191 protein-coding genes, 1 other RNA gene, 6 pseudogenes and 1 riboswitch (2 of these 199 only partly in view) are annotated in these 229,935 nt (G+C 71.7%); of the genes and pseudogenes, 112 read left to right on the forward strand and 86 right to left on the reverse strand.

Annotated features, from left to right (window positions below):
• The 6 genes from AB0E67_RS07580 to AB0E67_RS07605 all read right to left on the reverse strand — a co-directional run.
• Positions 1-911: the 5' portion of an aminotransferase class V-fold PLP-dependent enzyme gene (locus AB0E67_RS07580; protein ID WP_362022276.1), read on the reverse strand. The gene continues 454 nt to the left of window position 1, outside the view; the window shows 911 of its 1,365 coding nt (coding positions 1-911); its start codon is at positions 909-911; the stop codon falls past the left edge of the window.
• Between the two features lie 173 nt (positions 912-1,084).
• Positions 1,085-1,202, reverse strand: a riboswitch (SAM riboswitch).
• A gap of 127 nt (positions 1,203-1,329) precedes the next feature.
• Positions 1,330-2,394 (reverse strand): anthranilate phosphoribosyltransferase, encoded by a 1,065-nt coding sequence (gene trpD / locus AB0E67_RS07585; protein WP_362022279.1) that lies wholly within the window; start codon positions 2,392-2,394, stop codon positions 1,330-1,332.
• Positions 2,395-2,518: 124 nt separating this feature from the next.
• Positions 2,519-4,168 (reverse strand): cytochrome bc complex cytochrome b subunit, encoded by a 1,650-nt coding sequence (locus tag AB0E67_RS07590; RefSeq protein WP_362022282.1) that lies wholly within the window; start codon positions 4,166-4,168, stop codon positions 2,519-2,521.
• Positions 4,165-5,217, reverse strand: a complete 1,053-nt coding sequence (locus tag AB0E67_RS07595; protein WP_362022284.1) for a Rieske 2Fe-2S domain-containing protein — start codon at positions 5,215-5,217, stop codon at positions 4,165-4,167. Before AB0E67_RS07595 ends, AB0E67_RS07590 begins: the two co-directional genes overlap by 4 nt.
• Positions 5,214-6,023: a c-type cytochrome gene (locus tag AB0E67_RS07600; RefSeq protein ID WP_362022287.1), complete on the reverse strand. Its 810-nt coding sequence runs from the start codon at positions 6,021-6,023 to the stop codon at positions 5,214-5,216. The genes AB0E67_RS07595 and AB0E67_RS07600 overlap by 4 nt, the downstream gene beginning before the upstream one ends.
• A 93-nt stretch (positions 6,024-6,116) precedes the next feature.
• Entirely contained in the window at positions 6,117-6,737 is a 621-nt protein-coding gene (locus tag AB0E67_RS07605) for a heme-copper oxidase subunit III (protein ID WP_351518526.1), read from the reverse strand.
• Positions 6,738-6,924: 187 nt separating this feature from the next.
• Between AB0E67_RS07605 and AB0E67_RS07610 the strand changes: the two genes are divergently transcribed.
• Positions 6,925-7,326, forward strand: a complete 402-nt coding sequence (locus AB0E67_RS07610) for a hypothetical protein (RefSeq protein ID WP_362022290.1) — start codon at positions 6,925-6,927, stop codon at positions 7,324-7,326.
• Between the two features lie 51 nt (positions 7,327-7,377).
• Here AB0E67_RS07610 and AB0E67_RS07615 read toward each other — a convergent pair whose 3' ends face one another.
• The 4 genes from AB0E67_RS07615 to coxB all read right to left on the reverse strand — a co-directional run bounded on the left by AB0E67_RS07615 (position 7,378) and on the right by coxB (position 11,851).
• Positions 7,378-8,637 carry an Ig-like domain-containing protein gene (locus AB0E67_RS07615; RefSeq protein WP_362022293.1) on the reverse strand — a complete coding sequence of 420 codons (1,260 nt, stop codon included), beginning with the start codon at positions 8,635-8,637 and terminating at the stop codon, positions 7,378-7,380.
• A gap of 126 nt (positions 8,638-8,763) precedes the next feature.
• Complete coding sequence (locus tag AB0E67_RS07620) at positions 8,764-9,162, reverse strand: cytochrome c oxidase subunit 4 (protein WP_362022295.1); 399 nt, start codon at positions 9,160-9,162, stop codon at positions 8,764-8,766.
• On the reverse strand, positions 9,159-10,895 hold the full coding sequence (gene ctaD, locus AB0E67_RS07625; RefSeq protein ID WP_362022298.1) for a cytochrome c oxidase subunit I: 1,737 nt from the start codon (positions 10,893-10,895) through the stop codon (positions 9,159-9,161). The genes AB0E67_RS07620 and ctaD overlap by 4 nt, the downstream gene beginning before the upstream one ends.
• On the reverse strand, positions 10,892-11,851 hold the full coding sequence (gene coxB, locus AB0E67_RS07630; protein WP_362022301.1) for a cytochrome c oxidase subunit II: 960 nt from the start codon (positions 11,849-11,851) through the stop codon (positions 10,892-10,894). Before coxB ends, ctaD begins: the two co-directional genes overlap by 4 nt.
• Before the next feature lie 407 nt (positions 11,852-12,258).
• On the opposite strand from coxB, the gene AB0E67_RS07635 reads away from it, so the two are divergent.
• Complete coding sequence (locus AB0E67_RS07635; protein WP_362022304.1) at positions 12,259-13,641, forward strand: aminotransferase class V-fold PLP-dependent enzyme; 1,383 nt, start codon at positions 12,259-12,261, stop codon at positions 13,639-13,641.
• Between the two features lie 14 nt (positions 13,642-13,655).
• Here the strand turns inward: AB0E67_RS07635 and AB0E67_RS07640 are convergent, their stop codons facing one another.
• Entirely contained in the window at positions 13,656-14,630 is a 975-nt protein-coding gene (locus AB0E67_RS07640) for a carbohydrate kinase family protein (RefSeq protein WP_362022307.1), read from the reverse strand.
• 161 nt (positions 14,631-14,791) lie between these two features.
• On the opposite strand from AB0E67_RS07640, the gene AB0E67_RS07645 reads away from it, so the two are divergent.
• On the forward strand, positions 14,792-14,989 hold the full coding sequence (locus AB0E67_RS07645) for a hypothetical protein (protein WP_360112441.1): 198 nt from the start codon (positions 14,792-14,794) through the stop codon (positions 14,987-14,989).
• A 411-nt stretch (positions 14,990-15,400) separates the two neighbouring features.
• Positions 15,401-16,816: a hypothetical protein gene (locus tag AB0E67_RS07650; protein ID WP_362023555.1), complete on the forward strand. Its 1,416-nt coding sequence runs from the start codon at positions 15,401-15,403 to the stop codon at positions 16,814-16,816.
• Between the two features lie 171 nt (positions 16,817-16,987).
• Here the strand turns inward: AB0E67_RS07650 and AB0E67_RS07655 are convergent, their stop codons facing one another.
• Complete coding sequence (locus AB0E67_RS07655) at positions 16,988-17,344, reverse strand: iron-sulfur cluster assembly accessory protein (protein ID WP_073782225.1); 357 nt, start codon at positions 17,342-17,344, stop codon at positions 16,988-16,990.
• 233 nt (positions 17,345-17,577) lie between these two features.
• Between AB0E67_RS07655 and nadA the strand changes: the two genes are divergently transcribed.
• Positions 17,578-18,777 (forward strand): quinolinate synthase NadA, encoded by a 1,200-nt coding sequence (gene nadA, locus AB0E67_RS07660; RefSeq protein ID WP_362022311.1) that lies wholly within the window; start codon positions 17,578-17,580, stop codon positions 18,775-18,777.
• Between the two features lie 334 nt (positions 18,778-19,111).
• Here nadA and AB0E67_RS07665 read toward each other — a convergent pair whose 3' ends face one another.
• The 5 genes from AB0E67_RS07665 to AB0E67_RS07685 form a co-directional block, all read right to left on the reverse strand.
• Entirely contained in the window at positions 19,112-22,255 is a 3,144-nt protein-coding gene (locus tag AB0E67_RS07665) for an efflux RND transporter permease subunit (protein WP_362022314.1), read from the reverse strand.
• 251 nt (positions 22,256-22,506) lie between these two features.
• Positions 22,507-23,205 carry a response regulator transcription factor gene (locus AB0E67_RS07670; protein ID WP_362022317.1) on the reverse strand — a complete coding sequence of 233 codons (699 nt, stop codon included), beginning with the start codon at positions 23,203-23,205 and terminating at the stop codon, positions 22,507-22,509.
• Complete coding sequence (locus AB0E67_RS07675) at positions 23,202-24,551, reverse strand: histidine kinase (RefSeq protein ID WP_362022320.1); 1,350 nt, start codon at positions 24,549-24,551, stop codon at positions 23,202-23,204. The genes AB0E67_RS07670 and AB0E67_RS07675 overlap by 4 nt, the downstream gene beginning before the upstream one ends.
• Positions 24,552-24,814: 263 nt before the next feature.
• Positions 24,815-25,093 (reverse strand): hypothetical protein, encoded by a 279-nt coding sequence (locus AB0E67_RS07680; RefSeq protein ID WP_362022323.1) that lies wholly within the window; start codon positions 25,091-25,093, stop codon positions 24,815-24,817.
• 9 nt (positions 25,094-25,102) lie between these two features.
• Positions 25,103-25,885: a PspA/IM30 family protein gene (locus tag AB0E67_RS07685; protein WP_073782216.1), complete on the reverse strand. Its 783-nt coding sequence runs from the start codon at positions 25,883-25,885 to the stop codon at positions 25,103-25,105.
• A 317-nt stretch (positions 25,886-26,202) separates the two neighbouring features.
• On the opposite strand from AB0E67_RS07685, the gene AB0E67_RS07690 reads away from it, so the two are divergent.
• From AB0E67_RS07690 to AB0E67_RS07700, 3 genes are all read left to right on the forward strand, one after another.
• On the forward strand, positions 26,203-26,802 hold the full coding sequence (locus AB0E67_RS07690; RefSeq protein WP_351523813.1) for a DUF3043 domain-containing protein: 600 nt from the start codon (positions 26,203-26,205) through the stop codon (positions 26,800-26,802).
• A 113-nt stretch (positions 26,803-26,915) separates the two neighbouring features.
• On the forward strand, positions 26,916-27,650 hold the full coding sequence (locus tag AB0E67_RS07695) for a methyltransferase domain-containing protein (protein ID WP_362023557.1): 735 nt from the start codon (positions 26,916-26,918) through the stop codon (positions 27,648-27,650).
• Positions 27,651-27,894: 244 nt separating this feature from the next.
• Positions 27,895-28,995 carry a trypsin-like peptidase domain-containing protein gene (locus tag AB0E67_RS07700; protein ID WP_362022326.1) on the forward strand — a complete coding sequence of 367 codons (1,101 nt, stop codon included), beginning with the start codon at positions 27,895-27,897 and terminating at the stop codon, positions 28,993-28,995.
• Between the two features lie 351 nt (positions 28,996-29,346).
• Here AB0E67_RS07700 and AB0E67_RS07705 read toward each other — a convergent pair whose 3' ends face one another.
• On the reverse strand, positions 29,347-29,565 hold the full coding sequence (locus AB0E67_RS07705; protein ID WP_362022329.1) for a hypothetical protein: 219 nt from the start codon (positions 29,563-29,565) through the stop codon (positions 29,347-29,349).
• 349 nt (positions 29,566-29,914) lie between these two features.
• On the opposite strand from AB0E67_RS07705, the gene AB0E67_RS07710 reads away from it, so the two are divergent.
• The 5 genes from AB0E67_RS07710 to AB0E67_RS07730 all read left to right on the forward strand — a co-directional run bounded on the left by AB0E67_RS07710 (position 29,915) and on the right by AB0E67_RS07730 (position 36,045).
• Positions 29,915-31,117 carry a bifunctional adenosylcobinamide kinase/adenosylcobinamide-phosphate guanylyltransferase gene (locus AB0E67_RS07710; RefSeq protein WP_362022331.1) on the forward strand — a complete coding sequence of 401 codons (1,203 nt, stop codon included), beginning with the start codon at positions 29,915-29,917 and terminating at the stop codon, positions 31,115-31,117.
• 87 nt (positions 31,118-31,204) lie between these two features.
• Positions 31,205-32,059: a class I SAM-dependent methyltransferase gene (locus tag AB0E67_RS07715; RefSeq protein WP_362022333.1), complete on the forward strand. Its 855-nt coding sequence runs from the start codon at positions 31,205-31,207 to the stop codon at positions 32,057-32,059.
• A gap of 165 nt (positions 32,060-32,224) precedes the next feature.
• Positions 32,225-33,388 (forward strand): nicotinate-nucleotide--dimethylbenzimidazole phosphoribosyltransferase, encoded by a 1,164-nt coding sequence (cobT, locus tag AB0E67_RS07720; RefSeq protein ID WP_362022336.1) that lies wholly within the window; start codon positions 32,225-32,227, stop codon positions 33,386-33,388.
• 114 nt (positions 33,389-33,502) lie between these two features.
• Positions 33,503-35,305: a phosphatidylglycerol lysyltransferase domain-containing protein gene (locus tag AB0E67_RS07725; protein ID WP_362022339.1), complete on the forward strand. Its 1,803-nt coding sequence runs from the start codon at positions 33,503-33,505 to the stop codon at positions 35,303-35,305.
• Positions 35,302-36,045: a hypothetical protein gene (locus AB0E67_RS07730; RefSeq protein WP_362022342.1), complete on the forward strand. Its 744-nt coding sequence runs from the start codon at positions 35,302-35,304 to the stop codon at positions 36,043-36,045. Before AB0E67_RS07725 ends, AB0E67_RS07730 begins: the two co-directional genes overlap by 4 nt.
• On the opposite strand, the gene AB0E67_RS07735 is transcribed toward AB0E67_RS07730, so the two are convergent.
• Positions 35,985-36,749 carry a hypothetical protein gene (locus AB0E67_RS07735; RefSeq protein ID WP_362022345.1) on the reverse strand — a complete coding sequence of 255 codons (765 nt, stop codon included), beginning with the start codon at positions 36,747-36,749 and terminating at the stop codon, positions 35,985-35,987. The genes AB0E67_RS07730 and AB0E67_RS07735 overlap by 61 nt on opposite strands.
• Before the next feature lie 109 nt (positions 36,750-36,858).
• Between AB0E67_RS07735 and AB0E67_RS07740 the strand changes: the two genes are divergently transcribed.
• A complete protein-coding gene (locus AB0E67_RS07740) occupies positions 36,859-37,641 on the forward strand; it encodes an adenosylcobinamide-GDP ribazoletransferase (RefSeq protein WP_362022348.1) in 783 nt (260 codons plus the stop codon).
• 95 nt (positions 37,642-37,736) lie between these two features.
• On the opposite strand, the gene AB0E67_RS07745 is transcribed toward AB0E67_RS07740, so the two are convergent.
• On the reverse strand, positions 37,737-38,627 hold the full coding sequence (locus AB0E67_RS07745) for an endo alpha-1,4 polygalactosaminidase (protein ID WP_362022351.1): 891 nt from the start codon (positions 38,625-38,627) through the stop codon (positions 37,737-37,739).
• Between the two features lie 293 nt (positions 38,628-38,920).
• Between AB0E67_RS07745 and AB0E67_RS07750 the strand changes: the two genes are divergently transcribed.
• From AB0E67_RS07750 to AB0E67_RS07780, 7 genes are all read left to right on the forward strand, one after another.
• On the forward strand, positions 38,921-40,477 hold the full coding sequence (locus tag AB0E67_RS07750) for a leucyl aminopeptidase (protein WP_362022353.1): 1,557 nt from the start codon (positions 38,921-38,923) through the stop codon (positions 40,475-40,477).
• Between the two features lie 338 nt (positions 40,478-40,815).
• Positions 40,816-42,204, forward strand: a complete 1,389-nt coding sequence (gene lpdA, locus AB0E67_RS07755) for a dihydrolipoyl dehydrogenase (RefSeq protein WP_362022356.1) — start codon at positions 40,816-40,818, stop codon at positions 42,202-42,204.
• 61 nt (positions 42,205-42,265) lie between these two features.
• Positions 42,266-44,071 (forward strand): 2-oxoglutarate dehydrogenase, E2 component, dihydrolipoamide succinyltransferase, encoded by a 1,806-nt coding sequence (gene sucB / locus AB0E67_RS07760; protein ID WP_362022358.1) that lies wholly within the window; start codon positions 42,266-42,268, stop codon positions 44,069-44,071.
• Positions 44,072-44,382: 311 nt separating this feature from the next.
• A complete protein-coding gene (locus tag AB0E67_RS07765; protein WP_073782202.1) occupies positions 44,383-45,006 on the forward strand; it encodes a GntR family transcriptional regulator in 624 nt (207 codons plus the stop codon).
• 373 nt (positions 45,007-45,379) lie between these two features.
• Positions 45,380-48,046: a pyruvate dehydrogenase (acetyl-transferring), homodimeric type gene (gene aceE / locus AB0E67_RS07770; RefSeq protein ID WP_362022361.1), complete on the forward strand. Its 2,667-nt coding sequence runs from the start codon at positions 45,380-45,382 to the stop codon at positions 48,044-48,046.
• Between the two features lie 224 nt (positions 48,047-48,270).
• On the forward strand, positions 48,271-49,242 hold the full coding sequence (locus AB0E67_RS07775) for a WYL domain-containing protein (RefSeq protein WP_362022364.1): 972 nt from the start codon (positions 48,271-48,273) through the stop codon (positions 49,240-49,242).
• A gap of 61 nt (positions 49,243-49,303) precedes the next feature.
• A complete protein-coding gene (locus tag AB0E67_RS07780; protein ID WP_351525325.1) occupies positions 49,304-49,825 on the forward strand; it encodes a DUF4240 domain-containing protein in 522 nt (173 codons plus the stop codon).
• A gap of 198 nt (positions 49,826-50,023) precedes the next feature.
• On the opposite strand, the pseudogene AB0E67_RS07785 reads toward AB0E67_RS07780, so the two are convergent.
• Positions 50,024-50,593, reverse strand: a pseudogene (locus AB0E67_RS07785) (SDR family oxidoreductase); the annotation flags it as partial.
• Between AB0E67_RS07785 and AB0E67_RS07790 the strand changes: the two are divergent.
• Positions 50,578-51,208 (forward strand): annotated as a pseudogene (locus AB0E67_RS07790) (TetR family transcriptional regulator); the annotation flags it as partial. The pseudogenes AB0E67_RS07785 and AB0E67_RS07790 sit on opposite strands and share 16 nt — an antisense overlap.
• Here the strand turns inward: AB0E67_RS07790 and AB0E67_RS07795 are convergent.
• Positions 51,166-51,693 (reverse strand): N-acetyltransferase, encoded by a 528-nt coding sequence (locus tag AB0E67_RS07795; RefSeq protein WP_362022367.1) that lies wholly within the window; start codon positions 51,691-51,693, stop codon positions 51,166-51,168. The pseudogene AB0E67_RS07790 and the gene AB0E67_RS07795 overlap by 43 nt on opposite strands.
• A gap of 259 nt (positions 51,694-51,952) precedes the next feature.
• Here AB0E67_RS07795 and AB0E67_RS07800 point away from each other — a divergent pair, with 259 nt between their 5' ends.
• Complete coding sequence (locus tag AB0E67_RS07800; protein ID WP_362022369.1) at positions 51,953-52,852, forward strand: TIGR01777 family oxidoreductase; 900 nt, start codon at positions 51,953-51,955, stop codon at positions 52,850-52,852.
• A 442-nt stretch (positions 52,853-53,294) separates the two neighbouring features.
• A complete protein-coding gene (locus AB0E67_RS07805) occupies positions 53,295-54,617 on the forward strand; it encodes an NAD(P)/FAD-dependent oxidoreductase (protein ID WP_362022372.1) in 1,323 nt (440 codons plus the stop codon).
• A gap of 120 nt (positions 54,618-54,737) precedes the next feature.
• Here the strand turns inward: AB0E67_RS07805 and AB0E67_RS07810 are convergent, their stop codons facing one another.
• Entirely contained in the window at positions 54,738-56,360 is a 1,623-nt protein-coding gene (locus AB0E67_RS07810; RefSeq protein ID WP_362022375.1) for a regulator, read from the reverse strand.
• Positions 56,361-56,632: 272 nt separating this feature from the next.
• On the opposite strand from AB0E67_RS07810, the gene lipB reads away from it, so the two are divergent.
• The 4 genes from lipB to AB0E67_RS07830 all read left to right on the forward strand — a co-directional run bounded on the left by lipB (position 56,633) and on the right by AB0E67_RS07830 (position 60,038).
• Positions 56,633-57,454, forward strand: coding sequence for a lipoyl(octanoyl) transferase LipB (lipB, locus tag AB0E67_RS07815; protein ID WP_362022377.1), 822 nt, complete (start codon positions 56,633-56,635; stop codon positions 57,452-57,454).
• A gap of 247 nt (positions 57,455-57,701) precedes the next feature.
• On the forward strand, positions 57,702-58,667 hold the full coding sequence (gene lipA, locus AB0E67_RS07820; protein WP_351525321.1) for a lipoyl synthase: 966 nt from the start codon (positions 57,702-57,704) through the stop codon (positions 58,665-58,667).
• 425 nt (positions 58,668-59,092) lie between these two features.
• Positions 59,093-59,308 (forward strand): hypothetical protein, encoded by a 216-nt coding sequence (locus AB0E67_RS07825; RefSeq protein ID WP_351525322.1) that lies wholly within the window; start codon positions 59,093-59,095, stop codon positions 59,306-59,308.
• Positions 59,309-59,327: 19 nt separating this feature from the next.
• Positions 59,328-60,038 (forward strand): DUF4191 domain-containing protein, encoded by a 711-nt coding sequence (locus tag AB0E67_RS07830; RefSeq protein ID WP_362022380.1) that lies wholly within the window; start codon positions 59,328-59,330, stop codon positions 60,036-60,038.
• 137 nt (positions 60,039-60,175) lie between these two features.
• Here AB0E67_RS07830 and AB0E67_RS07835 read toward each other — a convergent pair whose 3' ends face one another.
• Positions 60,176-60,643, reverse strand: a complete 468-nt coding sequence (locus AB0E67_RS07835; RefSeq protein ID WP_362022383.1) for an RDD family protein — start codon at positions 60,641-60,643, stop codon at positions 60,176-60,178.
• 227 nt (positions 60,644-60,870) lie between these two features.
• Here AB0E67_RS07835 and glnA (AB0E67_RS07840) point away from each other — a divergent pair, with 227 nt between their 5' ends.
• Positions 60,871-62,280: a type I glutamate--ammonia ligase gene (glnA, locus tag AB0E67_RS07840; protein WP_362022386.1), complete on the forward strand. Its 1,410-nt coding sequence runs from the start codon at positions 60,871-60,873 to the stop codon at positions 62,278-62,280.
• 282 nt (positions 62,281-62,562) lie between these two features.
• Here glnA (AB0E67_RS07840) and AB0E67_RS07845 read toward each other — a convergent pair whose 3' ends face one another.
• Positions 62,563-62,832: a hypothetical protein gene (locus AB0E67_RS07845; protein ID WP_351524374.1), complete on the reverse strand. Its 270-nt coding sequence runs from the start codon at positions 62,830-62,832 to the stop codon at positions 62,563-62,565.
• A gap of 119 nt (positions 62,833-62,951) precedes the next feature.
• On the opposite strand from AB0E67_RS07845, the gene AB0E67_RS07850 reads away from it, so the two are divergent.
• Positions 62,952-63,311, forward strand: a complete 360-nt coding sequence (locus AB0E67_RS07850) for an arsenate reductase family protein (protein WP_351524373.1) — start codon at positions 62,952-62,954, stop codon at positions 63,309-63,311.
• 223 nt (positions 63,312-63,534) lie between these two features.
• Here AB0E67_RS07850 and AB0E67_RS07855 read toward each other — a convergent pair whose 3' ends face one another.
• The gene (locus AB0E67_RS07855) at positions 63,535-64,449 is read right to left on the reverse strand and encodes a Gfo/Idh/MocA family oxidoreductase (protein ID WP_362022388.1); all 915 of its coding nucleotides are present in this window, start codon (positions 64,447-64,449) and stop codon (positions 63,535-63,537) included.
• 246 nt (positions 64,450-64,695) lie between these two features.
• On the opposite strand from AB0E67_RS07855, the gene AB0E67_RS07860 reads away from it, so the two are divergent.
• The 9 genes from AB0E67_RS07860 to AB0E67_RS07900 all read left to right on the forward strand — a co-directional run bounded on the left by AB0E67_RS07860 (position 64,696) and on the right by AB0E67_RS07900 (position 74,890).
• Positions 64,696-66,348: a hypothetical protein gene (locus tag AB0E67_RS07860; protein WP_362022391.1), complete on the forward strand. Its 1,653-nt coding sequence runs from the start codon at positions 64,696-64,698 to the stop codon at positions 66,346-66,348.
• Positions 66,345-67,502 carry a hypothetical protein gene (locus tag AB0E67_RS07865; protein ID WP_362022392.1) on the forward strand — a complete coding sequence of 386 codons (1,158 nt, stop codon included), beginning with the start codon at positions 66,345-66,347 and terminating at the stop codon, positions 67,500-67,502. The genes AB0E67_RS07860 and AB0E67_RS07865 overlap by 4 nt, the downstream gene beginning before the upstream one ends.
• 238 nt (positions 67,503-67,740) lie before the next feature.
• Positions 67,741-68,775, forward strand: coding sequence for a glutamine synthetase (glnII, locus tag AB0E67_RS07870; protein ID WP_351524369.1), 1,035 nt, complete (start codon positions 67,741-67,743; stop codon positions 68,773-68,775).
• Between the two features lie 186 nt (positions 68,776-68,961).
• Positions 68,962-69,873, forward strand: a complete 912-nt coding sequence (locus tag AB0E67_RS07875; protein WP_362022394.1) for a helix-hairpin-helix domain-containing protein — start codon at positions 68,962-68,964, stop codon at positions 69,871-69,873.
• 346 nt (positions 69,874-70,219) lie between these two features.
• Positions 70,220-70,822: a winged helix-turn-helix domain-containing protein gene (locus AB0E67_RS07880; protein WP_362022396.1), complete on the forward strand. Its 603-nt coding sequence runs from the start codon at positions 70,220-70,222 to the stop codon at positions 70,820-70,822.
• Positions 70,823-70,956: 134 nt separating this feature from the next.
• Positions 70,957-71,781: a hypothetical protein gene (locus AB0E67_RS07885; protein WP_362022399.1), complete on the forward strand. Its 825-nt coding sequence runs from the start codon at positions 70,957-70,959 to the stop codon at positions 71,779-71,781.
• Between the two features lie 208 nt (positions 71,782-71,989).
• Positions 71,990-72,895: a metal-dependent hydrolase gene (locus AB0E67_RS07890; protein WP_362022401.1), complete on the forward strand. Its 906-nt coding sequence runs from the start codon at positions 71,990-71,992 to the stop codon at positions 72,893-72,895.
• Positions 72,896-72,897: 2 nt separating this feature from the next.
• Complete coding sequence (locus AB0E67_RS07895) at positions 72,898-73,980, forward strand: PDR/VanB family oxidoreductase (protein ID WP_362022404.1); 1,083 nt, start codon at positions 72,898-72,900, stop codon at positions 73,978-73,980.
• Between the two features lie 145 nt (positions 73,981-74,125).
• Positions 74,126-74,890, forward strand: a complete 765-nt coding sequence (locus AB0E67_RS07900; protein ID WP_362022407.1) for a TetR/AcrR family transcriptional regulator — start codon at positions 74,126-74,128, stop codon at positions 74,888-74,890.
• Positions 74,891-74,998: 108 nt separating this feature from the next.
• Here the strand turns inward: AB0E67_RS07900 and AB0E67_RS07905 are convergent, their stop codons facing one another.
• From AB0E67_RS07905 to AB0E67_RS07940, 8 genes and pseudogenes are all read right to left on the reverse strand, one after another.
• Entirely contained in the window at positions 74,999-77,035 is a 2,037-nt protein-coding gene (locus tag AB0E67_RS07905) for an NB-ARC domain-containing protein (RefSeq protein WP_362022410.1), read from the reverse strand.
• Between the two features lie 189 nt (positions 77,036-77,224).
• On the reverse strand, positions 77,225-82,537 hold the full coding sequence (gene pulA, locus AB0E67_RS07910) for a pullulanase-type alpha-1,6-glucosidase (protein ID WP_362022413.1): 5,313 nt from the start codon (positions 82,535-82,537) through the stop codon (positions 77,225-77,227).
• Between the two features lie 126 nt (positions 82,538-82,663).
• Positions 82,664-84,052, reverse strand: a pseudogene (locus tag AB0E67_RS07915) (alpha-amylase family protein); the annotation flags it as partial.
• A gap of 82 nt (positions 84,053-84,134) precedes the next feature.
• Positions 84,135-85,211, reverse strand: a complete 1,077-nt coding sequence (locus AB0E67_RS07920) for a LacI family DNA-binding transcriptional regulator (protein ID WP_362023560.1) — start codon at positions 85,209-85,211, stop codon at positions 84,135-84,137.
• A gap of 167 nt (positions 85,212-85,378) precedes the next feature.
• Complete coding sequence (locus AB0E67_RS07925; RefSeq protein WP_362022416.1) at positions 85,379-87,106, reverse strand: glycoside hydrolase family 13 protein; 1,728 nt, start codon at positions 87,104-87,106, stop codon at positions 85,379-85,381.
• 79 nt (positions 87,107-87,185) lie between these two features.
• Complete coding sequence (locus AB0E67_RS07930) at positions 87,186-87,992, reverse strand: carbohydrate ABC transporter permease (protein ID WP_242433873.1); 807 nt, start codon at positions 87,990-87,992, stop codon at positions 87,186-87,188.
• Positions 87,993-88,099: 107 nt separating this feature from the next.
• On the reverse strand, positions 88,100-89,116 hold the full coding sequence (locus AB0E67_RS07935) for a sugar ABC transporter permease (protein WP_362022419.1): 1,017 nt from the start codon (positions 89,114-89,116) through the stop codon (positions 88,100-88,102).
• A 19-nt stretch (positions 89,117-89,135) separates the two neighbouring features.
• Complete coding sequence (locus AB0E67_RS07940; protein ID WP_362022422.1) at positions 89,136-90,410, reverse strand: extracellular solute-binding protein; 1,275 nt, start codon at positions 90,408-90,410, stop codon at positions 89,136-89,138.
• A gap of 472 nt (positions 90,411-90,882) precedes the next feature.
• On the opposite strand from AB0E67_RS07940, the gene AB0E67_RS07945 reads away from it, so the two are divergent.
• Both AB0E67_RS07945 and AB0E67_RS07950 read left to right on the forward strand, forming a co-directional pair.
• Complete coding sequence (locus AB0E67_RS07945; RefSeq protein ID WP_362022425.1) at positions 90,883-91,956, forward strand: LacI family DNA-binding transcriptional regulator; 1,074 nt, start codon at positions 90,883-90,885, stop codon at positions 91,954-91,956.
• 97 nt (positions 91,957-92,053) lie between these two features.
• Positions 92,054-93,001 carry a phosphatase PAP2 family protein gene (locus AB0E67_RS07950; protein ID WP_362022428.1) on the forward strand — a complete coding sequence of 316 codons (948 nt, stop codon included), beginning with the start codon at positions 92,054-92,056 and terminating at the stop codon, positions 92,999-93,001.
• Between the two features lie 66 nt (positions 93,002-93,067).
• Here the strand turns inward: AB0E67_RS07950 and AB0E67_RS07955 are convergent, their stop codons facing one another.
• The gene (locus AB0E67_RS07955) at positions 93,068-94,666 is read right to left on the reverse strand and encodes an amidohydrolase (protein WP_362022431.1); all 1,599 of its coding nucleotides are present in this window, start codon (positions 94,664-94,666) and stop codon (positions 93,068-93,070) included.
• A 12-nt stretch (positions 94,667-94,678) separates the two neighbouring features.
• On the reverse strand, positions 94,679-96,184 hold the full coding sequence (locus AB0E67_RS07960) for an APC family permease (RefSeq protein ID WP_362022434.1): 1,506 nt from the start codon (positions 96,182-96,184) through the stop codon (positions 94,679-94,681).
• 149 nt (positions 96,185-96,333) lie between these two features.
• Here AB0E67_RS07960 and AB0E67_RS07965 point away from each other — a divergent pair, with 149 nt between their 5' ends.
• Positions 96,334-96,972 carry a TetR/AcrR family transcriptional regulator C-terminal domain-containing protein gene (locus AB0E67_RS07965; protein WP_362022437.1) on the forward strand — a complete coding sequence of 213 codons (639 nt, stop codon included), beginning with the start codon at positions 96,334-96,336 and terminating at the stop codon, positions 96,970-96,972.
• A gap of 80 nt (positions 96,973-97,052) precedes the next feature.
• Here the strand turns inward: AB0E67_RS07965 and AB0E67_RS07970 are convergent, their stop codons facing one another.
• The 3 genes from AB0E67_RS07970 to glnA (AB0E67_RS07980) all read right to left on the reverse strand — a co-directional run bounded on the left by AB0E67_RS07970 (position 97,053) and on the right by glnA (AB0E67_RS07980) (position 103,154).
• On the reverse strand, positions 97,053-100,043 hold the full coding sequence (locus AB0E67_RS07970; protein ID WP_362022440.1) for a bifunctional [glutamine synthetase] adenylyltransferase/[glutamine synthetase]-adenylyl-L-tyrosine phosphorylase: 2,991 nt from the start codon (positions 100,041-100,043) through the stop codon (positions 97,053-97,055).
• Positions 100,044-100,468: 425 nt separating this feature from the next.
• Positions 100,469-101,350, reverse strand: a complete 882-nt coding sequence (locus AB0E67_RS07975; protein WP_362022443.1) for a putative protein N(5)-glutamine methyltransferase — start codon at positions 101,348-101,350, stop codon at positions 100,469-100,471.
• Positions 101,351-101,792: 442 nt separating this feature from the next.
• Positions 101,793-103,154, reverse strand: coding sequence for a type I glutamate--ammonia ligase (gene glnA / locus AB0E67_RS07980; protein ID WP_351521739.1), 1,362 nt, complete (start codon positions 103,152-103,154; stop codon positions 101,793-101,795).
• A 243-nt stretch (positions 103,155-103,397) separates the two neighbouring features.
• Between glnA (AB0E67_RS07980) and AB0E67_RS07985 the strand changes: the two genes are divergently transcribed.
• The 6 genes from AB0E67_RS07985 (at position 103,398) to AB0E67_RS08010 (ending at position 109,623) form a co-directional block, all read left to right on the forward strand.
• Positions 103,398-104,120, forward strand: a complete 723-nt coding sequence (locus AB0E67_RS07985; protein WP_362022447.1) for a DUF3105 domain-containing protein — start codon at positions 103,398-103,400, stop codon at positions 104,118-104,120.
• 23 nt (positions 104,121-104,143) lie between these two features.
• On the forward strand, positions 104,144-104,860 hold the full coding sequence (locus AB0E67_RS07990; protein WP_362023563.1) for a DUF305 domain-containing protein: 717 nt from the start codon (positions 104,144-104,146) through the stop codon (positions 104,858-104,860).
• A 192-nt stretch (positions 104,861-105,052) separates the two neighbouring features.
• On the forward strand, positions 105,053-105,478 hold the full coding sequence (locus tag AB0E67_RS07995; RefSeq protein ID WP_362022449.1) for a CBS domain-containing protein: 426 nt from the start codon (positions 105,053-105,055) through the stop codon (positions 105,476-105,478).
• A 257-nt stretch (positions 105,479-105,735) separates the two neighbouring features.
• On the forward strand, positions 105,736-105,921 hold the full coding sequence (locus AB0E67_RS08000) for a hypothetical protein (RefSeq protein ID WP_362022452.1): 186 nt from the start codon (positions 105,736-105,738) through the stop codon (positions 105,919-105,921).
• A gap of 63 nt (positions 105,922-105,984) precedes the next feature.
• The gene (locus AB0E67_RS08005; protein WP_362022455.1) at positions 105,985-107,760 is read left to right on the forward strand and encodes a multicopper oxidase family protein; all 1,776 of its coding nucleotides are present in this window, start codon (positions 105,985-105,987) and stop codon (positions 107,758-107,760) included.
• Positions 107,761-107,862: 102 nt separating this feature from the next.
• A complete protein-coding gene (locus tag AB0E67_RS08010; RefSeq protein ID WP_362022458.1) occupies positions 107,863-109,623 on the forward strand; it encodes an NAD+ synthase in 1,761 nt (586 codons plus the stop codon).
• Between the two features lie 229 nt (positions 109,624-109,852).
• Here the strand turns inward: AB0E67_RS08010 and AB0E67_RS08015 are convergent, their stop codons facing one another.
• The 3 genes from AB0E67_RS08015 to AB0E67_RS08025 all read right to left on the reverse strand — a co-directional run bounded on the left by AB0E67_RS08015 (position 109,853) and on the right by AB0E67_RS08025 (position 113,596).
• Entirely contained in the window at positions 109,853-110,875 is a 1,023-nt protein-coding gene (locus AB0E67_RS08015) for an endonuclease/exonuclease/phosphatase family protein (protein WP_362022461.1), read from the reverse strand.
• 283 nt (positions 110,876-111,158) lie between these two features.
• Positions 111,159-111,800, reverse strand: coding sequence for a TetR/AcrR family transcriptional regulator (locus tag AB0E67_RS08020; protein WP_362022464.1), 642 nt, complete (start codon positions 111,798-111,800; stop codon positions 111,159-111,161).
• A 161-nt stretch (positions 111,801-111,961) separates the two neighbouring features.
• Positions 111,962-113,596, reverse strand: a complete 1,635-nt coding sequence (locus AB0E67_RS08025) for an MFS transporter (protein ID WP_362022466.1) — start codon at positions 113,594-113,596, stop codon at positions 111,962-111,964.
• A 212-nt stretch (positions 113,597-113,808) separates the two neighbouring features.
• Here AB0E67_RS08025 and panB point away from each other — a divergent pair, with 212 nt between their 5' ends.
• The 3 genes from panB (at position 113,809) to AB0E67_RS08040 (ending at position 116,773) form a co-directional block, all read left to right on the forward strand.
• Positions 113,809-114,696 (forward strand): 3-methyl-2-oxobutanoate hydroxymethyltransferase, encoded by an 888-nt coding sequence (gene panB / locus AB0E67_RS08030; protein ID WP_362022469.1) that lies wholly within the window; start codon positions 113,809-113,811, stop codon positions 114,694-114,696.
• A 194-nt stretch (positions 114,697-114,890) separates the two neighbouring features.
• Positions 114,891-115,913 carry an ATP-binding cassette domain-containing protein gene (locus AB0E67_RS08035; RefSeq protein ID WP_362023566.1) on the forward strand — a complete coding sequence of 341 codons (1,023 nt, stop codon included), beginning with the start codon at positions 114,891-114,893 and terminating at the stop codon, positions 115,911-115,913.
• Positions 115,910-116,773 carry an ABC transporter permease gene (locus AB0E67_RS08040; RefSeq protein ID WP_362022471.1) on the forward strand — a complete coding sequence of 288 codons (864 nt, stop codon included), beginning with the start codon at positions 115,910-115,912 and terminating at the stop codon, positions 116,771-116,773. Before AB0E67_RS08035 ends, AB0E67_RS08040 begins: the two co-directional genes overlap by 4 nt.
• A 73-nt stretch (positions 116,774-116,846) precedes the next feature.
• On the opposite strand, the gene AB0E67_RS08045 is transcribed toward AB0E67_RS08040, so the two are convergent.
• Positions 116,847-120,227, reverse strand: coding sequence for a BTAD domain-containing putative transcriptional regulator (locus AB0E67_RS08045; RefSeq protein ID WP_362022474.1), 3,381 nt, complete (start codon positions 120,225-120,227; stop codon positions 116,847-116,849).
• Positions 120,228-120,633: 406 nt separating this feature from the next.
• Between AB0E67_RS08045 and AB0E67_RS08050 the strand changes: the two genes are divergently transcribed.
• Both AB0E67_RS08050 and AB0E67_RS08055 read left to right on the forward strand, forming a co-directional pair.
• Positions 120,634-121,548 (forward strand): glycoside hydrolase family 19 protein, encoded by a 915-nt coding sequence (locus AB0E67_RS08050; protein WP_362022476.1) that lies wholly within the window; start codon positions 120,634-120,636, stop codon positions 121,546-121,548.
• A 153-nt stretch (positions 121,549-121,701) separates the two neighbouring features.
• Complete coding sequence (locus AB0E67_RS08055; protein ID WP_362022479.1) at positions 121,702-122,490, forward strand: site-2 protease family protein; 789 nt, start codon at positions 121,702-121,704, stop codon at positions 122,488-122,490.
• 64 nt (positions 122,491-122,554) lie between these two features.
• Here AB0E67_RS08055 and AB0E67_RS08060 read toward each other — a convergent pair whose 3' ends face one another.
• Complete coding sequence (locus tag AB0E67_RS08060) at positions 122,555-122,731, reverse strand: hypothetical protein (RefSeq protein ID WP_362022482.1); 177 nt, start codon at positions 122,729-122,731, stop codon at positions 122,555-122,557.
• A gap of 122 nt (positions 122,732-122,853) precedes the next feature.
• Positions 122,854-123,564, reverse strand: coding sequence for an NADPH-dependent F420 reductase (gene npdG / locus AB0E67_RS08065; RefSeq protein ID WP_351521769.1), 711 nt, complete (start codon positions 123,562-123,564; stop codon positions 122,854-122,856).
• A gap of 176 nt (positions 123,565-123,740) precedes the next feature.
• On the opposite strand from npdG, the gene AB0E67_RS08070 reads away from it, so the two are divergent.
• Positions 123,741-124,343 carry a hypothetical protein gene (locus AB0E67_RS08070; protein ID WP_362022485.1) on the forward strand — a complete coding sequence of 201 codons (603 nt, stop codon included), beginning with the start codon at positions 123,741-123,743 and terminating at the stop codon, positions 124,341-124,343.
• Between the two features lie 100 nt (positions 124,344-124,443).
• Positions 124,444-125,868, forward strand: coding sequence for an MFS transporter (locus AB0E67_RS08075; RefSeq protein ID WP_362022488.1), 1,425 nt, complete (start codon positions 124,444-124,446; stop codon positions 125,866-125,868).
• A gap of 107 nt (positions 125,869-125,975) precedes the next feature.
• Here AB0E67_RS08075 and AB0E67_RS08080 read toward each other — a convergent pair whose 3' ends face one another.
• Positions 125,976-126,218 (reverse strand): hypothetical protein, encoded by a 243-nt coding sequence (locus tag AB0E67_RS08080; protein WP_362022491.1) that lies wholly within the window; start codon positions 126,216-126,218, stop codon positions 125,976-125,978.
• Between the two features lie 222 nt (positions 126,219-126,440).
• Here AB0E67_RS08080 and map point away from each other — a divergent pair, with 222 nt between their 5' ends.
• Positions 126,441-127,298 (forward strand): type I methionyl aminopeptidase, encoded by an 858-nt coding sequence (map, locus tag AB0E67_RS08085; protein ID WP_362022493.1) that lies wholly within the window; start codon positions 126,441-126,443, stop codon positions 127,296-127,298.
• Between the two features lie 278 nt (positions 127,299-127,576).
• Entirely contained in the window at positions 127,577-128,242 is a 666-nt protein-coding gene (locus AB0E67_RS08090) for a biliverdin-producing heme oxygenase (RefSeq protein ID WP_362022496.1), read from the forward strand.
• Positions 128,243-128,461: 219 nt separating this feature from the next.
• Here the strand turns inward: AB0E67_RS08090 and AB0E67_RS08095 are convergent, their stop codons facing one another.
• The 3 genes from AB0E67_RS08095 to AB0E67_RS08105 all read right to left on the reverse strand — a co-directional run bounded on the left by AB0E67_RS08095 (position 128,462) and on the right by AB0E67_RS08105 (position 132,353).
• Complete coding sequence (locus tag AB0E67_RS08095) at positions 128,462-129,178, reverse strand: PhzF family phenazine biosynthesis protein (RefSeq protein WP_362022498.1); 717 nt, start codon at positions 129,176-129,178, stop codon at positions 128,462-128,464.
• Positions 129,179-129,255: 77 nt separating this feature from the next.
• On the reverse strand, positions 129,256-130,863 hold the full coding sequence (locus AB0E67_RS08100; protein WP_362022501.1) for an HtaA domain-containing protein: 1,608 nt from the start codon (positions 130,861-130,863) through the stop codon (positions 129,256-129,258).
• 47 nt (positions 130,864-130,910) lie between these two features.
• The gene (locus tag AB0E67_RS08105) at positions 130,911-132,353 is read right to left on the reverse strand and encodes an HtaA domain-containing protein (protein WP_362022503.1); all 1,443 of its coding nucleotides are present in this window, start codon (positions 132,351-132,353) and stop codon (positions 130,911-130,913) included.
• Positions 132,354-132,489: 136 nt separating this feature from the next.
• Here AB0E67_RS08105 and AB0E67_RS08110 point away from each other — a divergent pair, with 136 nt between their 5' ends.
• The 7 genes from AB0E67_RS08110 to AB0E67_RS08140 all read left to right on the forward strand — a co-directional run bounded on the left by AB0E67_RS08110 (position 132,490) and on the right by AB0E67_RS08140 (position 140,400).
• On the forward strand, positions 132,490-133,626 hold the full coding sequence (locus tag AB0E67_RS08110; RefSeq protein ID WP_362022506.1) for an ABC transporter substrate-binding protein: 1,137 nt from the start codon (positions 132,490-132,492) through the stop codon (positions 133,624-133,626).
• Between the two features lie 11 nt (positions 133,627-133,637).
• A complete protein-coding gene (locus tag AB0E67_RS08115) occupies positions 133,638-134,738 on the forward strand; it encodes an iron ABC transporter permease (RefSeq protein WP_362022509.1) in 1,101 nt (366 codons plus the stop codon).
• A gap of 40 nt (positions 134,739-134,778) precedes the next feature.
• Complete coding sequence (locus AB0E67_RS08120) at positions 134,779-135,627, forward strand: heme ABC transporter ATP-binding protein (RefSeq protein ID WP_362022512.1); 849 nt, start codon at positions 134,779-134,781, stop codon at positions 135,625-135,627.
• Positions 135,628-136,004: 377 nt separating this feature from the next.
• Positions 136,005-137,141, forward strand: coding sequence for an iron uptake system protein EfeO (gene efeO, locus AB0E67_RS08125; RefSeq protein WP_351525402.1), 1,137 nt, complete (start codon positions 136,005-136,007; stop codon positions 137,139-137,141).
• A 53-nt stretch (positions 137,142-137,194) separates the two neighbouring features.
• Positions 137,195-138,472, forward strand: coding sequence for an iron uptake transporter deferrochelatase/peroxidase subunit (efeB, locus tag AB0E67_RS08130; protein WP_362022515.1), 1,278 nt, complete (start codon positions 137,195-137,197; stop codon positions 138,470-138,472).
• Between the two features lie 88 nt (positions 138,473-138,560).
• On the forward strand, positions 138,561-139,535 hold the full coding sequence (gene efeU / locus AB0E67_RS08135; protein ID WP_362022518.1) for an iron uptake transporter permease EfeU: 975 nt from the start codon (positions 138,561-138,563) through the stop codon (positions 139,533-139,535).
• A complete protein-coding gene (locus AB0E67_RS08140) occupies positions 139,468-140,400 on the forward strand; it encodes a hypothetical protein (RefSeq protein ID WP_362022521.1) in 933 nt (310 codons plus the stop codon). Before efeU ends, AB0E67_RS08140 begins: the two co-directional genes overlap by 68 nt.
• 51 nt (positions 140,401-140,451) lie before the next feature.
• Here AB0E67_RS08140 and AB0E67_RS08145 read toward each other — a convergent pair whose 3' ends face one another.
• Positions 140,452-141,198 (reverse strand): bifunctional DNA primase/polymerase, encoded by a 747-nt coding sequence (locus AB0E67_RS08145; RefSeq protein WP_362022522.1) that lies wholly within the window; start codon positions 141,196-141,198, stop codon positions 140,452-140,454.
• Between the two features lie 143 nt (positions 141,199-141,341).
• A complete protein-coding gene (locus tag AB0E67_RS08150) occupies positions 141,342-141,995 on the reverse strand; it encodes a TetR/AcrR family transcriptional regulator (protein WP_362022524.1) in 654 nt (217 codons plus the stop codon).
• Between the two features lie 180 nt (positions 141,996-142,175).
• Between AB0E67_RS08150 and ddaH the strand changes: the two genes are divergently transcribed.
• Positions 142,176-143,048 (forward strand): dimethylargininase, encoded by an 873-nt coding sequence (gene ddaH / locus AB0E67_RS08155; protein WP_338014137.1) that lies wholly within the window; start codon positions 142,176-142,178, stop codon positions 143,046-143,048.
• 107 nt (positions 143,049-143,155) lie between these two features.
• On the opposite strand, the gene AB0E67_RS08160 is transcribed toward ddaH, so the two are convergent.
• Positions 143,156-144,166, reverse strand: a complete 1,011-nt coding sequence (locus AB0E67_RS08160; protein WP_362022529.1) for a small ribosomal subunit Rsm22 family protein — start codon at positions 144,164-144,166, stop codon at positions 143,156-143,158.
• A gap of 378 nt (positions 144,167-144,544) precedes the next feature.
• Between AB0E67_RS08160 and AB0E67_RS08165 the strand changes: the two genes are divergently transcribed.
• Positions 144,545-145,852 carry a hypothetical protein gene (locus AB0E67_RS08165; RefSeq protein ID WP_362022532.1) on the forward strand — a complete coding sequence of 436 codons (1,308 nt, stop codon included), beginning with the start codon at positions 144,545-144,547 and terminating at the stop codon, positions 145,850-145,852.
• Positions 145,853-146,082: 230 nt separating this feature from the next.
• On the opposite strand, the gene AB0E67_RS08170 is transcribed toward AB0E67_RS08165, so the two are convergent.
• Positions 146,083-147,417 carry a multidrug effflux MFS transporter gene (locus tag AB0E67_RS08170; protein WP_362022535.1) on the reverse strand — a complete coding sequence of 445 codons (1,335 nt, stop codon included), beginning with the start codon at positions 147,415-147,417 and terminating at the stop codon, positions 146,083-146,085.
• A 78-nt stretch (positions 147,418-147,495) separates the two neighbouring features.
• On the opposite strand from AB0E67_RS08170, the gene AB0E67_RS08175 reads away from it, so the two are divergent.
• Positions 147,496-148,545, forward strand: a complete 1,050-nt coding sequence (locus AB0E67_RS08175) for a Gfo/Idh/MocA family oxidoreductase (protein ID WP_362023569.1) — start codon at positions 147,496-147,498, stop codon at positions 148,543-148,545.
• Positions 148,546-148,679: 134 nt separating this feature from the next.
• Here AB0E67_RS08175 and AB0E67_RS08180 read toward each other — a convergent pair whose 3' ends face one another.
• Positions 148,680-150,308: an alkaline phosphatase D family protein gene (locus AB0E67_RS08180; protein ID WP_362022538.1), complete on the reverse strand. Its 1,629-nt coding sequence runs from the start codon at positions 150,306-150,308 to the stop codon at positions 148,680-148,682.
• 342 nt (positions 150,309-150,650) lie between these two features.
• Here AB0E67_RS08180 and AB0E67_RS08185 point away from each other — a divergent pair, with 342 nt between their 5' ends.
• The gene (locus tag AB0E67_RS08185) at positions 150,651-151,433 is read left to right on the forward strand and encodes an SDR family oxidoreductase (protein ID WP_362022541.1); all 783 of its coding nucleotides are present in this window, start codon (positions 150,651-150,653) and stop codon (positions 151,431-151,433) included.
• A 39-nt stretch (positions 151,434-151,472) separates the two neighbouring features.
• Positions 151,473-151,913, forward strand: a complete 441-nt coding sequence (locus AB0E67_RS08190) for a hypothetical protein (RefSeq protein ID WP_362022544.1) — start codon at positions 151,473-151,475, stop codon at positions 151,911-151,913.
• A gap of 413 nt (positions 151,914-152,326) precedes the next feature.
• Here the strand turns inward: AB0E67_RS08190 and AB0E67_RS08195 are convergent, their stop codons facing one another.
• From AB0E67_RS08195 to AB0E67_RS08205, 3 genes are read right to left on the reverse strand one after another with little or no spacing between them, the layout of a single operon-like run.
• Positions 152,327-153,226 carry a helix-turn-helix transcriptional regulator gene (locus AB0E67_RS08195; protein ID WP_362022546.1) on the reverse strand — a complete coding sequence of 300 codons (900 nt, stop codon included), beginning with the start codon at positions 153,224-153,226 and terminating at the stop codon, positions 152,327-152,329.
• 22 nt (positions 153,227-153,248) lie between these two features.
• Positions 153,249-153,776: a DUF6879 family protein gene (locus AB0E67_RS08200; protein ID WP_362022549.1), complete on the reverse strand. Its 528-nt coding sequence runs from the start codon at positions 153,774-153,776 to the stop codon at positions 153,249-153,251.
• Positions 153,748-154,008, reverse strand: coding sequence for a hypothetical protein (locus AB0E67_RS08205; protein ID WP_362023572.1), 261 nt, complete (start codon positions 154,006-154,008; stop codon positions 153,748-153,750). Before AB0E67_RS08205 ends, AB0E67_RS08200 begins: the two co-directional genes overlap by 29 nt.
• A gap of 1,092 nt (positions 154,009-155,100) precedes the next feature.
• Between AB0E67_RS08205 and AB0E67_RS08210 the strand changes: the two are divergent.
• Together AB0E67_RS08210 and AB0E67_RS08215 are read left to right on the forward strand one after the other, a co-directional pair.
• A pseudogene (locus AB0E67_RS08210) lies at positions 155,101-155,340 on the forward strand (lamin tail domain-containing protein); the annotation flags it as partial.
• A gap of 81 nt (positions 155,341-155,421) precedes the next feature.
• A complete protein-coding gene (locus AB0E67_RS08215) occupies positions 155,422-156,300 on the forward strand; it encodes a PhzF family phenazine biosynthesis isomerase (protein WP_362022551.1) in 879 nt (292 codons plus the stop codon).
• 125 nt (positions 156,301-156,425) lie between these two features.
• On the opposite strand, the gene AB0E67_RS08220 is transcribed toward AB0E67_RS08215, so the two are convergent.
• Complete coding sequence (locus AB0E67_RS08220) at positions 156,426-157,385, reverse strand: NAD-dependent epimerase/dehydratase family protein (protein ID WP_362022554.1); 960 nt, start codon at positions 157,383-157,385, stop codon at positions 156,426-156,428.
• Positions 157,386-157,411: 26 nt separating this feature from the next.
• Entirely contained in the window at positions 157,412-158,446 is a 1,035-nt protein-coding gene (locus AB0E67_RS08225) for a ScbA/BarX family gamma-butyrolactone biosynthesis protein (protein WP_362022557.1), read from the reverse strand.
• A gap of 129 nt (positions 158,447-158,575) precedes the next feature.
• Here AB0E67_RS08225 and AB0E67_RS08230 point away from each other — a divergent pair, with 129 nt between their 5' ends.
• Together AB0E67_RS08230 and AB0E67_RS08235 are read left to right on the forward strand one after the other, a co-directional pair.
• A complete protein-coding gene (locus AB0E67_RS08230) occupies positions 158,576-159,235 on the forward strand; it encodes a ScbR family autoregulator-binding transcription factor (RefSeq protein WP_362022560.1) in 660 nt (219 codons plus the stop codon).
• A 328-nt stretch (positions 159,236-159,563) separates the two neighbouring features.
• Positions 159,564-159,929, forward strand: coding sequence for a VOC family protein (locus tag AB0E67_RS08235; RefSeq protein ID WP_351628652.1), 366 nt, complete (start codon positions 159,564-159,566; stop codon positions 159,927-159,929).
• Here AB0E67_RS08235 and AB0E67_RS08240 read toward each other — a convergent pair.
• Positions 159,907-160,803 carry a metallophosphoesterase gene (locus AB0E67_RS08240; RefSeq protein ID WP_362022564.1) on the reverse strand — a complete coding sequence of 299 codons (897 nt, stop codon included), beginning with the start codon at positions 160,801-160,803 and terminating at the stop codon, positions 159,907-159,909. The genes AB0E67_RS08235 and AB0E67_RS08240 overlap by 23 nt on opposite strands.
• A gap of 202 nt (positions 160,804-161,005) precedes the next feature.
• Positions 161,006-162,799, reverse strand: a complete 1,794-nt coding sequence (locus AB0E67_RS08245; protein ID WP_362022567.1) for a glycoside hydrolase family 3 N-terminal domain-containing protein — start codon at positions 162,797-162,799, stop codon at positions 161,006-161,008.
• Positions 162,800-162,979: 180 nt separating this feature from the next.
• Between AB0E67_RS08245 and AB0E67_RS08250 the strand changes: the two genes are divergently transcribed.
• Positions 162,980-164,308 carry an MFS transporter gene (locus AB0E67_RS08250; protein ID WP_362022570.1) on the forward strand — a complete coding sequence of 443 codons (1,329 nt, stop codon included), beginning with the start codon at positions 162,980-162,982 and terminating at the stop codon, positions 164,306-164,308.
• Complete coding sequence (locus tag AB0E67_RS08255; protein WP_362022573.1) at positions 164,305-165,162, forward strand: tyrosine-protein phosphatase; 858 nt, start codon at positions 164,305-164,307, stop codon at positions 165,160-165,162. Before AB0E67_RS08250 ends, AB0E67_RS08255 begins: the two co-directional genes overlap by 4 nt.
• 147 nt (positions 165,163-165,309) lie before the next feature.
• On the opposite strand, the gene AB0E67_RS08260 is transcribed toward AB0E67_RS08255, so the two are convergent.
• Positions 165,310-165,951, reverse strand: coding sequence for a helix-turn-helix domain-containing protein (locus AB0E67_RS08260; protein ID WP_362022576.1), 642 nt, complete (start codon positions 165,949-165,951; stop codon positions 165,310-165,312).
• Between the two features lie 668 nt (positions 165,952-166,619).
• On the opposite strand from AB0E67_RS08260, the gene AB0E67_RS08265 reads away from it, so the two are divergent.
• The 12 genes from AB0E67_RS08265 (at position 166,620) to AB0E67_RS08320 (ending at position 176,283) form a co-directional block, all read left to right on the forward strand.
• Entirely contained in the window at positions 166,620-166,910 is a 291-nt protein-coding gene (locus AB0E67_RS08265) for a hypothetical protein (protein WP_362022578.1), read from the forward strand.
• A gap of 4 nt (positions 166,911-166,914) precedes the next feature.
• On the forward strand, positions 166,915-167,286 hold the full coding sequence (locus AB0E67_RS08270; protein ID WP_362022581.1) for a hypothetical protein: 372 nt from the start codon (positions 166,915-166,917) through the stop codon (positions 167,284-167,286).
• Between the two features lie 238 nt (positions 167,287-167,524).
• A complete protein-coding gene (locus AB0E67_RS08275) occupies positions 167,525-168,928 on the forward strand; it encodes a phage major capsid protein (protein ID WP_362022584.1) in 1,404 nt (467 codons plus the stop codon).
• Positions 168,925-169,200: a hypothetical protein gene (locus AB0E67_RS08280; RefSeq protein ID WP_362022587.1), complete on the forward strand. Its 276-nt coding sequence runs from the start codon at positions 168,925-168,927 to the stop codon at positions 169,198-169,200. Before AB0E67_RS08275 ends, AB0E67_RS08280 begins: the two co-directional genes overlap by 4 nt.
• A 133-nt stretch (positions 169,201-169,333) precedes the next feature.
• On the forward strand, positions 169,334-170,191 hold the full coding sequence (locus AB0E67_RS08285; protein WP_362022589.1) for a hypothetical protein: 858 nt from the start codon (positions 169,334-169,336) through the stop codon (positions 170,189-170,191).
• On the forward strand, positions 170,169-170,441 hold the full coding sequence (locus AB0E67_RS08290; RefSeq protein ID WP_362022592.1) for a hypothetical protein: 273 nt from the start codon (positions 170,169-170,171) through the stop codon (positions 170,439-170,441). Before AB0E67_RS08285 ends, AB0E67_RS08290 begins: the two co-directional genes overlap by 23 nt.
• Positions 170,442-170,677: 236 nt before the next feature.
• Positions 170,678-170,902, forward strand: coding sequence for a hypothetical protein (locus AB0E67_RS08295; RefSeq protein ID WP_362022595.1), 225 nt, complete (start codon positions 170,678-170,680; stop codon positions 170,900-170,902).
• Between the two features lie 74 nt (positions 170,903-170,976).
• Positions 170,977-171,330 carry a hypothetical protein gene (locus AB0E67_RS08300; protein WP_362022598.1) on the forward strand — a complete coding sequence of 118 codons (354 nt, stop codon included), beginning with the start codon at positions 170,977-170,979 and terminating at the stop codon, positions 171,328-171,330.
• 129 nt (positions 171,331-171,459) lie between these two features.
• A complete protein-coding gene (locus AB0E67_RS08305; protein ID WP_362022601.1) occupies positions 171,460-172,521 on the forward strand; it encodes a site-specific DNA-methyltransferase in 1,062 nt (353 codons plus the stop codon).
• A gap of 1 nt (position 172,522) precedes the next feature.
• Complete coding sequence (locus AB0E67_RS08310; protein WP_362022604.1) at positions 172,523-173,236, forward strand: hypothetical protein; 714 nt, start codon at positions 172,523-172,525, stop codon at positions 173,234-173,236.
• The gene (locus tag AB0E67_RS08315; protein WP_362022607.1) at positions 173,233-174,459 is read left to right on the forward strand and encodes an AAA family ATPase; all 1,227 of its coding nucleotides are present in this window, start codon (positions 173,233-173,235) and stop codon (positions 174,457-174,459) included. The genes AB0E67_RS08310 and AB0E67_RS08315 overlap by 4 nt, the downstream gene beginning before the upstream one ends.
• Positions 174,460-174,726: 267 nt before the next feature.
• Positions 174,727-176,283, forward strand: coding sequence for a DUF2357 domain-containing protein (locus AB0E67_RS08320; RefSeq protein ID WP_362022609.1), 1,557 nt, complete (start codon positions 174,727-174,729; stop codon positions 176,281-176,283).
• A gap of 264 nt (positions 176,284-176,547) precedes the next feature.
• On the opposite strand, the gene AB0E67_RS08325 is transcribed toward AB0E67_RS08320, so the two are convergent.
• Positions 176,548-177,531: a hypothetical protein gene (locus AB0E67_RS08325; RefSeq protein ID WP_362022612.1), complete on the reverse strand. Its 984-nt coding sequence runs from the start codon at positions 177,529-177,531 to the stop codon at positions 176,548-176,550.
• Positions 177,532-177,881: 350 nt separating this feature from the next.
• On the reverse strand, positions 177,882-178,328 hold the full coding sequence (locus tag AB0E67_RS08330; protein ID WP_362022614.1) for a hypothetical protein: 447 nt from the start codon (positions 178,326-178,328) through the stop codon (positions 177,882-177,884).
• 287 nt (positions 178,329-178,615) lie between these two features.
• On the opposite strand from AB0E67_RS08330, the gene AB0E67_RS08335 reads away from it, so the two are divergent.
• Both AB0E67_RS08335 and AB0E67_RS08340 read left to right on the forward strand, forming a co-directional pair.
• Entirely contained in the window at positions 178,616-179,455 is an 840-nt protein-coding gene (locus AB0E67_RS08335; protein ID WP_362022616.1) for a hypothetical protein, read from the forward strand.
• 17 nt (positions 179,456-179,472) lie between these two features.
• A complete protein-coding gene (locus AB0E67_RS08340; RefSeq protein ID WP_362022619.1) occupies positions 179,473-179,919 on the forward strand; it encodes a tyrosine-type recombinase/integrase in 447 nt (148 codons plus the stop codon).
• A 385-nt stretch (positions 179,920-180,304) separates the two neighbouring features.
• Here AB0E67_RS08340 and rnpB read toward each other — a convergent pair.
• Positions 180,305-180,706, reverse strand: an RNA gene (rnpB, locus tag AB0E67_RS08345) — RNase P RNA component class A.
• A gap of 117 nt (positions 180,707-180,823) precedes the next feature.
• Between rnpB and AB0E67_RS08350 the strand changes: the two genes are divergently transcribed.
• From AB0E67_RS08350 to eda, 4 genes are all read left to right on the forward strand, one after another.
• Entirely contained in the window at positions 180,824-181,591 is a 768-nt protein-coding gene (locus tag AB0E67_RS08350) for a MerR family transcriptional regulator (RefSeq protein ID WP_362022622.1), read from the forward strand.
• Between the two features lie 5 nt (positions 181,592-181,596).
• Positions 181,597-182,433 (forward strand): hypothetical protein, encoded by an 837-nt coding sequence (locus AB0E67_RS08355; protein WP_362022625.1) that lies wholly within the window; start codon positions 181,597-181,599, stop codon positions 182,431-182,433.
• A gap of 58 nt (positions 182,434-182,491) precedes the next feature.
• The gene (gene yaaA, locus AB0E67_RS08360) at positions 182,492-183,292 is read left to right on the forward strand and encodes a peroxide stress protein YaaA (RefSeq protein WP_362022627.1); all 801 of its coding nucleotides are present in this window, start codon (positions 182,492-182,494) and stop codon (positions 183,290-183,292) included.
• An 87-nt stretch (positions 183,293-183,379) separates the two neighbouring features.
• Positions 183,380-184,000 carry a bifunctional 4-hydroxy-2-oxoglutarate aldolase/2-dehydro-3-deoxy-phosphogluconate aldolase gene (gene eda / locus AB0E67_RS08365; protein WP_362022629.1) on the forward strand — a complete coding sequence of 207 codons (621 nt, stop codon included), beginning with the start codon at positions 183,380-183,382 and terminating at the stop codon, positions 183,998-184,000.
• A 197-nt stretch (positions 184,001-184,197) separates the two neighbouring features.
• On the opposite strand, the gene AB0E67_RS08370 is transcribed toward eda, so the two are convergent.
• From AB0E67_RS08370 to AB0E67_RS08385, 4 genes are all read right to left on the reverse strand, one after another.
• Positions 184,198-185,571 carry a bifunctional RNase H/acid phosphatase gene (locus tag AB0E67_RS08370; RefSeq protein ID WP_362022631.1) on the reverse strand — a complete coding sequence of 458 codons (1,374 nt, stop codon included), beginning with the start codon at positions 185,569-185,571 and terminating at the stop codon, positions 184,198-184,200.
• Entirely contained in the window at positions 185,571-186,314 is a 744-nt protein-coding gene (locus AB0E67_RS08375) for a C4-type zinc ribbon domain-containing protein (protein ID WP_362023574.1), read from the reverse strand. Before AB0E67_RS08375 ends, AB0E67_RS08370 begins: the two co-directional genes overlap by 1 nt.
• Positions 186,311-187,153 carry a Nif3-like dinuclear metal center hexameric protein gene (locus tag AB0E67_RS08380; protein WP_362022634.1) on the reverse strand — a complete coding sequence of 281 codons (843 nt, stop codon included), beginning with the start codon at positions 187,151-187,153 and terminating at the stop codon, positions 186,311-186,313. The genes AB0E67_RS08375 and AB0E67_RS08380 overlap by 4 nt, the downstream gene beginning before the upstream one ends.
• Positions 187,154-187,341: 188 nt before the next feature.
• Positions 187,342-188,385, reverse strand: coding sequence for an iron-siderophore ABC transporter substrate-binding protein (locus tag AB0E67_RS08385; RefSeq protein WP_362022637.1), 1,044 nt, complete (start codon positions 188,383-188,385; stop codon positions 187,342-187,344).
• Between the two features lie 209 nt (positions 188,386-188,594).
• Here AB0E67_RS08385 and AB0E67_RS08390 point away from each other — a divergent pair, with 209 nt between their 5' ends.
• Positions 188,595-189,890, forward strand: coding sequence for a hypothetical protein (locus AB0E67_RS08390; RefSeq protein ID WP_362022639.1), 1,296 nt, complete (start codon positions 188,595-188,597; stop codon positions 189,888-189,890).
• Between the two features lie 540 nt (positions 189,891-190,430).
• Here AB0E67_RS08390 and AB0E67_RS08395 read toward each other — a convergent pair.
• The 3 genes from AB0E67_RS08395 to AB0E67_RS08405 form a co-directional block, all read right to left on the reverse strand.
• Positions 190,431-191,384 carry a 3-oxoacyl-ACP reductase gene (locus AB0E67_RS08395; protein ID WP_351520218.1) on the reverse strand — a complete coding sequence of 318 codons (954 nt, stop codon included), beginning with the start codon at positions 191,382-191,384 and terminating at the stop codon, positions 190,431-190,433.
• A 162-nt stretch (positions 191,385-191,546) separates the two neighbouring features.
• Positions 191,547-192,623: a Zn-dependent alcohol dehydrogenase gene (locus AB0E67_RS08400; protein ID WP_362022642.1), complete on the reverse strand. Its 1,077-nt coding sequence runs from the start codon at positions 192,621-192,623 to the stop codon at positions 191,547-191,549.
• A 230-nt stretch (positions 192,624-192,853) separates the two neighbouring features.
• Positions 192,854-193,744: a MaoC/PaaZ C-terminal domain-containing protein gene (locus AB0E67_RS08405; RefSeq protein WP_362022645.1), complete on the reverse strand. Its 891-nt coding sequence runs from the start codon at positions 193,742-193,744 to the stop codon at positions 192,854-192,856.
• A 451-nt stretch (positions 193,745-194,195) separates the two neighbouring features.
• Between AB0E67_RS08405 and AB0E67_RS08410 the strand changes: the two are divergent.
• The 3 genes and pseudogenes from AB0E67_RS08410 to AB0E67_RS08420 form a co-directional block, all read left to right on the forward strand.
• Positions 194,196-194,498, forward strand: a pseudogene (locus tag AB0E67_RS08410) (ATP-binding cassette domain-containing protein); the annotation flags it as partial.
• Positions 194,495-195,040 (forward strand): annotated as a pseudogene (locus AB0E67_RS08415) (ABC transporter permease); the annotation flags it as partial. The pseudogenes AB0E67_RS08410 and AB0E67_RS08415, both read left to right, overlap by 4 nt.
• Positions 195,041-195,346: 306 nt before the next feature.
• The gene (locus tag AB0E67_RS08420) at positions 195,347-195,985 is read left to right on the forward strand and encodes a response regulator transcription factor (RefSeq protein WP_362022647.1); all 639 of its coding nucleotides are present in this window, start codon (positions 195,347-195,349) and stop codon (positions 195,983-195,985) included.
• A 15-nt stretch (positions 195,986-196,000) separates the two neighbouring features.
• Here the strand turns inward: AB0E67_RS08420 and AB0E67_RS08425 are convergent, their stop codons facing one another.
• From AB0E67_RS08425 to AB0E67_RS08435, 3 genes are all read right to left on the reverse strand, one after another.
• Positions 196,001-197,431 carry an MFS transporter gene (locus AB0E67_RS08425; protein ID WP_362022650.1) on the reverse strand — a complete coding sequence of 477 codons (1,431 nt, stop codon included), beginning with the start codon at positions 197,429-197,431 and terminating at the stop codon, positions 196,001-196,003.
• A gap of 158 nt (positions 197,432-197,589) precedes the next feature.
• Entirely contained in the window at positions 197,590-198,813 is a 1,224-nt protein-coding gene (locus AB0E67_RS08430; RefSeq protein ID WP_362022653.1) for a lipid-transfer protein, read from the reverse strand.
• 78 nt (positions 198,814-198,891) lie between these two features.
• Positions 198,892-201,078: an acyl-CoA dehydrogenase gene (locus AB0E67_RS08435; RefSeq protein WP_362022656.1), complete on the reverse strand. Its 2,187-nt coding sequence runs from the start codon at positions 201,076-201,078 to the stop codon at positions 198,892-198,894.
• Positions 201,079-201,432: 354 nt separating this feature from the next.
• Between AB0E67_RS08435 and AB0E67_RS08440 the strand changes: the two genes are divergently transcribed.
• The gene (locus AB0E67_RS08440) at positions 201,433-203,274 is read left to right on the forward strand and encodes an MFS transporter (RefSeq protein WP_362022659.1); all 1,842 of its coding nucleotides are present in this window, start codon (positions 201,433-201,435) and stop codon (positions 203,272-203,274) included.
• Between the two features lie 421 nt (positions 203,275-203,695).
• On the opposite strand, the gene pepE is transcribed toward AB0E67_RS08440, so the two are convergent.
• Complete coding sequence (pepE, locus tag AB0E67_RS08445) at positions 203,696-204,424, reverse strand: dipeptidase PepE (protein ID WP_362022661.1); 729 nt, start codon at positions 204,422-204,424, stop codon at positions 203,696-203,698.
• Positions 204,425-204,510: 86 nt separating this feature from the next.
• Positions 204,511-205,344 (reverse strand): IclR family transcriptional regulator, encoded by an 834-nt coding sequence (locus AB0E67_RS08450; RefSeq protein WP_362022663.1) that lies wholly within the window; start codon positions 205,342-205,344, stop codon positions 204,511-204,513.
• Positions 205,345-205,558: 214 nt separating this feature from the next.
• Here AB0E67_RS08450 and AB0E67_RS08455 point away from each other — a divergent pair, with 214 nt between their 5' ends.
• From AB0E67_RS08455 to AB0E67_RS08485, 7 genes are all read left to right on the forward strand, one after another.
• Entirely contained in the window at positions 205,559-206,512 is a 954-nt protein-coding gene (locus AB0E67_RS08455; protein WP_362022666.1) for a DUF1177 domain-containing protein, read from the forward strand.
• Complete coding sequence (locus AB0E67_RS08460) at positions 206,512-207,942, forward strand: cytosine permease (RefSeq protein WP_362022669.1); 1,431 nt, start codon at positions 206,512-206,514, stop codon at positions 207,940-207,942. Before AB0E67_RS08455 ends, AB0E67_RS08460 begins: the two co-directional genes overlap by 1 nt.
• A 23-nt stretch (positions 207,943-207,965) precedes the next feature.
• A complete protein-coding gene (locus AB0E67_RS08465; protein WP_362023577.1) occupies positions 207,966-209,294 on the forward strand; it encodes a M20/M25/M40 family metallo-hydrolase in 1,329 nt (442 codons plus the stop codon).
• Positions 209,295-209,437: 143 nt separating this feature from the next.
• Positions 209,438-210,094, forward strand: coding sequence for a class I SAM-dependent methyltransferase (locus AB0E67_RS08470; protein WP_362022672.1), 657 nt, complete (start codon positions 209,438-209,440; stop codon positions 210,092-210,094).
• A 184-nt stretch (positions 210,095-210,278) separates the two neighbouring features.
• Positions 210,279-211,205: an N-acetylmuramoyl-L-alanine amidase gene (locus AB0E67_RS08475; RefSeq protein WP_362022675.1), complete on the forward strand. Its 927-nt coding sequence runs from the start codon at positions 210,279-210,281 to the stop codon at positions 211,203-211,205.
• 184 nt (positions 211,206-211,389) lie between these two features.
• Complete coding sequence (locus AB0E67_RS08480) at positions 211,390-212,274, forward strand: hypothetical protein (RefSeq protein ID WP_362022677.1); 885 nt, start codon at positions 211,390-211,392, stop codon at positions 212,272-212,274.
• A 111-nt stretch (positions 212,275-212,385) separates the two neighbouring features.
• Positions 212,386-213,393, forward strand: a complete 1,008-nt coding sequence (locus AB0E67_RS08485; protein WP_362022679.1) for an LLM class F420-dependent oxidoreductase — start codon at positions 212,386-212,388, stop codon at positions 213,391-213,393.
• On the opposite strand, the gene AB0E67_RS08490 is transcribed toward AB0E67_RS08485, so the two are convergent.
• The 7 genes from AB0E67_RS08490 to AB0E67_RS08520 all read right to left on the reverse strand — a co-directional run bounded on the left by AB0E67_RS08490 (position 213,386) and on the right by AB0E67_RS08520 (position 220,432).
• Entirely contained in the window at positions 213,386-214,078 is a 693-nt protein-coding gene (locus AB0E67_RS08490; RefSeq protein ID WP_362022681.1) for a VOC family protein, read from the reverse strand. The two genes, AB0E67_RS08485 and AB0E67_RS08490, sit on opposite strands and share 8 nt — an antisense overlap.
• Positions 214,075-215,169, reverse strand: coding sequence for a PHP domain-containing protein (locus AB0E67_RS08495; RefSeq protein ID WP_362022684.1), 1,095 nt, complete (start codon positions 215,167-215,169; stop codon positions 214,075-214,077). The genes AB0E67_RS08490 and AB0E67_RS08495 overlap by 4 nt, the downstream gene beginning before the upstream one ends.
• A 227-nt stretch (positions 215,170-215,396) precedes the next feature.
• Positions 215,397-216,176 carry a maleylpyruvate isomerase family mycothiol-dependent enzyme gene (locus tag AB0E67_RS08500; protein WP_362022687.1) on the reverse strand — a complete coding sequence of 260 codons (780 nt, stop codon included), beginning with the start codon at positions 216,174-216,176 and terminating at the stop codon, positions 215,397-215,399.
• Positions 216,177-216,215: 39 nt separating this feature from the next.
• On the reverse strand, positions 216,216-216,830 hold the full coding sequence (locus tag AB0E67_RS08505) for a hypothetical protein (protein ID WP_362022690.1): 615 nt from the start codon (positions 216,828-216,830) through the stop codon (positions 216,216-216,218).
• 258 nt (positions 216,831-217,088) lie between these two features.
• Positions 217,089-218,174 carry a prenyltransferase gene (locus AB0E67_RS08510; RefSeq protein ID WP_362022692.1) on the reverse strand — a complete coding sequence of 362 codons (1,086 nt, stop codon included), beginning with the start codon at positions 218,172-218,174 and terminating at the stop codon, positions 217,089-217,091.
• Entirely contained in the window at positions 218,171-218,968 is a 798-nt protein-coding gene (locus AB0E67_RS08515; RefSeq protein WP_362022695.1) for a class I SAM-dependent methyltransferase, read from the reverse strand. Before AB0E67_RS08515 ends, AB0E67_RS08510 begins: the two co-directional genes overlap by 4 nt.
• 129 nt (positions 218,969-219,097) lie before the next feature.
• Positions 219,098-220,432, reverse strand: coding sequence for a glycosyltransferase family 4 protein (locus AB0E67_RS08520; protein WP_362022698.1), 1,335 nt, complete (start codon positions 220,430-220,432; stop codon positions 219,098-219,100).
• Positions 220,433-220,735: 303 nt separating this feature from the next.
• Here AB0E67_RS08520 and AB0E67_RS08525 point away from each other — a divergent pair, with 303 nt between their 5' ends.
• The 7 genes from AB0E67_RS08525 (at position 220,736) to AB0E67_RS08555 (ending at position 227,477) form a co-directional block, all read left to right on the forward strand.
• A complete protein-coding gene (locus AB0E67_RS08525) occupies positions 220,736-221,383 on the forward strand; it encodes a TetR family transcriptional regulator (RefSeq protein WP_362022701.1) in 648 nt (215 codons plus the stop codon).
• 329 nt (positions 221,384-221,712) lie between these two features.
• Positions 221,713-222,969, forward strand: a complete 1,257-nt coding sequence (locus AB0E67_RS08530) for a substrate-binding domain-containing protein (protein WP_362022703.1) — start codon at positions 221,713-221,715, stop codon at positions 222,967-222,969.
• A gap of 3 nt (positions 222,970-222,972) precedes the next feature.
• Complete coding sequence (locus AB0E67_RS08535; protein ID WP_362022706.1) at positions 222,973-223,764, forward strand: ABC transporter ATP-binding protein; 792 nt, start codon at positions 222,973-222,975, stop codon at positions 223,762-223,764.
• Entirely contained in the window at positions 223,761-224,549 is a 789-nt protein-coding gene (locus tag AB0E67_RS08540) for an ABC transporter ATP-binding protein (RefSeq protein ID WP_362022709.1), read from the forward strand. The genes AB0E67_RS08535 and AB0E67_RS08540 overlap by 4 nt, the downstream gene beginning before the upstream one ends.
• Entirely contained in the window at positions 224,549-225,436 is an 888-nt protein-coding gene (locus AB0E67_RS08545) for a branched-chain amino acid ABC transporter permease (protein ID WP_073782109.1), read from the forward strand. The genes AB0E67_RS08540 and AB0E67_RS08545 overlap by 1 nt, the downstream gene beginning before the upstream one ends.
• Positions 225,433-226,593, forward strand: coding sequence for a branched-chain amino acid ABC transporter permease (locus tag AB0E67_RS08550; protein WP_362022712.1), 1,161 nt, complete (start codon positions 225,433-225,435; stop codon positions 226,591-226,593). The genes AB0E67_RS08545 and AB0E67_RS08550 overlap by 4 nt, the downstream gene beginning before the upstream one ends.
• Complete coding sequence (locus tag AB0E67_RS08555) at positions 226,590-227,477, forward strand: alpha/beta hydrolase (RefSeq protein ID WP_362022715.1); 888 nt, start codon at positions 226,590-226,592, stop codon at positions 227,475-227,477. The genes AB0E67_RS08550 and AB0E67_RS08555 overlap by 4 nt, the downstream gene beginning before the upstream one ends.
• A 136-nt stretch (positions 227,478-227,613) precedes the next feature.
• Here AB0E67_RS08555 and AB0E67_RS08560 read toward each other — a convergent pair whose 3' ends face one another.
• Complete coding sequence (locus tag AB0E67_RS08560; RefSeq protein WP_362022717.1) at positions 227,614-229,659, reverse strand: GAF domain-containing protein; 2,046 nt, start codon at positions 229,657-229,659, stop codon at positions 227,614-227,616.
• Positions 229,660-229,688: 29 nt separating this feature from the next.
• On the reverse strand, positions 229,689-229,935 hold the 3' end of the coding sequence (locus AB0E67_RS08565) for a 3-hydroxybutyrate dehydrogenase (RefSeq protein WP_362022719.1). The gene runs 620 nt beyond the window's last position; only the last 247 of its 867 coding nucleotides appear in the window; its start codon lies beyond the right edge, outside the window; its stop codon occupies positions 229,689-229,691.

Here is a 229,935-nt window from a genome sequence, read left to right on the forward strand (position 1 = left end):
GCCTCGGTGAGCGCCTTGCAGGCGGAGGCGATGGAGTACACGCCGATGACGTTGGGGGAACCGGCCTCGTGACGGGCCGAAGTGGTGTGCCACTCGACGTCCACACCGCCGTCGGCACGTCGGGCGACCTTGCGCGAGGCGCCGCCGCCGGCCAGGTACGGCTCGGCGTCCCGGAGCCAGTCGGCCCGGCCCGCGAGCACGCCCGAGCCGAACGGCGCGTACAGCTTGTGCCCGGAGAAGGCCACCCAGTCGACGTCCAGCTCGGTGATGTCGACGGGGTGGTGCGGGGCGAGCTGCGCGGCGTCCAGCACGATCCGGGCACCGTGCGCGTGCGCGGCGGCCGCCAGCTCCTTGACCGGCCACAGTTCGCCGGTGACGTTGGAGGCGCCGGTGACGCAGACCAGCGCGGGGCCGTAGGGGTCGCGGTCGGCGAGCGCCCGCTCCAGCGTCTCGACGGCCTGGGCCGGGGTGCGCGGGGCGTTCAGGTACGTCACCCGGGCGTCGCGCCACGGCAGCAGCGAGGCGTGGTGCTCGGTCTCGTACACGAACACCTGGCAGTCGGCGGGGACCACCGCGGCCAGCAGGTTGAGCGAATCGGTGGTCGAGCGGGTGAAGACGACCTGGTCGTCGGGGCGGCAGCCGAGGAACTCCGCGACGGTCTCGCGGCTGTTCTCGAAGAGGTCCGTGGAGAGCTGCGAGAGGTAACCGGCGCCGCGGTGGACGCTGCCGTAGTACGGGGCGTACGCGGCGACGTCGTCCCAGACGCGCTGGAGGGCCGGGGCACTGGCGGCGTAATCGAGTGCGGCATAGGTGACTTCACCACCCGTGACCAGCGGAACCGTTACATCCTTGCCCAGAACCGGCAGAGGGGCACAAAGCGACTGGTCGGCGGCAGCGGTGAGGACAGACATGGCGAACTCCCGTAGAAGGCAGGCGAAACGCATGCGCCGGCGGATACGCGGCAGCGCAGCGGAAAGAGAGAAAGGGCGCGGAAAAGGGCGAGAACGCCCTAGCGCATTCGCATGCTCACAAGAGACTCCCTAGGGACCAGGACCCCGGGGGTTGGCATTCACTGATGCCGAGGGGCCCGCGCTTGCCGCAGACCTCGCTGCCTGCGGCCTGGTCTTCACCCGGGGCACCCCGCCACGGACGGAGGGTTGCCGGACAGCGGGCCGGGGCCGTAGTCGCTGTCACTCATGACCTGCCTGCATCCTGCCATACGGATGCGGACGCGCAAGGGCGCGGTCCAGGATCCGGACCGCGCCCTGCGTCACATTCCGTCGGTTCAGGGGCTGTCGGATGTCCGATCGCGGCTCACCCGACAGGCGCTCAGGCGTTGCTGGCCGCCACCCAGCGCTCCAGCGCGCGCCGTGCCGCCCCGGAGTCGATGGACTCGGCGGCCTTCTCGATCCCGGCGGCGAGCTGCTCGTTCAGCGTGCCGTCCGTCGGGTCCAGGGCCACCAGCGCCGCGGCCGAGTTGAGGAGCACGGCCTCCCGTACGGGCCCGTGCTCACCGGCCAGCACCCGGCGGGCCACATCCGCGTTGTACGAGGGGTCGCCGCCGCGCAGAGCCTGGGCCGGGACCAGTTCCAGACCTATGTCGCGCGGGTCGAACGCCTCCTCGCGCACCGCTCCGTCGCGGACCACCCAGACCCGTGAGGTCGCGGTCGTCGTCAGTTCGTCGAGCCCGTCGTCGCCGCGGAAGACGAGCGCCGAGTTGCCCCGTTCGGCGAGGACGCCGGCGACGATGGGCGCCATCCGCAGATCGGCGACGCCGACGGCCTGGGCGCGCACCCGGGCCGGGTTGGTGAGCGGGCCGAGGACGTTGAACGTGGTCTGGGCCCCCAGCTCCTTGCGGGCGCGGGCCGCGTACCGCAGCGCCGGGTGGAACTTCACGGCGAAGCAGAAGGTGATGCCCGCCTCCTCGGCGACCTCGACCACGCGCCGCGCGCCGAGGTCCAGGTTGACGCCGAGCTTCTCCAGCACGTCGGAGGAGCCGCTCGCCGACGAGGAGGCGCGGTTGCCGTGCTTGACGACCTTGGCGCCGGTGCCCGCGATGACGATCGCCGACATCGTGGAGATGTTGACCGTCTTGGCGAGGTCGCCGCCGGTGCCGACGATGTCGACCGTGCGGCCGGGGACGTCGATGGTGTTGGCGTGCTCGTACATCGCGCGCACCAGGCCGGACACCTCGTCGACCGTCTCGCCCTTGGCACGCAGGGCCACCGCGAAACCGGCGATCTGCACGTCGGTGGCCTCGCCGCTCATGATGCGGTCCATCGCCCACGCGGTGTCGTCCACGCTCAGGTCCTCGCCGCGCAGCAGCGGGTTCAGCACGCCGGGCCAGGAACGGTCCGCCACGCTGTCGCCGCCGACCGGGGTCACAACGTTCATGGTCCGCTCCTGGGGTCCACAGCCGATAAAGGGTTCGGCTCCCACCCTATCGAGGGCGGAGGACAGCGAAGAGCCCCGTCCATCGGATGGACGGGGCTCCTGCTGTGGCGATCAGTTCAGGCGATCAGTGGTGACCGTGGCCGCTGGTGATCTCCTTGTACTCCTCGACGGTGGGCTTGGCGATCTGGTTGTTCTCGCCGTAGAAGCCCTTGCTGAGCCGGGCACGCAGCTTCTGCATCGCGGAGACCTTGCGCTCGACACCGTTCTCGTCGACCGTCGGGCCGATCTCGAGCGGCTCGTACTGCTCGTGCTGGGTGAGCGTGTGCAGCTGCTCGGGACCGAGCGGCTCGTGGATCTCGACGAACTCACCGTGCGGCAGACGCTTGATGATGCCGGACTCGCGCCCGTGCAGCACCTTCTCCTTGTCGCGGCGCTGGAGACCGAGGCAGATCCGCCGGGTGACGACGAACGCGATGACCGGGCCCGCGAAGATGAAGATCCGGATGAACCAGGTGATGGCGTTGATCGACAGGTGGAAGTGCGTGGCCCACAGGTCGTTGCCACCGCCGATGAAGACGATGACGTAGACGGTGATCCAGGCGACGCCGAAGGCCGTCCGGGTCGGAGCGTTGCGCGGGCGGTCCAGCAGGTGGTGCTCGCGCTTGTCACCGGTGACCCAGGACTCGAGGAACGGGTAGACCGCGATGATCGCGAGTACCAGTCCGAAGAGTGCCAGCGGGATGAACACACCCAGGACGAGCGTGTGACCCCACAGGTTGATCTCCCAGCCCGGCATCACTCGGATCAGACCCTCGGCGAATCCCATGTACCAGTCGGGCTGGGCGCCGGTGGACACCTGGTCCGGCCGGTACGGGCCGATGGACCAGACCGGGTTGATCGTGGCGATGGCCGAGATGATGGCGATGATGCCGAAGACCAGGAAGAAGAAGCCGCCCGCCTTCGCCATGTACACCGGCATGAGGGGCATGCCGACGACGTTCTTCTGGGTGCGGCCGGGGCCGGGGTACTGCGCGTGCTTGTGGTAGACGACGAGGATCAGGTGCGCCACCACGAGACCGAGCATGATGCCCGGCAGCAGCAGGATGTGGATCGAGTAGAACCGGGCGACGAAGTCGTGACCGGGGAACTCTCCGCCGAACAGGAACATGGAGATGTACGTGCCGACGATCGGCACGGACAGGATCGCGCCCTGGGTGAAGCGGATACCGGTACCGGACAGCAGGTCGTCCGGGAGCGAGTAGCCGGTGAAACCGGTGAACATGCCGAGCACGAACAGCAGGAAGCCGAACAGCCAGTTGATCTCGCGCGGCTTGCGGAAGGCGCCCGTGAAGAAGACGCGCATCATGTGCACGAACATGCCGGCCAGGAAGATCAGCGCGGCCCAGTGGTGGATCTGGCGGACCAGCAGACCACCGCGGACGTCGAAGCTGATGTCCAGCGTCGAGGCGTAGGCCTCGGACATCCTGATGCCCTGCATCGGCTCGTACGAGCCGTGGTACACGACCTCGTTCATGCTCGGGTGGAAGAACAGCGTCAGATACACACCCGTGAGGATGATGATGATGAAGCTGTAGAGCGCGACTTCCCCGAGCATGAAGGACCAGTGGTCCGGGAAGATCTTGCGCATGTTGGCCTTGGCCAGGGTGTAGATCCCCAGTCGGCCGTCCGCCCAGTCGGCAACCCGCTCACCGGCGGGCGCCTTGCGATTGCCCGGCGCCGAGGAGCCGGGGGCTTGCGTGGTCGCAGTACTCATCCGCGCTCCCAGAATGCAGGACCGACGGGCTCTTCGAAGTCACCGAGCGCTTCGAGGTTGCCCTCGCTGTTCACGCCGATGCGCAGCTGCGGAAGGGCGTGACCGGCCGGGCCGAAGATGACGCGGGCGCCGTCGGAGAGGTCGAAGGTGGACTGGTGGCAGGGGCAGAGCACGTGGTGCGTCTGCTGCTCGTAAAGGCTGATCGGGCAGCCGACGTGGGTGCAGATCTTGGAGAAGGCCACGATCCCCTCGTGCGCCCACTTGCGCTCGCGCGCGTCCTTGATGTCCTCCGGACGGATCCGGACGATCATCAGCGCCGCCTTGGCGATCTGGTTGTTGAAGTCCTCCGCCTCCTCCGACAGGCCCTCGGGCATGGCGAAGGTCAGCGAACCGACCACGACGTCCTCGGGACGCAGCGGCTCCATCGTGTTCATGTTGATGAGCTGCTTGCCCTGGGCCCACAGCGACTTGCGGAGCTTCTTCTCCGGCAGCGGGCCGAGGTCGCGCAGCAGCACCACACCGGAGAGCGGCACCAGGGCCAGCGCGCCGAACATGGTGTTGCGGATCAGCTTGCGCCGACCGAGCGCGGACTCCTTGGCGCCCTGGGCGAAGTCCGCCAGGACCTTCGCCTTGACCTCGGGAGCGGCCTCGATCGGGTGACGCTCGTCGGCGACCTCCGCGTCGGACATCAGGGTGCGCGCCCAGTGGACGGCCCCGGCACCGATCGTGAAGAGGGCCACGCCCAGGGTCAGACCCAGGGAGAAGTTGAGCACGCTCACATGGCCGAAGGGCCAGATGTACACGATCTTGTCGACCGGGAAGATGACGTACGACGCGATGAAACCGATCGTCGCCAGCATCGACAGCGTGAAGAACAGGGCGACGGTGCGCTCGGAGCGCTTCGCGGCCCGCTCGTCGATGTCCTGGATGCGCGGCTCGTGGGCCGGCAGCCCCGGGTCGGCGAACGGGTTGTCCGCGACCTCTACCGCGGCGTGCGCGGTGCCCTGCACGGTGGGCAGGTTCTCGTCTGGAATCTCTTGGCTACTCATGACTTCTTGGCCTTAGCGGTGTGGGCCGCGACCCAAACGGCGAGTGCGATCAGGGCGCCGAGACCGAAGATCCAGGCGAACAGACCTTCGCTGACCGGACCCAGGCCACCCAGCGCGAGACCACCGGGGCTCGGGGTGTCATCGCTGTTCACGGCCTTGACGTAGGCGATGATGTCCCGCTTCTGCTGCTCGGGCATCGTCGTGTCCGGGAAGGACGGCATGTTCTGCGGGCCGGTCTGCATGGCCTCGTACAGGTGCTTCGGCGACACGCCCTCGAGGCTGGGCGCGTACTTGCCGTTCGTCAGCGCGCCGCCCTGACCGGTGAGGTTGTGGCACTGGGCGCAGTTGGTACGGAACAGCTCGCCACCCTTGGCGGCGTCCGCGCCGGAGGGGTCGTACTGCTGCTTGGTCGGCGTGATCGGACCGGCGCCGAGGGACGCGACATATGCCGCGAGCTGGTCGATCTCGGCCTGGCTGTAGATGTTCTTCTTCTTCGGCACCTGGGCGCCCGGCTGCTGCGCGGGCATGCGGCCCGTGCCGACCTGGAAGTCGACGGCGGCAGAGCCCACGCCGACCAGGGGCGGCCCGTCGGTGGTGCCCTGACCGCCGGTCCCGTGGCAGCTGGCGCAACCGACGGCGTACAGCTTCTTGCCCTCGTCGATGGCGAGGGACTGGGCGGTTTCGTCGGCCTGCGCCTTACTCGCGGGCGCAAACGCGGCATACAGCCCCCCAGTAGCCGCCAGCGCGAGGAGTAGTACGACGACCGCCGCCAACGGATGGCGTCGTCGAGCGGAGAGCTTTTTCACGGATTACCCCGGTGTCAGGATCTTCTGCGTCGATGCTGGATGTGGTTCGGGTCGAGCCCGGTTACTTGATCGTGTGGTTCGGGTCGGGCCCGATCACTTGATCATGTAGATCGTGGCGAAGAGGCCGATCCACACGACGTCGACGAAGTGCCAGTAGTAGGACACGACGATGGCCGAGGTGGCCTGTTCGTGGGTGAACCTCTTGGCCGCGTACGTCCTGCCGAGGACGAGCAGGAAGGCGATGAGCCCGCCTGTCACGTGCAGGCCGTGGAAGCCGGTCGTCAGGTAGAACACCGAACCGTACGGGTCGGAGGAGAGGGAGAGGCCCGCTTCCTTGACCAGCTCGGTGTACTCGAGGACCTGGCCTCCGATGAAGATCGAACCCATCACGAAGGTGATGATGAACCAGGTGCGGAGCTTCTTCACATCGCCCCGCTCGGCGGCGAAGACGCCGAGCTGGCAGGTGAGTGAGGAAAGCACCAGGATCGTGGTGTTCGTCGCCGAGAACGGGAAGTTCAGGTGCCCGGCCATCTCCTTCCAGTGATCCGGTCCCATCACCGATCGCAGGGTGAAGTACATCGCGAAGAGGGCCGCGAAGAACATCAGCTCGGAACTAAGCCAGATGATGGTTCCGACGCTGGTGAGGTTCGGTCGATTGACCGACGGGTGCGCGTGCCCGGTTTCTACTGTCGTTGCTGTCGCCACGACCGACATTATGTCGGTCGCTTATCCCGCCCTCACTCCGGGGGGTGCCGTTCGGTGTGTCAACCGGGTGTGCCCTCCTCGAACGGCCCATGAAACCGCTGTCACGGGCGATGCTGACAGGCCGTCCGGCGGAGTACGATCCGCGCATCGGTTCATGCCCGCCAAGCCCCGCAGACACGGATGTCACGGAGGAACAATGCAGCCGACCGCCACGGTCCTGGTCTACAGCGACGACGCCAACACCCGTGAGCAGGTGAGGCTGGCAGCCGGGCGCAGGCCTGCGGCCGACGTGCCCGAGGTGGAGTACATGGAGTGTGCCACCCTGCCCGCCGTCCTGGAGGCGCTGGACAACGGCGGGATCGACGTCTGTGTGCTGGACGGCGAGACGGCGCCGGCGGGCGGCATGGGCGTCTGCCGGCAGATCAAGGACGAGGTCTTCCGCTGCCCGCCCGTCCTGCTGCTGATCGGGCGCCCGCAGGATGCCTGGCTGGCCACCTGGAGCCGTGCGGACGCCGCGGTGACCCTTCCGGTCGAACCGGTCGAGTTCGCGGACGCACTGGCCGCCCTGCTGCGCAGCAGGCGCTGCGTGGACGCCTGAGGCCCGTCGCACCACCCGTCCTCTCGGAGGGGCAGCGCACTCCCCGGGCCGTCAGACCTGGGGGCGCAGGCGTGCCGCCTGGACCGTGTCCGCGCGTTCCGGCTCGGCGTCGTTGCGCAGTGCGCTGCCCTTCTGCCATTTGTCCCAGGACAGGTTCCAGTCGCCGTAGCCGTTGTCGAACGGGGTCATCATCTCGCCCTGGCTGCCGACGACCGTGACGAGGTCGCCCTCGCGCACGGTGTTGAAGAACCACTCGGCCAGGCCGGTGGTCATGCCCGTGCAGCCGTGGCTGACGTTCGCGTACCCCTGCGAGCCGGTGGACCAGGGGGCCGCGTGGACGTACTCCCCGCTCCAGGTGACGCGTGTCGCGTAGTAGACCTGCAGGTCGTACGAGTCGTCGGAGCCCGCCGCGATGCCGATCGTCTCGCCGCGCATGCGTACGGAGTACTCCTTGGACAGCACCACCTTGACCCCGTTACGGGTGGCGAAGCCGGGTTTGCCGGTGGTGACCGGAATGGTGTTGATCACTTTCCCGTCGCGCTTGACGGTCATCATGTGCGCGGCGGCGTCGGTGACGGCCTCGACGCGGTCGCCGGTGGTGAGCTTCAGCGCTTTCGTGGGCGCCCCGTACAGGCTGTCGGTGACCTTGATGCCCGCCAGGCCGCTGCTGACGTCGATCCTGGCCCTGGCGGGCCAGTACTCCTTCGGACGGTAGTGCAGGGTCTTGTCGTCGACCCAGTACCAGGATCCGGTGACGGCGGGCGTGGAGCGGACGCTCAGGGCGCGCTCCACGACGGCCCTGGCGGCCTTGTCCTTGATGGGGGCGCTCAGTTCCGCGGTGATGGGCTGTCCCACGCCGTAGGTGCCCGCCTTGGGGCCGAAGGCGACCTTCAGCGTCTTCTTCTTGGTGGCGCCTGTCTCGAAGGAGAGCGTGCGGCTGCCGGGGGCGCCGTCGCCGTCCTCCACGCTGACCCGCACGGTGTACCGGTGGCCGGCGGCGAGGGGGGATGTGGAGCGCCAGCGCTTCCCGTCGGCGTCGAGTTCGCCCGCCAGGCGGCGTCCGGTGGCGTCCGTGGCCGTCACGTCCGTGATCCGGCCGTCGTCGTCCTTGACACCGACCTCGATCGGACGGTCGGAGTCCGCCTTCTTGTCGCCCTCCGGCAGGTTGGAGGTGATCTCGTCCCCCGCGTCGTAGGGCTTCGCCGCGAGCGGGTGGTCGTCGGAGGCTCCGCATGCGGTCGCGGCCGCTATCAGGGTCGCGACCAGCAGCGTGCCGCTCACTAGGGGGCGGATGCGCAGCGTGTGGTCCATGAACACACGTTATGGATATTTCATCCCTATTGGCGCGTCTTGTGCGTGCAAACGGGGGCCCGTACCTCTTTTGGTGGAGAGGTACGGGCCCCCGTCTGGTGGAGCCGATGGATCGGTGACCTCAGGTCACTGGGTGCGGTTCTCGCCGTGGTAGTACTCGAAGACCCAGCCGAGCAGGCCGATGAGGATCATCGGGGCCGAGAAGTACATCAGCCACCAGCCGAAGATGACGCCCATGAAGGCGAGGGTGCCACCCACGGCCAGGGAGAGCGGCTGCCAGCTGTGCGGGGAGAAGAATCCCAGCTCGCCGGCCTCGTCGGCGATGTCCGCCTCCTTGTTGTCCTGCGCCATGGCGTCGACCCGCTTGGCCGTGAAGGCCAGGTAGAAGCCGATCATGACGGCCAGGCCGAAGGCCAGGAGGAGCGTGGTGGTGCCGACCGGCTCCTTCGCCCACACGCCGTAGGTGACGGCCATGGCGAGGATGAAGACGCTCAGCCAGAGGAACATCTTGCCCTGGATCTTCACTTGCCTGCCTCCTTGCCGCCGGCGAGGGCCTTCTCGCCCTCGGGGGCGAACTCCAGCTGCTCCAGGGCCGCGATCTCCGGGTGGTGCAGGTCGAACGCCGGGGATTCGGAACGGATCCGCGGCAGCGTGAGGAAGTTGTGCCGCGGCGGCGGGCAGGAGGTCGCCCACTCCAGGGAACGGCCGTAACCCCACGGGTCGTCGACCTCGATCTTCTTGCCGTACTTGGCGGTCTTCCACACGTTGTAGAAGAACGGCAGCATCGACAGGCCGAGCAGGAACGAGGCGATCGTCGAGACCGTGTTCAGCGCGGTGAAGCCGTCGGCGGCGAGGTAGTCCGCGTAGCGACGCGGCATGCCCTCGGCACCGAGCCAGTGCTGCACCAGGAACGTGCCGTGGAAGCCCACGAACAGCGTCCAGAACGTGATCTTGCCGAGCCGCTCGTCCAGCATCTTGCCGGTGAACTTCGGCCACCAGAAGTGGAATCCGGCGAACATCGCGAAGACCACGGTGCCGAAGATGACGTAGTGGAAGTGCGCGACGACGAAGTACGAGTCCGTGACGTGGAAGTCCAGCGGGGGCGACGCCAGGATCACACCGGTCAGACCACCGAAGGTGAAGGTGATCAGGAATCCGATGGCCCAGAGCATCGGGGTCTCGAAGGACAATGACCCCTTCCACATCGTGCCGATCCAGTTGAAGAACTTCACCCCGGTGGGTACCGCGATGAGGAACGTCATGAAGGAGAAGAACGGCAGCAGCACACCGCCTGTGGCGTACATGTGGTGCGCCCACACCGTCACGGAAAGACCCGCGATGGCGATCGTGGCACTGATCAGACCGATGTAACCGAACATCGGCTTCCGGCTGAACACCGGAATGATCTCGGAAATGATTCCGAAGAATGGCAGGGCGATGATGTACACCTCTGGATGGCCGAAGAACCAGAAGAGGTGCTGCCAGAGCAATGCCCCGCCATTGGCCGCATCGAAGATGTGCGCACCGAATTTACGGTCGACCTCCAGCGCGAAGAGCGCGGCGGCGAGAACCGGGAAGGCCAGCAGGACCAGCACACCGGTCAGCAGGACGTTCCAGGTGAAGATCGGCATGCGGAACATCGTCATGCCGGGTGCGCGCATGCAGATGATCGTGGTGATGAAGTTGACCGAACCGAGGATCGTACCGAACCCGGAGAAGGCCAGACCCATGATCCACATGTCGGCGCCGACACCCGGCGAACGGACCGCGTCCGACAGCGGGGAGTAGGCGAACCAGCCGAAGTCCGCCGCACCCTGCGGGGTGAGGAAGCCGGCCACCGCGACCAGCGAGCCGAAGAGGTAGAGCCAGTAGGCGAACATGTTCAGCCGCGGGAACGCCACGTCGGGCGCGCCGATCTGCAGCGGCATGATCCAGTTCGCGAAACCGGCGAACAGCGGCGTCGCGAACATCAGCAGCATGATCGTGCCGTGCATCGTGAACGCCTGGTTGAACTGCTCGTTCGACATGATCTGCGTGCCGGGACGGGCCAGCTCGGCGCGCATGAAGAGCGCCATCAGGCCGCCGATGCAGAAGAACACGAACGACGTGACCAGGTAGAGCGTGCCGATCGTCTTGTGGTCGGTGGTGGTCAGCCACTTGACGACGATGTTCCCCGGCTGCTTGCGCCGGACCGGCAGCTCGTCCTCGTACGAGTCGTCTGCTGCCGCGGCACCCTGAGGTTCGTTGAGGATGCTCACAGTTTGTTCGTCTCCGCATTCCTGGCCGGGTCAGTCTGCTTGATGCCGGCCGGCACGTAGCCCGTCTGGCCCTTCTTCGCCAGCTCCTTGAGGTGCGCCTGGTAGCGCTCCGGGGAGACGACCTTGACGTTGAAGAGCATCCGGGAGTGGTCGGCGCCGCAGAGCTCGGCGCACTTGCCCATGAAGGTGCCCTCCTGGTTGGGGGTCACCTCGAAGGCGTTGGTGTGGCCCGGGATGACGTCCTGCTTCATGAGGAACGGCACCACCCAGAAGGAGTGGATGACGTCGCGCGAGGTCAGGACGAAGCGAACGCGCTCACCCTTCGGCAGCCACAAGGTCGGCCCGGGGTTGCCGTTCTGGGGGTTCCGCGTGCCCGGGATGCCGTAGTCGTAGACACCCTCCGCACCCTTGGGGAAATCCTTCCGGAACCTGTCCGGAATGGCGTCGAGCTGTGCGGGGATCTCGCTGCCCGTGGCGGTCGAGCCGTCCACGTTCTCGATGTAGTTGAATCCCCAGCTCCACTGGTACCCGACCACGTTGATGGTGTGGGTCGGGTTCTTGAGTTCGAGGAGCTTCGACTGATCGCGCGCGGTGAAGTAGAAGAACACCGAGACGATGATCAGGGGGACCACGGTGTACAACGCCTCGATGGGCATGTTGTACCTGGTCTGCGTAGGAACCTCGACCTTGGTGCGGCTGCGCCGGTGGAAGATGATGGACCACAGGATCAGGCCCCAGACGAGGACACCCGTGGCGAGCGCTGCCGCCCACGAGCCCTGCCAGAGGGAGAGGATCCGCGGTGCTTCTTCCGTGACCGGCGTGGGCATTCCGAGGCGGGGGAAGTCCTTGTATGTGCAACCGGTGGCGGTTGCCAGGATCAGGCCCGCAGTCAGCACCTGCGGCAGCTTCCGCCGCATCGGGCGCCGCGACGAGCGGTCGGAGCCGTTGGGACTCACGTAGCGCCTTCCCGAGAGTCTCGCCCACGCGGTCGGCGCGGCCGGTCCTTCTGGTCGGTCGCCGCCCTGACGCGGGCAGGGGTTTGGATGTTTATGCGGACCAAACCCTACTGGACGCCATTTGGGGTCGCGCGGGGAGGGTGCCCAACGCGCCGCCCGACTCCCCGAAGGGGTGGAATACGGGCTCATGACCGCTATCTGACGCCCCTTTTCCTGGTGCCACGGCCGCAGCCCGCGCGGAACCCGGCCCCCGACGGGGCGGGGCGCGCCCCGGGGTGCGGGGGTGCAGCCGGGGGGCGCGACACGGAGGAGATCCGGGGCACGGGACCCGGGCCGTGCCGGGGACGGGCGCGGGCCCCGGGGGCGGGCCACCCCGGGGCCGGGGCGGGGCGGGCTAGCGTGGTCGTGTGCCCTACTTCGATGCCGCTTCCTCCGCTCCCCTGCACCCCGTCGCCCGCCAGGCGCTGCTCGCCGCGCTGGACGAGGGGTGGGCCGACCCGGCCCGGCTCTACCGCGAGGGGCGGCGCGCCCGGCTGCTGCTGGACGCGGCCCGGGAGGCCGCCGCCGAGGCTGTCGGCTGTCGTCCGGACGAGCTGACTTTCACTCCTTCGGGGACGCTGGCCGTGCATTCCGGAATCTCCGGCGCCCTAGCGGGCCGTCGGCGTGTCGGTCGCCATCTGGTCGTCTCCGCGGTCGAACACTCCTCCGTACTTCATGCGGCGTCCGCCCATACGGCGGAGGGCGGGGAGGCCACCGAGGTCGCGGTGGACCGGTCGGGGGCGGTGAGTGCGCCGGAGTTCGCGCGGGCGCTGCGTACGGACACCGCGCTGGCCTGTCTGCAGTCCGCCAATCATGAGGTCGGCACCGAGCAGCCGGTCGCCCGGGTCGCGGAGGTCTGCCGGGCCGCGGGGGTGCCGCTGCTGGTGGACGCGGCGCAGTCGCTGGGCTGGGGTCCTGTGCCGGAGGGCTGGTCGCTGTTGACGGCCTCCGCGCACAAGTGGGGCGGGCCCTCGGGGGTCGGGCTGCTGGCGGTGCGCAAGGGGACGCGGTTCGCGATCCGGGGACCGGCCGACGAGCGGGAGTCGGGGCGGTCGGCCGGGTTCGAGAACCTTCCGGCGGTGGTGGCGGCGGCGGCTTCGCTGCGGGCCGTGCGGGCCGAGGCTGCGGCGGAGGCGGCACGGTTGCGGACCCTGGTGGACCGGATCCGGGCCGGGGTCCCGGAGCTGGTACCCGACGTGGAAGTGGTCGGCGATCCGGTGCGGCGGCTGCCGCACCTGGTGACCTTCTCCTGTCTCTATGTCGACGGGGAGACCCTGCTGCACGAACTGGACCGGGCGGGGATCTCCGTGTCCTCCGGTTCGTCCTGCACCAGCAGCACACTGACCCCGAGCCATGTCCTGAGAGCGATGGGGGTGCTGTCGGAAGGGAACGTACGGGTGTCGCTGCCGCGCGGCACCACGGACGAGGACGTGGACCGCTTCCTGGACGTGCTCCCGCGAACGGTCGCGGAGGTGCGGGAGAGGCTGGGCGCGCCCGTGCCGAATCCCGGGGAGGCCGCCGGGGGCGACTCCCTGGTGGTGGACGCCCGGGGGAAGCGCTGTCCGGTGCCGGTGATCGAGCTGGCGAAGGTGATCGGGGAGGTGCCGCGGGGCGGGACGGTGACGGTCCTCTCCGACGACGAGGCGGCGCGCCTGGACATCCCGGCGTGGTGCGCGATGCGCGAGCAGGAGTACGTGGGAGAGGAGCCGGCGGACCGCGGCTCGGCCTATACGGTCCGCCGGCTGACCTGATCTCGCCGCCCTGGTCAGCCCAGGTGCGTGCGGACCTCGGCGGCGGCCTCGTCGCCGTACGCCTTGGTGAAGCGCTCCATGAAGTGGGCGCGGCGCAGGGTGTACTCCTGGGTGCCGACGGTCTCGATGACCAGGGTGGCGAGCATGCAGCCGACCTGGGCGGCGCGCTCCAGGCCGACGCCCCAGGCGAGGCCGGAGAGGAATCCGGCCCGGAAGGCGTCGCCGACGCCGGTCGGGTCGACCTTGCTCTCCTCCTCCGGGCAGCCGACCTCGATCGGCTCGTGGCCGACGCGCTCGACGCGGACGCCGCGGGCACCGAGGGTGGTGACCCGGTGGCCGACCCGGGAGAGGATCTCCTCGTCGCTCCAGCCGGTCTTGGTCTCGATGAGGCCCTTCTCGTACTCGTTGGAGAAGAGGTATGTGGCGCCGTCGAGGAGGATGCGGATCTCCTCGCCGTCCATCCGGGCGATCTGCTGCGAGAAGTCGGCGGCGAACGGGATGCCCCGGGAGCGGCACTCCTCGGTGTGGCGGAGCATGCCCTCGGGGTCGTCGGCGCCGATCGAGACGAGGTCGAGCCCGCCGACCCGGTCGGCGACGGACTTCAGCTCGATGAGCCGGGCCTCGCTCATGGCACCCGTGTAGAAGGAGCCGATCTGGTTGTGGTCCTCGTCCGTCGTGCAGACGAACCGGGCGGTGTGCAGGACCTCGGAGATCCGGACCGAGCCGGTGTCGACGCCGTGGCGGTCGAGCCAGGCGCGGTAGTCGTCGAAGTCGGCCCCGGCGGCACCGACCAGGATCGGGTTCGTGCCGAGCAGCCCCATGCCGAAGCAGATGTTGGCGGCGACACCGCCCCGGCGCACGTCGAGGTTGTCGACCAGGAAGGAGAGGGAGACCGTGTGCAGCTGGTCCGCGACCAGCTGGTCCGCGAATCGGCCGGGGAACGTCATGAGGTGGTCGGTGGCGATGGAGCCGGTGACTGCGATGCGCACGGGAAGAGTGCTCCTGCGGAGATCGGGGGGAACGGGATGGACGTGTTCCCGGGGGCGGCGTGACAGTTCACGCTACCGTTCCCGGTGCGCACCCTGAAGGGGGGAAAACTACCCGATAGTAGGGCTTTCTTCTCCGCATGGGCGATGCCTACGGTGCCCTCATGTCGAATCACATCGCCACGCACGAGTCCGAGATCAGCCTGTCCGAGCTGCGCGGTGACTGCGCGCGGATGGCGCCGCACTGGGTGGCCCGCGCGAAGCCCGCCCCCGACCGGGTGGCCCCGGAGCGGATCCACGGCGTGACCGTGCCGGCGGCGTCCGCCCGGCTGGTCGACGGCATGTCCGAGTACGGCGACTGAGCGCCGGGCCCGCGCCCCGGCCGGGGGGAACCGGGCCCTGGCCCCCGCTCCCTCCGGCCGGGCGTCCGGCGCGGCGGCCGACCGCGCTGACACGGCGGCCGGGCGCGCGATTCCCCCGGCTGGAGTACGGCGGCCCCGCTCCGGGGAACCGTCCGGCCCTGTGCCCCGTCCCATCGTCGTCCCGAGCCCAGGGACGGACGGCAGGCCGGTCGACGGCCTGTGACGACGGCAGCGCAGGCGAAGGAGCGGATCCGGTTGAGCACCGAGCGACCCGACAACGACGTGACCGGCCCCCGGGACGAGGTGACCGGCACCCGGCGAGGTTCACCGCGCGAGGATGCTCCGGACGGGGCGCCGGCGAGTGTTCCGGACGCGGCGGCGTCCGCCCGGCCACGGCTCCCGAAGCGTTCCGTGGTCGTGGCCTCGGTGGCGGCGGTCCTGCTGGCCGGGGGCGGTGGCGCGTACTGGGCGGCGACCGCCGCGAACGGCGACGGCGGGAGCGGCGGCGGTGCGGCGGCCGGCGGCGGGGGCTCCACTCCTCCCCCGTTGGCCCTGGACGAGCGTGCGGACGTTCCGCCGGCGGCGCCGGACGGGCCCCCGCAGGGCATCGCGGTCGGTGAGCCCGATCCGCACGGGGGCAAGATCGTCCACCGCGTGTCCGGGACGCTGCCGCAGGGGCCGGGCCGCGCCGAGGTGCGCCGTGCGGTGGGCACGGTCACGGCGGCGGAGGTGACCCGGCTGGCGAAGGCGCTGGGCCTGGCGGGCGCGCCGCGGGCGGAGGGCACGTCCTGGACGGTGGGCTCGGACAAGGACGGTTCGGGGCCGCTCCTGAAGGTGGACAGGCAGGCCCCGGGCACCTGGTCCTTCGCCCGGTACGGCTCCGGGGGCACGGACGACTGCCGCCGGGGTGCGTCGGTCTGTTCGAGCGGCAGGACGGCTCCGGACGGCAGCGGCTCCCCGGTGAGCGAGAGCGCCGCCAGGGCCGCCGCGGCACCGGTCCTGAAGGCGGCGGGGCTGGACGACGCCGCCCTCGACTCCCGCCAGGTGATGGGCTCCGCACGGGTGGTGAACGCCGATCCGGTGGTGGACGGGCTGCCCACGTACGGCTGGTCGACCGGTGTCCAGGTGGGGCCGGACGGCGACGTGGTCGGCGGCAGCGGGCACCTTAAGGGTCTGGAGAAGGGCGACAGTTATCCGGTGATCAGCGCGGGAGAGGCGCTGAAGCAGCTGAACGGCTCGTCGTCGCGGACGGGCCGGGGCTCCGGGGCCGGAGGGTGCGCCGAACCCGTACCGCTGGAGGGTGACCTGAAATCGCCGGGAGTCCGTTGCGGGACGCGGACCGGGGCGGAGCCGCCGACGACGACGGTCACGATCGACAAGGCGGTGTTCGGCCTGTCGATGCAGCACGTGGCGGGCGAGCCGGCCCTCGTGCCGTCCTGGCTCTTCTCGGTACGGTCCGCCACGGGCGGCGCGGGCACGACGCTGGCGCGGGTCGCCGTGGACCCCGCGTATCTGGCGAAGGCGAACGACGCCCCGGCGACGCCGCCGGGCGGCACGTCCGACAGCTCGCGGCAGATCCAGTCGTACAGCGCCGACGGCCGGAACCTGTCGGTGACGTTCTGGGGCGGGGTGTGCAGCACGTACGCGGCGAGCGCGGCCGAGGACGGGAAGACGGTGCGGGTGACGGTGACGGAGTCGAAGCAGGAGGGGAAGAAGGTCTGCGTGATGATGGCCGAGGAGCTCACCCGGACGGTGACGCTGGACGCACCGCTCGGTGACCGGACGGTGATCGACGCGGCCTCGGGCGCCCGCGTACCGGGCGCCTGACGGCCCCGTACACACGGCCGTGCACACGGCGGCTCGTACGCACGCCTGTACGCACGGCGAAGGCGGCGGCCCGGATTCCGGGCCGCCGCCTTCGTGTGGGTTCTCCGCCCCCGCCTTCAGGAATCGGCGCCTTCGGGGCTCAACCGCCGTCGGGGTCAGGTGCCTCGGGGCTCAGTTGAAGGAGTCGCCGCAGGCGCAGGAGCCCGTGGCGTTCGGGTTGTCGATCGTGAAGCCCTGCTTCTCGATGGTGTCGACGAAGTCGATGGAGGCGCCGCCCAGGTACGGAGCGCTCATCCGGTCGGTGACGACCTTGACGCCGTCGAACTCCTTCACGACATCGCCGTCGAGCGAGCGCTCGTCGAAGAAGAGCTGGTAGCGCAGGCCCGAGCAACCGCCGGGCTGGACGGCGACGCGCAGCGCCAGGTCGTCGCGGCCTTCCTGCTCCAGCAGGCTCTTGACCTTCGCGGCGGCGGCGTCGGACAGGAGGATGCCGTCGCTCACGGTGGTGGTCTCGTCCGATACGGACATCTGCTTCTCTCCCGGGGTTGTACGGAGACTGCTTGCCGACGTTGCAACCGTCGGGACCGCGGATTCATTCCGGGCCGAGCGCTTGCCTGTTCCCCTCATGCTCGCACACGGGCCCCTTCAGGGGATGCGTCACATCGACGCTATGGCCATCGTCAAAGTGACATAAACCGGTTATGATAGATAACGTCATTTCGACGAAAAGGCTCCTCCGCAGAGAAGAAAGGGTGCGTGACGTGACCACGGCCCACCCCGTCCAGGATCTCGACGTCCAGCCGACGCCCCTCGCGCTGCTCCTCCTCGGCCGCGAGGCCGACCCGAGGAGCGAGCGCGGTGTCGAGTGTCCCGGCGACCTGCCCGCCCCGTCCGACCCGGACCTCGTGGAGCGTGCCCGCGCCGCCAAGGAGAAGCTCGGGAACAAGGTGTTCGTCCTCGGCCACCACTACCAGCGCGACGAGGTCATCCAGTTCGCCGACGTCACCGGCGACTCGTTCAAGCTCGCCCGGGACGCCGCGGCGCGCCCGGAGGCGGAGTACATCGTCTTCTGCGGTGTGCACTTCATGGCCGAGTCCGCGGACATCCTGACCACGGACGACCAGCAGGTCGTGCTGCCGGACCTGGCCGCGGGCTGCTCGATGGCCGACATGGCCACCGCCGAGCAGGTCGCCGAGTGCTGGGACGTGCTGACCGAGGCCGGGATCGCGGACCAGGTCGTACCGGTCTCGTACATGAACTCCTCCGCCGACATCAAGGCGTTCACCGGGCGGCACGGCGGCACGATCTGCACCTCGTCCAACGCCGAGCGAGCGCTGGAGTGGGCCTTCGAGCAGCGGGAGTCCGGGGCCGTCAAGGTGCTCTTCCTGCCCGACCAGCACCTGGGCCGGAACACCGCGGTCCGGGACATGGGGATGTCCCTCGACGACTGCGTCGTCTACAACCCGCACAAGCCGAACGGCGGCCTGACCGTCGAGGAGCTGCGGAACGCGAAGATGATCCTGTGGCGCGGGCACTGCTCGGTGCACGGCCGCTTCTCGCTGGAATCCGTCGACGACGTGCGCGCGCGCATACCGGGCGTCAACGTGCTGGTGCACCCGGAGTGCAGGCACGAGGTCGTGGCGGCGGCGGACTACGTCGGCTCCACGGAGTACATCATCAAGGCCCTGGAGGCGGCCCCGGCCGGCTCGAAGTGGGCGATCGGCACGGAACTGAACCTGGTGCGCCGCCTGGCGAACCGGTTCGCCCCCGAGGGCAAGGAGATCGTCTTCCTCGACAAGACGGTCTGCTTCTGCTCGACGATGAACCGCATCGACCTGCCGCACCTGGTGTGGGCCCTGGAGTCGCTGGCCGACGGCAAGCTCGTCAACCGGATCCAGGTCGACCCGGAGACGGAGAAGTACGCGAAGCTCGCCCTGGAGCGGATGCTGGCACTGCCGTAACCGCGCGTCGGGCCCCTGTCCCGGCCCATCGGCGCCCGTAGCCCCGGCCTGTCCGGCCGCGGCCGCGGGCGCCGCGGCTTCTGAGCGGCCGGACCACGCCCACAACGGCCCTCTCCGGCCGCTCAGCCCCGCCATCACTGCCGCTGGAGCGGCGCCCGGCCGCACCGTACCGGGCGCCCTTCGCCTTCCGCGGGTCGCCTGGAACGGCTCCGCCGCAGCGGCGGGAGAGCAGGAGACACGGCGGACGCAACGGAACGGCCCGTCCCACGGGTGAACGTGGGACGGGCCGTTCCTGCGGTCGGCGGGCCGGTCGACCGGCCCGCCATCGCGTCGGCTACACGCCCGACGGCTCCGCCGTGCGTGTCTCCTCGGACGGGGCCGGGGTGCCCGTCTTCCCGGCGCGCTTGGCCGCCTTCTTCTTCGCGCGGCGCTCCTTGCGGAGCTCGACCATCGCGTAGAGCGTCGGCACCAGGAGCAGCGTCAGCAGGGTCGAGGTGACCAGGCCGCCGATCACCACCACCGCGAGCGGCTGCGAGATGAAGCCGCCCTCGCCGGTGACGCCGAGCGCCATCGGGAGCAGGGCGAAGATCGTCGCGAGTGCCGTCATCAGGATCGGGCGGAGGCGGTGGCGGCCGCCCTCGACGATCGCCTCGACGATGCCCAGGCCCTGGGCGCGGTACTGGTTGATCAGGTCGATCAGGACGATCGCGTTGGTGACCACGATGCCGATGAGCATCAGCATGCCGATCATCGCCGGGACACCCATCGGAGTGCCGGTGAGGACGAGCAGGCCGATCGCGCCGGTGGCCGCGAACGGGATGGAGACCAGGAGGATCAGCGGCTGGACGAGGGACCGGAAGGTCGCCACGAGCAGCATGAACACGATCGCGATCGCGGCCAGCATGGCGAGGCCGAGCTTCAGGAACGCGTCGCTCTGGTCCTCGGAGAGACCGCCGATGGTGGCCGTGGCGCCGTCCGGGAGCTTCAGGGCGTTGATCTTACTCTGGAGCTCGGTGCCGATCGCGCCGGTGTTGTCACCGACCGGGCGGGCCGTGATGGTCGCCGCGCGCTGGCCGTCGATGCGGGTCTTCGAGACCGGTCCGGGGACCAGTTCGACGTCCGCGATCTGGCCGAGCCGGACCGGGCCGAGGGGGAGCTTCTTCAGCTCGGCCATCGTGGTGGCCGGGTGGGCGGAGGTGACGACGACGTCGCGCTCGGTGTCGCCCATGATCGCCTTGCCGGCCGGGGTGCCGCTCACCGCTCCGGCGACGACCGCGCCCAGCGTGGTCTGGTCGAAGCCGGCGTCCGCCGCCTCGGCGTTGGCCTTGACGGAGATCCTGGGGACGCTCTGCGCGAGGTCGCTCTGGACGTCGGTGACGTCCTTCAGCCCGGCGACCTCGGCCCGTACCTGCTCGGACGCCTTCTTCAGGACGTCCGCGTCGGCGGCCTTGACCACCACGGCCAGATCCTGGCTGCCGAAGCCGTTGCCCGCCGACATGGTGGTGTCGCCGATGCCGTCGAGCTTGCCGAACTCCGTCTCCAGGCGCTTGCGTACGGCCTCGGCGTCGTCCGCGTCCTTCAGGGTGATCTGGTAGGACGCCTGGTTGGCGCCCGTGCCGCCGCCGAAGGCCGCCATGAAGCCGGAGGAACCGACGGTGACCTGGTAGTCCTCGACGCCCTTCTCGTCCTGGAGGACCTTCTCGACCTTCTTGGCCGCCGCGTCCGTGGCCGCCAGGCTGGTGCCGGGGGCCAGCTTCTGCGTGACGGACAGGACCTCCTGCTCGCCCGGGTCGAAGAAGTTGGTCTTGAGCAGCGGCGCCATGCCGAAGGTGCCGAACAGCACCGCGAACGCGATGACGATGCTGGTGATCCGGCGCCGGGTGGCGAACTGCAGGACCGGGACGTACAGCCGCTGGAGCCGGCTGCGGGCTTCCTGCTCCTCGGCCTGGCGGCGGGCCTCGTCCGGGTCCTGGGAGGTGCCCTTGGGGGCGCGCAGGAACCAGTACGACAGGACGGGGACCACGGTCAGCGAGACCAGCAGGGACGCCAGCAGGGCCGCGGTGACGGTCAGCGAGAACGAGCCGAAGAGTTCGCCGACCATGCCGCCGACGAGACCGATCGGCAGGAACACGGCGACCGTGGTGAGGGTCGAGGAGGTGACCGCGCCGGCCACTTCCTTGACGGCGGTGATGATCGCCGTCCGGCGTTCCTCGCCGTAGCCGAGGTGGCGCTTGATGTTCTCCAGCACCACGATCGAGTCGTCGACGACGCGGCCGATCGCGATGGTCAGCGCGCCGAGGGTGAGCATGTTGAGCGACAGGTCGCGGGTCCAGAGCACGAGCAGCGCGAGGACCACGGACAGCGGGATGGAGACCGCCGTGACCAGCGTGGAGCGCAGCGAGGCGAGGAAGAACAGGATCACCACGACGGCGAAGACCAGGCCGAGCGCGCCCTCGGTGGTGAGGCCGGATATGGCCTTGGAGACGGCGGGGCCCTGGTCGGAGACGATGGTCAGCTCGGCGCCGGAACCAAGGTCCCCCCGCAGGTCGGGCAGCTTGTCCTTGACCGCGTCCGAGATGGCGACGGCGCTGCCGTCCTTGTCCATCGTGGCCATCACGGCGAGGCTCGGCCTGCCGTTGGTGCGGGTGAGGGAGACCGCGGTGGCCGGCTCCTGCTTCACGGTGGCGACGTCACCGACCCGGACGGCCTTGCCGGGCTTGCCCGTGGCCGGGTCCGTCGCGGTGACCCGCAGGTCCTCGATCTGCTTCAGCGACGTGAACTGCCCGCCCACCTGGACGGTGCGGCTCTTGCCGGACTCGGAGAAGGAACCGGCCGGGATCGTCGCCCCGCCCGCCTTGAGCGCCTGGGAGAGCGTCATGGCGTTCAGACCGGATGCCGCGAGCTTCTGGGCGTCGGGAGTGACGGAGACCTGGAGGTCCCGCACGCCGCTCACGGAGACCTGGCCGACGCCCTCGATGTCCTCCAGCGCGGGAACGACCGTGCGGTCGAGCTGGTCGGCGAGCGCCTGCTGGTCCTTGTCGGAGGTGACGGCGAGGACGACGGTCGGCATGTCGTCCGTCGAACCGGCCACGACCTGCGGGTCCACGGTGTCGGGCAGCTGGGCCCGGGCGCGGTTCACCGCCTGCTGGATGTCGGCGACGAGCTGCTTGGTGCCCTCGCTGCCGAAGTCGAAGGACGCCATGATGACGGCGTTGCCCTCGCTCGCGGTCGAGGTGATGCCGGTGACGCCGTCGACCGCCTTGATGGAGTTCTCCAGCGGCTCGACGACCTGCTTCTCGACCACGTCGGGCGACGCGCCCTGGTAGGGGGCGAGAACCGACACCATCGGAAGGTCGATGGTGGGCAGCAGCTGCTGCTTGAGCTGCGGTATCGCGATCGCGCCGAAGACGAGGGCGACGATCGATATCAGTCCGATCAGGGCTCGTTGCGCGAGGCTGAATCTGGACAGCCAGGACATGGGTGGTGGTCTCTCTTCTGTGGCTTGCGCGGCAGGTGGGCGGCGGGTGGCTGGGGGACGGACCCGGCCCACGTACACGATCCCTCATGGCCGGGCCCGGAAGCCTCGGCCCCTGGGTCGCTTTCTCATGCTCCGCATACCGCAGCTGGAGTACGTCCTTTCTCCACCCCTCGCTGCACCCCGGGCGGGCTGCCGCTCCACCTCTGGGAGCACCCGCCCCCGCGACCACCCGCTCCACCCGGGCCGCTTCCTCATTCCGCGCGGGGCCGCACCAGTCCCGATTCGTACGCGATGACCACCAGCTGCGCCCGGTCCCGCGCGCCGAGCTTCGCCATCGCCCGGTTCACATGGGTCTTGACGGTGAGTGGACTGACGGCGAGCCGTTCGGCGATCTCGTCGTTGGAATACCCGCCCGCGACGAGGACGAGGACCTCGCGTTCCCGGCCGGTGAGCGCGGAGAGCCGCTCGGAGTACTCGGTGGCGCCCGCCCTCTCGACGCCGCCCGAACCGCCGCCCTGCGCGAGGAAGGTGGAGATCAGGCCCTTGGTCGCGGCCGGTGAGAGGAGAGCCTCGCCCGCGGCCGCGATACGGATGGCGGCGAGGAGTTCGTCCGGCTCCGCGCCCTTCCCGAGGAAACCGGACGCCCCGGCCCGCAGCGACTGCACCACGTACTCGTCCACCTCGAAGGTGGTGAGCATGACGACCCGCACGCCCGTCAGTTCCGGGTCGGCGCTGATCATGCGGGTCGCGGCGAGGCCGTCCGTGCCGGGCATCCGGATGTCCATCAGCACCACATCGGCGCGGGTCGAGCGGGCGAGTTCCACGGCCTGGGCGCCGTCCGCCGCCTCCCCGACCACCACCATGTCGGTCTCCGAGTCGACCAGCACCCGGAACGCGCTGCGCAGCAGTGCCTGGTCGTCCACGAGCAGCACCCTGATGGGCGGTGTCATGCGTTCTCGTCCTCCCCCGTCCGGCCGGTCCGGCCCGCGGCGCCCGCCGCACCCGCCGTGCCCGGTGCGTCCCGTTCGTCCGGCTCCGCCGTACGCGCCTCGACGGGCAGGATCGCATGGACGCGGAATCCGCCGCCGTAGCGGGGCCCGGTGGTGAGGGTGCCGCCGAGCGCGGTGACGCGTTCCCGCATGCCGAGCAGGCCATGGCCGCCGCCACCGCCCCCACGCGAGTCGGGTCCACCGTCCGAGTCGGGTCCACCGCCGCGCGCATCGTGACCGCCGCTGCCCGGTCCGTTGTCGATCACGGTGATCTCCACGACGGCTCCGACGCGTACGACGCTGATCTCGGCCTTCGCGCCCGGACCCGCGTGCTTGCGGACGTTGGTCAGGGCCTCCTGGATCACCCGGTACGCGGCCAGGTCGACGGCCGCGAGCAGCGTGGGCCGCCCGTCCGCACAGGCCACCTCCACCGCGAGGCCGGCCCGCCGCACGGTGTCCACCAGTTCGTCGAGGACCGCGAGCCCGGGGGCCGGTTCGGTCGGTGCGGCCGGGTCCCCGGACTGCCGCAACAGGCCGACGGTGGCCCGGAGTTCGTCGAGCGCGGACCGGCTGGCCTCCCGGACGTGGGCCAGCGCCTCCTTGGCCTGGTCGGGACGCCGGTCCATGACATGAGCGGCCACCCCCGCCTGCACGTTGACGAGCGCGATGTGGTGGGCGACCACGTCGTGCAGATCGCGGGCGATCCGCAGTCGTTCCTCCGCCACCCGGCGCCGGGCCTCCTCGTCCCGGGTCCGCTCGGCTCGTTCGGCGCGCTCCCTGATCGCGTCGACGAAGGCGCGCCGGGAGCGGACGGCGTCCCCCGCGGCGCAGGCCATGCCGATCCAGGCGAATACCCCGAAGTTCGCCTGCCCGTACCAGGGTCCGGCACCGAAGCACATGGCCGTGGCGGTCAGCGCGACCGCCATGAGCAGACCGACCCGCCAGGTGGTGGGCCGGTCGGTGCGCGCGGCGACGGTGTACAGCGCGATCGCGTTGGTCATCACCACGGGCGACGGCGGATCGGAGAGCACCAGCTCGACGACGGACAGCACGGTGGTGGCGACCAGCACCGCCATGGGATCACGCCGTCGCCAGACGAGCGCCGCGGCGCCGACCGCCATCAGCAACACATCGCCGGCGTCCGCGCGGCGGGCGTCGACGCCCGAGCCGTCGGGCATGTCGGGATGGATGAACGACACGGTGAGCATGGTCAGAAGGATGATCAGCGCGAGCGCCGCGTCCATGGCCAGAGGGTGTTCGCGCAGCCAGTTCCGGGCACGCGGAACGCCGGTTCCGAGGGTGGTCACGTCGGGCTACGTTACGACGTGTCGCGCATGGTCCGGCCCGGTCGCCGGAAGGTTCCGGACACGACCGTGCCCCGGGTTCCCGGCTGACCGGCGACCCGGGGCACGAGCCGACGCGCGGGCCGACGGGCGACGCCGTACGGACACGGGCCCGTACCGCGCGGATGCCCGCGACACGGATGCGCGCGGGCGCGGATGCGTGCGGCACGACCCCGTGCCCGTGCGGGTACGGGGTCGTGCCGGTGCTGGAGGGCGAGGAGCGCGTGTCAGCCGGGGATCAGACCTTCGTCACGGAGCATCGCGCGCACCTCTTCGAGAGTCGCGTCGGGCGACGGCAGGATCAGATCGGACGGTTCCAGGGCGTCGTCCGGCAACGGCGTTCCGAGTTCGCGCACCTTGTCCAGGAGCGCGTGGAGGGTGGAGCGGAAGGCCGGGCCGTCGCCGCTCTCCATCTCGGTCAGCAGTTCGTCGTCGAGCTCGTCGAGCTCGGCGAGATGACTGTCGGCCAGGGCGACCTGGCCCTCCCCCATGATCCGTACGATCATGACGCTGCCTCAGCTCTTGTCGAACTTGTGCGGGGACTGGGACGCCTGCCGCTGTGCCGCGTCCTGCGGGCCGCCCTCGATCGCCTGCTGCGGGGCGGAGCCGCCGGCCAGCTCGGCCTTCATGCGCTGGAGCTCCAGCTCCACGTCCGTGCCACCGGAGATCCGGTCCAGCTCGGCCGCGATGTCGTCCTTGGCCGTGCCGGTCGGGTCGTCCAGGGCGCCGGACGCGAGGAGTTCGTCGATCGCGCCGGCCCGGGCCTGGAGCTGCTGGGTCTTGTCCTCGGCCCGCTGGATCGCCAGACCGACGTCACCCATCTCCTCCGAGATGCCGGAGAACGCCTCGCCGATCCGGGTCTGCGCCTGGGCGGCGGTGTAGGTGGCCTTGATGGTCTCCTTCTTGGTGCGGAAGGCGTCGACCTTGGCCTGGAGCCGCTGGGCGGCGAGGGTCAGCTTCTCCTCCTCGCCCTGCAGCGTGGAATGCTGCGTCTCCAGGTCGGTGACCTGCTGCTGGAGCGCGGCACGCCGGGACAGCGCCTCGCGGGCCAGGTCCTCCCGGCCGAGCGCGAGCGCCTTGCGGCCCTGGTCCTCCAGCTTGGCGGACTGCCCCTGCAGCTGGTTCAGCTGCAGTTCCAGCCGCTTGCGCGAGGTGGCCACGTCGGCGACACCGCGACGCACCTTCTGCAGCAGCTCCAGCTGCTTCTGATACGAGTAATCGAGGGTCTCGCGCGGATCCTCGGCCCGGTCAAGGGCCTTGTTCGCCTTCGCGCGGAAGATCATCCCCATACGCTTCATGACACCGCTCATGGGCTTCGCGCGCCCCCTTCTGACGGACTGAGCTCCAGCACTCCATACAGAACCCACAGTACGGGCCCTACCTCTATTACCGCACTGTTCGAGCACCGATGTGCTCCTCCCCAAGGACGACTGCGCCCGGTCGCCGGTCCGGCCCAGGGAGTAGGGCGGGTCCGGGGGCCGCCGCGACATCCGGGACACCGCCGCCGTATCCGGGCGGGGAAACCCCCGGTGACGCCGGTGAGGACGCGGTCCGTTGCCGGATCGTTCCCGACCGGCCTGGGGTCGCGGCGAGCGACCCCGTACCCTTGGGCCTTGTGTTCCGTAGCCGTTCGAAGGAAGAGAAGGCGCCCACCGGCAAGGTGACGGCGGACCTCTCCAAGCAGCCCCGCGACCCGCAGGCCCCCAAAGGTCGCCCCACCCCCAAGCGCAGCGAGGCCCAGTCGCAGCGCCGTCGTGCCTCCAGCGGCGCGCCGCTGGACCGCAAGGAGGCCGTGCGACGGCAGCGCGAGGCGCGCCGTGCGGACCTTGCGCGGCAGCGTGAGGCGCTGGCCAACGGCGACGAGCGCTATCTGCCGGTTCGCGACAAGGGGCCGGTGCGCCGCTTCGTGCGCGACTTCGTGGACTCGCGTTTCTGCGTCGCGGAGTTCTTCCTGCCGATGGCCGTGATCATTCTGATCCTCAGCGTGATCCAGGTGCAGAACATCCAGACCATCTCGCTGCTGCTCTGGCTCTTCGTGATCGTGCTGATCGTCGTCGACTCGATCGGCCTGGCGTTCCGTCTGCGGAAGCAGCTGAACGCCCGCTTCCCCGACACCCCCAAGCGCGGCGCGGTCGCGTACGGGCTGATGCGCACTCTCCAGATGCGTCGGCTCCGGCTGCCGAAGCCGCAGGTCAAGCGCGGAGAACGACCCTGAGCAGAGACACCTCCGGACCGGTCGGCGGTCCACCCGCCGGCCCGCCGGGCGACATCGCCCCCGTCACCGGCTTCTCGGGAGCGTCCTCGGCATGGCTGAAAGGGCTCGGGGGGCTGCGCAACACGGTCCGCCAGGAGCTCGTCGCCCGCCAGATCGACGAGCAGATCGCGGCCCGCTTCCCGGTCGGTCAGCGGCTGCGCGTCCTCGACGTCGGCATGGGGCAGGGCACCCAGGCGCTGCGCCTGGCCAGGGCCGGCCACACCGTGACGGGCCTGGAGTCGGACGCCGGGATGCTGCGGGTGGCGCGCGAGGCGCTCGGCGGCGAGCCCGCGGGCATCCGTGAACGGGTCCGGCTGATCGAGGGCGACGGCCTGGAGACCGGGGTGCACTTCCTGCCCGGCAGTTTCGACGTGGTGCTCTGCCACGGCGTGCTGATGTACGTCGGGGAGCCGGACGCGATGCTGGCCGGTCTGGCCCGGATGCTGGCCCCCGGCGGACTGCTCTCGCTGCTCGTACGGAACGCCGACGCGCTCGCGATGCGCCCCGGCAACGCCGGGGACTGGGACGCGGCGCTGGACGCCTTCGAGACGGACACGTACACCAACCGGCTCGGCCTCACGGTCCGCGCCGACCGGCTGGACGCCCTGACCGCCACGCTCGCCGGGATCGCGGCTCCCCTGCACGCCTGGTACGGGGTGCGCGTCTTCACGGACAACGTGAGCAACGACGTGGAGCTGCCGGCCGCCACCGAACTGGAGCGGCTGCTGGCCGTGGAGGACCGGGCCGGGCGGACGGATCCCTACCGCCGGGTGGCCGCGCTGCTGCATCTGTGCGGAGTGCGCGGCTGAGAACGGTCGCGTGCGGTGCGCGATGGCGGATCCGCTGTACGCGGCCGGGTCTGCCGCGCACGATGCGCGACCGGGACCGCCGTGCGCGGTGCGGGACCGGGACCGCCGATGCGCGGCCGGAGCCGTCGTCCTGTGCGTCGTCCCTGGTGAGCGGCCGGATCGGTCGCTCCGCTCGTCCCTGGCGGGGCACTCGGTCGGCGGAGCCCGGCGGGCCGTCGGCGGGTGGCGAGGCGATGATCCGGACATGGACGCATTCCACTCCCGCCACCGCTCGCGTCGGCTGCTGCTCCCCCTGACCACGGGTCTCTGCGCGATCGCCCTGGTGAGCGGCTGTTCGGGCGAGGGCTCCGGTTCGCCCGAGCCCGGCGTCACCACGACGGCCTCGTCGCGGCAGGGCCCCGTGTCCCAGCCGTCCGGCGACGCCGACGATCTCCAGGCCCAGTACGAGGCCGTGATCAAGAACGTGCTGCCGTCGGTCGTGCAGATACAGGCCTCCAACAGCCTGGGCTCCGGCGTCGTCTACGACTCCAAGGGCCATATCGTCACCAACGCCCACGTGGTCGGCACGGAGCGGCGGTTCCGGGTCACGGTCGCCACCGGCGAGAAGGCCCAGGGCGCCTCGCTGGTGGCCGCGTACCCCGAACAGGATCTGGCCGTGATCAAGCTCGACACCGTGCCGAGGGGGCTGAGGGCCGCCACGTTCGGTGAATCGGAGAAGGTCGAGGTGGGGCAGATCGTGCTGGCGATGGGCTCGCCGCTCGGTCTGTCGTCGAGCGTCACCCAGGGCATCGTCTCCGCGGTCGGCCGGACGGTCAGCGAGGGCAGCTCGGGCGGCGGGACCGGCGCGACGATCGCGAACATGGTGCAGACCTCGGCCGCGATCAACCCGGGGAACAGCGGGGGCGCGCTGGTCAACCTGAACAGCGAGGTGATCGGCATCCCGACACTGGCGGCGACGGACCCCGATCTGGGTGGCGGCGCGGCGCCGGGGATCGGGTTCGCGATCCCGGCGTCGATGGTGAAGACGATCGCCGACCAGATCATCAGGTACGGCCGGGTCATCGACTCCGGCCGGGCCGCCCTGAACATCACCGGGCGCACGGTCGTCAACCAGAACTACCAGCCGGCCGGGGTGGCACTGGTGGAGGTGACGAGGGGCGGAGCCGCGGAGAAGGCGGGGCTGCGGGCCGGCGACGTCATCACCAGGATCAACGACACACCGATCACGACGATCACCTCCCTGTCGGAGGCACTGGCCTCGGACAAGCCCGGCCAGAAGGTCACGGTGACGTACCAGCGCAACGGGCGGGAGGCGACGGCCCGGGTCACGCTGGGCGAGATCTAGTCCGTGCCGTCCCCCCGCCGTCCTTCGGCCGGGCGACGGCGCTCGGACGGCACGGCCCGGCGCACCGCCCGGCGCCGGGCGGGCCCCGCCGCGAGGCAAGGGCCCGGCCGGCCGTCGGACGCGACCGCGTACCGGGCCCGGCGACGCGGCGACCGTACGAGCCCGGAGCGGGACGCACGGCCGCGGCGTGCCGGGCCGGGCCGGGCCCGACCGGACCGACGGACGATCTGCCGGTGCGGACCGCGCGACCGGCGCACCTCGGACCGGGCGCACTTCGGCCGGGCCGAGCTTCAGCCGGCCGCGCCCGTCGTCGCGTACCGGGGCCGGACCGCCCGGGGCCGGGGAAGGCGGTCAGCCCTGTTCCGCCCGGTCGGCGTCGAGGCTCATGGGTCCGTAGACCTCGGTGGCGTCCTCGAAGAGCGTCACCTGCTCCGTCCCGCCGTCGAGGAGCTCCTTCCAGTTCTCACCGATCCAGGACTCCGCGTCGCCCTGCGTGGTGAATTCCTCCGGTCGCGGGGCCGGCTCCGTCTCCGTGCCGTCGGACTTCTCGAACCGCCATGTCCACGCCATGCCCGCCTCCTGGGTCTCTCTGCTGCCCGCAGCCTAGGCCCTGCCGTCGAACTGCCGCCTGCCACACACGCTCGCGGCCTGGCCGGAGTCGTCCTCGTACGCCCGGTACGAGGAGGACCCTCAGCCGCGCGCTCGCACGCGCCGGACGACGGCGGTTCGGAGGCAGGCCCTGGTCCGCCTCCCGGCGAAGTCTGCCCCGCCGCGCGGCCCGGCACGCACCCTCGCGGTGGCGGCCCGTGCGGGAGCGGTCGTGCCGCGAGAGTCCGCGTCCGGCACGGGGCGGGGCGTGCGTCTGCCCGGTGAACGCCCAGGCCGCGCATCGGCCGCGCGGACGCGGGAGGATCGGAACGTGGAACTGACTCTGCTCGGCACCGGCGCCCCCGACGGGCTGCCGAGGCCCCAATGCCCTTGTGCCGCCTGTGCGACCGCCCGTGGAACGCGTTCGAGGGCGGCGACCGCGCTGCTGGTCGACGACGCGCTGCTGCTCGACCTCACACCCGGCGCCGTGTTCGCCGCCGCCCGCGCGGGCCACTCGCTCACCGGGGTACGGCAGGTGCTGCTCACCCATCCGCACGACGGGCCCGCCGTGGAGCTGCCCGCCGGGCTGCCTCCCGCGGGGCGGGTGCCGGACGGGCGGGAGCTGACGCTGATCAGCGGACACCGGGTGCGGGCGGTGGCGATGGACGCCCCGGGGACGGGCTACGAGGTGACCGGGCCGGAGGGCGTCCGGCTGCTCTACCTGCCGCCGGGCGCGGCGCCGTCCGGTCTCACGGACCGGGTGACGCAGCCGTACGACGCCGTGGTCGGGGACGTGGTCGGGCGGCCGGACTCGGTGGCGCGGCTGCGGGCCGTCGAGGCGATCGGCCCGCACACCGAGATCATCGCCGTCCATGTGGACCACGACGCACCGCCCGGCGCCGAGCTGGACCGGCGGCTCGCGACCGCCGGGGCACGGGCCGTGCCGGACGGGACGACGCTGGTGGTGGGCGAGTACCGGACGCCGCCCCGGACGCCCCGGCGCACCCTGGTGACGGGCGGTGCCAGGTCCGGGAAGTCGGTGGAGGCCGAGCGGCGCCTGGAGACGTACCCCGAGGTGGTGTACGTGGCGACCGGGGGCATCCGGGAGGGGGACGCGGAGTGGGCGGTCCGGATCGGGCTGCACCGGGAGCGCAGGCCCGCAGCCTGGCGCACCGAGGAGACCTGTGAGCTGGTGGAACTGCTGGAGTCGGACGGTCCCCCGCTGCTGATCGACTGTCTGTCGCTGTGGCTGACGGACGCGATGGACCGGGTGGACGCCTGGGACGACACGGCGTGGGCGGGCGGCGGGCGGAGCGCGCTGCGCGAGCGGACCGCCGAACTGGTCGCCGCGGTGCGCGGGACGCGCCGCACGGTCGTCGCCGTGACCAACGAGACCGGCTCGGGGGTGGTGCCCGCGACGGCCGCCGGGCGGCGGTTCCGGGACGAACTGGGCCGGTTGAACGCGGCGTTCGCCGACGAGTGCGAACAGGTGCTGCTGGTCGTGGCCGGTCAGGTGCTGACGCTGCGCGGCTGACGGCGACGACAGCGGCCGGAGCGCCGCGGCGACGGACGTACGCGAGGAGGGGGACGAGGAGAACGACCAGGACGAGGAGGAGCGGTCATGGCGCGGATACGGCCGATGCTGAGCGGGGTCCCCGAGACCCTGCTGTGGACCCTCTACAACCGGGCTTACGAGGCGGGACGGCGCTATCCGGTGCTGGACGATCCGATGGCGCTCCGGCTGATGGAGACGCTGGACTACCCCTTCGAGGAGCGGTTCGGACGCCCGAACGCGTTCTACTCGCAGCTCCAGGGGCTGCGTTCGCGCTGCTTCGACCTGGCCGTGCAGGCGTACCTTGCCGAACGCCCCCGCGCCACCGTGGTCGCGCTCGGGGACGGCCTGGAGACCGGTTTCTGGCGGGTCGACAACGGTCTGCTGAACTGGCTGAGCGTGGACCTCCCGGAGGTCGCCGAACTGCGCCGGGAGCTGCTTCCGGCCACGGACCGGTCGCGCGTCCTGGCCCGCTCGGCGACCGATCCGGCCTGGCTCGACGAGATCGAGGACCCGCGGGGCCGCGGCGTCGTGGTCACGGCGCAGGGGCTGCTGATGTATCTGCGTCCGGCGGAGGTGCGGGGGATCCTCGCCGCCTGTGCCGAGCGGCTGCCCGGCGGTGCCCTCGTCCTGGACTCGATGGCCCGCCGTCCGGCCGGGTACACGCTGACGGGGCGGTGGCGGGTCGGCGGGATGACCATTCCGCCGATGCGCTGGGCGATGGACCCCGGCGAGCGGCCCAAGCTGCGCGGCGCCCATCCGGGGATCACCGAGGTGCGGGCGCTGCGGCTGCCGCGCGGGCGGGGCGCGATGGGCGAACTGATCCGGCTCCAGTCGCTGCTGCCGGGGGTGCGGGCCCTGACGCCCGCGATCACGCGGCTGCGGTTCGGGGACTTCGGGGACACGGGCCCGGCCCCGCGATGACGCGGCCGTCGCACGACGGCCGGGCACCGCACCGGACGCGGAGCCTCGTGGCGGCCGGGGACCGGAAACGCTCCGGGTACTGTTCCGCAGTGGGCCCGCCGCCGGGCCCGCGGACCCATCACGTATCCCCGACGTACCGACGTATCGACCCGCGAGGCAGATCCCGTGAATCTGGACGACTTCTCCGACCTGATCGAACGCCCCGACGGCGGCGTACGGCGCGATGCCGAGGAACGCCGGGAGCGCCTGGTCGTCCCGCCGGGCGCGCTCGGCCGCCTGGACGAGCTGGGCGAGTGGCTCTCGGCCGCCCAGCAGTCCGTGCCGGTCAAGGCCATCGAGCGGCCGCGCGTGGTGCTCTTCGCCGGTGATCACGGGGTGGCCGAGCTGGGGGTCTCGGGGCGTGCGGCCGGCAGCGCGCACGAACTGGTGCGGGCCACGCTGGAGGGCGCGACCCCGCTCGCCGTGCTGGCCCGGCAGTTCTCCGTACCGGTGCGGATCGTGGACGCCGGTCTGGACTGCGATCCGGAGCTGCTGCCCGAGTCCGTGGTCCGCCACCGGGTGCGGCGGGGCAGCGGCCGGATCGACGTCGAGGACGCGCTGACTGCCGAGGAGGCCGAGCGGGCGGTACGGCTCGGCATGGCGATCGCCGACGAGGAGGCCGACTCGGGCACGGACCTGGTGGTGCTGGGCGATCTGAGCGTGGGCGGTACGACGGCGGCGGGCACGCTGATCGCGGCGCTGTGCGGCACGGACGCCTCGGTGGTCACCGGGCGCGGCGGGGCGGGCATCGACGACCTGGCGTGGATGCGCAAGTGCGCGGCGATCCGGGACGCGCTGCGGCGGGCCCGGCCGGTCCTCGGCGACCAGCTGGAGCTGCTGGCCGCGGTGGGCGGGGCGGACCTGGCGGCCATGACCGGGTTCCTGCTCCAGTGCGCGGTGCGCAGGCTGCCGGTGATCCTGGACGGTGTGGTCTCGGCGGCCTGTGCGCTGGTGGGCCAGCGGGCGGCCTTCCGGGCGCCGGACTGGTGGCTGGCGGGCCAGGCGAGCGGTGAGCCGGCGCAGGCCAAGGCCCTGGACCGGATGGCGCTCAACCCGCTGCTGGATCACGGCGTCATCGTGGGCGAGGGAAGCGGGGCCCTGCTCGCGCTCCCGCTGGTCCGGGCCGCGGCCGCGCTGGCGGCGGAGCTCCCTGAGCGCGCGTCCGACGCCGAGGAGGGCGACACCGGCGAGGAGTCCGGCGAGGACACCGGAAGCGGCGAGGGCGAGGACACCGGGACCGAGGGGAAGAGCGGCGTCGGCGGAAGGACCGGCGGGACGACCGTCGGCTGACCGGTCCGGCGAGGCCCTGATCGGCGGCCGGCGGATCCGGCGGGCCGTGGTCGACGGACATCGGCCGCGGCCCCGCTCTCTCACACGACGCGATGCACCATATGATCGCTTTTCATGGGAGAGGTCCGATTGTCCACCGTGGAATCCGGGCGGGACGGCACCCGGGCACCGAGCACCGTCCGGTCACGCCGCTGCGCCGCGTACACCATCTGGTACCTCCGGGTCGTCTCGTTCATCAATTTCCTGAGCGCGGTCTGGGTCACCCTCGGCAACGACCTGCGTCGCCACAACACCGCGAACCTCTTCACCCCCTACCTGCTCACCGCGGGCTTCTCCTCCGGGGTGGTCGCGCTCTTCCTGGCGATCACCATGCGCCGCCGCAAGCGGGCCGCGTGGATCGTGAACATAGTGGTGAGCAGCCTGCTGTTGCTGCTCTTCGCGCTGGTGATCCCGTTCCCGGAGGTACGGCGGTACCCGCAGAACTGGGTGTCGCTGGCGCTGACCGCCGTGTTCGTCCTGGCGCTGCTCCTCGGGCGGCGCGAGTTCTACGCGAAGGGCGACCGGTCCAACCCGAAGCTGGCCGCCGCCGTCGCGGGCGGCGGACTGCTGGTCACCTCGCTGATCGCCGCCGGCCTGGTCACCCTGACCAACACCGCCCACGACGAGTACCGTTCGACGTTCCTGGACCGCTGGCGCTACGGCACGCTGCGCCTCGTGTCGATCGCCGAGAACGACGTGCACTACGACGGGATCACCACGCCCGGCTGGGTCGACGTCACCATCAACATCCTCTCCACGCTGCTGTTGATCGCCGTCGTGTACGCGGCGTTCCGGTCCCGTCGGGCGGTCGACCCGATCACTCCCGAGGACGAGGCCCGGCTGCGGGCGCTGCTCGACGGGCACGGGGAACGGGACTCGCTGGGCTACTTCGCGCTGCGCCGGGAGAAGAGCGTCGTCTGGTCGCCGACCGGCAAGGCGGCCGTCGCCTACCGGGTGGTCGGCGGGGTCTCGCTGGCCTCGGGGGATCCCATCGGCGACCCGGAGGCATGGCCGGGGGCGATCGCCCCGTGGCTGGACGAGGCCCGCGAGCACGGCTGGATCCCGGCGGTGATGGGGGCGAGCGAGGAGGGCGGCACGATCTACGCGCGCCACGGCCTCGACGCGCTGGAGCTGGGCGACGAGGCGATCGTGGAGACCGCCGAGTTCACCCTGGAGGGCCGGGCGATGCGGACCGTGCGCCAGGCGTACAACCGGGTCCGGCGGGCCGGGTACACGGTGACCGTGCGCCGGCACGAGGACATCCCGGCGGACGAGATGGCGGAGCTGGTGCGCCGCGCCGACGACTGGCGGGACGGGGAGACCGAGCGCGGCTTCTCGATGGCGCTGGGCCGGCTCGGCGATCCGGACGACGGCCGGTGCGTGATGCTCGAATGCCGTGACGCGCCCGGGGAGGAGGGCGGCCCCGGCAGGTTGCGGGCGCTGCTGAGCTTCGTCCCGTGGGGGCCGCACGGTCTCTCGCTGGACCTGATGCGCCGTGACCGGGACTCCGAGAACGGGCTGGTCGAGTTCATGGTCATCGAACTCCTGCGACGCGCCGAGGAGATCGGGATCACTCAGGTCTCGCTCAACTTCGCGATGTTCCGGTCCGTCTTCGAGAGGGGGTCGCGGCTCGGCGCCGGACCGGTGCTGCGGCTGTGGCGTTCCATGCTCGGCTTCTTCTCGCGCTGGTGGCAGATCGAGTCGCTGTACCGTGCCAACGCCAAGTACCGGCCGATCTGGGAGCCGCGCTTCATGCTCTTCGAGAAGAGTGCCGACCTGCCCCGCATCGGCCTGGCCGCGGGCCGCGCCGAAGGGTTCCTGGAGGCGCCGGGGCTGCCGAAGTGGCTGCACCGCTCGCAGCTCGGGGCGGGGGGATGAGACCCGGGCGCGGACTGCGCGGGGCGGCCCGACGCGAGTGGGAGCCACTGGCGCGGACCGTGCGCGCGGGGCTCGTGGCCGCTCGGCTGCGGGCCGTCCCCCTGACCCTCGCCGCGGTCTGTCTGACGGCGCTGCTGCACGCGGTGCAGAGCCGGCCCTGGGGGGTCGGGGCGGTGCGGGCGCTGGGGGCGGTGCGGGCCGAGGACCCGTTCTGGGGGGCGCTGCTGCGCACCCCGTTGTCGCTGTTCGTCCCGGCACTCGACCTGCCGGTGTGGGGGGCGCTGGCGCAGATCCTGGTGGTGTTCGGGATCGCCGAGATCTGTCTGGGCCGGTGGCGCATGCTCGCCGTCGCGTACGTCGCCACCCTGGCCGGGACGTTGTACGCGCGGATCGGCATCGCCCTGGGCCCGGACGGCCCGCTCGGGCTGCCCGCGTCCGACGCCCGGATCGTCGACACCGGTCCGTCGGCCGCGGTGGTCGGTCTCGCCGTGTACGTGTGCTGCGTCTACCGGGCGTGGTTCACCGGCGTGCTGGTGATCGTGGCGATGGTGGTCGAGGTGTTCCTCAAGAACAACCTGGCCGGGAAGGAGCATCTGGCGGCGATCGCCGCGGTGCTCGTGCTGTGCGTCGTCACGGTCGCCCGGCACCGGCGTCGGGGCCGTGACGCGGACCGCCGCGCTCAGGAGTCGCGCCGTCCGCGGGCCGGGACCCGGTCCGGCGCGCCGCCGATGAGGTCCTGAAGTCTGCGGCGCGGCCCCGCCCAGCGCACGTCGTGGTGGTAGGCGCGCAGCACCGCCCGGGCGCGGGCCCGGTGCCGGCCGCGGTAGAACCGCCTCGCCCACACCGAGGTCGGCCGGGCCAGCCGGATCGCGCCGATCAGCGCGACGAACGGGACGAGGGTGCCGAGTACCGCCATCCTCGCCTTGCCCTTGAACAGGGCGATCAGCACGAAGCAGAAGTTGACGACCAGGGTCAGGACGACCCCGAGCCTGCTCATCTGCTCGTCACTGCTCAGTTCGTTCACGCCGAGCGGCGAGAACCCGGCGAGGACCAGCAGCACGAGCGCCGCGGTGAGCACCACGACCTCGACGCTCTGCCGTCCCTCCTCGGTCCAGTACACGTCGTCGAGGTGGAGGATCAGGGCGAACTCGTCCAGCACCAGCCCCGCGCCCGTGCCGAAGACCACCGCGCACACCGCGGCGCTGATGCCGTGGCGTCCGCTCGCGACCGCCCCGAAGCCGCCCACGATGCTCAGCACCACGCCGGGCACCACGTGATGGACGTGCAGCCCACCGGGCGTGATGTTGCGGAACGGGCCCTTCCCCGCCCTGATCATCCGGGTGACGACCCGGGTGACGGCGAAGGTCAGCACGAAGGCGGCCAGCGCGAGGAGCAGGGGCAGCTTCCCCGGCTCGATGATGTTCCGGTCGAACCAGTGACCCATGCCACCCACCCCCGACAAGCCGCTTTCGTCATGGTTCGTCATGGTTGGCCGTGTTTCATCCGGCCGCCGTCCAATCTATCGGCCGGTCGCAGCGATTAGCCTGCGCGCCGTGACCTTCCTGAACAGCCACGGCCCGCGCTTCGCCTTCGGCACCCTGACCGTGATCCCCGTCCGCGTCACCCGGTGGGACCGGGACACCGCCCGCGCCGGGATGCTGTGCGCCCCGCTCGCCGGTCTGGTGGTGGGAGTGCTCGCGGCGGCGGCCGGTGCTGCGCCGCTGCTGCTCGGCTCCGGGCCGCTGCTCGCCGCGGTGGCGTCCGCCGCCGTGCCCGCGGTGCTGACCCGGGGGCTGCATCTGGACGGTCTCGCGGACACCGCCGACGGTCTGGGCAGCGGCAAGCCGGCCGACGAGGCGCTGCGCGTCATGAAGCGGTCGGACATCGGCCCGTTCGGCGTGATCACGCTGCTGTTCGTGCTGCTGGCCCAGGTGGCGGTGCTCCAGCAGTCGTACGGGCGGGGCTGGGCGCACGGCGCGGCGGCGGCGGTCGTCGCCGCGGTGGCGGCCCGGCTGGCGCTCACCCTCGCCTCCCGCCGGGGCGTGCCCGCGGCGCGTCCGGAGGGTCTGGGCGCGGCGGTGGCCGGGACCGTCCCGGTGGCGGGGGCGGTGGCGACGGGCGTCGTGGTGGTCGCGGCGTGCGCGGGGGCGGGTGCGCCGCTGGGCGGGTACGGGGCGGCGGCGCACCACGCGCTCGCCGTACTGGCCGCCCTCGCCGCCGCCGACCTGCTGCTGCGGCACTGCGTCCGGCGCTTCGGCGGGGTGACCGGGGACGTCTTCGGGGCGCTGGCCGAGACGGCGGCGACGACGGCGCTGGTGGTGCTCGCGCTCGGGTAGGTCCCCCGCGCGACGGGCGGAGCCATGACCGCCCACTGGTCCGGCGCGAGGGGCGGGGCTACGGACGGGCCCGGCCCGTGTGCGACGGGCGGGGGCTACGGACGGGCCCGCGGGCACTCCTGACGCCAGACGCCCAGGTCGTACTTCTTCCGCAGCGAACTGAGGCCCAGCCGCTTCGAGTCGGCGCAGAACCGGGCGACCGGCAGTTCGTACTCGACGTGGAAGACGGCCTTGCCCGCCTTCACGAACGGGGTCAGCGCCTCGCACTCCTCGTACTGAGCGCACTGCTCGTTGACCGCGAAGTCGAAGTCCGGTTCCAGCTCCGGGATCTGGCCGAGGTCGTTCTTCAACCCGACGGCGAGTCCGTGACGGTGTGCGATCCGGGCGATGAGCCGGTTGTAGCGCAGCTGGTCCCGAGCGGTGAGCGGGAAGCCCGTGCGGTTGCGATAACCGTCCATGTTGTCGGGCTCCACCGCGTCGAAGCCCTTCTCCGCGCACATCTCGATCCGCTTCTCCATCAGCGGTTCCAGGATGTCGGTGCGGCGGATGTCGAGCCACCACTCCCCCTCCCAGCCGTTGCTCTCGCCCCGCACCGACTTCGGGAACCTCCCGGCGTCGGGGCGGAAGTCCTCCCAGGCCCCGGTGGACAGGTAGCAGATCACCTTGCGGCCCCTGCGGTGCAGATCGGCGACGGCCGGCGCCCCGTGGTCGAAGCCGTCGATGTCGTACACGGGGACGTCCACCGTGGGGTCCAGCCCGCCGGAGAGCTGCCACTGCCAGGCGGTGCCGGGCTCGGGCCGCCAACGCGCCTCCTGCCCGCCGGGCTTCTCCCCGGTCCTCCCGCCGGACTTCCCGGAACTCGCGGCGGACGTTCCGCCGGGTTCCGGGGCGGCGGTGCAACCGGCCAGCAGGGCCAGCAGGGCCAGGACCACGGTCGGCAGTACCGGGCCCGGACGTGTCGGGCGGGCGGCTCCTCGGGCGCGCATGGTTCTCCCTCTCGGGTGCGGCATTCCGAACGACCCTACTTCCACCGCGTGTTCACCCCGTACGCCCCCGCCGCATGTCCGTGCGACCCGCCGCCCGGGCCTCCGCCGACGGCCGTCCGCGAGCGCGGCCCGGGCCACCGCGCCGTTCTTCGACGGCCCGCCGCCGTGTTCCCGCAGCAAAGGCGCGCGTAGGCTCATTCCCGGCACATCGCGACGGCGTCTACGATGCGCCGGGCATGGTCGGCCCACCCCTCGACCGACAACGAACTCAACGGAAGCGAGATTTCACCACCGTGACTGCTCTCACTCTCAGCACTGCCGGTGCGGCGACGCTGCGCGCCGACGCACTCGTCGTCGGCGTCGGCAAGGGCGCCGGATCCAAGTCTGGGGGCCTGGTCCTCGCACCGGGCGCCGAGGCCGTGGACAAGGCGTTCGGCGGGAAGCTCGCCACCGTCCTGGAGGCCCTGGGCGCCACCGGTGCCGAGGGCGAGGTGACCAAGCTCCCCGCGCCCGACGGCCTCAAGGCCCCGGTCGTCCTGGCGGTCGGACTCGGTTCCGCCCCGGACAAGGACGAGGCGTACGACGCCGAGGCGCTGCGCCGGGCCGCGGGCTCGGCCGCCCGCGCGCTGGCCGGTTCGAAGAAGGCCGGTTTCGCGCTGCCCGTCGAGTCCGCCGAGGACGCCGGGGCGGTCGCCGAGGGCGCGCTGCTCGGCGCGTACGCGTTCACCGCGTACCAGGGCGGCGAGGACAAGGTCGCGCCCAAGGGCAAGAAGAACGGCACCGGCCCCAGGCTGCCGCTGGGCGAGGTCGCCCTGCTCGGCGCCAAGCCGCGCGACAAGGCGTTCAAGGCGGCCGCCGAGCGTGCCGTCGCGCTGGTCGAGGAGATCAACCGCGCCCGCGACCTGATCAACACCCCGCCGAACGACCTGTACCCCGAGTCCTTCGCCGCCGTGGCCGCCGCCGCGGGCAAGGAGCACGGCATCAAGGTGCAGGTCCTCGACGAGAAGGCGCTCGTCAAGGGCGGCTTCGGCGGCCTGCTCGGCGTCGGCAGCGGCTCGGTCAACGGCCCGCGCCTGGTGAAGCTCGCCTACACGCATCCGAAGGCGGAGAAGACCCTGGCCCTGGTCGGCAAGGGCATCACCTACGACTCGGGCGGCATCTCCCTGAAGCCGGCCGGCCACAACGAGACGATGAAGTGCGACATGAGCGGCGCCGCCGCCGTGTTCGCGGCCGTCGTCGCGTCCGCCCGTCTGGGCCTCCGGGTCAACGTCACCGGCTGGCTGGCGCTCGCCGAGAACATGCCGTCGGGCAGCGCCACCCGCCCCGGCGACGTGCTGCGCATGTACAGCGGCAAGACCGTCGAGGTCCTCAACACGGACGCCGAGGGCCGCCTGGTCCTCGCCGACGCGCTGACCCGCGCCTCGGAGGAGAACCCGGACGCGATCGTCGACGTGGCGACGCTGACCGGCGCGATGATGCTGGCGCTGGGCAACCGCACCTTCGGCATCATGGCGAACGACGACGCCTTCCGCGCCTCCGTCCACGAGATCGCCGAGGAGGTCGGCGAGGCGTCCTGGCCGATGCCGCTCCCCGCGGACCTGCGCAAGAGCATGGAGTCCGCGACGGCCGACATCGCCAACATGGGCGAGCGGATGGGCGGCGGCCTGGTGGCCGGCCTGTTCCTCCAGGAGTTCGTGGGCGAGGGCATCGCCTGGGCGCACCTGGACATCGCGGGCCCGGCCTTCCACGAGGGCGCGCCGTACGGCTACACGCCGAAGGGCGGCACCGGTTCCGCGGTCCGCACGCTGGTGAGGCTGGCCGAGCGCACGGCCGCCGGCGACCTCGGCTGAGGTCGCGTCACGCGGACGACCATCGGCCCCGGGCATACGCCCGGGGCCGTTCGCGTTCCCCCCGTGGCACCACGGCGCGGAGGAGGGTTTCGCTCTCGACGAAACTTGATGGGCACAGCACCTCACTACGCAGCGGTAACCGTCCGGGACGGATGATCGTCCTTCCCAGACCCGGGCCCCGCGTCCCGCCACCCGTCGACAAGTGCGAAGATGGGTTCTCGGCAGGACAGGGCCCCCACCACAGGGCCGAACAACAAGCGGCCGCACACCAGCCGACCGGCCGGTCATCCCCCAGCGACGGGGCCCGGCGTACGGCGCACATGCATGGAGGACGTGACGTGGCGAACGACGCCAGCACCGTTTTCGACCTAGTGATTCTCGGCGGCGGTAGCGGCGGTTACGCCGCGGCCCTGCGCGGGGCGCAGCTGGGCCTGGACGTCGCCCTGATCGAGAAGGGCAAGGTCGGCGGCACCTGCCTGCACAACGGCTGCATTCCCACGAAGGCCCTGCTGCACGCCGGCGAGATCGCCGACCAGGCGCGCGAGGCCGACCAGTTCGGTGTCAAGGCCACCTTCGAGGGCATCGACATCGACGCCGTCCACAAGTACAAGGACGACGTCATCTCGGGCCTGTACAAGGGCCTGCAGGGGCTCATCGCCTCGCGCAAGGTGACGTACATCGAGGGCGAGGGCCGGCTCTCCTCCCCCACTTCGGTGGACGTGAACGGCCAGCGGGTCCAGGGCCGCCACGTGCTGCTGGCGACCGGTTCCGTGCCGAAGTCGCTGCCGGGCCTGGAGATCGACGGCAACCGCATCATCTCCTCGGACCACGCGCTGAAGCTGGACCGCGTCCCGAAGTCGGCGATCGTGCTGGGCGGCGGCGTCATCGGCGTCGAGTTCGCCTCGGCGTGGACGTCCTTCGGCACCGACGTCACGATCATCGAGGGCCTGAAGCACCTCGTCCCGGTCGAGGACGAGAACAGCTCGAAGCTCCTGGAGCGCGCCTTCCGCAAGCGCGGCATCAAGTTCAACCTCGGCACGTTCTTCGAGAGCGCCGAGTACACCCAGGACGGCGTCAAGGTCACCCTGGCCGACGGCAAGACCTTCGAGGCCGAGGTGCTGCTGGTCGCCATCGGCCGCGGCCCGGTCTCGCAGGGCCTGGGCTACGAGGAGGCCGGCGTCGCGACGGACCGCGGCTACGTCCTCGTCGACGAGTACATGCAGACCAACGTGCCCACCATCTCGGCCGTGGGCGACCTGGTCCCGACGCTCCAGCTCGCGCACGTCGGCTTCGCCGAGGGCATCCTGGTCGCGGAGCGCCTGGCCGGTCTGAAGACCGTCCCGATCGACTACGACGGCGTCCCGCGGGTGACGTACTGCCACCCCGAGGTCGCCTCCGTGGGCATCACCGAGGCCAAGGCCAAGGAGCTCTACGGCGCGGACAAGGTCGTCGCCCTGAAGTACAACCTCGCGGGCAACGGCAAGAGCAAGATCCTGAAGACCGCGGGCGAGATCAAGCTCGTCCAGGTCAAGGACGGTGCGGTGGTCGGCGTCCACATGGTCGGTGACCGCATGGGCGAGCAGGTCGGCGAAGCCCAGCTGATCTACAACTGGGAGGCGCTGCCGGCCGAGGTCGCGCAGCTGATCCACGCCCACCCGACCCAGAACGAGGCGATGGGCGAGGCCCACCTGGCTCTGGCCGGCAAGCCCCTCCACTCCCACGACTGATCCAGTCGACCGGGCGCGACGACCGACCACTTCCGCACTTTCGTAAGGAGCAACCGAAACCATGTCGGTTTCCGTAACCCTTCCGGCGCTCGGTGAGAGCGTCACCGAGGGCACTGTCACCCGCTGGCTGAAGGCCGAGGGCGAGCGCGTCGAGGCCGACGAGCCGTTGCTCGAGGTCTCGACCGACAAGGTCGACACCGAGATCCCGGCCCCGGCGTCCGGCGTCCTCACCGCCATCAAGGTCGCCGAGGACGAAACCGTCGAGGTCGGCGCCGAGCTGGCCGTCATCGACGACGGCACGGGTGCGCCCGCCGCCGCTGCCGCCCCGGCCGCCGCCGAGCCCGAGGTCGCCCCGGCCCCGGCTCCCGAGGCCCCCGCCGCCCCGGCCCCGGTCGCCGAGGCTCCCGCCGCCGCTCCGGCCGGTGGCGCGGCCGGCACCGACGTCACCCTCCCCGCGCTCGGCGAGAGCGTCACCGAGGGCACCGTCACCCGCTGGCTGAAGGAGGTCGGCGAGGAGGTCACGGAGGACGAGCCCCTCCTGGAGGTCTCCACGGACAAGGTCGACACCGAGATCCCGGCCCCGGTCTCCGGCGTGCTGCTGGAGATCGTGGTCGCCGAGGACGAGACCGCCGAGGTCGGCGCCAAGCTCGCCGTGATCGGTGCCCCGGGTGCCGCTCCGGCGGCTGCCCCGGCCGCTCCGGCCGCCGCGCCCGCCGCCGCACCGGCTCCCGCCCCGGCCCCGGCCGCTCCGGCTGCCCCCGCTCCGGCTCCGGCCCCGGTCGCACCCGCCGCTCCGGCCCCGGCCCCGGCCCCGGCTCCGGTCGCCCCGGCGGCCCCGGCCCCGGCTCCCGCCCCGGTCGCGCCCGCCGCCCCCGCCCCGGCTCCCGTCGTCGCCGCCCCGGTCGCGACCGCCGGTGACGAGGGCGCGTACGTCACGCCGCTGGTCCGCAAGCTCGCCGCCGAGACCGGTGTCGACCTGGGCGCGGTCAAGGGCACCGGCGTCGGTGGCCGTATCCGCAAGCAGGACGTCGTCGCCGCCGCGGAGGCCGCCAGGGCCGCCGTCGCCGCGCCGGCTCCGGTCGCCGCCGCGGTGACCGCCGCGGGCTCTGCCGCCTCGAAGGCGCCGCAGCTGGAGGCGTCCCCGCTGCGCGGTCAGACGGTCAAGATGACCCGCATGCGCAAGGTCATCGGCGACAACATGATGAAGGCGCTGCACTCGCAGGCCCAGCTGACGTCGGTCGTCGAGGTGGACGTCACGAAGCTGATGAAGCTGCGCGGCCTGGCGAAGAACGCGTTCGCGGCCCGTGAGGGCGTCAAGCTGTCCCCGATGCCGTTCTACGTCAAGGCGGCGGCCCAGGCGCTGAAGGCCCACCCGGTCGTCAACGCCCGGATCAACGAGGACGAGGGCACCATCACGTACTTCGACTCGGAGAACATCGGCATCGCCGTGGACGCCGAGAAGGGTCTGATGACCCCGGTCATCAAGGGTGCGGGCGACCTGAACATCGCCGGCATCGCGAAGAAGACCGCGGAGCTGGCGGGCAAGGCCCGCGGTGGCGGCCTGACGCCGGACGACATGTCCGGGGCCACCTTCACCATCAGCAACACCGGCTCGCGCGGTGCGCTGTTCGACACCGTCATCGTGCCGCCGAACCAGGTCGCCATCCTGGGCATCGGTGCCACGGTCCGCCGTCCGGTGGTCATCGACCACCCGGACCTCGGCGAGACGATCGCGGTGCGCGACATGACGTACCTCTCGCTCTCCTACGACCACCGTCTGGTGGACGGCGCGGACGCCGCCCGTTACCTGACCACGGTCAAGGCGATCCTGGAGGCCGGTGAGTTCGAGGTCGAGCTCGGCCTCTGAACGTCGCGGCTGTAACCAGCCTCACGAGCGGTGCCCCCGTCCGGACCACGTCCGGGCGGGGGCACCGCCGTATTGTCTAGTGCCATGACCGGCAAGGTTTGCCCGGAAGGAGCGTCGTCCGGTGCGTGCGATCGCAAGGCGGCCGGAAGCCCTCGTGGCAGGGCTACGTGGGCTTGTGGCCAACGCTGCGAGCGTGCGTGCCGGGCGGCGCGACGGGACAAACGTTGCCGGGAGCGGCACTAGTCATTCACCGGTCGCCCCGGCCGCCGTGATGGCGCAGACAGCACCGGTCCGCCTCGAAGGAGCTCCACATGACCCCGCCCGTCGTCCACTCGCTGCGCGAACAGATCCGCGAGCACATCGTGGACGGGATCGTCAGCGGGCGCTGGAAGCCGGGCGAACGGATCGTGGAGCGCCGCATCGCCACCGAGCTGGAGGTCAGCCAGACGCCCGTGCGCGAGGCCCTGCGGGAGCTGGAGACGCTCCGGCTGATCGAGTCCGCCCCCAACAAGGGCGTGCGGGTCCGCAACCTCACCGCGGCCGATCTGGAGGAGAGCTATCCGGTCCGGGCCGGTCTGGAGCAGATCGCCGCGGAACTGGCGGCCCCGGCCCTGGGCGAGGACTGCTCGCGCCTGGCCCCGCACGTGGCGGCGCTCTACGAGGCGGACCGGCTGGCCGACGGCGAGGCGCAGGTGCGGCACACCGTGGCGTTCCACCGGGAGATGGTGCGGGCCGCCGGGAACGCCGTGCTGCTGCACACCTGGGAGGGACTGGGCATCGAGGTGTTCACCGCCCTGTCGATCCGCTGGCTGGGCACGGTGCAGAAGTCGTACGCGGAGGAGCACGAGGCGCTCATCGAGGCGTTCCTGCGCAAGGACCCGGACATCGGGGCGCTGGTCAAGGCGCATGTCCTGGGCTGCGCGCCGCGCGCCTGAGCGGCCCGGCGGCGACCGGCCCGGGGCTCGTCCGGCATTCCGGTGACCGGCCCGGCGCTCGTCCGTCGCATGCGAGGCCGCCCGGGACTTGTCCGACGCCGCAGAGGCCGTCCGGTACGGGTGACGCATCTGTGGTGAGGGGTGCTCGACTGTGCGATCGCGCGTCCCTTTTGCGTAACTAACTCCCGTCACTCCGTGCCCCACTTCGCGGCACCGAATGCCAATTTCTTCATATCGAGAAGTTTTGCCGTTCACCCTTTGATCGATCATCGATCGACGACCTAGAGTTCAGTGGCGGGCTCACCGGCCCCATCGCCCTGTCCTGCCAGCCAGGGACTTCTCCACCCTCCTCCCACTCCGGAAGGCGGCGATCATGACCGACCCCGTAAAGCTTCCGAGCGAGCTCGATCAGCTCCCGGACCGCGACCCCGAGGAGACCGCCGAATGGGCGGCCTCCCTGGACGCCGTCACCAGGGCCGCCGGCCCGCACCGCGCCGCGTACCTGATGCGCCGCTCGCTCCAGCACGCCGAGGGCGCCGGTCTCGCGCTGCCCAAGCTGCTGGAGACCGACTACGTCAACTCCATCCCGACCGCCGCCGAGCCCGCGTTCGGCGGCGACCTGGAGATGGAGAGCCGGATCACCGCCTGGAACCGCTGGAACGCGGCCGCGATGGTCACCCGCGGCGCCCGGTCCGGGGTCGGCGGTCACATCGCCACCTTCGCCTCGGCCGCCTGGCTGTACGAGACCGGCTTCAACCACTTCTTCCACGGCAAGGAGGGGGACGGCTCGGGCGACCAGATCTACGTCCAGGGCCACGCCTCCCCCGGCATCTACGCCCGTGCCTTCCTCGACGGCCGGCTCAGCGAGCGGCAGCTCGACAACTTCCGCCAGGAGGCGGGCGGCGACGGCCTGCCGTCCTACCCGCACCCGCGGCGGCTGCCCTGGCTGTGGGAGTTCCCCACCGTGTCGATGGGTCTCGGCCCGCTCTCCGCGATCTACCAGGCACGCTTCAACCGCTACCTGACCAACCGCGGCATCAAGGACACCTCGAACTCGCACGTCTGGGCCTTCCTCGGCGACGGCGAGATGGACGAGCCCGAGTCGACCGCCGCCCTCGCCCTCGCGGCCCGCGAGCGGCTGGACAACCTGACCTTCGTCATCAACTGCAACCTGCAGCGCCTCGACGGCCCGGTGCGCGCCAACTTCCGCGTGGTCCAGGAGCTGGAGGGCGCGTTCCGCGGGGCCGGCTGGAACGTCGTCAAGTCGCTCTGGGGCAACGCCTGGGACGAGCTGTTCCAGCTGGACACGACAGGTGCGCTGGTCCGCCGGCTCCGCGAGGTCCCGGACGCGCAGTTCCAGACGTACGCCACCCGCGACGTCGCGTACATCCGTGAGCACTTCTTCGGCGCCGAGCCCGCGCTCGTCGAGATGGCCAAGCTGCTCACCGACGCGAAGATCGGTGAGTGCTTCTACACCTCGCGCGGCGGTCACGAGCCCCGCAAGGTCTACGCGGCGTACAAGGCGGCCCTGGAGCACAAGGGCGGCCCGACCGTGGTCCTCGCCCAGACGGTGAAGGGCTTCACGCTCGGCAGGGGCTTCGAGTCCAAGAACGCCAACCACCAGATGAAGAAGCTGTCCGTCGACGAGTTCAAGGACATGCGCGACCTGCTGGGGCTGCCGATCCCGGACAGCGCCTTCGTGGACGGCCTGGTGCCCTACGGCCACCCGGGCGCCGACTCCCCCGAGGTGCGCTACCTCCAGGAGCGCCGCGCCGCCCTCGGCGGTCCGGCCCCGGCCCGCCGGGTGCACGCCGTGGCACTGCCCGAGCCCGAGGAGCGCGCGTTCGCCGCGCTGAAGAAGGGGTCCGGCAAGCAGGAGATGGCCACCACCATGGCCTTCGTCCGCCTCGTCAAGGACCTGATGCGGGACAAGCGGACGGGCAGGCGCTGGGTACCGGTCGTCCCGGACGAGGCGCGCACCTTCGGCATGGAGTCGCTGTTCCCGTCGGCGGGCATCTACTCGCCGCTGGGCCAGACGTACGAGCCGGTCGACCGCGACCAGCTGATGTACTACAAGGAGGCCAAGGACGGCCAGATCCTCAACGAGGGGATCACCGAAGCCGGTGCCATGGCGGACTTCATCGCCGCGTCCACGTCGTACGCGACGCACGGCGAGCCGATGATCCCCTTCTACATCTTCTACTCGATGTTCGGCTGGCAGCGCACCGGCGACCAGTTCTGGCAGCTCGGCGACCAGCTCGGCCGCGGCTTCGTGGTCGGCGCCACGGCGGGCCGCACGACGCTGACGGGCGAGGGTCTCCAGCACGCGGACGGCCACTCGCACCTGATCGCGTCCACGAACCCGGCCTCGCTCAACTACGACCCGGCGTTCGCGTACGAGATCGCGGTGATCGTCAAGGACGGTCTGCGCCGGATGTACGGCCCCGACGCCGAGAACGTCTTCTACTACCTGACGGTCTACAACGAGCCGAAGCCGCAGCCCGCGATGCCGGAGGGGGTCGAGGAGGGCATCCTCAAGGGTCTCTACCGCTTCAAGGAGGGCACGCCCGCGAAGGCGGACGCGCCGCGTGTCCAGCTGCTGGCCTCCGGTACGGCGATCCACTGGGCCCTGCAGGCGCAGGAGCTGCTGTCGGCGGACTGGGGCATCACGGCCGACGTGTGGTCCGCGACCTCGTGGGGCGAGCTGCGCCGGGAGGCCCTGGAGTGCGACGAGGCGCTGCTGCGGGGCGAGCAGCGGGTGCCGTACGTGACCCGCGCCCTGGAGGGCGCGCCGGGTCCGGTCCTGGCGGTCAGCGACTGGATGCGGCAGGTCCCGGACCAGATCAGCCAGTGGGTGGAGCAGGACTGGTCCTCGCTCGGCACGGACGGCTTCGGTCTGTCCGACACCCGTGACGCGGCCCGCCGCCACTTCGGTGTGGACGCGCAGTCGATCACGGTCGCGGCGCTGGCCCAGCTGGCCCGCCGCGGCGAGGTGAGCGCGGCCGCGGTCAAGGAGGCCCGGGAGCGGTACGGGCTGTGACCCTGGAGTGACACCGGGAACGGTGGAAGGCGGCAGCCGGGTGCGCCCGGCTGCCGCCGCATCGTTTCCGCGGCCGGGCGGCGCAGGCCGGGCGGCGCCGGACCGGGGCGGCGCAGGCCGGGGCGGCGCAGGCCGGGGCGGCGCAGGCCGGGTGGCGCAGGCCGGGTGGCGCAGGCCGGGACAGCGGGCGCGGGCGGTGGACGGCCCGCGGCCACAATGGGGCCATGCGTGCTGCCCGCCTCATCAAGATGGTGCTGCTCCTGCAGTCCCGCCCCGCCATGACCGCCGCCGAGCTCGCCCGGGAGCTGGAGGTGTCCGAGCGGACCGTCACCCGGGACGCGCAGGCCCTCTCCGAGGCGGGTGTTCCGGTGTACGCCGACCGGGGCAGAGCCGGGGGCTACCGCCTGGTCGGCGGGTACCGCACCCGCCTCACCGGTCTCGCCCGCGACGAGGCCGAGGCGCTCTTCCTCTCCGGACTGCCCTCCGCCCTGCGCGAGATGGGTCTGGAGGAAGCCGCGTCCGCCGCCCGGCTCAAGGTGTCGGCGGCCCTGCTCCCCTCGCTGCGGGACGCCTCCGAGAGCACCGCCCGGCGCTTTCACCTGGACGCGCCCGGCTGGTTCCGGGAGCCGGAGACCCCCGAACCGCTGTCCGCCGTCGCGCAGGCCGTGTGGGACGACCGGATCGTGCGTGCCCGCTACCGCCGCAACGGGCGGGACGAGGACGTGGAGCGGGAGCTGGACCCGTACGGACTCGTCCTGAAGGCCGGTGTCTGGTACCTCTGCGCCCGGGTGGCGGAGGACTTCCGGGTGTACCGGATCGACCGGTTCTCGGCGGTCACGGTGTCGGACGAACGGTTCGCGCGCGACGAGGACTTCGACCTGCCGAGGTTCTGGGCGGAACGGTCCGCGCAGTTCGCCCGCTCACTGCTCCGGGAGGAGGTGACGGTGCGGGTCTCGGAGGAGGGCGTACGCCGACTGCCGCACGTGATGGACCGTTCGGCGGTCCGGGAGGCCCTGGAGGCGGCGGGCCCGCCCGACGCGCGGGGGTGGCGCACGCTCACTCTGCCGGTCGAGTCCCTGGAGGTCGCGTACGCCCAACTGCTGGGGCTGGGGCCCGAGTCGGAGGTGCTCGAACCGGCCGGTCTGCGGACCCGTCTCGCCGCGGCGGCGCGGCGCCTGCACGACCTGTACCGCTGAGCGCGTCCTCCGGTCGCGTCCGCGTGCGCGGTCCGCCGGCACGGCCGATGCTTGATCCGTGATGGACGAGACGGAGTTCTGGGAGATCATCGACAGCACCCGCGAGGACGCCGAGGGCGACCCCGAGGATCAGGCCGACCTGCTCGTCGAACGGCTGGTGCGGCTCGATCCGGAAGCCGTGCTGGATTTCGCCCGGCACTTCGAGGCCCGTTACAACCGCGCGTACCGCTGGGATCTGCGGGGCGCCGCCGCCGTGCTGCTCGGCGGGGCGGGCGACGACGCCTTCGACTTCTTCCGCTGCTGGCTGATCGGGCAGGGACGGGAGGTCTTCGAGGGCGCGCTGCACGATCCGGACGCCCTCGCCGATCTCCTCGACGACTTCGACGAGGAGATCGACGGGGACGGCGAGGACCTCGGCTACGCCGCCGACGAGGCGTACGAACAGCTCACCGGCGTGGTCGACCCGGATCTCGGGCTGCCGCCCCAGCCCGCTGAGCCGGAAGGCGTCCCGCTCGCGATCGAGGACGAGGCGACCCTCGCGGAGCACTTCCCCGCGCTCTGGGCACGGTTCAGGGGCGACTGAGCGCGACCGGGCGCGGCTGAACACGCCGGATGGAAGGGGGCCTCTCCGCGCCGGGAACGGACCCCTCCCACGCCGGGCACGGGCCTCTCCTCGCCGACAACGGGCGCCTCCCCGGCGCGGAGACGGTTCTTTCGCGCCGGGCACGGGTCTCTCCGCGCCCGGGGCGGGGCTCCCCGGGCGGAGACGGCTTCCTCCGGTTCAGAAGTGGGTGCCTCCGTGGATCCGGATCTCGGTACCCGTGATGAACGCCCCGTCCCGGGAACCGAGCATCGCGACGACCCCCGCGACGGTGTCCGGACTGGCGAACCCCTGCCCGAGCGCCGGGGCCGGCTTCGCGAAGAGCGACATGTCGGCGTCGCCGGGCAGCCCGGGGCCGGTTCCGCCGGTCATGTCGGAGGAGATCGAACCAGGGGCGACGGCGACGACCCGGAGCCCTTGCCTGCTGTACTCGCTCGCCAGCGCGTGCGTCATCGACTGGATACCGCCCTTGCTCGCCGCGTAGGCCGACATGTCGGGGTGCGCGAAGCTCGCCGAGGTGGAGGAGAAGTTCACGACGACCGGCTCGACGCCCGCCAGCAGGGCCGGGATCGCCTCGCGGATCATCAGGAACGTGCCCGTGAGGTTCACAGCGATGATCTTGTTGAAGAGTTCCAGCGAGGTCTTGTGCGTGTGCTCCGACCGCAGGATCCCGGCCGCGTTGACGAGGACGTCGAGACCGCCGAGGACCTCCAGGGCGGAGGCGACGCCCGACGCGCGCCGCCGCGACGCTCTTCGCCGAACGGGGGCCCGACGGCACCACGGCGGAGGACATCGCGCTGCGGGCAGGGGTCGCGCTGCGCACGTTCTACCGGTATTTCCGCTCCAAGCAGGACGCGGTCGGGCCGCTGCTGTGCGGCGGCGGCGGAACGCTGGCGGGCGCTGCTCGAAGCGGCCGATCCCGGGGACGGGTTCGCCCGGGCCCTGGAGAAGGCGGTCACCGAGGCGCTCCGGATGCCCGACGCGCAGGCCGTGGAGGAACTGGAGCGGACGCGCGGGCTGCTGCGGGCGGCGGCGGGCGACCCGGCGCTGCGAGCCGTCTGGTACCGGGTCAACCAGGAATCGGAGGAGCGGCTGCTGCCGGTGCTGACCCGGCTGGCGGGCGAGGGGGCGGACCCGCTGGAGGTGAGGCTGGCCGCGGCCGCCGCCACGGACGCGGTGCGGGTGGCGCTGGAATCCTGGGCGCTGACGGACGCGCCGACGAGCGGGCCCGGCTCACCCGCCGGTCTCGCGGTGCGCTGCCTGCACGAGCTCATCGGCGGCATGCGACTGTTCGACGACCGAGCCGGGGACCCGAGGGCGGGTCAGGAGGCGAGCGAACGCCCCATCAGGACGTCGTCGACATAACGGCCGTCGAGGAAGAACTCGCCGCGCAGCACGCCCTCGACGACGAACCCCTCCGACTCGTACAGGGCACGCGCGGGCGCGTTGTGCCCGAGCACCCGCAGCGTCATCCGCTTGGCGCCCCCGTCCCGCGCCGCCGCGCACGCGGCCCGCAGCAGGGTCCTGGCGACGCCCCGGCCGCGCGCCCAGTCGGCCACGGCCAGGCCCTGTATCTGGCGGACGTGGGAGTTGCAGGGCAGCGGGGTCGGCGGAACGACCCTGATGTACCCGGCGATCCCCGTCTCCCCCTCCTCGTTCTCCGCCTCGGCCACGAGAAAGTCCTCGGGCGGGTGGCGGTCGTCGAAGAAGGGCGAGTAGGGCGGCTGCGGCCTCGGCATCACCGCGTGCAGGGGCGACCAGGTGGCGCGGTCGAGTTCTCCGAGGACGTCGTCGTCGGAGAGGTTCGCGGGGCGGACGGAACAGGCCGGAGGTGTGTGGATCTCTTGCATGCGCGCCACTGTGCCACGCCGTCCACCTGTCGGCAGCTCCTTTGTTCGCAGGCGGACCGGCCCTTGTTCGCAGGCGGACCGGCCTCTTGTTCGCAGGCGGACCGGCCCCACCTCGTCCGTCGACGGGACCGGCCCCGCCCGCCGGCGGGACGGCTTTCACCGGCGGGTGGCGGCCCCCTGTCGCCCGGTGGGGGCCGTTCTGCCTACCGGTCGGCCCGGCCGGTGGGGCATTCGGGGACCCCTGCGGCAGGATGGGGCCATGCTGCACTCCCGTATCGCCGTCAGCGGAGCGTCCGGACTCATCGGAGCGGCGCTCGTGCGCTCGCTGCGGGCCGACGGACACGAGGTCGTCCGCCTGGTGCGGCACCCGGCGCGGGCCGGCGACGAGGTGGAGTGGAGCCCCGAGCGCCGGTACGTCGACGTGGCGGGCCTGGTCGGCTGCGACGCCGTCGTCCACCTCGCCGGGGCCGGGGTCGGCGACCACCGCTGGACACCGGCGTACAAGCGGGAGATCCGGGACAGCCGGGTGCACGGGACGACGGCGGTGGCCGAGGCCCTCGCCTCGCTGGACGTGCCGCCGAAGGTGCTGGTGTCCGGGTCGGCCATCGGCTACTACGGCGACACCGGGGACCTGGCGGTCGACGAGAGCGCCCCGGCCGGCACCGGGTTCCTGCCGTCCGTCTGCGTGGAGTGGGAGGCGGCGACGGCGGCCGCGCAGGAGGCGGGCGTACGGACCGTCCACGCCCGCACCGGTCTGGTCGTGGGCCGGGCCGGCGGGGCCTGGGGTCGTCTCTTCCCGCTGTTCCGGGCGGGGCTCGGCGGACGGCTGGGCGACGGGCGCCAGTACTGGAGCTTCATCGCCCTGCACGACGAGGTCGCCGCGCTGCGGCACATCCTGGACACGGAGTCGCTGTCGGGCCCGGTGAACCTCACCGGCCCCGACCCGGTCACCAACGCCGAGGTGACCGCCGCCATGGGCCGGGTACTGCGCCGCCCCACGCTGCTGACCGCCCCGGCACCGGCCCTGCGCCTGGTCCTCGGCGACTTCGCCGAGGACGTGCTGGCCAGCCAGCGGGTACTGCCCGGCCGGCTGCTGGACTCGGGCTTCGCGTTCGCCTTCCCCGGCATCGACGCGGCGATCCGCGCGGCGCTGCGCTGAACGGCCCGCGCCGCTCCGTACGACACCGCGCCGAACGCGGCGCGGAACACCGGTCCGAGCCATGCCGAACACGGCGCGCAACACCAGCCCGAGCCATGCCGAACGCGGCATGCAGCACCGGCCCGAACACGAGCGCACACCGCCCCCACCGGGACCGGACGCGCGGTACGCCACCACCGCGCACCACGCCGAACGCGCCTCGTGGCGCCGCGCCCAGCGCACCGCGAAGGGCACCGGCGCACACCGGTCGCGCCTCTCGGATGCGCGGCCGTCCGCGCCCGCCACCGAATCGGACGGACACGCGACCCCGTGCAACGGTGCCCCGGGTGCGCGCGTCTGCGACTGTCCCGGCCGCCCTCCTAGCCTCCTTGCGAACTCCGGTGTTCCGGGGGCCTGTCGGGGGCAAGAGCCCCCACCGGTTGCGACGACTCGGGGAGGGCACGTGCTCAGCTCGGCACATCACGCGGACGTCGTCATCATCGGGGCAGGCATCGCCGGCCTGTCGGCCGCCCACCGCCTGACCAGCGCGGGAGTGAGCGTCAACGTTCTGGAGGCGAGCGACCGGGTCGGCGGCCGGATGACCACGACCGAGTCGGACGGCTTCCTGCTCGACCACCTCGGACCGCTGCTCAGCACCGCGTACCCGGAGCTCCGCCTCACGCCCGCCCTCGAAGGACTCGCCCTGCGCCCCTTCGCACCGGGGCTGCTCGTCCACAGCGAGGGCCGCCAGTACCGGACCGGCGACGCACGGGGCGCGCGGGGCGCGTTCAAGGCGGCGCGCGCCCTGGCGAGCTCTCCCCGGCCGCCGATGGGCGGGCCGATCGACCAGGCCCGGCTGGGTGCCGCCCTGAACCGGCTCGCCGCCACCCCGGCGTCCCGCATCCTGGCCCGGCCCGAGCAGACCGCGCTCGCCGCCCTGTCCCACCGGGGCCTGCCCTCCCGAACGGTCGACGGCTTCCTGCGCCCGCTTCTCTCCGCGCTCCTGAGCGACCCGGAACTCACCACGTCCAGCCGCTGTGCCGACCTCGTCCTGCGCGACTACGCGCGCGGCCGGCTGTGCGTGCCGACGGGCGGTGCGGGCAGGCTGCCCGAGCTGCTCGCGGCCTCGCTGCCGCCCGGCACGATACGGACGGGGGTCCATGTCACGGCCGCCGACATCACCTCGGTCCGTACCAGGGACCACGGCGAACTCGGCTGCCGTTCCCTGCTGTTGGCGACCGGCGCCGGTGCCGCCGCCGCATTGCTGCCCGGTCTGCGGGTGCCCACCTTCCACCCGGTGACGGTGCTTCATCACACCGCTCCGGTTCCCCCGCAGACCGGTGCCTCACTTCTGCTCGACTCCGACGGCTCGGGTCCGGTCGCGCACACGGCGGTGATGAGCGCGGTCGACCCCGCGCGCGCCCCGCGCGGCCGGACGCTGATCAGCTCGACGGTGCTCGGCAGCCCGCCGCCGGACCTGGACCGCGCGGTCCGTTCCCATCTCGCCGTCCTGTACGGCACCCCCACCGACGACTGGGAGCTGCTGGCCGCCCATCACGACCCCGAAGCCGTCCCGGCGATGCCCGCGCCCCACGATCTGCGCCGCCCGGTCCGGCTGCTCGCCGGGCTGTACGTGTGCGGCGACCACCGCGACACCAGCACGGTCCAGGGCGCCCTGCTCTCGGGGCGTCGCGCGGCCGAGGCGATCCTCACGGACCTGGGCGTGCGCCCGGGGCGCGGAGGAAAGGGCGACGGAGGCGGTGAGGCACTTCCCGAAGCGGCATGACGCCCCGGCCCGGGCCGCCGGAGCGGCGTGACACCCGGTCGGAGTGGCCCGCGCCGGGCCGGGGCGGAGAACCGCTCGCCGTCACCTCGGCGAGGTGTGCCGTGCCCGGCGCGACTCGCCTCAGCCCAGCGCGGCGACCCGTTCGCGGTATCCGCGCACCGCGGCCGCGTCCCGGTACGGCTCCAGACGGCGCTCGAAGTCCCGTACGTACTCCGTCGCCCGTGCCGACCGCATCTCCATCGCCTGCTGGGCGGCCTCGGCGCCCAGCAGGCACGCCTGGTCGAGCTCACCGAGCCCGAGCCGGGCGCAGGCCAGCACCACCCGGCAGAACAACCGGCTGCGGGCGTACAGCGGCGCGCGCAGTTCGAGGGAGCGCTCCGCGTGCTGCGCCGCGGCGCGGTGCTGCTGGAGGTCGCGGTGGCAGTGCCCGAACTCGTCGGCGAGCTGTGCCTCGTCGAAGTGCCGCGCCCAGTGCGGGACCTCGTCCCCGGGGCGGGCGACCTCCAGCGCGCGTTCCGCCCGCGCCAGCGAGGCGGTGCAGGACCTGGCGTCGCCGAGCACCCCGTGCCCACGCGCCTCGACGGCGTGCAGCAGGGACTGGACGACGGGCGGCGCCGACGAACCGATGCCCTGCTGCGCCACCCGGGCCAGCTGCACGGCTTCCCTGCCGTGCCCGAGATAGACCGCCTGCCGGCTCATGGTGATCAGGACGTAGCTGCCGTACGCGCGGTCCCCGGCGGCCTGGGCCAGCCGCAGCGCCTGGACGAAGTACCGCTGGGCCAGGCCGTGGGCCGCGATGTCGTACGAGGTCCAGCCCGCCAGCCGGGTCAGATCGGCGGCGGCGGAGAACAGCCGGCGCCCGGTGGCCTCCCCGTACGTGCCCCGCAGCATCGGCTCCGTCTCGTGCTCCAGGTAGCGGACGAGCGCCTGGCGGGCGTGGCCGCCGCCGTAGGTGTGGTCGAGGGTGCGGAAGAGTTCGCCGACCGATCGGAGGGCGGCGACATCACCGCCGCCGACGCGCTGGCCGGGGCTCCGCTCGGTCTGCCGCTGCCGGGGCACGGCGGGGCCGCCGGGCGGACCGACGGGGGGCCCGGGCGGCGCGGACGGTCCGGCGGGCCGGGACGGGCCCGGCCCTCGCGTCCCGACGTGGCCGCCGTGCATGCCGCCGGGCCAGTGCGCCCCATGCGACCCGCGCGCCCTCTGTGCTCCGGCCCCCTCGGACGTCCGGACCCCGCCGGGCGTACGGCTCCCGGTCGCGTCGCCCGGCACCGGCGCGGCGGACTCGCTCCCCCGCGCCACCCACTCGTCGGCCCGGCCGATCAGCCAGTCCCGACTGGGCACGACGAGCCCGGCCGGAGTGAAGGCGATCTTGCGCAGCTCGGCGTGGCTGCCCGAGTCCTTCCGCCACAGTCCGCTGACGATGTCGACGGCCTCGGCGGGCGTGGCGGCGAACTCCAGGCCCGCGTAGACCGGAGCGCACGCGTCGAGGCCCAGGTCCTGCGCGGAGAGCCGACGGCCGAGTCTCCGGGTGAAGACCTCGGCGATCAGTGCCGGCGTGGTGCCGCGCGGCTGCTGACCGCGCAACCAGCGGGTCACGGAGGTCTTGTCGTACCGCAGGTCGAGGCCGTGCTCGAGACCCAGTTGGTCCACCCTGCGGGCCAGACCGGCGTGCGAGAAGCCGGCCTCGGTGATGAGGGAGGCGAGTCGGCGGTTGGGTGTGCGCTGCGGAGGTCGTTCCGACATCAGCTGTACGGTCTCCTGCCTTCGGGGCCGGGCGGGCAGCCCTAATGGAACGGCGTGAATTTAGCGGCCTTCGCCCAGGCCAAAGCCGCCTTCGCTTCGCTTTCATCCGATCGTGTGAGGATTGAGGACGGCGCTGACGAGGGCCGGCGGAATCCACCTGCCGGTCCGTCTCCCCGGCACCGGACGTACAGTGGCTCGGGGCTGATTCAGTGCTGGTGACGCGGCTCCGGGCATACCCGGGTCCCGCCACCACGAGTAGGGAGGCATCTGTCGTGACCGAGCTCCGGTTCGTCCGGCTGGGATTCGGCGAGGAGGCCGTCGACTACCAGGTGGCCTGGCAGAAGCAGCGCGAGGTGCACGCGGCCAGGTTCGAGGACGCCGTCCCCGACACCTGCCTGATGCTGGAACACCCGCCCGTCTACACGGCGGGTCGGCGCACGACCGACAGCGAGCGCCCACTGGACGGCACCCCGGTCATCGACGTGGACCGGGGCGGCAAGATCACCTGGCACGGTCCGGGCCAGCTCATCGGCTATCCGATCCAGAAGCTGCCCCGCCCCGTGGACGTGGTGGCGCACGTCCGCCGGCTGGAGGAGGCGCTGATCCGTTCCGCCGCCGAGTTCGGTCTGGAGACCACCCGGGTCGAGGGCCGCAGCGGGGTCTGGGTGCTGGGCGACCCCGTCGAGGACCGCCCGGCGTTCGGCGGTCTCTCCCTCGACTTCGACCCGCGGCTGACGGACGAGGAGTTCGACGCGCGGCTGCACGGGCCCGAGTACGCCCCGTCCAACGCGGGCCAGCGCCGCGAGGACCGCAAGCTGGCCGCGATCGGCATCCGGGTCGCCAAGGGCGTGACCATGCACGGCTTCTCGTTCAACGTGAACCCCGACACCACCTGGTTCGACCGCATCGTGCCGTGCGGCATCCGGGACGCGGGCGTCACCTCGCTCGCGTACGAGCTGGGCCGCGACATCACGATCGCCGAGGTGCTGCCGGTCGTCGAGAAGCACCTCAAGGACGTCCTGGAGAACGCGGAGCTCACCCCGCGCGCCGTCGAACGCCCGACGGACGCCGTGGACGCCGTGGCCACGGCCTGACGGCCGGGGCGGTCCGGTGACGGTCGAGGCGGTCCCGTTGCGGCCGGAGCCCGATGACCGGCCGGAGGCGGTCCGGTGACGGCCGACGGGGGCACGGGACGGGCCCGCCGGGAATAGGGCCTGTCGCCCACAGGTTGGCCAGTCGTAAAGCCGTGTGAACCACGGGCGTACCCTGGTGTCCGCCGAAGAATCCAATGCCGAAGCAAGCCAAGCAACCAGTGCAGTGAAAGCAAAGGGGAGTGCCGGAGTGTCCGCTGTCGCACCCGACGGGCGCAAGATGCTGCGCCTGGAGGTCCGGAACAGCCAGACCCCCATCGAGCGCAAGCCCGAGTGGATCAAGACCCGGGCGAAGATGGGCCCCGAGTACAACCAGTTGCAGAAGCTCGTGAAGAGCGAGGGTCTGCACACGGTGTGCCAGGAGGCCGGCTGCCCCAACATCTTCGAGTGCTGGGAGGACCGCGAGGCCACGTTCCTCATCGGTGGCGACCAGTGCACCCGGCGCTGCGACTTCTGCCAGATCGACACGGGCAAGCCGCAGGCGCTGGACCGGGACGAGCCGCGCAGGGTCGGTGAGTCCGTCGTCGCGATGGACCTGAACTACGCCACCATCACGGGCGTCGCGCGCGACGACCTGGAGGACGGCGGTGCCTGGCTGTACGCGGAGACCGTGCGCCGGATCCACGCGATGACCGCGGAGCGGGAGGCCGGCCGCACCAAGGTCGAACTGCTGATCCCCGACTTCAACGCGGTGCCCGAGCAGCTCGCCGAGGTCTTCTCCGCGCGCCCCGAGGTGCTCGCGCACAACGTCGAGACCGTGCCGCGGATCTTCAAGCGGATCCGCCCCGGTTTCCGTTACGAGCGTTCCCTGGAGGTCATCACGCGGGCCCGTGAGGCCGGACTGGTGACCAAGTCCAACCTGATCCTCGGCATGGGCGAGACCCGCGAGGAGGTCAGCGAGGCGCTGCGCGACCTGTACGAGGCGGGGTGCGAGCTCATCACGATCACGCAGTACCTGCGCCCGTCCGTGCGCCACCACCCGGTCGAGCGCTGGGTGAAGCCGCAGGAGTTCGTGGAGCTGAAGGACGAGGCCGACGCGATCGGCTACTCCGGCGTGATGTCCGGGCCGCTGGTCCGTTCCTCGTACCGCGCGGGACGGCTCTTCCAGCAGGCGATGGAACGGCGCGGCGCCGCCACCACGGCTCCCACCGTGTGAATCCGCCCACAGGCGAATACCCTCCGGTCGTCACCGGTCCGAAGCGGCCCCGTGCGCTCCTCGCAGGTCGAAGGCGCATATGGGCCGCTTCGGCGTGCGCCGCGTCCGGATCAAGGTTTCATTGGTGTGTGACCGACCGGTCATACGCTGGTCACACCGGGCAGCGACGCTGGGTGCTCACGGCGTGGTGACACAGGTGGTCGCGGCACGGTGACGCCGGGCGGTCACGCCGCGGCGGCACCCCGCGCCGCTGTCGCCGTCCCGTTCCCCGCACCCACGCCACCGCCCACCCACCCGCTTCCCCGCTCACTTCGCGCAACGCGGTCCGGAGCAGTCCGCCCCGGGCCGTCCGTTCCGGGCAGCCGGGTACGCGCGGCTCGTCCGCACGATCCGGTCCGCACATCCGCTCCGAGGAGATCTCCACGATGCAGGCCGTGCCGGTACGCGCCACCGCCCTCCCTTCCGTCACCCATGCCCTTCGCGCCGTCGAGTCGCTGCTGCTGAGCGGCGGCCAGCGCACCGCCCGCCGCAACGCCTGGACCGCCGTCCTGGAGGACCGCCGCCGGGCCGAGGACCGTGTGGAGACCGAGCACGTACTGGCCGGGCACGTACCGGAGGCCGCGGCCGACCGCCGTTCCTGAGCCACGTAAACTTCTGTGCATGGCGAGGAAGGCAAACACTGAAGGCGCGGAGAGCGCCGAGAACACGGGGCGGCTCAAGCAGATCGCCCTGACCTACAAGATGACCCGGCGGACCGATCCCAAGGTCGGTCTTGTCGTCGCGGGCGTGGGAATCGTCACCTTCGGTGTCCTCCTCGGGGTCGGCTTCCTGATCGACCACCCGGTCTACCTGGGCATTCTGGGCTTCGTACTGGCTCTCCTCGCGATGGCGATCGTCTTCGGGCGGCGTGCCGAGCGCGCGGCCTTCGGGCAGATGGAGGGGCAGCCGGGTGCCGCGGCGGCGGTGCTCGAACGAGTGGGCCGCGGCTGGACCACGACCCCCGCGGTCGCGATGAACCGCAGCCAGGACGTCATCCACCGTGCCGTCGGCAAGGCGGGCATCGTGCTGGTCGGCGAGGGCAACCCGAACCGGGTGAAGCAGCTGCTCGCGGCCGAGAAGAAGAAGATGGCGCGCATCCTGATCGACGTGCCGGTGCACGACATCATCGTCGGCAACGACGAGGGCCAGGTGCCGCTGAAGAAGGTGCGCACCAAGATGCTGAAGCTGCCGCGGGTGCTCACCGGCCCGCAGGTGACCACCGCCAACGACCGGCTGCGCGCGATGGGCGATCTGATGAGCAACATGCCGCTGCCGAAGGGTCCGATGCCGAAGGGCATGCGGATGCCTCGTGGCGGCGGGAAGATGCGCTGACGCCCGACGCGGCGGAAACGGAAACGAGGGTGGGGCGGACCGATTCGGTCCGCCCCACCCTCGTTTCCGTCGTCCTGTGCCGTCGTCCCCTTGCCGGTCGTCCCATGCCGCCGGACAACCCGGACGACGGCCCGGACTCAGATACGGACCTGGACCGCGCGGGACAGGCGGTCGTGCAGACCACGCCCGTCGCGGTCCCAGACCAGGGCGGGGACGGCCAGGCACAGCAGCAGGCTGCGGACGACGACGCGCCCGAAGCCGAGCCGGCCGCCGTTCTCGGCGACGACCCTGATGCCCAGGACGCGCTTGCCGGGCGTGCTGCCGATGGTCCCCACGGTGAGCACGCTCAGCACGAAAAAGACGCCGAGGGCCCAGTTCCCGGCTGCCTGCTGGTCACCGCGGGCGAACAGCCCGTACGCGATCAGCATGCACAGGGCCCAGTCGATGAAGAGGGCGCCGAAGCGGCGGCCGAGCGGCGCCACGGACCCCGGCCCGTCCTCCGGCAGTCCGAGCCGCTTGCCCCGGTAGCCGAAGTCGACCCCCATCTCCTCGGCCGCCGCGCGCGGCCCGGAGAGCCACGATCCGATTACTTGCCTCTTGTCCACTCGACCACGGTACTGCGCCCGCCCGCGGCCCCGGCCGGGCGGGTCCGCGCACCTGCCGAACAGGCGAGAGGCACCGCCCGCACCCGGCCCGGTTAACTTCTGCGAAACAAATGGGTCATGATTGAGAAATCCGGTCTGCCTATGGTCGGGACCAGCGCGTGCCACCGCACTGGCCGCACGATGGGCTACAACCCCGTCCCTCCCGGGCCGGGAGTAGGAGGAGTTGGATGTTCCAGAACGCCGACGACGCGAAGAAGTACATCGCGGACAATGACGTCAAGTTCATCGACGTCCGGTTCTGCGACCTGCCCGGAGTGATGCAGCACGTCACGGTCCCGGCGGCGACCTTCGACCCGGCCGACGACCTCGCCTTCGACGGCTCGTCGATCCGCGGCTTCCAGGCCATCCACGAGTCCGACATGGCGCTGCGCGCGGACCTGTCGACCGCCCGTGTCGACCCGTTCCGCCGTGACAAGACCGTCAACATCAACTTCTTCATCCACGACCCGATCACGGGCGAGCAGTACAGCCGCGACCCCCGGAACGTGGCCAAGAAGGCCGAGGCGTACCTGGCCTCCACCGGCATCGCCGACACCGCGTTCTTCGGACCCGAGGCCGAGTTCTACGTCTTCGACAGCGTCCGCTTCCAGACGTCGTCGAACGAGAGCTTCTACCACATCGACTCCGAGGCCGGCGCCTGGAACACCGGCGCGCTGGAGAACAACCGGGGTTACAAGGTCCGCTACAAGGGCGGCTACTTCCCGGTCCCGCCGGTCGACCACTTCGCCGACCTGCGTGCGGAGATGTCCCTGGAGCTGGAGAAGAGCGGCCTGGAGATCGAGCGCCAGCACCACGAGGTCGGCACCGCCGGCCAGGCCGAGATCAACTACAAGTTCAACACGCTGCTCGCCGCCGCCGACGACCTGATGCTCTTCAAGTACATCGTGAAGAACGTCGCCTGGCGCAACAACAAGACCGCGACCTTCATGCCGAAGCCGATCTTCGGCGACAACGGCTCCGGCATGCACGTCCACCAGTCCCTGTGGGCCGGCGGCCAGCCGCTCTTCTACGACGAGCAGGGCTACGCGGGCCTCTCGGACATGGCCCGCTACTACATCGGTGGCATCCTGCAGCACGCCCCGTCGCTGCTGGCGTTCACCAACCCGACGGTGAACTCCTACCACCGCCTGGTCCCCGGCTTCGAGGCCCCGGTCAACCTGGTGTACTCGCAGCGCAACCGCTCCGCCGCGATGCGTATCCCGATCACCGGCGCCAACGCGAAGGCCAAGCGCGTCGAGTTCCGCGCCCCGGACCCGTCGTCGAACCCGTACCTCGCCTTCTCCGCGCTGCTGATGGCCGGTCTCGACGGCATCAAGAACAAGATCGAGCCCGCCGAGCCGATCGACAAGGACCTCTACGAGCTGGCCCCCGAGGAGCACGCGAACGTCCAGCAGGTCCCGACCTCCCTCCCGGCCGTCCTGGACGCGCTGGAGGCGGACAACGAGTACCTCCTGGCCGGCGGCGTCTTCACGGCCGACCTGATCGAGACCTGGATCGACTACAAGCGCACCAACGAGATCGCCCCGATCCAGCTGCGCCCCCACCCGCACGAGTTCGAGCTGTACTTCGACCTGTAAGAAGCGAGCCGGGCGGCTTGCGCGGGGGGCGCAGCACCCGCTGTGACCGCCGGGCCGATCGACAGATTTGCCGGAAGCTCCGGCGAGGGCCGCTACCCCATGGCCGGGGTGGCGGCCCTCGCTGCCTTGTCGAGGCGCTGTGTGCGGCGGCAGGGTGATCCACGTGAGAGTCCGCTGTTCGCCGGACGGGTGACGGTGCGGACCGGAGCCCGCGCCCCGGGGTACGGGGGCGGGCTCCGGGTGATGGGCGGATGGGCGGACGGGCGGGTCGGCGGACGTCCGTCAGCGGCCGTGGCGGATCAGGGAGCGGACCATGCGGCAGGTGGTGTCGGACGGCGGGTGGATACCGATGCGCTCGGCGGTGGCGCGTATCCTGCGGTCGGTCGCGGTCGACGGATAGTAGACGCCCGTGTCGAGCAGGGCGATCGCCAGGCGCATCGCCTTCAGGCGGCGGTTGTGGGTGACGTACCACTCGCGGGGCCGTCCTGCGGGGAGCGGCTTCTTCCGCAAGGGCTTGTGGTACTGCTCGGTCGTGACTGCGGCAACGGCCATGGGCATCCTCCTGGCACGGTCGTGGAACCCTCACGAACTCCCTCCATTTTACGGCCCACCACTGACAATCGGCCCTGGCCAGCGGCACTTTGAAGGGTTTCTCCCGTACCGTTGGCACCATGGAGATCTGGATCAATCCCGCCTGTTCGAAGTGCCGCAGCGCGGTGAATCTGCTCGACGCCGAAGGTGCCGAGTACACCGTCCGCCGCTACCTGGAGGACGTGCCGTCGCCGGACGAGATCCGGGACGTGCTGGACCGGCTCGGGCTGGAGCCGTGGGACATCACTCGTACGCAGGAGGCGGAGGCGAAGGACCTCGGGCTCAAGGAGTGGCCGCGCGAGGCCGGTTCGCGGGAGCGGTGGATCTCGGCGCTCGCCGGGCATCCGAAGCTGATCCAGCGGCCGATCATCACGGCCGACGACGGGACCGCCGTCGTGGCCCGTACGGACGAGGCCGTACGGGACGCCCTGGGGCGCTGAGGAGGATGAGGCGCTGAGGAGAGGGGGCCACCAGGCCATTGGCCGGGTGCCGGCCCTGGCCGAGTGTCTCGGGCACCAGCGCGCCACCGGGCACTGACCGGGGCCGGGTGCGCCGGTGGCCGCGCCCGGCTTCCCCCGTCCCCTGCCCCTGCCGCGCCCGGCAGCCCGCGGCCCCGCCGCCGCTGTGGCGTCCCCCGCGCCCGCCCGGTACCGCGCCCCTCCCCTACCGCTTCCCCGCCTGTTCCTCCGCCTCGGCCAGCAGTTCCGTCAGGCGCAGCCCGAACCGTACGTCGCACGGGTGCGGCTCCCCCGTGCGCGCCGAGTCGACGAGCGCGTCGACGGCCGCCCGGAACGAGCCGACCGCGTCGCTCCATCGCGGCAGGGTGACGACGCCCTGTTCCCCGCGCAGCTCGATCTCGGTGCCCACCGCGCCCACCGGCGCGCCCAGGGCCAGGGTCACCGTGCTGGAGGCGCCGGAGGTGTGGCGGAGGATCAGGTGCGTGGTGTCGGCCCGGCCGCGGGCGGCGGTCAGCCGGGTCACATCACCCAGCACCGGGATCAGGACCGACAGGACGTGCGGGCCGACATCCCACAGTCCGCCCTTCTCGCGGCGCCAGGGCGAGGCCGCGTACTCGTTGGCCGTGTCGGGGGCGTACAACGCTCCGATCCATTGGGCGCGGGCGGTGAACCAGTCGTCCACGGCCGCCTGTTCGTCGATCCAGGCGGCGGTGGCGGGGGCGAACCGCAGGGTGCAGAAGACGACGGAAGCGACCCCGGACTGTTCCACGGCCCGGGCGACCTCGCGGGCTCCCGCGACGCTGGTCGCGACCGGCTTGTCGAGCAGCAGGTGGCGCCCGGTCGCCGCGGCGCGGGCGGCGAGATGGGCCTGGACGTCCGGCGGCACGGCGAACGCGATGGCGTCGCTGGCCGCGAAGAGCTCGTCGAGGCCCGTCTCGTCGCTGTACGCCGTGGTCCCGTGGGCGGCGGCCAGCGCCTCCGCCGCCTCGGGGCGGCGGCCCCACACGCCGCTCAGGACCACGTCGGGGTGGGCGGCGAGGGCGGGTGCCTGTGTGTTCCTGGCCCAGGGGCCCGTGCCGACGAGGCCGACGCGCAGAGGAATCGGGGAATGTGTCGTCATGGGGCAAGTCTGCCCGGTCCCCCGTTCCGGACCCGTGCCGCGGCGCCCCGAGCGTGCCGCCCGGACCCGTATCGCGGTTGGCACGGGGCGAGGTCGCCGGTTACGTTTGCGAGGCCGGCCGCGGGACTCCGGCCGCGACTTCCGGGACTTGCCTCTGAAGCAAAGATTTCGCTGTTCGCGCCCCCATTCCCCGGCCGGCGCCTCGCCGCTTCCGCGTACGGTGGCGCGCGACACCACGGGGGAACCATGACGGACACGTACACGAGCACGACCGCGTCCCTGGCCGCGGCCGGGGACTCCGGCACGGGCGCCGGCCTCGTCGCGGCGGAGGACGTGCTCCTCTTCGTAAACGCGGCGATCACCGCCACCGGCCGGCGCGAGTTCCGCTCGACGGCCGAGCAGCAGCGGCTCTCGCTGGACTTCCTCCACGCGTACGTACGGATCAACTACCGCCGGGTGTACGCCGCCGCGCTGGCCCTCGACATCAACGACCACAACGCCGTGCGCATCGTCCAGGGGCTGTTGGAGACCTCCGCCGAGGCGACGGCGGAGGAGAAGCGGGCCGAGGGGCGGCTGATCGCCGCCCGGCTGGCGAAGCTGCCGCCGCAGCGCGTCTACAAGCTGTTCCGGGCGCTGCGCACGGCCGGGGTGAACAACCGGCGCACCCGCGCGATCATGCGCGACTGGCTGGCCGCCCGGCCGGATCCGGCGCACGACGCGGTGAAGTACCGCACCGGTCTGAGGACGGCCGCCCGCCACGCACACTTCCGGTTCGGCTCCGGCTCCGGCTCCGGCTCCGGCTCCGGCTCCGGTGAGAACGACGAGGCCGGTGAGGTGGGGGACTTCCTGTTCCGGCCCGGCCGGCGGCCCCGCTACCGGCACCCGTTGCTCGACGCGTGGCGGCGCGCCCACTACGAACAGGGCGCCGTCGCGGAACTGCCGTTCACCGTCGCCGAGGGATTCGCCGCCCGGCACGGGATGAAGCGCGAGGTGTTCCTGGAGCGGATGATCCCGCGGATGACCCGGCTGGAGCGGCTGCGGAGCGTGGAACGGCTGCGGGCCTCGGGGCGGCGCGGCCCCTCGGCGCAGGCCCCGCTGCCCGTGGACGTCGATCTGACGGTGATGCCGCTGACCCGGCTCGCGCTGTACGTGCTCTCGCTCGGCTTCGACGTACGGTCGGCGCACCGCGTGGAGCTGACGCGTGCGCTGCGCGCCGCCGCCCGGCGTGCGGCGGGTCCGCAGGCCGGGAGCTGGGGGAAGGTGGCGGGCGTGCTGGACGACAGTTACTCGTCCTCCGGGTCGAGCGAGACGCGGCGCCGCCCGCTCGCCGTGGCGCTGGGCTGCCACTTCCTGCTGGAGGCACTGTCCGCTCCGGGCGCGTACACCGGGCTGTGGACCTCGGGCGGCACCGATCCGCTGCTGGCCAGGCCCTGGGGGCCGACGCCGCTGGGCAGCCGTGTGCTGGACGCGCTGGAGCACGGACCCGACCGGCTGGTCATCGTGTCGGACGGCTGGGACAACGCCCCGCCCGGTCTCGCGGGCGAGGTGCTGCGGGTGTGGCGGACCCGGCTCGATCCGGACCGGCGCACGGCGGTGGTGCACGTGAACCCCGTGTACGACGCGGACGGTTTTGATGTGCGGCGGCTCGCCGGGGAGGTGCCCACGGCCGGCATCCGGGACGGGGAGGACCTGCCGGCGCTGGTGGAGATCGCCCGGTTCGCCGAGGGGCGCAGCGGGGCGGACGCCCTGTACGCCTATCTGGACCGCCGGGTCGAACGATTCGTCGGAGGACGTCCCGTGACCGTCCCTGTCCCCGTCCCTGCCCCTGTCCCCGTCGCCGGTTCCGCCGCCGACGCCCGTGGGACGGACGGCGCCCGGCGTACGGGGGACGTGTCGTGAACCGGCTCGAACCGACCGGGCTCGTCACCCGGCCCGCCCAGGTGTGGGGCGGCATCCGGCTGGTGCCGCTCGTCCGCGAGGAGCCCGTCGAGGGGCTCCGGCTGCACCGCGAGGTCTACGCGGGCTCCGCGGCCGGCGTCGTCGACGTCGGTCCGCGCACGCACTACATCTCCTACATCCCGCACGGCTTCGTCGCCGACTGGTCCGGCGAGGGGGCACAGACCGCCGCGTACGGGACGCAGCTCGGTCCCGGAGCGGACGACGCGTCGCGGGACCGGCCGCCCCGGACCGTACGGCTCCAGCGCGGCCGTCATCACCGGATGGCCAAGCGGCAGCCCGGCGACCGGCTGCGGTTCCTGCCGCTGCACCTCGCCCTGGAGGGGTATCTCGCCCTGCACTTCGGGGGCCCCTCGGTCGCCTGGGAGGAGTGGTCGCGCCAGGCGCTGCGCGACGGGCTCTCGCCGCGCGCCGAGAGCGCGTACATGGGGTGGTCGGTGCACGGGCTCGGTGACGCGCTGCGGACCTTCGAGATCCATCCCGGCCAGTGCGGGGTGATGGTGTACGCGGCCGACGCGCTCGCCGCGGCGTTCGTGGTGCCGCATCCGGACGACTACCGGCTGCTGCACGGCTCGCTGGTCCAGGACATGTACGGGGAACTGGTCCACCACTACGCGCTGTACGGCGGACCGGTGGCGGAGTTCGCCGCGCGGATCGCCGACGGTCCGCATCTGCGGACGCTCGCCGGTCTGCGGGCGGCGGCACGGGATCAGGAGCGGGCCTGGGCCGAGGCGCACGACACGGTGTTCGCCCGTGAGCTGCTGGACACGTCGTACGCCTTCGACCGGGTGTACCGGATGGGGTCGTTCACGCTGTGGCGGTTCCTGCCGCCGTTCCGGCTCGACGGGGACGGCCGGCACATCGGGGAGACGATCACCGATCACAAGGGGCGGGTGGCGTACCTGAAGACGTTCCGGCTGTCGGACGCGCAGATCAGGCGCGGCCATCTGCTGCACCGGCTCGCCGCCGCGGACTGGCGGCTCGCGGGCGCGGCGGCGGCCCTGGGCACCAGTGAGCAGGAGCTGCTGCGCCGGATCCGGTCCGCCGGTTTCGAGTCGCTGCTCAGGCACCGGGCGCCGGGCGGAATCCCTCGGTAGCACCGGGTCCGCCCTCGCGTTTCCCCGCTGACACGGGTTCACACCCGTCCTCCTGGTAACACCCGACTGTCCCGGTCACACCGATTACCCAGGTAACACCCGATTGTCGCGGCGCCATCGGGCTCTTTCGGTAACACCGGGTTCACATACGGGCAACGGACGGGAAATCGCGGCTTGCGACTCTGAGGACGGCAGAAACCCGACCGCACCACCGCAGGACCCGCAAAGGATGGCTTCCGTGACGTTCAAGGCCGAGTACATCTGGATCGACGGCACCGAGCCGACCGCCAAGCTCCGCTCCAAGACGAAGATCATGGCCGCGGGCGCCTCGCGGGAGGTGGCGGAGCTGCCGCTCTGGGGCTTCGACGGCTCCAGCACCCACCAGGCCGAGGGACGCTCCTCCGACCTGGTGCTCAAGCCGGTGTTCTCGTGTCCGGACCCGATCCGGGGCGGCGACGACATCCTCGTCCTGTGCGAGGTCCTCGACATCGACCTGACGCCGCACACCTCGAACACCCGCGCCTCGCTGCGCGAGGTGGCCGAGCGGTTCGCCGGTCAGGAGCCGATCTTCGGTATCGAGCAGGAGTACACCTTCTTCGACGGCCACCGTCCGCTCGGCTTCCCCGAGGGCGGTTTCCCCGCCGCGCAGGGCGGCTACTACTGCGGCGTCGGCGCCGACGAGATCTTCGGCCGCGACATCGTCGAGAAGCACCTCGACAACTGCCTGCGGGCGGGGCTCGGCATCTCCGGCATCAACGCCGAGGTGATGCCCGGCCAGTGGGAGTTCCAGGTCGGTCCGCTGTCCCCGCTGGAGGTCTCCGACCAGCTGTGGGTCGCCCGCTGGCTGCTGTACCGCACCGCCGAGGACTTCGACGTGTCCGCGACCCTGGACCCGAAGCCGGTCAAGGGCGACTGGAACGGCGCGGGCGCGCACACCAACTTCTCCACGAGGGCGATGCGCGAGGGCTACGAGGCGATCATCACCGCGTGCGAGTCGATGGGCGAGGGCTCGAAGCCGATGGACCACGTGAAGAACTACGGCGCGGGCATCGACGACCGTCTGACCGGTCTGCACGAGACCGCCCCGTGGAACGAGTACAGCTACGGCGTCTCGGACCGCGGCGCCTCGGTCCGCATCCCGTGGCAGGTCGAGCGCGACCGCAAGGGCTACATCGAGGACCGCCGGCCGAACGCCAACGTCGACCCGTACGTCGTCACGCGGCTGATCGTCGACACCTGCTGCACCGCGCTGGAGAAGGCCGGCCAGGTCTGATCCCAGCACGGCCCGCCGCCTCCCCCGAGCCCGGCGGGCCGTCGTCGGCCGCACCTTTCCGCCGCCCGGTCCGTTCGTTCCCGCACCGGCCCCGGTCTTCGCCCGCGCTCGCCCCCTGCTCGTTCCCGGTGCTCGCCCTCCGGCCGTTCCCGGCTCGTTGTCAGTGGCGTGTGTCAGGGTGGGCGCATGCTCGACATCAAGGTGGAGACCGAGAACCGGCAGAACCACACCCGCGTTTCGGAACAGGCGCTGAGCGACCTCGTGCACCGGATCGGCGGCGAGGACGACCACTTCCTGGTGGTGCAGCGCATACCCGACATCCCGGGCACCTACGTGCAGGTGTGGCACGAGCACGGCGGCGACTACCAGCTGGAGCACCGCTCCGGCGGCCCCGCCACACACTGCCGGACGATGATCGGCTCGCCGGAGCGGGTCGCCGAGCTGATGGCCCGTTGGGCGCGCGAGGAGCCGGAGTGGGACGCGGGCATGGCGTGGGAGAGCGCCGGAATGCCGGAGGAGGAGCCCGTTCCCGAGCTGCCCGCGGAGATCCGGGAGCAGTTGGAGGAGCGGGTGCGGGTGCTGCTCCGCTGCGGTTACGGCACGGTGGACGAGCTCGCCGAGGCGGCGGAGGAGTACCTCGTGGAGGACGGGGTGAGTCCGGTGACCGGGGCGCAGGCACAGCGATTGGTGGAGCGGCTGTGGCTGGAGCGGGTCGAGGAGCAGCGGGGGTGGTCGGACCTGACCGACGCGGACCGGCTGGAACGGGCGTTCGCCGCGCTGGACGAGCGCGGGATCACGGCACGGGAGCACTTCTCCTGCTGCCGTGCGTGCGGGCTCGGCGAGATATACGACGCCGGGCACGAGGACGCGCGCGGCTTCGTCTTCTTCCATCTCCAGTGCACCGAGAGCGCGGCGGCGGGGCAGGGACTCTCGCTGTACTACGGCGGGTTCGACGAGTCGGAGGAGACGACCACCGCGGTCGGCCGTGAGGTGGCGGCGGCGCTGGAGGGAGCGGGGCTGACGGTGAAGTGGGACGGTTCGCCGGACCGGGCGATCGAGCTGTTCCCGCTGGACTGGCGCAAGCGCCTCGTGGGGTGACGCGGGGTATACGGGGAGGCCGGGGCCGTCGGGCCGGCGTCGGAGTGTCGGATCCGTGGCCGGGAGTGAGGAATCCAACACCGGGGCCGGTACGGACGGGTGGCGGACGCCTGCTGCGTCGTCGCGTTCTCTGGTTGAATGGGGCCATGGCCGGTATCCAGTACACCTCGACGGGTCGCAGCGACCTCGAACCGTTCTGGCCTTCCCGTCAGCACCACGACTTCGACAGGGTGTGTTGCCGCGCGTCGAACGCGCAGGCCCTCTAAAACCGCTCACCGCGGCCTTCGGTCCGCGCGCAAGCAAAGTCCGTCCGTCGACGACTCCTTCGCGCGAAAGAGCTGACCTCATGAAGAACAGCCGTACCCTGTCCGCCGCCACCGCGGCACCGTCGGCGGCCAATGCCGCCGCCTCCTCCGCCCGTTCCCTCTCCCCCAACCGCCAACGGCTGCGCGCCGTCGATCCCGACGAGGTCGTGCAGCTGGCCGATGTGGCGGAGTTCCTGCCGCCGGACGCCACCTGGCTGCCGGCGCCCCAGCACACCGTCCCGGCGCTGCCGGGCCGGCCGCCGATGGTCGGTTACCTGGTGCTCGTACCGGCCGATCAGCAGCCGCCGGCCGCGACCGCCGCGGCCCGGTACGTGGTGCCGTCGCCGGTGGACGAACCGGCCGCGGGTCCGGTACGCGTCGATCCTTCGCAGCGCACCGCGACGGTGGGCGGGAGGTCGCTCGACCTCACCTTTCTGGAGTTCGAGCTGCTCGCCCATCTCGTCGCGCATCCGCACCGGGTGCACACCCGCGACCACTTGGTGACCACGGTCTGGGGCTACGGGCACGTGGGCGACGGGCGCACCGTGGACGTCCACATCGCCCGGCTGCGCCGCAAGCTGGGCGCCGAGCACCGGCGTTCGATCCAGACGGTGCGGCGCGTCGGGTACAAGTACGCCCCCTGAGACCGGGAGCGGGACCGCGCACGGGGCCGTCCCGGTCCGGGTGTCCACCGGACCGGGACGGCCCGGGCCGATGGCCCCGGGCCGGGAACGGTCGAGCGGAGTGACCATCGCACGATCCGTTCGTTCTGCTGAACGTGCGCCCACTGCCCGAGATACCTTCCACGGACGCCCGGGCCGACGCGGGGCGGGCCGGGGCCGCGCTCGTCGAGCACTACCCGCGGCTGGCCCGGCTGGGATATCTGGTGCTGCCGCGGTCGCTCGGCCGTCATCGGCGGGTGCTGACGGCGCACGCCCTCGCCCAGCGCGCCCTGCTGTCGGCGCACCGGACGGCGGACGCGGACCGCTCCGGGGTCCCGTCGCCGCACCTGCCCGGCGATCCGATGGTGCCGGAGGATCCGCTCCACACGTGCGCCCGGGGGCTGGTGGTGCGCGCGGCGCTGGAGGCGGAACGGCCGTGGCACCGCCTCCGGACGGCGGCGTCGTTGCCGCAGGTGTGGGGGCTGCGGCTGGTGCCGCACTCGGGGGGATCGGACGAACTCGCCCTGGAGCACGCCCTGTCGGAGCTCTCCGGCGCGGGGCGCGCCGCCTGCGTCCTGCGCGGCCTGGAACGGCTGCCCGACACCCGGGTGCGACGGGTGCTCACCACCGCCGGGGTGGCGGACCCGCACGCGGCGCTCGCCGAGGCGGACGGTGTGCCGACGCCTCACCGGCTGCTCGATTCCCCGGAGTTCGACCCCTGTGCGCTCCACGTCCGCCCCCCGGACCTGCCGCGCCGCCACCAGTACACGAAGGCGGCGATGGCGGCCGTGGCGGCGCTGCTGGTGTGCGGGGCGCTGCTGGGTCCGCCGGGCCACGACCAGGAGCGCGACACCTCCCCCGCACGCCCGCGCGTCCCCGGCCCCGCGGACGAACGGGCCGTGGATCCGGATGCGTCGCTTCGCACGAGGAGCGGCCGGTGAACTCCTGACAGCGGGAACTGCGGCCACCGCCCGCGGGGCAGGGCCGCGCGCACCGGCTCCGTGTCCGCGCGCAGGCCCGGCCCGCATGAACCCCTCTGCCGGCACCCGGTCCGTACGGGCGCTCCGCACCGGCCCGGTGTCCGGGCACCGCGAGGAAATCGTCGTACGACCCCTGTCACATCGACGTACCCGTCAGTACATTGACGTCATGTCTAATACGCAGCCGGCGCCGGTCGCGTCGGAGCGGACGCCGCTCAAGGCCCGCAAGGTCTCCTTCGCCTGGGACGAGACACCCCTGCACTGGGTACCGGGCGACCCGTTCACCACGCACACCATCAACGTGCTGCATCTGCTGCTGCCCGCCGGGGAACGCTGGTTCGTCCACGTGTACCGGCAGGTCCTGCCGTACATCCACGACGAGCGGTTGCGCCAGGACGTCCTCGGGTTCATCGGACAGGAGGCCGTGCACTCGCAGGCCCACGACGACGTGCTGCCCCACCTGAAGCGGCTCGGTCTGGACCCCACGCCGTACACCGCGCAGATCGACTGGTTCTTCGAGAAGCTCCTGGGCGACCGGACACTGCCGCCGGGCCGGGCCCGGAAGTGGTGGCTGATGGAGCGGGTGGCGATGATCGCGGCGATCGAGCACTACACCGCGTTCCTGGGCGACTGGGTGCTGAACGCCGAGGAGCTGGACCGGCGCGGCTCCGATCCGACGATGCTGGACCTGCTGCGCTGGCACGGCGCGGAGGAGGTCGAGCACCGCTCGGTCGCGTTCGACCTGTTCATGCATGTCGACGGCGGCTACCGGCGGCGGGTGCGGACCTGGGCGACGTGCTTCTCCGCGCTGTTCTTCCTCTGGCAGCGCGGCGCGCGCTTCTTCATGGAGAACGACCCGACGCTGCTGGACGGCAAGGCGTCGTTCAAGGAGTTCTACGTCAGCGGCAGGCAGGGCACGCTGCCCGCGACGGGTGATCTGCTGCGCTCCGTCCCCCGCTATCTGAGCCGCTCCTACCACCCCTCGCAGGAGGGCAGCACGGCCCAGGCGATGGACTATCTCGCCCACTCGCCCGCGGCGACGGCCGCCGAGGCCCGGACGACGGGGGGCCACTGACCATGCCGCTCCCCCTGCCCCGCGCACGCACCGCCCTGCTCCTCACCGGCGCCGCGCTGCTGGCCCGGCGTGCCGTGCGCCGCCGCGTCCGGCGCTCCCCGCTGTGGCCGCTCCCGGCCCTGGAGACCCCGGTGTCGGGGCACTCGGGCCGCCGCTCCACCACCACCCACCGACTGCTGATCACGGAACGCGCCTCACCCGCCGAGGGCGTGGTCCTGCTCCGTCTGGAGGGCGCCGGTCTGCCGGCCTGGCGGCCCGGCGCGCACCTCGATCTGCTGCTGCCCTCCGGCCTGGTCCGGCAGTACTCGCTGTGCGGGGACCCTGCCGCCGCCGACACGTACACGATCGCGACGCGCCTGGTGGAGGACGGCCGGGGCGGCTCGCGAGAGGTCCACGAACGGCTCCGCGCGGGCGACGAGGTGGAGGTCCGCGCCCCGCGCAACCGGTTCCCGCTCGTCGACGCCCCCGCGTACCTCTTCGTCGCGGGCGGCATCGGCATCACCCCGATCCTGCCGATGCTGCGGTCCGTGGCCGCCTCGGGCGCCGACTGGCGGCTGCTGTACGGCGGACGGTCCCGTGCCTCGATGCCGTTCCTGGACGAGATCGAGAAGCTGGGCGCGGGGGGCGGCCGGGTGACGGTCGTCCCCGCCGACGAGGCGGGCCACCCGGACGCGGCCGGGGCCCTGGCGGACACGGCTGAGGGCACGGCCGTCTACTGCTGCGGCCCCGAGCCCCTGATGGACGCGGTCGCCGCCGCCCTGCCGCCCGGCCGCACCCTCCACCTGGAGCGCTTCGCCCCGGCGAGCACGTCGGCGGCCGGTTCCGGTCCCTTCGAGGTCGAACTGCGCCGCTCCGGCCGCACGGTCCACGTGGCGGCGGACCGGTCGGTGCTGTCCGCGGTGCGCGAGGAACTCCCGCATGTCTCCTACTCCTGCGAACAAGGCTTCTGCGGTACGTGCCGGCAGAGCGTCCTGGAAGGCGAGGTCGATCACCGCGACGAGCTGCTGACGGACTCGGAACGGGACGACTCGATGCTGATCTGCGTGTCCCGGTGCCGGGGAGAACGGCTGGTCCTGGACCTGTGACGGCAGCGGGCCGGCCGTCGCCCCGGGGATCGGCGGCGGACCGGCCCGCCGCCTCCCACCAGCCCCCGTCCGGTGCCGTGACCGGCGGCGTCGGCCGCGACGGGGGCAGACGCCGCCGGTCACGGCACTGGGTACGCTGTCCACCATGACGACCGGGGTGCGGCGCAGGATGGGCGTCGAGGAGCGCAGGCGGCAACTGATCGATGTCGCACTGGAGTTGTTCAGCCACCGCGCCCCGGACGAGGTGTCGATCGACGAGATCGCGGCCGCGGCCGGGATCTCGCGCCCCCTGGTCTACCACTACTTCCCCGGGAAGCAGAGCCTGTACGAGGCGGCGCTGCGGCGGGCGGCGGACGAGCTGGCGGCGCGGTTCGTCGAACCGCGTGAAGGACCGCTCGGTCAACGGCTGTTGCAGGTGATGAAGCGGTTCTTCGACTTCGTCGACGAGCACGGCCCGGGGTTCTCGGCCCTGATGCGGGGCGGGCCCGCGGCGGGCTCGTCGACGGCGAACGCGGTGATCGACGGGGTGCGGCAGGCGGCGTACGAGCAGATCCTGGCCCATCTCGGCGTCGAGGTCCCCCCGGCACGGCTGGAGTTGGTCGTGCGGTCGTGGGTTTCGCTGGCCGAGTCGACGGCGCTGATCTGGCTGGACGGACGGCGTGTCCCGCGCGAGGAGCTGGAGACGCAGCTGGTGCACGACTTCGCGGCGCTGGCCGCGGTGAGCGCCGCGTACGACACCGAGATGGCGGGCATCGTGCTGCGGGTGCTCGCGCAGGAGCCGGCGGACGGGCCGTTCGGCGAGCTGCTGGAACGGCTCTCCGCGCTGGCACCCGCCGTACCGGTCGCACCGGCCGTTCCCGCGCAACGCCCGGCGCCCACCGCGACGGACCCACGGACCGGCGCCCCGTGACGAGCCCGCGGCCCGGTACGCCGTGACGGCCCGGCGCCCCGGCTCGGCACGTCGTGACGGGCTCGCGGCCCGGCGTTCCGCGGCACGCAGGCGTCCGGCGCCCGCGCGCTACATCAGCAGTTCGCCTTGGAGCGCCGCCGCCAGACCGACCTCCGCGTTGTCCGCCCGGCCCCGCTCGAAGGCGCGCTGGAAGGCGGCGTCGCCGACGGCCTCGCGGGCCCGGCGTTCGCACGCCTCGCGCAGCGGGCCCAGCTCGGGGGTGCCGCGCTGCGGGTGGCCGACCATGCGCCAGTAGACCTGGCCCGTGCCGTACACCCGGGCGGCGCGGGCACCGGCGCCCTGGGCGGCGATCGCCGCGGCCAGGATGTCCAGCCCGAGCGCGATGCCGAAGCGGTCGCGCAGGCGGTGCTTGCCCGCGAGCATCGCGCGGGCGTGGGCGGCGGACGCCTCGGCGTCGCCCCGCAGCAGGGCGATCAGGGCGAGCTGGTAGTCGACGTAGCTGCGGGTCCAGCGCTCGTCCTGGGCCTCGCAGACGGCGCGCAGGTTGCGGGCCGCCTCGGCCGCCTCGTCCAGTCGGCCGAGGCTGGTCAGGGCGAAGACGGTGATGAGGCGGCAGCGCAGCCGGTAGGCGGCTTCGAGCCGGGTCCCGGCGTCGGCGACGCGCAGGACCTGGTCGATCCGGCGCAGGCTCGCCTCGGGGCGGCCGGTCATCAGATGGGTGAGGCCGCACAGGTAGGCGGCGGCGAGGATGCCCTCGTGGGTGCCGTCCCGGGACGCGGACCGGGTGCACTCCCGGCCCAGGCGGCGGGCGGCCGGGTAGTCGCCCTGGAGCATGACGGTCATGCCCAGCACCCACAGGGCACGGGTGCGGTGCGGGCCCTGTTCCGGGCCGGCGTCCAGGGCGCGCCGCGCGTAGTCGCGGGTCTGCGGCAGATGGCCGCAGCAGCACCAGAAGAAGCCGATCCGGCCCGCCATCTCCTGGGCGGCCGCGGTGTCGTGGACCAGCAGATGGTCGAGGGCCGCGCACAGGTCGGCGTGCGTCTCGGCGATGCGGTGGTACCAGATGATCTGGTCGTCACCGGTCCAGCCCGCGTGGGCCCGGCGGGCCAGACCGAGGAAGCAGGCGGCGTGCCGGTCGGCGGCGGCCCGCTCCTCGCCCAGTTCGGCGAGCCACATCCGCCCGTACTCGCGGATGGTGTCGAGCATCCGGTGGCGTGCGCCGTCCCGTCGGACGACGGACTTGGCGACCAGGCCGTTCAGCGCCGCGGTGACCCCGTCCGCGGTGAGCGGTCCGTCGGCGCAGACCTCGCGGGCGGTGGCCTCGTCGAAGTCGCCGCGCAGGACGGTCAGCCGCGCCCAGAGCAGCCGCTCCAGAGGGGTGCACAGTTCATGGCTCCAGCCGATGGCGGTGCGCAGGGTGCGGTGGCGCGGCGGCAGGACCGTGTCGTCGTCCGGCACGTCGAAGCGGGTGCGGATCCGGGCGGCTACCTGCTCGACGCTCTCCCCGCCGAGGGCCCCGGCCGCGAGTTCGATGGCGAGCGGAATGCCTTCGAGACGGCGGCAGATCTCGGCGGCGGCCGCGGTGTCGGCGGGTGCGTGGAGGGTGAGTCCGGGGGCCGCGGTCACGGCCCGGTCCCGGAACAGGGTCAGTGCGTCGCCCGCGCCCTCGACCGGCAGCGGCTCGACCTCGACGAGCCGTTCGCCCCGTAGACCGAGCGGCTGCCTGCTGGTGGCCAGCACGGTGAGGCCGGGCGAGGTGGTGAGGACCTCGCCGAGCAGGTGCGCGCTGGCCGGGAGCAGGTGTTCGCAGGAGTCGAGGACCAGCAGCAGTTCCTTGTCGGCGAGCCATTCGCACAGCGCGTCGATGGGCATGCGCAGGGTGTGGTCGGAGAGCCCGACCGCGTCGGAGACGGTCGCGATGAGCAGGCTGTCGTCGTGCAGCGGGGACAGGTCCGCCCAGCGGGCCCCGTCGCGGTACGCGGAGGCCGCCTGTCGTGCGGCGCGGGCGGCGAGCCTGGTCTTGCCGACGCCTCCGCTTCCGGTGAGGGTGGTCAGCCGGTGAGCGGCGACGGTGCGTTCGAGCCCGGCCAGTTCCGCTTTCCGTCCGACAAAGCTCGTCGTCTCCTCGGGGATGTCGCTCGCCATGGTCACCGTCACTGAAACAGGTGGACCGACCGGCTCCGGCCCCTGGTCCGTACGCCCCAGGCATGGGAGGGACCTGGGGTACCGGAGAAGGGGCCGGGACCGGCCGGGGGTGGGAAGGGCGTGCCGGAGGGTGCTCAGGTGCGGCACTCGCCGACGGCTGCCTGGTGCCCAACCTAGTACTGTCGCGGCTCAGTTCTGGGCGAACACCGCCACCGTGCGTCCCGGAACGGTGAAACTTCCTGAACTTTGCTCATACGTCGACTTCTTGACGGTAGGATCGGCGCCTTTCGCCTGGACAGGGTGCAGGGCGAACCGTTTCCCCGCCAGCGCCGTGACCGTCTGCGTCGTGGTGCCGGGGGTGGCGTTGAAGACGACGAGCAGCCTGCCGAGGCGCATGGTGATCACGCCCGGCGTCTCGTCCTTCCCGGAGAGCGGGAAGGACAGGGCGGACCGCACCCGCGCGGCGGTGGCGAGGCCGAAGTCCCGTTCCGTGGCGCGGATGGTCAGCAGGTCGCGGTAGGCGGCCGAGGCGCCCTCGATCTGCGCGCACCCCGGCCGCAGCGCGGCGTCGGCCAGCAGCGGCCGGGCGTAGGACCACTTGGACGCGTTGTCGGCGGCCGGGGGCAGTCCGCGGCCGAAGCCGTTGCCGTCGCGGCAGTCCCAGTGCAGGGCGTTGAACCAGTCGCCACTGTCGTACGAGTTGCGGTCCAGGGACTTGGAGCGCAGCAGGTCGGTGCCCGCCTGGGAGAGCGAGGGGCCCTGCGAGAGGGCGGCCGTCGCCATCGCGAGGACCTGCGCGCGGGCCCGGTCCGCCGCCTTCGTGCCCGCCGGGAGCTTGAAGGCGAGCGCGTCGTACAGCGACTCGTTGTCGTGCGCGTCGACGTAGGCGAGGGCGTCGCCGGGGGCGGCCGCGTATCCGGCGGGAGCGCCGTTGTAGTCGACCTCCGAGCCTCTGACGGCACGGCCCGAGGAGTCGGTGAAGGTGTAGTCGGCGAGGCCGCCGGTCAGGCCGACCTTGATCAGGTCCTGGTAGTGCAGCAGCCGGGCCCTCTGCTCGGCCTTCGTGCCGTTGGCCGGTGAGGTGTTGGGGTCGGTGTACAGACCGCTGGCGAAGCCCTGCACGCCCGGGTCCTCGTCGAAGGGGCCGCCGCCGCGCACGGCGTCGCGGGCGCGGTCGGAGAAGGTGGCGATGCCGGTGCCGGCCATGTTCTTCTGCGTGGCCTGGACGAACCGGGCGTCGTCGGCGACCTCGCCGAAGTTCCATCCCTCCCCGTACAGGACGATCTTCTTCCCGTCGACGCCGTCCTTCGCCACGGTCAGCGCGTCCAGCGCCTTGCGGACGGCGAGGATGTTGGACCTGGGGTGGTGGCCCATCAGGTCGAAGCGGAAGCCGTCGACCTTGTACTGCCGGGCCCAGGTGACGACCGAGTCGACGACGAGCCGGCCCATCATGGTGTGCTCGGGCGCGGTGCCCGCGCAGCAGGTGGAGGTGGCGACGGTGCCGTCGTCCAGCAGCCGCTGGTAGTAGCCGGGCACGATCCGGTCGAGCACGGACTTGTCGTCCTGGCCGGCGGCGACGGTGTGGTTGTAGACGACGTCCATGACGCTGCGCAGGCCCGCGCCGTTGAGTCCCTGCACCATCCGGCGGAACTCGACGGTGCGCCGGGGGCCGTCCGGGTCGGAGGCGTAGGAGCCCTCCGGGACGGTGTAGTGCAGCGGGTCGTAGCCCCAGTTGAAGCCGTCGCGGGCGGCGGCCGCGGCCACGCACGCCTGCTGCTCGGTGGAGTCGGGGGCGTACACCGACAGGTCGCAGGCGGGTTCGGTGCGGTCGGACCTCTTCTCGGGGATGGTTCCGATGTCGAAGGCGGGCAGCAGGTGGACGTAGTTGGTTCCGGCGTCGGCGAGCCTCTTGAGGTGCTTCATGCCGTCGGAGCGGGTGTCGGTGAAGGCGAGGTACTGGCCGGGGTGTGTCGAGGTGCGGTCCGCGATCGAGAAGTCGCGGATGTGCAGTTCCTGGATCCGGGCCTCGCGCAGCGGGACGGCGGCGGGCTTCCTCAGCCCGCTCCAGCCCTCGGGCGCGAGCCGCGGGTCGTCGAGGTCGACGACGAGGCTGTGGACGGAGTCGGTGGTCAGGGCGGTGGAGTAGGGGTCGGTGACCTTGTTGGTGACGAACTTCCCGACGGTGGGCGCCCAGACGTCGACCACGTAGCGGTAGGGCTTGCCCGTCCACTTCTTCGTGCCCGTGACGGACCAGACGCCGGTGCGGTCGTCTCGGCGCATGGGGACGGTGCGGCCGTCGAGTTCGAGGGCGACGGTACGGGCGGTGGGCGCCCACACGGACAGGGTGGGGCGGCCGTGGTCGAACACCGGGCCGAGCGGGGCGCCGGCCGCGTGCTTCCCGTACAGGTCGTCGAGCACGCCCGCGGTCTGGACGCCGGTGGCCGCGAGCAGGGCGCCGTCGGCGGCGCGCTGGGTGGCGATCAGCTGGCCGCGCAGCGCGTCACGGACCCGGTCCCGGTCCCGGACGTCGACGGTGAACGCCGGGTGGTCCTTGAGGTTCGGGTGCGCGGCCTTCTGCGCGTCGGTCAGCGCGGAGGGGGTGAGCCGCAGCCACTGGCCCTCGTCGGAGAGCGCCCCGTCGACGACGGAGAGGGAGCCGCTCGGTGCGTGGACGAGCTGCTGGCTGGTGGCCTCGGTGGCCTTCACCTTCCATACGACGGTGTCGGCGTCGATCCACTGCGCCTCGGCCTTGCCGAGGTCGGGCGCGGGTACGCCGCCGGCCTGGGGCAGCAGGTAGCCGGGGGTGGCGCCGAGCATCCAGACCTCGTGCCCGTAGGTGGCGATGTCGAGCGACTGGTCGCCGGGGAGGTCCTTCTCGTCGCCCTTGTGCAGGATGTAGCCGAGCGAGGTGGCACCGTCGGTGAGCGGTACCTCGAAGGTGGCGCCGGAGGCGTCCTTCTTCACCGGCTGGAGCGGCTTGGCCCAGTCGGTGGGGTCCTTGGCACCGGTCCAGGTGTGCAGCCCCCAGCCGTCGTAGTCGCCGTCGGGCCGGTAGTAGTGCAGTACGGCCTTGGTGGTGTCCTGCGGCGGGTAGGCGCCGTCGGGTGCCGTGTCGGCCTGGCCGTCCTCGCCCTGCTCGATCCAGACCTCTCCGGTCTTCGCGAGGTCGACGGTGCGCCGCGGCCCGTCGACGGTGCCGTCCTTCTCGACGGTGTACGCGAGGGTGGACGCGTCCTGGTCGGGCTTGAGCCAGGCGAAGGCTCCGTACGCGTCGCGCCCGACGAAGCCGGCCGTCGCGTCGCCGGACCTGAGCTTCCAGCCGTCGTAGTCGCCGTCCGCGCGCCGGTAGTGGACCACGGCGTGGTCGCGCTGGACGGCCACGGGCTTCGTCTCGGCGGGGGCCTGTCCGGCGGTGGTCACGGCGAGGGCGCTCGCGGTGCGGCCTGCGCGGTCGACGACGACCGCCTTGTAGCGCAGCGGTGTTCCGGCCGCCGCCTTGCCGTCCAGGTGCTGGGTGACCTTGTACGGGGCGTGGTCGGCGGAACCGAGGGTGACCCACTTGCCGTTGCCGGTCTGGGCGGCGAAGACGACGCGGTTCAGCTGTCCGCCGTCGACGTCGGCGGAGAGCTCCACGGTGCCGGTGGCTCCGGCGGCGGGCGCCTTCAGGGTGATCGAGGGCCTCGTGGCGGGGTCGGCCATCGGCTTCTCGGCGCGCAGCACGAGGCTGGAGAGGGCGGGCACGGTGACCGTGATCTTCTTGTCGGCGCCGCTGCGGACCGTCCCCGAACCTCCGTACAGCGTACGGAAGTTCATGTCGGGCGATGCGGTGGGAAACTCGACGGTGCGCGGGACGGTGGCGTTGTTGGTGGCCACGAGGTACTCGTTCGGCTTCCCGGGGTCCGTGCGGGAGAAGGCGTGGACGGAGCCCTGCGCGTACCGCTCGGTCTGGACACCGTCGCGCAGTGCCGGGTTCTTCCTGGTCAGTTCGGAGAGCGCGGCGATGCTCCGGTACAGCGGGTGGCTCGGATCGTACGCGTCGTCGGCGTGGGTGCGGTCGGTGCCGATCCGGTCGTCGTCGAGGTAGTCGGCGGTCTTCGAGGCGAACAGGGTCTGGCGGGCGTCCTTGTCGCCGCCCGCTCCGGTGAAGCCCTGTTCGTCGCCGTAGTAGACGACGGGGTTTCCCCGGCCGAGGAACATCAGCTCGTTGGCGAGCTCCGCGCGCCGGACGAGTTCCGCGTCGTCGGCCTTCGGGTTGTCCTGCCTGAGGAACGTCCCGATGCGGCCCATGTCGTGGTTGCCGAGGAAGGTGACCTGCTCGTAGGCGTTGGCCTTGTCGGTGGTGTAGCGGTAGTCGTCGGCGAACACCGCCGCGAGCTTCGCGGCCGGGGCGCCCTGCGAGGCGTACTGGCGTGCCGCTTCCTGGAAGGGGAAGTCGAGCGTCGCGTCGAGCCGGCCCCGGGTGACGTAGGGCGAGGTGACGGCGGTGTCGGCGGAGTAGACCTCGCCGAACATGAAGAAGTCCGCACGGCCGCGCTCGGCCGCGTAGGCGTCCAGGGCCGTGGCCCACTGGGTCCAGAAGTCCAGGGCGACGTGTTTGACGGTGTCGATCCGGAAGCCGTCGATGTCGAAGTCCCTGACCCACTTCTCGTAGATCTTCTCCATGCCGGAGACGACCTCGGGCCGCTCGGTCCACAGGTCGTCCAGCCCGGCGAAGTCGCCGTAGGTGGCGGACTCGCCGGCGAAGGTCGAATCGCCGCGGTTGTGGTACATCGTCGGGTCGTTGAGCCAGGACGGGACCTTGTTCCCGGTGTTCTCGGGCGTGTACGGGAACGAGTCCGCGTCCACCTTCGCGAGGCCCTCGGCGTCGTCGAACGGGCGGCCGTCCCTGTCCAGGTACGGGTAGGCGCCCTTCGGCCGGTAGCCGTAGGTCTTCTCGGCGTAGTCGACGGTGTCCGCGGTGTGGTTGGTGATGACGTCGAAGAAGACCTTCATGCCCTTGGCGTGGGCCCTGTCGATCAGCTTCGACAGGTCGGAGTTGGTGCCGAAGTGCGGGTCGACCTGGGTGAAGTCGGTGATCCAGTAGCCGTGGTAACCGGCGGAGGCGTCCTTGCCGGTGCCCTGGACGGGGCGGTTCTTGAAGATCGGGGCGAGCCAGATGGCGGTGGTGCCGAGGCCCTTGATGTAGTCGAGGCGGTCGGTCAGGCCCTTGAGGTCGCCGCCCTGGTAGAAGCCCTTGTCCGTGGGGTCGTAGCCGGTCCGGAGGCGTGAACCGGTCAGCCCGCCGCGGTCGTTGGAGGGGTCGCCGTTGGCGAACCGGTCGGGCAGGACGAAGTAGAACTGTTCGCGCGTCAGGTCGTGGCGGGCCGGTTCGGCGGCCAGCCGGGCGTCGGAGGGCGGGGCCGGGGGTCCCGGTGCGGCGGAGGCGGAGGCCGCCGGGACGAGCGGGAGGAGCGCGGCGCAGAGCGCGGCCGCGATTCCCCGTCCGAGGAGGGAGCGGGACACGTGCGGATTCTCCTTGCGTGTGCTGTGGGAATCGGGGGACGGGGCGGGGCCCCGTCGGCGGCGCGCGCCGGTCCGGGGCGCCCGGGTGTGCGGGGCGCCCCGGACCGGTCGGCCGGGTCAGTCGCCGCAGGTGCGGGCGCCCACGTGCAGGGCGACGGCCGTGTCGGCGCCGAGCGTGGCGGTGAAGCGGCCGGAGGAGTCCACGGTGACGCGCCTGCCGGACTGGACGTCGCAGTAGTCACCGGCGGGAAGCGAGGTCTGGAAGGTGCGGGTGAGCGGGGAACCCTCGTGGTTGATCGCGACGTACGCCCGGGCGCCGCGGCCGAACGCGATCCGGTTGCCGCCGTCGTCCCACCAGTCGGTGACGGGCTCGCCGCGCGCGGTGTTGCGGAGGGCGACCATGGAGGAGATCTCCGGCCAGGCGTGCTGGCACTTCCAGCCGTCGCGGTAACAGGCGTTCACCGTACCGCCGCCCGGCGGCCCGGCGTCCTTGTCGGACCACTCGTACCCGGAGTGGACGTCGGGCGAGCCGTACGGCCAGGCCAGCATGAAGACATGGGCGAGGGTGTACGCGGCGCCGTCCTTGTAGCTGAGCGTGTCGCCGCCGCGTTCGGTGTCGTGGTTGTCGACGAAGACCGCGGCCGTCGACGAGGGCATGAAGGCCCAGCCCTCGCCGTAGTTCTTCAGATACGCGAGCTTCTCGCCGGTGAGGACCCGCTTGAGGCCGCGTGCGTAGCGGAACTCCTGGACGTCCCCGTTGCCGGCGTACTCCTCGGGCTGGACGGCCTCCCCCGCCCCGTGTATGACCTCCTGTTTCCAGTAGACGTCCGGGTCGCTCAGCCGGGACTTGATGGCCGCCAGGTCGGCGGCGGGCATGTGCTTGGCCGCGTCGATGCGGAAGCCGTCGACGCCGAGCGAGCGCAGGTCGTCGAGATAGCGGGCGATCGTGCCGCGGACGTACTCCTCGCCGGTGTCCAGGTCGGCGAGGCCGACGAGTTCGCAGTTCTGGACGTTCGCCCGGTCCCGGTAGTCGGTGACCGGCGCGGTGCAGTCGTCCATGTCGGGCGCGGAGTACAGGCCGGGGTAGTCGTACTTCGTGTACGAGGTGCCTCCGGTGCCGGAGCCGGAGCCCGCCGCCATGTGGTTGATGACGGAGTCCACGACGACGCCGACGCCCGCTTCGTGGCAGGCGCTCACCATGGCGGCGAAGGAGGCGCGGTCGCCGAGCCGCCCGGCTATCCGGTAGCCGACGGGCTGGTACGAGGTCCACCACTGGTCGCCCCGGATGTGTTCCTGGGGCGGTGAGACCTGTACGTGGCCGTAGCCGGCCGGGCCCAGGGACTCCTTGCACGCCCGGGCGACGGAGTCGAACTTCCACTCGAAGAGAACGGCGGTGACGTCCTTGTCGCCGGGCGCGGACGCCTCGGCGGTGCCGGCGGGGGCCATGAGGACGGTGGCGCCCGCCGCCAGGGCGAGCGCCGCGGACAGGGGTCCGCGCAGTGCTGTACGTGCCATGTTTCCTCCTGTTGCGGGGAGAAATGCGGGTCACGGTGCCGGGTGCGGGATCAAGGGCCCCGGCCGGAACGAAGGCCGGAACTCAGGCCGGGCCGACCGCGGCGGTCGACCCCCGTACCACCAGATCCGGCTGGAACACGTACTCCGTGCGCTGCACCGGGCTGCCGCCGATCTCCTCCAGCAGGGCGCTCACCGCCGCCCCCGCCATCGCGCGCACGGGCTGGCGCACCGTCGTCAGCGGCGGGTCGGTGAACGCGATCAGCTGCGAGTCGTCGAAGCCCACCACCGACACGTCGCGCGGCACGTGGAGCCCGCGGTCCCGGGCGGCGCGCACCACGCCGAGCGCCATCAGGTCGCTGCCGCAGACGATGCCCGTGCATCCCCGGTCGAGCAGCGCGCCCGCGGCCACCTGGCCGCCCTCGACGCTGAACAGGGTGGTGCAGACGAGGAGTTCGGCCTCGGCACGGTCCATGCCGAGGAGGTCGGCGGCGGCCTTGACGAAGCCGTCGCGCTTGCGGCGGGCCGGTACGTAGCGCTGCGGACCGATGGCCAGGCCGACCCTGCGGTGGCCCAGATCGGCGAGGTGGCCGACGGCCATCCGCACGGCCGCGACGTCGTCGGGCGAGACGAACGGGGCGCTGATCCGTTCGTTGTAGCCGTTGATCAGGACGAACGGGACGCCTCGGTCGACGAGCGCGGCGTAGCGGGCCGGGTCGGCCGAGAGGTCGGCGTGCAGCCCGGAGAGGAAGACGATCCCGTCGACGCCGCGTTCGACGAGCTGCTCGACGAGTTCGTCCTCGGTGGCGCCGCCGGGCATCTGGGTGCAGAGCACCGGGGTGTAGCCGTGTCCGGCCAGGACCTGTTCCACGGACTGCGCGAACGCCGGGAAGATCGGGTTGGTGAGTTCGGGCGTCACCAGTCCGATCAGCCCGGCGCTGCGCTGCCGCGGCCGCGCGGGGTGTTCGTAGCCCAGGACGTCCAGCGCCGCGAGCACCCGCCGACGGGTGGTGTCCGCGACGCCGGGCTTCCCGTTGAGCACCCGGCTGACGGTGGCCTCGCTGACCGCCGCCCGTCCGGCGATGTCCGAGAGTCTCGGCGCACCGCCGGTCCCGGGGCCTCCCTTCCGGACCTTGCCGGGCTCGCGGGGACTGGCACGCACATCTGCGGCGTTGTCGTCGGTTTTTCCCAAGGTCTCGGCTTCGCTCGACCTGGGGGAGACCCCGTCCGCGCCGCGTGGGCTCCTTTCTCCGCCTTGCGGCCGCACGCTCCGGTCCCCGCTCCCCGATCCGGCCTGATCCGGACGAGAGGCCCTGGCCAGGGGGGTCGTCACACCGTCCACCACACCGTGGTGTCGGCGGGCAGGTCGATCTCGGCGCCGTCGGTGACGACCGGGGAGCTGGACAGCAGGACGCTGCCGCGCACCGGGATGCGGACCGGGCGGTCCGTGGTGTTGACGGTGCAGACGAAGCCGGGACGGGCGAGGATCAGCAGTCCCTCGGGGGCCTGGAGCCATTCCACCGAGGCACCGGCGCCGAGCCCGGGGTGGGCCCGGCGGGCGGCGATCGCGGCCCGGTACAGCTCCAGGGTGGAGCCGGTGACGCCGGTCTGCGCCTCGACGCTCAGCTCGCCCCAGCCGTCGGGCTGGGGCAGCCAGCTGCCGCCGCTGCCGAAGCCGTACGAGTCGCCGTCGCGGGTCCACGGGATCGGCACCCGGCAGCCGTCGCGGAAGCCGTCCTGGCCCTCCGCGCGGAAGAACGACGGGTCCTGGCGGACCTCGTCGGGCAGGTCGGTGACGTCGGGCAGGCCGAGTTCCTCGCCCTGGTAGACGTAGGCGGAGCCGGGCAGTGCCAGCATCAGCAGGGTGGCGGCGCGGGCCCGGCGCAGGCCGAGTTCGCGGTCGCCGGGGGTGCGGATCTGGGTGCCGAGGCCGGGCGGGTTGGCGAACCGGGTGGCGTGCCGGGTCACGTCGTGATTGGAGAGCACCCAGGTGGCGGGGGCGCCGACGGGGCGCATGGCGGCGAGCGAGGTGTCGATGACCTCGCGCAGGGCGGCGGCGTCCCAGTCGGTGGTCAGGTACTGGAAGTTGAACGCCTGGTGCATCTCGTCGGGGCGCACGTAGTGGGCGGTGCGTTCGACGGTGGGGGTCCACGCCTCGGCGACCAGGATCCGTCCGCCCGTCGCCCACCACCGCCCTTCCGACGAAGGCCCTTCGGGCCCCTTCTTCACGGGGTACTCGTCGAGGATGGTGCGCCAGGAGCGGTAGATCTCGTGGACGCCGTCCTGGTCGAAGAACGGCATGACGTCGTTGCCGAGCAGCTTGAGCTGGTCGCGGCTGCCGATGTCGGGCAGTCCGGGGGCCTTGACGAGGCCGTGGGCGACGTCGACCCGGAAGCCGTCGACGCCCATGTCGAGCCAGAAGCGCAGGATCGAGCGGAACTCGTCGGCGACGGCCGGGTGTTCCCAGTTGAAGTCGGGCTGCTCGGGCGCGAAGAGGTGGAGGTACCAGTCGCCCGGGGTGCCGTCCGGGTTCGTGGTCCGGGTCCAGGCGGGGCCGCCGAAGACGGACTCCCAGTCGTTGGGCGGGAGTTCGCCCTGCTCACCCTTTCCGGGGCGGAAGTGGTAGCGGTCGCGCAGCGCGGAGCCGGGACCCTCGGCGAGGGCGCGCCGGAACCAGTCGTGCCGGTCGGAGGAGTGGTTGGGCACCAGGTCCACGATGATCCGCAGACCCAGTTCGTGGGCGTCCCGGATCAGCGCGTCGGCGTCCAGCAGGGTGCCGAACATGGGGTCGATGGCGCGGTAGTCGGAGACGTCGTAGCCGGCGTCGGCCTGCGGGGAGGCGTAGAAGGGGCTGAGCCAGACCGCGTCGACGCCGAGGTCCTTGAGGTACGGGAGCTTGCCGCGTACGCCCGCGAGGTCGCCCATGCCGTCACCGTTGCCGTCGGCGAAGCTCCGTGGGTAGACCTGGTAGATCACCGCGTCCTGCCACCAGCCGTTCTGGTGGGCCGGAGCGTCGGCGGACGGGCCGGTGGAGGGGGCAGTGAGGTGCTGGGTCATGTCGTCCCTGGGGTGTCGGGGTGGGTGCGCCGCCGGGACCGGGTGGGGTGCCGGCGGACGCGGTGACGTGGTAGGCCGGTCAGCCCTTTACGGCTCCGGCGGACATGCCGGTGACCAGATGGCGCTGGACGAAGAGGAAGACCAGGGCGGCGGGGATCGCGATGAGCACGGACGCGGCGGTCATCGCTCCCCACTGGGCCCCGTACTGGTTGACGAACAGCTGGAGGCCGCCCGCGAGGGTGAGGTTGTCCTCGCCGACCATGAAGGCGGAGGCGTACGCCACCTCGCCCCACGCGGTGATGAAGGAGTAGAACGCGGTGACGGCGAGGCCGGGCTTGGCGAGCGGCAGCACGAGCCGCCAGAAGGTGCCGAACGGGGTGAGGCCGTCGACCTGCCCGGACTCGTCGATCTCGCGCGGGATGGTGTCGAAGAAGCCCTTCATCATCCAGGCGCAGAACGGCACCGAGATGGTGAGGTAGGTGATGACGAGGCCGGCGGGCTGGTTCAGCAGGCCCATGCCGGACATGATGTTGTAGATCGGCACGATGAGGACGGCGACCGGGAACATCTGGGTGACCAGCAGCGTCCACATCAGTCCGCGCTTGCCGGGGAAGCGGAAGCGGCTGACGGCGTAGCCGGTGGAGGCGGAGACGATGACGCCGAGGAGCGTGGTGAGTCCCGCGATGAGCAGGGAGTTGCCGAACCAGGTGAGGAACTTCGTGTCCCGGATCAGGTTCGTGTAGTTCTCGAACGTCGTCTCTTTGAAGAAGTCGGTGGTGGTCGCGTACGCGGCCGGCTTCAGCGAGGTGAGCAGGACCCACAGCACGGGGAAGACGGCGATGACGGACGCGACGAGGAGCGTGAGGTGCAGTCCGACGGAGGCGATCGGCGCGCGCTCGCCGCGCGGCCGGGGCTTGCGGGCGGGGCGGCGTGCGGCGGTCGTCGCGCGGGCGCTCGTCGCCGGAGCGGGGTTCGCGGGGGCGGGGGCGGTGGTCACCAGTCGTCTCCCTGGGTGCGGAGGACGCGCCGGTACACGGCGGCGAAGAGCAGCAGGAGCACGAGGATCAGCACGCCCCAGGTGGAGGACTGCGCGTAGTCGCGCGGGCTGATCTCGAAGGAGAACTTGTACGCCTGGGTGACCAGGATCTGCGTGGCCTCGCCGGGTCCGCCGCGGGTCAGCAGGAAGATCACCGGGAACATGTTGAAGGTCCAGATGGTGGAGAGCAGGACCACCGTGGTGGAGACCGGCCGCAGCCCGGGCAGGGTGATGTGGCGGAAGCGCTGCCAGGCGGTGGCGCCGTCCATCTCGGCGGCCTCGTAGTGCTCGGCGGGGATCGACTGCAGCCCGCCGAGCAGGGCGACCATCATGAACGGCACGCCGAGCCAGACGTTGACGGCGATGACGGAGAGCTTCGCCCAGCCGGGGTCGTTCAGCCAGGGTATGCCGTCGAACCCGGCGCCGGAGAGGATCTTGTTGAGCAGCCCGCGGTCCTCGTTGTAGAGGAACCGCCAGGCGAAGACGGAGACGAATCCGGGGATGGCCCAGGGCAGGATGAGCGCCATCCGGTACGCGGAGCGTCCGGCGATCCTGCGGTTGAGGATGTTGGCGAGGGTCAGTCCGAGGGCGAAGGTGATGGCCACGCAGGAGACCGTCCACACCAGGGTCCACCCGAGCGTGCCGAGGAACTGCTCGCCCGTGAGCGCGTCGGCGTAGTTGTCCAGGCCGACGAACTCGTACGTGGCGGGCATGTGGTTGACGCCGATGGAGCGTGCGACGTTGCGTTCGTCGGCGTCGGTCATCGACAGGTAGATCCCGCGGACCAGCGGGTAGCCGATGATGACGCCGATCACGACGACGACCGGGGCGACCATGGCCCAGGCGTACCAGTGGGTCGACAGCGCCCGCCGGAGCCTGCTCGGCGGCGGGGGGTTGCCAGTGCCGCGGCTCCGGCCGCGGACGACGACGTCGCCCGCGGCCTTCGCCACCGACTGGCCGGTGTGGACAGCCATCAGCCGGCCTGCCTTCCTGTTACTTCCAGCCCTTGAGGAGCTTGCGGTAGGAGTCGCCGGTGGTCTTCACGCCCTTCTCCGGCGTGGTCTGGCCGGTGAGGACCTTGGTGTACTCGGTGACGAGCGGCGCGAAGAGGCTGCCGGTCTCGGGGATCCAGGGCCGCTCGACGGCGGTCTCGACGACGGGCTTGAAGAAGCCGACGATCTCGTTGTCGACGACGTCCTTCATGCCGTAGGCGGAGGTGCGGGTCGGCAGGAGGCTCAGCTCCTTGGTGACCTTGGCCTGGGTCTCGGCGGAGGTCATGTACTCGACGAACGCGTAGGAGGCGTCGAGGTTCTTGGAGCCGGCGTAGACGGCCAGGTTGTGGCCGCCCTGCGGGGCGCCCTGCGCAACGGAGCCGGCCGGGACCGGGGCGACGCCCAGGTTGGTCTTGTCCTTGAACTCCTTGCCGGCGTAGGTGTCGGCGACGGCCCACGGGCCGTTGATGATCATGGCGACCTTGCCGTCCTTGAAGGACGCCTGCATGTTCTCCCAGCCGTCCGTGGCGTCCGTCTTGGCCGCACCGGAGTCGACGAGGTCCTTGACGACCTTCATCGCCTTGACGCCCTGGGCGTTGTCGATGGTGACGGTGTTGTTCCCGGCGTCCACCATGTCGCCGCCCTCGCCGTACAGGAAGGACAGGAACCAGTACGCGTCGTCACCGCGCAGGTACATGCCCGTCTTGCCGGTCTTGTCCTTGATCTTCTTGGCGACGCTCTTGAGTTCGTCGACGGTCTTGGGGACCTCGACCCCCGCCTCCTTGAAGATCTTCTTGTTGTAGAAGACACCCATGGAGTCGATGACCTGCGGCACCGCGTACGTCTTGTCCTTGTACTTCGTGGACGCGGCGGCCTGCTTCAGGAAGTCGTCCGGCTTGTTCAGCGCGGGGGTGCCGTCGAGCGGGGCGAGGTAGCCGAGGTCGGCGAACTCGGGCGTCCAGGCGACCTCGGAGCGGATGACGTCGGGGGCACCGGAGCCGGACTGGGCCGCGTTCTTGAACTTGTTCTGCGCCTCACCGAAGGGCACGTTGACGTAGTTGACGCGGACCTTCGGGTGTTCCTTGGTGAAGTCCTCGGCGAGCTTCTTGAAGACCTTGTCCTCGCTGCCCGCGGTGGAGGTGTCCCACCACGTCACCGTGCCGGACAGCTCGCCCGAGCCCTTGCCCGTGCCGCCGTTCTCGTCATCGCTGCCGCAGGCGGTCGCCGCGAGCGCCAGGGCCGCGACCAGGGCGGTGGCCGTTATGCCACGTCGCATCTGAACTCCTTCAACTGCCGTACCGCTCCGTCGCGGCGCCGGGTCGACGTGGAACGTAACAAGGATGAAAGAGGACCGAAAGAGCTTGCAGGATATTTCTGCAACGACTGACGATCGTTACATTCGCGTGTCCTCACGGTTGCCGTCAAGCCTCTTGACGAGAGGCGGAAAACCCTGCAGAGACGGCCCACCGCACGCGATCGTCACGATTCGACGGCCCGACCGGGCGCCGGACAGGGGGCCGCAAGCCCTTGCAAGATCTTTCTGCGATGCCTGCCGGAACAGACGCGTCCGGCAGGCCGGACAGCGTGCGGGCGCGGTCCCGGACGCCGTGGGGCGAGGTGTCCTCGTACCGCCGGAGCAGGGGGACGGGACCGGCCCGCGCGGGGTCCCCCGGGGCCCGGCCGGGCGCGGGTGTCCAACTCCGGCCGATGGTGGGCAATCCGACATACGCCCGGTACAGTCCACTTCCATGACCGCACGGCTTGCCGATATCGCAACTCAGGCGGGGGTCAGCGAAGCGACGGTCAGCCGCGTGCTGAACGGCAAGCCCGGTGTTGCGGCGGCCACCCGCGAATCCGTTCTGGCCGCGCTCGACGTCCTCGGCTACGAACGCCCCGTGCGGCTGCGCAGGCGCAGCGCGGGACTGGTCGGGCTGATCACGCCCGAGCTGGAGAACCCCATCTTCCCGGCGCTGGCCCAGATCATCGGCCAGGCGCTGACCCGGCAGGGCTACACCCCGGTGCTGGCGACCCAGACCCCGGGCGGTTCCACCGAGGACGAGCTGACCGAGATGCTCGTCGAACGCGGGGTGTCCGGCATCATCTTCGTCTCCGGGCTGCACGCGGACACCTCGGCCGACATGCGGCGCTACGAGCAACTGCGCGCCAAGGGCGTCCCGTTCGTCCTGGTCAACGGCTTCTCCCCCGAGGTGCGGGCGCCGTTCATCTCACCGGACGACCGGGCGGCGATGCGGCTCGCGGTGACGCATCTGGTGTCGCTGGGGCATCAGCGGATCGGGCTTGCCGTCGGCCCGAAGCGGTTCGTGCCGGTGCTGCGCAAGATCGAGGGTTTCCGTGCCGTCATGCGGGAGCAGTTGGGGGCCGGGCCCGACGAGACGGAGGAGCTGATCCAGCACTCGCTGTTCACCCTGGAGGGCGGGCAGGCCGCCGCGTCGGCGCTGATCGGGCGGGGGTGCACGGCGGTGGTGTGCGCGAGCGACATGATGGCGCTCGGCGCGATCCGCGCCGCCCGCCGGCTGTCGCTGGAGGTGCCGCGCGATCTGTCGGTGGTCGGTTTCGACGACTCGCCGCTCATAGCGTTCACCGACCCGCCGCTGACCACGATCCGTCAGCCGGTGACGGCGATGGGCCAGGCCGCCGTGCGCACGCTCCTGGAGGAGATCGGCGGCACACCGGCCCCGCACAGCGAGTTCGTCTTCATGCCCGAGCTGGTGGTCCGCGGCTCGACGGCGGCGGGTCCCGGACCGGCCCCCTCCGCGACGCCGTCCGCCGGGGCCGTACCGGCGGCGCCCGACCGCCCCTGACCCCGGTTCGCCCACGCCCGTCGGCCCCGGCAGGGGCATCTCCCCACCGATGGGAAGATGATCGGGTGGGGAATCATTTCTGGCAGACTCTGTGCCTATGGGTGAATCGCGCGTGACATCACAGGAGACCCGACCGGATGCCACCCCGTCACCCACCGTGGGCGGGGCGGCCCGCACCGTGACCGCGGAGCGGGACACCGGGCAGCAGGAGTCCGGCCCGGCAGAGCCACGTCCCCCGTACACGCGCACCCGGCGCCGGATGGCGCTCGTGCGGGCACGCTCCCCGCGCCGTCCGCGCCTCTGGTTCGAAGTGCTGCTGATCGCGGTCAGTTACTGGGTCTACTCCCTGGTGCGCAACGCCGTTCCGGAGCAGAAGACCCAGGCGCTGCGCAACGCCGACTGGATCTGGTCGGTCGAGAAGCACCTGGGGATCGCCGTCGAGCAGACCGTCAACCACACGGTGAACTCCGTGACATGGCTGATCGTGTCGATGAACTACTACTACGCGACCCTGCACTTCGTCGTGACCCTCGGCGTCCTGGTGTGGCTGTTCCGCCGTCACCCGGGCCGTTACGCGGCGGCCAGGCTGACCCTGTTCGCGACCACGGCCGTGGCTCTGCTGGGCTACTACCTGTTCCCGCTGGCGCCGCCCCGCCTCATGACGGGCGGCCACTTCATCGACACCGTCCTGGTCCACCACACCTGGGGTTCGATGGCCTCGGGCAACTTCAAGAACATGTCGAACCAGTACGCGGCCATGCCCTCGATGCACATCGGGTGGTCGCTCTGGTGCGGCCTGACCGTCTTCGCGCTCGTCTCCGCGCCCTGGGCCCGGATCCTGGGGCTGCTGTACCCGACGGCCACCCTGGTCGTGATCGTGGCGACCGCCAACCACTTCTGGCTGGACGCGCTGGGCGGTCTGCTGTGCCTGGCCTTCGGCTTCGCGGTCTCGTACGTCTGGTACGGGTCGCTGCCGCACCGCCTCCCCCGGGCGGTGCGGGCCGGGGCCGGGGTGCCCCGGCCGGCGTTCCCGCCCGCGGCCTGACTCCGGGCCTGCCCGGAGCGGAAGCCGGGGCCGGAACGCGGGGCCGGAACGCCGGGGCAGGGCCCCTCACCCCCGGTGCGCCACGCGCCCTCCGCAGACCGTGAGCCGCACGGGCGCCTCCCCCAGCTCGTCCGCCGGGGCTTCCACCGGGTCCACGCCGAGCGCGGTGAGATCGGCCCGGTGGCCCGGGGCGATCCGCCCCGCGACCCGCTGTTCCCCGGCGGCGACGGCCGCGTGCGAGGTGCAGCCCTCCAGCGCCATCAGTCCGGTCAGCGCCTGCTCGGCGGTGACCGGTTCCGTGTCGTACGCCCCGGGCAGCCGTCGCAGCCGGGCCGTGGCCAGTACCTGGCGCACGTCGTAGGGGGCGATCGGCCAGTCCGAGCCGAGCGCGAGGTACGCCCCGGCGTCCCGCAGGTCGCGGCAGCGCCAGGCCCGCCCGGCCCGCTCCTCCCCGAGCCGCTTGGACCATTCGTCGGTGTGGTCGGCACGGGTGTACGCGGTGTGCGTGGGCTGCATCGAGGCGATGACCCCGAGCGAGGCGAACCGGACGGCGAGTTCGCGCGGCACGGTCTCGATGTGCTCGACGCGGTGCCGCAGCCGGCCGCTCTCCCCCAGCGCCTCCACCGTGTCCAGCACGTGCCGCACGGCCGCGTCCCCGATGGCGTGGGTCGCGGTGCCCACCCCCGCGCGGTGCAGATGGTGGACGGCGGCGGTGTACGCGTCCGGGTCCGGCCAGAACGCCTCGGTGCTCTCGCCGTGGCAGTCGGCGTGCTCCAGCCACGCGGTGCCGCCCTCGACGGTGCCGTCCATGAAGAACTTCACGCCGCCGACCCGCCAGAGTCGGCCCGCCTCGCGCTGCACCCGTACCAGTTCGTCCAGGGCCTCCCGGTCGGCGCCCGGCATGCACCAGGGCGCCAGCCGGAGCCGTACGGGCAGGTCCGTCTCCTCCTCCACGGCGGCCAGCAGGCCGGGTACGGACCCGTCGCCGAGGTCCATCGCGTGGGCGCCGGTGAGTCCGGTGGCGGCCATCGCGGAGAGGAGTTCCACCAGACGTGCGCGGCGCTCGGCGTCCGAGGGCCGGGGCGCCAGCCCGGCCACCAGGTCCACGGCGGCGTGCTCGACCAGGTGGCCGGTGGGCCGCCCGCCGGGGTCGCAGACGACGGTGGCGCGCTGGGCGAAGGCGCGGGGTCCGGTGATCCCGGCGCGCTCCAGGGCGACGCCGTTGACCAGGGCCGAGTGCCCGTCGTAGAGCCGGATGAAGGCGGGGGCGTCCCCGAGGACGTCCTCGACGAGCGCCCGGTCGACGGGGGCGCCGCCGAAGACGTTGTGGTCCAGGCCCCAGGCGAGGATCCAGCCGTCGGTGCGCCCGGCGGAGGCGAGCGCGGAGCGCAGCCCGTCGAGGTCGCGGACGGCGGAGAGGTCGGTCCCGGCGGCCATCTCCAGGCCCCAGACGGGGTGGCTGTGCGCGTCGACCAGGCCGGGGGTGAGGGTGGCCCCGGCGAGGTCGATCCGCTCGGTGCCGGGGCCGGACCACTCGCGCAGCGCGGCCTCGTCGCCGACGGCGGTGATCAGTCCGTCCTTGACCGCGACTGCGGTGGCCTCGGGCAGGTCCGGGTCGAGGGTGCGGACGCGGGCCCCGGTGAGGAAGAGGTCGGCTGCGGGCACGGGGAAACTCCTTCAGACGGTGGTGGTGGGGGCGGGGGTGCCGGCTGCGGCCGGCTCCGGACAAGAGGTCACGGCCGGTTCCGGGGCCGGGGGTTCGGCCGCGAACCGCGCGTACACCTCCGGCCGGGTGCGGCGCAGCCGGTAGGCAAGCACGAGGCCGAGCAGGAAGACCGCGGGCACCAGCGAGACGAGCACCAGGTTCACCCCGGCGGAGGCCCCGGAGAACAGCTCCACGTGGTCCGTGACCAGGACGATCGCGGCGGTGAGCAGGAGGGCGGCGATCACCGGTGCGACGACCGTGCGCAGCGCGCCCTCTCCGTGGGCGAACCGCCGGAAGTAGAGCGGTACGGCGATCGCGGCGAGCAGTTGAAGCGCCATCAGCCCGATCATGCCCGGAGTGTTGACCCAGAGCAGCAGTTGCGCGTACGGGTCGGCGCCGGCCGCGGCGAAGCCGATGACGACCACGGCACCGAGCACGGTCTGGGCGATGCCCGCCACGTACGGGGAGCGGTGCCGGGGGTGGACGCGGCCGAGGGCGGCGGGCAGCACGCCCTCCTCGGCGAGGGCGAGCCCGTAGCGGTTGATGGCGTTGTGGAAGGCGAGCAGCGAGGCGAGCACGCTGGTGACGATGAGGACGTGCATCAGGTCCGCGGCCCAGCCGCCGACGTAGTGGGTGATGGCGGAGAAGAACAGCCCGCCCGGGTCGTTGGTGGCCGCCTCGACGACCTCGGCTTCGCCGAACGCCTGGATGACGATCCAGACGACGAACGAGTAGAAGAGGCCGAGGAAGCCGACGGCGATGTAGGTGGCGCGCGGGACGGTGCGGTCCGGGTCGCGCGCCTCGCGCCGGTAGATGACCGTGGACTCGAAGCCGGTGAACGCGGCGAAGGCGCAGGCCAGTACGGCCGCCATGCCGGGCACGAGGACATGGTCCGGGGCGAAGGAGGCGAGCGAGAGTCCGGTGGCCCCGCCGTCCAGCAGGACACCGGCGGCGAGCAGGACGAGGATGCCGGTCTCGGCGACGAGCAGCACCCCGAGGACCTTGGCACCGAAGTCGATGGAGCGGAAGCCGCCGTACCAGATGAGCAGCAGTCCGGCGAGGGACACCGGCAGCCAGGGGACGTCGACGCCCCACAGGGCCTCGGCGGTGTCGGCGGTGGCCGAGCCGAGGAGCCCGTAGACGCCGATCTCCATGCCGTTGTAGCCGAGCATCGCGAGCAGGGCGGCGGCGATGCCGACGGGACGCCCGAGGCCCTGGGTGATGTACGCGTAGAACGCGCCGCCGCCGCGGACGTGGCGGCTCATCGTGGTGAAGCCGACGGCGAGGACCGCGAGGGTGATGCCGGCCACCAGATAGCCGACGGGGGCGCCGATGCCGCCCAGCAGGATGGCGATGGGGGCGACCCCGGCCATCACCGTGAGCGGGGCGGCGGCCGAGACGACGAAGAAGGAGATGTCGGCGGTGCCGAGCGTGCCTCTCCTGAGGGTGGGCGCGACAGGGGTGGGCGCTTCGTCCATACGGGGAAAGCCCTTCTGAGACGGGCGGGCAGGGGCCGGTGACCGACAACCTAAAGGCTTTCGGTTTTCGGCAATGTAACCTCGCCCACAGGCATCCGGGAAGACCTTTCGGCAGACTCACGCGCAGACGAATTTCAGGAGAACCCGACATGGGACGGCCGCGAACAGCGCTGCTCGACCGGGAGCGCATCACCACCACGGCGCTCGAACTCATCGGCGAGCAGGGCGAGTTCAGCGTCCCGCAGATCGCTCGGCGACTGGGGGTGCAGACCGGTTCGATCTACCACCACGTGGACGGGAGGGCCGGGGTCGTCGAACTCGTCCGGGAGCGCGTCTGCGCGGCGATCGACTCCGGGACCCTGGACGTGGAGCCGTGGGACGCGGCACTGACGGCCTGGGCCCGCTCCTACCGCGCCGCGTTCGCCGCCCACCCGCGCACGATCCCGCTGCTGACGACGTCCCCCGTGCGCGCGCCGAAGGTCCTGGAGCAGTACGAGCACGCGGTACGGCTGCTGACGGGCGTCGGGTTCGCCACGGCCGAGGTGATGGCGGTGATCACCGCCCTGGAGAACCTGGTGCTGGGTTCGGCCCTGGACCTGGCGGCTCCCGAGGCGATGTGGGAGCTGCCCGACGAGAGCGCGACGCCCCGCCTCGCCCGGGCGCTGGCGGCGGTGGGACCCGGCCGGGCGGACGCGGCGTTCGAGCTGGCGCTGGGGGCGTTCATCGGACACTGCCGCGCGCTGCTGGCCGCGGGCCGGCCCGCGGCGGCCCCGCCTCACGCCCCGTAGCGCGGCCCCCGCCGCACGGCCCGCGGAGCCGCCCCTCCGACGGCATCCGCGGGCGCCGCCGGGAGGGGCACAGGGTCGCCTCACGCCCCGTAGAAGCGCTCCTCCATCACGGCGCGCGCCCGGCGGGTGATCCTGCGGTAGTCGTCCAGCATGTCCCCGACGTGGCCCGGCTCGTACCCCAGGTACCGTCCCACCGCGGTGAGTTCGCGCGGGCCGGAGGGGAACGTGTCGCCCGGCCGGCCGCGCACCAGCATCACCGCGTTGCGGACCCGTGTCGCCAGCACCCACGCCTCGTCCAGCGTCTGCGCGTCCTCGGTCGGGATCAGCCCGGCGGCGCACGCGGCGGCCAGCGCCTCGCGCGTCCGTGTCGTCCGCAGCCCCGGTTCCGACCAGCCGTGCTGCATCTGCATCAGCTGGACGGTCCACTCGACGTCGCTCAGCCCGCCGCGCCCCAGCTTGGTGTGGAGCATCGGGTCCGCGCCGCGCGGCAGCCGCTCGGACTCCATCCGGGCCTTCAGACGGCGGATCTCCCGGACCGCGTCCTCCCCCAGCCCCTCCATCGGATAGCGCAGCGGATCGATCAACTCGATGAATTCGCGGCCCAGTTGCTCGTCGCCCGCCACCGGCAGGGCCCGCAGCAGCGCCTGGCTCTCCCAGACCAGCGACCAGCGCCGGTAGTAGGCCCCGTACGACCCGAGCGTGCGCACCAGCGGGCCGTTCCTGCCCTCCGGGCGCAGATCCGCGTCGATGAGCAACGGCGGGTCGGCGGTGGGGAGCTGGAGGAGCCTGCGCATCTCGGCGACCACCGTGTTCGCGGCGCGCGCCGCCTCCTGCTCGTCGACGCCCTCGCGCGGCGCGTGGACGAACAGCACGTCGGCGTCGGAGCCGTAGCCGAGTTCGTGCCCGCCGAACCGGCCCATGCCGATGACCGCGAACCGGGTCGGCAGGGTGTCCCCCCACTGTTCACGCACGGCGGCGCGCAGGGCGCCCGCGATCGTGGCGGCGGTCAGATCGGTGACCGCGTCGCCGACCCGGTCGACGAGGGCGCCGGGATCCTCCTCGGCGGGGCGCTCCTCCGTCCCGTACGAGCTGATGAGGTCCGCGGCGGTGGTACGGAACAGCTCGCGCCGCCGCACCCCGCGCACCGCGGTGACGGCGGACTCGGCGCCGTCCGCCCGCCCCACGGCGGCCAGCACCTCCTGCTCCAGGTGCGTCCGCCCGCGCGGCCGCAGGCCCTGCGGGTCGCCGAGGATCGCCACCGCCTCGGGCGCCCGCAGCAGCAGGTCGGGGGCGAGCCGGCCGGCCGAGAGCACCCGGGCGAGGTTCTCCGCCGCCGCGCCCTCGTCCCGCAGCAGCCGCAGGTACCACGGGGTCTTGCCGAGGGCGTCGGACACCTTGCGGAAGCCGAGCAGACCGGCGTCGGGGTCGGCGGAGTCCGCGAACCAGCCGAGCAGCACCGGCAGCAGGGTGCGCTGGATGGCGGCCTTGCGGGACACCCCGGAGGACAGCGCCTCCAGATGCCGCAGCGCGGCGGCCGGGTCGGCGTACCCGAGGGCTACGAGCCGCTGCCGGGCCGCCTCGGGGCTGAGCCGGGACTCGCCGGGGGCGAGCTGGGCGACGGCGTCGAGCAGTGGCCGGTAGAAGAGCTTCTCGTGCAGCCGTCGCACCACGGAGGTGTGGCGCCGCCACGTCTGGTTGAGCTCGGTGATGGGGTCCGTGCGCATCCCGAGGGAGCGTCCGAGCCGCCGCAGGTCCGGTTCGTCCTCCGGGACCAGATGCGTGCGGCGCAGCCGGTAGAGCTGGACGCGGTGTTCCATGGCGCGCAGGAAGCGGTACGCGTCGTCGAGCTGCGCGGCGTCCACCCGGCCCACGTAGCCGCCCGCGGCGAGCGCCCGCAGGGCCTCCAGGGTCGTGCCGCTGCGCAGGGCGGAGTCGCTGCGGCCGTGCACCAGCTGGAGCAGCTGCACGGCGAACTCGACGTCCCGCAGCCCGCCGGGGCCGAGCTTGATCTCCCGGTCCACGCGGTCGGCGGGGATGTTGTCGACGACGCGACGGCGCATGCTCTGCACGTCGGCGACGAAGTTCTCGCGCTCCGACGCCTGCCACACGAGCGGGGAGACGGCCTCGACGTACTCCGCGCCCAGCTCGGGGTCCCCGGCCACCGGCCGGGCCTTCAGGAGCGCCTGGAACTCCCAGGTCTTGGCCCAGCGCTGGTAGTACGCCAGGTGCGAGGACAGGGTCCGTACGAGGGGCCCGTTGCGGCCCTCGGGCCGGAGGTTGGCGTCGACGGGCCAGATGGTGCCCTCGACGGTCGTGTCGGAGCAGATCCGCATCAGGTGCGCGGCCAGCCGGGTGGCGGCCGGTACCGCCACGCCCTCGTCGACGCCGTCGGCCGGTTCCGCGACGAAGATGACGTCGACGTCGGAGACGTAGTTCAGCTCGTGCCCGCCGCACTTGCCCATGGCGATGACGGCGAGCCGGCACCGGGCGTCGTCCTCGGGCGCGGCCGTACGGGCGATGGCGAGCGCGGCCCGCAGCGTCGCCGTGGCCAGGTCGGCCAGCTCGGCGGCCGTCTCGGTGACGTCCGTCGTCGCGCACACGTCGCGCGCCGCGATGGCCAGCAGGCACCGGCGGTAGGCGACGCGCAGCGAGTCGGGATCGTCGGCCCCGGCCAGCTCCCGCTCGAACTCGGCGATCCCGGGGTGCAGATCGGTGGCCTCGTACGTGACGAGCGCGTGCCAGTCGCGCGGGTGGCGGACCAGATGGTCGCCGAGCGCCTCGGACGCGCCGAGGACCCCGAGCAGCCGGTCGCGCAACGGCTTGGCGGTGACGAGGGTGTCCAGCAGGGCCTGCCGCTCCTCCCCGTCCTGGGCCTCCACCAGTCGGGCGATCCCGCGCAGCGCGAGGTCCGGGTCGGCGGTGGCGCCGAGGGCGTCGAGGAGCACCGGATCGGTGCGCACGGACGACAGCGCGGGCAGGTCGAGGTGCCGCTCGGCGACGGACGGATCGGTGAATCCGTGCCGCAGCAGTCGGGTGAACGTACTGCTTCTGCGTCCCGGCGCCGTCGTCATTTCCGTGCTCTCCTGCTCGCCGCCCGTACACGATCCAGCGTTCCGAGCCTAACGACCTCGCCCACGATTGCCGCGACGCCGCCGACCATCGGGGGCGAGGCGGTAACGACCTGGGGACCGATGGGGAGCGGGCTCGCGCCGCCCTGCGGCTCCGCTTGCGGCGTTGTCGTCGGTTGTCGATGCGCCGCGTCGACTCCCTCCTCCGCCTCGCAATCGGAGCCGCATGACGACGCTCCCTGATCCACTCCCTATCGCTCCCCAGGTCGTAAGGGCTCTCCCGGAATCCCTGGCGGCCGACGACAGCCGCGGCAGCTCGCCGCGTTGTCGGAACGCCCGCGCACATCCAGTATGCGGGCGCCCCTCCGCCCCGCGACGCACCGCCTCCGACGCCGCGCGCTGATCCGCCGCGGTGCACGGGACAGCCCTCAGCCCGCGCCAGGGGATTCGGAGCGGGCGGCGTTCGGCTCGCGGGAGAACGACGGCCGGCGCACGGACGCGGGAGGGAGGGGCGCGGCAGGGGCGCCCGGCCGGGTCGCGATGACGACGGTGGCGCACAGCTCGTCGCAGGTGACCACGTGCGGGACCAGACCGGCGCGGGCGACGGTCTCCTCGGCCCGGGGCACCTGCCGCTCGCTCGTCTCGACCAGGAGGTGCCCGCCGGGGGCGAGCCAGCGCGGGGCCTCGGCGGCGACCCGCCGCAGCACGTCCAGGCCGTCGGCGCCCCCGTCGAGCGCCACGCGTGGTTCGTGGAGGCGGGCTTCAGGAGGGAGCAGTTCGACGTCGTCCGTCGGTACGTACGGAACGTTGGCGAGCAGGATCCCCACCCGGCCGCGCAGGGCGCCGGGGAGCGGTTCGAAGAGGTCGCCCTCGTGGACCCGTCCCGCGTCGCCGATGTTGCGGCGGGCGCAGCGCACGGCGGCGGGTTCGACATCGGCCGCGTGCAGTTCGATCCCGTCCATGGCCGCGGCGAACGCCGCGCCGAGCGCGCCCGACCCGCAACAGAGGTCGACGACGACCGCCCCGGGCGCGGCGAGCGCGACCGCCTGTTCGACCAGGAACTCGGTGCGGCGGCGGGGGACGAAGACCCCCGGATCCACGGCGATCCGGAGGCCGCCGAACTCGGCCCAGCCGAGGACGTGTTCCAGGGGCAGCCCGGCGGCCCGCCGTTCGACCATGGCGACGAGCCCGGCGTGGTCGGTGGCCGCGGAGACGAGCAGATCCGCCTCGTCCTCGGCGAATACGCAGCCGACGGCGCGGAGTGTGGTGGCGATGGAGGAGACGACGTGCGACGAAACGTGAACCGACATGGGGCGGAGCCTTTCGGGGAAGCCGATGGGCGCTCCGCGGCCGACTATGTCGGGTCGGCCACGCGGTCGTGCGAAGTGAGCACCCGGTCTGACACAGCGTTGATGGGGCTCACCTCCTTGGTCGGTCCCGTACGGGGAGGCGTCACACTACCCCACCGGCGGCGCCCGACGACGCCCCTCGCCCGGTTCACCGTCCGGCGAAAGAAGCGTCGGGCCGAGGGTGCGACACCCGTCGGCCCTAACGACCTGGGGAGCGATGGGGAGTGGATCAGGGAGCGTCGTCATGCGGCTTCGATCGCAAGGCGGAGGAGGGAGTCGATGCGGCGCATCGACAACCGACGACAACGTCGCAAGCGGAGTCGCAGGGCGGCGCGAGCCCGCTCCCCATCGGTCCCCAGGTCGTAAGGCCACGTACAGCCGCTGCGACTGCGCCGACCAGCTCTTACAGCACCGGCAGCAGGTTCTTCAGCTCGAAGGCGGTGACCTCGCTGCGGTACTCCTCCCACTCCTGCTTCTTGTTGCGCAGGAAGAAGTCGAAGACGTGCTCGCCGAGCGTCTCGGCGACCAGTTCGCTCTTCTCCATCAGCGAGATCGCCTCGCCCAGGTTCTGCGGCAGCGGCTCGATGCCCATCGCGCGGCGCTCCGCGTCGGACAGCGCCCAGACGTCGTCGTCGGCGCCGGCCGGGAGTTCGTAGCCCTCCTCGATGCCCTTGAGGCCCGCGGCGAGCAGGACCGCGTAGGTCAGGTACGGATTGGCGCCGGAGTCGATGGAGCGGACCTCGACGCGGGCCGAACCGGTCTTGCCGGGCTTGTACATCGGGACGCGGATCAGCGCGGAACGGTTGTTGTGGCCCCAGCAGATGTACGAGGGGGCCTCGCCGCCGGCGCCCGCGGCGCGGGAGGAGCCGCCCCAGATGCGCTTGTAGGAGTTGACCCACTGGTTCGTCACGGCGGAGATCTCCGCGGCGTGGTTGAGCAGGCCGGCGATGAACGAACGGCCGATCTTGGAGAGCTGGTACTCCGCTCCCGACTCGTAGAAGGCGTTGCGGTCGCCCTCGAAGAGGGAGAGGTGCGTGTGCATGCCCGAACCGGGGTGCTCGGAGAACGGCTTCGGCATGAACGTCGCCTGCACGCCCTGCTCCAGCGCGACCTGCTTCATCACGAGGCGGAACGTCATGATGTTGTCGGCGGTGGAGAGCGCGTCCGCGTACCGCAGGTCGATCTCCTGCTGGCCGGGGGCGCCCTCGTGGTGGCTGAACTCGACCGAGATGCCCATGGATTCGAGCATGGTGATCGCCTGGCGCCGGAAGTCCATGCCGACGTTCTGCGGGGTGTGGTCGAAGTACCCGGAGCTGTCGGCGGGGGTGGGCCTGCTGCCGTCGACGGGCTTGTCCTTCAGCAGGAAGAACTCGATCTCCGGGTGGGTGTAGAAGGTGAAGCCCAGGTCGGAGGTCTTGGCGAGGATCCGCTTCAGGACGTAGCGCGGATCGGCGAAGGACGGCGAACCGTCGGGCATCAGGATGTCGCAGAACATCCGGGCCGTGCCGGGTGCCTCCGCGCGCCACGGCAGGATCTGGAACGTGCCCGGGTCGGGTTTGGCGATCATGTCGGACTCGTACACCCGGGCGAAGCCCTCGATGGCGGAGCCGTCGAAGCCGATTCCCTCGTCAAACGCCTGTTCCAGTTCGGCGGGGGCCACGGCGACGGACTTGAGGTAGCCGAGGACGTCGGTGAACCACAGCCGTACGAAGCGGATGTCGCGCTCCTCAAGCGTCCTGAGGACGAATTCCTGCTGCTTGTCCATAGCCACATCCTTGCAGTTCAGACGGTCTGTGCACCACCGCCCGGGGTAGGGGAGGAGCTCCAGTATCACGACCCGGGATTTCACCCAGATTACGCACATGGAGTGAGATGGAGCACCCGGCCACCCACTACGATCTGCGCCCATGGCACGCGTGGGGCGGAGCCGCTCGGCGGCGGCCCGGGGCGTGCCGGTTCCCCGGTCTTTTCCGTCCCTTCCCGCTTCCTCGCAGAAGGACCCGACGACATGAGCCTCGACCCTCGGACCCGCCCGGAGCAGATGCGCGACGCCGACCGCTCGCGTGACCGCCGCACCCGTGTCACGGCCATAGGCCTGAGCGTCCTCGTCGTCGTCGGCCTGGTCGGGCTCGGCTCGTACACCCTGCTGAACGAGTCCGAGGCGTCGGAGAACGAGCGGAGCGTCCGGGCGGACGACGCCAAGGCACCCGCGCCGGACCGGAACGGAGCGGGCCGGAACGAACCGGGGCCGGAACGGCCGGGGCGGAACGGGTCCGCCGACGGGCCGATCCGGGGGCTGAAGACGTGGGACGCGTCGAAGCTGACCCGCAACCACGTCGACGGGCCCGTCGCGTACCCCATGAAGCCCCCGGTCGGCGGCGACCACAACCCGGTGTGGATGAACTGCGACGGCGAGGTGTACGAGAAGGCGATCCCCGATGTGAACGCCGTGCACTCGCTGGAGCACGGAGCGGTGTGGGTGACGTACACGAACAGGGCCGCGGACGCCGACGTCACCGAGCTCGCCGAGCGGGTCGGCAGGACGCCTTACTCGCTGATGAGCCCGTACGAGGGCCAGGCCGGCGCGATCATGCTGACCGCCTGGGGCAACCAGCTGACGGTGGACGGCGCCGACGACCCGCGGGTCGACCGGTTCTTCGCGGCGTTCGTGCAGGGGCCGCAGACGCCCGAGCCCGGCGCGACGTGCTCGGGCGGGCTGGGGGCCTCGTGACCGGGGTACGGCGCGACCGGCGCATGGCAGTACGGGCGGCGGGCTCCGCCGCGCTGCTCGCGCTGCTGTTCGCGGGGGCGGCGACGGTCGCCTCCGCCCGGGACGACGGGGCCCGTGCCGACAGGGCGAGGGGCGACGGAGCGAGGGGCACCCGCTCCCCCGCCGCCCTCCACGTGCCCGGGGAGGACTCCGCGGACGCCGGGTTCGCCCGGGACATGGCGGTCCACCACCAGCAGGCCGTGGAGATGTCCTTCCTCGTGCGCGACCGCACCGGGGACGAGGAGGTGCGCCTCCTCGCGTACGACATCGCCAACACGCAGGCCAATCAGCGGGGCATGATGCTCGGCTGGCTGGACCTGTGGGAGCTGCCGAAGACGGCCCCGGGCGGGCAGGGGCCGATGGCCTGGATGGCGGACGACCACCCGGGACACGCGGGGCACGCCGGGCACGCGGGACGGGCGGGACACCCGCCCCGCGACGGTTCCCTCATGCCCGGCATGGCCACCCGGGCCGAACTGGACCGGCTCCGCACGGCGAGCGGCAGAAACGCCGAGGTCCTCTACCTCCGGCTGATGACCGACCACCACCGCGGCGGCGTCGACATGGCCCGCGGCTGCGTCCGGCTGTGCACGGTCGGGGCGGAGAAACGGCTGGCCCAGGGGATGATGGAGGCCCAGCGGTCCGAGCTGGACGCGATGGCCGCGATGCTGGAGGCGCGCGGGGCGAAGCCCCGGTCGTGAACGGCCCCGGGCTCCGGCGTCGACGTGCCGTCTGCCGTGCGACGACACTTCGACGCCGGGACCTGGCGGTTCCCTCCGGATCCCGAATACACCCGAACGGGCGATAGCGGTCGCACGTCCCGAACGGACGTACGACGATGGATGTTCTCGGGAGTGAACGGCATGCCCGTCGGCACGCAGGAGGAATCCCTCATGACCACTGCGAAGGACATCATGCACACCGGGGCCACCTGGATCCCCGCGCACGAGACGCTGGACCGGGCCGCGCAGCTGATGCGCGAGCATCACGTGGGCGCGCTGCCCATCTCGGCCAGCGGCGAACAGGACCGGATGATCGGCATCCTCACGGACCGCGACATCGTGCTCGGCTGCGTGGCGGAGGGACGCGATCCGTCGAAGGTGACCGCGGGCGACCTCGCCCACGGCACACCGCGCTGGATCGATTCCGACGCGAGCGTGGACATGGTCCTGGAGGAGATGCAGACCCACCAGATCCGTCGGCTTCCGGTCGTCGAGAACAAGAAACTGATCGGCATGATCAGCGAGGCCGACCTGGCGCGGCACCTCTCCGACGAACAGCTCGCCTGCTGGATGGAGAAGGTCTACGCCCGCGGTTGACGGGTCCACGCACCACACGCGTCCCGGACTCGCGCCCGGCGGCCCGGCACCCCGCCCCACGGGGGTCGCCGGGCCGCTGCGTGCCCGCCCCCGCCGAGCGGGCGGGCGGCCGTACGCCTCGCCCCGGCAGGGGCCGCGCACCCGCGCCGATACGTTTCCTCACAGCCCTGCCGGGCTTCCTCGCACCCCCGTCCGGCCCCCACGCGTCCGGGCGTCTCCCCGCGCGAGGGGTACCCAACCGGGGTAAGGTGCCGGACATGACCCTGAGTAGATGTGCGACATACGGACAGTTGTCCCTGTTCGTGGCGCTGCTCACCGGGATCGCCCACCTCCTCGCGGGTGTCGCGGCGCGGATGCCGTCGATGCCGTGGCCGGTCCCCCGGCCCGGTCCGGCCCTCCGCGCGCCGTCGTCGGTGCCGTGCGCGTCGGTGCTGTGCATATAGAAGGGGCGCCTCCCCCTTCTCAGCAGCCCGCCGTACCGACAACACCTCGAGGTGCTCTCCGTCATGCGCACTCCACCCACCCGACGCGCCGTGCTCGGCGCGGCCGCCGCCACCGCCGGTACGGCGTTCCTGGCCTCCTGCTCCGGCGAATCCGACCCGGACCGCCGCGCCCCGCAGAGCGGTGGCGCGAGCGCCGGCGGCCCGGAGCACGGCAGCGCGAACCACGGAATCCCCCACCACGGGAAGTCCTGGGACGAGTACGTCTCCCCCGACGGGAAGGAGGTCGCCGAAGCCGAGGCCGAACGACGCTCCGGTCCCCACCGGAAGTTCCACCTCACCGCCACCCCGTCCCGCCTGGACCTGGGCGGCGGCCTCGTCGTCGGCTCGTGGGCCTACGAGGCCCGGCTTCCCGGCCGGGAGCTGCGGTTCACGGTGGGCGACAACGTGGCGCTCACGCTCGCCAACCACCTCCCGGAGGCCACCACGCTGCACTGGCACGGCCTCAACGTGCGCAACGACATGGACGGCGTCCCCGACCTCACGCAGCGGCCGATCAAGCCGGGCGAGGAGTTCTCCTACCGCTTCAAGGTGCCGCACCCGGGGACGTACTGGTTCCACCCGCACACGGGCGTCCAGCAGGACCGGGGGCTGTACGCCCCCCTGATCGTGGAGGACCCGAAGGAGACGCTGAAGTACGACAAGGAATGGGTGGTCGTCCTCGACGACTGGGTCGACGGGGTGGGCGGCTCCACCCCGGACGCGGTGCTCGACGAGCTGAGCGGCGGCCGGGGCGGCATGGACCACAGCGGGAAGCGCCACGGCTCCATGAACCACGCCCACGGGGCGGACGAGACGGACGAGGAGGGCAGGGCGGACGAGACGGACGGCAAGAACGACGCGGACGACGCCCGTCGCGGCGGCCCCTCCGGTTCGCCCGGCTCCCCCAAGTCCCCCGGGCGGCGCTCCGGACCCTCGCGGATCATGCGGCACGGCTTCAGCGAACTGCTCGACAGCCACGGCGGCAACGTCGACTACCCGTACTACCTGATCAACGGCCGCATCCCCAAGGCCCCCACCACGTTCCTCGCCAAGCCCGGCGAACGCATCCGGCTGCGCATCATCAACGCGGGCGGCGACACCGCCTTCCGGGTCGCGCTCGGCGGCCACCGGATGACGATCACCCACACCGACGGCTACCCGGTCCAGCACACCACGACGGACGCCCTGGTGCTGGGCATGGGAGAGCGGTACGACGTGATCGTCACCGCCAAGGACGGGGTGTTCCCGCTGACCGCGCTCGCCGAGGGCAAGCGGGCGACGGCCCTGGCGCTGCTGCGCACCGGGATGGGCACGCCGCCCGCCGCCCATGTGCGGCCCAAGGAGCTGAACGGGAAGCTGGTCGAGGCCACGCAGCTGTCGCCGCACCCGTCCGTGGCCCTGTCCGCCCGGAAGCCCGACCGGACCATCCGCTACAAGCTGACCGGCACGATGAAGGCGTACGACTGGGGCTTCGACCACGAGCCGTACTCGCCGGACCGGCGCCGCCCGGTCGCGGCGGGCGAGCGTGTGCGGCTGGAGTTCTTCAACATCACCTCGATGTGGCACCCCGTCCATCTGCACGGGCACTCGTTCGGGCTGGTGGGGGCGGCGGGGCCGACGCACCGCGCGTCGCACCGGCGCGAGTGGCAGTGGGCGCGCAAGGACACCGTGATCGTCCGGCCGAACAGTTCCGTTTCGATGGAGTTCGAGGCGGACAATCCCGGCCTGTGGATGCTCCACTGCCACAACATCTACCACTCGGACGTGGGCATGATGTCGGTCCTCGGCTACCTCCGCTGATCCCCACGGACCCCGTCGCGCCCCTCGCCCCGGCAGGGTGCCCGGCGGCGCCCGCGCTCCCCGCAGGGACATCGCGTCAGTCAGACGATTACACTGGTGCGCGTGCCTCAACTACGTCTCGCACTGAATCAGATCGACTCGACCGTCGGTGATCTCTCCGGCAACGCCGAGTCGGTCGTCCACTGGACCCGGCACTCCGCCGAACAGGGCGCCCATCTGGTGGCGTTCCCCGAGATGATGCTGACCGGCTACCCCGTCGAGGACCTGGCCCTGCGGTCGTCCTTCGTCGAGGCGTCGCGCCGGGCGCTGCGCACGCTCGCCGCCCGGCTCGACGCGGAGGGGCTCGGGGAGCTGCCGGTCGTCGTCGGCTACCTCGACCGTTCCGAGACGGCCCAGCCGCGCTACGGCCAGCCTGCGGGCGCCCCGCAGAACGCCGCCGCCGTGCTGCACCGCGGGCAGGTCGCGCTGACCTTCGCCAAGCACCACCTCCCGAACTACGGCGTCTTCGACGAGTTCCGCTACTTCGTGCCGGGCGACTCGATGCCGGTGGTACGGGTGCACGGCGTGGACGTGGCGCTGGCGATCTGCGAGGACCTCTGGCAGGACGGCGGCCGGGTGCCGGCCGCGCGGGCGGCGGGCGCGGGGCTGCTGCTGTCCATCAACGCCTCTCCGTACGAGCGGGACAAGGACGACACCCGGCTGGAACTGGTCCGCAAGCGGGCCCAGGAGGCCGGCTGCACCACCGCGTACCTCGCGATGATCGGCGGCCAGGACGAGCTGGTCTTCGACGGCGACTCCATCGTCGTCGACCGCGACGGCGAGGTGATCGCCCGTGCCCCGCAGTTCGCCGAGGGCTGCGTGGTCCTCGACCTGGACCTGCCGGCCGCCGCGACCGGGGCCGACGCGGCGTCGGGCGTGGTGAACGACGGGCTGCGGATCGACCGCCTGGTGCTCTCCGAGGACCCCCTCCCCGCGTACGAGCCGGAGCTGGCCGGGGGGTACGCCGAACGGCTCGACGACGACGAGGAGCTGTACTCGGCGCTGGTCGTGGGCCTGCGGGCGTATGCCGCGAAGAACGGCTTCCGCAGTGTGCTGATCGGGCTGTCCGGCGGCATCGACTCGGCACTGGTCGCGGCCATCGCCTGCGACGCGCTGGGCGCGCAGAACGTGTACGGCATCTCGATGCCGTCCAAGTACTCCTCGGACCACTCCAAGGGCGACGCGGCCGAACTGGCCCGCCGCACCGGGCTGAACTTCCGCACCGTACCGATCGAGCCGATGTTCGACGCCTACATGGAGTCGCTGGGGCTCACCGGCCTCGCCGAGGAGAACCTCCAGTCCCGGCTGCGCGGCACGATGCTGATGGCGGTCTCCAACCAGGAGGGCCAGATCGTCCTCGCGCCCGGCAACAAGTCCGAGCTGGCGGTCGGCTACTCGACGCTGTACGGCGACTCGGTCGGGGCGTACGGGCCGATCAAGGACGTCTACAAGACGTCGGTCTTCCGGCTCGCGAAGTGGCGCAACCGCGCCGCCGAGGAGCGCGGCCAGACCCCGCCGATCCCGGAGGCGTCCATCACCAAGCCGCCCAGCGCCGAGCTGCGCCCGGACCAGGTCGACACGGACTCGCTGCCCGACTACGACGTGCTGGACCGGATCCTGGAGCTGTACGTCGACCAGGACCGGGGGCTGGCCGACATCGTCGCGGCGGGCTTCGACGAGGCGCTGGTGGCGAGGACCCTGCGGATGGTGGACACGGCGGAGTACAAGCGGCGGCAGTACCCGCCGGGCACGAAGATCTCCCCGAAGGGCTTCGGCAAGGACCGCCGTCTGCCGATCACCAACCGGTGGCGCGAATCGGCCTGAGCGACGGGACGGCGGGCCGTCGTGGGCGGGCCCGGCAACGACCGGCCCGGCAGCGGCGGCCCCGTCGTCCGCGGACCCGGCAGGCGGGCAGTACTCCGGTGAGCCGCGGTGCGTCGCCGTGCCGCGATGCCGGTGAGCCGCGGCCTCGCGCTCCCCGTCGCCCGCCCGGACACGCCCGCGCTCCCCGGATCCGAACGCCGGGGCCGGGCGGGCCGGGAGCGAGTGCGCGTCAGAGCTGGACGCGCGCCGCGATGGGGAGGTGGTCGCTGTCCGTCGCCGGGAGCGTCCACGACGACACCGGCTCGACGCCCTTCACGAGGATCTGGTCGATCCTCGCCATCGGGAAGGACGCCGGCCAGCTGAAGCCGAAGCCGTCGCCCGCCGCGCCCTGGGTGGACCGCAGCTGCGAGGTGACCGCGTTGAGCGAGCGGTCGTTCATCGTCCCGTTGAGGTCGCCGAGCAGGATCACCCGGTCGAGCCGTTCGTCGGCGATGGCCTCGCCCAGGGTGTCGGCGCTGTTGTCGCGCTGGTTGGCGGTGAACCCGGCGTGCAGCTTGACGCGTACGGACGGCAGGTGGGCGACGTAGACGGCGACGTCGCCCCCGGACGTCGTCACCGTGGCACGCAGTGCCCGGGGCCAGCCCATCTTGATGTCGACCGGCCGGGCGTCGCGCATCGGGTGCTTGCTCCACAGGCCGACGGTGCCCTGCACCGAGTGGTACGGGTAGCGGTCGGCGAGCGCCGCCTCGTACTTCGCCACCTCGTCGTTCGGCAGTTCCTCCAGGGCGATGACGTCGGCGCCGGAGTCCGCGACCTTGCGGGCGGTGCCCGCGGGGTCGGGGTTGTCGGCGTTGACGTTGTGGCTGGCCACGGTGAGGTCGCCGCCCTCGGCCGACTTGCCGGTGAGCAGACCGCCGAACAGGTTGAGCCAGACCGCGACCGGCAGCAGCAGGGCGATCAGCGCGGTCGCCGAGCGGCGCACCAGGGCCAGGACCAGCAGCAGCGGGACGACCACGCCGATCCACGGCAGGAACGTCTCGGTGAGGCTGCCCAGGTTGCCGACGGCGTTCGGGATCTGCGCGTGGAAGACCATCACGAGGGTCACGAGGACCGAGCAGACGGCCAGGACGACACCGCGCCGCCAGATGCCTCTGGCCCGGCTCCACCGGTCGCGCAGGTCCCGGACACGGGGCCCGGTGCTCCGCGTCTCCGCGCGGTCGTTCCCGGTGTCCGCTCCGTACGCCTGCACCATCGCGCTGTCCTCACTGCCTTGCCGTACGTGTCGCCGCGCTCCCGACCCTAGGCGATGCGCGGCTGTGTTCCCGACCGTCCACGACGGCGGTACTGCCACAAGGACGAAGGGCGGGGGCCGATGAGTTCCGACGGGGCGGGCTCCGCCGGGGCTTGTGACAGAACGATCACACTCCACGGGTCCCGGTCGCGTTCACTCACCGGTCTCCCCCGGCCTTCCCCCGTCGGCCTCACTCCCACGGGTCCCGGGCACGGGCGCCGTCACCCCCATGGGCCCGGTCGGGTCAGGGGCGGGCCGGTGCCAGCCCCTCGCACAGGACCCGGATGATGCGGTCGGCGAGGTCCTCGGGCAGGGGCGCGTCGGGGTGGTGGATGGTGCGGACGAGCATGGGCCCGAGGAACAGGTCGTTCAAGAGCTCCACGTCCAGGTCCCCGCGGAGTTCGCCCGCGTCGACCGCCCGCCGCACGGCGGCCAGCATGGCGGCGTGGTGGGGCGCGATGACCGTGCGCCGGTACTCGGACCACAGCTTGGGGTGGCTCTTCATCTGGGCGAAGACGTTGTGGAGCAGGGCGGAGGAACGCTGGGCGAGGCCGCGCCTGCGCATCGAGTCCAGCAGCAGCCGCAGGTCGTCGAGGCCGGCGGTGCCGGAGACGACGGGTTCCGGGGGCCCGATGTGGCGCAGGACGTCGACGAAGAGTTCCTCCTTGCCGCTCCAGCGCCGGTAGATGGTCGCCTTGCCGACCCCGGCGGTCCTGGCGATCCGCTCGATGGACAGGGCGGCGAGGGGCTCGCCGGCCTCCAGCAGCCCGACGACGGCGTCGAGGATCGCCCGCTCGGCCGCCGCGCTGCGCGGTCGGCCCCTGCGCGGTTCCGGATCCTTCCCGGCCGGGCGGTCCCGGTCCGGGACCTGTGCCTGTGCCCTCACGTGCATCCACCTCTCGCCGCACCGTCCGCCGCACCGATTCTCGCCGACGGCGACGGCGCCCCGGTGTGCCGCCCTCGGGGGCCGGGGGCCGGGCCGGTCCCCGGGGCGGCGTTTCCCGGTCCTCCGGAATCCTCCGTTCCAGGAGGACTCCGGAGGCGTTCTCAGTCCTCCGCGACCGTCACCGGCGCGCCCCGGCCCGTACGGACGGACGCCCCTTCCCCGTCGGCCCCTCGGGGCGCCCGGCCGACGGGCGCCCTGCCCGGCAGGAACAGCGCGACCACGAGCGCGCCCACCAGGGCGACGCCTGCCGAGCAGAGGGCGGTGATGTGCATGGCGTCCAGGAACGCGTCGTGCGCCGCCGTGACCAGCGGAGCGCCCGCGGGACCCATTCTCTCCGCGACGGCGAGCGTCGCCTCGATCGACTCGCCCGCCACGTCCCTGGCACCGGCCGGGAGCGCGTCGAGATGCCCCTCGATGCCGCCGCGGTAGACGGTGGACAGCACCGAGCCGAGCACGGCGATCCCGAGCGCTCCGCCGACCTGCCGGAACGTGTTGTTGACGGCAGATCCGGAGCCCGCCCTCTCCCGGGGCAGCGTCTGCATGACGGAGACCGTGACCGGCGTCATCACGTGCGCCATGCCCGTGCCCTGGACGAAGAACAGCACGCACAGCACCCAGACCGGTGTGGTGGCGTCGAACAGGGCGAACGCCGCGAGCCCGCACGCGACCATCAGCAGGCCGACGGTGCACACCGCGCGGGCGCCGAACCGGTCCACGACCAGCCGCGCGCGCGGCGCGAAGACCATCTGGGCGGCGGCCAGCGGAAGGATCAGCAGACCGGCCTGGAGCGCGGTCCAGCCCCGCACGCTCTGCATGTAGAACGCGGAGAAGAAGGTCACGCCCATCAGCGCGAAGAAGATCAGCGCGATGGCGGCGACGGCCGCGGCGAACGGCGGCTGCCTGAAGTACGTGACGTCCAGGGCGGGATGGCTGCTGCGCCGCTCGTGCCACACGAACGCGGCCAGGACGGCCAGGCCGCCGACGATCGGGAGGAGCACCGCGGCGTCCGTGAAGTCGCCGAGTTCGCCGCCGCGGATGATGCCGTAGACCAGCAGGACCAGGCCGACGACGGAGAGCAGGACTCCGAGCGGGTCGGTCCGGCCAGGCTTCGGGTCCTTGGAGTCGGGCACCAGCAGCACCATCGCGATCAGGGCGACGACCACCACGGGAACGTTGACGAGGAAGATCGAGCCCCACCAGAAGTGTTCGAGCAGCAGCCCGCCGGTGATCGGGCCGATCGCGATGCCGAGGCCGACGCTGCCGGCCCAGATGCCGATGGCCTTGGGCTGCTCGTCGCGCTCGAAGACGTTCATCAGGACGGCGAGCGTGGCCGGCATGACGAACGCGGCGCCGAAGCCCATGACGGCACGCCAGGTGATCAGCTCACCGGGCGAGCCGGACAGGGCGGCCAGGGCCGAGCCGACGCCGAAGACGAGGATGCCGAAGAGCAGCACCTTCTTGCGGCCGACCCGGTCGCCGAGCAGCCCCGCGGTGAACAGGAGCCCGGCGAAGACGAGCGTGTAGGAGTTGATGGCCCACTCCAGCTCGCTCTGGGTGGCACCGATGCCGGTGGGTGCGGGACTGGCGATGGTCTTGACCGCGACGTTCAGGATCGAGTTGTCCAGAACCACGATGAGCAGGCTGAACATCAGAACGGCGAGGATCGCCCAACGGCGGCGGTGGACCGCCTCGGGGACTTGGGGCAGGGCGGTGCGAGCGCCCGACGGTATGGACATGGCCGGGAGCCTACCCGAATTCGATACGAGACCGTCTCGTATAGGTAAGCCCGCGGGGAGGGGGTCCTGCGCCGAGGGCGGGGCGCCGCGCCGGGGCCCGCGGTACGCGCTTGTGCGAGCCCACTTCCCGCGGGCGGGCACGGGATGCCACCATGGAACCGGTCCGGGGACGCCGTCAGGGCGCCTCGAGATGACGAAGGAGCCGTAGGCACATGTCGCTTCAGGCTGCGCGGAACACGTCCGCCACATCCGACGCGGGAGCCGCCACCGACAGCAGCAAGGCGCTGTACGGGGGCAAGAGCACCCGCCGCATCACCGTCCACGACATCGCCGCCGCCACCGGGCGCGGCGAGAAGTGGCCCATGCTCACCGCGTACGACGCGATGACCGCGTCCGTCTTCGACGAGGCCGGTATCCCGGTCCTGCTCGTCGGCGACTCGATGGGCAACTGCCACCTCGGATACGAGACCACCGTGCCCGTCACGATGGACGAGATGGCGGTCCTCTCCGCCGCCGTCGTACGGGGCACCAGGCGCGCGCTGATCGTCGCCGACCTGCCCTTCGGGGCGTACCAGGAGGGCCCCGTCCAGGCCCTGCGCAACGCCACCCGGCTGATCAAGGAGTCCGGCGTCGGCGCGGTCAAGCTGGAGGGCGGCGAGCGCAGCCACGAGCAGATCCGGCTGCTGGTCGGCGCCGGCATCCCGGTGATGGCCCACATCGGCCTGACCCCGCAGTCCGTGAACGCGATGGGCTACCGGGTGCAGGGCCGCGGCGAGGAGGCCGCGCAGCAGCTGCTGCGCGACGCCAAGGCCGTGCAGGACGCGGGCGCGTTCGCCGTCGTCCTGGAGCTCGTACCGGCCGAGCTGGCCGCCGAGATCACCCGCACGCTGCACATCCCGACCGTCGGCATCGGCGCCGGTCCGGACACGGACGCCCAGGTGCTGGTCCACACCGACATGGTCGGACTGACCGGCGGCAGGACGCCGCGCTTCACCAAGCAGTACGCGAATCTGCGCAAGGTGCTGGGCGACGCGGCGAAGGAGTACGCGGAAGAGGTCGTCGGCGGCGCCTTCCCGGCCGCCGAGCACACCTTCCACTAGTAGGGCATGTTTCGAAAGCAGCGTCGCCCGGCACAGGCCACCGCCCGCACCACCGACAGCCCGCCGACCTCCCCCATCGGCGGGCTGTCGGCCTTCCGCCGGTCCGTCCCACGGTCCGTCGTCGACGCCTTGTCGGCCCCGTGTCGGCCCCGTGTCGGTCTGTTGTCGGCGGACTGTCGGTGGCGCCTGTTCCCATGGTGGGCATGACGCGAAACGACAAGAACCCGAGGAACGGCACCAATGCCGTGGAGGTCCGGGGGCTGGTCAAGCACTACGGCTCGACCAAGGCTCTGGACGGCGTGGACCTCGACGTCCGCGAGGGCACCGTGCTCGGTGTGCTCGGTCCCAACGGCGCGGGCAAGACCACCCTCGTGCGCTGCCTGTCCACCCTGATCGTCCCCGACGCCGGGCACGCCGTCGTGGCGGGCTACGACGTGGTGAAGCAGCCCCGGCAGCTGCGCCGCACCATCGGACTGACCGGGCAGTACGCCTCGGTCGACGAGAAGCTGTCCGGCTGGGAGAACCTCTACATGATCGGGCGGCTGCTCGATCTGTCGCGCAAGGCCGCCCGCGCCCGGGCCGACGAGCTGCTGGAGCGGTTCTCGCTCACCGACGCGGCCCGGCGCGCCGCGATGGACTACTCCGGCGGCATGCGGCGCCGCCTCGATCTGGCCGCTTCGATGATCGGCCGCCCGGCCGTCCTCTACCTGGACGAGCCGACGACGGGGCTCGACCCCCGGACCCGCAACGAGGTCTGGGACGAGGTGCAGAGGATGGTCGCGGAGGGCGCGACGGTCCTGCTCACCACCCAGTACATGGAGGAGGCGGAGCAGCTCGCGAACGAGCTCACCGTCATCGACAGGGGACGGATCATCGCCAACGGCGGGGTCGACGAGCTCAAGGCGAAGGTGGGCGGGCGCACCCTGCAGATCCGCCCCTCGGACCCGGCGCAGCTGCCCGCGATGGCGCAGGCGCTGCGGGAGACCGGTCTGGACGGGGTCGCGGGCGCGCAGGCGGTCCCGGACGAGGGACTGCTGTACGTGCCGATCCTCAGCGACGAGCAGCTGACCGCCGTCATCGGCCTGCTCGGCGCCCGGGGCTACCCGCTGGCGCACGTCGCCACCGCACTGCCCAGCCTGGACGAGGTGTTCCTGGCCATCACCGGCGAGAAGAGCGCTTCCGCCACCGACACGATCCCCGCGGAGGTCGCGGCATGAGCACGAGTACGACGATCCAGCAGCCCGTCACGACCGGGCAGGCCCCGTCCGCCGCGCCGAGGGCGCTCGCCGGCGAGGGCCGGATCGGGCTGCGCGCCAACCTGCGGCACATCGGCGCGCTGATGCGGCGCAACGTGCTCCAGATCAAGAAGGATCCGGAGTCGATGTTCGATGTGCTGCTGATGCCCATCGTCTTCATCCTGCTGTTCGTGTACGTCTTCGGCGGGTCCATCGGCGCGAGTCTGGGCGGCGACCGGCAGACGTACATCAACTACGTGGTCCCGGGCATGATGGCGATGCTGGGCATGAACATCGCCACCGCGGTCGGCACCGGGGTCAACGAGGATTTCCGCAAGGGGGTCATGGACCGGTTCCGGACGATGCCGATCGCCCGGTCGTCGGTGCTCGTCGCGAAGATCGTGGTCGAGCTGGGCCGGATGATGGTGGCCACGGCGATCCTGCTGGGCATGGGCTTTCTGCTCGGCATGGAGCTGAAGACCTCGGTGCTCGGCCTGCTCGCGGCGGTCGGCCTCTCGATGGTGTTCGGCGCCGCGATCATGTGGATCTTCATCCTGCTGGGGCTGTCGCTGAAGTCCGCCCAGGCGGTGCAGGGGATGGGGTTCCTGGTGCTGATGCCGCTTCAGTTCGGTTCCTCGATCTTCGCCCCGACCGCCACCATGCCCGGCTGGCTCCAGGCGTTCACCGACTACAACCCGCTGTCCAACCTGGCGGACGCGGCGCGCGGGCTGATGATCGGCGGGCCGGTCGCCCACGCGACGTGGCTCACGCTCGGCTGGGCGGTGGCGATCAGCGCGGTGGCGGCCCCCCTGGCGGTCTCGAAGTTCCGCAGGAAGAGCTGAACCGGTGCGGGTCGAAGGGCGCGCCCGGTACGTGCCGGACGCGGGTGCGCGCACCGGACGGCCGGGCGGCGGTTCAGTCCCGCTCCGGTCCGTACGTCTCGGCGAGGGCGGTGGCCTCCTCCATGGAGAGGCCGCCGCCCTCGGCGTACGCCGTGGCGTAGGCGTTCCGGCCGAGGACGGCGAGGGCCAGTTCCTCCACCCGGGCGTAGTCGTCGCGTTCCATGGACGTCGGCGCGTGTCCCAGGGGCAGCAGCGCCCGGCCGGCCCCCAGCAGCCGGGCCGCGAGTGCGGCCCGCCGTTCGCCGCCGATCCCGGCGAGCGCCCGCGCGACGGAGACGAGGTGGATGACGGACATCTGCGGAGCCACCATCTGCGACAGCCGGTCGTGGGACCGCCGCAGCGCCTCCAGGGACCGGGGCAGGGCCTCGGCGTAGCGCCCCTCCTGGTTGTCGAGCCAGGCCAACGTGCCCAGCAGGAACCCTTCGAAGATGGCCAGTGTCTCGGAGATGAACTCCTCGCGCAGCAGGGTCAGTTGCTCGCGCGCCTCGGCCGTGCGTCCGGTGCGGCCCAGCCACAGCGCGAGGTAGATCCGGGCGGCGGGGATCGCCTCGTGACCGGCGTGGCGCCCCTCCGTCAGCACCTGGCGCAGAATCGTCTCGCCCTCGTCGCCGCGGCCGAGTTCGGTGAGGGCGGAGGCGTATCTGGTGCGCAGGACCGACACCTGTGACTGGGCGCCGAGCTTCTCCGCGTAGCCGATGGCGGCCTGGAAGTCCTCGGCGGCCCGCGCGTACTCGCCGTGCTTCTCGTTGGCCTCTCCCCGGGAGGAGAACGCTTCGGCGACTCCCCAGTCGTCACCGAGCCGACGGAAGATCTCCAGGCTCTCGTCGGCGTCCGCGTGCGCGGCGCCCGCCCATTCGGGGCGGTTGGCCAGGATGTTGGCCCGCATCTGGAGCGCCCCCGCGAGTTCCCACGCGTAGCCGAGCTCCCGGCTGGCCCGGACGGTCTCGTCGAGCAGCGTGCGCAGGTCGTCGACCCCGCCGGTCATCATGACCGCGAAGAACCAGAGCGATCCGGGGGCGCGGCAGGTCTGCGGCTGTCCCGCGCGGTAGGTGGCCGCGATGATCCGCAGCCGGGCCATGCCCTGTTCGTCGGCCCACACGTCCTTGGAGTGGTCCATGCTGACCAGCTGGACCAGGGCCACCTGGCGCCGCGCCTCCTGGAGCAGTTCGGGCGACATGGGCGGCGGGGCGTCGGTGCAGCGCTCGTGGAGGGAGGGCGCGGGTTCGGCGGGCCCGGCGAAGGGGTCGGGGCCCAGCGCGGCCACCGCGTCGGCCCATTGCAGGCCCTCGGCGCGCAGATCGCGCATCTGCCAGTACCAGCACAGCGACAGCACCATGCAGAGCGCCTCCTGCTCGTCGCGGGCGGCGACGGCCCGGCGCAGGGCGGTGCGGAGGTTCTCGTAGTCGCGCTGGAGGCGGTCGATGGCGGCCCGCTGCCCGGCGCCGCGCAGCAGCGGGTCGGTGGTGCGTGCCAGCTCCCGGAAGTACACCAGGTGGCGCCGTTCCACGGCGTCCCGTTCCGCCGCCTCGTCGAGCCGTTCGGCGGCGTACTCGCCCACGGTCTCCAGCAGCCGGTAGCGCATCTCGCCGTCCTCGGCGGGCGCGGCGACGACGAGGGACTTGTCGACGAGCGAGCCGAGCAGTCCGGCGACCTCGCGCGCGCCACCGGGATCCTGCGCGCAGACGGCCTCGGCGGCGGCGAGGGTGCAGCCGCCCGCGAAGACGGACAGACGGCGCAGGACGGCGCGTTCGGACGCGTCGAGCAGTTCCCAGGACCAGTCGACGACGGCGCGCAGCGTCTGCTGGCGGGGCAGTACGGTACGGGCTCCGCTGGTGAGCAGGCGGAACCGGTCGTCGAGCCGGTCGGCGATCTGGCGCGGGGTGAGCATCCGCAGCCTGGCGGCGGCGAGTTCGATGGCGAGCGGCAGCCCGTCGAGGCGGCGGCAGATCTCCGCGGCGGCCTTGGCGGTCTCCTCGTCGGCGTCGGTCCGGAAGCCGGGCCGGGCCGCGGCGCCCCGTTCGGCGAGCAGCCGCAGCGCCATCGCGTCGGGCAGCGGATCGACGGGCCGGACGAACTCGCCGGGCACGCCCAGGGGTTCACGGCTGGTGGCCAGCACGGTGAGCTGCGGGCAGCGGGCGAGCAGGTGGTCGGCGAGGGCGGCGGCGGCCCCGACGAGATGCTCGCAGTTGTCCAGGAGCAGGAGCATCCGGCGCCGGGAGCAGTGTTCGGTGAGGCGCACGAGCGGGTCGCCCGCGTTGCCCTCGGCGACCCGCAGTTCCTCGGCACCGGCCCCGCGCAGCACGGTCTCGCGGGCGCCGAGCGCGGTCAGCACGGCCTCCGGTACGGCCTCCGGGTCGTCGACGGGGGCGAGTTCGGCCAGCCAGACGCCGTCGGGCCAGGCGGCGCCGAAGGACTCGGCGGCCTCCTGGGAGAGCCGGGTCTTCCCGGCGCCGCCGGGGCCGAGGAGGGTGACCAGCCGGGCGCGCGCCAGGTCCTCGCGCAGGGCCTCGATGTCGTTCTCGCGCCCGACGAAGCTGGTGAGCCGGGCTCTCAGGTTTCCGCGCGGGGCGGCGAGGGCTTCCCGCGGCGCGCCGGTGCCTCCGGCCGGTGCGGCGGCGGTGGGCCGGGGTGCGGGAGGCCGTGACGGCCCGGCCGGGTTCTTCCCGCCCGTCGCGTCCTGCTCCAGCAACTCGGCGTGCAGGGCGCGCAGTTCGGGGCCGGGGTCGGTGCCGAGCCGGTCGGCGAGCACGGTGCGCACCTCTTCGTACGCGGCCAGCGCCTCGGCCGGGCGCCCGGCGTCGCGCAGGGCCCGCAGCCGCAGCGCCTGGAGCGGCTCGTCGATCGGGTGCTCGGCGCAGAGCGCGACCAGTTCGGGCAGGGTCTCCTCGGCACGGCCGAGGGCGAGTGCCGCGGTGATCCTGGTGCGGCGGGCGTCCAGCCGCCGGGCCGTCCAGCGGGCCGCGACGGCGCCGCGGTCGGGCAGATCGGCCAGGACCGGGCCGCGCCACAGGGCGAGGGCGTCGTCGAGCGCGGCCAGGGCCTTCGCCGGGTCCCCCTCCGACAGGGCCCGCGCCCCCTCCCCCGCGAGCCGCTCGAAGCGGTAGAGATCGACCTCGTCCGGGGCGGCGGCCAGCCGGTAGCCGCTCTCCCCGGACGTGACCGCCCCACGCCCGAGGGCCCGCCGCAGCCGCCCCACGAGCGCCTGGAGCGCGCCCACCGCATCGGCCGGCGGGTCGCCGTCCCACACCTCGTCGACGAGCACCGCGGCGGGGACGGAGCGGCCCGGACGCAGGGCGAGGGCGGCGAGCAGGGCACGCAGCCGCGCGCCGCCGACGGAGACGGCGGCGCCGTCGTCACGGAGTGCCTGGGTGGTTCCGAGGATGCTGTAGCGCACTCGCCCATTCTCCGCGACCGGGAGCGGCGGCAGGACACACGTGCGACACGTGCCCGGTTCGGCGTCGCCGAAGGCGCCCGTCCCGGCGCCCGCGGCCGCGAGGCGCTCCCCGCCCGCGGCCTCGACCCCGTTCCTCAACCAGGGAGGGACGACGGCGAGTTCGCGGCACACCACGGGCCGCCCGCCCTCGGCCGCGCTCCCGGACGGCGACCGGCCGGGGCCGACGAAATTCCCTTTGGTCTAGACCTTGACTGCGATCAACGGGGAGGGTTCAGTGTCCGAAAGCATCCTTCGGCGCGGCCTGCACAGGTTGGCCCGGCTCCCACCGGGTCTATCCGTCATGCCCGCGTCATACGGGCATGCCCACCTCCGAGGGACATGTCCGCGTCGCACGAAAGGGAACCCTGTGCTCAGAAATCGTATGAAGGCGCTGCTGACCGGCCTGGCGGCCGTCGGATCGCTGGCCGCGACGGCCCTCGTGCCCGCGACGGCGAGCGCCGCCGAGGCCCCGGCGCCGGCGGACGAGTGCGCCATTGCCCCCGCCTGGTCCAAGGGCGCCAACTACCAGGCGCGCGACATCGTCAAGTACACCGACGGGAAGATCTACGTCGCCCAGCGCGACAACCCGGGCTACGACCCGACGGTGAGCACCTACTACTGGGCGCCGTACACCTGCGGCACCGGGGGCAACCCGTACCCGAACAGCTTCGTGGTGAGCGAGGCGCAGTTCGACCAGATGTTCCCGAACCGGAACCCGTTCTACACGTACAAGGGCCTGACGGACGCCATGAAGGCGTTCCCCAAGTTCGCCCACACCGGCAACGACACGATGCGCAAGCAGGAGGCCGCGGCCTTCCTCGCGAATGTCAGCCACGAGACCGGCGGCCTGTACTACATCAAGGAGGTCAACGAGGCGAACTACCCGCACTACTGCGACTGGAACCAGCCCTACGGCTGCCCGGCCGGCCAGTCCGCGTACTACGGGCGGGGCCCGATCCAGCTGAGCTGGAACTTCAACTACAAGGCCGCGGGCGACTTCCTCGGGATCGACCTGCTGAACGAGCCCGAGCAGGTGGAGACGGATCCGGCCGTCGCCATGATGACGGGCCTGTGGTACTGGAACACCCAGAACGGCCCCGGCCCGATCACCGGCCATGACGCCATGGTGAGCGGGGCCGGCTTCGGCCAGACGATCCGTTCGATCAACGGCGCGCTGGAGTGCGACGGCGGCAACCCCCGCCAGGTCGAGAGCCGGATCAACCGGTACAAGGAGTTCACCGGGATCCTCGGCGTGCCGACGGGCTCCAGCCTCTCCTGCTGACGCCGCCGCGTCCTTCCTCTCCCTTTCCTCGTCCTTCCTTCCCTTCCGTTCCCCGACGGACCGCCGCGGGCCGGGCACCCTTCCCGGCCCGCGGCCTCGTCGTCGGCCCGCATCCACGCCTCCGGGGGACCGGCCGCCCGTAGGCTCGGCCCCATGGTCACTGCATCGCACCAGCGCATCAGCCCGGTCTTCCTCGGCATCGTCGCCGTCACGGCGGTGTCGGGCTGGGCCGTGTGGACGGGCTTCGCGGAGCTGCCCGGGATCGCGGTCTTCCTCTTCGTGACGGCGGCGTGGGTGGTGTCGCTGTGCCTGCACGAGTACGCGCACGCCCGTACCGCGCTGCACAGCGGGGACATCTCCGTCGGCGCGAAGGGCTATCTGACCCTGAATCCGCTCAAGTACACCCACGCGCTGCTCAGCATCGTGCTGCCGGTGCTGTTCGTGATCATGGGCGGGATCGGTCTCCCGGGCGGTGCCGTGTTCATCGAGCGGGGCCGGATCCGCGGGCGCTGGCGGCACAGCCTGATCTCGGCGGCGGGCCCGCTGACGAACGTACTGTTCGCGGTCGTGTGCACGGCGCCGTTCTGGCTGCGCGCGCTCGACGGCGTGCCGGTGACCTTCCGTCACGCACTGGGCTTCCTGGCGCTGCTCCAGGTCACCGCCGCGATCCTGAACTTCCTGCCGGTCCCGGGGCTGGACGGGTACGGGGTGATCGAGCCCTGGCTCTCGTACCGCGTCCGCCGCCAGGCCGAGCCGTTCGCCCCGTTCGGACTGATCGCCGTGTTCGCCCTCCTGTGGATCCCGGGGATCAACGTGGCGTTCTTCGACGCGATCCACGCCCTGCTGCGGGCGCTGGGCGTCGACGACTTCACGACGTACTGCGGCTGGGACGCCTACCGGTTCTGGCGGTCGGCCGATCCGGTCTGCGCGGTCCAGGGCTGACCGACGGCGTCCGGGCCGACGGGGCCGACGGCCCGGACGGCCGGAGTCGTCACGGCGACGGGGCTCAGCCCGTGGCGGTCCCGGCGCGGTGCCGGCGCAGGTAGAACCACGCCATGTTGGACGAGAGCCCGGCCAGCAGCACCCAGACGATCCCGAGCCAGCTGCCCTGGACGAACGAGAACACGGCCGCGACGACGGCCAGGACGCAGGCGGCGATGGCGTAGAGAGCGAGTCGGGGCATGGGAGTCGGCTCCTGTCCGGAGTGGTGCACGGTCCCATCCAGTGTCCCCCATGCCCCTTTCCGCCCGTCGCAGGGTGGCCCGGAAACGGGGCCGGACCGGACCGCCCGACGCGGGGCCCCGCTCAGACGTCCGTCGTACGCAGCCCCGCGTGCGCCTTGTAGCGGCGGTTGACGGAGATCAGGTTCGCCACGAGCGACTCGACCTGGTGGGCGTTGCGCAGCCGCCCGGCGAAGATGCCGCGCATGCCGGGGATCCGGCCCGCCAGCGCCTGCACCAGGTCCGTGTCGGCGCGGGCCTCGCCCAGCACCAGCACATCGGTGTCGATCTCCTCGACGGCCGTGTCCTGGAGCAGCACCGCGGACAGGTGGTGGAAGGCGGCGGTGACCCGGGACTCCGGGAGCAGGGCGGCGGCCTGCTCGGCGGCGCTGCCCTCCTCCGGCTTCAGGGCGTAGGCGCCCTTCTTGTCGAAGCCGAGCGGGTTGACGCAGTCGATGACGAGCTTGCCCACGAGTTCGTCGCGCAGCGCCTCCAGGGTCTTGGCGTGACCGTCCCACGGCACGGCCACGATCACGGCGTCGCTGCGCCGGGCGCACTCCGCGTTGTCCGCGCCCTCGATGCCGTGGCCCAGCTCCTCGGCGGCGGCCCGCGCGCGGTCGGCGGCACGGGAGCCGATGACGACCTTCTGCCCGGCACGGGCGAACCGGTAGGCGAGGCCGCGGCCCTGCGGGCCGGTGCCGCCGAGCACGCCGACGGTCAGCCCGGACACGTCGGGAAGGTCCCAGGGGTCCTTGGCGGGGGGCTTGGGCGCGCTGCCCGTCTCATTCGTAGTCATGGCCTCGACACTACTGCCCGCCACCGGGGCGAACCGTCCGTCGCCCGACGCGGGGTCACCGATCCGTCCGGCGCGTCCCCGCGCCCTGTTACGCGCGCCCGTGCCCGTGCCCCGTTCGTGTGGTTGCGCGGCGTTCGCCGACGGCGCGGCCGGTGCCCGGGGCACGATGCCTGGCCATGGATGCCGTACGCGTCGCTCTGCTGCGTGAAGTGCTCGCCGGTACCGAGTGGCCGGCCGCGGCCCGCCGGTTCGCCGGGTCGCTCAGGTCGTCCGTCGTCCCGCACGGCGGCGGGCTGCTGCTGGTGGGGACGGCGGAGTACGAGCCGTGGCATCTGGCGGCCCATCTGGTCGACGAGTCCACCTGGTCCGGGCTGCCCGAGCTGACCCCGACCCTGGTGCGCCACCGGGTGGAGCCGGGCGATCCGGCGCATCTGGCGGTCGGCCTGGGCCGGATCGAGGCGGCCGGTCGGGGCGAGACGCTGCTGCTGGTGGCGCCGGAGCGGCCCTGCGCGGGCCTGCTGGAGCGCATGCACGACGCCCGCAGGGCGGGGGCGACGGTCCTCTCGCTGGACGGCGGCGACCCGGAGGTGCGGGGGCTCGCCCACGAGGCGCTGGCGGTGACCGGCTCCGACGACGTCGACCTGGACACCGTGCAGCATCTGGTGAGCGCGGCGGCCGGGGAGAACGGCGGCCCCGTGCCGCGCGGCGGCCGTCGCTTCCGCGACCGGCTGTCCCGGCTCGCCGACCGGCTGGCGGCGCCGCCTCCGCCGCGCTGGTGAGCGCCGGGACCGTCCGTGGCCACGACCGCGGAAACGGCCCGGGACGCGGAAGCGGAAAAGGTGTTGCACCGGGCACCACGACTTCGGAGCATGACCCCTCGTGACCTCAGCCCCCGCCTCAGACCCTTCCCCGTCCGGCCGGCTCTCCGCGCTGCTGCCCGACCTCACCCCCCTGCGTTCGTCGGCCGACTTCCGGCTGCTGTGGATCCAGGGCGTGGTCACGTACTTCGGCAGCTTCATGGCGCTGATCGCGCTGCCGCTCCAGATCAAGGAGCTCACGGGGTCGCCGCTGGCCGTCGGCGCGATGGGCGCGGTCGAACTGGTGCCGCTGGTCGTCTTCGGCCTGTACGGCGGGGCGCTCGCGGACGCCGTGGACCGCCGCAAGGTGATCCTGGGCACCGAGGCGGGCCTGGGGGTGCTGGCCCTGGTGCTCCTGGTGAACGCCGTGCTCCCCGATCCGCTGCTCTGGCCGCTCTATCTGGTGGCGGGCGGGGTCTCCGCGCTCTCCGGGCTGCAGCGGCCCGCGCTGGACTCGCTGATGGCCCGGATCGTGCCGCACGACCAGCTGACCGCCGCCGCCGCGCTGAACTCGCTTCGCTGGCAGGTCGGCGCGATCACCGGTCCGGCGGTGGCGGGGCTCGTGGTGGCCTACGCCGGGCACGCCACGGCGTACTCGGTCACCGTGGTCACGTTCGCCCTCTCCGTCCTGCTCTGCCTGCGCCTGGCCCCGGCCCCGCCCGTCCGGGAGAACACGAAGCCGTCGCTGCGCGGGATCGTCGAGGGGGCGCGGTTCGCCTGGAGCCGGCCGGTTCTGCTGGGGACGTACGCGGTCGACGTGGCCGCGATGTTCTTCGCCTTCCCCAACACGATCTTCCCGTTCCTCGCGGACGAGCTGGACGCCGAGTGGTCGCTGGGCCTGATGTACGCGTCGGGGTCGGTCGGCTCCCTGGTGCTGGGCCTGACCAGCGGATGGACGTCACGGGTACGGCGGCACGGGCTGTTCGTGGTGTTCGGGGCGGCGGCCTGGGGGCTGGCGATCGCGGCGGCGGGCTGGTTCACCAGCGTGTGGCCGGTGCTGGTCTGCCTGGCGATCGCGGGCGCGGGCGACATGCTCAGCGGACTGGGGCGTTCCACGATCTGGAACCAGACCATCCCGGAGGAGCTGCGGGGCCGTCTGGCCGGCATCGAGGTGCTCTCGTACAGCGCGGGCCCGCAGCTGGGTCAGGTGCGGGCCGGTGCGATGGCGGGCTGGACGGGGACCCGCTCCGCGATCTGGAGCGGTGGTGTGGCGTGCGTGGCCTCGGTCGCGCTGCTCACCGCCGCGCTGCCGAAGCTGCTCACGTACGACTCCGCGACGGACGAGGACGCGGTACGCAGGCGGGCGCAGCGCGAGGAGGATGCGGGCACGCCGGGGTCGGCCTCCGGCACGCCGGAGGCCGAGGCCCGCCCGTACGAGGCGGAAACCGGCCCGTCCGGTGCGGGGCGCGGCCGGGTCGAAACGGAATCCAGCCCGTCCGGGGGCTGAGGGCGGGTCCTCGCCCGTCGCACGCCTCTCCGATGGTCAGGTCCGCCTCGCCGGTGGTCGGCCGTCCGCCTCACCGACGGTCCGTCGCGCCCCGGGCGGTCGGCCCGTCACGCGTCCGCGTCCGGGTCCCGGTCCGCCGGGGTCTCGGCGTCGTGCCACTTGGGGTCCGTCTCCCACTCCAGGTTCCGCTCCCGCGCCGTCTCCATCGCGTGGCGCGCCTCCTCCGGGGAGGCGTAGGGCCCGAACCGGTCCTTGGCCGGGCACTCGGGGCCCTCCTCGACCTTCTTGTGCTGCAGGCAGTAGTACCACTCGCCCGGTTTGCCGACCGTGCGCTTCTTGAACAGGGCCATCTCCGGCTCCTTCCGTCGGGGTCATGCTGCCCCAATCGCGCTTCGTCAAGGGCTGTCCCGTCATCCGCGCCGGATCGGCGCGCGGCGTCGGATGCGGTGCGTCGCAAGGGGAGGGGAGCCCGCATATTGGCAGTATGCGGGCGTCCCGACAACGCGGCGAGGCGCCGCAGCCGACGCCGGGCGCCCGCCAGGGACGACGGGACAGCCCTTAAACTCGCTGACATGTCTGGCCAGTCGCTGCTCGTGCCCGGGGAGATCACTCCCATCCGCTCCGTTCCCGGAAAGATCCGGCGCCCCGAGTACGTGGGCAAGCCGGCCCCCACCCCGTACACCGGTCCGGAGATCCAGGACGCCGACACCGTCGAGCGCATGCGCGTGGCGGGCCGGATCGCCGCGCAGGCGATGGCGGAGGCCGCCAAGCACATCGCCCCGGGCGTCACGACGGACGAACTCGACCGGGTCGCCCACGAGTTCATGTGCGACCACGGCGCGTATCCGTCGACGCTGGGCTACCGCGGGTTCCCCAAGTCGCTGTGCACCTCGATCAACGAGGTGATCTGCCACGGCATCCCGGACTCCACGGTGCTGCGCGACGGCGACATCGTGAACCTCGACGTCACGGCGTACATCGACGGCGTGCACGGCGACAACAACGCCACCTACCTCTGCGGCGCCGTGGACGAGGAGTCGCGGCTGCTGGTGGAACGCACCGAGGAGGCGCTGAACCGGGCCGTCAAGGCGGTCCGGCCCGGGCGGCAGATCAACGTGATCGGGCGGGTCATCGAGTCGTACGCGAAGCGCTTCGGGTACGGGGTGGTACGGGACTTCACCGGGCACGGGATCAATTCCTCGTTCCACTCCGGGCTGATCATCCCGCACTACGACAGCCCGCACGCGACGACCGTGATGAAGCCCGGCATGACGTTCACCATCGAGCCGATGCTGACACTGGGCAGCCACGACTACGACATGTGGGACGACGGCTGGACGGTGGTCACGAAGGACCGCAGGCGCACCGCCCAGTTCGAGCACACGCTGGTCGTGACGGAGACGGGCGCCGAGATCCTGACCCTCCCCTAGGACGGCCCACCAGGCATCACCACGTACCGACGCGAAAGCGGCCGCCCGCGGGCGGCCGCTTTCGCGTACCCGCGCCGCCCCGTCCCACCGCGCCTGCGCACATCGGCGGAACCAGGCGTATCGTTTTTACCGACAGACTGTCGGGAAGCTGTTGACTTAGGTAAGCCTAAGTAGGAAGATCGGAGATGTCGACAGGGACCGCTCGACGCGGTCACTGCCGTCTTTATATCCGCCTCTTTCAGGACTTTCCCGTCCCCTCGGCCCCCCGGAGGCCCGCCTTGGACGCAACCGCCGCAGTCACGCCCTTCTCGACGCTCATCCGCACGGCGTCGCACGAACAGCACACCGAGGCGGAGACCTCGACCTTCATGAGCGACCTGCTCGGCGGGCGCCTCGGAGTGGACGCGTACACGCGCTACACGGAACAGCTGTGGTTCGTGTACCGGGCACTGGAGGAGGGGGCCCAGGCGCTGCGGAACGACCCGGTCGCCGGCCCGTTCATACGCGCCGAGCTGATGCGCACCGCCGAGCTGGAGCGCGACCTGGCCCATCTGCGGGGTGCCGACTGGTGCGAGGGCCTGGAGCCGCTGCCCGCCACCGCCGCGTACGCCGCGCGGGTCGCGGAGTGCGCCCGCACCTGGCCCGCCGGCTACGTCGCCCACCACTACACCCGCTACCTCGGCGACCTCTCGGGCGGCCAGATCATCCGCGACAAGGCGGAGAAGACCTGGGGCTTCGCGCGCAAGGGCGACGGCGTCCGGTTCTACGTCTTCGAGGAGATCCCCAACCCCGCAGCGTTCAAGCGGGGCTACCGCGAGCTGCTGGACGCGCTGGACGCGGACGACCTGGAGAAGCAGCGTGTCGTCGACGAGTGCAAGCGCGCGTTCGCGCTGAACACCGCGGTGTTCCGGGAGCTGGGCGAGGTGTTCCCGATCAGCGCGTAGGGCCCCGCGCACAGGGCCTTCGCGGGCCTTCGACGGACCTTCGTACCGGCGCGGCCGAAGGCACCGACCGGTGATCCCGGTCCGGTGCCTTCGGCCGCGCCGGTCCCGTTGCCCGGGGGCCGTTGCCCAGCGGTCCTTCCCCCGGCGGTCCGTCTCCCCGATGGCCCGGTTCCCGGTTGTCCGCGGCCCGTTCCCGCGCTCTCCCGCTCGCCGGTTTCCTCAGACGCGGGACGGGACCGCCCGGTGTGCCCACAGGACGCGGCCGCCGATCTCCACCGTGCCGTCCGGTGCGGGCGCGGTGAGGATCTGGGAGCCGCGTCCCTGCGTGATGTTGAGGGCCCGCCCCAGCTCCGCGCTGAGCAGCAGGGCCGCCGCGCCCGTGGCCTCGTCCTCCACGATCCCCCCGGCGCGCCTCGGGAAGGCGCGCGCCCTGACCCGGCCCGCCGCCTCGTCCTCCCACGCCCAGACGTAGAGCCAGCCCTCGCCGGGCGGCGGGCCGGTCAGCGCCTCGACCTCGGCGACGGACGCGTACCGCTGCAGCGTGCGCGGCGGCGCCCACTCCGGGCGGGCGCCGATCCAGGTGAACTCCCCGTCCTGCCGGGCGAACACGTCCCCGACCGGAAGCTCCAGGATCTCCAGATCGAGCAGCCAGGCGGTGCCGACGAGCGGATGCCCGGCGAACGGGAGGCGCAGGCCCGGGGTGTGGATGTCGACGTGCCCGCGCTCGGGGTCGTCGACGAACACGGTCTCGCTGAAGCCGAGCCGGCGGGCCAGCCGCTGCCGGGACTCCTCGTCGGGATGGGACCGCCCGTCGCGCACCACCCCTAGGGGGTTGCCGTACCGGCCGTCGGGGCCGCAGAACACCCGCAGGACGTCGACGCCCTCGGGTACGTCGAAGCCGGGGCCGCCGTCGTATTCGCTGTCGCTCGGGCTCACGTCCGCATTCAAGCACCGCCCGGGTGACGGCCTTCGGTCGGGCCGTCACCCGGGCGGTGCGCTCGGACCGTGTGCCGTCAGGCGGTACGGCGGCGGGCGGCGAGGAAGACACCCGCTCCGGTCGCCACGACGATGCCCGCTCCGGCGATCAGGGCGCCGGTCGGGATATCGGAGCCGGTGGAGGCGAGGGCGCCGGAGCCGCCGACCGAACCGCCGCCCACGCTGCCGCCGCCGAGGGACGCGGAACCGCCCGCCAGGCCCGTGGAACCGGTGGAGCCGGCCGACTCGCCGGAACCGCTGCCGCCCGCGGCGCCGGGGAGTTCGGCGTCCTTGTCGAGGGCGACCGCGAGGGTCAGCGGGTCGAGCTGCTCGCCCTTGTCGTACATGCCGCCGAACGCCTTGGTGCCGTCGGCGGTGAGGGTCGCCGGGACCGCGGAGAGGTTCACCACGCCGTTCTCGGCGGCGAGTTCGCCCTTCGGCAGCTTCAGGTCCGCGATGGCCATGCCGGTGTAGGTGGAGACCTTCCTGGTCTCGCGGTCCTTGGTGGAGACGTCCGCGATCAGCCGGCCCTTGCCACCGCTCACCTGGACCTCCAGGCCGGTGAGGGAGAGGTCGAGGGTGTACGCGCCGTTCTCCTCGTGGCCCAGGAAGCGGACCTTGCCGTCGAACCCGGCGGTCAGGGTCTGCTTCGCGGCGTCGAAGTCGCCGGTGGCGTCGGGGAAGCGGTAGCCGTCGCCGGACGCGGCGGCACCGCCCGTCGTCTCCACCTTGCCGTGCGCGATGGGCCCGGTGACGTACGTACGGAACGACTTCTTGACGCCCCAGTCCAGGGTCCCGTCGAGGATCGCGCCGGTCTCGACGGCCGGTTCGCCGGTGCCCGGCCTGCCGGTGGCCGACGGGGACGGGGAAGTGGGCGACGTGGGCTTGCCGCTCGGCCCGGCCGTCGGCTCCTTGGTGGGCTCGGTCGTCGGCTCCTTGGTCGGCTCCTTGGTCGGTTCCTCGGTGGGCCCGGTGGTCGGTTCCCCGGTCGGTTCCGTGGTCGGGGCCGCGCCCGCCTTCACCGAGAGCGTGGCCGGGTCGAGCTCGTCGCCCTCCTTGTACTGGCCGTTGAACGCCTCGGAGCCCGCCTTCGTCAGCGTCGCCGGGATGTCCTTGAAGACCATCGCGCCGCCCTCGCCCTGGCCGGGCTTCACGCCCGTCAGGTCGAGGGAGGCGAACTCCACGTCGTCGCGGGTGCCTTCCGGGGTGGTGACATCGACGGTGATCGCGCCGCCGGTGCGGGTGGTGGAGAGCTTCACGTCCGACAGCGTGATGTCGAGGGCACCGTCGTGGGCGTAGAAGTTGACGCCGCCTCCGAAGGCGGTGCGGGTGCCGTGCGTGGTGGTGTCGTAGGTGCCCTTGCCGTCGACGAAGGTGAACACGCCGTTGTCGGGCGCCTGGGTTGCCCCGTCCTTGAGGGTGATCCTCCCGCCGGAGAACGGCGAGGCCAGGTACTTGCGGAAGGACGCCTTGACGCCCCATTCCAGCGTGCCGTCCTTCAGGTCCAGCGCGGGCGCGCCTGCGGTCGCGCGGCCGGGGGCGGCGTCGTCGGCGGCGAGCGCCGGGAGGGCGAAGGCGGTCGCGCCGAGGGCTGCCGCCGTGGCGACGGCGGCGGCGAGGGCTATGGGGCGGCGGGTGGCTGCCATGGTGGGTGGTCTCCTCGGGGGGTGAGGTACGGGGGTGAAACAGGGGGTCAGCTGTTCTGCTGCGCGGCGCCGCGGCGACGGGCGAGGTAGAACGCGCCGGCCGCGACGGCCAGGACGCCCGCGCCTCCGGCGCCGAGGTACAGCCCGGTGCGGGAGTCCGCGTCGGAGCCGGTGTCCGGCGCGGACGCGGCGGTGGTGGTCTTCTCCGTCGGCGAGGGCGACGGGGCGGGGTCGCTGCCCAGGTCGGGCAGGGCGGGGAGTTCGGCGCCGCGGTCGACGGCGACGGCCAGGGAGACCGGGTCCATCGCGGTGCCCGCCTTGTAGAGCGAGCCGAACGCCCCGGCGCCGTCGGCCGTGAGGGTCGCGGGCGCCTCGGTGAGCACGGCGAGACCGTTCTTCGGCGCGAAGTCCTTCGCGGCGAAGGTGACCAGCGGGACGGCCTTCTTCGGCTCGCCGTCACCGCGCACGTCGGCCGAGAGCGTGCCCTTGCCGTCCGTCACCCGGACCGCGACCGAGGAGAGTTCCAGGTCCAGCCCGTCGACGCCGGTGAAGCGGACGCTGCCCGCGAACCGGGCGTCCAGGGTCTGCTGCTTCGGGTCGTACGTGCCCTCGCCGCGCGGGAACCGGAAGAGCGCGCCGCCGTCCTGCGCGCCGTCGGCGAGGGTCCACCTGCCCTTGCCGACGGAGCCGGTGACGTACTCGCGGAAGGTGCGGCGCACGCCCCAGTCGACGGCGGCGTCCTCGACACGTCCCGCGGCCTTCTCGGCCTTCTCGGTCTTCTCTGTCTTCTTCGCCTTGCCGGCCCCGTCGTCGGTCTTCCCCGGGGAGGCGCCCGTGTCCGGCTTCCCCGCCGGGGCGGAGGTGTCCACGGAGAGGCTGATCGGGTCGAGCGGCGTACCGGCCGTGTAGTAGCCGGCGAACGCCTTCGCGCCCTGCGTCGTCAGGGTCGCCGGGACGTTGGTGAGGGCGATGGGGGTGGTGCCGCCCCTCATGTCGATCCCGGACAGCCCGAGCGTCGCGAGCGGCACCTGCGCGGCGGACGTGACCCGGCCGGTCCCCCGTTCCTTGCTGACCATGTCGGCGTGGAGCGTGCCCCGGCCGCCGGTGATCCGGACGGTGGGGCGGCTGATGGCGAGGTCCAGTTCGTTGCTGCCGTCCGCCTTGCGGTGTCCGACGAAGCGGACCCCGCCGGAGAAGCCCGCGCTGAAGGTGCCGGTCGCCGGATCGTAGGAGCCGGTGGCCGAGTGGAATCGGAACTGGCTGCCGCCGGCCGTGGCGGCGCCGCCGGTCAGGCTCCAGCTCCCGTGCGCGACGGGGCCGGTGACATAGCTCTGGAACGACGACTTGATGCCCCAGTCGAGCCGGCCGCCCTGCACCGCGCGGCTCGCCGCGTGGGCGGCGGTGGCCGGGAGCAGGGCTCCGAGCAGCGCCGCGAACAGCGCGACCGCGAGCGCCCGTCCGGGCGCACGGGCAGGTCGGGACGACAGCATGAGGACCCCTCCGAGATCTAGCGAGCGAGGTAAGGCTAACCTAAGCTATGGAGATCGTGTGGTGGTACCCCCTTCCACCGCACAATCCGCGAACCATGACCAACTACGCGCGGCGGAACGACAGGACGGTGCCCCAGTGCGCTTCTCGCAGGACTTCACCCCACCGGGGCGGCGCACCCGGCGACCAGGACGCGAACTCCCCCGGGCCGACGGGCCGTTCGGAGCCGGGAGGGACGCCGGTTCCACCCGGCGGTCCGGCACGCGCGGCCCGCTCGGCGTCCTGACGGCGGCCCTCGCCCTGGCCCTCCTCCTGACCGGCTGCGGCGGCACCGACGCCGGGACACCCGCGGCGAAGTCCCCGGGCTCCGCGAAGGCCGCGGCCGACCGGGTCGAGCCGTTGCCCGGCACGCCGAAGCCCCGACTGCCCGTCACCGTGAAGTCGGCCGACGGGACCGAGGCCACCATCACCTCGGCGGATCGCATCGTGCCGCTGACCGGCGGCCTGAGCGAGATCGTCTTCACACTCGGCCTCGGCAAGCAGGTCGTCGCCCGGGACATCACCGCCACCTTCGAACAGGCGGCGGATCTCCCTGTCGTGACCCGGGCTCACGACGTCTCGGCGGAGAGCGTGCTCTCGCTCAGGCCCACCGTCGTGCTCGCGGAGACCACCACGGGACCGGCCGAGGCCATCGACCAGATCCGCGATGCCGGAATCCCGCTCGTGGTGGTCGACCCGGCCAAGGAACTCGCCGATGTCGGCCGCCGGATCGAGACCGTGGCAGCGGCCCTGGGCGTGCCGGACGCGGGGGCCGAGCTCGATGCCCGCACCCGGTCCCGGATCGAGGCCGTGAAGAAGTCCGTGCCCGCCGGCGACGGGAAGAAGCCCCGGGTGGCCTTTCTCTACCTGCGCGGCTCCGCCTCCGTCTATCTGCTCGGCGGCCGGGAGTCCGGGGCGAGTTCGCTCATCGAGGCGGCCGGGGGCGTCGACGCCGGCAAGGCGTCCGGTCTGAGGAAGGACTTCACCGCCATCACCAGCGAGGCCCTCGCCAAGGCGGCGCCCGACGCCATCCTGGTGATGAGCAAGGGGCTGGACTCGGTGGGTGGCGTCGACGGGCTGGTGAAGATCCCGGGCGTCGCCGAGACCCCGGCCGGGATGGACCGGCGGATCGTCTCCATCGACGACGGGGTGCTGCTGAACTACGGACCGCGCACCGACCGGGTGCTCGGTGACCTGATCACCCAGCTCCACCCGAAGGGCGGTACGGCCAAGTGACGACCTCGCACATGACCGCCCCGCAGGGGGAACGAGCCCGGCCGACGGACCCTGCGGCCCCTGCGCAGGAGCGCGCGAGGCCCCGGCGCTCCACGGCCTTCCTCCTGACCACCGGCCTGGTCGCCGCCCTCCTGGTGGGCTGTCTGCTGTCCGCCGGGCTCGGCGCGTACAACATCCCGCTCGGTGATGTCATCGGCTCCGTCCAGCACCGTCTCGGGCTCGGCGGCGCGGCGCTGGACCGGGTCGGCGAGAGCGTGCTCTGGAACGTACGGCTGCCGCGGGTCGTCCTCGCCCTGCTCGTCGGGGCGTCACTGGGCTGCGCGGGCGCCCTGATGCAAGGCGTGTTCGGCAACCCGCTCGCGGAACCCGCGGTGATCGGCATCTCCGCCGGCGCGGCGGTCGGCGCGGTCGCCTCGATCGCACTCGGGCTGACCTTCTTCGGCAACTGGACCATCGCCGTCTGCGCGTTCGCCGCCGGGCTCGGGACGGTGCTGTTGGTGTACACGCTGTCGCGGTCGAACGGGCGCACCGAGGTGGTGACGCTGCTCCTCACCGGGATCGCGGTCAACGCCTTCGCGGGAGCGCTGATCGGGCTGTTCGTCTTCTTCGCCGACAACGCGCAGATCTCCCAGATCACCTTCTGGCAGCTGGGCTCCCTGGCGCAGGCGACCTGGCCGAAGGTGCTCGCGGTGCTGCCGTGCGCGGTGCTGGGGCTGCTCGTCGCGCCGTTCTACGCACGCAAGCTGGACCTCCTCGCGCTGGGCGAGCGGCCCGCCCGGCACCTGGGGGTCGACGTCGAACGGCTGCGGGTCACGCTCGTGCTGGTGGTGGCGCTGCTGACGGCCGCGGCGGTGGCGGTCGCCGGGATCATCTCGTTCGTGGGGCTGCTGGTGCCGCATCTGCTGCGGATGGCGAACGGTCCGGGGCACCGCTTCCTCGTCCCCGGCAGTGCGCTGGGCGGCGCCCTCGTCCTGGTGGTGGGCGATCTCGCGGCCCGTACCGTGGCCGATCCCGCCGAGCTGCCGCTCGGTGTGCTGACCGCGCTCTTCGGCAGCCCGTTCTTCTTCTGGCTGCTGCGCAGGACCCGTCGCAGGCAAGGTGGTTGGGCATGAGGACGACACCGGTGGACCGTCACGGGCGAGGTGGTCGGGCATGAAGGTGCCGAGGAATCCGTTCCGGGCGCGGGGGCGCCGGCTGCCCGGTCCTCTCTCCCCCGGCGCCGCCGCCGCCGAGGCGCACGGGCTGCGGGTGCGGCTGGGGCAGCGGACGGTGCTCGACTCCATCGATCTGACCGCGCACGCGGGCGAGGTGCTCGCGCTGGTCGGGCCCAACGGGGCGGGGAAGTCGACGCTGCTGGCGGCGCTGGCCGCCGATCTGCCCGCCGAGAACGGCGGGATACGGATCGACGGGCGCCCGGTGACCGAGTGGTCGGCCGCCGAACTGGCCCTGCGCCGGGCGGTGCTGCCGCAGACCGCCGCGCTGTCCTTCCCGTTCCCGGTGGCGGACGTGGTCCGGATGGGCCGGGCGCCGTGGGCCGGGACGGAGCGGGCGGACGAGGACGATCCGGCCATCGCCGCGGCGATGGCCGCCACCGAGGTCGCCGAGTTCGCCGCGCGCCCCTTCTCCGCGCTGTCCGGCGGGGAGCGGGCCCGGGTCGCGCTGGCCCGGGTGCTGGCGCAGCGCGCCCCGCTGCTGCTGCTCGACGAGCCCACCGCCGCGCTCGACCTGCGCCACCAGGAGCTGGTGCTGCGGATCTGCCGGGAGCGGGCGGCGGCCGGGGACGCGGTCGTCGTGGTGCTGCACGACCTGGGCCTGGCGGCGGCGTACGCGGACCGGGCGGCCGTGCTGCACGGCGGGCGGATCGCGGTGGCGGGCCCGCCCGCCGAGGTGTTCACCGGGGAGCTGCTCGGAGAGGTCTACCGGCAGCCGGTCGAGGTGTTCCCGCATCCGCGGACCGGGGTGCCGCTCGTCGTACCGGACCGCTCGACGGGAGCGGCCTGAGCGGCCGGGGCCGCGCGGCCCGTCGGCCCCGGCCGGCTCCGGTCGGTCCCCGGCCCGCCGGGCGGTTCGTCCGGCGGGCGGTTCGTCCGGCGGGCGGTTCGTCCGGCGGGCGGTTCGTCCGGCGGGCGGTTCGTCCGGCGGGCGGTTCGTCCGGCGGGTCCAGCTGCCCGACACGATCTCCCTTGACCATTGCTTGACCATCACGAGAGACCTCCATGACGCAGCCGTGACCGGTTCGTGTCCGCAGGGCCGAGGTGAGAGGTGAATCACGGCCCAAGCGGGTACCGGACAGGTAAGCCTCGACTAAGTTAGGTCCGCCTCACCTGTCTTTGTCCGTTCTTCTCCCGCTTCTCCTTCGTCCTCTTGTGGAGCCTCGTATGCGAGCCGTTCGTCTGTCCGTCGTCACCGCTGCCGCCGGCGTGGCGGCCCTGACCGCCGTCACGGGCTGTGCGCAGAAGAGCGACGGCAAGGGCGACGGCGCCGTGCAGGTCGTCGCGAAGGACGACGCCTGCGAGGTGTCGAAGACGAAGGTGCCGGCCGGTCACGTCGAACTGGCCGTGCAGAACAAGGGCTCCAAGGTCACCGAGGTCTACGTCCTGTTCCCGGACGACCGCATCGTCGCCGAGCGCGAGAACATCGGCCCCGGCACCAAGGCGAACATCACGGCCGAGATCAAGGCCGGTTCGTACGAGATCGCCTGCAAGCCGGGCATGAAGGGCCACGGCATCCGGCAGAAGATCGAGGTCACCGGCGCCAACGCGGCCAAGCGCAGCCCCGAGATGGACAAGGCCGTCGCGGAGTACCGCACCTACGTCCAGGCGCAGGCGGACGAGACGCTGCCGAAGGCCAAGAAGTTCACGGACGCCGTCGCCGCCGGTGACATCGAGACCGCCAAGAAGCTCTACGCCGACTCGCGACTGGGCTGGGAGCGCACCGAGCCGGTCGCCGAGTCGTTCGGCGACATCGACCCGAAGGTCGACATCCGCGAGGACGGCCTGGAGGCCGGGCAGAAGTGGACCGGCTGGCACCGTCTGGAGAAGGCGCTGTGGCAGGACAAGAAGCTGGGCGCCGAGGAGAAGGCCCTGGCCCCGGTCCTCTACAAGGACCTGGTCGACTGGCAGAAGCGGGTCGGCACCGCGGACATCACCCCGACCTCGATGGCCAACGGCGCCAAGGAACTCCTCGACGAGGTCGCCACCGGCAAGGTCACCGGTGAGGAGGAGCGCTACAGCCACACCGACCTGGTCGACTTCAAGGGCAACGTCGAGGGCGCGGAGAAGTCCTACCAACTGCTGAAGCCGATCGCCTCGAAGAACGACCCGGCGCTGACCGCCGCCCTGGACAAGCGGTTCGCCGAGCTGAACACGCTGCTGGACAAGTACCGCGAGGACAAGTCCTCGTACGAGTTCACCTCGTACGAGAAGGTCGGCAAGGCGGACCGCAAGGAGCTGTCGGACGCGGTGAACGCGCTGGCCGAGCCGCTGTCCAAGCTGGCCGCGGCGGTGACGAAGTAGCAGCGGCCGGGAACAGGACCGGACGGAAGCAGGAGCGGACGGGAGTGACCGGGATGTCCGAACAGAAGCGGAACGGCGACGACACCGGGGCTGCCCCCGCCGGCCCCGCACCCTCTCGCAGGGCCCTGCTCGGCTGGGGCGGCGCCGGACTGGCGCTCGGCGCGGCCGCGGCCGGTGGCGCGATGGCCGTGATCCGGCCGGAGAGCGACGCGGTGCCGGCCGCCGACAGCGGTGCGGCCGTACCCTTCCACGGGGCGCACCAGGCGGGCATCGCCACCGCCGTGCAGGACCGGCTGCACTTCGCCGCGTTCGATGTGACGACGAAGGACCGCGCCGAACTGGTCTCTCTGCTCAAGGAGTGGACCCGGGCGGCCGAGCGGATGACGGCCGGTCACGCGGTCGGCGACGGCGCGTACGGCGGCCCGGCCGAGGCGCCGCCGGACGACACCGGTGAGGCCCTGGGGCTCAAGCCGTCCCGGCTCACCCTCACCGTCGGATTCGGCCCCTCGCTCTTCACCAAGGGCCGGTTCGGCCTGGAGGACAAGCGCCCCGCGGCGCTCGTCGACCTGCCGAAGTTCTCCGGCGACAACCTCGACACGGCCCGCAGCGGCGACATCTGCGTCCAGGCGTGCGCGGACGACCCGCAGGTCGCGGTCCACGCCATCCGCAATCTGGCCAGGATCGGCATGGGCCGCATCGCGATCCGCTGGTCCCAGCTCGGCTTCGGCAAGACGTCCTCGACCACGCCCGACGCCCAGACCCCGCGCAACATGATGGGCTTCAAGGACGGCACCCGGAACATCTCCGGCACCGACACCGCCGCCCTGGACAAGCACGTCTGGGTCGGCGAGAAGGACGACGACGCGGGCTGGATGGCCGGGGGTTCGTACCTGGTGGCCCGGCGCATCCGCATGCACATCGAGACCTGGGACCGGGCTCCGCTCCAGGAGCAGGAGGACATCTTCGGCCGCGACAAGGGCGAGGGCGCCCCGGTCGGGAAGTCCAAGGAGCGCGACGAGCCGTTCCTGAAGGCGATGCTGCCGACCGCCCATGTGCGGCTCGCCCACCCGGACAGCAACGACGGTGCGACGATCCTGCGCCGCGGGTACTCGTTCACCGACGGCACGGACGGCCTCGGCCGGCTCGACGCCGGACTGTTCTTCATCGCCTACCAGCGCGACTCCCGCAAGGCGTTCATCCCGATGCAGCGCCGCCTGGCGGCACACGACGCGCTCAACGTGTACATCCAGCACGTGGGTTCGGCGCACTTCGCCGTCCCGCCGGGCGTCCGCGACAAGGACGACTGGTGGGGCCGGGCGCTGTTCTCGTGACGGGCCCCGGAGCGGGTTCCGTGACGGGACCCGGAGCGGATCTCGTGCCGGGATCCGAAGCGGAACAGCGGAACAGGAGAACCGAGACGTGTTCAGCAACTTTCTGATCGGCCTGCGCGAGGGCCTTGAGGCCAGCCTGGTTGTCTGCATCCTCATCGCCTATCTGGTGAAGACCGGCAACAGGGACAAGCTGGTGCCGATCTGGATCGGCGTCGGCATCGCGGTCCTCGTCAGCCTGGCGTTCGGCGCGGGTCTGGAATTCGGCTCGCAGGAGATGACGTTCAAGGCGCAGGAGGCGCTCGGCGGTTCGCTGTCGATCATCTCGGTCGGCCTGGTCACCTGGATGGTGTTCTGGATGCGGCGCACCGCCCGGCACCTGAAGACGGAGCTGCACGGCAAGCTGGACGCGGCGCTCGCGATGGGGACCGGTGCCCTGGTCGCCACGGCGCTCCTCGCGGTGGGCCGCGAGGGCCTGGAGACCTCGCTGTTCGTGTGGCGCGCGGTGCACGCGGCGGACGACGGCTGGCACCCGATGGTCGGCGCGTTCCTCGGGATCGCCGCGGCCGTCGTGCTGGGCTGGCTGTTCTACCGGGGCGCGCTCAGGATCAACCTGTCGAAGTTCTTCACCTGGACCGGCGGCATGCTGGTCGTCGTCGCCGCGGGCGTCCTCGCGTACGGCGTCCACGACCTCCAGGAGGCCGAGTTCATCGGGGGCCTGCACAACCGCGCGTTCGACATCAGCGGCGCGATTCCGCCGGACAGCTGGTACGGCACGCTGCTGAAGGGGACGTTCAACTTCCAGCCGGATCCGACCGTTCTCCAGGTCGTCGTGTGGCTCGCGTATCTGATCCCCACTCTCGTCCTGTTCCTCGCCCCGGTAGGGTTCGGACGGTCAGTGCGGGCGACGGATCAGAAGGCGCGGAAAGCAACGGATGAGAAGTCTGGGGCCGATTCGGCGGACGACGGGTCTCACGGCGGCGGCGACGGTGCTGTGCGTGACGGCGAGCGGGTGCGTGACGGTGCACGGCGAGCTGGAAGTGGTGCCGTCGGCAACCAGGGCTGAGGCCGCACAGGCCCTGAAGGACTTCACCGACGCGTACAACGCGGCGGACAAGGCGTACGACCCGGCCCTCGACGCGGACCGGGTCGCCGGCCCGCTCGGCGCGATCAACCAGGCCGGCCTGAAGGCACGCCGGAAGAACAACCCGGACGGCAACTCCCGTCACACGCCGCTGGAACTGACCGACGCCACCTACCTCATCCCGAAGAAGGCCGGCTGGCCGCGTTGGTTCGTCGCGGACACGGACTCCAACCGCGACGAGGACAACGGGAAGCTCGACACCCGCTGGCTGCTCGTCTTCGTCAAGTCCGGCCCCGACGCGGGGTGGCGGACCTCCTATCTGGCGGTGGTCGCGCCCTCGCGGCTGCCCCGGTTCGCGAAGGACGACGACGGCCTCGCCAGGCCGGTGGCCTCGGACGACGCCGGCCTTGCCGTGGCACCCGAGGACTTGAGCGCCCGGTACACGGAGTACCTCCAGAAGGGCGCCCCGGCCGTGTTCGCCCCCGGCGACTCCACCTCCGGCTGGCGCGAGGCGCGCCGCACCACCCGGCGTCCCGGCTTCTCGTACCAGTACGTCGACCAGCCGCTGGACACCGGCTCGTTCGCTCCCCTGGGCCTGGAGACGGACGACGGCGGGGCGCTGGTCTTCTTCAGCAGCAAGCACTTCGAACGGCAGACCGCCGCGAAGGGGCTGCGCCCGCCGCTCAACGCGGACGTGGAGGCGCTGCTGACGGGCGAGGTGAAGTCGACCCTCACCAAGGAGCGGGTGTCCGGTCAGCTGGTGTACGTGCCGAAGAAGGGCGCGGGCGACGGCAAGGTGGTCGTGCTGAACCGGTTGCCGGGTCTGACGTCGGCGAAGGGCTCCTGACGGGTCCCGGCGGTACGGGGCCCAGGAGCCCGGCGGCCGGGCCCGGGAACGCTAACGGCTCAGTGGCCAGGCCACCGAGCCGTGATCGAGTTCGTTCTGGTCCGCCGCGTCTACGTACTGGGCGCAGGCGTCCGTGAGCGTTCCCAGCAGCGTGAGCGGATCGGGCAGCGGATGCTCCGGCCCGCGCACCCATCGCACGTCCAGCTCCGCGGGGAGCATGGCCGGCGGCAGCAGGACGTAACTGCCTCGGCAGTGCCAGCGCAGTCCCGGATGCTCGTCCATGGTCTCGGGGTGGCAGTCCAGCTCGCAGGGCCACCACTCGTCCTCGTCCTCGGGGGTGCCCCGGGTGGCGGTGAAGAACAGCATCCGGTCGTCGCCGGACCGGGCGACGGGGCCGACCTCGACGCCCGCGGCGAGCAGTCGCTCCAGGGCCTGCTCCCCCGCGGACAGCGGCACGTCGAGCACGTCGTGGATCATGCCGGTCGCGGTGACGAAGTTGGCCTGCGGCTGGTTGCGGGCCCAGCGCTCGATCTGGGCGTGGTCGGTGGTGGCCTGGGTCTGCCAGGCGAAGGAGACGGGGTGCCGGGCGGGCGTGGGACAGCCGATGCGTTCGCACGAACATCGGTAGCCGACCGGGTGGGCCGCGGGCGCGATCGGCATTCCGGCGTCGGCCACGGCCAGGAGCAGCGCCTCCCGGGCGGTGTCGTCGACCTCGCTCTGCTGCGGTTTGGGTCGGCGGCGGAGCCATTGGGAAATCTTGCTCGCTGAGCCGCGACTACGGCCGAAATCGGCGCCCATCTATCCCCTCACCTCAGTATTGCCTCTGCCCATCGTCCCACCATCCTGCGCCTCAGGTGGCCGGAGTTCCGAAGCGGGGTACGGGAGACGCCACGAGGAACCGGTCACTACGGCACTCTTTGCTATGAAATGACGGGCATGTCTCAGGGCTTCTCCAGGCCGCGCAGGGCATGGTCGACGACCGCGTCCACGTAGGCGTGGGTCAGCGGAAGGGTGCGCAGCAGCCAGCGGTGCGTGAGCGGACCGACGAGGAGTTCCAGGGCGATCCGCAGGTCGGCGTCGGCGCGTACCCGGCCGGCCTCCTGGGCGGCGCGCAGCCGCGCCTCGTACAGCCGGAGCCCCGGTTCGAGCAGCTTCTGGACGAACGCGGCACCGAGCTCGGGATCGACGATGCCCTCGGCGGCCAGTGCCCGGGTCGGCGCCTCGAAGGCGGGGTCGGTCAGCTCGTCGACGGTGGCCCGCATGACGGTCTTGAGGTCGGCCGCCAGATCTCCGGTGTCCGGAAAGCCCCGCTCCCCGGCCCCACCCGCCTCGTCGCTCCCGTCGCCCTCTCCGTGTCCCTCGCCCTGCCGCCCGGACCGTTCGCCGAGCGCCACGAACGCCTCCAGGAGCACGGCCGCCTTGGACGGCCACCACCGGTAGATCGTCTGCTTGCCGACGCCCGCTCGCGCGGCGATGGCCTCGATGGTGGTGGCCCGGTAGCCGACCTCGCCGACCAGGGCGAGCGCCGCGTCGTGGATCGCACGGCGCGAGCGCTCGCTGCGACGGCTGGAGTCGGGGGAACGCTTGTCTGTCATGACGCCCGATCTGACGACGGTACGAGTCGATACGTATCGTCGCATCGCGTCCCCGGCCACCGTGCGGAACCACCCGATCGGATCACTGCGCACCGCCCGCGGAAAGCGGACCATGGGCTCACGCACGCACCCGTGCGACATACCCGGCAGGCGACCCCTGCGTTTCGTGAGGAGCCTTCATTGCCCACGAACCACCCGGACACCACTCCCCTCCACCGGGGCGCCCCGCGCCACGCCCCCGGTCGTCGGGCCACGCCCCGCCGTTACCTGATGTGCCCTCCGGCGCACTTCCGGGTGACGTACTCCATCAATCCGTGGATGGATCCCGGCAAGCCCGTGGACCTCCGGCTGGCCCAGACCCAGTGGGAGGACCTGCGGGACCGCTACCGCGCTCTCGGGCACACGGTGGAGCTGCTCACGCCCCGCCCCGACCTGCCCGACATGGTCTTCGCCGCCAACGGCGCCACCGTCGTCGACGGCCGGGTGCTGGGGGCGCGGTTCGCGTACCGGGAGCGGTACGAGGAGGCCGCCGCCCACCGCGAGTGGTTCCGTGCGGCCGGCTTCACCGAGATCCACGAGCCGGCGCACGTGAACGAGGGCGAGGGCGACTTCGCGGTCACCGCGTCGTACCTGCTGGCCGGGCGGGGCTTCCGGTCCAGTCCGCTGTCGCACGACGAGGCGCAGGAGTTCTTCGGCCGCCCGGTGATCGGTCTCGATCTGGTGGATCCGCGCTACTACCACCTGGACACGGCCCTGTCCGTGCTGGACGAGGCGGGCGACGAGATCATGTACTACCCGGACGCCTTCTCGCCGGGCAGCCGGGCGGTGCTGGCACGCCTCTTCCCCGACGCGCTGATCGCCGAGGAGGCGGACGCCGCGGCGCTCGGCCTGAACGCGGTGAGCGACGGGCTGCACGTGCTGCTGCCGCAGGCCGCGACGGGACTTTTCCAGCCGCTCCGGGAACGCGGCTTCGAGCCGGTGCCGATGGATCTGAGCGAGCTGCTGAAGGGCGGCGGCAGCGTGAAGTGCTGCACTCAGGAGCTGCGCGGATAGCCGCGGGAACCGCGCGGGTGGCGGACGACCGGAGGTTCCGGCCGTCCGCCACCCGTCGCCCACGCACCCCCGGCCGCCCCGTCCGCCGCCCGTCGTCCGCGCGGCTCTCAGTCGTCCTGTCCGTCGTCCGGTCGGTCCGGCGGCCACGCGTCGCCCCACGCCGTGTCCCGGGCGGCCCGGTACAGCCCGCCGTGCCGCTTGGTGACCGTGGCCCGACGCAGCGCCTCGTCACGGGTGCACAGGTCCAGCAGCACCTGTCCCTTGCGGATCTGCGGCCTGCGGACGACGCGCGCCGGGGCGGGCGCCGTCTCGAACCGGGTCGCGACGACGTAGCTGAACTTCTCGTCCTCGTACGGCAGCGAGCCGCCCTTGACCTGCCGGTGCAGCGAGGAGCGGCTGACCCGGGCCGAGAAGTGGCACCAGTCGGTGCCCGGCTCCATGGGGCAGGCGTCGCTGTGCGGGCAGGGCGCGGCAACCGTCAGCCCGGCGGCGATCAGCCGGTCCCGGGCCTCAATGATCCGGGCGTACCCGTCGGGGGTGCCCGGCTCGACGACCACGACCGCCCGCGCCGCCGCGGCGGCGGAGTCGACGAGGGCGGCCCGGACCGGTGCCGTCAGCTCGTTGAGCACGTAGGAGACGGTGACGAGGTCGGTGGGGGCGAGTTCGAGGTCCGCGCCGATCCGCTCCCGGCGCCACTCGGCGGCGCGCAGCGCGGGGATGCCGGAGGCGACGGCCAGCTCACGGCCGAGGTCGAGGGCGGGTTCCGCCCAGTCCAGCACGGTCGTCCGTGCGTCGTCCCAGGTCCCGGCCACCGCCCAGCTCGCCGCTCCGGTGCCGCCGCCGACGTCGGTGTGCGTGGCGGGCGCCCAGTCCGGGGCCGCCGCCCGGAGCGCGTCGAGGGCGGACCGTACCGCCTCGAAGGTCGCGGGCATCCGGTACGCGGCGTAGGCGGCCACGTCGGAGCGGTCACGGAGCACCGGGGCGTGGGTGGGGGTGTTCCCCCGGTAGTTGGCGATGAGCCGGTCGACGGCCTGGGCGGCCCGCTTGGGCGGCAGTCCGTCGAGCAGTCCGGCCAGTGCGGCGCGCAGGGCTTCCGCGGTGGAGAGGGTGGCGTTCACCGGCGAATTGTAGGCGGAGGTGACGAACCGGCCGGGCCCTGCCGTCACGCTGCCGTCGTTCGGCCGGGGGCCGGCCGTGCGGCATCCGGTGCGTGCGCGCGAGATGTCGGAGCCGTCCTCGTACCGGACGTACGAGAACGGCTCCGACGGCGCCGCGAGCGATGGGGGCTCCCCTGCTCGCGAGCGGAGCCGGGAGCCCGGGGAAGTGCCGGGCGTCGCACGGCGGGCGGCGGTGTGACGACAGGGCCTACGGCCCGGGAAGGCAGGGCCTACGGCCCGGAAACGGCGGAGAACAGCGGTACTCGCGAACTGCCGCGAACGCTACGCGTGTTGCTAGTCTGACGGCCGCGAGGTCGGGATTGCCCATCGAGGGACACCATGAGACAGAAGATCGTGCGCCTGGTTCTGGTCGGCGGAGTGCTCGTGCTTGCCATGCTGCTTCTGCTGGCCACGTGCGGCAGCGGCGGGAAGAAGCCCGACAAGGCGGAGAAACAGGTCAAGACGAGCGCGACACCGGTGACGCAGCTCACCGTCCCCTCCGCGTTCGAGACGGAGCACGGCTGGGAGCTGGTCGGTACCTCGCCCGACTATGCGATCTCCCGGGAGACGGGCCGTCTCGCCTATCTCGTGCGGGTCTCGGACACCAAGTTCCAGCTGCGGACCATCGACTCGAAGACCGGGCAGTCCGGCTGGCACGGGGAGAGCTGGCGTCCGCCGTCCCCGCAGCGCTTCCCGAGGCTCCTGACGGCCACCGTGGACGACCGGGAGTACTTCGTGACGTGGTCGTACGGAAAGGTCGGCGAGAACGCGCTGACCCCTGCCGACACGATCGTCTCGATGGACGTCTACAACGCGCAGGACGGCTCCCGGAGGCGCGTCGAGGTGCCGTGGAGCACCGTCCCGACGGTCTCCTCCACCGGCCCCGGCATCCTCATCAGCGACGGCCGGACGAACAGCGCGGTGGTCGACCCGGCGACCGGCCGGGTGTCGCAGGTCACCGCCGCGCGGCTGAAGTATCCGAAGGACTGCCCCTCCTGCAAGCAGCTCACGGAGGTGCGCGGGCTGGCACAGAAGGGCCTGCTGGTCAGCGGTTCCAAGGAGTTCTGGGTGCAGGACGGCTGGTTCAGCCGCGATGTCGCGCCCAAGGGCACCGACCGCCGCAGCGGGATCCCCACGTCGGTGATCCGGGGTCTGCTGCTGGCGAAGTGGCAGCTCGCGAAGGGCGCGAAGCGCGCCGCCACGCACGACCTGTGGACGGTGCACGACCTGGAGACGGGCAAGGCGCTCGCCTCGGTGGAGTGCAGCAAGCCCGCGATCAAGCCGGGCCAGTACCCGCAGCTCGTCGCCGCGCCCTCGGCCGGTTCCGTGGTGGCGGGGCCGCTCGCCTTCGACCTGGTGACGCACCGGGGCTTCTGCTTCGAGGGCACGGACGGCTCGAAACCGCTGACCCTGGTGTCGGTGAACGACGAGGGCATCGCGTACGGCGCGGCGAGCGCGCGCAACGCGGGGGACGTGCTGGCCGGTGGCGGCGCCCCCGTCGCGGTCGCGGTCAGGAGCGGCTCCACGGGCGCCCTGCCGTCGAACGTGCGGGTTCCGGGCGCGGTGACGTCGGACGGTGTGGGACTGTTCCGCTGGACCGACGAGAAGGACCGCCCGCATCTGATCGGCTACCCGGGCACGCGCTGAGCCGTACGGGCCTGCCACGGCTCCGCCCCGCCCGGATGTCCGTACGGAACGGGTCCGTACGGACATCCGGGCGGGGCGGAGCCGGTTCCGCGCACCAAGTTGTTCTGACAGGTCCGTTCCGCAGGGGGCCGGGAGCCCCTCCCGGGCCGGGCCGTACGGGTCCGGGCTGGGCGGTACGGCCCTGCGCGGGCCGGTGCGCGGACCACGTGGCCCGGCCCTGCCGGGTCGGGCTACGACGCCCGCTGCCAGGGGCGGCACATGCCCAGGAAGCAGGCCATCGCGCCCAGCCCGCACACCAGCTGCACGACCGCCATCGGAACGGCCGTGTCCTCGCCCGCGATCCCGACGAGCGGCGAGGCGACGGCGCCGACCAGGAACGACGACGTGCCGAGCAGCGCGGAGGCGGACCCGGCCGCGTGCTTCGTCCGCATCAGCGCCTGCGCGTTGGTGTTCGGCATCGCGAGCCCCATCGCCGACATCAGCACGAAGAGCGCGGTCGCGATCGGGACCAGGCCCACCCTCCCGGCGATCCCGGACGTCATGACCAGCAGCGCGGCCGCGGCCAGCACGATGACCGAGAGGCCGAAGGCGAGCGCCTTGTCCAGGCTGACCCGTCCGACCAGCAGCTTGCCGTTGATCTGGCCGACCACGACCAGGCCGACCGAGTTGATCCCGAAGAGCAGGCTGAACGTCTGCGGCGACGCCCCGTAGATCTCCTGCACGACGAACGGCGAGGCGCTCACGTACGAGAAGAGGGCGGCGAAGGCCAGACTGCCCGCGATCATGTAACCGGCGAAGACCCGGTCGGCGAGCAGCCCGCGCATGGTGCGCAGCGCGTCGCCGAAGCCACCGGTGTGCCGGTCGCCCGGCGGCAGCGTCTCGTGCAGCCACTTCCAGACGACCAGGGTGAGCAGCAGGCCGACGACGGCGAGGACGGCGAAGATGCCCCGCCAGTCGGTGAACCGCAGCACCTGCCCGCCGATCAGCGGGGCGACGACGGGGGCGACGCCCGAGATCAGCATCAGGGTGGAGAAGAACCTGGCCATCTCCACGCCGTCGTACAGGTCGCGCACCACGGCACGGGCGATGACGATGCCCGCCGCGCCGGCCAGCCCCTGGATGAGGCGGAAGCCGATGAGGAGTTCCGCGGTGGGGGCGAAGACGCAGATCACGGTCGCGACGACGTAGACCGTCATGCCGAGGAGCAGCGGCCCGCGCCTCCCCCAGCGGTCGCTCATCGGCCCGACGACGATCTGCCCGAGCGCCATGCCGGCGAGGCAGGCGGTGAGCGTGAGCTGGACGGTCGCGGCGGGGGCGTGCAGGGACTCGGTGACCGCGGGCAGCGCCGGCAGGTACATGTCCATGGAGAGCGGCGGCAGCGCGGTGAGACCGCCGAGCACCAGGGTGACGAGCAATCCGGCGCGACGGGCCGCCTCGGCCGCGACCGGTCTCCCTGACTGCGCGCCGGGGGGCATGGTCTCGTCGTGGGACCGGCCGCGCCCCCTGACGGCCGGTATGTGCGCGTTGCCCTGCCGGGCTCCGCTCTCCGCCATTGTCATCTCCATGTCGTTGAATCTGCATCTATGCTCTCAGCTCGGCCACACTGGTCGAGACCTTTCAGGGGGAGAGCGGGCATGACGGGCATGGGCGAGGTCGTGCGCTGGGGCGTACTGGCGACGGGCGGTATCGCGGCGGCGTTCACCGAGGATCTGCGGGGGCTGCCGGGCGCGGAGGTGGTGGCCGTGGGCTCCCGTACGGAGGCCTCGGCGGAGGCGTTCGCGCGGCGGTTCGGGATACCCCGGGCGCACGGGAGCTGGGCCGCGCTCGCCGCCGACGAGGACGTCGACGTGGTGTACGTCGCGACCCCGCACTCGGCGCACCGGGAGGCGGCGGCGCTCTGCCAGGAGGCCGGGAAGCACGTGCTGTGCGAGAAGGCGTTCACGCTGAACGCGCGGGAGGCCGGTGAGCTGGTGCAGCTCGCGCGGGACCGCGGCCTGTTCCTGATGGAGGCCATGTGGACGTACTGCAACCCACTGGTCCGGCGCATGACGGAACTGGTGCGGGACGGGGCCATCGGTGATGTCCGGGTGGTCCAGGCCGACTTCGGGCTCGCGGGGCCCTTCGGGCCCGGGCACCGGCTGCGCGACCCGGCGCTGGGCGGCGGCGCGCTGCTGGACCTCGGTGTCTATCCGGTGTCGTTCGCGCATCTGCTGCTGGGCGAACCGGACCGGGTGCGGGCCGACGCGCTGCTCTCCGAGGAGGGCGTCGACCTGAACACGGCGATTCTGCTGGGCTGGGAGGAGGCGGGGGCATCGGCGCTGCTGAACTGTTCGATCGTCGCGGACACCCCGCTGACCGCCTCGGTCACCGGTACGAAGGGGCGCATCGACTTCCCACGCGGCTTCTTCTACCCGGAACGGTTCGTACTGCACCGCGAGGGGCGCGAACCGGAGGAGTTCACCATGGGTCCGGCGGGTCGGGCGGATCCTGCGAGTGCGGCGGGCGCACCCGACACGGCGGGCGGGCGTCTGCGCGGGCTCCAGTTCGAGCAGACGGAGGTGATGCGGGCGCTGCGGGCGGGCGAGACGGAGTCGCCGCTCGTGCCGTTGGACGGCTCGCTCGCGGTGATGCGGACGCTCGACGCGATACGTGACCGCGTCGGCGTCCGCTACCCCGCCGACGACGCCGGCTGACCGACGTCCCCTCCGGCGCGTCCGGTCCCCTCCGGCGTCCGCGCCACGACGGCCGGGCGCCCGCCACCGCGTGCCGGTGCGGGCCCTGTCGTCGCACCGCCTCCGGCCGGACGACGGCGGTGCGAAGACAGTCCTCAGGCGGGCGTGAGCCCCTGCTTCCCGACCTCCGTGACGAAGGATCCGGCGGTCGTCACGGGCGCGCCGGGCGTGGTGACGGCCGACACCGTGCGGTAGTCGGCACGCGCCCGCTCGTGGCCCAGGGTGACGAGCGCGTATCCGCGCCTGCCGTTGAAGAACTTCAGATGCGGGTTGGCGCGCATCAGGTTGTCCCAACTGGCGGGTCTGTCCGAGCCGTTCTTGCCGCTGGTGATGGAGGTGGCGACGATCTCGGTGCCGAGGGTGCGGGACGAGGGGTCGTCGAAGTCCCTCTTCAGGTCGAAGCCGTAGTTCACGTGCACGTCGCCGGTGAGCACCATCAGGTTCTCGATCCGGGCGGCCTCGGCCCCGTTCAGGATCCGCGCCCGGGAGGCGGGGTAGCCGTCCCACGCGTCCATCGACAGCTTGAAGGCGTCGGTGGGGACGTCCTTGCGCCGGGCCATGACGACCTGTTGCGGAAGGACGTTCCAGGTGGCCTTCGAGGCGCGCCAGCCGTCCAGCAGCCAGCGCTCCTGGGTGGCGCCGGTCATGGTGCGCGAGGGGTCCTCGGACTCCGGTCCGGGCTTCTGCCAGCCGTCGCCGTACGCCTGGTCGCTGCGGTACTGGCGGGTGTCGAGGATGTCGAACTGGGCGAGAGTGCCGAAGTGCAGGCGCCGGTAGAGCCTCATGTCCGGTCCGGTGGGGCGCTGCGGGAGGCGCAGCGGCTGGTTCTCCCAGTACGCGCGGTAGGCGGCGGCACGGCGCAGCAGGAACTCCTCCGGCGGCACGTCGTTCTCGGGGGTGCCGCCCGCGTAGTTGTTCTCGGTCTCGTGGTCGTCCCAGGTGACGACGAAGGGGTGTGCGGCGTGCGCGGCGCGCAGGTCGGGGTCGGACTTGTAGAGGCCGTACCGCAGCCGGTAGTCCTCCAGCGTGATCGTCTCGCGGTTGAAGTGGGCGGGCAGCGTGCGGTCGGTGTAGTTGCGGGCGCCGCCGGTCGCGGTGACGGCGTACTCGTAGAGGTAGTCGCCGAGGTGGAAGACGGCGGAGACGTCCTCGTCGGCGAGGTGCCTGTACGCGGTGAAGTAGCCGTCGTGGTACGCCTGGCAGGAGACGGCGGCGAGGCGCAGCGAGCTGTTGCGGGCGCCCCGGGCGGGCGCGGTGCGGGTGCGGCCGACGGGGCTGGTCCAGCTCCCGGCGCGGAAGCGGTAGTAGAGGACGCGGTCGGATTCGAGGCCCTTGACCTCGACGTGGACGCTGTGGTCGAACTCCGGGTGGGCGGTGGCCCTGCCGCGCCGGACGATGCGCGAGAAGCGGGCGTCGCGGGCGAGCTCCCAGCCCACCTGGACCCGGGCCCGGGGCAGTCCGCTGTCGGCCTCGTACGGTCGGGGGGCGAGCCGCGTCCACAGCAGGACCGAGGTGGGCAGCGGGTCGCCGGAGGCGACGCCGAGGGTGAACGGATCCTCCTTGAGCTTCCGCGCGTCCAGTTCGGCGGCGCTCGCGGTGCCCGCGGCGGGCAGGTTCACCGAGAACGCGAGCGCGGCGGCGGCACCCGTGACGGTGAGGAAGCGGCGGCGGCCGAAGTGCCGGGCGGCGTCCCGCATTTCCTGTGGGTGCGATGAGTGCGTCATCTGTCCCTCCCCTGGCTGGTGGTGTGCTCGGCACAGTGCACCGGTCCAGCCCGTCGAGCTGTTGTCGTGCTCGCGTCGTTGGGACGTCCGGCGGATGAGGAACACGACGGGAATGGATTCACGGGGCAAAGTGCGCATACGCATCGAGGGGCACGATCTACGCGCAAGCGACCGCCCGTACGGCGAACCCGTCGCCCCATAACCGTTCTTGACCAGTCGTGGGACCGCCGGGGCCGACCGGTACGGCGGCGGGTTCGCCGTACCGGTCGTACCAGACGTCGGCCCCGACCGGTCGGCGTCGAGGCGCGGCCCTCGGGGCACGAGGGCGTACGCTGCGGCGCCATGGACGACAGCACGCCGAATTCCACGCATCGCGCCCCGAGGACGGCGGTGGTGACCGGCGCCGGTTCCGGGATCGGCCGCGCGGTGGCCCTCGCGCTGACCGGCGCGGGCTGGTCGGTGGCGCTCGCGGGCCGGCGACCGGACCCGCTCGCCGAGACCGCCGCGCTGGCCGGGGAGGACGCCCGGGTGATCACCGTTCCCGCCGACGTGTCGTGCCCCGAGGACGTGGACGCCCTCTTCTCCTCGGTACGGGAGTGCTTCGGCCGCCTGGATCTGCTCTTCAACAACGCCGGAACCTTCGGGCCGGGAGCGGTCCCGGTCGAGGACCTCTCGGTGGCGGACTGGCGCGCGGTGGTGGACGTGAACGTGACGGGCGCGTTCCTGTGCGCGCAGGCGGCGTACCGGCAGATGAAGGACCAGGACCCGCAGGGCGGCCGGATCATCAACAACGGCTCGGTCTCCGCGCACGCGCCGCGCCCGCACTCGATCGCCTACACCACGACCAAGCACGCCATGACGGGCCTGACGAAGTCGCTCTCGCTGGACGGCCGTCCGTACCGGATCGCGTGCGGGCAGATCGACATCGGCAACGCGGCCACGGACATGACGGAACGGATGCGGACCGGCACCCTCCAGGCGAACGGCGAACTCGCGGTGGAACCGGTGATGGCGGCCCGGGACGCGGCGCGGACGGTGCTCCACATGGCGGAGCTGCCGCTGGAGGCGAACATGCAGTTCGCGACGGTCATGGCGACGGCGATGCCGTACATCGGACGCGGCTGACGGAGCGACCGGGCGCGGCCGGCGACGCAACGGATGCCGATGCCGTCGCGGGCGGCTCCCCCATGCGACCGTGCACCCGGGAAGGCGAGGAACTTCCCGACCACCGGCCGGCTCAACGCGCACGACGCCCGCCTCGATGCGCTCGAACGGGGGGACACCGAGCGGCAGAAACGCAACGATCAGCGGATTGCCGACCTTGAGCGCGCCCGGTGGCCGCTGCCGTCCCTTGCCGCCCTGGTGGGCGTGATCAGCCTCGCCGTGGCCCTATGGCAAGCCGCCCAGACTCAGACGAACAAGACGAATCCCGCCGACCCAGACGAATGCGGTGACGTTCCAGGGGGTACCGCACGCTCCGTCGTGAACAACACCGACTTCGATCGGAATTTCTTCAGGCTCCACAAATGCAGCGAGCCGATCGCAGGTGTGGACGCCTACGACAGCAATCCCGATCTGGGCGATCTGGCCCGCTCCTGGCGGTAGCCCGCCGCCTGCGTGAGACGCCGGAAGGCCACCTCACCATCCCGCCCCCTGCCCGGCTTCTCAGGTTCTAGCGCTCGTCACAACACCCCAGCTCAAGGGGTGCGACGGACTTCAAGATCCGCGAGAGCCGGAAGCCGCAGGGCTCGAAGAAACTGACGCTTGAGCGGGAGGCACACTTCCTGCTCATGCGTCAGGGCGTGAGCAACACCGAGGCCTGCCGGATCCTCGGCATCAACCGTCGAACCTACAAGCGCTGGCGTCACGGAACCAACCCGACCGGGAACAAGCAGGGGATACGCCGCAACGGCGCCCTCCGGCGCGGCACCGACTGGACCTACCGCCCCTTTCGCGGCCCAGCGCCGGGCAGACCTGCGCCGGCCCCGCCCGGGAGGGGCGGTTTCGTGCGTCTGGGGTCAGCTGTCGTCACCCGCGTCCGGGTGCCGCCTCCCCGCAGGACCGAATCCGTCCAGCGCGTCGATTGCCTTCACGATGAGGGCCCGCGCCTCGGCGCCGTACACCGCCATACCCCGAAGCTGCTCGAAAGCTCGCACGTAGAGGGCGACATCCGACGGCTGCGATATCCGCACGCGTGCCGACATCAACTCCACGGACACCAACCTGTCGTCGTACACGTGGAACAGCTCTTGCGGCCACAACCCGCGTTCCCGCCTCGTGTGGGGAATGATGCCGAACGAAACCGACGGCAGGGCACCAGCCGTGAGGAGATAGCCGAGCTGCGCGGCCATGGCGTCGACGTCGCCGAGTTGGTAGTAGAGCACGCTCTCTTCGATCACCATCACGAACCGGTGTCCCGCTTCGTGCACGATCCGGGACCGCTCCATCCGGGCTGCCGCGGCCTGGTCCGCGTCGTTGGGCACGTCGAGCAGTTCGGCTACGTGGGACAGCACCGCATGGGCGTAGCCCTCCGTCTGGAGCAGGCCGGGCACGAGCGTGGGCGAGTAGACCCGGAACAGCTCAGTAGCCTGGTACAGGTCCACGTAGCTGGTCTGTAGCCGCTTGAGACCGGCACGCATCTGCCGCCGCCACTCCATGTACGCGGACTCAGCGTCCCGGGACTGAGCGATGATGTCCGCGGCTTGGTCCTCCGCGCCGCAAGCGTGACACCACCGGCGGATATCGTCCGGCGTCGGTGGAGTGCGGGCGTTCTCTATCCGGGAGGTCTTCGGGTGGGTCCAGTCGCACCGTGAGGCCAGTTCCTTCCCCGTCAGGCCGGCATCGGCCCGTAGGTCACGCAGGCGCCGCGCGACGCGCTCACGGGCAGCTTGGGCCGAGGATGACGGGGAAGCGGGCATGTGGTGCGGCGGAACCCTTCATCTAGTCGAGCTTGAAGTCGCTGTGCGGGACGGCCCGGGACCATACCGCCTCGAACGCCGCGGCGCACAGCCGCGCCGCGTCCGGAGCCGTGCTGATCTCTCCCGGCGCCGACGCGCCGCCCCCGGTGAAGTGGTTCCACCTGATCAGCCGGCTGTCGATGAGCCAGAAGTCGTTGCCCGGAAGCGCGATGTCCGATGCCTGGCGGCGGGGAAGCCACCGCACTTCTTCGCCAGCAGCAACGTTCACGACCGTGCCCGCGTGCTCGTACCGGATGTACTCGCTGACCGGCTCGGACACGATCCGGGCCCGGCGCACGACGACGCCGCGGGCGACGGTACGGCGGATGAGACTGGTCCATGGTGTCCAGTACGGTGAGTCAGGATCGGTGTCAACCTCCCCGGTTTCCCGCCAGCGGGCGACCGTACCGGCCTCGGAAGCGACGCCGTACACGTCGCGCATCTCCAGATGGACGGCCGACTCGCGGGCGCCGTCCAGCAGCTCAGCGAAGCTGGGCACGCTCTGCGACATCACACGCCTCCTTCAGGATCGACACCATGCGGACCGGCACCCGTACTACCTGCTCGTTGTCCGGGATACCGACAGCGTGCCCCGCCACCTCGAAGCGGGCGCACTCAGCCTCCGTCGACGCGTCAGGCTTCCACCCCTGAATGACAAGTTCGCCTCTGCTCTCGTCGACCCACACGGTCGGGCTCTCGCCTTGCCCAGTGTTCGGATCGATGCCGATGAACCGTAAAGACACGTGGACCTCCAACGTCCCCGGTGTACAAGGATGTTCACACCTTTCTCCGATGCAGGGCGCGAGTCAAGGGCACGAAAGACCAGTCGCAGGCGTCGAAATGACGCTGCGAACATTCGTGAACATCGCTCGCGGTGGTGCGCGGCCCGCTTCTACGGTCATCGGCATGGAGTCGGGAACCCGGCCGGCCGCGGCCGTCAACGCGGAAGAGTCACGCTGGTGTCACTGGCACGTGGGCTCGTCTGAAACGGCGGTACTGATCAAGTACGGGAAACGGTCGTCCGGGCCCCCGGTGGCGCTGTACGCGTGCAAGCCGTGCCGCGAACAACGGGGGCTCCGCCCGTACGGCGAGCAGTCGTGACCGGGCGACCGCTCCCGGACCCGGGGTCGCTGACGTGGGACCAGGCCAACGGCCGCGCCTGCGTCTAGTGCGGGCGGCTCCTGACCACCGGCACGGTCCGCGTCGGCGTCATCCCTGACCGGCTCGGTGTCCACATCCTCGACGCCGAGGTATTGACCGGGCCTTGCTGCGCCGACCTCGCGGGGCAGACCCCGTAGAACTCCCGCTCCGGGCCCGGTGGGGGCCGTCATGCACCGGAGCGGGTCCAGAACCCGGCGCCCACACGCTGCGAGTTCGCGTGAGGGCGCCGGTGGCAAATCCCGCCGTGACGGCGGGCGCAAGTGACCGAGGTCGACCGAATCAATCACCCGAGCAGAGAGGTGACGCGGTGATGCTCACCATGGACACGTGGCCGCCTGTGCCGAAGCCGGACGACGACCCGCCCACCCCGCCGCCCAACGAGTAGGGACATCCCCATGCTGCCGGATCACAGGAGCGTCACCAGTATCCGTCGCGAAATCGATCAGTCCGAGTGGGAGGCGGATCGTCGCTGGCCCCGTCGGACCTGTCCTGTGCACCGCCAAGCGGTGATCAATCTCGGCATGGCGACCCTCTGCCCGTACGCGAACCCGGCGACGGGGAAGTGCGGGCGAGCAGAGTAGGTCGCTGGTCGTCGCCGCGCGTGGGGCCCCGCAGGTTGCGCCTGCGGGGCCCTTTCGCGCGTTTTTGCAGCTCAGCCGGTAGGGGTTTTACAGGAGATGTACGACAACACCGGGTACACGTACACCTTCGGCAGCTACACCATCGGCGCGGGCAAGACCGTCAAGGTCCACACCGGCAAGGGCAAGAACGGCTCCGGCCACGTCTACTGGAACCGCGGCTCGTACGTCTGGAACAACACCGGCGACAAGGCGCGGCTGATCAAGCCGAACGGCAAGCTCCAGGACTCCTGCTCCTGGTCGAAGACCGGCAAGGGCGTCAAGAACTGCCACTGAGCCGGACGACCGCTGCCCGGGGCCGCCCCGCCGTCGCGCCGGCGGGGAATGCCCCGGGCGGCGGCGCGGTTGATCTGCGGCATGAGCCAGAATTCAGGTACCAGGGTCCTGCGCTACACCGCTTTCTCCGCCGATCCGGCGGGCGGCAATCCGGCGGGGGTGGTCCTGGACGCATCCGGCCTCGACGACGCGGCGATGCTCGCCCTCGCGGCCGAGCTGGGCTACAGCGAATCCGCCTTCCTCACGGGCGCGGAATCACCGGACGCGCGGCCGTCGGCCGCCCGGGGGTACACGATCCGCTACTTCAGCCCGAAGGCCGAGATCCCGTTCTGCGGCCATGCCACCGTCGCGACGGCCCTCGCACTGGCCGAGCGCGACGGCCCCGGAGATCTGGTGTTCCACACCGTCGCGGGGGCGGTCCCGGTCACCGTCGCCCAGGAGGGCACCGAACTCCGCGCCACGCTCACCAGCGTCGAGCCGTACATCACGGACATCGCGCCGGACGACCTGACGGAAGCGCTCGCCGCCCTGCGCTGGCCGGCCGCCGACCTCGACCCGGCCCTGCCGCCCCGGATCTCCTACGCGGGCGCCCGTCATCTGGTGCTGGCCGCCGCGACCCGGGAGCGTCTCGCCGACCTCGACTACGACTTCGCGCGCCTCGAAGCCCTGATGCACCGGCTCGACCTGGCCACCCTGCAACTGGTGTGGCGGGCATCGCCCACCGTCTTCCACGTCCGCGACCCGTTCCCGGTCGGCGGCGTGGTCGAGGACCCCGCCACGGGCGCTGCGGCGGCCGCGTTCGGCGCCTACGCCCGCACGCTGGGCCTCGTCCCGGACACCGCCACTCTGACGCTCCACCAGGGGGAGGACATGGGCCGCCCCGGCACGCTCACCGTGGAACTCCACGCGGGCGACGCCCGGGTCAGGGTCGGCGGAACGGGCACCCGCATCCCGGACTGACGACGCTCCACGAGCCACGACGCCACCGCCGTCCAGCCCCGGGCATCGGCCCACGGGCCCCGGCCACCACAGCCCGGAGTCCCGCCCCCGCCTCCGGGGCCCCTCCGGTCGTCGGACCCCCGCCCTCACCGTCCGGGGGCCGACCGCCGCACGGTTTCCAGGTGCCGCCGGTACCAGGGGGCATGCCGGGCGAACGCGGCCGTGAAGCCCTCTCCGGGCTCCCAGTCGAAGTCCCGGCCGACCCGCTCGTCGGTGAACCAGTGGTCCACGACGAGCATGCCGAGATGGTGCAGCGCGTACGGGACGTCGGCGAGCCGCTCCCGGGCCTCCGCCACGTCGATCCCCTCGGCCCCCCAGGGCAGCCGCAGTTCGTCCACGACCGTGGACAGCAGTCGTGAACAGCTCACCGGTTCAGGGTGGTTGACGTGATAGATCCCGGTCGGCCCGTTCGGGGACAGGGCCGCTCCCAGCAGCGCCCGCCCCAAGGCCCCCGCCTCGATCATCGAGTGCCGCGCCCCGCATCCGGCCGGAACGGCGGAGAGTCGCCCGAGCAGCGCGACCAGTCCGGGCACGGCCCACCGGTCCCCGGTCCCGTAGACGATGTGCGGGCGCACGACGACGCCGTCGGCCGCGAGGACGTGCCGCTCGGCGGCAGCACGGGTCAGACTGGTCGCGGACGCGGGGGCGGGCTCGGCGCCACCGGGCCGGAGCCGGGTGAACGGGCCCCGCCCGTAGACGGACGCCGTACTCAGCTGGACGACGCGGGGGACCCCGCAGCGGACGGCCTCGTCGACCAGAGCCCGAGTTCCTTCATCATTAACGGACCGGGCGGTCGGTTCGTCACCGCCGATCGCGGAGGCGCAGTGGATCACCGCGTCGACCCCCTCGCAGCTGCCGCGCAGCGTCTCCGGGGCGCCGAGATCCCCGTGCACCGTCTCCACCCCGGTCCCGGGCCCGGTGTCCGCGCCGATGGACGGGGCCAGAGCGGTCCGGTGGGTCATCAGCCGCAGCCGGAGGCCGGGAACCGCGCGTGCGGCGGCCACCACATGGCCTCCGATGAAGCCGGTGGCACCGGTGACGAGCACGCGAGCGGTCCCGGATCCGCGAGGTGTCACGACTGCCTGCCCCGGGGCACGGCGGCGCGGTACCGCGAGCCCTGGACGGGTGATTCGAGGGTGCAGGCGAAGGCCGCGCGGTCGTCCTGGGTCGCCGTGACGTGCACCCGGGTCACCGCCGCGTCGTCGACCGGGAGGCGCCGCGCCTCGATCCAGCAGGGGCGGTCGAGCTCCACGTACCGGAGGAAGTCGGTCCGCACCGACAGCGGGAGGAAGTCGTGGCCGGGAGTGGCGGCGACGGCCGCCTGACGGGCCGCCTCCAACAGCAGAATGCCCGGCACGTGATCGTTGGGCCGGGCGAACAGGGTGGGGTGCCCGGTGTCGAGCCGCAACCGCCAAGCGTTTCTCCGTGCCGCGGGCGCCAGGACGACATCGCGCTCGTCCACCCTGCCCACCTCGGCCGGGGAGACGGCGGGCAGCAGGGGTATCGGGGCGCCCACGACATGTCTGCGGTCGCCCCGCAGCTTGCCGTACGCCTTGGCGGACGTGCAGCTGATGCGCCCGCCGCCCCGGGCGAGGACGGTGCCCAGGCGATGCAGGAGCAGTTCGACGTGCATGGATCCGATGCTCTGGCGCAGACGCCTGACGCGGGAGCAGGTGACGTCCACGGTGATGTCCCAGGGCTCGTTCCCCAGCAGCAGCCTGCCGGGCTCGGAGACATACGACAGCTCCCACATCACGAACTGGTCCCCGTCCGGGACCCCGAACTCCGCGTGTCCCAGGAGCATCGTCGCCTGGCGCATGGTCTCCGCGATCAGCAGCGGGTCCTGGTGACGGCCCCCCACGGGTGCGAAGAACCGGTGGGCGCGCGGCCAGCGGGCCGATACCGAGAACTGGGTTCGGGTCTGCGGGGTCCAGCCGGTGGGGAAGATGTCCTGCGGGTCGTACCGGTGGACGAAACGCCCCAGCAGGCCCGCGTCCACCTGCCTGCGCCCGGGTGCCGCTCCGTCGGCGTCCGGCACTCCAGTGGTTTCGCGGGCCCCGACGCCCTCGGTGCGGACCGAGGCGCTGTGCGAGGTGAGCTGAACCATGAATCTTCCTCCCAGAGGATCCATACCGGGAGGGCCGACGGCCTCCGCAGTAAGATACTGACAGTCCGGTTTTCCTATCCAGCCACACTTGGTGCTGACCACGCCACGGCGGAGAGAGACTTGTAGCTGATGGCACAGCAGGCGCGCGCGATCCAGACTCGACGGTCGATCCTGGTGGCGGCCGCCGCCGTATTTGATGAACGCGGCTACAGCAGCGCCACCATCAGTGAGATCCTCGCCCGGGCCGGAGTCACCAAAGGCGCACTTTACTTCCACTTCTCCTCGAAGGAAGACCTGGCACTCGGGGTGATGGACGTGCAGCTGGACAGCAGTCCGCTGCCCCAGCTGACAAAGCTTCAGGAGCTCGTCGACCAGGGCATGTTGCTCGCCTACCGGCTCCGCCACGAGCCGCTGGTGCGCGCCAGCGTCGGGCTGGCCATGGACCAGGCGGTGGAGGGACTCGACCGGGGCACCCCGTTCCGCGCCTGGATAGACAGGCTGGAACACCTGCTGAACGCGGCGAAGGATCAGGGCGAACTGCTGCCGCACGTCGACCCGCGCGAGACCGCGGAAATGCTCGCCGGTTCCTTCTCCGGTATTCAAGTGATGTCCCAAGCCCTTTGCAAGCGGGAGGATTTGGGGCATCGAATTTCGGTACTTCTGCACTTCGTACTGCCGAGCATTTCGACACCGGCGGTACTGACCACGCTCGACATGGCCGAGGACCGCGGCGAGCGGCTTTCCGAGGCCCTCGAAGCGGTGCCCAGCCAGGCCGGCGCGGCCGATTGAGGGACGCCCCCCGTCCGGGCCGCTACGACCCGGCCGACGCGACCGGACCGCCCGGCCCATGGCGTGAAATTCCGTACACCACGGGGGCGATGTCGGCCTGTTCGGTGGCACACGGGGCGCCGGAGGGCAAGACTGGAGAGGCTGACCGACCGACCGGTCCGTTATCCGGACCGGTCCACACCGCCCGTCCGCACCCGCCCGCCGATCCGACGGTCCGACGCCGCCGATCCGCCGGTTTGCCGATCCGACGCTCCGTCGTTCCCTCGGCTCCGCGGGAAGGTGCGGATCCCGAGACGGGCCCCCGACGGGCCCGGGACAGGAGACGCCGATGTCCATCCGCCGGATCGTCCCCAACATCCGGACGACCGCGGTCGCCCCGGGGCCCGCGATGGAGCGGAACGCCGAGTTCTACGGCCGGTTGGGCCTCCAGGAGGTCATGAACCACGGCTGGATCATGACACTCGCCTCCCCCGCCCACCCGTCGGCCCAGATCAGCATCGTGGCGGCCGACGCGACCGCGCCGGTCACACCGGATCTGAGCGTGGAGGTGGACGACGTGGACGCGGCGTACACGGCCATGAAGGAGAACGGCGCGGAGATCGTGTACCCGTTGCGCGACGAGGACTGGGGCGTACGCCGCTTCTTCGTCCGCGACCCCAACGGCCGTGTGGTCAACGTGCTGGGCCACCGCTGAGCGGGGGCCGGGCCACCGGGGCGCCGTCGTACGGGAGGATCCGCCGCAGCAGTCCCTTGGGGTGACCGCGCTCGCGCCATTCCCTCGGGTATCCGATGGACACCTCCTCGAAGCGGACCCCGTCGTACCAGGTCGTGCGCGGGATGTGCAGATGGCCGTAGACCACGGCCGCGACGTTGAACCGCCGGTGCCAGTCGGCGGTGAGCTCGGTGCCGCACCACTGCGCGAACTCGGGGTACTTCAGTACGTTCATGGGATCCCGCACCAGCGGCCAGTGACCGGCGATGACCAGCGGGATCGCCGGATCGTGCGCGGCGAGCCGCCGTTCCGTCTCCGCCACCCGGGCCCGGCACCAGTCGTCCCGGCCCGGGTACGGGTCGGGATGGAGCAGGTACTCGTCGGTGCACACCACGCCGGTCTCGTGCGCGTACGCCAACGACTCCGCCTTGGTCGAGGTCCCCGGCGCCCGGAAGCTGTAGTCGTACAGCAGGAACACGGGCGCCACGGCCACCGGCCCCCCGGGGCCCGGCCACAGCGGGTAGGGGGCCTGCGGCGTCGACACCCCGATGCTCCGGCACACCTCGACCAGGTGCTCGTACCGCTCCCGCCCCCGCAACTGGAGCGGGTCGCGGTTGACCGTCCACAGTTCGTGGTTGCCGGGGGTCCACAGCACCCGGGAGAACCGTCCCGCGAGCAGCCGCAGCGCCCACTCCACGTCCTCGGCGCGTTCCGCGACATCACCGGCGACGATCAGCCAGTCCTCGTCCGATGCCGGCCGCAGGGACTCGGTGAGGGGGCGGTTGTCCGCGATCCCGATGTGCAGGTCGCTCACCGCGAACAGGGAACCGCGGCTTCCGGAGGCGTGATCGGACACGTGCGAACCTTTCCCGAGGAGTCAGCTCGACACGATCGTGCCTCACGACCGGCTCTCCGCCCAGCAGTTCCCGCGGGCCGGCCCGCCCGGAGCCGTCCCCCGGACCCGCCGCGGGGCACCCGGGCGGACCGGGCCCCGGGGGCCGGTGCCCCTTCAGGGACCGGCCCTGCGGCGCACGGCCGTCCGGCCCGGCCGCGTACGGTCATCCGGCCGGGTGCGTCCGGGCGGACCAGCGCAGACCGTGCCCGAATCCGAAGAGGGCGTCGGCGGTGTCGAAGGGGACGTCCTCACGCGCCGCGGCGACCGCCTTCCCCGAGCGGGGCAGGTCGAAGGGGAGGCGGCCGCTCACGGTCGCCCGACCGCTCACGGCGTCGAGGAGGACGTCGTCGTCGACGCCGAACGTGCCGATCAGGGTCACGGCGGGGAGGGCGTCGATCGGGGTGAGCACGGCCGCGCGTTCGAGGAAGACGTCGACGACCGTGGGAACGGCCGCCGCGACGCGTTCGACGTGCCGGACGGTCTCCTCCGGGAATTCGAGACCGCCGGAGTGGAACGCCGCTTCGAGCGTGTCCTCGGGGTGGACGTCGAAGGGTGCGGCCAGCCGCAGGATCGCGAGGTCGGCCTCCTCCACGCCGTCGACCGGGACCGCGTACCGGGCCAGGACGTCACGGTCGATCCCCTCGGCGTAGACGCGCACGTCCGGGCCGAGGCGGACGGGGCGGCCGGTCAGCGCGACGACGGATGCCGCCTGCGCCCGGCGGGCGAGCGCCAGGTTCCCGGCGTGGGCGACGTGCTGCCCGACGGCTGCCGGTCCGACGGCACCGGCCGCCGGGTCGTCGAGCAGGCCGAGCCGCTCCTTGTCCCGCAGCACGCGCCGGACGGAGACGTCGAGGCGCTCCTCGGTGACGAGCCCGCGGTCCAACGCGGCCAGGACGAGCGCCGGATCGTCCTCCCCGCCGAGCTGGTCGACGCCGGCGTCGAAGAGCCGACCGACACGTTCGACCGGAGGCAGGTCCAGAAGCCCCCAGGCGCGTACCGGGAGTTCGACGCCGAGCCGGGGCAGCCGCATGCCGGTCACGATGTTGAAGTCGGTCACGACCACCCCGTCGAAGCCGAGCCGGCCGCGCAGGAGGTCGGTGATGACGCTCCGCTGGAAGGCGAAGCCCACCTCGTCGAAGTCGAGGCCGAGCGGGGCGGCGTAGGCGGGCATCATCATCGCGACACCCTCCTCGATCGCGGCGGCGAACGGCAGGAGGTGGTCCTCGAAGCGTCCGCCGGGGTAGACGGTGTGCGCCCCGCGTGCGAAGTGGGAGTCCTCGCCACCCTGTTGCGGGCCGCCGCCCGGGAAGTGCTTGGCCGTCGCGAGCACCCGCTGGTGGGCGCCGCCGCTCTGCAGGCCCCGGACGAAGGCGCGCATCATCGTGGCCGCGTGGTCCGGGTCCTCGCCGAAGGTGCCCGCCACGCGCGCCCAGCGCGGTTCGGTGGCGAGGTCGGCCATGGGATGCACCGCTATGTGGACGCCGGCCGCGCGCAGTTCGCGCGCCATCATCCGGGCGACCTCCTCGACGAGGTCCGCGTCCCAGGTGGCGGCGAGGCCGATCGGCTCCGTCAGCACGCTGAACCCCGCGCCGCTCTGACCGACCTGGCCGTTGCGCCCGCGGCCGTGCGTCGGGTCCGAACCGATGGTGACCGGGATGCCGAGCCGCGTCCCGGCGGTCATCGCCCGGATCTCCTCGCCCCAGCGTGCCAGCGCCTCCACGCTCGGAATGTTCATCAGCCCCAGGTGCCCGACATGGCGTTCGAGGAGGAGTTCGGTGGTCGGGGTGAAGCCGAACGGCGACTCGGTGCCGGTGCCCTCCCAGAGGGTGCCGTCCGGGTTCATCGTGACCCGCGCGGCGAGCAGCGCCCCCGCCTTCTCCTCCACGGTCATGGCGGCGACGAGCCGCTCCACGCGAGGTGACGGAACGGCCGGTGCGATGGTGTCGATCGTGTGCATGCGATCACGCTAGGGCGCGCCGTTCGGCGATCCCAGACAAAAGACTTAGTCTTCACTAAGTATTACCTAGTCGTCGCTAAGTGTTTACCTGTGGGTCCACGCGGGCTTCCTACGCTCACGGCGGATGCTCGTCCGAGCCCTCCCCTCCGCGGAACGCACAGCGACCGAAGGATCCCCCCCGTGACTCCCCGCCCCCCTGAACCGCCGACGCCCATCCCGATGTCGCGCGTCTATCTGCTCGCCCTGATCGAACTCGCCGCGCTCGGGCCGATCGCCACGGCACTCACCGCGTCGCTCTCCCTGAAGGTCCTGGAGATCGCGCCGGGGACGAAGGAGTCCTCGCTCGCGCTGGTGACCATGGTCGGCGCGCTCGCCGCGCTGGTCTCGAACCCGGTCTGGGGCCACTTCTCCGACCGCACCCGGTCCCGTTTCGGGCGCCGTCGCCCGTGGATCGTCGGCGGCACGCTCCTGGGCGCGGTGAGCGCGGTGCTGATGCTGCTGGCTCCCGGCGTCGGCTGGCTCGCCGCGGCCTGGGCGCTCGGACAGCTCGGCTACAACGCCGTTACGGCGGCGCTCAACGCGATGCTCGCCGACCAGGTTCCGGAGGAGCAACGGTCGAAGGCATCGGGTGTGTTCGGCGCCTTCGGATTCCTCGGCATCGTCCCGGCGATGCTGATCGCGGCCCTGTTCGCCGGCGATCTGGCCGTGATCACGCTGTCGATGCCGCTGCTGTCGGTCGTGATCGCGGTTGTCGTGTGCGCGGTCGTCCCCGACCCGCCCGTACCCGCCGCGCAGGAATCGGGGCGGGGCCTCGGGGACGTGTTCCGGGCGTTCGTGTTCAACCCGCTCCGGGCGCCCGCGTATTCGCTCGCCTGGATCCAGCGGTGCGTGATGCAGTTCGGGTACACGATCGTGGGTACCTTCGGCCTCTTCTACCTGATCGAACGGCTCGGGATGGGGCAGGACGACGCCGTCTCGCTCACCTCGATCGCCACGATCGCGGGGGCCGCGTTCAACACCGTGGCCGCGTTCGTGTGCGGCTACCTGGCGTCCCGCCGGGGGAACTACGGCCCGTTCGTCCTCATGGCGGTCACGGGCATGGCCCTGTCCCTGCTCATGAAGGCCTTCACGGGAGATCTGGCGGTCTTCTGGGCGAGCACCGTCATCGCCGGCTTCGCGCTGGGCGTGTACTACTCCATCGACCTCGCGCTCGTCCTGCGGACGCTCCCGGCGGGCGAGGAGGGCAAGTACCTCGGCATCTTCAACCTGGCCAAGACGATCCCGCAGTCCGTCGCGCCCGCGCTGGCCCCGGTCGTCCTCTCGTGGGGCGGCCCGGATCCCGTGTCCGGGCACGCGCAGAACTACGCGTCGCTGTATCTGGTGGCCGCGATCGCCGTCGTGCTCTCCCTGGCCACCCTGCCGGGCCTCCGCCCGGTCCTCCGCCGCGACCCGGTGGTCGCGGCGCCCCACCGTGCCGTACCCGTGAACGCCGAGGACGTGCCCCTGTGACCGAGCCCCACACACGAATCGAGCAGACCATGCGGAGCAAGCAGACCGAGCAGACCGCACAGCCGGCCGAGCGGACGACCGGACCGGCCGGGCGAGCCGTGCGCGTCGTACGGGCCGACCCGGCCGGGCAGCAGCCGGTCCGCGAGCCGGAGGGGCTGGTCAACTTCCGTGACCTCGGCGGTCTCCGGGCCGCGACCGCGACGATCCGGCCGGGCGTGCTCTGCCGCTCCGCCGGTCTCGCCTCGCTGACCGAGGCCGGGCTCGCGACGCTCCGGGACGGTGCCGTCGCCGTGGTGGTCGACCTGCGCTCGGAACAGGAGGCCGTGGCCGCCCCGGCGACGGCGCATCCCGTCACCGTCCGGCTTCCCCTGCTGGACGGCGACGCCCTCGCCATGGCCCGGGTCCCGACGCTGGGCGAGGTCTACGCGAACCTCCTCGAAACCGCCGGTCGCGCCTTCGCCCACGTCGCCCGCGTCGTCGCGGAGACGACGGACGGCGCCGTCCTGGTGCACTGCACGGCGGGCAAGGACCGCACCGGGCTGGCCGTGGCCCTCCTGCTGGAGGCGGTGGGCGTGGACCGGGAGACGGTCGTCGCCGACTACGCGCTCAGCGAGGACCGGCTGCGCGGCGCCTGGGCGGAGCGGATGACCGCCTCGGTACGCGCCATGGGTGTCGAGGTCACTCCCGGGCTCGAAACGCTGATCACCCGGAGCCCCGCCCCCGTCATGGCGGAGACCCTCGACCGCCTGGACTCCGGTTACGGGGGTGCGGCCCGGTACCTGACCGCCCACGGCCTCGACGCGGACACGCTCGCGCGACTGCGCGGCCGGCTGCTGTCGCCCGGGACGGCCTGAGGGCCGCCCCGCAGACCGTGTCCTCGAACCGGCGTCGCTGTGCGGTGCCGGTTCGACGGCACGTCCGGGCTCTGTCGTCGAACCACCGCCTGCCGTGCGACGCCTGGCACGCACGGCCCGGCCGAACGACGGCTTCGGGGGCGGGCCCTAACGGCCGGCCGGGACGGCGGCGATGCGCCGGTAGAGGGAGTCCACGGCGGCCGTGAACGTCCTGACGTAGTCGACGCGTTCCGGAAGGGTGACCCACTGGTCCCGGATGCCCTCGTTCAGGGCCAGCATCTCCAGGACGATCTGCTCGGGCTCGCTCTCCGCGAGCAACTCACCGGATTCGACCCCGCGTCGCACGACGGGGACGAACACGTCCAGCGCCCGTTCGAGGTTCTCCCGGTAGCGCCCCTCGATGGGATGGCCCTCGATGCTCGCCGCGCCGGTCAGCATCCGGCGGAAGCGGACCAGGTCCGGGTCCCCGGCGGCGCGCCGGACGGAGGCGACCAGCGCGTCGAACAGTTCGCGGACGCTCTCGAACTCGCGGGTGTGGAGGGTCCGGTAGACGTCCTCGCGCAGATCGACGACGGCGACGAAGAGATCCCGTTTGCGCGGGAAATGATGCAGCACCCCGGCGTCCGTGACACCGGCCTCGCGGGCGATGTCGGCGATCCGCGCGCGTTCGTACCCCTTGCGACCGAACTCGCGCGTCGCGGCCGCGAGGATCGCCGTACGACGGGTGTCTCCGCGCACGATCCGCTTGTCGTCGACCACGACAGTTCCTCCGTCGTCCCCGCGTGCCATGCTCCGATCATAGGCGCCGACGGCCCCCGTCCGGCCCGGCGGTCCCGGTCCCGACGGGCACGGCGGCGCCCGTGCGCTCGCACGACGTGGTGCGCCCACAAGTCCCGGGCGTGGACGGAAAGGTGGAGAGCGGCAGACGAGTCGGGCTGTACGCCGGGGAGTGTCACCGCAGCGCTACCACCTGCACAAACGTGAAGGGCGACCGCCTCTGTGGCTACTTTGGTGGCTACTTACGCGTCCGGCTTGGCTCTGCTCACGTTGCGACGTCCGCCGGGCGCAACCCCAGACATCGCCCGGACTCCCCAGAGTAGGGGACGGAAGGGTAGTCGCGCAGGCACCTCGACCTCACTCGCGAGCGTCCAACATGCGGACAACTCCTGTGACTTGCGCCACGTGCACGCAATTTCTCGGCATCGTGGGCGCGCATTCCCGCGCCCCGAGCTGCGCCACGCGATAATCCAACTCGGATGAGCTATCGCTTGATCTCGGATTGCATGACCGAACGTTGACGGATTGGTTTCGATTCATGCCCCGGCAGGCGCCGACGGCGCCAGTCCGGAGCGCGCTCGGCGGCGGGCACCCCGCCCCAACTTGGAGGTTGCGGTCGGCCTCGGAGAAGGGAGGCCGACCTTTTCGAAGCCAAGTCCCGCATCACCCCTGGAGCCACCGTGTCGCCGATCCAGCCGTTGCCCGCGTCGTACGAGGAGATCCGAGACCGCGTCGGCGCAGCCGTCCGCCGCCTGCTCGCCGCCGAGGACGGCACCTGGGCGTGCGTCGAGGCGACCTACCCGGACCGCGTCATCGTCTCCGTCCACCAGGACGGCGCTGATCCGGTCAACTACGCCGTGCCGTACGACAAGCTCGCGCCCGGAGATATCCCTTGGCACACCACAGATCGTCGAACTGACCACCGTCGTCATCCCCGACCAGGGGCCGGCACGCGAGGCGGACAGCAGTGAGACCATGGACAGCCGCGTCGTCCGGCCAACCATGCGCGCCCTCGCCGACGCCACCGCCCGCATTCAGGCCGCCGACGACACCGAACAGCTTGAGCCCGTGCGCGCCACCGTCGGCGAACTCCTCGCGGCGCTCTCCTCCAAGGGCCTCGACATCGGCGCCGACGAAGAGGACGACCAGGGCCAGCCGGCAGCCGCGTCGTCCCCGATGGCAGGCAGCGGCATCGACCTGTGGGACGACGACCCGTACGACGAGCCCCACGACCCCGCGCCCTCCGACAACGCGGGCGACGAACCTGACGACGACGCGGAGGACGCGGACACCGTCCGACTCGACGCCAACGAGGTGAAGGCCCAACTGGCCGCGATCCAGGGGTAACCTCCCGCGACTCAGCCTTACTGCTCCCGCAGGTCACCCCCGCGCCCACCATCTCGCCATCCAGAACAAAACAGCAGGTCAGAGCCCGTATGCTGCCTTCCCTAGACAGGTGGGGAACGGCAGCGCGCGACGTTAACCACCCCCGCTCTCTCAAATGCCCCGCGTTGTCGGGTCGTCCCGGTGCTGGCCGGGCGAGCGACGCATGTCAACCGCACCCAGCACGTGGAGAGAGCGCACCGTGAGCACCCCCGTCATTTCGGAGAACAAGGGTCTGGTCAGGAGCCTCAAGTCCCAGCTCGCCGAGAAGTCCGCCGAAGCCGAACGGATCTCGCAGACCTTCAAGGTCGAGGACAACGGCGGCTTCGTCGTCAGTACAGAGCAGGCCGCCGCCTTCAAGAAGGTGTCTGCCGAAGCGATGGAGCTCAAGCAACTCATTGCTGACGCCGAGGGCATGAGCCAGGTCAAGCAGTACCTCGCCGAACCCGACTCCGTACCCGCCGCAGGCCAGCACTACGGGCAGAAGCCGCAGGGCCCCATGGAGGGCAAGAGCCTCGGTGACCTGTTCGTCGAGTCCGACGCGCACAAGAACGCCGCCCAGGCCGGGTTCCGAGACCGCCCGTACGTCCGCGCCGAAATGGAAGGGAAGTCCATCTTCTCCCTGTCGGCGGGCACGGTCACGCACCAGACCCTCGGCTCTGCGCAGAACCTCGGGATCGCGGAGCGCGAGTACAGGAAGTTCCACATCCGCGACCTGTTCCCGAAGTCCTCGACGAAGCAGGCCGTGCTCTACGGCGCCCGCGAGACCGGCTGGACCAACAGCGCCAAGCAGGTGAAGGAACGTTACGCCGCCGACGGCACCAGCCCGGCGACCGGCGCGGACACCGACACGTGGGGCCGTGCGCCCCGCTCGAAGCTCTCGCTCGTCCCGGTAATGTACCCGGTGAGCGAGATCGCCCATCTACTCGACGCACACAAGAACATCCTCAGCGGCGAGCCGCGCCTGAAGACCTTCATCAACTCGCGCGTGATCGAAGGGGTCAAGTACCAGGAAGACTGGGACCTCTTGCACTCCGTGGGCGATGACCAGTCCCTCACCGGCATCTTCAACACCCCCGGTGTGCAGCAGTACCAGGGGCTTAACACCGACCAGTACAGCGTCCAGATCCGGCGCAGCATCACCAAGGCACTGCTCGCCGAGTACGACCCGATCGGCATCGTCCTGTCGCTGACGATGTGGGAGCACGTCGAGGTCAAGGAGGACAAGACCGGCGCGTTCCGCGTCGCCCTGCAGATCGCTGTCGGCGCGACCAAGCGCGTGTGGCACCTGGACGTCGTCGAGACGACCGCGATGGCCGATGAGAACTTCCTCGTCGGCGCGTTCGGCCTCGGTGCACAGCTCCACGACCGCGAGTCCGTCTCCGTAACCATCAGCTCGGAGAACGCCGACAACTTCGAGAAGGGCTTGATCACGTTCCGAGCGGACGAGCGGGTCGCCCTCGAAATGCCACGCCCGGAGAGCTTTGTGATCGGCACCTGGACCCAGCCCCACCCGCTGATCCCGACGAGGGGAGGTACCGCCCAACATCCGGGCGGCACCTCCCCTCACCCCCTTACTGCACGACTGGACACGGAGGAACGGTGACGAACAAGGAACTCGTCGGCCTCGCGGCCGATTTGGACGCGCTGACCCAGGCGCCGGCCGTCCGCAAGGGCCCGCCGTGCAGTGTCGGGTCCGTCCTGACGTCGGTCGACGAGGAGACCACTGAGGTACTGCGCCGCATCCTCGACACCCGCACCGTCTCCTCCACCGCCATCGCCGAAGTGCTCAGCCAGCACGGCCAGGCGGTCACCTCCTACACCGTGGCACGCCATCGCCGCCGCGGCGAAGCCAACGGATGCCGGTGCCCGCGATGAGCCTGACCAACACCCGGAGGCTCTGCTCCAGCCCGCCCCTGCCGATCAGTCGCAGCCCAGCGAGGTCCTGCGCACCCTCGTCCCAGCACCTCGCGGCTGGGAGGCCGGAGTCCGCTACGAGCCGGGCGGCACGATGGTGGTCACCGCCCCGGCCGCCGAACAGCCGCCGAGCGGCGAAGAGGAGTGGCGTGCCCGCGTCGAAGAACTTGGACTCGCCATCCCCGAAGGCTGGAGAGTGCGCCTCGTCGAGGCACGCCACGATCCGGCCGCCTGGCACCGCGACGCCCAGGGCGAGGACGCGGTCACCCGGCCAGTCTGGCGCTGCCGCTACGCCGTGGAGCCCGCCGCCCCGGCCTGGCTCTCCACAGGCGACGTCGACGCCCTGGTCCGCGACGCGCTGCGCCGCCGCCGCAAGCCCCGCTCCACCACCGGCGCCGCCGAGCGCGCGCTGATCGTCGTGTACGCGGATGCACAGGCTGGCAAGGTCGGCAGAGACGGCGGAACCTCGGAGCTGATTGGGTGCGTTGCTGAGCGGTTCGACCGACTCGACGACCACATAAGGGACTTGAAGGCGATCGGCCAGGGCCCGACGGCCGCGTACTGGATGGATGCCGGGGACTGCGTCGAGAACTACGAGAACACCGCGTCGCAGGCGTACAGCAATGATCTGAGCATGACCGAGATGATCCGCGTCCACCGCCAGATCACCTTTGAGGGCCTGGACCGTCTCGCCGGGCGATTTGACCGCGTCGTTGCCGCGACGTGTGGCTCGAACCACGGCCGGGTCCGTCGCGGCCGGGAGGCAGTCGGCCCGCCTAACGACGACTGGGGCATTGAGGTGATGTCGCAGATCGCGGATGCGTACGCCCGCAACGAGGATGCCTACGGTCACGTGTCCTTCGTCTTGCCAGAGAAGTGGCGGGAGACCGTGAGTCTCGACGTCGCCGGGACCACCGTGGGGTTGCCCCATGGCCACCAGTCCCCGCCCTGAGAAGGCCGGGGACTGGTGGAGAGCGCAGAGCTTCGGCCCTCAGGCCATCGCGGACGCGGCCATCTTGATCACGGGCCATTACCACCACTTCCGAGCCCAGCAGCTCGGAAACGGTCGCCTGCACATCCAGGCTCCCACCCTCGACAACGGATCGGACTGGTACACGGTCCGTTCCGGCGAAGTCTCCTCTGCCGGTCTGCTCGTGCTCAGCATCGGCCCGGACGGTTGGGATCACCTTCGGCTTCTCTAGCGGCTCGTCCACCACGCTGCACGGGTTCCGATAGCTGTGCTGGTGAGCGCGATCAACCACGCGGGCACACGCTGAATCGTCACATGCAGTCCGCCCCATCGCAGTTCGAATTGGGGTTGGCGCGTGGTGCTCTTGGTCTTTGAAGTCAGCGCTGCGGCGATCGTGGCCGCCCGACGCTGCCCCCTCCCCACTTGAGGACGCGACGCAAGCACCTGCCGCCGCTCACAGTGCGCGGCATGACGACCAAGAACACCACCGCCAAGAGCACAGCGCCGGAGGCCCCGGCCGAAGACGTCACGACCGTCAACGTCACCGCGGCGATGAACACGCGGATGGAGACCGTCACGCTGTCGCACCACCTGAACATCGAAGGGCGCAGCTACCAGCCGGGCGCCAAGATTCGTGTGCCGGCCGACTACGCCCGTCGCCTTCGCCTCTCGGGCTACGTCGCACGCACCTAATGGCCCCGACGTACGCACTCGCCGGCGCCGACCCGGTGTCGGCGCTGCTCTCCCACTTGCAGAAGCACCCGCGCGTGGCCGAGGCCCTGGGCGGCCCCAACCGCGTGTCCGGGATCTCCGAGGCTCCGTGGCCGCATTTGCGCGTGACACACGGCCCCGGCGGGGATCTGCGCACCCTGACCTGGGCCACGGAGCCCGAGGTGTCGCTGGAGGTGTACGGCGATCCGGGCGGCTGGCCGGGGCAAGCCGAGCTGCGGCGTATCATCCTCGCCTGCGCGGCCGCGGCCATGGAACTGCCTGACGCCGCGCACACGCCCGGCCAGCCTGTCATCAACGGTGTACGCCCGTCCGGCTCGATCTTGTGGTCCCCGCTCGTGGATGGGCAGCCGCGTTGGCTCCTCGGCTTGCTGATCACGCTGCACCCGTAGTATCCACAGGCCGCAACCTCAGCAGATCTCCGCCGGTAGAGTGGCTTCGCTGCTCAGAGTAGCGGCCAGGTAATAATGGGACGCGATTCATCACAGAGCGACCTGACGTGCTAGACGGCGGATGGGAACATGGAGCGAGTGGAAACAGTGGCCGAGCGAGAGGCCGCAGCCATGGATGAGGGCGGCCCCTCGGATCACATGCCCCTGCCGCCAGGTCGCGCGTCTGTTGAGAACGGCAAGTTGAAGGACACGCCGGCGAATCGCGCCCTACATCCCCAGGTGACACCGCAGGCCCACTTCACGGACTCAGCACTCGTGGATCGTGCTTATTATTCAGACCAGAAAGCCATCGTGCTCCGCGATGACGTCCGCACTGGGCTACGTAAGTTGATCGATGCGGGGATCAAAGTCGACTGCATTGTTACTTCGCCGCCCTACTACGGGCAGCGTGATTACGGATACGATGGTCAACTTGGCCTCGAAGAGCGCCCGCAACAGTTCATCGATAATCTGGTGGAGGTGTTCCAGCTTTGTTGGGAGGTTCTCAGCGATACTGGTTCGCTGTGGATTAACATCGGTGACACCTACTGGAGCGGCAAGGGCGCGCATAAGAGCGGTGAAGCCAAGCAGGGTGCGCGACGATTTGGTATCAGGCCCCAAGACCGGCCCGGAGACGGCAAGTGGGCGCGCCCGAAGCAGTTGCTTCTGATCCCCCATCGGCTTGCTATCGCTTTGCAAGATGCCGGCTGGCTCGTCCGCAACGACAATGTCTGGGTGAAGCCCAATCCCGTTCCAGACCAGGTACGTGATCGCTGCTCGATCTCACATGAGTACGTGTTCCATCTCACGAAAAGCCGCTGGTACTACTTCGATCGCCTTCCTGTAGGGCGAAAGCAAGAGAAGACGGGGCGCGTTCTGCCACCGCTCGACACGTGGGATGCGCGAACTGCCTCTGGCAACGGAGGAAAGCACCGTGCAGCATTCTCTGATGATCTTGTGCGAATCCCAATCTTGGCGACGACGCCTCCTCAGGGAATCGTGCTGGATCCATTCAATGGGTCGGGAACGTCCATGTTGTTTGCCAGGTCGAACGGATTCCGCTCAATTGGAATTGACCTCAGTGAGGATTACTGCGAACACGTTGCTGATGAGCTCAAGAAGCTAGACAGTCAACTCGACTTGGAGTCGTGAGGTGCCGATTTACCTGTCGAAGACCGATCTCAAAGAAGCTGTTCGTCGCCTAGGGGAGTCATCGGCGGCGGCTCGGCTCGGTGACTTCCTGGTCTTCAAGAGGGCTCTCGAGATCAGGAAGGTGGAGGTGCAGGGGCAAGGCTCGGCAACCCAGCCCACCGACGTCGTCACAGGCACCAAGTCGCACCACTTCGTGCAGGCGATCGAGCAACTTACCTTGTGTCACCCAGATCTGGGCGCACGAGGTGAGGCCGAAAACCCATACTTCGTTCCCTTCGGAGCCACGCGTGAGAAGAATCGTGGCTACCGTTCCCACAAGTATCCATCGAATGGATCATCTGACACGGTTAGTCGCTGGCAGTCTCAAAGTGCCACGCCGCCGCTGAAGCTGGTGCCCGGGACCAGTCCAAAGGCCTTCAGGTTCGAAGAGCGCAGCAAACAGGAACTGGAGTCATTCTTCATTGTTAAGGGTGCGCAGGGTCATTTCTCCGGAGAGCGACCGCGGATACTTGACACTGCCATGTGGTGGTTCCGATTTACTGATCTCGAGGAGAGATTTCAGCACGAGCCGACCGAGGAGGAGCTGGTTAATGCAGCTATTGTCGACCTCGGGCTAAATGATGTCGAACTCGATGCCCTATTTACTGTGAGAAATGAGAATTTGCTCGATTTGGCGTCTCAAGTCGAATCGACGACCGCTGAGGAGTCCTTGTGACGCACGCTTTCGCCGATACGCTCGCCGATCCAGCGGAATACCTCCCAGCGGCCCCTCAGCCTCGAGCTTCGACACCACTTTCCACTCCAACGTCGACGACTTCTGCAGCGCCGCCTGCAAACCTTGCAGAGCAGATAGAACATGTCGCGCAGTACGTAGCCACCCGGGGCTTCGTGTTCGACCCCTGGCAAATTGCCGCTTTCATTACGGCCGTGCGTACCAAGCCGTTTGTGATTCTGGCCGGCATCTCGGGAACCGGAAAGACCAAGCTACCTAGGCTTGTGGCTGAGGCGACTGGAGCTAAATGTATCACCGTCCCTGTCCGCCCAGACTGGACTGACAGCAGCGATCTGATCGGCTTTGAGCGACTCGACGGTTCGTTTCACCCCGGAGAACTGTTGCGTATTGCTCGCCAGGCGCAGGAGCATCCCGAGCAACAGTTCTTCTTCGTATTGGACGAGATGAACATTGCGCGGGTTGAATATTATCTGGCTGAAGTGCTCAGTCACTTGGAGAACCGTAGCCCGGACTCTGACGGCCGAGTTATGTCCGACCCCCTGGCCCCCCAGCTGATTGATTCAGCTGCGAATGAATGGGCGCAGGTGCGGCTGCCAGATAATCTGTGCCTTGTTGGCTCTGTCAACATGGATGAGACGACGTATGGCTTCTCCAAGAAAGTTCTTGACCGCGCTTTCGTGATTGAGTTCTCGCAAGTCGACCTGTCTGCCGTGAAGCCGACGAATGAGCAATCTGCACAATCAGCCCAATGGGAAAGTTCTCACTGGAAGGCTCGTGCGCTCTCGCTAAGCAGTCATCCTGACTGTGATACTGAAGCGGTTGCCTCCATCATCGAAACCCTGACAGAGGTCAATGGGATTCTGGAGCAAGGCCAGCTTCAATTCGGCTATCGGGTGCGCGATGAAATCACCATGTTCTGCCTCGCAGCGAAGGATTGTGCAGACCTGTTTGCAACGTCCGACTCAGGGACGGTCGATCCGCTTGATCTCGCTATCGCGATGAAGGTGCTTCCACGAGTACAGGGTGGAGGAGCGACCATCCGGAACATACTCGACGGCCTCCACGTTTGGGCATCTCCATCTTCGGAAGAGGAAGCTCATGGAGTGCCCTCGGGCAACGATTCTCAGTACCCATTCTGCGCTGACCGACTGGAGCTCATGCTGCGACGTTTGCAGGAAACAGGCTTCACTAACTTCTGGCTGTAGCACATGGTAAGCGGACGCTTGCTTCAAGTCGTTACGCCATTCGCGACCGTGGAGATCCATGGGCCGCGACGGGCACGCTGGGCTCTCTCGACTCCGTCGGACGTTGAGCCACGACTCGAGGTTGAGGCATCGACTGGCTCAGCTGGCGTGCAGGTGGTGGGACGTTCTAGCTCTGCCTCGGGTATCACTGGGGGAGAGTTCCCACATTTCTTCGAGGAAACTACTTACCGGATAAGAGTTAAGTCCCGTATTCCGGGAAGATCTCCAGTGCTGGTCCACCGCGATCCGCTGCTACTTAATTCCATCGACTCCTATCCAGAGGACTTGATGTGCGCCGGGTCAGTGAATTTTGGTCGGCAGGTTGGTTTGTGCACCCTGGAGGTGGGCGTCGGTCACGAAACATTGCGGCTGACAATCGAGGTTTTCCCTGCCAAGATTGACTACGCTACCGATTACCAGGACCTGCTCTCTGACGTAGCGGCTACGTCTCGGGCACTTGCGTTGGAGTATCTGCGAGCCACATACCAGACGGGTGAAGCTCGTGACGTTCGAGACGCGACCAGTCTCGATTGGCTAACGCTGTTGCGCAATGAGGTCAGCCTGCTGGTTCGATCAATCCGGTACGTTAATGAGCACCCGCACAGAGCGCTGAGTCGCGAGATTGACTATGTACGTGCCGACCGTATCAAGCGCGCAGATGCGACCATCCGCAAGGCGATCATTCGAGGCCGTGGGCAGGGTCCTTGGACTGAGCTGCCAGGCGCTGGCCGCATCCGAAGCGTTCTGCCAGCATCCCGCAGCCGCGAGACCTTGGATACCGCTGAACACCGGTGGCTTCGTCTGCAGCTCGCTCTGATCCGCGATCGACTGTCAGACATCCATGCCACTGTGTCCGCGGAGCTGAAACGGTCCCGGACAGGCGGAGGCGCCGCGCCAGCAAGGCTGGTGGCTGAGGAAAGGGAGGTTGCCAGCTTCTCCCGGAGTATCTCGGAGCTGCTGGCACTTCCGCTGTTCGACAGCATAACGGAGCCTCCTCCATCAGGCTTCGCTTCGCTCACGCTGCTGAGTGGTATCGGATACGGCGAAGCTCATCGTGTGATCATGGTCTTGAGGCTTGGGCTGTCGATCCATGGCGAATCCTTTGACCTATCAGTCATGGATGTTCATGGCCTGTACGAAACTTGGTGCTACCTCGAAGTTCTGAGGATTGTTTTGGCGAAGACGGGCGGATCTGCCGGCCTTTCGACCTTGTTGAGAGTGGAAGAGAGTGGCATTCGGGTACGCCTGGCTCAGGGGCGACGCACGACGGTTACATGTAAATCACCCACTGTGACACTCGATGTTTCTTACAACGATCACTACCGAGGGCTAACAGGGCAACAGAAACCGGATATCGTTCTTAAGTTTCGGCATGATGGCTGGCCAGATCTGATCGTCTTGCTTGATGCAAAGTATCGGCTGGATGCTTCAGACGGCTACCAGCATCAATTCGGCTGCCCGGGTCCTCCAATTGATGCCATTAACGCCCTTCATCGTTATAGGGATGCGATCGTGGTTGGTCAGGGGGAAAGTAAAGCTCGTCCCGTTGTGAAGGGGGCGGCACTATTTCCTCTGCCCAGCGCTGCGTCTTCAGAATTTCCTAACTCGAAACTTCGTGAGGCACTCGAATCGCTTGGAATTGGCGCACTTCCTTTCTTGCCAGGAAACGTACAACACGTTGAGGATTGGCTGGATGGGCTACTGTCACTCGCACCGGAAGACCTTGCTGTGCCCGGTCCTCCGTTTGCAGGCCTGACTGAGAGACGTAGTCGAGGTTTGGACTGATCACGCTCGGAGAAGTTTTGAGCAGGCGGAAATCCGTTTGCGAGTCAGTGACGAGGGGTTCGCTTGCCGTGACGGGGATGCGACAACTGTAACTACTAACCTAAGGGCTGTCCCGTAATTCCTGGTGGGTCAGCGCGCGGCGTCGGATGCGGTGCGTCGCGAGGCGGAGGGGCGCCCGCATACTGGATGTATTCGGGCGTTCCGACAACGCGGCGAGGTGCCGCAGCTGTCGTCGTGCGCCCGCCAGGGATTACGGGACAGCTCTTAAGTACGCCGATTATCTAGATATTTCATCCAGGAAGCTTCGCTCAGGTCGTGGTCCAAGTACCGGATCCTGAGCGTTTGGATAGCGGTTCTTTGGTATTTTGACGTCGCCGTTATCGCCATTTGAGAGACTAGCTGATCCAGACTTGCCACCTTCAGAAGGTCTGGCCTGTTGAGTGCTTCTCGATAGAGCTCCACCGTTTTAGGTGCCGATTGGTCGCTAGGATGATGGAGAATGAGGATACTAGGAAGCTCCCCTCTTTTGTGAGTGGCGGTCCAAAGGCTAGCAGCTAGGGCGTGGCATCGAAGCAATTGGTTGACTGGTCGAGATTGAGTTCTCCGATCGCTTAGATTCCACAGTCCAGTTTCATTTGCTAGTGCTTGATATTTTGGGTTCTCGCAAACCTTCAAATGGCGACTGTTGAAGCGATCAGAATACTTGACTTCGAGAGCAAGGCCAAGCGGTCCACTTTCGGTTTCAAGATGAATCCACGCATCCAGTCTCGTCATGTCTCCTAGGTGAAGGCTGCGCCTCTGAGGGGCGAACTCGATATCCGTCTTGGTAATCCGCTTGACATTCATGTCGAGAAGGCCGCTTAGGGAGCGCGCGGCCCAGTCGGGGTCCTCCTTTAGGGGAGCTAGGAGATTAATGGTCAACGCTTGACTAGATGTCAGATATCTTGTGCAACGGATAGGGTCAACTCCCCAGCCCTCGCGCCTGCGTGCCTGGTAGAGGTCTACTGCGGACGGCGTCGTAAAGTTCTTCCCGGCCGCAGCATCTTCGGGATGCAAAATGCTACCCATTGACCGACTTCCGGAATGGGGCTCAGTACTTCCGTATCTTGGGAGTTTGAGTATGTGTTGGCGGTACCATGATTGATGGAATCTGATCCGTGCTCGGATTCCCGATTCTCCTGAAGCTTGCGGGCCGATGGCCTCGATATCGGAAGGATGCGTCGTCAGGGTTGCTGCAGTGTCGGTCATTATGGGTACTCCGATGTAGTGGGGCGCATCCCGTGCCCTCGAATCCTATCGGATTACATAAGGTAATTTGAGCCCTGGTGGAATATATCTGAGTTTACAGTAACTTCCGCGATACCAGAAGCAAGTTTGTTGAGGCTACCCAAGCCTATTTCAACGACATCCGACCGTGGCGTAGTTCAAAGCCTGCCACCTGCCAGGAATTGGGTGCGCCCCCAGGATCAAGCACTGCCGAGCCATGTGGCGCGGCACGCTGCCGTAGTCATCACCGCTCGCTCGCCTCAGCCCGCTGAGGCCACTCCCGCCAGCACGCGACGTTAGCCCCCCGCTCTCCCCAAGGTTCCGGGGCCCGATCACCGGACCCCAGGGAGAAGCCCCTCATGGCAGGCGAGACCGCCAACAACAACGAAATCGTCATACCCTCGCTCACCCGCGTGTGGCTCGCCGAGGTCGGCACCACCGCACCGGCCGACGCCACCGTGGCAATGCCCGCCGGGTGGCGAGCCGTCGGCCTCACCACCGAAGACTCGCTGAAGTTCAACAACGAACCGAACTTCGAGCAGGTCCGCAGCGCCCAGAGCAGTTACCCGACCCGGACCTTCCAGACCCAGGACGCGTCGACCATCGAAGTCGACCTTCACCAGTGGTCCGGGCCCAACTTCCAGGCCGTGTACGGCGGCGGCGAGATCACCGAAATCACCGCCGCCGACAGCAAGAAGCACTACAAGTTCACGCCGCCCCGGATCGGCGGCCGCACCGAGATCGCCGCATGCATTGAGGTGATCGACGGCAGCAAGCACTACCGCTACATGGTCCCGCGCTGCATGCAGATGGAGGGTGTGAACACCGAACTCGCCAAGACGAAGGAAGCCGTCTTGCCCCTGCGTCTGGCCGTGCAGGGCGGCGACGACGCAGACGCCTGGTACGTCATCACCGACGACCCGAGCTTCGCACCGGCCACCACGCCGCCCCCGGCCGGCTGCCCTCTCGCCGCGGCAGCGCGCGACGCAAGCCCTACCGGCTTGCCACTGTCCGCGCGCTGCCGCACCCCGCGACTCAGCCCGCACACACGAGAGGCCAGCCCACGATGTCCTTCGTCATCGACCTCGACGCTGCCGAGCGCCGCGAGGTCCAGTACCCGCACGGCATCCCGGTCAAGTACCGCGAGGAGCAGTTCATCTACCCGGCCGAGCTCCCGGCCAAGACGCTCGACCCGCTGCTCTCCGATGAACTCGACCTCATCGGCCTGCTCCGCGACGTCGTCGAGGCCAGCGAGAATCCGGCCGCGTCCGTCGTCATCGACCTCATTTTCACGCGCCCGCACCTCCCACGCCGGTTCGTCGAGGCCATCTACGACGTGCACCGCATCCTCCTCGGCGAGGAGGAGTACAAGCGGTTCGAGGCCCTGAACCCCTCCCTCCCCGCCTACGTCCGCCTCACCACTGGCCTGATCAAGGTCTACGGCGTTGACCTGGGAAAGTCCTTCGGACTGGGCGACTCCTCCAAGAGCGATGGGGAGACGTCGAGTCCGACCTCAGCCAATACCACGGGCTCGATGCCCGAGGGATCTGGCGACAGCCCGGAACCCGGCTTCCTCGGACTGAGGCGTCTGATCGTCCTGATCGACGGCCTCCCCGAGAACTCCCGCGTCCAGTCCGCCCAGATCAACGGGTGGACCAAGGAGACGAAACTCCTGGCGCAGCTGATCGAAGAGGTCAGCATCCTGGCCGCCGATCGGCGACGTGACGAGCCGACGTCCATCCCTCGCCCGTTCAACCCCGCCGAGTCCGCTCCCGAGCGGACCGGCGCGCGGTCGCAGCCGCAGCCCGCCCCCAAGCTCACAGGACACCGGCAGATGCTCGCCGGACCAAGGAGACCCGCTACAGCCCCACGCTCGTCGACAGGCTCAAGACGAGCCCGCGCCTGAACACCAAGGACGTCCCGATGCCGCCGTACCTGGTGGACGCCCTGGAGGAGTTCATGGAGCAGCAGCCGCCGCGGGTCACCCAGAACGTCCTGTGGGAGCACAAGAAGACACTCACGGAGTGCAAGCGCGGCACGGCACGCGCCCTGTTCTGGAGCGCGCGCAACAACCTCATCTGCCGGAACCACTTCAACGACGACGCATGGAAGCCCACGCTGCGGAAGCTGGGGATCAAGGACGAGATGGGGAAGCTCCCCACGTTCCATGACCTGCGGCACACCTTCATCTCCACGTGCCTTCAGAACGGAATCCCGGAGCACACCGTGGCGGCGTGGGTCGGCGACTCCGTCGAGGAGCTGCGCCGGACGTACAGCCACCTCCTGCGGGACCACGCGGACACGCACGGAGCCATCGCCGCGGGCCTCACGGCGCGGCCGTTGCGGTCCGCCGAGCCTGTCGCGGCGTGACCTCAGCGCCTCTCCGGGCGCGAGCGCAGAACCCTCAGCGGGGCTGAGGCCGATGTCGGCCTCAGCCCCGCTGGCGCGTTTGCGCCCCGCAGAACCGCGGATCTATCCGGGGCAATCAGAGAGGTACAACCTGATCACGCCCCGCCGCGCGATGTTCCGACGGGACGCTCCATCCCATCAAAGGCCCAGGACAGCGGCGTCCTGCAGCACGTGAAGGGCCGAATCAAGCAGACTCGTAGACCCCCGTGCCATGGCTACCTTCACGGCTACGTACGTAGCCGTGAACCCCGGTTTGGACCCGTACGGAACGGGTTCTAGCCGAGGGCCTGAATCCACGAAAAAGAGCCTCTGACCAGCTAAAATGCCGATCAGAGGCCCTTAGCGGCAGACGAGTCGGGCTGTACGCCGGGTTCTGTCACCCGGTCGCCTCGCGGCGGCCGGGGAGACGGCCATCCATCTAGGACCGGCATTGCTGCCGGCCTCGTGCGGTCTACCCGCGAACTCGGGCGGGCCGCCCTCGATCATTCGCGCAGGGCCGTCTCACGACGGCCCCTCTTGACCTTGCTCCGGGTGGGGTTTACCTAGCCGCCTGGGTCACCCCAGGCGCTGGTGGTCTCTTACACCACCGTTTCACCCTTACCGAGGACCGAGGTCCCCGGCGGTCTGTTCTCTGTGGCACTGTCCCGCGGGTCGCCCCGGGTGGCCGTTAGCCATCACCCTGCCCTGTGGAGCCCGGACGTTCCTCGGGGAGATCCGAAGATCACCACGCGGCCGTCCGCCCGGCTCGTCTGCCGTGCCGACCATGCTACCCGCCCGGCGGGAGCCCCCGACGCGGCAGGGCCCGGGGCGGGCGGGGGCGGCCGGCGCTTGACCTTGCCGTTGCGTCAACGTTTCTACTGGCCTCATGCGGATAGGAGAGATCGCCGCGCTCGCCGGGGTCACCTCGCGGGCGGTCCGGCATTACCACCACATCGGTCTGCTGCCCGAGCCCGGGCGCCGCGCCAATGGATACCGGGTCTACGGCGTGCGTGACGCGGTGAAACTGGCCCGGATACGTCGGCTGACCGAACTGGGGCTCACGCTGGACGAGGTCCGTGATGCCCTGGCCGACGACGACGGCCGTGAACTCCTCGACATACTCGCAGAGTTGGACGCGGATCTGGCGCGCCAGGAGCGTGCGATCCGGGAACGGCGGCTGCGGCTGGCCCGGCTGCTGGACACGCCGGGCGGCTCCGGGGAGTCCATGCCGCCCGCGCTGGTGGAGCTGCTGGGCACGGCGCCCGGCATCGCCTCCCCCATGGCCGTCAGGGACCGCGAGCACCTCGTGCTGCTGGAGACGATGACCGGCGGCGATTTCTCCGACACGCTGCGGCCCATGGCCGAGGACCCCGACCTGCTGGCCATGTACGAGCGGCTGGACGCGCTGGCGGAGGCTCCCGCGGACGATCCGCGCATCGCCCCGCTGGCCGCCGATCTGGCCGCCGCCGTACCGGAGGAGGTACTGGACGGGGTGCTGGCGGTGGCCTCCTCCGGCGACCCGGTCACGGCGTCCGGCTTCGGTGAGGCGCTGCTGGAAGAGTGCGCGCCCGCGCAGGCCGAGGTGGTGCGCCGGGTGATGGCCGCGCTGACCGCGCGCATGGCGGAACGTGCGGCGGGGCGGGGAACGGGGTGAGTGGGGTGAGCAGGCGGGTGGTGCGGGGTGTCGCGGGAGCCGCCCTGGCCGTGGAGGCGGTGCTGGTGGGCTGCCGGGCGGCCGGGGTCCGGACACCGGGGTCGGTCCTGGCGGGGGCGGCGGTGCTGGTGGCGTGCGCCATGGCGGTCGAGTGCGTCGTACTGGGGCGGCTGTGGCTCGTGGCGCGGCGCGTGGGTGCCGGTCGGCGGGCGGCGGCGGGCGCGGTGGTGCGCACCGCCGTGCCGGGGCCGGTGCGCCGGCTCGTCGCGCACGAGGCACGGGCACTGCGCAGCCTCGGGCTGTGGGTGCTGCGGCGGCGCCACGGCGTGCCGGGAGACGCCCTCGCCGTGCCGTACACCGGTCCACAGACGGCGATGGTGTACGGCCTGCTGTTCGTCGCGCTGGTCGAGACGCTGGTGCTGGCGCTGCTGATCCCGTGGCCGGTCGTGCACGCGGTGGTGCTGGCGCTGGACGCGTACGGGGTGGTCTTCGTCCTCGCGTTCCACGCGTCGTGCGTGACCCGGCCGCACGTGGTGGGGGCCGACGGGGCGCTGCGGATCCGTTACGGCGCCCTGTTCGACGTGCGGGTTCCGGCGGGGACGGTGGCGTCCGCGCGGGTCGAACGGCGCTGCCCCGAGGGCGGATCGGTGCGGGTGGGCGCCGACGGGGTGCTCGATCTCGCCGTGGGCGGCCAGACGACGGTGACGGTGGAGCTGACCGGTCCGGTGGCCTTCGTGCGACCGCTGGGGAAGCGCGGCTCGGCGCGGACGGTGCGGTTCCACGCGGACGATCCGGGGGCCGTCGTGACCGCTCTCGTACGGGGGCCGCGGAAGTCCCCGTAGGCTGGCACGAGGCCCTTCGCGGGCCGTTCACCTGTGCGTACGTACGAAGGGAAACGCCGTGCTGGTGCTGTTGCCGCCGTCGGAGGGCAAGGCCGCGTCGGGGCGGGGCGCGCCGCTGAAACCGGAGTCGCTGTCGCTCCCGGGGCTGGCCGCGGCGCGGGCGGCGGTCCTCGACGAACTGGTCGAGCTGTGCGTGGCGGACGAGGAGAAGGCCCGTGACGTCCTGGGGCTGAGCGAGGGGCTGCGCGGCGAGGTCGCGAAGAACGCGGAACTGCGGACGGCGGGAACGCGGCCGGCCGGGGAGATCTACACCGGGGTGCTGTACGACGCCCTGGACCTGGCCTCGCTGGACGCGGCGGCCAAGCGGCGGGCCGGGAAGTCGTTGCTGGTCTTCTCCGGGCTGTGGGGCGCCGTGCGGGTGGGCGACCGGATTCCGTCGTACCGCTGCCCGATGGGGGTCAAGCTGCCCGGCCTGGGCGCCCTCGGGGCGTACTGGCGCGGCCCGCTGGCCGAGGTCATGCCGGAGGCGGCCGGGGACGGGCTCGTCCTGGACCTGCGGTCCTCCGCCTACGCCGCCGCATGGAAGCCGAAGGGGGAGGTGGCGGAGCGCACGGCGAGCGTGCGGGTGCTGCACTCCCAGATGGTGGACGGGGTCGAGAAGCGGTCCGTGGTCAGCCACTTCAACAAGGCGACGAAGGGCCGGCTGGTACGCGACCTGCTGGTGTCGGGCGCACGGCCGAAGGGGCCCGCGGAGCTGGTCGGGACGTTGCGGGACCTCGGGTACGTGGTGGAGGCCGAGGCCCCGGCACGGTCCGGGCGGGCATGGTCGCTGGACGTCGTGGTGACGGAGATCCACTGACGCGGGACCGGCCGAGCCACCGAGGAGGCGTTGCAGCATGCGCAACGCGCGTTGTGCATGCTGCGTATGCGCGGCAGGATGTGCCGCATGACCTCCTCCGTGCTGGACCTTGCCCCCGTCCTCCCCGTAGTCGTCCTGACGGACGCCGCCGACGCGGTGCCGCTCGCCCGGGCCCTGGTCGCCGGGGGGCTCCCGGCCATCGAGGTCACGTTGCGGACGCCCGCGGCCCTGGACGCGATCGACGCGATCGCCGACGGGGTGCCGGACGCGATGGTCGGCGCGGGCACGGTGATCTCGCCCCGGAACGTCGCCGACGCGGTCGCCGCGGGGGCCCGGTTCCTGGTCAGCCCGGGCTGGACGGACCCGCTGCTGGACGCGATGCGGGCGTCGGGGACGCCATTCCTGCCGGGGGTCTCGACGACGTCCGAGGTGGTCGCGCTGCTGGAGCGCGGGGTCACGGAGATGAAGTTCTTCCCGGCCGAGGCGGCGGGCGGCACCGCCTACCTCAAGGCATTGTCCTCGCCGCTGCCGCAGGCCCGGTTCTGTCCGACGGGCGGCATCTCGGCGGCGTGCGCCCCGTCCTATCTGGCGCTCCCCAACGTCGGTTGCGTGGGCGGCAGTTGGATGGTCCCGGCGGATGCCGTGGCGGCGAAGGACTGGGCGCGGGTGGAACGGCTCGCGCGCGAGGCCGCGGCGCTGCGCGGCTGACCGGGACCGATCCGGTCCCGGGGACGAGGACGGGAGACGCCTTGACCCGGGGCCGGGACGGCCACGGGCAGCCCGGGACGGGGACGGGACCACGGGACCGGACCGGGGCGGGCATCCGCCGTCCGGGACGAGTGCCCGCCGTCCGTCCCGGCACGGGGCAGGACCGGTTTCCCGGGCGGATGCGCCGCGAGCGCGGCCTACCTCAGGTGCGAGGTGTCGTTCAGCAGCCGGAGCGAGGCGTTCCCGTCCGCGTAGTACGCCACCGCGGACACCGACGCCGCCGAGAGTTCCATGCGGAACAGGGCTTCCGGCGGGGCACCGAGGGCCAGCCGGACCAGGATCTTGATCGGCGTCACATGGGTGACGAGGAGGACCGTACGGCCCGCGTGGCGGGCGACGAGACGGTCCCGGGCGGCCGCCACCCGACGGGTGACCTCGGCGAAGCTCTCGCCTCCCCCGGTGGGAGCGGCCTCCTCGGACGCGAGCCAGGCGTCCAGGTCGGAGCCGTGGCGTTCACGCACCTCGGCGAACGTCAGCCCCTCCCAGGCGCCGAAGTCCGTCTCGCGCAGCCCCTCATCGATGCGGACCTCCAGGCCGAGCCGGGCCGCCACCGCGCCGGCCGTTTCGCGGCAGCGCCGCAGCGGTGAGCTGACGATCTCCTGGATGGTGCCCCGGGCGGCCAACGACCGGGCGATGGCCTCGGCCTGACGGCGGCCCGCCGCGGAGAGTTCGGGGTCGGTGCCGCCGCTGCCCGAGAACCGCTTCTCGGGGGTGAGGGCCGTCTCGCCGTGCCGGAGCAGGACGAAGGTGGCGGGCGCGCCGAGGTCGGGGGCAGCGCCCCAGCCCACCTGGGGCGCGGCCGTCGCCGGGACGGCCGCCCGCTCCGGGGCCGTACCCGCCGTGGGAGCCGCGCCGGTGACCGCGGCCGCGTCCGTGTCCGTCACCGGGGCCGCCGTCGCCGTACCCGTCGCTGCCGCCGTACCCACCGACGGCCGGGAGGCGAGGGCCGCGCGTGCCCTCGCCGCGCCCGCCGTCGCGTCACCGGGCGGGCCGGAGACCGGGGGCAGGGCGTCGGCGACCGACGGCCGGGCGGTGTCGAGCGCGGCCGTCGACGCCGACGGGTCCCACTGCTCACCACGTCGGCCCGCGTCCATCGCCTCGTTGGCGAGCCGGTCGGCGTGCTTGTTCTGCTCGCGGGGGATCCACTCGTACGTGACGGCGGAGGGCGGCAGGACGCGCGCCGCCTCGGCCGCGAGCGGCTTCATGTCCGGGTGCTTGATCTTCCAGCGGCCCGACATCTGTTCCACGACCAGCTTGGAGTCCATCCGGACCCGCACCCGGAGCGAGTCGTCCGCCGACGCGTCCGGTACCAGCGCCCTCGCCGCCTTCAGGCCCGCGATCAGGCCCTTGTACTCGGCGACGTTGTTCGTCGCGACGCCGATGTACTCCGCCGCCTCGGCAAGGGTCTCCCCCGTCGCCGGGTCAATGACGACGGCCCCGTAACCGGCGGGCCCGGGGTTGCCCCGGGATCCTCCGTCGGCCTCGACGACGAGTTGGCGCGGCGGGGTCATTACAGGCCCGACTCCGCCGTGCGGACCAGGATGCGACGGCAGTTCTCGCAGCGCAGCACGGTGTCCGGGGAGGCCGCCTTCACCTCGTTGATCTCCGTGATGTTCAGTTCGAGGCGGCAGCCCTCGCAGCGGCGCTGGTAGAGGCGGGCGGCGCCGATCCCGCCCTGCTGCTCGCGGAGCTTGTCGTACAGCTTCAGCAGGTCGGCGGGGACGGAGGCGGCGACGACCTCGCGCTCCTTGGTGACCGACGCGGCCTCCGTGTCGAGCTCCTCGGTCGCGGCGTCACGGCGGGCGGTGGCGTCGTCCGCCTTGGCCTGGACGGCGGAGACCCGGTCGGACAGCTCGGTGACGCGCTCCTGGGCGGCCTCGCGGCGCTCCATCACTTCCAGGACGACGTCCTCCAGATCGCCCTGGCGCTTGGCCAGCGAGGTGATCTCGCGCTGGAGGTTCTCCAGGTCCTTGGGCGAGGTGACCGCGCCCGAGTCGAGGCGCTGCTGGTCGCGGGCGGCCCGCTGGCGCACCTGGTCGACGTCCTGCTCCGCCTTGGTCTGCTCGCGGGCGGTGTCGCTCTCCTCGGTCTGCGAGGCGATCAGCAGGTCGCGCAGCTGCGCGAGGTCGCTGGTGAGCGACTCGATCTCGGCGTGCTCGGGCAGCGACTTGCGCCGGTGGGCGAGCTGCGACAGGCGGACGTCGAGGGCCTGGACGTCGAGGAGTCGGATCTGGTCGGCGGGCGCGGCGTTCAGTTGGGGGCTCCAGAAGAGTGGTGGGTGGTGGTGGTCCAGGGGTCGGTGACCCGCTTCGAGACGTGGACCCGCAGGTCCCATCCGTGGCGGTCGGAAATCGCGTCGAGCTGTGCGGCGGCCTGTTCGCACCAGGGCCACTCGGTGGCCCAGTGCGCGGCGTCGACCAGGCCGAGCGGGGAGTGCTGGATGGCCTCGGACGCCGGGTGGTGGCGCAGGTCGGCGGTGAGGAACGCGTCGACGCCCGCGGCACGCACCGCGTCGAAGAGGCTGTCGCCGGACCCTCCGCTGACCGCCACGGTGCGCACCGTGGCCGCCGGGTCCCCGGCGAGCCGGATGCCCTGGGCGGTGGCGGGCAGCCGGGCGGCGGCGCGGGCCGCGAAGTCGGCCAGGCTCTCGGGGTGGTCGAGCACACAGATCCGGCCGAGGCCGCGACGGCCCGCGGGGTCGGTGGGATCCGGTACGAGGGGCCGTTCGACGCGCAGGTCGAGGGCACCGGCGAGGGCGTCCGAGACGCCCGGGTCGGCGGTGTCGGCGTTCGTGTGGGCGACGTGCAGCGCGATGTCGTGCTTGATCAGGGTGTGCACGACCCGGCCCTTGAAGGTGGAGGCGGCGACCGTCGTCGTACCGCGCAGATAGAGCGGGTGGTGGGTGACGATCAGCTGGGCACCGAGCCGGAGCGCCTCGTCGACGATCTCCTGGACGGGATCGACGGCGAAGAGGACCCGGTCCACGTGCGACTCGGGCTCGCCGCAGACGGTGCCGACCGCGTCCCAGCTCTCGGCCCGCTCGGGCGGCCAGAGCGCGTCGATCTCGGCGAGGACTTCAGACAGACGGGGCACAAGGAAAAGGCTACCTGCCCGCCGCGCGCCGTCGACCAGGGCCGCCGGTCGTCGCCGTCGGCCCCGCGGTCGGCGACGACCGGCGGCCTCCCGCCGGCCGTGGCCACCGGTCCGTCACAGCCGGCCGACGGCGCCGCGGAACGAACCCGCGGCGCCGTGAGGCCGCCCCGCACCCCGGGCCGTGTCGGCTACTTCACGAGGTCGGCGCGGAGGTCGTCGAGGACCAGGTCGGCGGCCGTGACGCCGAGGCCGAGGTACCAGGTCTCGTCGGGAACGTCCTTGGCCCGGCCCTCCTTGACCGCCTTGAGGTTCTTCCACAGCGGGTTGGACTGGGTGGTGTCGCGCTTGGTGGCCTTCACGTCCCCGTAGACGCCGGTGAAGATCCAGTCGGCGTCGGCCTCGTCGATCTTCTCCGAGCTGATCTCCGCCGCGAGGTCGTCGATCTGCTGGTTCTTGGGCCGGGGCAGGCCGACGTCCTCAAGGATGGTGCCGATGAAGGACGCCTTGGCGTAGAGGCGGATCCGGTCCGGCATGTAGCGGACCATGGAGATGGTCGGCTTGTCCGCGCCGATGTCGTCGCCGAGCTTCTTCGCCTTCGCCTCGTAGGCGTCGAGTTCGGTCTTCGCCTTGGCGGTCCTGTCCAGCGCCGCGGCGTTGAGGAGGTAGTTCTCCTTCCAGGTGAAGCCCGGGCGGATGGAGAACACGGTCGGCGCGATCTTGGAGAGCGCGTCGTACTTGTCGGCGGCGCGCAGCTGACTGCCGAGGATCAGGTCGGGCTTGAGGTTGGCGATCGCCTCGAGGTTGAGGTTGTTGATGGTGCCGATGTTCTTCGGGTCACCCGCGTCCTTCTTCAGGTACGAGGGGATGGCCGCGTCGCCCTCGGAGGGGGCGTAGCCGACCGGCTCGACGCCCAGCGAGACGACGTTGTCGAACTCGCCGACGTCCAGCACGACGACGCGCTTGGGGGCCGCCTTGATCTCGGTCTTGCCCATGGCGTGGGTGACCGTCCGGGGGAACTCGCCCGCCTCGGCGTCCGTCCCGTACCCGGCCGTCTTCTTCGCGGCGTCGGCGAAGTCCTTGCCGCCCACCGCGACGGCCGCCTTCTTGTCGCCGCCGTTGTCCGACTTGGCGGAGTCCTCGGAGCCCCCGTCACCGCTCCCGCAGGCGGAGAGGGAGAGGGCGGCGGCCACCGCAAGGCCGACTGCGGCGGTGCCGCGGCGACGAAGGGACATGTCTTGCTCCAGTTGTCGATCAAGCCGTAGGTCAAGCAGGTATCGCTTAGGAATGCCTAACCTTAGACAGCCCTCCAGGAGTAACCACAGCCACCCCCTGCCTGTCAGGGAATTACGGACATCACCACCCTTATGCGTGAAGTGCCACAGCTCGCATTGTTCGGCTGGCAGTGCGATTACTACCGTCTGTCGCTGGAGGTGATCGGACCGTGACTGTCAGTGCCATCGAGGGCGGCCCCGCCGGGGCCACTGGGACGGCCGGAGACCCCGGGGACGCGGTACCGCAGGACGACGCCCCGCCGCACACACCGGCGGCGCGGCCCGCGTTCACGATCGCGGCGGACGGCTCGTACGCGGCCCGGCTCGCCGCGCGCGAGGTCCCCGGAGATCCGTGTCACGGGACCGGGGAGCCCCCCGGCGCCGCCGCGCCGGCGTGGTTCGTGGAGCGCTGGACGCTCGACGGGCACGAGCCGTACGCGGTGCCGCTCCCCCTCGACCAGCCGGAGGAACCCGACTCGGACGTACTGCCGTTGACCGACGGGCGGGTGCTGATCCGGCGCCGGGTCGCGGACCGGCACGCGTTCTCGCTGCTCTACCCGACCGGGCCCGGCACCGGTGAACTGTCGCTCGGCACCGTCGGATGCGAGGAGCTGACGCTGTTGCCGCCGTGCCCGGACGGCACCAGCGCGTACGCCCTGTCGCCCGGCGAGCGGTCCACCACCGTCTGGCTGGTCACGGGCGGCGTCCTCGGCCCCGATCCGGTCGCACAGGTGCCGGGACGCTGCACCGGAGGGGTCTGGCTGGACCGGACCGGGCGGATGCTCGCCCTGGACCGGGAGTTGCCGGGCGGCGGGCCGGTCAAGGCGGTGGCCGTGGACCTGGGGCGGGGCGGCGCGGTGACGCCGCTGCTCCAGATCGGGCCGGACAGCGACGACCGGCTGCTGCTCGCCGACCCGGACAGCGGGCTGCTGCTGATCCGCTCGAACGCGCCGGGCCACGACCGGCTCGGCTGGGGGGTGTTGGGGAGTCGTCTGCCGGTGCGCTTCCCGGAGTGCCTGTGTCCGGGGGACGTGGCGGTGACGCCGTTCGCCGTGCAGCCGGGGCAGATGCTGACGCCGGAGGACTGCGCGGTGGCACTGCGCGTGGACGGGGCGGCGGGCAGCTGGCTCGGGCTGTGGCGCCCGGCGGACCGCCGACTGTTCCAGGTGGCCGCTCCCGAGGGCTGGCACGCCGGGCACGGGGTGTGGACCCGGGACGGCGTGCTGAGGCTGCCGTACACCGACGCGAACGTGGCGTGCGGGGTGGCGCAGCTGGACGCGTCGGTGGAGCTTCCCGCGGATGCGACGGCGGACGCGCGGGCGGGTATCGGCCCCTGGGCGGGGACGGGTGCCGCGGCGGGTACGGAAAGCGGTACGCAACCGTCCGCCGCCGCCGTGCATCTTCCTGTGTGCAGGCCGGTTCCACTGGGACAGGCACCACTCGTGGGACGCGTGGTACCTGGTTAAGATTTCGGGCCTGGGCCACGCAGCCGTGTCGGCGGTCGCCGGAGGCGGCCTTGTCGTACCGCGGTGGCGTGTTCGGCCCTGGTGACACTCACACGCAAGCACATAAGCACGTAAGCGATCACGACGGGGTGACTTCCCACATGTCTGAAGCCCGAACCGACACGACCCAGACGCGCCCGCAGGGGGCGGACGCGGAACGGGCCGAAGCCGGCGGCTCCGGAAAGCACCGAGGGGGTGTGTCGACGGACGACACGGCAGTACAGCCGCACGGCCGCCACCGCCGCCCCTCCGAGGGGGACAGCCGGGCGGCCTGACCGCGCGCAACATCGACAGCGACGAGGGACGGGTGGGCCCCGGAAGCCGAGAACGGCTTCCGGGGCCCACCCCGTCTCCGACTTCCGGGAGCCGCTCGTCTCCGGCTTCCGGGGGCGTCTGCTTCGGGCTTCCGGTGCGCGGGGGCGGTCGTTCCCGGTACGCCGGTACGTGGCCCCGTACCGGCGCACGGCCGGCCGTTCCCGTGCCGGTGCGTGTGCGCCCCGCTCAGCCCCGTTTCAGGCCGAGCACCTCCGCCGCCGCGAAGGTCTCGTTCGGCGGGCGGTCGGCGTAGTACGGCGAGAGCAGTTCGTCCAGCTCGTCGAAGGTGAACGCCTCCTTCGACGAGTCGAACTTCGCGGCCACCTTGGGGCGTTCGGCGATCGCGACCATTCCGCCGTGCACGACGAGCAGTTGCCCGTTGACCCCGGCCGCGGCCGGGGAGGCCAGGTAGCCGACCAGCGGCGAGACGTGCTCGGGGGCGAGCGGATCGAGCCTGCCGTCCTCCGGTTCCTGGAAGCCCGCGAAGACGTCCTCGGTCATCCGGGTGCGGGCGCGCGGGCAGATGGCGTTGGCGGTGACGCCGTACTTGGCCAGGGCGAGGGCCGTGGAGGTGGTCAGGCCGACGATGCCGCCCTTGGCCGCCGCGTAGTTCGGCTGCCCCGCCGAACCGGCCAGGAACGCCTCCGAGGACGTGTTGACGATCCGTCCGTACACCGGGCCGCCGGACTCCTTGGAACGGGCACGCCAGTGCACCGCCGCGAAGTGCGTGGTGTTGAAGTGGCCCTTGAGGTGGACCCTGATGACGGAGTCCCATTCGTCCTCGGTCATCGAGAAGATCATCCGGTCGCGCAGGATGCCCGCGTTGTTGACCAGGATGTCGAGCTTTCCGTAGGTGTCGACGGCCAGTTCCACCAGGGAGCGGGCCTGCTCGTGGTCGGAGACGTCGCCGAGGTGCGCGACCGCCCGGCCGCCCGCCGCGCGGATCTCCTCGACGACCTCCTGCGCCGGGGCCGCCGACGCCTCGCCGGAGCCGTCGCGTCCGGCCTGCCCGTAGTCGTTGACGACGACGGACGCGCCGAGCCGGGCGAGTTCCAGCGCCTCGGCGCGTCCGAGGCCGCGGCCCGCGCCCGTGACGATCGCGCTCAGGCCGTCCAGGGGAAGTGACAGGGGATGTGACATCGGGTTCTCGGAACCTCTCAGGAGGGAGCGGGGATACGGGAACGGGGCCGTGGCCGGTTCCTGGGCCGGGGCCTGGAAGTGATCCGGGCCCCGGTCCTGGTCCGGGCCCGGAACCGGGACGGCCCGGGGCCGGGGCGGACGGCGGAAGCGGCGGCGAGGGGTTCAGAGCTCGACGCAGGTGCGCAGCGACGTCCCGGTCCGCATCTGGTCGAGGGCGTCGTTGATGCCGTCCAGCCGCACCCGGTGGGTGATCATCGATTCGAGGTCGATCCGACCTGCCCGCCACAGTTCGATGGCGCGTCCGTAGGAGCGGAGCACGTCGCCCCCGCCGTACATGGAGGGCAGGATCCGCTTCTCGTCGAAGAACAGCTCGAACATGTTGACCTGGAAGTGGTCGTCCAGCGCGCCCGCGCCGACGATGCAGAGGGTGCCGCCGCGCCGGGTGTTCTCGTACGCGGTGCGCGCGGTGGCCGACTTGCCGACGACCTCGAAGACGTAGTCGAAGCCCTCGCCCGCGGTGATCCGCTGCCTGGCGTCGGCGAACTCGTCGGGGGACACGGCCTCGGTCGCGCCGAACCGCAGCGCCGCCTCGCGCCGGGACGCGACCGGGTCCACCGCGACGATCTGGGCGGCGCCCCGCACCCTGGCCCCCTGGACCGCCGAGATCCCGACGCCGCCGCAGCCGATCACGGCGACCGACGAACCGGCCTCCACCCGTGCGGTGTTGATCGCCGCGCCCAGCCCCGTGGTCACCCCGCAGCCGATCAGCGCGGCGATCTCGAACGGGACGTCGTCGGGGATGGGCACCGCGCAGCCCGCGCCGACGACGACCTCCTCGGTGAAGGTGCCGGTGCCGGCGAATCCGAACACGTCCCCGCCGGGGCGCTTGAAGTTGGGGGTGCCCGCGTTCATGAAGCCGGCCAGGCAGAGGTGGGTCTGGCCGCGCCTGCAGGACGGACACGCCCCGCACGCGGGCAGCCAGCAGACCAGCACCCGGTCCCCCGCCTTCAGCCCGGTGACACCGTCGCCGACGTCCACGACCTCGCCCGCACCCTCGTGGCCGGGGATGAAGGGGGCCGGCTGGGGCAGCACGCCGTTCATCGCGGAGAGGTCGGAGTGGCACAGCCCGGTGGCGCGCACCCGGATCCGGACCTTCCCCGGGCCGAAGCCCACCGCCTCGACGTCGTCGAGGACCTCCAGTTCGTCCTGGCCTATCTCATGCAGTACGGCTGCGCGCATGGTGCGGCTCCCCTCATGGGCCCGGGTCGGGTACGCGTCCCGCCGGCCCGTGCCGCGGGCCGGCGGACCTCTCGGAATCGGATCAGGAGTGACGAACAGGAACGGCGGAGGTGCCAGAGGTGCCGGAAGTGCCGGAGACGCCGAGGGCGACGGGAACGGCAGGAGCGGCACGGGTGTCGGGTGACGGGAACGGCAGGAGCGGCGGGCTCCCGGGAAGGTCCGCGGAAGTCTCAGGAGCCCCCCGAGCGCCCGACGCATTCGACGAGGGTGTCGCCGAGCACCGGGGCATCGTCCCGTTCGACGGCGCTCACCTCGACCCGGACGTGGTCCTCGCCGGTCCACATCCGGATGCGGAGGGTCTCGCCGGGGAGGACGATCCCGGCGAACCGGGTGCGGTAGGAGCGGATACGGGTCACGTCGCCGCCGAGCACCGTGTCGGTGACGGCCTTGAGCGTCATGCCGTAGGTGCACAGCCCGTGCAGGATCGGTCGGTCGAAGCCGGCCCGCCGGGCGAACTCGGGGTCGGCGTGCAGCGGGTTCCAGTCACCGGAGAGGCGGTAGAGCAGGGCCTGGTCCGGGCGGATCGGCCGCTCCACGACATGGTCGGGGTCGCCGGTGGGCGGTTCCGACCGTCCGGACGGGCCGCGCTCACCGCCGAAACCGCCCTCGCCCCGCACGAAGATCTGCGCGTCGTTCGTCCACAGCGGCCCCTCGTCGTCGGCGGCCTCGGTACGCAGCACCAGGACGGCCGCCTTGCCCTTGTCGTACACCGCGGCGACCTTCGAGGTCTGCACGGCGCCGCCCTTCACGGGGATCGGCCGGTGCACCCGGACGCTCTGCCCGCCGTGCAGGACGGCGGCGAGGTCGATGTCGATGCCGGGCGAGGAGAGCCCGCCGACGACACCCATGCCCGCACCCGCCACCGTGGCGAAGGAGGGCAGCACCTGGAGCCGGGACTCCAGGGTGTAGCGCAGTTCGCCGGGGTCGGTGGCGGCGTCGGCCCCGGCGGGACCGGTACCCGCGCCGATGCCCAGGTGGTAGAGCTGGACGTCCTTGTGGTCCCAGCTGATCCGGGTGGAACGGGGTTCGGCGGCAACAGCCTTTTCGGCATCGATCGGCATGGGAAAGCTGCTCCTTGACGGTGGGAGACCTCGGCGCGGCCGTCCGCACCGTCGACCGCACCGAGGCCGTGCGGGACCGGCCGTCACACACGTTCTAGAACGTGTTCCAGCCGATGACTCCCATGTATAACGCAGCCCCCAGTCGTTGTGAAGGCTATTGCTGACGATGCGTCAGATCCATGTCGTCGGCCGCCGCCCGGACCCATGACATATGTCATGGCGAAGTCCGTACACACGCCCCTGTCGGTCCCCGGGACCCCTCCGTAGCGTCGTCACCATGAAGCGATCGACGGGGGCCCCGGCGACGGAGCCGACACGACACGGGAACGCGGACGCGCACGCGGACACGGACGCGGCGGCGAAGGCGGGAACGAACACGGGCACGGACACTGCGGCGAAGGCGGGCACGCCCGCCGGAACGCACGCGGCGGCGGACGCGACGACCGACGCGGTGGTGCTCACGTCGCTGGTCAAGAGCTTCCGCCGCGCACGACGGACGGCACGGACGGGAGGGGCGGGCGGAACAAGAGGGACAGGAGAGACAGGAGAGACAGGACGGACGATACGGGCCGTGGACGGCATCGACCTCTCCATCGGCCGCGGCGAGACGGTGGCCCTGCTGGGCCGCAACGGAGCGGGCAAGTCCACCACCATCGGCCTGCTGCTGGGCCTGGACGAGCCGGACTCCGGGAGCGTCCGGGTGCTGGGCCGCACGGCGGAGCAGGCGGTACGGGCGGGGCTGGTCGGTGCGGTTCGGCCATGTCGGTCGGTACGGGCGTGGCGTCCGACAGGACGCTCGGCTGGCTCCGGCAGCTGCGGGTCACGCCGCTCGCCCCGTCGCACGCGGTGGTGGGCCGGGCGATCAGCGGTTCGGTGACCGTGCTGCCGACGATCCTGACGGTGCTGTCGGCCGGTGGCCTGGTCAACGGGGTGCGGCTGGCGGCCTGGCAGTGGATCGCGCTCGCGGTGCTGCTGTGGATCGGCGCGCTGCCGTTCACCCTGCTCGGCCTCGGCAACGGCTACCGGCTGACCCCGCAGGGCACCGGTGTGGTCAACGTGACCTGCCTGATGGGCTTCGCGATCGTCGGCGGACTGTGGTTCCCGCTGGAGATGCTTCCCGGTTGGCTGCGTTCCGTCGGCGGGTTCACGCCCGCCAACCGGTTCGCCGATCTGGGCTGGGCGACCACCGAGGGACACGCGCCCGGCGCGGGCACGATCGCCGTGCTCGGTGCGTGGCTGCTGCTGTTCGGTACGTACGCCGTGCTCTCGTACCGTCGGTCCGCGAGAGCCATGTGACGGGAGTGAACATGCCCGGGAACCGAACAGGGACGGAGACCGAGGCGAACACCGGAACGGACGGCGGGACCGGGACGGAGACCGGGGCCGGGGCGGAGTCCGGGGCGGGCGGCGGGTCCGCCGCTCCGGACCGCCGCTCCTCCCGCGGACGGAGGCGCTGCTGAGCTGGGTGGTGCGGGAGGCGGTGACCAATGTCGTACGCGTACGGCGCCGTACGCGTACACGTTCGGCGCCGTAGGCGTACACGCGCGCAGCCGTTCGCCGCTGTACGCCCCGGTGCGCCCCTCGTTCTGGGACGCTTGCCGTATGACCGACATGCCCGGTGGGCGGCCCGCGAAGTGTGTACGAGTCCTGCTCGCCGAGGACCAGGGCATGATGCGCGGCGCGCTCGCCCTGCTGCTCGGGCTGGAGCCGGACATCGAGGTGGTGGCGCAGGTGGCCGCCGGGGACGAGATCGTGGACACGGCGCTGCTGTCCCGGCCCGATGTGGCGCTGCTGGACATCGAACTGCCGGGCCACAGCGGTCTGGACGCCGCCGCCGACCTGCGGGAGGAGGTGCCGGGCTGCCGGGTGCTGATCCTCACCACGTTCGGTCGGCCCGGCTGTCTGCGCCGGGCGATGGAGGCCGGGGCGGTGGGGTTCCTGGTCAAGGACGGCCCGATCGAGGAGCTCGCCGCCGCGATCCGCCGGGTGCTGGCCGGCGAGACGGTCGTCGACCCGGCGCTGGCCGCCGCCGCGCTCAGTGCCGGGCCCAGCCCGCTGACCGCGCGGGAGCGGGACGTGCTGAACGCGTCCGTGGCCGGGGCGACGGTGGCGGACATCGCGGCGGCGGTGCACCTGTCCGAGTCGACGGTACGGAACCATCTGTCCTCGGCCATCGGCAAGACGGGAACGCGCAATCGGATGGAGGCGGTCCGGGAGGCCCGGCAGCAGGGGTGGCTCTGACGGGGGACGACCGGGTCACCGCTTGGCGGGCCGGTGGCGCGGCAGCCAGAGGGCCATCAGCAGCAGCCCGCCCAGCAGGACGGCGGCGGCCGTGCGGAACGCGAGCGCGTAACCGGCGGTGAGTTCCTCGGGCCCGGTGCCGCCCGCGGTGCGGGCGGCGGCGACGGTGGAGAGCACGGCGAGACCGAGCGCGCCGCCCATCGTGCGGGAGGTGCCGACGAGGCCGGAGACGAGACCGGACTCGCCGGGTGCCACGCCCGAGATGGCGAGCGAGGCGAGCGGGGTGAGTGCCAGGCCCGCGCCGGCCATCATCAGGATGCCGGGCAGACAGACCGAGGTGAGGTACGAGCCCCCGGCACTCATCGTGGACTGCCAGCCGAAGCCCGCGATGGCGGCGGCCGTACCGATGAGCGCCAGGTTCTTCGCCCCGACCCGGGCCATGATCGGTGGTGCGCACTTCGAGCCGAGGACCACGGCCAGCGACGTGGGCAGCAGGGCGAGTCCGGCCTTCATCGGGGTGTAGCCCAGCACCGTCTGGGCGTACACCGTCATGAAGTACCACATCGCGAACGTGCTGGAACCGATGACGAACGTCGCCGCGTTCGCCGAGGTCACCGACCTCGCCCGCAACACCCTGAGCGGCATCAGCGGCTCGGCCGACCAGGCCTCCACCACGACGAACACGACGAGCACGGCCACCCCGCCGAGCAGCGGCACCAGGGTCCGCGCCGCCGTCCAGCCCGCTTCCTCGGTCTGCACGATGCCGTAGGCGACGGCCGCGAGGCCCACCGTCACCAGGACCGCGCCCAGGTAGTCGATCCGCCGCCGTTCGCCCGAGCGGCCCTCGGTGAGCAGGAGTGCGGAGCCGACCAGGACGAGCGCCCCGATGGGCACGTTGACCAGCAGGACCCACCGCCAGGAGAGCAGGTCGGTCAGCACTCCGCCGATCAGCCCGCCGGCCGCGCCGCCGCCCGCGCCGACGGCCATCCAGGTGCCTATCGCCTTCGTCCTGGCCGGGCCCTCGGGGAACACGGCGGTGAGCAGGGTCAGGGTGGCGGGGGCGAGCACGGCGGCGCCGAGCCCCTGCGCGGCGCGCGCGGCCAGCAGCTGCCAGCCCTCCTGGGCGAGGCCGCCGGCCAGGGAGGCGGCGGTGAACAGTCCGAGGCCGGTGAGGAACATCCGCTTGCGGCCGTAGATGTCGGCGGCGCGTCCGCCGAGCAGCATGAACCCGGCGAACGCGATGGAGTAGGCGTTGAGCACCCATTGCAGTCCCGCGGGGCTCATTCCGAGGTCGGTACGCATGGACGGCAGGGCGACGTTGACGACGGACACGTCCAGCACGACGAGGAACTGACCGACACAGGCGGCGAGCGCCGCCGCCCAGGTACGGGTGTCCGGTCCGGTTCGCGGGGGCGTGGATGTTGTGACGTCGACCATGGCCGCCATCCTCGCAGCAGTCCCGCACCTCGTACATCGTCGTACGGACCGGCATCGTCGTACGGACCGGCATCGTCGTACGGACCGGCATCGTCGTACGGACCGGCATCGTCGTACGGACCGGCCGGGTCCGGACCGGTCACGCGCGCACCGGCCTTCTGCCTCCGCTACCTCCGCAACAGCGTCACCACCGCCGCCCCGCCGAGCCCGATGTTGTGGGCGAGGCCGGTGCGGGCGCCCTCCACCTGTCGTTCGCCCGCCTCGCCCCTGAGCTGCCAGGTGAGCTCGGCGGTCTGGGCGAGTCCGGTGGCACCGAGCGGGTGCCCCTTGGAGATCAGCCCGCCGGACGGGTTGACCACCCAACGGCCGCCGTACGTGGTGGCCCCGGACTCGACGAGCTTCCCGGACTCGCCCTCGCCGCACAGCCCCAGCGCCTCGTAGGTGAGGAGTTCGTTGATGGAGAAGCAGTCGTGCAGCTCGATCACGTCGAGGTCGGCGGCCGAGAGCCCCGACGCCTCGTACACCTGCTGTGCGGCGGCCCGGGACATCGGCTGCCCCACCGCGTCGACGCACGTACCGGAGGCGAAGGACTCCTCGGTGTCGGTGGTCATGGCCTGCGCGACGATCTCGACCGCCCGGTCTCCGAGACCGCGGCTCTCGACGAAGCGTTCCGAGACGACGACGGCGGCGGCCGACCCGTCGGAGGTGGGTGAGCACTGGAGCTTGGTGAGCGGGCGGTGGATGGTCTTCGCGGCGAGGATCTCCTCGACCGTGTACGGGTCCTGGAACTGGGCGTACGGATTGTTCACCGAGTGCCGGTGGTTCTTGGCGCCGACCGCGGCGAGCTGCGCCTCGGTCGTCCCGTACCGGTCCATGTGCTCGCGGGCCGCGTTGCCGAAGATCTGGGCGGTGGGCGGGCTCATCTCGAAGCCGTGTGCGGCGGCCATCACCCCGTAGTGGCGGGCGACCGGCGACGTCCTGAAGTCCGCGGCGCCACCGTCCGCCCCGCCCCCGCCGAGCGCGCCCCGGGACATCTTCTCGAAGCCCAGCGCGAGAACGCAGTCGGCGGCGCCGCCCTCGACGAACTGCCGGGCCATCATGAGCGCGGTGGAGCCGGTGGCGCAGTTGTTGTTGACGTTGTAGACGGGCACCCCGGTCAGCCCCAGCTCGTACACGGCCCGCTGCCCGGCGGTGGACGGCTGGAAGCAGTAGCCGACGGGCACCTGTTGCACCTGCGCGTAGTCGATCCCTGCGTCGGCGAGGGCCGCCGTCCCGGCCTCCTTCGCCATGTCCCAGTACTGCCAGTCGCGGGTCTCGGGCTTCTCGAACCTCGTCATCCCGACCCCGACGACGTACGCCTTGGACGCCCTGCGTGTTTCATGCGGCTTCATGGACGAACCCCTTCCGTTCCTTCGGTCGCGTTCGGTTCCTTCGGTCGCGTTCGGTTCCTTCGGCCGCGTTGCGTTCCTTCAGTCACGCGGGAGGCCGAGGATGCGTTCGGCGACGACGTTGAGCTGGACCTGGGTGGTGCCGCCCGCGATGGTCAGGCAGCGGGACATCAGAAAGCCGTGCACGGCCCGCTCGGCCGCTCCCTCGGCGGTCGCCCCGGCCGGGCCGAGGAGTTCGAGGGCCAGCTCGGCGACCTTCTGCTGGTGGGCGGTCTGGACGAGCTTGCGTACGGAGGCGCCCGCGCCGGGTTCGAGGCCGGACACCTGGCGCAGGGTGGTGCGCAGGGAGACGCAGGCGAGCGCGTGGGCCTCGGCGGCGAGGGCGCCGATCCGGGCCCGGTGGCTGCCGTCCAGTTCGCCGGAGCGGGCGATCAGCGCCTCCAGCCCGGTGTCGAAGGTCAACTGATCGGCCATGTGGACGCGTTCGTTGCCGAGGGTGTTGCGGGCGACCCGCCAGCCGTCGTCCGGCGCGCCGACGACGGCGTCGGCGGGCAGCAGGACGTCGTCGAAGTACACCTCGTTGAAGAGGGAGTCGCCGGTGATCTCCTTCAGCGGGCGGATGTCGATGCCCTCGGTGTTCTTCATGTCGACGAGGAAGTAGCCGATCCCGCGGTGCTTGGGGGCGTCCGGGTCGGTCCGTGCCAGCAGGATCCCGTGGTCGGCCGAGCGGGCGGCGCTCGTCCACACCTTCTGCCCGTTGATCCGCCAGCCCTCGTCGGTCCGTTCCGCCTTCGTGCGGAGCGAGGCGAGGTCGGAGCCCGCGCCGGGCTCGGAGAACAGCTGGCACCACTGGAGTTCGCCGCGCAGGGTGGGCAGCAGATAGCGCTCCCGCTGCTCGGGCGTGCCATGGGCGATGAGTGAGGGAATGACCCAGGTGGCGATGCCGAGATCGCTGAGTCGTACGCCCTGCTCCCTCAACTCCTTTTGTACGGCGAGCTGGTGCACAGGGCTCGCGCCCAGCCCGTACGGGGCGGGGAGGTGCGGGGCGGCGTAGCCGGTGGGGGCGAGGGCGCGGCGGGCGGCCTTCGGGTCGAGGCCGCGGACGGCGGCGACGGCCTCGCGGGCCTCTGCGCGGTGACCGGCGGCCTCGGCGGGGAGTTCGAGCACGAGTTCGCGGCGCGCCCCGCCCTCGGCGAGCCGCAGCGCCCGCAGCCGGTGGGCGTCCCCGGGGCCCAGCAGTTGCCGGGCGACCACGGCCCGGCGCAGATACAGGTGGGCGTCGTGTTCCCAGGTGAAGCCGATGCCGCCGAGGATCTGGATGCAGTCCTTGGCGCAGCCGTGGGCGGCGTCGAGGGCTTCGGAGGCCGCGAGGGCGGCGGCCAGGGAGCGCACGTCCGGGTCCGTGCCCGGTTCCTCGGCGGCGCGGGCCGCGTCCCACACCAGGGCGCGGGCCCGTTCGACCCGGACGAGCATGTCGGCGCAGAGGTGCTTGACGGCCTGGAACCGCCCGATGGGGTGGCCGAACTGTTCGCGGACCTTGGCGTATTCGGTGGCGGTGTCCAGCGCCCGGGACGCGATGCCGCATGCCTCGGCGCTCAGAAGGACGGCGGCGAGGTCGCGGACCTGCGCGGTGTCGGTCCGTACGAGGCGCTCCGCCGGGACGAGTACGCCGTCCGCGTGGACCTCGGCCGTGGGGCGGGTGGGGTCGACGCCGCGGTGCTGGCGGACGGTCAGCCCGTCGGCTGCGGTGTCGACGGCGAACCAGAGGGTTCCGCCGGCCGATTCGGCGGGGAGCAGGAGAAGGTCGGCGCCGGCGCCGGACAGGACGGGCGGGGCCGCGCCGTCGAGCAGGTGGCCGTCCCCGTGGTCCACGGCGGTGAGGGTGCCGGCTCCGAGGGCGACGGCGCCGACGCGCCGACCGGACGCGAGGTCGCGCAGCACCGGATCGTCGGCGTCCGCCGCGTGCAGTACGGCGGCGGCGAGTGTGGTCGCCAAGTGCGGGCCGGGAAGCACGCCCCGGCCCGTCTCCTCCAGGACGACGGCCAGATCGAGCAGCCGGCCGCCCCCGCCGCCGTACTTCTCGGGCAGATGGACGGAGAGCAGCCCCTGTTCCGCGAGCGCGCCCCAGTACCCGGGACGCGCTCCGGCGGCGGCCGGGACCTCCGCGTCGAGGAGCCCACGCACCTCCTCCGGTGGTACGGCGCGGGCCAGCCACCCCCGTACGGCTTGCGCCAACTCCCTCTGTTCTTCGGTGATTCCGATGCCCATGCGGATCCTCGCCGGTCGCAGCCACTGGAACGGGCGGCCAGAGTAGAACACGTTCCATTCTGACGGAAGGTCAGACCGCGGTGCGGTCCGGACGGTCGCGGAGTGGCGAAGGGCGGATGACTCCTCGTCGCTCGCGCCGCGCGACGGCGATCCGACGGCCGGACCACGCCCCACCGGCGCTCGCTTCGGGCCAAGTGCGCTGCCGTGCCCCGTTCGCGCCGCGTTCACCGGAATACCGGGCGTCCATGGCAAGTTGCACCGTGCACGTACGTGGCGGCCGGCGCCTTCCGCCGCCGCGCCCGGACGCCTGCCCTCGATCACCGCCCCCGACCATGCCGCCCGGAGGCCGCACGCATGCCGAAGACGTCCCACGGACAGCACCCCCGTACCGACACCGAGGAACTCCCCGATCCGCGGACGCGCGGCGCGAACGGCGGGGTCGTCCCCGTGCTCGCCTTCGCGGGCATCACCGTCGCCGTGATGCAGACCCTGCTCGTCCCCGTCATCAAGGACCTGCCCGCCTTCCTGCGCACCACCCCGTCCAACGCCACCTGGGTGATGACCGCGACCCTGCTCGCGGGGGCCGTGGCCACCCCGATCATGGGGCGGCTCGGCGATCTGTACGGCAAGCGCAAGATGCTGCTCGCCAGCCTCGCCGTGATGGTGACCGGCTCCCTGATATGCGGCTTCACCGACGCTCTCGTGGTGATGATCGTGGGGCGCGCGCTCCAGGGCTTCGCCATGGGGGTCATACCGCTGGGCATCGGCATCATGCGCGACGAACTGCCCCGTGAGCGGCTCGGGTCGGCGCTGGCACTGATGAGTTCCTCGATCGGGGTGGGCGGCGGACTCGCGCTGCCCGCCGCCGCGCTGATCGCCCAGCGCTTCGACTGGCACACCCTGTTCTTCGCCGCGGCCGGTCTCGGGGTGCTGGCGATGGTGCTCACCGTCCTGGCCGTACCGGAGACGACACTGCGCGCCCCCGGCCGGTTCGACCTGGTCGGCGCGCTCGGGCTCTCGGCCGGCCTGGTCTGTCTGCTGCTGCCGGTCACCAAGGGCAGCGACTGGGGCTGGACCTCGGGCACCACGCTCGGTCTGATCGGCTCCGCGCTGCTGGTCCTCGGGCTGTGGGGGCTCTTCGAACTGCGCATCGCGGCGCCCCTCGTCGATCTGCGGACCACCGCCCGGCGCGAGGTGCTGCTGACCAACCTCGCCTCGATCATGGTGGGGGTCGCCTTCTACGCGGTGTCGCTGGTCCTGCCGCAGCTGCTCCAGCTGCCGACGGCCACGGGCTACGGCCTCGGGCAGTCGCTCGTGGTCGCCGGGCTGTGCGTGGCACCGCTCGGCCTGACGATGATGTTCGTGACCCCGCTGTACGCCCGGCTGTCCGCCCGCCGCGGCCCCAAGGCGTCGCTGATGCTCGGGATGCTGGTCATCGGGGTCGGTTACGGGGCCGGGCTCGGGCTGATGGACGCCGCCTGGCAGACGGTGGTGATCACGGTGGTGATCGGGGCCGGCATCGGGCTCGCGTACTCCTCCCTGCCCGCACTGATCAACGGGGCCGTCGACCCGTCCGAGACGGGCGCGGCCAACGGCCTGAACAGCCTGATGCGGTCGATCGGTACGTCGGCGTCGAGCGCCGTGATCGGGATGGTCCTCGCGAACACCTCGGTACGGACGGGCGGGGTGGCGGTGCCGTCGATGGAAGGGTTCCGGACCTCGTTCCTGATCGCGGCGGGGGCGGTGGCGGCCGGGCTGGCGCTGGCCGCGTTCCTGCCGTCGCAGCGTGACGCGATGCGAGCGGTGCCGCCGGCCACGGCAGGTCCCGGCAGCGCGGACGACGCGGCGTCGGCCCCGGTCGCGGCGCCCACCGGGTCCCGTACCGTCGCGGGCTCGGCCGGATTCCGGGGCCGGGTGCTGGACGAGGACGGGGCCCCTGTGGCCCGCGCCAATGTCACCCTGATCGACCACCACGGGCATCAGGCCGGTCTCACCGTGACGGACGAGGACGGCCGCTACGCGCTGCCCGCCCCGTCCGGCGGCACCTACGTCCTGGCCGGCTCGGCCACCGGGTACGCGCCGCGCGCCCGCTCCGTCACCCGCCCTGGCAACGGGCTTCCGGTCGACGCCGACCTGGTGCTGGAGGCCAGGACCCCGCACGGGAGCCGCGCGGAGCTCGCGGGCCCCGGCGCCTGACCAACTCGCACCGGCCACCGGGCCGGACACGCGTTCCGCCCGCCCCGGCACACCGCGCCCCCGGCCCGGCACGTTCCCCGCCCGCCACCGGCCCATCGCGTTCCTCGCCGGGCGAAGGGGCCGGCAGACCCCTCGCCCGGCCGGGCCGGTCCGGCGCTTCCCGACCGGCCGGACGGCCCGGCCCGTCGGACCGCGCGGTACCCGCTCGGGGCCCGCTCAGGAAGCACTACGCGCACTGCGCAGCCTGTTGGTCGAGCAGGAGGACGTGTTCGTATCGGCCCTCCCCGCGCCCCGGGCACCCGCGCCCCGGCAGCGGGCGGGGCGCGGTCGCGGACCGCCGCCAGGCCGGGGCAGCCGACGCGCCGGGGTTGCCGACGGGCCGGAATCGTCGGCAGACCGGCGCCGTCGGCAGGCGCGGTCGTCAGCGCACCGGCGCGTCGAACCGCGGTGTCGTCGCGAGCAGATGGGAGACATCCGTCCCGGCGGGCAGCTCCTGCGGCTCCGCGCCGCGAGCGAACAGCCGGGCGGGACGGGCGCCCTGCACCCGGGCCTGACGCCCGTCGACCCGCAGCCACGAGCCCTCGCGCAGACCGAGCACCGGCACGTCGTTCTCCTCCAGGAACTCGGTGAGCCGCTCCTCGCGCGTCTCGCCCTTGTGGGTGCTCTCCGGGTCGGGGTCGAGGTAGTGCGGGTTGATCTGGAACGGGATCAGCCCGAGCGTCTCGAAGGACGGCGGCTCCACGATGGGCATGTCGTTGGTGGTGCGCAGGGTGGGCGCCGCCATGTTCGTACCGGCGCTGGCGCCCATGTACGGCAGCCCGTCGCGGACCGCCTCGGTCACGGCGTCCCGCAATCCGGTCCGGTACAGGGCGCTCAGCAGCCGGAAAGAGTTGCCGCCGCCGATGAACACGGCGTCGGACGCGCCGAGTTCGGCGACCGGGTCGGCGTTCTCGTGCACGCCGCGAACGGTGATGCCGGACGGCGCGAGGGCGTCGCGGACGCGCGCGGTGTACGCGGTGTAGTCGGCGAGCGCGTACGGCACGAAGGCCAGCCGGGCGCCGGAGGGCAGGAACGCGGTGACGGTGTCGAGGGCGTGTTCCAGGTAACCGCGGCCGTACTGCGTGGAGTTGGAGAGCAGGAGCAGATTCACAAGGGGTCCTCTCGGTTCTCTTCGGTGTTGTCCGGGCCTCGTACGGGTCACGGGCTCCCGGCCGCGCACGGGTCTCTTCCGGATCATCAGGCGGTACGCGGGCGCCGGGCGCGCGGCTTGGGGCGCTGCGGGGGCTGGGTGAGGCGCTTCTCCAGCAGCTGGGCGGCATGGCGCAGGGGTTCGAGCCGGTCCTCGGGCGCCCCTCGGAAGAGTTCCTCGGCGCCGCCGAGGCTGAGGCTCCCGTACGGTTCGCGCCCCAGGAAGACGGGCACGGCGACGGTCGCGATGCCGGTGTCGTACTCGCCGACCGTCCAGGCGTACCCCTGGGAGCGGATCTTGATGAACTCCTCCTCCAGCCGGTCCGGGTCGGTGACCGTCCGGTCGGTGAAGCGGGCCATGGGGCGGCCCCGGAACAGCCGGTGGCGCTGCTCGTCGGGCAGGTACGCGTAGTACGACTTGCTCGTCGCGCCGGCGTGCGCCGGGTAGAGCTCACCGACCAGCGGGTAGTAGCGCAGCGGTCCGGCCTCCCCCTCCTCGGCGGCGACGCACCGCATGTGGAAGCTGTCGGGCAGGCAGAACAGCACGGTGTCGCCGGTGACCCGGCGCAGCTCCTCCAGGACGGGCCCGGCCAGCAGCTCCAGTGATCCGGAACGCTCCCAGAGCCTGCCCAGCCGCAGTACGGCGGGGCCGATGCGGTAGCGGCGGGTGACGGGGTCGGAGACGAGGAAGCCGCGCCCGGCGAGGGTGGCGAGCAGCCGCTGGGCGACGGAGGTGTCCCAGCCGAACTCCGCGGCGACCTCCGTGACGCCCCAGTCGGGCCGGGTCCGTTCGAAGGCGAGCAGCACGAGGAGCGCCCGGTCGACGGTCTGCAGCGCCCCGGCGGGGGTGCGCCGGTCGAGATCGAAGTCCGCCATGGTCATCTCACCATTCAGACGTGAATTGCAAATAACGGGAAAGTGTTGCGTTCAACGCTATCCGATCCCGAATGTTGCCTCAGCACCCCGCCCCGTCTTCTTGCCCCCGCCGGGCGCGGGCCCGGGTGCCCGGACCGCACCCGCCGGTGTCCGGACGAGTGGGACCCGAATGCCCGGATGCGTGAAGCCCGGGTGTCCGGACGAGTGAGAAAGGCCCCCCATGTTGAAGTACGTGCTGGACATCGTCGATCTGCTGGACGATCCCCAGGTCGATGGCAAGGCGGTAGCCGGGTACCTCGACTCCGTCAGCGGGGCCGAGGGCGCGTCCGCGCAGGTCACCACGGTGACCGGCGAGCGCGGCTCGACGGACTTCGTGCTGGTCCGCATCCCGGGTGCGCGAGGGCGCGCGTCCGGCGGCGACGCCCGCACGCTGGGCGTGGTGGGCCGGCTCGGCGGCATCGGCGCCCGGCCCGAGGTGACCGGCATGGTCTCCGACGCCGACGGGGCGGTCGCCGCGCTGGCCACCGCCGCCAAGCTGCTGGACATGCGCCGCCGCGGCGACGTGCTGCCCGGCGACGTGGTCGTCGCCACCCACATCTGCCCGAACGCGCCGACCGAGCCGCACGACCCGGTGCCGTTCATGGGCTCGCCCGTGGACATCGCGACCATGAACCGCCACGAGGTGACCGAGGAGATGGAGGCCGTGCTCTCCATCGACACCACCAAGGGCAACCGCATCATCAACCACAAGGGCCTCGCCCTGTCACCCACCGTCAAGGAGGGCTGGGTGCTGAGGGTCAGCGAGTCGCTGGGCGAACTGCTGGCCGTGGTGACCGGTGAGCCGTTGGTCACGTATCCCGTGACCACGCAGGACATCACGCCGTACGGTAACGGTGCACACCACATCAATTCGATCCTTCAGCCCGCCACCGCGACGGCCGCCCCGGTCGTCGGCCTGGCCGTCACCTCGGCCGCCGCGGTGCCGGGCTGTGCCACGGGTGCGAGCCACGAGACGGACATCGCCTCCGCCGCCCGCTACGCCGTGGAGGTCGCCAAGTCCTACGGCGGCGGCCACCTGGACTTCCACGACGCGGTGGAGTTCGACAACCTCGTCAGCCGCTACGGGTCCCTGGCTCACCTCCAGACCCTCGGCCGTACCCCCCAGGAGTCCTGATGGCAGCCACCCCGAAGGCCGGTACCGCGACCCGCGCGGCGAGACACGGCGACACCCACGGCACGAGCGGCGCCCCCGAGGCGAAGAGCATCGGCAGCGACGACTACTCGCTCTCCCGCGTCCCGCGCGACAAGCGGTTCGGTTTCTGGTCGATGCTGCTCCAGTGGCTGGCCCAGTCCGGTTCGATCTCGCAGTTCACCCTCGGCGCCACCATCGGCGTCGGCATGACGTTCGGGGACGCCTTCCTCGCCTTCACGCTCGGGGCGGTGATCCTGGAGATCGTGATCTTCGCGATCGGGATGGCCGGGATGCGCGAGGGCCTGGCGACCCCGATGCTGACCCGCTGGGTGGGCTTCGGCCGCAACGGTTCCGCGCTGGTCAGCTTCGTCATCGCGGTCAGCCTGGTCGGCTGGTTCGGCGTCCAGAACACGATCTTCGGCAACAGCGTCTCGGCGCTGATCGGCGGACCGTCCTGGATGTGGTGCGCGCTGGCGGGCGCCGCCATCACCGCGCTGGTGATCTTCGGCTTCCGTTACATGGCCGTCTTCGCCAAGATCGTGACCCCGCTCTTCTTCGCGATGGTCGCCTGGTCGGTCGTCTCGACACTGAAGGACCACTCCATCGGCGATCTGATCGACTCCCCGGCCCCGGGCCAGACGATCCCGCTCGCCGTCGCCGCCACCGCCATCGCGGGCGGCTACATGACGGGCGCGATCGTGGCCCCGGAGATGACCCGCTACAACCGCAAGGGCTCGCACGTCTTCCTGCAGAGCGCCGCGTCGATGATCCTCTCCGAGTACATCGTCGGCATGACCGGTGTGCTCCTCGGCCACCTGGTCAAGAGCAGCGAGGTGTCGCACATCGTGCTCTCCACCTCCGGCGCCTTCGGCGTGATCGTCGTCCTGATGTCGACCGCGAAGATCAACGACTGGAACCTGTACGGCTCATCGCTCGGCGTCGTCAACTTCTTCCAGGTCGTCTTCGGCAAGCGGCTGCACCGCGGTGTCATCACGATCGTCCTGGGTGTCGCGGGCACCGTCCTGTCCGCCGTCGGGATCATGACGCACTTCACCGACTTCCTGTCCGTGCTCGGCGTCGCGATCCCGCCGATCGGCGGCATCATCGTGGCCGAGTACTGGGTCGTGAAGCGGATGCGCAAGCCGCTGGACGACACACGGGAGTCCGAGACCCTGCCGAAGACCTCGCCGACCTGGGTGCCGATGTCCCTCGCCATCTGGATCGCGGCGTTCTGCGTCGGCAAGTTCTACGACGGAGGCATCCCGGCCCTGAACTCGCTGGCCACCGCCTTCGTCCTGTACAGCGTCCTCGGCCTGCTGGGCTGGGTGAAGCCGTACGGCACCTCCACTCTGGACGACGCGGACGCCGACGCCCCGGCCGCCCGTGACACGACCCCGGTGGGAGCAGCATGACCACCAGCGACCGTGGGAGCGACATGACCACCCCCGACACCAGCACTCCGCTCGTCCCGGCATCCGATCTGTCCCAGGACGAGGTCGTCACCCTCTGCGCCGAGCTGATCCGGTTCGACACCTCGAACCCCACCAGCGACGAGCGCGCCTGCGCCGACTGGGTGGTGGGCCGCCTCGCCGAGGTGGGCATCGAATCCGAACTGGTCGAATCGGCCCCGGGCCGCGCCAACGTGATCGCCCGGATCGCGGGCGCCGACCCGGAGCGCGGCGCCCTGCTGGTCCACGGCCACCTGGACGTCGTACCCGCCGACGCCTCCGAGTGGCAGGTCCCGCCCTTCTCCGGCGAGATCCGCGACGGATACCTCTGGGGGCGCGGCGCGATCGACATGAAGGACACGGTGGCCGTCATGATCGCCACCGCCCGTCACTTCGCCCGCACCGGCACCCGGCCGTCCCGCGATCTGGTCCTCGCCTTCCTCGCCGACGAGGAGGCGGGCGGCAAGTTCGGCGCCCACTGGCTGGTCGAGCACCGCCCGGACCTGTTCGCCGGGGTCACCGAGGCGATCGGCGAGGGCGGGGGCTTCTCCTTCGCGATCGACGACACCCGCCGCCTCTACCCGATCGAGAACGCCCAGCGCGGCATGGCCTGGATGGAGCTCACCGCCAACGGCCGGGCCGGCCACGGCTCCTCCCCCAACGACGAGAACGCGGTCACCGACCTCGCCGAGTCGCTGGCCCGCATCGGCCGCGAGACCTTCCCGATCCGCCTGATCGAACCGGTCCGCGCCCTCCTCGAAGAGGCCGCCCGCCTCTACGGGGTCGAGTTCGACGAGGACGACATCGAGGGCAGCCTCGAACGACTGGGCCCGGTCTCCGACTTCATGCAGGTGGTGCTCCGCAACTCCGCGAACCCCACCATGTTCAACGCCGGTTACCAGACCAACGTCATCCCCGGAAAGGCGACGGCCCGGGTGGACGGCCGCTTCCTGCCCGGCCACGAGCAGGAGCTGATCGACACCATCGACCGGCTCCTCCTGCCCTCGGTCACCCGCGAGTGGGTCAACCACGACATCGCGATGGAGACGACGTTCGACGGCCCGCTGGTCGACGCCATGTGCGCGGCGGTACGCGCCGAGGACCCGGACGGCCACCCCGTCCCGTACTGCAACCCGGGCGGCACCGACGCCAAGGCGTTCACCCGCCTCGACATCCGCTGCTTCGGTTTCAAGGGCCTCAAGCTCCCGCACGACCTGGACTACGGCCGGCTCTTCCACGGCGTGGACGAGCGCGTCCCGCTGGAGGGCCTGCGCTTCGGCGTCCGCGTCATGACCCGACTCTGGCAGAGCTGCTGACCTCCCCGTCGCAGCACCGCCGGGATGCCCCGACCCGGGCTCACCCCTCGTACGCCCCCGCCCGCACTGCCGGCGGGGGCGTACGGCACGATGGGGCGCCGTCGAACGCGTAGCCGCATCACCGCGCCCACCAGGAGGAACCCGTGACCGCCGAGTCCGTCACCGAGCCGTCGCCGGAGATTCTCGCCGCCTTCCAGGCCGCCAAGGGCTTCATGCCGGTGGTGGAGGGGCTGGCGCTGTACCGGGCCGCCGTGGAGGGCGCCGCGCTGGGGCTGCCGCTTCTCGAAGTGGGGACGTACTGCGGCCGCTCCACCATCCTGCTCGCCGATGTCGCCCGCGCCGCCGGGGTGACGGCGCTGACCGTGGACCACCACCGGGGCAGCGAGGAGCAGCAGCCGGGCTGGGAGTACCACGACCCGACCGTGGTGGACCCGGAGGTGGGGCGGATGGACACCCTGCCGACGTTCCGCCGGACGCTGCACGCGGCGGGCCTGGAGGACCACGTCGTGGCCATGGTCGGACGGTCCCCGCAGGTGGCGGCCGTCTGGAACGGGGAGCTGGGCTTCGTCTTCATCGACGGCGGGCACACCGACGAGCACGCGAACGGCGACTACGAGGGCTGGGCGCCGCATGTCGCCGAGGGCGGGCTGCTGGTGATCCACGACGTGTTCCCGGACCCGGCGCACGGCGGGCAGGCCCCGTACCGGATCTATCTGCGGGCGCTGGAGTCCGGCGCGTTCACCGAGGTGTCGGTCACGGACTCGCTGCGGGTGCTGCGGCGCACGGGCCCGGGGATCTGAGCCCAACGTTCTGAGGCCGGGGACCCGGGCCGGGGACGGCGGCGGCAGCCGTCGACCGCGGTACGGGCAGCCCGCGCACAGGCCGGTGCGGGACCCGGGCGTCGGGCCCGGTACGCACGCGCGGGCGTCGGGCCCGGGTCGTGCACGACGGGCGGCCGGGGGCACCCCCCGATAGCATCGCGTGGTGCCGTACGACGAGAGCGTTCCCCCCACCCCGCGCCGCCGGCCCCCGCGTGCCGCCGCCGCGCTCGCCGCCGTTTCCCTGTGCCTGACCGCTGCCGGTTGCGGCGCGGACGCCGGGCCTTCCGGGCGCCCGGCCGATCCCCGGCCGGGCGGTGACGGCACCTCCGCCGCCGCACCCTCGGGCCCGGCACCGGACCGGACGTCCGCCGCCCCGTCCGGTTCGTCCCCGAAGGCCGCGGACCGCCCGGGGTCCGGGCCGCTGTCCGGGAAGACCGTCGTCATCGACCCCGGGCACAACCCCGACAACCGCCTGCACACCCAGGAGATCAACCGTCAGGTGGACGTCGGCACCGGGCACAAGGAGTGCGACACCACCGGCACGTCGACCGACACCGGTTACGCGGAGGCCCGGTTCACCCTGGACGTCTCGCGCCGGGTGCGCGATCTCCTGCGGGCGCAGGGGGCGAAGGTCGTGCTGACGCAGGACGGCGACCGCCCGTACGGGCCGTGCGTGGACGAGCGGGCCCGGATCGGCAACGCGGCGGGGGCCGACGCGGTCGTGTCGGTGCACGCGGACGGTTCCGCGGTCGGCAACCGGGGATTCCACGTGATCCTCCCCGGCCCGGTGCGTGCCGGAAAGGCGGACACCTCGAAGATCGTCGAACCGTCCCGCGACCTCGGCGCGCGGATCGCCGGTCTCTTCCTCCGCGCCACCGGAAGTGCGCCTTCCAATTACATCGGCGACAAAACCGGGTTGGACGTTCGTAAGGATCTGGGCGGACTGAATTTGTCGACCGTGCCCAAAGTGTTCATCGAATGCGGCAATATGCGTGACCCGAAGGACGCCGCCCTGCTCACCAGTGCGGGATGGCGTCAGAAGGCGGCGCAGGGCATCGCCGACGGCATCAGTGGCTACTTGAAGGGGTAGCAAGAGGACGTTCCGAGGCGAAACCGGGGGAAGTGCGTCACGGTTCCCTGCCGACGCACAACCCGGCCGGGCAGACGATAGATTCATCCGTACGATGGGGAGCCACCCCCGAGCTTCGCGCCGCGACCGCCCGCCGGCGGCGACGGCGACCACCCCGACGAGACGACCGACGAAGGACCTTCACGTGAATATGCGCTCCCTCACTAGAGGCGACGGCGTGGTGATCGGAGCAGCGGTGGTGCTGTTCATCGCCTCTTTCCTCCACCTCAGCAGTTACGAGTGCCCGCCGGGCATCAACTGCTCCAATTACTCGGCCCCGAACGCCTGGGACGCGCTCTCGCTGCTCATGAGCGTCTTCCTGGGCGGCATCATCGCGGCGGCGCTCGTCATCGTGGGCCGCACCATGCCGAGCCGCAAGGTGCTCGGCTTCGAACTCGGCCAGCTCGGTACCGCGTTCAGCGTATTCGTGCTGTGGACGGCGTTCTGGACGCTGATCGACTCCAGCAATGCGGGCGCCGGTCTGATCCTCGGTCTGCTGGGTGCGGTCCTGCTCGCGGTCGGCGCGGTCGGCACGCCGCTGATCCCCGCCCTCAAGGCGCCGCTGATGGGTGCGCCGAGCCCGACCCCGCAGGCCGTGCAGTCGCCGTACGGCGGCCAGCCGCAGGCCGCCGGCCAGGGGTACGGCTACCCCGGTGCCCAGCAGCAGCCGTACGGGGCTCAGCCGGGTCAGCAGCAGGCCTACGGCGCGCAGCCGCACGCCGGTCAGCCCCAGGCGGGCCAGTCGCAGGGCGGTCAGCCCCAGGCCGGTCAGGCGCACGCGCAGGCGGGGCAGTCCCAGGCGGGGCAGCCGCAGGGCGGTGCGCCGGCCGGTGACTTCGCGCCGTTCTGGTTCGCGGTGCCGGTGGCGCGTCCGCTGTACGGCGAGGACGGTTCGCCGTCGCCGATCGCCGAACTGGCGCCGGGCACCTGGTACCTCGCGGTCGAGCAGCGCGGTTCGGCGCTCGTCGCGCAGACCCAGGACGGCCGCCGCGGCGTGCTCCAGGACACCACGGGCATCCAGCGCGGCTGAACCCCCGTGCCGAGCGGTGGCCCCTCTCCCTTCCGGGCGGGGGGCCACTGTCGTACTCTCCGTCCCGCACCAGAGATCTGATACGGCGTCAGAGATATGGGAGGGGACGGGATGCGGCTCGGACTCGCGCTCGGCTACTGGGGCCGCGGCCCGGACCCCGGCCATCTGGAGCTCGCCCGGGAGGCGGAGCGGCTGGGGTACGCCTCGGTGTGGACGGCGGAGGCCTGGGGTTCCGACGCCTTCACCCCCCTGACCTGGATCGCCGCGCACACCTCCCGCATCCGGCTGGGCACCGCCGTCGCGCAGATGGCGGCGCGCACCCCGACCGCCACCGCCATGCAGGCGCTCACTCTCGACCATCTCTCCGGCGGCCGGATGATGCTGGGGCTGGGGCTGTCCGGACCGCAGGTGGTGGAGGGCTGGTACGGACGGCCCTTCCCCCGCAGCCCGTTGACCGCGACCCGCGAGTACGTCGACGTGATCCGGCAGGTCCTCGCCCGCGAGGCTCCCGTCGTGCTGGACGGGCGCTTCCACTCCCACCCGTACGGCGGCCCGGACGGCACCGGTCTGGGCAAGCCGCTGAAGTCCATCACCCACCCGCTGCGCGCCCGGCTCCCCGTACTGCTCGGGGCGGAGGGGCCGAAGAACATCGCGCAGACCACCCGGATCGCCGACGGCTGGCTGCCGTTGTACTGGTCGCCGCTGCGTCCCGAGGTGTACGAGGCGGCGCTCACCGACCTGCCCGAGGGGTTCATGATCGCGCCGATGGCCCGCGCGCGGGTCTGCGACGACATCGCCGAGGGGCTGTTGCCGGTGAAGGCGATGCTCGGCTTCTACATCGGCGGAATGGGGCACGCGGCCCGCAACTTCCACGCCGATCTGATGGCGAGGATGGGGTTCGAGGAGGAGGCCCGGCACGTCCAGCGGCTCTTTCTCGAAGGACGCAGGGAGGAGGCGGTGCTGGCCGTGCCGGACGCGTTCGCCGACGAGATCTCGCTGGTCGGCCCGCGGGAGCGCATCGCGCAGCGGCTGGAGCTGTGGCGTGCGGGGCCGGTGACCGACCTGCTGGTGACGGCACCGGACCCGCACACACTGCGGGTGCTCGCGGATCTCAACTGACGTTCCCGGGCGGCCGGTCCGGGTCCCTGGGCCAGGAGGCGGCGGGCTCGGCCGGTACGGGGACCCGGCGCGCGCCGCGCGCGGGCCCCGGGCGCTCCGGATCCGTGGGCCAGGCACCGGGACTGTCCGTCGCTACGGCCCCCACGGGTGGTGCGAGTGGTGCGGGCCGGGAGCGCGGCCGGGCCGTGGTGCGCTCCCAGGGCTGCGGGTCCGGGTACGTCACGAGCTCCAGGGTGCTCCCCCAGGGGGTGCGCAGATACGCGAACCGGTTGCGCTCCCCCGCCTCCGGGCCGGGCAGCGGCTGGGGCGGGGCGAGAAGGGTGGCTCCGGCGGCGACGCAGTCCCGTACGGCCGCGTCCAGGTCGTCCGCGTACAACGACACGTGCTGCCAGCCGAAGTCGCAGGGCCGCACCGGGGGTTCGCGGCGCGGGCCCTGGAACTCGAACAGCTCGATGCCCGGGCCCTCACCGGGGAGGGCCAGCATCCTGACCGCCAGCTGCTGGGTGCCCGCCGGGACACCGAGCCGCCGCTCGACGTCCGGCCCGCCCCGTGGTCCCTCGTGGCGGCGCAGGGTGTCGTACCGCACCACGGCTCCGAACGCCCTGGTCAGGAAGAGGGTGGCGGTCTCCAGGTCGGGGACCGTGACCCCGATGTGGTCGATGCCTCGCACGCTCGTGCTCGTCATGGCTTCACCGTCCCTGTCCGGGCGCCGCGCACCGCGCCGCCCGTCCCGTCGCTCCCGGCGCGGATGCCCTCCGGGAGGGTGCCGTCGCGCGACCAGGCCAGCAGTTCCCCGACCGGCCAGGTGGTGACGACGCGGTCCGCCGGGACACCGCACTCCTCGGCGCGGGCACAGCCGTGGATCTGCCAGTCCAGCTGGCCGGGCGCGTGCGCGTCGGTGTCGACGGCGAACAGGACACCGGCGTCGACGGCGCGGCGCAGCAGGCGGCGCGGCGGGTCGAGCCGCTCGGGCCTGCTGTTGATCTCCACGGCCGTTCCCGCCTCCGCGCACGCGGCGAAGACCCGGTCCGCGTCGAACCGCGACTCCGGACGGCCGCGGCCGGTGAGCAGGCGGCCGGTGCAGTGGCCGAGGATGTTCGCGTGCGGGTGGCGGACGGCGGCGATCAGGCGCCTGGTCATCGGCTCGGCGTCCATCCGCAGCTGGGAGTGCGCGGAGACCACCACGACGTCCAGTCGTTCCAGCAGTTCGTCGTCCTGGTCGAGGGAGCCGTCGGGGAGGATGTCGCACTCGATGCCGGTGAGCAGCCGGAACGGCGCCCACCGGGCGTTCAGCTCGGCGATCTCGTCCAGCTGTCTGCGCAGCCGCTGCGGGGAGAGGCCGTTCGCGACGGTCAGCCGGGGCGAGTGGTCGGTGAGGACCGCCCACTCGTGACCCAGTTCCGCGGCCGTGCGGCCCATCTCCTCGATGGGGCTGCCGCCGTCCGACCAGTCGGAGTGCAGATGGCAGTCGCCGCGCTGGAGGGCCAGCAGATCGGTGCCGCCCTCGGGGCGCGGCCCGGCGGCGGCCGACTCCTCCAGCCGCGCCAGGTAGCCGGGCACGTTCCCGGCCAGCGCCTCGCGGATCACCTCGGCGGTCCTCGGCCCGATGCCCCTGACCGACTCCAGCGAGCCGTCCTCGGCACGCCGTGCCGCCTCCCCGTCCGCCATGCCGGACACCACCGCGGCGGCCGTGCGGAACGCCTGTACGCGGTAGGTGTCGGCGCCGCCGCGTTCGAGCAGGAAGGCGATCCGTTTCAGGGCGCGGACAGGCTCCATCGGCACCTCCACAGGGCCGCCGGGCACGAGGCTCCGGGCGCCGCGGCACCCGGCACCGCGGGCTGTCCCTTCCAGCTTGGCCCAGCGCGGCCCCGCCCGCACAGCAGCGGACGGGGCCGCGCCCCCGCGCCCGTGCCTCGGACCCGTACCCGGGGCGGCCTCCGCCCCGTGGACCGTCGCGGCATCGGCCCGCCGGGCCCCGGGGGCCGCTCCGGCATGTCCGGGGCTCAGCCGAACGTGGTGCGCTCCAGCCAGAAGTCCAGCAGCTCGGCGTCCCCCAGCACCTCGACCCGGTCGCTGTCGGCCGGGAGGCGTCGGTTGAAGACCAGCATCACGTCGGTGAGCGGGCCGCGCAGCGAGACGGACGCCTTCTCGTGGGCGCGCCGCCAGGCGAAGCCGTCCTCACCGAACTCGATCAGCCACTCGGCGTCCGGGGCGTCCGTGGCGTGCAGATGGATCGAACGCCCGGGACCGGCCAGTTCCAGGGCTTCCTTCTTGTATCCCGTGGAACGTACGAAGGCGATGATCTCCAGCCACTCGTCGATCGTGTCGGCGGCGAGTTCGGGGGCCACCGCGTAGTCGGCCCCTGCGGCGAGCGCCGCGTCGGCCTGGTGGACGATGGTCTCGTGCGCCATGCGGCGCGCCCAGAAGCCCGTGCTCGGCTCCCACGCCCAGGACCACACCTCCTGGTCCGGTCCGGCCGCCCGCAGCGCCTCGACGGTCTTCGCCGCGCCCTCCGCCAGCCAGGCGTCGAGGGCGGCGGGGTCGTCGCCCTCGGGCGAGGACCCCGGCACGCCTTCCGGCGGGAGCGCCTCGGTGGCCCGGGTGCGTACGATCTCGCCGACCCAGCGATGGGCGCCGCCCACGTGCACGGCGAGGTCGCGCAGGTTCCAGTCGGGGCAGGTCGGCACGGTCGCGGAGAGGTCCGCGCCGCGAAGCACGGACCTCAGCGCGTCGGTGCGGCTGATGATCTCGTCACAGTAGAGGTCGTGCGAAAGTGATCCCATGCCCCGACCCTAACGAATGGGCCGAGCCAACCAGGAGCATCATCCGGCGAGTTGGGATGCGCTGGGCACCTTGTCCTCGACCACGGCCCCGGCGCTGCGTCCCGCCCCCTTGACGTTGTCGACGACGTCCTCGAAGGCACCGATGTCGCCCCCGCCCGCCTGGCCCCTGCGGAGCTTCTCACCGAGTCCCTTGAGCGACTCGATGCCCGTCGTGAGCGGCGCCACCGCCTTCGACAGCAGCGGGTCGCCCTTGGCGTTGGCCACCGCGGCCTTCAGCCGGCTGTACGCGAACCCGCCCGCCAGTCCGGCCTTGACCAGGGTGAACCTTCGCCCGTCCGCGCCCTTCTCGAACTTGCCCGCGCGGTAGGGCTTCACGATCCACTGGTACGTCGCTCCGGCGGCGAGCCCCGCGTTGGCGACGAACCTCGTCCTGGCGAGCTTCTGCTCCTGTGCCGACGGGGTGTCGCCCGGGGACACGGAGCCGCTCACGCTCCTGGTTCCGCCGCCGTCGCCGCCGCATCCGGCGGTCCCCACCAGTACGGTGCAGGACAACAGCAGTGACAGGAGCAGATGGTGCGCCGGGGTACGCGACCGGTCACGGCGGAACTGGACACGGCGAACCTCCCTGGCCCGGTCCATGGCGACGGTCGCCACGGTGAGCGCGCCACGGGCTCTCCTCCCCAGGCTCACCCGGCCCCGGGCGGTACGCGAGCCGGGGGACGGCGTGCCCGGATCCCCCGCTCCTCGGCGGGTCGCGGGGCGTCGGCGACGCGCCGTGGCCGGGAGGCACGAGCAGGGTCCGTCGGCACCCGGGCGGATCGTCGGCGTACCGGCCGGCGCGGCGCCGGCCGGGTCCAGCGTATGCCGGTTGCCGTCCGGCCGTCTCCCCCGCCGACGCCCCGGAGCCCGGCGCTACTTCGAAGTCTCCCGGCAGCAGTCGGGTTCCAGTCCGTGCGGCAGGCGTTCGCCGCCGAACACGGCGGTGGTGGCCTCGTCGCCGCCGAGCGCGGCGACCGCGAGCAGCAGCGAACCGGCGGTCCAGGTGGTGAGTTCCTGGGGCCAGAAGTCCCGGTTTCCCTCGAAGACGTACCCCGTCCAGTACAGGCCGCCGTCCGCGCGCAGGTGCCCGATGGACTGGAGGATCTCCAGCGCCCGGTCGGATTCGCCCATCACCCAGAGCGCCAGGGCGAGTTCACAGCTCTCGCCGCCGGTCACCCACGGGTTGGGCAGCACGCAGCGCACCCCGAGGCCGGGAACGACGAAGCGGTCCCAGCCCTCGTCGATCCGTTCCCTGGCCGCCGCTCCGGTGACCGCGCCGCCGAGGACCGGGTAGTACCAGTCCATCGAGTAGCGGCTCTTGTCCAGGAAGAGCTCGGGGTGCTCCCGGATCGCATGGCCGAGGGCCCCGGCCGCCAACTCCCAGTCGGGCTGCGGCTCCTCGCGCCGTTCGGCGATGGCCAGCGCGCAGCGCAGGGCCTGGTGGATGGAGGAGCAGCCGGTCAGCAGCGCTTCGTGGACGGGGGTTCCGTCGGCCTCGCGCTTCCAGCCGATCTGGCCGCCGGGCCGCTGGAGGCACAGCACGAACTCGACGGCGGCGTGGACGGTCGGCCACATCCGGTCGACGAACGCGTCGTCGCCGGTGGCCAGGTAGTGGTGCCAGACACCGACGGCCACGTAGGCGCAGAAGTTGGTCTCCAGGCCGCGGTCGGTCGGCTGCTCCGGGTCGCCGTCGTGGTAGGCGGCGTACCAGGAGCCGTCACCGTTCTGGTGCCGGGCCAGCCAGGTGTACGCGCGTTCCGCGGCGGCGTGTTCGCCCGCGGCGTCGAGGGCCATGGCGGCCTCGACGTGGTCCCACGGGTCGAGGTGGTGGCCCCGGAACCACGGCAGGGCGCCGTCCTCGCGCTGCACGGCGAGCAGGGCGGAGACGGTCTCGGCGGCCTGCTCGGCGGTGAGGACCCCGGGCAGGACGAGGTGTTCGGTCCGCTCGGGAGTGGTCACGCCTCGGCCCTGGACAGATCCTCGGCGGCATCGCGAGCGGTACCGGCGGTGTCGGTGTCGGCGGCGTGACCGGTCCCGGGCAGGTGCGGCTTGGTCGCGTACGCCACGAAGCTCTTGCCGACCACCGGATTGAGCAGCTGCTCGGTGATCCGGGTGAGGGCGGGCTTCTTCATGATGTCCCAGACCAGCAGCTTGTGGTACGCGCGGACGGGCAGTGCCTTGTCGTTGTCGACGCCGAACGCGCACTTGAGCCACCAGTACGGCGCGTGCAGGGCGTGGGCGTGGTGGGTGCCGTACGGCTTGAGACCGGCACCGCGCATCCTGGCGAGCAGTTCGTCGGCCCTGTAGATGCGGATGTGGCCGCCCTCGACCTCGTGGTAGGCGTCGGAGAGCGCCCAGCAGACCTTCTCGGGGCCGTAGCGCGGAACGGTGACGGCGATCCGGCCGCCAGGCTTGAGGACCCGCACCATCTCGGCGAGCACGCCCTTGTCGTCGGGGATGTGCTCCATGACCTCGGAGATGATCACGACGTCGAACGACTCGTCGGGGAACGGCAGGTTGAGGGCGTCGCCCTCCATCGCGGTGGCGGTGGCGCCCTCGGGGGCCTCCCCCGCCTCCTTCATCGCGGCGAACCACTTCGCGACCTCGCGGATCTCCTCGCCGTTCCGGTCGAGGGCCACGACCCGGGCGCCGCGCCGGTAGCACTCGAAGGCATGGCGTCCGGCGCCGCAGCCCAGGTCGAGCACCCGGTCGCCTGCGGCGAGCGGGAAGCGGGTGAAGTCCACGGTCAGCACGGGTGCCTGCTTTCGCGGTCGGGAGACGGTCGGAGGTGATCGGGAATCGGGGTGATCAGGGGTGATCGGAGGGGATCTCGGTGGGCGGGACCACGGGGCGGGGGCGCCGGGGCGGTCACGGCGGCGGGGTCAACGACGGCCGCCGGCGCGCGCGGTACCGGCACGGGCCGCCGCGATCGCCTCGCGGTAGCGGGCGGCGGTGCCGATGGCGGCCTGCTTCCACGTGAACCGCGACAGCACCCGGGCGCGGCCCGCCGCGCCGAGCCGGGCCCGCAGTTCCGGGTCGTCGAGCAACCGGGCGAGCGCGTCGGCCAGCGCCCCCGCGTCGGCGGGCGGGACGGCCAGACAGGTCTCGCCGTCCGGCCCGGCGACCTCGGGGATCGCACCGCCGGTGGTGGCGACGAGGGGCGTGCCGGTGGCCATGGCCTCGGCGGCCGGCAGCGAGAAGCCTTCGTACAGCGAGGGCACGCACGCTATCTGGGCGCCGCGCACCAGGTCGACGAGTTCGGCGTCGCTGACGCCCTTGACGAACTCGACGGCGTCCTGGAGCCCGTGCCGTTCGATGGCCTGCGCGACCGGCCCGTCCTCGGCCCGTCTGCCGACGACCACGAGGTGCGCGCGCGCGTTCCCGGTACGGAGTTTGGCGAGCGCCTCGACGAGGTGGACGAGGCCCTTCAGCGGGACGTCGGCGCTGGAAGTGGTGACGATCCGGCCGGGGACCTCCGGGACGGACGGATCGGGCGACCACAGGTCGGTGTCCGCGCCGATGTGGACGACGTGGATGCGGTCCTGGCGCACCCCGAGGTGGTCGACGATCTCCTGCTTGGAGGAGCCGGAGACGGTGAGCACGGAGGGCAGCCGGCGCGCGACCCGCTTCTGCATGCGGGTGAAGCCGTACCAGCGGCGTACGGAGGCACGCCGACGACGGCCCTCGGCGGCGTCGAGCTCCAACTGGCGGTCGACGGTTATGGGGTGATGGATCGTCGTGACGAGCGGAGCGCCGAGATCCGCCAACAGCCCGTAGCCCAGGGTCTGGTTGTCGTGGATGACATCGAACTCGCCGCGCCGCTCGGCGAGATGACGCCGGGCGCGCAGGCTGAAGGTGAGCGGCTCCGGGAAGCCGCCGGTCCACATGGTGGCGACCTCGGCCGCGTCGATCCAGTCCCGGTACTCGTCGCGCTTCGGGGTGCGGAACGGGTCGGGCTGGCGGTAGAGGTCCAGGCTCGGCAGCTCGGTGAGCGGCACACCCTCGTCGAGCACGGGGTACGGCTGGGCGCCGATCACCTCGACGCTGTGGCCGAGGCGGGCGAGTTCACGGCTGAGGTGACGTACGTAGACGCCCTGGCCGCCGCAGAAAGGATTGCCCTTGTAGGTGAGGAGTGCGATGCGCAACGGGCGTTCGTCGGCGCTGCCCGACGGGTCGCCGCTCGCGCGGGGGCCGGTCTCTATGGCCTCGGCGGTCACACTCGGCCCCCTTCTGACTGCGCTTTCGCCGGAGCGTAACCGCTCGCGCTAATCTAGAACAAGTTTCAGACTGGATCGTTCAATGAGCTACGAATCTACCGGCAGGTAGCGTCGGGGCAACGGCCGGACCGGGTGATTCGCGCCACGACCGGCGCTCCGGGGAAGGGCCTGGGGGCGGCGAGGTGTCGCAGCTGTCGTCGTGCGCCCGCCAGGGATTACGGGACAGCCCTTAGCATGCTGTGCGCCGCCGGGAGACCGAACACCTCCTTCCGGCCCCGGACGAAAGCCATGGATGGGGGACACATGACAGCGGAAGCCAGACCGGCATCGCCGCCCCTGACCGAGCGCCAGGAGGCCCGCCGCCGCCGCATCCTGCACGCCAGTGCCCGGCTCGCCGTCCGGGGCGGGTTCGAGGCGGTGCAGATGCGCGAGGTCGCGGAGGCCGCCGAGGTCGCCCTCGGCACGCTGTACCGCTACTTCCCCTCCAAGATCCATCTGCTGGTCGCCACCATGCAGGACCAGCTCCAGCAGATGCACGCGACGCTGCACAAGCGCCCGCCGTCCGGGGACGATCCGGCGCAGCGGGTGGCCGACACCCTGATGCGGGCGTTCCGCGCGCTCCAGCGCGAACCCCACCTGGCGGACGCGATGGTGCGGGCGCTGACCTTCGCGGACCGCAGTGTCAGCCCGGAGGTGGACACGGTCTCGCGGATCACGACGGCGATCATCCTGGACGCGATGGGCCTGGAGGACCCGACGCCGGAGCAGCTGTCCGCGGTCCGGGTCATCGAGCACACCTGGCACTCGGCGCTGATCACATGGCTGTCGGGGCGGGCGTCGATCGCCCAGGTCAAGATCGACATCGAGACGGTGTGCCGGCTGATCGACCTGACGGCACCGGGGCACGGGAACGGGCCCAGCCCCGCACCGGAAGGCGGGCGCAGGGCCTGAGCGCGGGCGCAGGGCCTGGGTGCGGGGTCCGAGAGCCCCGACCGTGCCCGGCTTCTGACGCCCCATCAGCGCGCATGGACGGGCGCCGCGCCGGAGCACCCGCACGGCCCGGCCCCGCCGTGGGCGCGGGCACGGGACCTGCGGCACGTGTTCCCACGGCACGGGCCCGACGGCCCGGTGGCCCGATGTCCACCGGGCCGTGGGCCGCCCCATGTGCGGCCGCCACATGTCCGCCGCGTCAGGTGGGGTGCCCTGCACCATGTCGACGGCGGCGCGGTGTTCATACGGTTCGGCGACATCCCCCGAAACTCGCCGAGGAGCCGGTCATCATGCGTCCCAGAGCCACAGGCACAGGCACCGTCCGTCGCCGTCCCAGATCCCTGTCCGCCGTCGCCGTGCTGGCCTCGGCCGGTCTCCTGCTGGCCGGGTGCACCGCCGCGGGGAAGGCGGGCGAGGACGGTCCCGGATCCGGCGGGGACGCGAAGGACCGCAGCGTGAAGGTCGGTCTCGTGTACTCCCGCACCGGGCTGCTCGCCGACTACGGGAAGCAGTACCGCGACGGGTTCATGGCGGGCCTGGACTACGCGACGAAGGGCACCGGGAAGGTCGCCGGGCACAAGATCGAGGTCACCGAGCAGGACGACGCGGGCGACCCCGGCAAGGCGGTCTCGGCGGCCAAGAACCTGATCGGCAAGGGCCACAAGGTGCTGGCCGGCACCACCGATTCCGGCGTGGCCCTCCAGATGGCGCCGCTCGCCGCCCAGAACAAGGTGCTCTACATCAGCGGACCGGCCGCCACCGACGCCGTGACCGGGATCAACGACTACACCTTCCGCTCCGGCCGGCAGTCCTACCAGGACATCCTCACCGCCGGGGCGATGCTCGGCGGGGCCAAGGGCAAGAAGGTCACGGTGCTGGCCCAGGGCTCCACCTTCGGACAGGCCAACGTGGCCGCGGTGAAGGCGGTCCTCGGCGGCCGGGGCGCGAAGGTGGGATCCGTGCTGGCCCCGCCCAGCGCCACCGACCTGACGCCGTTCGCCCGGCAGGTGAAGGCGGGCGCGCCCGACCTGGTCTTCGTCGCCTGGGCGGGCTCCACGGCACCGGCGCTGTGGACCGCGCTGGACCAGCAGGGCGTTCCGACGGCGAGCAAGGTCGTGACGGGCCTCGCCGGTACCGCCTCGTACCCGGTCTTCGGGGACGCGGGCGCCAAGGTGTCGTTCCTGGCGCACTACTTCCCCGGCGCGGGCGGCGGCAACGCCGCGGAGAAGGCCATGCTCGACGCGGTCGGCAAGGCCGGCGGCACCCCGGACCTGTTCACCCCCGACGGCTTCACCGCCGCGCAGATGGTGGTGCGGGCCGTCGAGAAGGGCGGCGCCACCGACACCGCCGCCATGGTGAAGGCCCTGGAGGACTGGACCTTCGACGGGGTGAAGGGCGAGGTGCGGGTCCGGGCCGAGGACCACGCCCTGCTCCAGCCGATGTTCGTCGCGAGGCTCGACGGGAAGGGCGCCGACGCGAAGCCGCGGCTGGTGACCACCGAGCCGATGGACGTGGTGGCGCCGCCCGCGAAGCCCTCGGCGGGCTGACCGGTGCCCGTACCCCACACCACCGCGCACCACCCGGGCGGCGCCCCGACCCCCGCCCCGGTGCTCCGGCTCACCGGCCTCGGCTGGCGCGTCGGCGGGGCGACGATCGTCGAGGACGTCTCCCTGGACGTCCGCGAGGGCGAGTTCCTGGCCTTCATCGGCCCCAACGGGGCGGGCAAGACCTCCCTGTTCAACCTGATCAGCGGGCTGGCCCCGGCCACCGCGGGCACCATCGAGCTGGACGGCACGGACATGACGGACCGTCCCGCGCACGAGCGGGCGAGGCGCGGTATCGGCCGCACCTTCCAGACGTCGAGCCTCTGGCCGGGGATGTCCGTCGCCGACCATGTGCGGCTGGCCGCGCAGGCGGCCCGCGGCGGCTCGTACCGGCTGTGGCGGCGCGCCTCCGCGTATCCCGCCGAGGTGGCCGACGTGCTGGAACGCACCGGTCTCGGCCACCGGGCACGGGCGCTGGCCTCCGAGCTGTCGCACGGCGAGAAGCGGAAGCTGGAGCTGGCGGTGCTGCTGGTCGGCGAACCGCGACTGATGCTGCTGGACGAGCCGATGGCCGGGGTGAGCGCGGAGGAGGTCCCCGCGCTCACCGAACTCATCCGCACCCTGCACCGGGACGAGGGCCGCACCGTCCTGATGGTCGAGCACCACATGGACGTCCTGCTGGGCCTGGCCGACCGGCTCGCCGTGATGCACCACGGCAGTCTGCTGGCCCTGGACACCCCCGAGGCCGTGACGGCCGACCCGACGGTGCAGCAGGCCTACCTCGGGGAGGAGCTGTGACGACCGGACCCCTGCTCGCCGTACGGGACCTGCGGGTCCTGATCGGCGGCCGGCACATCCTGCACGGCGTGGACCTGGACGTCGCCCGGCACGGCGTGACCGCGCTCCTGGGCCGCAACGGCGCCGGGAAGACCACCACCGTGCGCGGCGTCCTCGGCCTCGTCCCGCGCACCGGCAGCGTGCGGCTGGACGGGACGGAGACGGTGTCGATGCCCACCCACACCGTGGTGCGGCTGGGCGTCGGCTACGCCCCGGAGGACCGGGGGATCTTCGCCGGACTGACCGTGGCGGAGAACCTGCGGCTGGCCGAGCGGCCCGGCGCGGGCGAGCCCGCCTACCCGCTCGTCCACGAGCTGTTCCCCGAACTCAAGCGCCGGGAGCGGCAGTTGGCCGGGACACTGTCCGGTGGTCAGCAGCAGATGGTGGCGATCGGGCGCACGCTGCTGAACGGCAACCGGCTGATCATCGCCGACGAACCCACCAAGGGCCTGGCGCCCAAGGTGGTGACCGAGGTCGCCCAGGTGCTGGAGCGGGCCGCCGAGGCGGTGCCGGTGCTGCTGGTGGAGCAGAACCTCGCCGTCGTACGGCGCCTGGCCGCGCACTGCGCGGTGCTCGCCGACGGCCGGACGGCCCACCAGGGACCGGCGGACGCACTGCTCGCCGACGCGGAGGCGGCACGGCGCCTGCTGGGCGTGGGACACGGCCCGGCCCCCCACACGTCCTCCGTGGGGTCCGGTTCGCCGTCCGTGGAGGCCGATTCACCTTCCGTGGAGGCGGATTCCTGATGTCCACCGTCGTTCTGCTCACCATGACCGGACTCGGTCTGGGGGCGCTCTACTTCCTCGTCGCGTCCGGTCTCTCCCTGATCTTCGGCCTGATGGACGTGCTCAACTTCGCGCACGGGGCGCTGCTCTCCGTCGGCGCGTACGGCACCTGGTGGGCGGCGTCCGGGAACCTGCCCGGCGCCGGCCCCGGCGGCGCGGGCTTCGTCCTCGCCGTGCTGTTCGGTACGGCGGTGGGCACCGCGGCCGCCGTGCTGCTGGAACTCACCGTCGTCCGCCCGCTCTACACCCGCCCCCGCGAGCAGGTGCTCGCCACGGTCGGGGTGGGGCTCGCCGTCCCCGCGCTGCTGTCGGGGATCTGGGGCTCGGACGCCCGGACCTTCCCCGGACCGAAGGCGCTGTCGGGCACCTTCGAACTGCTCGGTGCCCAGGTGCCGGTCAACCGGCTGGTGCTGGTCGGGGCGGCGGTCGTGGTGCTGGTGGCGCTGCGGCTCTTCCTCGGCCGCACCCGGCACGGCCTGGTGGTACGGGCCGGGGTCGAGGACCGGGCGATGGTCACCGCGCTCGGCATCGACGTGCGCCGGGCGTTCACCCTCGTCTTCGCGATCGGCGGCTGTGCCGCCGCGCTCGGCGGGGCGCTCGGCGGCCTGTACTTCGGCTCGGTCGATCCCCGCCAGGGGACCTCGCTGCTGATCTTCGCCTTCGTCGTGGTGGTCACCGGCGGCATGGGCTCGGTGACCGGCGCCGCGGTGGCGTCCGTCGTCATCGGGCTGGTCCAGCAGTTCGCCAACTACTACACCGCAGCGGGCCTCGGCGACCTGGCCGTCGTCGTCCTGCTCGCCGCGCTGCTGCTCGTCCGGCCGCGCGGACTGACCGGGAGGCTCGCGTGAGCACCGTCACCGAGACACACGACCGCACCGCCGACGGGCGCCGCGGCCACCCCGCCGCCCCGGCCGGGTCCGGGAACGCGGCCCGGGTGCTGCGCCGCTGGTGGCCCGCCGCCGTACTGCTCGCACTGCTCGTCGCGCCGTTCAGCGCGCTGCCGCTGCCGGGCCTCCTGGACGGCCCGGTGGGCAGTCCGGGAAGTCTCCAACTCCTCGCCACCTGCCTGCTGTTCGGCGCCCTGGCGACCGGCTACGACCTGTTGCTCGGCCGCACCGGGCTGCTCTCCTTCGGGCATGCGCTGTACTTCGCGACGGGCAGCTACGCCACCAACCTGTTCCTCCTGGAGGCGGGTCTGCCGTTCGCGGTGTCCGCACTGCTCGGCCTCTGCTCCGGGATCGTGCTCGCGCTGGTCCTGGGGTCGGTGAGCCTGCGGGTCACCGGCATTGGCTTCTCGATGGTGACGCTGGCGTTCGCCCAGGCGGGCTCGATCCTGGTCTCCCGCAACCCCGGCGGTCTCACGGGCGGCGAGGAGGGGCGGGCCGCCCCGGCCGAGCTGCTGCCGTCCTGGCTGGTGGGCATCGACCACACCGCGAACCTGTACTGGGTGGCGCTCGGCTATCTCGTCCTCACCCTGGCCGTCGTCCACTGGGCGGTCCGCTCCCCCACCGGGCGGGTCTGGGAGGGCATCAAGGAGAACGAGCGCCGGGTGGAGGTGCTGGGGCTGAAGCCGTACGGGTTCAAGCTGACGGCGTTCGTCCTGGCCGGGGCCCTGGCCGCGCTGGGCGGTCTGGTGCACCTGCTGCTCACCGGCGGTTCGACCCCGCAGACGACCACCTCCGACTTCACCCTCTCGCTGCTGGTGATGGTGGTGCTCGGCGGATCGGGCACCCGCTGGGGCCCGATGGTCGGCGGAATCCTGTACACCTGGGCCGATCACCGGCTCGGCGATCTGGCCGGATCGGGCGCGGTCGCGGACCTGCCCGCGGTGCTGCGGGTGCCGCTGTCCCAGCCGCTGTTCCTGCTCGGTGTGCTGTTCGTCGCCGTGGTACACCTGCTGCCGGGCGGCCTGGCCAGGCTGCCCGCCCGGCTCGGCGCCGCACGCCGCGGACCGGCCGGAACCCCGTCCCCGACCCCCGCCCGGAAGGACAACGGACAGTCGTGAAGCCGTACGAAGAGATTCAGGTCCCCGTCACCGGGGGCGAGTTGGCGGTCCTGCGATGGCCGGCCCGGGAACCGGACGCCCCGGTGGTCATAGCCCTGCACGGCATCACCTCCAACGCCCTGAGCTGGGGCCCGGTGGCCCGGCTGCTGGACGGCCGCGTCACCCTGATCGCCCCGGACCTGCGGGGCCGGGCCGGGAGTTCCGGACTGCCGGGACCGTACGGCATCGCCACGCACGCCGACGACGTCGCCGCCCTGGCCGAGGCGCTGGCCCCGGGCCGGGTGGTGCTGGCAGGGCATTCGATGGGGGCGTTCGTGACGGCGCTGGCCGCCGTACGTCACCCGGACCGGTTCGGACCGCTGCTGCTGGTCGACGGCGGGATCGGCTTCCCCGCACCCACGCACCTGTCCCCGGACGAGCTGATGACCGCGGTGATCGGCCCGGCCATGGACCGGTTGTCGATGACGTTCCCGGACCGGGCCGCATACCGCGCGTTCTGGCAGGCGCACCCGGCGTTCGCCGACGACTGGTCGGACGAGGTGGACGCGTACATCCAGCGCGATCTGACCGGCGAGGAACCGGAGCTGCGCTCCACCTGCCGGATCGAGGCGGTGCGCACCGACGGCATCGGCCTCTTCGACGAGGAGGTGCTGACGGCGGTCCGGAAGCTGCCCGCCCCGGCGACGCTGCTGTGGGCGCCGCGCGGGCTGATGGACGAGGAGCAGGGCCTGTACGACGAGACCCGCCTGGCGGCGGCGGACCTCGGGGGCACGGGGGTGACGCCGGTGCGGGTGGCGGACGTCAACCACTACACGGTGCTGACCGGCGAGCAGGGCGGCCGGGAGGTCGTGCGGCATCTGCTGGAGCTGTGCGGCGCCCACTGACACCGAAAGCGGACGGGTCCGGCCGGGCGGGCGCACGCCGACGGCCGGATCCGCCCGTCGCCGGACCTCCGGGGCGCAGCCCCCGCCGACCCGAGAAGTGTCAGGGCGGTCCGGGGCTCCCCCGGCTCATGGAGTTTCAGAGGGAGTCCGCAGACCCCGTCAACTGGTGCAGCTTCAGGGCGAGCTGGATCTCCAGGGCCCGTGCGGGCTCGTTCCAGTCGTGCCCCAGCAGCACCTGCACCCGGTCGAGCCGCTGCACCACCGTGTTGACGTGCACGTGGAGTTCGTCCTTGGCGCGGACGAGGCTGCCCCCGGACCCGAAGTAGGCGCGCAGGGTCCGCACGAGGTGGGTGCCGCGCCGCTCGTCGTACTCCAGCAGCGGCCCCAGCGTCGCCGCCACGAAGCCGTCGACGTTCTGCCCGTTGCCCAGCACCACGCCCAGGAAGCCGAGTTCGCCGACGCACGCGCCCTCCCCGGCGCGCCCCAGGACCCGCATGGCGCGCAGGCAGCGGGCGGCCTCCTCGTACGCGGCGGCCAGCTCCCGGACCCCGCGCGCCGGCCCGGCTGCGGCCACCGTGACCGGGGCCTGGACCAGCTGCCCGAGCTGGGACGCCGCCGCCCGCGCCACGCCACCGGCGCCCGCCCCGGTACCGTCTCCGAAGCCCGCCCCGAGGCCGTCGGCGGCGGTCAACAGCACGACCTGGCCGTGGTGTTCGGCGCTCACCCCGTGCATGTCGCCGCCGAAGAGGTAGCGCACCGCGGCCGGGGCCAGCCGCCCTCGCGCCCCTCCGTCGGCCAGCAGCAGCAGATGCGGCCGGTCGAGGTCGATACCGAGGCGGCGGCCGCGTTCGACGAGCCCGGCCGGGTCGCGGTCCGCGTCCGTCAGCAGGTCGGTGATCAGTTCCCCGCGCACCCGGTTCTCGGTCTCGGCCACCGTGCGCCGCAGCAGCAGGAGCAGCCCGGTGACGACGGAGGCCCGCTCGAACAGCCGCCGGTCCGAGTCGTCGAGCGGTGCCCGCCGGTGCAGGACCAGTCCGGCCATGAGCTCCCGCCCCGCGAGGACGGCGCAGATCCACCGTCCGTCGCGGTGCACGGCGCGGGCACCCGTGCGGGACTCCTCCGCGGTCTCGGCCAGCCATCCGGCGTCCATGCTGTCGGCGGCGAAGTCCTCGCCGCCGGGCCGGACGGCCGCGAGGGGCCGGCCGCCCGGGTCGTGAATGGTGAGCGGGGAGTCCAGCAGGGCCGCGACGGCGGCGGCGACGTCCTTGACGTCCCGGCCGCGCAGCACCAGGTCCGTCAGCCGGTCGTGGGACTCCTCGGCCCTCCGCATGGCCGCCGAGTGCGCCCGTACGGCCGCGTTGGCCTCGGCCAGCTCCGCGTTGGCCCCGGCGAGTTCGTCGAGGGCGGAACGGGTGTCGGCGAGCGCGCGGGCGGTGTCGATGGCGATGGCGGCGTGCGCGGCGAGCGAGCACAGCAGGGCGACCTCGTCGGGGCTGAACACCCGGGACGCGCGGTCGGCGGCGAACAGCACGCCGATGACCTTGCCCGTGCCGCCGCGGCTGGAGCCCAGGAGCAGGGGGACGCCCAGGATGGCGACGAGCCCCTCGTCCAGCACTCCGGCGTTGATGTTGCGGGTGTGGCGGAAGCGGTCGTCGGTGCGGTAGTCGGGGGTGGCGTACGGGCGGGCGGTCTGCGCCACCAGTCCGCCCAGCCCGTCGCCCAGTTCCAGTCGCAGCCGCTGGAAGAGCACCGACACCGAACCGTCGGTCACCCGCATGTACGTGTCCCCCGCCTCCTCGTCGGGGAGCGTGAGGTACGCGGTGTCCGTACCGAGCAGCATCCTCGCCCGCCGGACGATCGCCTTGAGCACGTCGTCCAGTTCGCGGGAGGCGGCCAGGTCGCCCGCCGTGTCGAAGAGCGCGGTGAGCTGGAGCTCACGGCGCCGGTGCTGGCGCAGGGCACCCCTGATCCGCAGGGCGGTGGCGGTGGCCCGCTCCACCTCCGCCAGATCACCGGCCCGCACCCCGGCGGCCCGCGCCCGCGAGGCGACGGCCCCCAGCTCCTCGGCGGGGGCACCGTCGGCCAGCAGGTCGAGGAGACGCCGCAGATGGGGCGCGGCGGAGGCGGCGGAGGTGCCGACAGCGGGGTCGGCGGGGTCGGCGGACTGGGACGGATCAGACATGGCGGCCGGAATTCATCGGGGTCGGTGGGTCAGTTGGCGGTCCAGCCGCCGTCCATGGCGAGCGAGGTGCCGGTGATGTGCCCGGTGTGCGGCCCGCAGAGCCACAGCACGGCCTCGGCCACCTCGTCGGGTTCGATCAGCCGCTTGATCGCGCTGCGTTCCAGCATCACCCGTCCCACCACCTCCTCCTCCGAGATGCCGTGCGTACGGGCCTGGTCCGCGATCTGGTTCTCGACCAGCGGTGTGCGTACGTAGCCGGGGTTGACGCAGTTGCTC

This window comes from Streptomyces sp. NPDC032161, from assembly GCF_040636995.1.
Lineage (GTDB): Bacteria > Actinomycetota > Actinomycetes > Streptomycetales > Streptomycetaceae > Streptomyces.

Coding starts and splice junctions, on each gene's coding strand:
- AB0E67_RS08225 (WP_362022557.1), bottom strand. CDS start 158,446: ATGGTTCAGCTCACCTCGCACAGCGCCTCGGTCCGCACCGAGGGCGTC.
- AB0E67_RS07645 (WP_360112441.1), top strand. CDS start 14,792: ATGTCGAATCACATCGCCACGCACGAGTCCGAGATCAGCCTGTCCGAG.
- AB0E67_RS07700 (WP_362022326.1), top strand. CDS start 27,895: ATGGACGCATTCCACTCCCGCCACCGCTCGCGTCGGCTGCTGCTCCCC.
- AB0E67_RS07685 (WP_073782216.1), bottom strand. CDS start 25,885: ATGAAGCGTATGGGGATGATCTTCCGCGCGAAGGCGAACAAGGCCCTT.
- AB0E67_RS08455 (WP_362022666.1), top strand. CDS start 205,559: ATGTTGAAGTACGTGCTGGACATCGTCGATCTGCTGGACGATCCCCAG.
- AB0E67_RS07705 (WP_362022329.1), bottom strand. CDS start 29,565: ATGGCGTGGACATGGCGGTTCGAGAAGTCCGACGGCACGGAGACGGAG.
- AB0E67_RS08005 (WP_362022455.1), top strand. CDS start 105,985: ATGCGCACTCCACCCACCCGACGCGCCGTGCTCGGCGCGGCCGCCGCC.
- AB0E67_RS08145 (WP_362022522.1), bottom strand. CDS start 141,198: ATGGGCGCCGATTTCGGCCGTAGTCGCGGCTCAGCGAGCAAGATTTCC.
- efeO (WP_351525402.1), top strand. CDS start 136,005: ATGCGAGCCGTTCGTCTGTCCGTCGTCACCGCTGCCGCCGGCGTGGCG.
- AB0E67_RS08235 (WP_351628652.1), top strand. CDS start 159,564: ATGTCCATCCGCCGGATCGTCCCCAACATCCGGACGACCGCGGTCGCC.
- AB0E67_RS07880 (WP_362022396.1), top strand. CDS start 70,220: ATGAAGAACAGCCGTACCCTGTCCGCCGCCACCGCGGCACCGTCGGCG.
- AB0E67_RS07985 (WP_362022447.1), top strand. CDS start 103,398: ATGAGCCTCGACCCTCGGACCCGCCCGGAGCAGATGCGCGACGCCGAC.
- AB0E67_RS08040 (WP_362022471.1), top strand. CDS start 115,910: ATGAGCACGAGTACGACGATCCAGCAGCCCGTCACGACCGGGCAGGCC.
- sucB (WP_362022358.1), top strand. CDS start 42,266: ATGTCGGTTTCCGTAACCCTTCCGGCGCTCGGTGAGAGCGTCACCGAG.
- AB0E67_RS07855 (WP_362022388.1), bottom strand. CDS start 64,449: ATGACGACACATTCCCCGATTCCTCTGCGCGTCGGCCTCGTCGGCACG.
- AB0E67_RS07890 (WP_362022401.1), top strand. CDS start 71,990: ATGTCTAATACGCAGCCGGCGCCGGTCGCGTCGGAGCGGACGCCGCTC.
- AB0E67_RS08025 (WP_362022466.1), bottom strand. CDS start 113,596: ATGTCCATACCGTCGGGCGCTCGCACCGCCCTGCCCCAAGTCCCCGAG.
- AB0E67_RS07680 (WP_362022323.1), bottom strand. CDS start 25,093: ATGATCGTACGGATCATGGGGGAGGGCCAGGTCGCCCTGGCCGACAGT.
- AB0E67_RS07975 (WP_362022443.1), bottom strand. CDS start 101,350: ATGTCGGTTCACGTTTCGTCGCACGTCGTCTCCTCCATCGCCACCACA.
- AB0E67_RS08070 (WP_362022485.1), top strand. CDS start 123,741: ATGGATGCCGTACGCGTCGCTCTGCTGCGTGAAGTGCTCGCCGGTACC.
- AB0E67_RS08100 (WP_362022501.1), bottom strand. CDS start 130,863: ATGGCAGCCACCCGCCGCCCCATAGCCCTCGCCGCCGCCGTCGCCACG.
- AB0E67_RS08385 (WP_362022637.1), bottom strand. CDS start 188,385: ATGTCCCTTCGTCGCCGCGGCACCGCCGCAGTCGGCCTTGCGGTGGCC.
- glnA (WP_351521739.1), bottom strand. CDS start 103,154: ATGGACAAGCAGCAGGAATTCGTCCTCAGGACGCTTGAGGAGCGCGAC.
- AB0E67_RS08405 (WP_362022645.1), bottom strand. CDS start 193,744: ATGCCGATCGATGCCGAAAAGGCTGTTGCCGCCGAACCCCGTTCCACC.
- AB0E67_RS08370 (WP_362022631.1), bottom strand. CDS start 185,571: ATGACCCCGCCGCGCCAACTCGTCGTCGAGGCCGACGGAGGATCCCGG.
- AB0E67_RS08115 (WP_362022509.1), top strand. CDS start 133,638: ATGACCGCCCCGCAGGGGGAACGAGCCCGGCCGACGGACCCTGCGGCC.
- AB0E67_RS07670 (WP_362022317.1), bottom strand. CDS start 23,205: ATGACACCGCCCATCAGGGTGCTGCTCGTGGACGACCAGGCACTGCTG.
- AB0E67_RS08560 (WP_362022717.1), bottom strand. CDS start 229,659: ATGTCTGATCCGTCCCAGTCCGCCGACCCCGCCGACCCCGCTGTCGGC.
- AB0E67_RS07730 (WP_362022342.1), top strand. CDS start 35,302: ATGAGACCCGGGCGCGGACTGCGCGGGGCGGCCCGACGCGAGTGGGAG.
- AB0E67_RS08485 (WP_362022679.1), top strand. CDS start 212,386: ATGCGGCTCGGACTCGCGCTCGGCTACTGGGGCCGCGGCCCGGACCCC.
- AB0E67_RS07945 (WP_362022425.1), top strand. CDS start 90,883: ATGACCGCACGGCTTGCCGATATCGCAACTCAGGCGGGGGTCAGCGAA.
- AB0E67_RS08055 (WP_362022479.1), top strand. CDS start 121,702: ATGGTCACTGCATCGCACCAGCGCATCAGCCCGGTCTTCCTCGGCATC.
- panB (WP_362022469.1), top strand. CDS start 113,809: ATGTCGCTTCAGGCTGCGCGGAACACGTCCGCCACATCCGACGCGGGA.
- efeB (WP_362022515.1), top strand. CDS start 137,195: ATGTCCGAACAGAAGCGGAACGGCGACGACACCGGGGCTGCCCCCGCC.
- AB0E67_RS08195 (WP_362022546.1), bottom strand. CDS start 153,226: ATGCCCGCTTCCCCGTCATCCTCGGCCCAAGCTGCCCGTGAGCGCGTC.
- AB0E67_RS07850 (WP_351524373.1), top strand. CDS start 62,952: ATGGAGATCTGGATCAATCCCGCCTGTTCGAAGTGCCGCAGCGCGGTG.
- AB0E67_RS07735 (WP_362022345.1), bottom strand. CDS start 36,749: ATGGGTCACTGGTTCGACCGGAACATCATCGAGCCGGGGAAGCTGCCC.
- AB0E67_RS08290 (WP_362022592.1), top strand. CDS start 170,169: ATGGCCACCAGTCCCCGCCCTGAGAAGGCCGGGGACTGGTGGAGAGCG.
- AB0E67_RS08495 (WP_362022684.1), bottom strand. CDS start 215,169: ATGGAGCCTGTCCGCGCCCTGAAACGGATCGCCTTCCTGCTCGAACGC.
- AB0E67_RS08335 (WP_362022616.1), top strand. CDS start 178,616: ATGTCCTTCGTCATCGACCTCGACGCTGCCGAGCGCCGCGAGGTCCAG.
- AB0E67_RS08425 (WP_362022650.1), bottom strand. CDS start 197,431: ATGGCGGCCATGGTCGACGTCACAACATCCACGCCCCCGCGAACCGGA.
- AB0E67_RS07900 (WP_362022407.1), top strand. CDS start 74,126: ATGACGACCGGGGTGCGGCGCAGGATGGGCGTCGAGGAGCGCAGGCGG.
- AB0E67_RS08215 (WP_362022551.1), top strand. CDS start 155,422: ATGAGCCAGAATTCAGGTACCAGGGTCCTGCGCTACACCGCTTTCTCC.
- AB0E67_RS08545 (WP_073782109.1), top strand. CDS start 224,549: ATGTCCACCGTCGTTCTGCTCACCATGACCGGACTCGGTCTGGGGGCG.
- AB0E67_RS07765 (WP_073782202.1), top strand. CDS start 44,383: ATGACCCCGCCCGTCGTCCACTCGCTGCGCGAACAGATCCGCGAGCAC.
- AB0E67_RS07665 (WP_362022314.1), bottom strand. CDS start 22,255: ATGTCCTGGCTGTCCAGATTCAGCCTCGCGCAACGAGCCCTGATCGGA.
- AB0E67_RS07745 (WP_362022351.1), bottom strand. CDS start 38,627: ATGCGCGCCCGAGGAGCCGCCCGCCCGACACGTCCGGGCCCGGTACTG.
- AB0E67_RS07940 (WP_362022422.1), bottom strand. CDS start 90,410: ATGCGACGTGGCATAACGGCCACCGCCCTGGTCGCGGCCCTGGCGCTC.
- AB0E67_RS08465 (WP_362023577.1), top strand. CDS start 207,966: ATGACCACCCCCGACACCAGCACTCCGCTCGTCCCGGCATCCGATCTG.
- AB0E67_RS07610 (WP_362022290.1), top strand. CDS start 6,925: ATGCAGCCGACCGCCACGGTCCTGGTCTACAGCGACGACGCCAACACC.
- AB0E67_RS08190 (WP_362022544.1), top strand. CDS start 151,473: ATGCCGTCGCGGGCGGCTCCCCCATGCGACCGTGCACCCGGGAAGGCG.
- map (WP_362022493.1), top strand. CDS start 126,441: ATGTCTGGCCAGTCGCTGCTCGTGCCCGGGGAGATCACTCCCATCCGC.
- AB0E67_RS07860 (WP_362022391.1), top strand. CDS start 64,696: ATGACGGACACGTACACGAGCACGACCGCGTCCCTGGCCGCGGCCGGG.
- AB0E67_RS07605 (WP_351518526.1), bottom strand. CDS start 6,737: ATGTCGGTCGTGGCGACAGCAACGACAGTAGAAACCGGGCACGCGCAC.
- AB0E67_RS08245 (WP_362022567.1), bottom strand. CDS start 162,799: ATGCACACGATCGACACCATCGCACCGGCCGTTCCGTCACCTCGCGTG.
- aceE (WP_362022361.1), top strand. CDS start 45,380: ATGACCGACCCCGTAAAGCTTCCGAGCGAGCTCGATCAGCTCCCGGAC.
- AB0E67_RS07995 (WP_362022449.1), top strand. CDS start 105,053: ATGACCACTGCGAAGGACATCATGCACACCGGGGCCACCTGGATCCCC.
- AB0E67_RS08185 (WP_362022541.1), top strand. CDS start 150,651: ATGGACGACAGCACGCCGAATTCCACGCATCGCGCCCCGAGGACGGCG.
- AB0E67_RS08450 (WP_362022663.1), bottom strand. CDS start 205,344: ATGACCATGGCGGACTTCGATCTCGACCGGCGCACCCCCGCCGGGGCG.
- AB0E67_RS08325 (WP_362022612.1), bottom strand. CDS start 177,531: ATGACCGACACTGCAGCAACCCTGACGACGCATCCTTCCGATATCGAG.
- glnA (WP_362022386.1), top strand. CDS start 60,871: ATGTTCCAGAACGCCGACGACGCGAAGAAGTACATCGCGGACAATGAC.
- AB0E67_RS08440 (WP_362022659.1), top strand. CDS start 201,433: ATGCCGAAGACGTCCCACGGACAGCACCCCCGTACCGACACCGAGGAA.
- AB0E67_RS07925 (WP_362022416.1), bottom strand. CDS start 87,106: ATGACCCAGCACCTCACTGCCCCCTCCACCGGCCCGTCCGCCGACGCT.
- AB0E67_RS08035 (WP_362023566.1), top strand. CDS start 114,891: ATGGTGGGCATGACGCGAAACGACAAGAACCCGAGGAACGGCACCAAT.
- AB0E67_RS08430 (WP_362022653.1), bottom strand. CDS start 198,813: ATGAAGCCGCATGAAACACGCAGGGCGTCCAAGGCGTACGTCGTCGGG.
- AB0E67_RS08270 (WP_362022581.1), top strand. CDS start 166,915: ATGGACAGCCGCGTCGTCCGGCCAACCATGCGCGCCCTCGCCGACGCC.
- AB0E67_RS08350 (WP_362022622.1), top strand. CDS start 180,824: ATGCGGATAGGAGAGATCGCCGCGCTCGCCGGGGTCACCTCGCGGGCG.
- AB0E67_RS07960 (WP_362022434.1), bottom strand. CDS start 96,184: ATGGACGAAGCGCCCACCCCTGTCGCGCCCACCCTCAGGAGAGGCACG.
- AB0E67_RS08490 (WP_362022681.1), bottom strand. CDS start 214,078: ATGACGAGCACGAGCGTGCGAGGCATCGACCACATCGGGGTCACGGTC.
- npdG (WP_351521769.1), bottom strand. CDS start 123,564: ATGACTACGAATGAGACGGGCAGCGCGCCCAAGCCCCCCGCCAAGGAC.
- AB0E67_RS07595 (WP_362022284.1), bottom strand. CDS start 5,217: ATGAGTAGCCAAGAGATTCCAGACGAGAACCTGCCCACCGTGCAGGGC.
- trpD (WP_362022279.1), bottom strand. CDS start 2,394: ATGAACGTTGTGACCCCGGTCGGCGGCGACAGCGTGGCGGACCGTTCC.
- AB0E67_RS07895 (WP_362022404.1), top strand. CDS start 72,898: ATGCCGCTCCCCCTGCCCCGCGCACGCACCGCCCTGCTCCTCACCGGC.
- AB0E67_RS08295 (WP_362022595.1), top strand. CDS start 170,678: ATGACGACCAAGAACACCACCGCCAAGAGCACAGCGCCGGAGGCCCCG.
- AB0E67_RS08170 (WP_362022535.1), bottom strand. CDS start 147,417: ATGGAGATGACAATGGCGGAGAGCGGAGCCCGGCAGGGCAACGCGCAC.
- AB0E67_RS08435 (WP_362022656.1), bottom strand. CDS start 201,078: ATGGGCATCGGAATCACCGAAGAACAGAGGGAGTTGGCGCAAGCCGTA.
- AB0E67_RS08340 (WP_362022619.1), top strand. CDS start 179,473: ATGCCGCCGTACCTGGTGGACGCCCTGGAGGAGTTCATGGAGCAGCAG.
- AB0E67_RS08260 (WP_362022576.1), bottom strand. CDS start 165,951: ATGGCACGCGGGGACGACGGAGGAACTGTCGTGGTCGACGACAAGCGG.
- AB0E67_RS08460 (WP_362022669.1), top strand. CDS start 206,512: ATGGCAGCCACCCCGAAGGCCGGTACCGCGACCCGCGCGGCGAGACAC.
- AB0E67_RS07965 (WP_362022437.1), top strand. CDS start 96,334: ATGGGACGGCCGCGAACAGCGCTGCTCGACCGGGAGCGCATCACCACC.
- AB0E67_RS07800 (WP_362022369.1), top strand. CDS start 51,953: ATGCTGCACTCCCGTATCGCCGTCAGCGGAGCGTCCGGACTCATCGGA.
- AB0E67_RS08150 (WP_362022524.1), bottom strand. CDS start 141,995: ATGACAGACAAGCGTTCCCCCGACTCCAGCCGTCGCAGCGAGCGCTCG.
- AB0E67_RS08105 (WP_362022503.1), bottom strand. CDS start 132,353: ATGCTGTCGTCCCGACCTGCCCGTGCGCCCGGACGGGCGCTCGCGGTC.
- AB0E67_RS08000 (WP_362022452.1), top strand. CDS start 105,736: ATGACCCTGAGTAGATGTGCGACATACGGACAGTTGTCCCTGTTCGTG.
- AB0E67_RS08400 (WP_362022642.1), bottom strand. CDS start 192,623: ATGCGCGCAGCCGTACTGCATGAGATAGGCCAGGACGAACTGGAGGTC.
- AB0E67_RS07615 (WP_362022293.1), bottom strand. CDS start 8,637: ATGGACCACACGCTGCGCATCCGCCCCCTAGTGAGCGGCACGCTGCTG.
- AB0E67_RS07875 (WP_362022394.1), top strand. CDS start 68,962: ATGCTCGACATCAAGGTGGAGACCGAGAACCGGCAGAACCACACCCGC.
- AB0E67_RS07655 (WP_073782225.1), bottom strand. CDS start 17,344: ATGTCCGTATCGGACGAGACCACCACCGTGAGCGACGGCATCCTCCTG.
- AB0E67_RS07780 (WP_351525325.1), top strand. CDS start 49,304: ATGGACGAGACGGAGTTCTGGGAGATCATCGACAGCACCCGCGAGGAC.
- AB0E67_RS07970 (WP_362022440.1), bottom strand. CDS start 100,043: ATGACGACGGCGCCGGGACGCAGAAGCAGTACGTTCACCCGACTGCTG.
- AB0E67_RS08420 (WP_362022647.1), top strand. CDS start 195,347: ATGACCGACATGCCCGGTGGGCGGCCCGCGAAGTGTGTACGAGTCCTG.
- AB0E67_RS07830 (WP_362022380.1), top strand. CDS start 59,328: ATGGCGAGGAAGGCAAACACTGAAGGCGCGGAGAGCGCCGAGAACACG.
- AB0E67_RS08230 (WP_362022560.1), top strand. CDS start 158,576: ATGGCACAGCAGGCGCGCGCGATCCAGACTCGACGGTCGATCCTGGTG.
- eda (WP_362022629.1), top strand. CDS start 183,380: ATGACCTCCTCCGTGCTGGACCTTGCCCCCGTCCTCCCCGTAGTCGTC.
- AB0E67_RS07825 (WP_351525322.1), top strand. CDS start 59,093: ATGCAGGCCGTGCCGGTACGCGCCACCGCCCTCCCTTCCGTCACCCAT.
- AB0E67_RS08530 (WP_362022703.1), top strand. CDS start 221,713: ATGCGTCCCAGAGCCACAGGCACAGGCACCGTCCGTCGCCGTCCCAGA.
- AB0E67_RS08175 (WP_362023569.1), top strand. CDS start 147,496: ATGGGCGAGGTCGTGCGCTGGGGCGTACTGGCGACGGGCGGTATCGCG.
- AB0E67_RS07935 (WP_362022419.1), bottom strand. CDS start 89,116: ATGGCTGTCCACACCGGCCAGTCGGTGGCGAAGGCCGCGGGCGACGTC.
- AB0E67_RS08180 (WP_362022538.1), bottom strand. CDS start 150,308: ATGACGCACTCATCGCACCCACAGGAAATGCGGGACGCCGCCCGGCAC.
- AB0E67_RS07810 (WP_362022375.1), bottom strand. CDS start 56,360: ATGTCGGAACGACCTCCGCAGCGCACACCCAACCGCCGACTCGCCTCC.
- AB0E67_RS07905 (WP_362022410.1), bottom strand. CDS start 77,035: ATGGCGAGCGACATCCCCGAGGAGACGACGAGCTTTGTCGGACGGAAA.
- AB0E67_RS07795 (WP_362022367.1), bottom strand. CDS start 51,693: ATGCAAGAGATCCACACACCTCCGGCCTGTTCCGTCCGCCCCGCGAAC.
- AB0E67_RS07775 (WP_362022364.1), top strand. CDS start 48,271: ATGCGTGCTGCCCGCCTCATCAAGATGGTGCTGCTCCTGCAGTCCCGC.
- AB0E67_RS08165 (WP_362022532.1), top strand. CDS start 144,545: ATGAGACAGAAGATCGTGCGCCTGGTTCTGGTCGGCGGAGTGCTCGTG.
- AB0E67_RS08015 (WP_362022461.1), bottom strand. CDS start 110,875: ATGGTGCAGGCGTACGGAGCGGACACCGGGAACGACCGCGCGGAGACG.
- AB0E67_RS08305 (WP_362022601.1), top strand. CDS start 171,460: ATGGAGCGAGTGGAAACAGTGGCCGAGCGAGAGGCCGCAGCCATGGAT.
- AB0E67_RS07725 (WP_362022339.1), top strand. CDS start 33,503: ATGGGAGAGGTCCGATTGTCCACCGTGGAATCCGGGCGGGACGGCACC.
- AB0E67_RS08080 (WP_362022491.1), bottom strand. CDS start 126,218: ATGGCCCTGTTCAAGAAGCGCACGGTCGGCAAACCGGGCGAGTGGTAC.
- AB0E67_RS07845 (WP_351524374.1), bottom strand. CDS start 62,832: ATGGCCGTTGCCGCAGTCACGACCGAGCAGTACCACAAGCCCTTGCGG.
- AB0E67_RS08500 (WP_362022687.1), bottom strand. CDS start 216,176: ATGGGATCACTTTCGCACGACCTCTACTGTGACGAGATCATCAGCCGC.
- AB0E67_RS08525 (WP_362022701.1), top strand. CDS start 220,736: ATGACAGCGGAAGCCAGACCGGCATCGCCGCCCCTGACCGAGCGCCAG.
- AB0E67_RS07990 (WP_362023563.1), top strand. CDS start 104,144: ATGGCAGTACGGGCGGCGGGCTCCGCCGCGCTGCTCGCGCTGCTGTTC.
- AB0E67_RS08060 (WP_362022482.1), bottom strand. CDS start 122,731: ATGCCCCGACTCGCTCTCTACGCCATCGCCGCCTGCGTCCTGGCCGTC.
- AB0E67_RS08120 (WP_362022512.1), top strand. CDS start 134,779: ATGAAGGTGCCGAGGAATCCGTTCCGGGCGCGGGGGCGCCGGCTGCCC.
- AB0E67_RS07950 (WP_362022428.1), top strand. CDS start 92,054: ATGGGTGAATCGCGCGTGACATCACAGGAGACCCGACCGGATGCCACC.
- AB0E67_RS08200 (WP_362022549.1), bottom strand. CDS start 153,776: ATGTCGCAGAGCGTGCCCAGCTTCGCTGAGCTGCTGGACGGCGCCCGC.
- AB0E67_RS07715 (WP_362022333.1), top strand. CDS start 31,205: ATGGCGCGGATACGGCCGATGCTGAGCGGGGTCCCCGAGACCCTGCTG.
- AB0E67_RS08395 (WP_351520218.1), bottom strand. CDS start 191,384: ATGTCACATCCCCTGTCACTTCCCCTGGACGGCCTGAGCGCGATCGTC.
- AB0E67_RS07590 (WP_362022282.1), bottom strand. CDS start 4,168: ATGAGTACTGCGACCACGCAAGCCCCCGGCTCCTCGGCGCCGGGCAAT.
- AB0E67_RS08285 (WP_362022589.1), top strand. CDS start 169,334: ATGGTGGTCACCGCCCCGGCCGCCGAACAGCCGCCGAGCGGCGAAGAG.